The organism is Rhodococcus sp. 14-2483-1-2 (assembly GCF_002259405.1).
GTDB lineage: Bacteria > Actinomycetota > Actinomycetes > Mycobacteriales > Mycobacteriaceae > Rhodococcoides.
This window is the reverse complement of record NZ_NPFW01000014.1, coordinates 1-224,719: the sequence shown is the minus strand read 5'-3', so window position 1 is coordinate 224,719 and position 224,719 is coordinate 1. Positions and strand designations below refer to the sequence as shown.

Annotated in this window: 236 protein-coding genes, 1 pseudogene and 1 riboswitch (1 of these 238 cut by a window edge); of the genes and pseudogenes, 97 read left to right on the top strand and 140 right to left on the bottom strand. The window is 64.7% G+C overall.

Annotation, left to right across the window (positions count from 1 at the left end; genetic code table 11):
• The 3 genes from CH295_RS14555 to CH295_RS14545 form a co-directional block, all read right to left on the bottom strand.
• Positions 1 to 324 carry the 5' portion of a heparin-binding hemagglutinin gene (locus CH295_RS14555; protein WP_094741107.1) on the bottom strand. Its footprint begins 468 nt before the window's first position, so 324 of the gene's 792 nt are visible here — the first part of the coding sequence; the start codon lies at positions 322 to 324; the stop codon falls past the left edge of the window.
• Positions 317 to 784 (bottom strand): helix-turn-helix domain-containing protein, encoded by a 468-nt coding sequence (locus CH295_RS14550; RefSeq protein ID WP_052047273.1) that lies wholly within the window; start codon positions 782 to 784, stop codon positions 317 to 319. Before CH295_RS14550 ends, CH295_RS14555 begins: the two co-directional genes overlap by 8 nt.
• Positions 785 to 857: 73 nt before the next feature.
• Positions 858 to 2,132: a DUF445 domain-containing protein gene (locus CH295_RS14545; protein WP_170945910.1), complete on the bottom strand. Its 1,275-nt coding sequence runs from the start codon at positions 2,130 to 2,132 to the stop codon at positions 858 to 860.
• 73 nt (positions 2,133 to 2,205) lie between these two features.
• On the opposite strand from CH295_RS14545, the gene CH295_RS14540 reads away from it, so the two are divergent.
• Positions 2,206 to 2,946, top strand: coding sequence for a TetR/AcrR family transcriptional regulator (locus CH295_RS14540; RefSeq protein WP_037186871.1), 741 nt, complete (start codon positions 2,206 to 2,208; stop codon positions 2,944 to 2,946).
• Here the strand turns inward: CH295_RS14540 and CH295_RS27800 are convergent.
• A complete protein-coding gene (locus CH295_RS27800) occupies positions 2,943 to 3,119 on the bottom strand; it encodes a hypothetical protein (RefSeq protein WP_170945909.1) in 177 nt (58 codons plus the stop codon). The two genes, CH295_RS14540 and CH295_RS27800, sit on opposite strands and share 4 nt — an antisense overlap.
• Positions 3,120 to 3,180: 61 nt before the next feature.
• Here CH295_RS27800 and CH295_RS14535 point away from each other — a divergent pair, with 61 nt between their 5' ends.
• Complete coding sequence (locus CH295_RS14535) at positions 3,181 to 3,726, top strand: type 1 glutamine amidotransferase domain-containing protein (protein ID WP_094741194.1); 546 nt, start codon at positions 3,181 to 3,183, stop codon at positions 3,724 to 3,726.
• Between the two features lie 16 nt (positions 3,727 to 3,742).
• Positions 3,743 to 4,735, top strand: a complete 993-nt coding sequence (locus tag CH295_RS14530) for an iron-siderophore ABC transporter substrate-binding protein (RefSeq protein WP_094741106.1) — start codon at positions 3,743 to 3,745, stop codon at positions 4,733 to 4,735.
• Positions 4,736 to 4,825: 90 nt separating this feature from the next.
• Here CH295_RS14530 and CH295_RS14525 read toward each other — a convergent pair whose 3' ends face one another.
• Positions 4,826 to 5,287, bottom strand: a complete 462-nt coding sequence (locus CH295_RS14525; RefSeq protein WP_094632769.1) for a PPOX class F420-dependent oxidoreductase — start codon at positions 5,285 to 5,287, stop codon at positions 4,826 to 4,828.
• Positions 5,288 to 5,319: 32 nt separating this feature from the next.
• Here CH295_RS14525 and CH295_RS14520 point away from each other — a divergent pair, with 32 nt between their 5' ends.
• Positions 5,320 to 6,177: a PPK2 family polyphosphate kinase gene (locus CH295_RS14520; protein ID WP_094741105.1), complete on the top strand. Its 858-nt coding sequence runs from the start codon at positions 5,320 to 5,322 to the stop codon at positions 6,175 to 6,177.
• 79 nt (positions 6,178 to 6,256) lie between these two features.
• Here CH295_RS14520 and CH295_RS14515 read toward each other — a convergent pair whose 3' ends face one another.
• From CH295_RS14515 to aceA, 4 genes are all read right to left on the bottom strand, one after another.
• On the bottom strand, positions 6,257 to 7,297 hold the full coding sequence (locus CH295_RS14515) for an NAD(P)-dependent alcohol dehydrogenase (RefSeq protein ID WP_037186868.1): 1,041 nt from the start codon (positions 7,295 to 7,297) through the stop codon (positions 6,257 to 6,259).
• 96 nt (positions 7,298 to 7,393) lie between these two features.
• Positions 7,394 to 7,669 (bottom strand): DoxX-related protein, encoded by a 276-nt coding sequence (locus tag CH295_RS14510; RefSeq protein ID WP_094741104.1) that lies wholly within the window; start codon positions 7,667 to 7,669, stop codon positions 7,394 to 7,396.
• Between the two features lie 91 nt (positions 7,670 to 7,760).
• Positions 7,761 to 8,636, bottom strand: a complete 876-nt coding sequence (locus CH295_RS14505) for a 3-hydroxybutyryl-CoA dehydrogenase (protein WP_037186864.1) — start codon at positions 8,634 to 8,636, stop codon at positions 7,761 to 7,763.
• 164 nt (positions 8,637 to 8,800) lie between these two features.
• Positions 8,801 to 10,090 carry an isocitrate lyase gene (gene aceA / locus CH295_RS14500; RefSeq protein ID WP_037186862.1) on the bottom strand — a complete coding sequence of 430 codons (1,290 nt, stop codon included), beginning with the start codon at positions 10,088 to 10,090 and terminating at the stop codon, positions 8,801 to 8,803.
• Between the two features lie 531 nt (positions 10,091 to 10,621).
• Here aceA and CH295_RS14495 point away from each other — a divergent pair.
• Positions 10,622 to 11,512 carry a DUF559 domain-containing protein gene (locus CH295_RS14495; RefSeq protein WP_141217026.1) on the top strand — a complete coding sequence of 297 codons (891 nt, stop codon included), beginning with the start codon at positions 10,622 to 10,624 and terminating at the stop codon, positions 11,510 to 11,512.
• A gap of 85 nt (positions 11,513 to 11,597) precedes the next feature.
• Here CH295_RS14495 and CH295_RS14490 read toward each other — a convergent pair whose 3' ends face one another.
• Positions 11,598 to 12,002 (bottom strand): SPW repeat domain-containing protein, encoded by a 405-nt coding sequence (locus CH295_RS14490; RefSeq protein ID WP_094741102.1) that lies wholly within the window; start codon positions 12,000 to 12,002, stop codon positions 11,598 to 11,600.
• A 147-nt stretch (positions 12,003 to 12,149) separates the two neighbouring features.
• On the opposite strand from CH295_RS14490, the gene ramB reads away from it, so the two are divergent.
• Both ramB and CH295_RS14480 read left to right on the top strand, forming a co-directional pair.
• On the top strand, positions 12,150 to 13,562 hold the full coding sequence (gene ramB / locus CH295_RS14485; RefSeq protein WP_094741101.1) for an acetate metabolism transcriptional regulator RamB: 1,413 nt from the start codon (positions 12,150 to 12,152) through the stop codon (positions 13,560 to 13,562).
• An 18-nt stretch (positions 13,563 to 13,580) separates the two neighbouring features.
• Positions 13,581 to 14,369 carry an LLM class flavin-dependent oxidoreductase gene (locus CH295_RS14480; protein WP_094741100.1) on the top strand — a complete coding sequence of 263 codons (789 nt, stop codon included), beginning with the start codon at positions 13,581 to 13,583 and terminating at the stop codon, positions 14,367 to 14,369.
• A gap of 6 nt (positions 14,370 to 14,375) precedes the next feature.
• On the opposite strand, the gene CH295_RS14475 is transcribed toward CH295_RS14480, so the two are convergent.
• Together CH295_RS14475 and mqo are read right to left on the bottom strand one after the other, a co-directional pair.
• Positions 14,376 to 15,371 (bottom strand): MBL fold metallo-hydrolase, encoded by a 996-nt coding sequence (locus CH295_RS14475; RefSeq protein ID WP_252342044.1) that lies wholly within the window; start codon positions 15,369 to 15,371, stop codon positions 14,376 to 14,378.
• Between the two features lie 9 nt (positions 15,372 to 15,380).
• The gene (gene mqo / locus CH295_RS14470; RefSeq protein ID WP_094741099.1) at positions 15,381 to 16,703 is read right to left on the bottom strand and encodes a malate dehydrogenase (quinone); all 1,323 of its coding nucleotides are present in this window, start codon (positions 16,701 to 16,703) and stop codon (positions 15,381 to 15,383) included.
• Positions 16,704 to 16,773: 70 nt separating this feature from the next.
• Here mqo and CH295_RS14465 point away from each other — a divergent pair, with 70 nt between their 5' ends.
• The 5 genes from CH295_RS14465 (at position 16,774) to CH295_RS14445 (ending at position 23,348) form a co-directional block, all read left to right on the top strand.
• On the top strand, positions 16,774 to 17,436 hold the full coding sequence (locus CH295_RS14465) for a TetR family transcriptional regulator (protein WP_170945908.1): 663 nt from the start codon (positions 16,774 to 16,776) through the stop codon (positions 17,434 to 17,436).
• Positions 17,437 to 17,533: 97 nt separating this feature from the next.
• A complete protein-coding gene (locus CH295_RS14460) occupies positions 17,534 to 18,973 on the top strand; it encodes a gamma-aminobutyraldehyde dehydrogenase (RefSeq protein WP_094741097.1) in 1,440 nt (479 codons plus the stop codon).
• Positions 18,970 to 20,922: a primary-amine oxidase gene (locus CH295_RS14455; RefSeq protein ID WP_094741096.1), complete on the top strand. Its 1,953-nt coding sequence runs from the start codon at positions 18,970 to 18,972 to the stop codon at positions 20,920 to 20,922. Before CH295_RS14460 ends, CH295_RS14455 begins: the two co-directional genes overlap by 4 nt.
• A 28-nt stretch (positions 20,923 to 20,950) precedes the next feature.
• Positions 20,951 to 21,838, top strand: a complete 888-nt coding sequence (locus CH295_RS14450) for a universal stress protein (protein WP_037186849.1) — start codon at positions 20,951 to 20,953, stop codon at positions 21,836 to 21,838.
• Positions 21,831 to 23,348 (top strand): APC family permease, encoded by a 1,518-nt coding sequence (locus tag CH295_RS14445; protein ID WP_037186847.1) that lies wholly within the window; start codon positions 21,831 to 21,833, stop codon positions 23,346 to 23,348. The genes CH295_RS14450 and CH295_RS14445 overlap by 8 nt, the downstream gene beginning before the upstream one ends.
• An 18-nt stretch (positions 23,349 to 23,366) precedes the next feature.
• Here the strand turns inward: CH295_RS14445 and CH295_RS14440 are convergent, their stop codons facing one another.
• The 6 genes from CH295_RS14440 to CH295_RS14420 all read right to left on the bottom strand — a co-directional run bounded on the left by CH295_RS14440 (position 23,367) and on the right by CH295_RS14420 (position 28,039).
• A complete protein-coding gene (locus CH295_RS14440; protein ID WP_141217025.1) occupies positions 23,367 to 23,828 on the bottom strand; it encodes a hypothetical protein in 462 nt (153 codons plus the stop codon).
• Positions 23,829 to 23,912: 84 nt separating this feature from the next.
• Complete coding sequence (locus tag CH295_RS14435) at positions 23,913 to 24,134, bottom strand: MerR family transcriptional regulator (RefSeq protein WP_170945907.1); 222 nt, start codon at positions 24,132 to 24,134, stop codon at positions 23,913 to 23,915.
• A gap of 18 nt (positions 24,135 to 24,152) precedes the next feature.
• Positions 24,153 to 25,364, bottom strand: coding sequence for an MFS transporter (locus CH295_RS14430; protein ID WP_094741093.1), 1,212 nt, complete (start codon positions 25,362 to 25,364; stop codon positions 24,153 to 24,155).
• A 295-nt stretch (positions 25,365 to 25,659) separates the two neighbouring features.
• Positions 25,660 to 26,898: a DUF6461 domain-containing protein gene (locus tag CH295_RS14425; RefSeq protein ID WP_094741192.1), complete on the bottom strand. Its 1,239-nt coding sequence runs from the start codon at positions 26,896 to 26,898 to the stop codon at positions 25,660 to 25,662.
• A gap of 247 nt (positions 26,899 to 27,145) precedes the next feature.
• Positions 27,146 to 27,310 carry a hypothetical protein gene (locus CH295_RS27795; RefSeq protein ID WP_170945906.1) on the bottom strand — a complete coding sequence of 55 codons (165 nt, stop codon included), beginning with the start codon at positions 27,308 to 27,310 and terminating at the stop codon, positions 27,146 to 27,148.
• 111 nt (positions 27,311 to 27,421) lie between these two features.
• The gene (locus CH295_RS14420) at positions 27,422 to 28,039 is read right to left on the bottom strand and encodes a TetR/AcrR family transcriptional regulator C-terminal domain-containing protein (protein ID WP_252342043.1); all 618 of its coding nucleotides are present in this window, start codon (positions 28,037 to 28,039) and stop codon (positions 27,422 to 27,424) included.
• An 82-nt stretch (positions 28,040 to 28,121) separates the two neighbouring features.
• Here CH295_RS14420 and CH295_RS14415 point away from each other — a divergent pair, with 82 nt between their 5' ends.
• Positions 28,122 to 29,108: a nitrilase-related carbon-nitrogen hydrolase gene (locus tag CH295_RS14415; RefSeq protein ID WP_094741092.1), complete on the top strand. Its 987-nt coding sequence runs from the start codon at positions 28,122 to 28,124 to the stop codon at positions 29,106 to 29,108.
• A complete protein-coding gene (locus CH295_RS14410) occupies positions 29,105 to 30,151 on the top strand; it encodes an agmatine deiminase family protein (RefSeq protein WP_170945905.1) in 1,047 nt (348 codons plus the stop codon). The genes CH295_RS14415 and CH295_RS14410 overlap by 4 nt, the downstream gene beginning before the upstream one ends.
• Before the next feature lie 10 nt (positions 30,152 to 30,161).
• Here the strand turns inward: CH295_RS14410 and CH295_RS14405 are convergent, their stop codons facing one another.
• The 3 genes from CH295_RS14405 to CH295_RS14395 form a co-directional block, all read right to left on the bottom strand.
• Positions 30,162 to 30,488, bottom strand: a complete 327-nt coding sequence (locus tag CH295_RS14405) for a hypothetical protein (RefSeq protein ID WP_141216732.1) — start codon at positions 30,486 to 30,488, stop codon at positions 30,162 to 30,164.
• A 332-nt stretch (positions 30,489 to 30,820) separates the two neighbouring features.
• The gene (locus CH295_RS14400) at positions 30,821 to 31,339 is read right to left on the bottom strand and encodes a hypothetical protein (protein ID WP_094741091.1); all 519 of its coding nucleotides are present in this window, start codon (positions 31,337 to 31,339) and stop codon (positions 30,821 to 30,823) included.
• Positions 31,336 to 31,548, bottom strand: a complete 213-nt coding sequence (locus tag CH295_RS14395) for a helix-turn-helix transcriptional regulator (RefSeq protein WP_094632665.1) — start codon at positions 31,546 to 31,548, stop codon at positions 31,336 to 31,338. Before CH295_RS14395 ends, CH295_RS14400 begins: the two co-directional genes overlap by 4 nt.
• A gap of 181 nt (positions 31,549 to 31,729) precedes the next feature.
• On the opposite strand from CH295_RS14395, the gene urtA reads away from it, so the two are divergent.
• The 6 genes from urtA to CH295_RS14365 all read left to right on the top strand — a co-directional run bounded on the left by urtA (position 31,730) and on the right by CH295_RS14365 (position 37,244).
• The gene (urtA, locus tag CH295_RS14390; RefSeq protein WP_037186830.1) at positions 31,730 to 33,007 is read left to right on the top strand and encodes an urea ABC transporter substrate-binding protein; all 1,278 of its coding nucleotides are present in this window, start codon (positions 31,730 to 31,732) and stop codon (positions 33,005 to 33,007) included.
• Between the two features lie 72 nt (positions 33,008 to 33,079).
• The gene (gene urtB, locus CH295_RS14385; protein ID WP_037186827.1) at positions 33,080 to 33,964 is read left to right on the top strand and encodes an urea ABC transporter permease subunit UrtB; all 885 of its coding nucleotides are present in this window, start codon (positions 33,080 to 33,082) and stop codon (positions 33,962 to 33,964) included.
• Positions 33,961 to 35,052: an urea ABC transporter permease subunit UrtC gene (urtC, locus tag CH295_RS14380; protein ID WP_037186825.1), complete on the top strand. Its 1,092-nt coding sequence runs from the start codon at positions 33,961 to 33,963 to the stop codon at positions 35,050 to 35,052. Before urtB ends, urtC begins: the two co-directional genes overlap by 4 nt.
• The gene (gene urtD, locus CH295_RS14375; protein ID WP_037186823.1) at positions 35,049 to 35,879 is read left to right on the top strand and encodes an urea ABC transporter ATP-binding protein UrtD; all 831 of its coding nucleotides are present in this window, start codon (positions 35,049 to 35,051) and stop codon (positions 35,877 to 35,879) included. The genes urtC and urtD overlap by 4 nt, the downstream gene beginning before the upstream one ends.
• Complete coding sequence (gene urtE, locus CH295_RS14370) at positions 35,872 to 36,564, top strand: urea ABC transporter ATP-binding subunit UrtE (RefSeq protein WP_037186821.1); 693 nt, start codon at positions 35,872 to 35,874, stop codon at positions 36,562 to 36,564. Before urtD ends, urtE begins: the two co-directional genes overlap by 8 nt.
• 11 nt (positions 36,565 to 36,575) lie before the next feature.
• Positions 36,576 to 37,244: a GntR family transcriptional regulator gene (locus CH295_RS14365; RefSeq protein WP_094632663.1), complete on the top strand. Its 669-nt coding sequence runs from the start codon at positions 36,576 to 36,578 to the stop codon at positions 37,242 to 37,244.
• 4 nt (positions 37,245 to 37,248) lie between these two features.
• On the opposite strand, the gene CH295_RS14360 is transcribed toward CH295_RS14365, so the two are convergent.
• Positions 37,249 to 38,154, bottom strand: coding sequence for an iron-siderophore ABC transporter substrate-binding protein (locus CH295_RS14360; protein WP_170945922.1), 906 nt, complete (start codon positions 38,152 to 38,154; stop codon positions 37,249 to 37,251).
• A 115-nt stretch (positions 38,155 to 38,269) separates the two neighbouring features.
• Between CH295_RS14360 and CH295_RS14355 the strand changes: the two genes are divergently transcribed.
• Both CH295_RS14355 and CH295_RS14350 read left to right on the top strand, forming a co-directional pair.
• Positions 38,270 to 38,830 carry a carboxymuconolactone decarboxylase family protein gene (locus CH295_RS14355; protein WP_094632661.1) on the top strand — a complete coding sequence of 187 codons (561 nt, stop codon included), beginning with the start codon at positions 38,270 to 38,272 and terminating at the stop codon, positions 38,828 to 38,830.
• A complete protein-coding gene (locus tag CH295_RS14350; protein ID WP_252342042.1) occupies positions 38,827 to 39,591 on the top strand; it encodes a class I SAM-dependent methyltransferase in 765 nt (254 codons plus the stop codon). The genes CH295_RS14355 and CH295_RS14350 overlap by 4 nt, the downstream gene beginning before the upstream one ends.
• Positions 39,592 to 39,627: 36 nt before the next feature.
• Here the strand turns inward: CH295_RS14350 and CH295_RS14345 are convergent, their stop codons facing one another.
• The 4 genes from CH295_RS14345 to CH295_RS14330 are packed head-to-tail and all read right to left on the bottom strand — an operon-like array spanning position 39,628 to position 43,776.
• On the bottom strand, positions 39,628 to 40,479 hold the full coding sequence (locus CH295_RS14345) for an SDR family NAD(P)-dependent oxidoreductase (protein ID WP_094632660.1): 852 nt from the start codon (positions 40,477 to 40,479) through the stop codon (positions 39,628 to 39,630).
• A complete protein-coding gene (locus CH295_RS14340) occupies positions 40,476 to 41,990 on the bottom strand; it encodes a flavin-containing monooxygenase (RefSeq protein ID WP_094632659.1) in 1,515 nt (504 codons plus the stop codon). The genes CH295_RS14345 and CH295_RS14340 overlap by 4 nt, the downstream gene beginning before the upstream one ends.
• Positions 41,987 to 42,850 (bottom strand): diiron oxygenase, encoded by an 864-nt coding sequence (locus CH295_RS14335; RefSeq protein WP_094632658.1) that lies wholly within the window; start codon positions 42,848 to 42,850, stop codon positions 41,987 to 41,989. The genes CH295_RS14340 and CH295_RS14335 overlap by 4 nt, the downstream gene beginning before the upstream one ends.
• On the bottom strand, positions 42,847 to 43,776 hold the full coding sequence (locus CH295_RS14330; RefSeq protein ID WP_094741189.1) for an AurF N-oxygenase family protein: 930 nt from the start codon (positions 43,774 to 43,776) through the stop codon (positions 42,847 to 42,849). The genes CH295_RS14335 and CH295_RS14330 overlap by 4 nt, the downstream gene beginning before the upstream one ends.
• Before the next feature lie 172 nt (positions 43,777 to 43,948).
• Between CH295_RS14330 and CH295_RS14325 the strand changes: the two genes are divergently transcribed.
• Together CH295_RS14325 and CH295_RS14320 are read left to right on the top strand one after the other, a co-directional pair.
• Complete coding sequence (locus CH295_RS14325; protein WP_252342040.1) at positions 43,949 to 44,734, top strand: TetR/AcrR family transcriptional regulator; 786 nt, start codon at positions 43,949 to 43,951, stop codon at positions 44,732 to 44,734.
• Positions 44,731 to 45,840: a DUF4873 domain-containing protein gene (locus CH295_RS14320; RefSeq protein ID WP_170945904.1), complete on the top strand. Its 1,110-nt coding sequence runs from the start codon at positions 44,731 to 44,733 to the stop codon at positions 45,838 to 45,840. The genes CH295_RS14325 and CH295_RS14320 overlap by 4 nt, the downstream gene beginning before the upstream one ends.
• A gap of 7 nt (positions 45,841 to 45,847) precedes the next feature.
• Here the strand turns inward: CH295_RS14320 and CH295_RS14315 are convergent, their stop codons facing one another.
• The 9 genes from CH295_RS14315 to CH295_RS14275 form a co-directional block, all read right to left on the bottom strand.
• Positions 45,848 to 46,363, bottom strand: a complete 516-nt coding sequence (locus tag CH295_RS14315) for a hypothetical protein (protein WP_141217024.1) — start codon at positions 46,361 to 46,363, stop codon at positions 45,848 to 45,850.
• A 55-nt stretch (positions 46,364 to 46,418) separates the two neighbouring features.
• Positions 46,419 to 47,363, bottom strand: a complete 945-nt coding sequence (locus CH295_RS14310; RefSeq protein WP_094632655.1) for an MlaD family protein — start codon at positions 47,361 to 47,363, stop codon at positions 46,419 to 46,421.
• Positions 47,360 to 48,385 (bottom strand): MlaD family protein, encoded by a 1,026-nt coding sequence (locus CH295_RS14305; protein ID WP_170945903.1) that lies wholly within the window; start codon positions 48,383 to 48,385, stop codon positions 47,360 to 47,362. The genes CH295_RS14310 and CH295_RS14305 overlap by 4 nt, the downstream gene beginning before the upstream one ends.
• On the bottom strand, positions 48,382 to 49,476 hold the full coding sequence (locus CH295_RS14300) for an MCE family protein (RefSeq protein ID WP_170945902.1): 1,095 nt from the start codon (positions 49,474 to 49,476) through the stop codon (positions 48,382 to 48,384). Before CH295_RS14300 ends, CH295_RS14305 begins: the two co-directional genes overlap by 4 nt.
• A 14-nt stretch (positions 49,477 to 49,490) precedes the next feature.
• Positions 49,491 to 50,501: an MlaD family protein gene (locus CH295_RS14295; RefSeq protein ID WP_094632762.1), complete on the bottom strand. Its 1,011-nt coding sequence runs from the start codon at positions 50,499 to 50,501 to the stop codon at positions 49,491 to 49,493.
• Positions 50,498 to 51,505 (bottom strand): MlaD family protein, encoded by a 1,008-nt coding sequence (locus CH295_RS14290; RefSeq protein ID WP_094632652.1) that lies wholly within the window; start codon positions 51,503 to 51,505, stop codon positions 50,498 to 50,500. Before CH295_RS14290 ends, CH295_RS14295 begins: the two co-directional genes overlap by 4 nt.
• Positions 51,502 to 52,539, bottom strand: coding sequence for an MlaD family protein (locus CH295_RS14285; RefSeq protein WP_094741089.1), 1,038 nt, complete (start codon positions 52,537 to 52,539; stop codon positions 51,502 to 51,504). The genes CH295_RS14290 and CH295_RS14285 overlap by 4 nt, the downstream gene beginning before the upstream one ends.
• Before the next feature lie 2 nt (positions 52,540 to 52,541).
• The gene (locus CH295_RS14280; RefSeq protein ID WP_094629802.1) at positions 52,542 to 53,321 is read right to left on the bottom strand and encodes an ABC transporter permease; all 780 of its coding nucleotides are present in this window, start codon (positions 53,319 to 53,321) and stop codon (positions 52,542 to 52,544) included.
• A 94-nt stretch (positions 53,322 to 53,415) separates the two neighbouring features.
• Positions 53,416 to 54,156, bottom strand: coding sequence for an ABC transporter permease (locus CH295_RS14275; protein WP_094632761.1), 741 nt, complete (start codon positions 54,154 to 54,156; stop codon positions 53,416 to 53,418).
• A gap of 334 nt (positions 54,157 to 54,490) precedes the next feature.
• On the opposite strand from CH295_RS14275, the gene CH295_RS14270 reads away from it, so the two are divergent.
• A complete protein-coding gene (locus CH295_RS14270; protein WP_094741088.1) occupies positions 54,491 to 55,540 on the top strand; it encodes a M48 family metallopeptidase in 1,050 nt (349 codons plus the stop codon).
• Positions 55,541 to 55,608: 68 nt separating this feature from the next.
• On the opposite strand, the gene lpdA is transcribed toward CH295_RS14270, so the two are convergent.
• Positions 55,609 to 57,024, bottom strand: coding sequence for a dihydrolipoyl dehydrogenase (lpdA, locus tag CH295_RS14265; RefSeq protein ID WP_037186801.1), 1,416 nt, complete (start codon positions 57,022 to 57,024; stop codon positions 55,609 to 55,611).
• A gap of 115 nt (positions 57,025 to 57,139) precedes the next feature.
• Here lpdA and CH295_RS14260 point away from each other — a divergent pair, with 115 nt between their 5' ends.
• A complete protein-coding gene (locus tag CH295_RS14260; RefSeq protein WP_094741087.1) occupies positions 57,140 to 59,173 on the top strand; it encodes a prolyl oligopeptidase family serine peptidase in 2,034 nt (677 codons plus the stop codon).
• Between the two features lie 3 nt (positions 59,174 to 59,176).
• On the opposite strand, the gene CH295_RS14255 is transcribed toward CH295_RS14260, so the two are convergent.
• From CH295_RS14255 to ppk2, 3 genes are all read right to left on the bottom strand, one after another.
• Complete coding sequence (locus tag CH295_RS14255) at positions 59,177 to 60,157, bottom strand: alpha/beta hydrolase (protein ID WP_094741187.1); 981 nt, start codon at positions 60,155 to 60,157, stop codon at positions 59,177 to 59,179.
• Positions 60,158 to 60,369: 212 nt separating this feature from the next.
• Positions 60,370 to 61,203 carry an alpha/beta hydrolase family protein gene (locus tag CH295_RS14250; protein ID WP_094632648.1) on the bottom strand — a complete coding sequence of 278 codons (834 nt, stop codon included), beginning with the start codon at positions 61,201 to 61,203 and terminating at the stop codon, positions 60,370 to 60,372.
• Positions 61,204 to 62,104: 901 nt separating this feature from the next.
• Entirely contained in the window at positions 62,105 to 63,049 is a 945-nt protein-coding gene (gene ppk2, locus CH295_RS14245; RefSeq protein WP_170945901.1) for a polyphosphate kinase 2, read from the bottom strand.
• Positions 63,050 to 63,345: 296 nt separating this feature from the next.
• On the opposite strand from ppk2, the gene CH295_RS14240 reads away from it, so the two are divergent.
• On the top strand, positions 63,346 to 63,549 hold the full coding sequence (locus tag CH295_RS14240) for a PspC domain-containing protein (RefSeq protein WP_037186789.1): 204 nt from the start codon (positions 63,346 to 63,348) through the stop codon (positions 63,547 to 63,549).
• Between the two features lie 57 nt (positions 63,550 to 63,606).
• Here the strand turns inward: CH295_RS14240 and CH295_RS27790 are convergent, their stop codons facing one another.
• Together CH295_RS27790 and CH295_RS14235 are read right to left on the bottom strand one after the other, a co-directional pair.
• Positions 63,607 to 63,762, bottom strand: coding sequence for a hypothetical protein (locus CH295_RS27790; protein ID WP_155292866.1), 156 nt, complete (start codon positions 63,760 to 63,762; stop codon positions 63,607 to 63,609).
• A gap of 157 nt (positions 63,763 to 63,919) precedes the next feature.
• Positions 63,920 to 65,326 (bottom strand): glucose-6-phosphate dehydrogenase, encoded by a 1,407-nt coding sequence (locus CH295_RS14235; RefSeq protein WP_094741186.1) that lies wholly within the window; start codon positions 65,324 to 65,326, stop codon positions 63,920 to 63,922.
• A gap of 61 nt (positions 65,327 to 65,387) precedes the next feature.
• Between CH295_RS14235 and CH295_RS14230 the strand changes: the two genes are divergently transcribed.
• A complete protein-coding gene (locus CH295_RS14230) occupies positions 65,388 to 65,990 on the top strand; it encodes a hypothetical protein (protein ID WP_094741185.1) in 603 nt (200 codons plus the stop codon).
• Here the strand turns inward: CH295_RS14230 and CH295_RS14225 are convergent.
• A complete protein-coding gene (locus CH295_RS14225) occupies positions 65,987 to 66,559 on the bottom strand; it encodes an isochorismatase family protein (protein WP_094741086.1) in 573 nt (190 codons plus the stop codon). The genes CH295_RS14230 and CH295_RS14225 overlap by 4 nt on opposite strands.
• Before the next feature lie 21 nt (positions 66,560 to 66,580).
• Here CH295_RS14225 and CH295_RS14220 point away from each other — a divergent pair, with 21 nt between their 5' ends.
• Positions 66,581 to 67,387, top strand: coding sequence for an MOSC domain-containing protein (locus CH295_RS14220; protein ID WP_094741085.1), 807 nt, complete (start codon positions 66,581 to 66,583; stop codon positions 67,385 to 67,387).
• Between the two features lie 54 nt (positions 67,388 to 67,441).
• On the opposite strand, the gene CH295_RS14215 is transcribed toward CH295_RS14220, so the two are convergent.
• Genes CH295_RS14215 through aspA form a run of 3 tightly spaced genes read right to left on the bottom strand, consistent with a single transcriptional unit; the run spans position 67,442 to position 71,238 of the window.
• Complete coding sequence (locus tag CH295_RS14215; protein ID WP_252342037.1) at positions 67,442 to 68,362, bottom strand: asparaginase; 921 nt, start codon at positions 68,360 to 68,362, stop codon at positions 67,442 to 67,444.
• Positions 68,355 to 69,794 (bottom strand): amino acid permease, encoded by a 1,440-nt coding sequence (locus CH295_RS14210; RefSeq protein ID WP_037186784.1) that lies wholly within the window; start codon positions 69,792 to 69,794, stop codon positions 68,355 to 68,357. Before CH295_RS14210 ends, CH295_RS14215 begins: the two co-directional genes overlap by 8 nt.
• A gap of 4 nt (positions 69,795 to 69,798) precedes the next feature.
• Positions 69,799 to 71,238, bottom strand: coding sequence for an aspartate ammonia-lyase (gene aspA / locus CH295_RS14205; RefSeq protein ID WP_094741084.1), 1,440 nt, complete (start codon positions 71,236 to 71,238; stop codon positions 69,799 to 69,801).
• A 99-nt stretch (positions 71,239 to 71,337) separates the two neighbouring features.
• On the opposite strand from aspA, the pseudogene CH295_RS14200 reads away from it, so the two are divergent.
• Both CH295_RS14200 and argG read left to right on the top strand, forming a co-directional pair.
• Positions 71,338 to 72,044: pseudogene (locus CH295_RS14200) on the top strand (FadR/GntR family transcriptional regulator).
• A gap of 19 nt (positions 72,045 to 72,063) precedes the next feature.
• Positions 72,064 to 73,479 (top strand): argininosuccinate synthase, encoded by a 1,416-nt coding sequence (gene argG, locus CH295_RS14195; protein WP_037186777.1) that lies wholly within the window; start codon positions 72,064 to 72,066, stop codon positions 73,477 to 73,479.
• Between the two features lie 68 nt (positions 73,480 to 73,547).
• Here argG and ligD read toward each other — a convergent pair whose 3' ends face one another.
• The gene (gene ligD / locus CH295_RS14190; RefSeq protein WP_094741082.1) at positions 73,548 to 74,501 is read right to left on the bottom strand and encodes a non-homologous end-joining DNA ligase; all 954 of its coding nucleotides are present in this window, start codon (positions 74,499 to 74,501) and stop codon (positions 73,548 to 73,550) included.
• A 34-nt stretch (positions 74,502 to 74,535) separates the two neighbouring features.
• Positions 74,536 to 75,996, bottom strand: coding sequence for an AAA-type ATPase lid domain-containing protein (locus tag CH295_RS14185; RefSeq protein ID WP_094741081.1), 1,461 nt, complete (start codon positions 75,994 to 75,996; stop codon positions 74,536 to 74,538).
• Between the two features lie 155 nt (positions 75,997 to 76,151).
• Between CH295_RS14185 and CH295_RS14180 the strand changes: the two genes are divergently transcribed.
• From CH295_RS14180 to CH295_RS14165, 4 genes are read left to right on the top strand one after another with little or no spacing between them, the layout of a single operon-like run.
• Positions 76,152 to 77,195 (top strand): amidohydrolase family protein, encoded by a 1,044-nt coding sequence (locus tag CH295_RS14180; RefSeq protein WP_094741183.1) that lies wholly within the window; start codon positions 76,152 to 76,154, stop codon positions 77,193 to 77,195.
• A gap of 1 nt (position 77,196) precedes the next feature.
• Complete coding sequence (locus CH295_RS14175) at positions 77,197 to 77,979, top strand: iron-sulfur cluster assembly protein (RefSeq protein ID WP_094741080.1); 783 nt, start codon at positions 77,197 to 77,199, stop codon at positions 77,977 to 77,979.
• Positions 77,980 to 77,984: 5 nt separating this feature from the next.
• Positions 77,985 to 79,010, top strand: coding sequence for an NAD(P)-dependent alcohol dehydrogenase (locus tag CH295_RS14170; RefSeq protein WP_094741182.1), 1,026 nt, complete (start codon positions 77,985 to 77,987; stop codon positions 79,008 to 79,010).
• A 46-nt stretch (positions 79,011 to 79,056) separates the two neighbouring features.
• Complete coding sequence (locus tag CH295_RS14165; RefSeq protein ID WP_032382260.1) at positions 79,057 to 79,380, top strand: putative quinol monooxygenase; 324 nt, start codon at positions 79,057 to 79,059, stop codon at positions 79,378 to 79,380.
• Positions 79,381 to 79,389: 9 nt separating this feature from the next.
• On the opposite strand, the gene CH295_RS14160 is transcribed toward CH295_RS14165, so the two are convergent.
• The 3 genes from CH295_RS14160 to groL all read right to left on the bottom strand — a co-directional run bounded on the left by CH295_RS14160 (position 79,390) and on the right by groL (position 82,897).
• Positions 79,390 to 80,292, bottom strand: coding sequence for an alpha/beta fold hydrolase (locus tag CH295_RS14160; RefSeq protein WP_094741079.1), 903 nt, complete (start codon positions 80,290 to 80,292; stop codon positions 79,390 to 79,392).
• 34 nt (positions 80,293 to 80,326) lie between these two features.
• A complete protein-coding gene (locus CH295_RS14155) occupies positions 80,327 to 81,115 on the bottom strand; it encodes an RsiV family protein (protein WP_094741078.1) in 789 nt (262 codons plus the stop codon).
• A 156-nt stretch (positions 81,116 to 81,271) separates the two neighbouring features.
• The gene (gene groL, locus CH295_RS14150; RefSeq protein WP_008713461.1) at positions 81,272 to 82,897 is read right to left on the bottom strand and encodes a chaperonin GroEL; all 1,626 of its coding nucleotides are present in this window, start codon (positions 82,895 to 82,897) and stop codon (positions 81,272 to 81,274) included.
• 416 nt (positions 82,898 to 83,313) lie between these two features.
• Here groL and CH295_RS14145 point away from each other — a divergent pair, with 416 nt between their 5' ends.
• Complete coding sequence (locus CH295_RS14145) at positions 83,314 to 84,795, top strand: amino acid permease (RefSeq protein WP_037186771.1); 1,482 nt, start codon at positions 83,314 to 83,316, stop codon at positions 84,793 to 84,795.
• A gap of 45 nt (positions 84,796 to 84,840) precedes the next feature.
• On the opposite strand, the gene CH295_RS14140 is transcribed toward CH295_RS14145, so the two are convergent.
• On the bottom strand, positions 84,841 to 85,755 hold the full coding sequence (locus tag CH295_RS14140) for a serine/threonine-protein kinase (RefSeq protein ID WP_252342036.1): 915 nt from the start codon (positions 85,753 to 85,755) through the stop codon (positions 84,841 to 84,843).
• Between the two features lie 288 nt (positions 85,756 to 86,043).
• Between CH295_RS14140 and CH295_RS14135 the strand changes: the two genes are divergently transcribed.
• A complete protein-coding gene (locus tag CH295_RS14135; protein ID WP_170945900.1) occupies positions 86,044 to 87,906 on the top strand; it encodes a BCCT family transporter in 1,863 nt (620 codons plus the stop codon).
• A gap of 44 nt (positions 87,907 to 87,950) precedes the next feature.
• Here the strand turns inward: CH295_RS14135 and CH295_RS14130 are convergent, their stop codons facing one another.
• The gene (locus CH295_RS14130; protein WP_037186762.1) at positions 87,951 to 88,280 is read right to left on the bottom strand and encodes a winged helix-turn-helix transcriptional regulator; all 330 of its coding nucleotides are present in this window, start codon (positions 88,278 to 88,280) and stop codon (positions 87,951 to 87,953) included.
• Positions 88,281 to 88,360: 80 nt separating this feature from the next.
• On the opposite strand from CH295_RS14130, the gene CH295_RS14125 reads away from it, so the two are divergent.
• The gene (locus CH295_RS14125; RefSeq protein WP_094741180.1) at positions 88,361 to 88,708 is read left to right on the top strand and encodes a DoxX family protein; all 348 of its coding nucleotides are present in this window, start codon (positions 88,361 to 88,363) and stop codon (positions 88,706 to 88,708) included.
• Here the strand turns inward: CH295_RS14125 and CH295_RS14120 are convergent.
• The 7 genes from CH295_RS14120 to CH295_RS27785 all read right to left on the bottom strand — a co-directional run bounded on the left by CH295_RS14120 (position 88,688) and on the right by CH295_RS27785 (position 94,055).
• A complete protein-coding gene (locus CH295_RS14120) occupies positions 88,688 to 89,293 on the bottom strand; it encodes a DJ-1/PfpI family protein (protein WP_094741076.1) in 606 nt (201 codons plus the stop codon). The genes CH295_RS14125 and CH295_RS14120 overlap by 21 nt on opposite strands.
• A gap of 10 nt (positions 89,294 to 89,303) precedes the next feature.
• The gene (locus CH295_RS14115; protein WP_094741075.1) at positions 89,304 to 89,990 is read right to left on the bottom strand and encodes a GOLPH3/VPS74 family protein; all 687 of its coding nucleotides are present in this window, start codon (positions 89,988 to 89,990) and stop codon (positions 89,304 to 89,306) included.
• Positions 89,987 to 90,406: a DUF1801 domain-containing protein gene (locus tag CH295_RS14110; protein ID WP_094632635.1), complete on the bottom strand. Its 420-nt coding sequence runs from the start codon at positions 90,404 to 90,406 to the stop codon at positions 89,987 to 89,989. Before CH295_RS14110 ends, CH295_RS14115 begins: the two co-directional genes overlap by 4 nt.
• Positions 90,403 to 90,747: a UBP-type zinc finger domain-containing protein gene (locus CH295_RS14105; RefSeq protein WP_032380273.1), complete on the bottom strand. Its 345-nt coding sequence runs from the start codon at positions 90,745 to 90,747 to the stop codon at positions 90,403 to 90,405. Before CH295_RS14105 ends, CH295_RS14110 begins: the two co-directional genes overlap by 4 nt.
• Entirely contained in the window at positions 90,744 to 92,177 is a 1,434-nt protein-coding gene (locus tag CH295_RS28425) for an ATP-binding protein (protein WP_094741074.1), read from the bottom strand. The genes CH295_RS14105 and CH295_RS28425 overlap by 4 nt, the downstream gene beginning before the upstream one ends.
• Positions 92,174 to 93,829 (bottom strand): NAD(P)/FAD-dependent oxidoreductase, encoded by a 1,656-nt coding sequence (locus CH295_RS14095; protein ID WP_094741073.1) that lies wholly within the window; start codon positions 93,827 to 93,829, stop codon positions 92,174 to 92,176. Before CH295_RS14095 ends, CH295_RS28425 begins: the two co-directional genes overlap by 4 nt.
• Positions 93,830 to 93,917: 88 nt before the next feature.
• Positions 93,918 to 94,055 carry a hypothetical protein gene (locus tag CH295_RS27785; RefSeq protein WP_155288428.1) on the bottom strand — a complete coding sequence of 46 codons (138 nt, stop codon included), beginning with the start codon at positions 94,053 to 94,055 and terminating at the stop codon, positions 93,918 to 93,920.
• 197 nt (positions 94,056 to 94,252) lie between these two features.
• Between CH295_RS27785 and CH295_RS14090 the strand changes: the two genes are divergently transcribed.
• The 6 genes from CH295_RS14090 to CH295_RS14065 all read left to right on the top strand — a co-directional run bounded on the left by CH295_RS14090 (position 94,253) and on the right by CH295_RS14065 (position 99,965).
• Positions 94,253 to 95,050, top strand: coding sequence for a DUF1206 domain-containing protein (locus CH295_RS14090; protein WP_037186744.1), 798 nt, complete (start codon positions 94,253 to 94,255; stop codon positions 95,048 to 95,050).
• A gap of 158 nt (positions 95,051 to 95,208) precedes the next feature.
• Positions 95,209 to 95,667, top strand: coding sequence for an SRPBCC family protein (locus CH295_RS14085; protein ID WP_037186742.1), 459 nt, complete (start codon positions 95,209 to 95,211; stop codon positions 95,665 to 95,667).
• A gap of 95 nt (positions 95,668 to 95,762) precedes the next feature.
• Positions 95,763 to 96,029, top strand: coding sequence for a GlsB/YeaQ/YmgE family stress response membrane protein (locus tag CH295_RS14080; protein WP_037186738.1), 267 nt, complete (start codon positions 95,763 to 95,765; stop codon positions 96,027 to 96,029).
• Positions 96,030 to 96,180: 151 nt separating this feature from the next.
• Positions 96,181 to 96,897, top strand: coding sequence for a phosphatidylserine decarboxylase (locus CH295_RS14075; RefSeq protein ID WP_037188588.1), 717 nt, complete (start codon positions 96,181 to 96,183; stop codon positions 96,895 to 96,897).
• Between the two features lie 8 nt (positions 96,898 to 96,905).
• The gene (pssA, locus tag CH295_RS14070) at positions 96,906 to 97,760 is read left to right on the top strand and encodes a CDP-diacylglycerol--serine O-phosphatidyltransferase (protein WP_037186737.1); all 855 of its coding nucleotides are present in this window, start codon (positions 96,906 to 96,908) and stop codon (positions 97,758 to 97,760) included.
• Positions 97,761 to 97,784: 24 nt separating this feature from the next.
• Positions 97,785 to 99,965 carry an AAA family ATPase gene (locus CH295_RS14065; RefSeq protein WP_094741072.1) on the top strand — a complete coding sequence of 727 codons (2,181 nt, stop codon included), beginning with the start codon at positions 97,785 to 97,787 and terminating at the stop codon, positions 99,963 to 99,965.
• Positions 99,966 to 99,969: 4 nt separating this feature from the next.
• On the opposite strand, the gene CH295_RS14060 is transcribed toward CH295_RS14065, so the two are convergent.
• Complete coding sequence (locus CH295_RS14060; RefSeq protein WP_094632629.1) at positions 99,970 to 100,722, bottom strand: isocitrate lyase/PEP mutase family protein; 753 nt, start codon at positions 100,720 to 100,722, stop codon at positions 99,970 to 99,972.
• A 62-nt stretch (positions 100,723 to 100,784) separates the two neighbouring features.
• Positions 100,785 to 101,195, bottom strand: a complete 411-nt coding sequence (locus CH295_RS14055) for an NUDIX hydrolase (RefSeq protein ID WP_353955473.1) — start codon at positions 101,193 to 101,195, stop codon at positions 100,785 to 100,787.
• 232 nt (positions 101,196 to 101,427) lie between these two features.
• Between CH295_RS14055 and CH295_RS14050 the strand changes: the two genes are divergently transcribed.
• From CH295_RS14050 to mnhG, 6 genes are read left to right on the top strand one after another with little or no spacing between them, the layout of a single operon-like run.
• Positions 101,428 to 104,292, top strand: coding sequence for a Na+/H+ antiporter subunit A (locus tag CH295_RS14050; protein ID WP_094741071.1), 2,865 nt, complete (start codon positions 101,428 to 101,430; stop codon positions 104,290 to 104,292).
• Complete coding sequence (locus CH295_RS14045; protein ID WP_037186728.1) at positions 104,289 to 104,912, top strand: Na(+)/H(+) antiporter subunit C; 624 nt, start codon at positions 104,289 to 104,291, stop codon at positions 104,910 to 104,912. The genes CH295_RS14050 and CH295_RS14045 overlap by 4 nt, the downstream gene beginning before the upstream one ends.
• Entirely contained in the window at positions 104,909 to 106,552 is a 1,644-nt protein-coding gene (locus CH295_RS14040; protein WP_037186727.1) for a Na+/H+ antiporter subunit D, read from the top strand. Before CH295_RS14045 ends, CH295_RS14040 begins: the two co-directional genes overlap by 4 nt.
• A gap of 2 nt (positions 106,553 to 106,554) precedes the next feature.
• Complete coding sequence (locus CH295_RS14035) at positions 106,555 to 107,196, top strand: Na+/H+ antiporter subunit E (RefSeq protein ID WP_306437403.1); 642 nt, start codon at positions 106,555 to 106,557, stop codon at positions 107,194 to 107,196.
• Entirely contained in the window at positions 107,193 to 107,450 is a 258-nt protein-coding gene (locus CH295_RS14030) for a monovalent cation/H+ antiporter complex subunit F (protein ID WP_037186722.1), read from the top strand. Before CH295_RS14035 ends, CH295_RS14030 begins: the two co-directional genes overlap by 4 nt.
• Complete coding sequence (gene mnhG, locus CH295_RS14025; protein WP_094632626.1) at positions 107,447 to 107,788, top strand: monovalent cation/H(+) antiporter subunit G; 342 nt, start codon at positions 107,447 to 107,449, stop codon at positions 107,786 to 107,788. Before CH295_RS14030 ends, mnhG begins: the two co-directional genes overlap by 4 nt.
• A 10-nt stretch (positions 107,789 to 107,798) precedes the next feature.
• Here mnhG and CH295_RS14020 read toward each other — a convergent pair whose 3' ends face one another.
• The 4 genes from CH295_RS14020 to napA form a co-directional block, all read right to left on the bottom strand.
• Positions 107,799 to 108,968, bottom strand: coding sequence for a glutamate--cysteine ligase (locus tag CH295_RS14020; RefSeq protein WP_052047258.1), 1,170 nt, complete (start codon positions 108,966 to 108,968; stop codon positions 107,799 to 107,801).
• Complete coding sequence (gene sodC / locus CH295_RS14015; protein ID WP_052047257.1) at positions 108,931 to 109,641, bottom strand: superoxide dismutase[Cu-Zn]; 711 nt, start codon at positions 109,639 to 109,641, stop codon at positions 108,931 to 108,933. The genes CH295_RS14020 and sodC overlap by 38 nt, the downstream gene beginning before the upstream one ends.
• 113 nt (positions 109,642 to 109,754) lie before the next feature.
• Positions 109,755 to 110,285 (bottom strand): LytR C-terminal domain-containing protein, encoded by a 531-nt coding sequence (locus CH295_RS14010; RefSeq protein ID WP_170945899.1) that lies wholly within the window; start codon positions 110,283 to 110,285, stop codon positions 109,755 to 109,757.
• Between the two features lie 58 nt (positions 110,286 to 110,343).
• The gene (napA, locus tag CH295_RS14005) at positions 110,344 to 110,682 is read right to left on the bottom strand and encodes a nucleoid-associated protein NapA (protein WP_032393769.1); all 339 of its coding nucleotides are present in this window, start codon (positions 110,680 to 110,682) and stop codon (positions 110,344 to 110,346) included.
• A gap of 295 nt (positions 110,683 to 110,977) precedes the next feature.
• Here napA and CH295_RS14000 point away from each other — a divergent pair, with 295 nt between their 5' ends.
• The 3 genes from CH295_RS14000 to CH295_RS13990 are packed head-to-tail and all read left to right on the top strand — an operon-like array spanning position 110,978 to position 113,357.
• On the top strand, positions 110,978 to 111,580 hold the full coding sequence (locus CH295_RS14000) for a peptide deformylase (protein WP_094741070.1): 603 nt from the start codon (positions 110,978 to 110,980) through the stop codon (positions 111,578 to 111,580).
• A gap of 8 nt (positions 111,581 to 111,588) precedes the next feature.
• Positions 111,589 to 112,545 carry an N-acetylglutamate synthase, CG3035 family gene (locus CH295_RS13995; RefSeq protein ID WP_094741069.1) on the top strand — a complete coding sequence of 319 codons (957 nt, stop codon included), beginning with the start codon at positions 111,589 to 111,591 and terminating at the stop codon, positions 112,543 to 112,545.
• Between the two features lie 11 nt (positions 112,546 to 112,556).
• Entirely contained in the window at positions 112,557 to 113,357 is an 801-nt protein-coding gene (locus tag CH295_RS13990) for an exodeoxyribonuclease III (protein ID WP_094741068.1), read from the top strand.
• A gap of 4 nt (positions 113,358 to 113,361) precedes the next feature.
• Here CH295_RS13990 and CH295_RS13985 read toward each other — a convergent pair whose 3' ends face one another.
• Together CH295_RS13985 and CH295_RS13980 are read right to left on the bottom strand one after the other, a co-directional pair.
• Complete coding sequence (locus tag CH295_RS13985) at positions 113,362 to 113,715, bottom strand: GNAT family N-acetyltransferase (RefSeq protein ID WP_252342057.1); 354 nt, start codon at positions 113,713 to 113,715, stop codon at positions 113,362 to 113,364.
• A 105-nt stretch (positions 113,716 to 113,820) separates the two neighbouring features.
• A complete protein-coding gene (locus CH295_RS13980; RefSeq protein WP_037186711.1) occupies positions 113,821 to 114,147 on the bottom strand; it encodes a GNAT family N-acetyltransferase in 327 nt (108 codons plus the stop codon).
• Between the two features lie 292 nt (positions 114,148 to 114,439).
• Between CH295_RS13980 and thiD the strand changes: the two genes are divergently transcribed.
• On the top strand, positions 114,440 to 115,294 hold the full coding sequence (gene thiD, locus CH295_RS13975) for a bifunctional hydroxymethylpyrimidine kinase/phosphomethylpyrimidine kinase (RefSeq protein ID WP_094741067.1): 855 nt from the start codon (positions 114,440 to 114,442) through the stop codon (positions 115,292 to 115,294).
• Here thiD and CH295_RS13970 read toward each other — a convergent pair.
• The 7 genes from CH295_RS13970 to thiO form a co-directional block, all read right to left on the bottom strand.
• On the bottom strand, positions 115,256 to 116,077 hold the full coding sequence (locus CH295_RS13970) for an adenylate/guanylate cyclase domain-containing protein (RefSeq protein ID WP_094632621.1): 822 nt from the start codon (positions 116,075 to 116,077) through the stop codon (positions 115,256 to 115,258). The genes thiD and CH295_RS13970 overlap by 39 nt on opposite strands.
• 37 nt (positions 116,078 to 116,114) lie before the next feature.
• The gene (locus CH295_RS13965; RefSeq protein WP_094632620.1) at positions 116,115 to 117,572 is read right to left on the bottom strand and encodes a M28 family peptidase; all 1,458 of its coding nucleotides are present in this window, start codon (positions 117,570 to 117,572) and stop codon (positions 116,115 to 116,117) included.
• Between the two features lie 26 nt (positions 117,573 to 117,598).
• Positions 117,599 to 118,369, bottom strand: coding sequence for an ABC transporter permease (locus CH295_RS13960; protein WP_037186706.1), 771 nt, complete (start codon positions 118,367 to 118,369; stop codon positions 117,599 to 117,601).
• Positions 118,369 to 119,331, bottom strand: coding sequence for an ABC transporter ATP-binding protein (locus CH295_RS13955; RefSeq protein ID WP_037186705.1), 963 nt, complete (start codon positions 119,329 to 119,331; stop codon positions 118,369 to 118,371). The genes CH295_RS13960 and CH295_RS13955 overlap by 1 nt, the downstream gene beginning before the upstream one ends.
• A gap of 268 nt (positions 119,332 to 119,599) precedes the next feature.
• Positions 119,600 to 120,352 carry a thiazole synthase gene (locus tag CH295_RS13950; protein ID WP_094741066.1) on the bottom strand — a complete coding sequence of 251 codons (753 nt, stop codon included), beginning with the start codon at positions 120,350 to 120,352 and terminating at the stop codon, positions 119,600 to 119,602.
• A gap of 28 nt (positions 120,353 to 120,380) precedes the next feature.
• Positions 120,381 to 120,596 carry a sulfur carrier protein ThiS gene (gene thiS, locus CH295_RS13945; protein ID WP_037186702.1) on the bottom strand — a complete coding sequence of 72 codons (216 nt, stop codon included), beginning with the start codon at positions 120,594 to 120,596 and terminating at the stop codon, positions 120,381 to 120,383.
• Positions 120,593 to 121,645: a glycine oxidase ThiO gene (gene thiO, locus CH295_RS13940; RefSeq protein WP_252342056.1), complete on the bottom strand. Its 1,053-nt coding sequence runs from the start codon at positions 121,643 to 121,645 to the stop codon at positions 120,593 to 120,595. The genes thiS and thiO overlap by 4 nt, the downstream gene beginning before the upstream one ends.
• A gap of 158 nt (positions 121,646 to 121,803) precedes the next feature.
• Between thiO and thiE the strand changes: the two genes are divergently transcribed.
• Entirely contained in the window at positions 121,804 to 122,496 is a 693-nt protein-coding gene (thiE, locus tag CH295_RS13935) for a thiamine phosphate synthase (RefSeq protein WP_094632618.1), read from the top strand.
• Positions 122,497 to 122,500: 4 nt separating this feature from the next.
• Here the strand turns inward: thiE and CH295_RS13930 are convergent, their stop codons facing one another.
• A complete protein-coding gene (locus tag CH295_RS13930; RefSeq protein WP_037188572.1) occupies positions 122,501 to 123,337 on the bottom strand; it encodes an NUDIX hydrolase in 837 nt (278 codons plus the stop codon).
• Positions 123,338 to 123,409: 72 nt separating this feature from the next.
• On the opposite strand from CH295_RS13930, the gene CH295_RS13925 reads away from it, so the two are divergent.
• The 3 genes from CH295_RS13925 to CH295_RS13915 are packed head-to-tail and all read left to right on the top strand — an operon-like array spanning position 123,410 to position 128,119.
• The gene (locus CH295_RS13925; protein WP_037188570.1) at positions 123,410 to 124,714 is read left to right on the top strand and encodes a GlnX family signal transduction membrane protein; all 1,305 of its coding nucleotides are present in this window, start codon (positions 123,410 to 123,412) and stop codon (positions 124,712 to 124,714) included.
• Positions 124,711 to 125,682, top strand: coding sequence for a glutamate ABC transporter substrate-binding protein (locus tag CH295_RS13920; protein ID WP_094741065.1), 972 nt, complete (start codon positions 124,711 to 124,713; stop codon positions 125,680 to 125,682). The genes CH295_RS13925 and CH295_RS13920 overlap by 4 nt, the downstream gene beginning before the upstream one ends.
• Before the next feature lie 10 nt (positions 125,683 to 125,692).
• The gene (locus CH295_RS13915) at positions 125,693 to 128,119 is read left to right on the top strand and encodes a serine/threonine-protein kinase (protein ID WP_179274743.1); all 2,427 of its coding nucleotides are present in this window, start codon (positions 125,693 to 125,695) and stop codon (positions 128,117 to 128,119) included.
• Here CH295_RS13915 and CH295_RS13910 read toward each other — a convergent pair.
• Positions 128,116 to 129,303, bottom strand: coding sequence for an acetate kinase (locus CH295_RS13910; RefSeq protein ID WP_037186695.1), 1,188 nt, complete (start codon positions 129,301 to 129,303; stop codon positions 128,116 to 128,118). The genes CH295_RS13915 and CH295_RS13910 overlap by 4 nt on opposite strands.
• Positions 129,300 to 131,423, bottom strand: a complete 2,124-nt coding sequence (pta, locus tag CH295_RS13905; RefSeq protein ID WP_170945898.1) for a phosphate acetyltransferase — start codon at positions 131,421 to 131,423, stop codon at positions 129,300 to 129,302. Before pta ends, CH295_RS13910 begins: the two co-directional genes overlap by 4 nt.
• Positions 131,424 to 131,585: 162 nt before the next feature.
• Here pta and CH295_RS13900 point away from each other — a divergent pair, with 162 nt between their 5' ends.
• A complete protein-coding gene (locus CH295_RS13900) occupies positions 131,586 to 132,110 on the top strand; it encodes a nitroreductase/quinone reductase family protein (RefSeq protein ID WP_037186693.1) in 525 nt (174 codons plus the stop codon).
• Here the strand turns inward: CH295_RS13900 and fgd are convergent, their stop codons facing one another.
• The 4 genes from fgd to CH295_RS13880 form a co-directional block, all read right to left on the bottom strand.
• Complete coding sequence (fgd, locus tag CH295_RS13895; RefSeq protein ID WP_032401751.1) at positions 132,111 to 133,124, bottom strand: glucose-6-phosphate dehydrogenase (coenzyme-F420); 1,014 nt, start codon at positions 133,122 to 133,124, stop codon at positions 132,111 to 132,113.
• A gap of 64 nt (positions 133,125 to 133,188) precedes the next feature.
• Positions 133,189 to 133,521 carry a YidH family protein gene (locus tag CH295_RS13890; RefSeq protein ID WP_094632616.1) on the bottom strand — a complete coding sequence of 111 codons (333 nt, stop codon included), beginning with the start codon at positions 133,519 to 133,521 and terminating at the stop codon, positions 133,189 to 133,191.
• Complete coding sequence (locus tag CH295_RS13885) at positions 133,518 to 133,856, bottom strand: hypothetical protein (RefSeq protein WP_037186688.1); 339 nt, start codon at positions 133,854 to 133,856, stop codon at positions 133,518 to 133,520. The genes CH295_RS13890 and CH295_RS13885 overlap by 4 nt, the downstream gene beginning before the upstream one ends.
• Before the next feature lie 51 nt (positions 133,857 to 133,907).
• On the bottom strand, positions 133,908 to 134,600 hold the full coding sequence (locus CH295_RS13880) for a GNAT family N-acetyltransferase (protein WP_094741177.1): 693 nt from the start codon (positions 134,598 to 134,600) through the stop codon (positions 133,908 to 133,910).
• A gap of 104 nt (positions 134,601 to 134,704) precedes the next feature.
• On the opposite strand from CH295_RS13880, the gene map reads away from it, so the two are divergent.
• Positions 134,705 to 135,475 carry a type I methionyl aminopeptidase gene (map, locus tag CH295_RS13875; RefSeq protein ID WP_094741064.1) on the top strand — a complete coding sequence of 257 codons (771 nt, stop codon included), beginning with the start codon at positions 134,705 to 134,707 and terminating at the stop codon, positions 135,473 to 135,475.
• Here map and CH295_RS13870 read toward each other — a convergent pair whose 3' ends face one another.
• Positions 135,476 to 135,889, bottom strand: coding sequence for a GNAT family N-acetyltransferase (locus CH295_RS13870; RefSeq protein WP_252342054.1), 414 nt, complete (start codon positions 135,887 to 135,889; stop codon positions 135,476 to 135,478).
• Positions 135,890 to 136,153: 264 nt separating this feature from the next.
• Between CH295_RS13870 and CH295_RS13865 the strand changes: the two genes are divergently transcribed.
• Positions 136,154 to 136,633: a winged helix-turn-helix domain-containing protein gene (locus CH295_RS13865; protein ID WP_094741062.1), complete on the top strand. Its 480-nt coding sequence runs from the start codon at positions 136,154 to 136,156 to the stop codon at positions 136,631 to 136,633.
• A 3-nt stretch (positions 136,634 to 136,636) separates the two neighbouring features.
• Here the strand turns inward: CH295_RS13865 and CH295_RS13860 are convergent, their stop codons facing one another.
• Entirely contained in the window at positions 136,637 to 137,161 is a 525-nt protein-coding gene (locus CH295_RS13860) for a permease (RefSeq protein WP_094741061.1), read from the bottom strand.
• A 165-nt stretch (positions 137,162 to 137,326) separates the two neighbouring features.
• Between CH295_RS13860 and CH295_RS13855 the strand changes: the two genes are divergently transcribed.
• Complete coding sequence (locus CH295_RS13855) at positions 137,327 to 137,803, top strand: OsmC family protein (protein WP_094741060.1); 477 nt, start codon at positions 137,327 to 137,329, stop codon at positions 137,801 to 137,803.
• A 407-nt stretch (positions 137,804 to 138,210) separates the two neighbouring features.
• Here CH295_RS13855 and CH295_RS13850 read toward each other — a convergent pair whose 3' ends face one another.
• The 10 genes from CH295_RS13850 to CH295_RS13805 form a co-directional block, all read right to left on the bottom strand.
• A complete protein-coding gene (locus CH295_RS13850; RefSeq protein WP_094741059.1) occupies positions 138,211 to 139,146 on the bottom strand; it encodes an NADP-dependent oxidoreductase in 936 nt (311 codons plus the stop codon).
• A gap of 37 nt (positions 139,147 to 139,183) precedes the next feature.
• Complete coding sequence (locus CH295_RS13845) at positions 139,184 to 140,308, bottom strand: LLM class flavin-dependent oxidoreductase (protein ID WP_094741058.1); 1,125 nt, start codon at positions 140,306 to 140,308, stop codon at positions 139,184 to 139,186.
• A complete protein-coding gene (locus tag CH295_RS13840; protein WP_094741057.1) occupies positions 140,305 to 141,045 on the bottom strand; it encodes a DUF1684 domain-containing protein in 741 nt (246 codons plus the stop codon). The genes CH295_RS13845 and CH295_RS13840 overlap by 4 nt, the downstream gene beginning before the upstream one ends.
• On the bottom strand, positions 141,042 to 142,397 hold the full coding sequence (locus tag CH295_RS13835; RefSeq protein ID WP_094741056.1) for an NtaA/DmoA family FMN-dependent monooxygenase: 1,356 nt from the start codon (positions 142,395 to 142,397) through the stop codon (positions 141,042 to 141,044). The genes CH295_RS13840 and CH295_RS13835 overlap by 4 nt, the downstream gene beginning before the upstream one ends.
• Positions 142,394 to 143,470 carry an LLM class flavin-dependent oxidoreductase gene (locus CH295_RS13830; protein WP_094741055.1) on the bottom strand — a complete coding sequence of 359 codons (1,077 nt, stop codon included), beginning with the start codon at positions 143,468 to 143,470 and terminating at the stop codon, positions 142,394 to 142,396. Before CH295_RS13830 ends, CH295_RS13835 begins: the two co-directional genes overlap by 4 nt.
• Positions 143,463 to 145,061, bottom strand: coding sequence for a dipeptide ABC transporter ATP-binding protein (locus tag CH295_RS13825; RefSeq protein ID WP_094741054.1), 1,599 nt, complete (start codon positions 145,059 to 145,061; stop codon positions 143,463 to 143,465). The genes CH295_RS13830 and CH295_RS13825 overlap by 8 nt, the downstream gene beginning before the upstream one ends.
• Positions 145,058 to 145,951 carry an ABC transporter permease gene (locus tag CH295_RS13820; protein ID WP_094741053.1) on the bottom strand — a complete coding sequence of 298 codons (894 nt, stop codon included), beginning with the start codon at positions 145,949 to 145,951 and terminating at the stop codon, positions 145,058 to 145,060. The genes CH295_RS13825 and CH295_RS13820 overlap by 4 nt, the downstream gene beginning before the upstream one ends.
• Positions 145,944 to 146,924: an ABC transporter permease gene (locus CH295_RS13815; protein ID WP_094632604.1), complete on the bottom strand. Its 981-nt coding sequence runs from the start codon at positions 146,922 to 146,924 to the stop codon at positions 145,944 to 145,946. Before CH295_RS13815 ends, CH295_RS13820 begins: the two co-directional genes overlap by 8 nt.
• Positions 146,925 to 146,928: 4 nt before the next feature.
• A complete protein-coding gene (locus CH295_RS13810; protein ID WP_094741052.1) occupies positions 146,929 to 148,599 on the bottom strand; it encodes an ABC transporter substrate-binding protein in 1,671 nt (556 codons plus the stop codon).
• Between the two features lie 165 nt (positions 148,600 to 148,764).
• Positions 148,765 to 148,858: riboswitch (SAM riboswitch) on the bottom strand.
• Between the two features lie 276 nt (positions 148,859 to 149,134).
• Positions 149,135 to 149,686 (bottom strand): hypothetical protein, encoded by a 552-nt coding sequence (locus CH295_RS13805; RefSeq protein WP_141217022.1) that lies wholly within the window; start codon positions 149,684 to 149,686, stop codon positions 149,135 to 149,137.
• A 320-nt stretch (positions 149,687 to 150,006) separates the two neighbouring features.
• Here CH295_RS13805 and CH295_RS13800 point away from each other — a divergent pair, with 320 nt between their 5' ends.
• A complete protein-coding gene (locus tag CH295_RS13800) occupies positions 150,007 to 151,746 on the top strand; it encodes an HNH endonuclease signature motif containing protein (RefSeq protein WP_094741050.1) in 1,740 nt (579 codons plus the stop codon).
• Between the two features lie 62 nt (positions 151,747 to 151,808).
• Here CH295_RS13800 and CH295_RS13795 read toward each other — a convergent pair whose 3' ends face one another.
• Positions 151,809 to 152,507, bottom strand: a complete 699-nt coding sequence (locus CH295_RS13795) for an SMI1/KNR4 family protein (RefSeq protein ID WP_094741049.1) — start codon at positions 152,505 to 152,507, stop codon at positions 151,809 to 151,811.
• A gap of 114 nt (positions 152,508 to 152,621) precedes the next feature.
• On the opposite strand from CH295_RS13795, the gene CH295_RS13790 reads away from it, so the two are divergent.
• The 3 genes from CH295_RS13790 to CH295_RS13780 all read left to right on the top strand — a co-directional run bounded on the left by CH295_RS13790 (position 152,622) and on the right by CH295_RS13780 (position 154,926).
• A complete protein-coding gene (locus CH295_RS13790) occupies positions 152,622 to 152,942 on the top strand; it encodes a WhiB family transcriptional regulator (RefSeq protein ID WP_288143187.1) in 321 nt (106 codons plus the stop codon).
• Positions 152,943 to 153,094: 152 nt separating this feature from the next.
• Entirely contained in the window at positions 153,095 to 153,853 is a 759-nt protein-coding gene (locus CH295_RS13785) for an HAD-IIA family hydrolase (protein WP_068053998.1), read from the top strand.
• On the top strand, positions 153,853 to 154,926 hold the full coding sequence (locus CH295_RS13780; protein WP_094741048.1) for an isochorismate synthase: 1,074 nt from the start codon (positions 153,853 to 153,855) through the stop codon (positions 154,924 to 154,926). Before CH295_RS13785 ends, CH295_RS13780 begins: the two co-directional genes overlap by 1 nt.
• A 5-nt stretch (positions 154,927 to 154,931) precedes the next feature.
• Here the strand turns inward: CH295_RS13780 and CH295_RS13775 are convergent, their stop codons facing one another.
• From CH295_RS13775 to CH295_RS13760, 4 genes are read right to left on the bottom strand one after another with little or no spacing between them, the layout of a single operon-like run.
• Positions 154,932 to 156,155 carry an O-succinylhomoserine sulfhydrylase gene (locus tag CH295_RS13775; RefSeq protein ID WP_037190429.1) on the bottom strand — a complete coding sequence of 408 codons (1,224 nt, stop codon included), beginning with the start codon at positions 156,153 to 156,155 and terminating at the stop codon, positions 154,932 to 154,934.
• Complete coding sequence (locus CH295_RS13770) at positions 156,152 to 156,565, bottom strand: rhodanese-like domain-containing protein (protein WP_037190430.1); 414 nt, start codon at positions 156,563 to 156,565, stop codon at positions 156,152 to 156,154. The genes CH295_RS13775 and CH295_RS13770 overlap by 4 nt, the downstream gene beginning before the upstream one ends.
• Positions 156,566 to 156,610: 45 nt before the next feature.
• Positions 156,611 to 157,138 carry an Rv0361 family membrane protein gene (locus CH295_RS13765; RefSeq protein ID WP_037190431.1) on the bottom strand — a complete coding sequence of 176 codons (528 nt, stop codon included), beginning with the start codon at positions 157,136 to 157,138 and terminating at the stop codon, positions 156,611 to 156,613.
• A gap of 34 nt (positions 157,139 to 157,172) precedes the next feature.
• Positions 157,173 to 158,033: a TauD/TfdA dioxygenase family protein gene (locus CH295_RS13760; protein WP_094741047.1), complete on the bottom strand. Its 861-nt coding sequence runs from the start codon at positions 158,031 to 158,033 to the stop codon at positions 157,173 to 157,175.
• 295 nt (positions 158,034 to 158,328) lie between these two features.
• Between CH295_RS13760 and CH295_RS13755 the strand changes: the two genes are divergently transcribed.
• A complete protein-coding gene (locus CH295_RS13755) occupies positions 158,329 to 159,714 on the top strand; it encodes an FAD-dependent oxidoreductase (RefSeq protein ID WP_094632594.1) in 1,386 nt (461 codons plus the stop codon).
• A gap of 100 nt (positions 159,715 to 159,814) precedes the next feature.
• Here the strand turns inward: CH295_RS13755 and CH295_RS13750 are convergent, their stop codons facing one another.
• The gene (locus CH295_RS13750) at positions 159,815 to 160,684 is read right to left on the bottom strand and encodes an SMP-30/gluconolactonase/LRE family protein (protein WP_170945897.1); all 870 of its coding nucleotides are present in this window, start codon (positions 160,682 to 160,684) and stop codon (positions 159,815 to 159,817) included.
• A 67-nt stretch (positions 160,685 to 160,751) separates the two neighbouring features.
• Here CH295_RS13750 and CH295_RS13745 point away from each other — a divergent pair, with 67 nt between their 5' ends.
• Positions 160,752 to 161,486 (top strand): amidohydrolase family protein, encoded by a 735-nt coding sequence (locus tag CH295_RS13745; protein ID WP_170945896.1) that lies wholly within the window; start codon positions 160,752 to 160,754, stop codon positions 161,484 to 161,486.
• Here the strand turns inward: CH295_RS13745 and CH295_RS13740 are convergent.
• Together CH295_RS13740 and purT are read right to left on the bottom strand one after the other, a co-directional pair.
• Positions 161,483 to 161,965 (bottom strand): DUF456 domain-containing protein, encoded by a 483-nt coding sequence (locus tag CH295_RS13740; protein ID WP_094632591.1) that lies wholly within the window; start codon positions 161,963 to 161,965, stop codon positions 161,483 to 161,485. The two genes, CH295_RS13745 and CH295_RS13740, sit on opposite strands and share 4 nt — an antisense overlap.
• A gap of 24 nt (positions 161,966 to 161,989) precedes the next feature.
• Positions 161,990 to 163,186 (bottom strand): formate-dependent phosphoribosylglycinamide formyltransferase, encoded by a 1,197-nt coding sequence (gene purT, locus CH295_RS13735; RefSeq protein ID WP_094741046.1) that lies wholly within the window; start codon positions 163,184 to 163,186, stop codon positions 161,990 to 161,992.
• Positions 163,187 to 163,281: 95 nt separating this feature from the next.
• Here purT and CH295_RS13730 point away from each other — a divergent pair, with 95 nt between their 5' ends.
• A complete protein-coding gene (locus CH295_RS13730; protein ID WP_037190443.1) occupies positions 163,282 to 164,358 on the top strand; it encodes a CaiB/BaiF CoA transferase family protein in 1,077 nt (358 codons plus the stop codon).
• An 81-nt stretch (positions 164,359 to 164,439) separates the two neighbouring features.
• Here CH295_RS13730 and yczR read toward each other — a convergent pair whose 3' ends face one another.
• Positions 164,440 to 165,921, bottom strand: coding sequence for a MocR-like transcription factor YczR (gene yczR, locus CH295_RS13725; RefSeq protein ID WP_037190444.1), 1,482 nt, complete (start codon positions 165,919 to 165,921; stop codon positions 164,440 to 164,442).
• 91 nt (positions 165,922 to 166,012) lie between these two features.
• Between yczR and CH295_RS13720 the strand changes: the two genes are divergently transcribed.
• On the top strand, positions 166,013 to 166,537 hold the full coding sequence (locus tag CH295_RS13720; RefSeq protein ID WP_094741176.1) for a methylated-DNA--[protein]-cysteine S-methyltransferase: 525 nt from the start codon (positions 166,013 to 166,015) through the stop codon (positions 166,535 to 166,537).
• Between the two features lie 68 nt (positions 166,538 to 166,605).
• Here CH295_RS13720 and CH295_RS13715 read toward each other — a convergent pair whose 3' ends face one another.
• From CH295_RS13715 to CH295_RS13680, 8 genes are all read right to left on the bottom strand, one after another.
• Positions 166,606 to 167,046 (bottom strand): LGFP repeat-containing protein, encoded by a 441-nt coding sequence (locus CH295_RS13715; protein WP_037190445.1) that lies wholly within the window; start codon positions 167,044 to 167,046, stop codon positions 166,606 to 166,608.
• An 88-nt stretch (positions 167,047 to 167,134) separates the two neighbouring features.
• The gene (locus CH295_RS13710; protein ID WP_094741045.1) at positions 167,135 to 168,796 is read right to left on the bottom strand and encodes a S24/S26 family peptidase; all 1,662 of its coding nucleotides are present in this window, start codon (positions 168,794 to 168,796) and stop codon (positions 167,135 to 167,137) included.
• Positions 168,797 to 168,799: 3 nt separating this feature from the next.
• Positions 168,800 to 169,411, bottom strand: coding sequence for a SipW-dependent-type signal peptide-containing protein (locus CH295_RS13705; RefSeq protein ID WP_037190446.1), 612 nt, complete (start codon positions 169,409 to 169,411; stop codon positions 168,800 to 168,802).
• A complete protein-coding gene (locus tag CH295_RS13700; RefSeq protein ID WP_094741044.1) occupies positions 169,411 to 169,920 on the bottom strand; it encodes a hypothetical protein in 510 nt (169 codons plus the stop codon). The genes CH295_RS13705 and CH295_RS13700 overlap by 1 nt, the downstream gene beginning before the upstream one ends.
• Positions 169,917 to 170,471, bottom strand: coding sequence for a signal peptidase I (locus tag CH295_RS13695; RefSeq protein ID WP_252342035.1), 555 nt, complete (start codon positions 170,469 to 170,471; stop codon positions 169,917 to 169,919). The genes CH295_RS13700 and CH295_RS13695 overlap by 4 nt, the downstream gene beginning before the upstream one ends.
• 41 nt (positions 170,472 to 170,512) lie before the next feature.
• A complete protein-coding gene (locus tag CH295_RS13690) occupies positions 170,513 to 171,073 on the bottom strand; it encodes a hypothetical protein (RefSeq protein ID WP_094741042.1) in 561 nt (186 codons plus the stop codon).
• Positions 171,074 to 171,082: 9 nt separating this feature from the next.
• On the bottom strand, positions 171,083 to 171,631 hold the full coding sequence (locus tag CH295_RS13685) for an alternate-type signal peptide domain-containing protein (protein WP_094632584.1): 549 nt from the start codon (positions 171,629 to 171,631) through the stop codon (positions 171,083 to 171,085).
• 425 nt (positions 171,632 to 172,056) lie between these two features.
• Positions 172,057 to 173,346, bottom strand: a complete 1,290-nt coding sequence (locus tag CH295_RS13680; protein WP_037190451.1) for an adenylosuccinate synthase — start codon at positions 173,344 to 173,346, stop codon at positions 172,057 to 172,059.
• Positions 173,347 to 173,548: 202 nt separating this feature from the next.
• On the opposite strand from CH295_RS13680, the gene CH295_RS13675 reads away from it, so the two are divergent.
• From CH295_RS13675 to CH295_RS13665, 3 genes are all read left to right on the top strand, one after another.
• On the top strand, positions 173,549 to 174,214 hold the full coding sequence (locus CH295_RS13675) for a hypothetical protein (protein WP_094741041.1): 666 nt from the start codon (positions 173,549 to 173,551) through the stop codon (positions 174,212 to 174,214).
• A 16-nt stretch (positions 174,215 to 174,230) separates the two neighbouring features.
• A complete protein-coding gene (locus CH295_RS13670; RefSeq protein ID WP_094741040.1) occupies positions 174,231 to 175,004 on the top strand; it encodes a site-2 protease family protein in 774 nt (257 codons plus the stop codon).
• 117 nt (positions 175,005 to 175,121) lie between these two features.
• Complete coding sequence (locus CH295_RS13665) at positions 175,122 to 175,589, top strand: pyridoxamine 5'-phosphate oxidase family protein (RefSeq protein WP_170945895.1); 468 nt, start codon at positions 175,122 to 175,124, stop codon at positions 175,587 to 175,589.
• Here the strand turns inward: CH295_RS13665 and CH295_RS13660 are convergent.
• From CH295_RS13660 to CH295_RS13650, 3 genes are all read right to left on the bottom strand, one after another.
• Positions 175,579 to 176,508 (bottom strand): cation diffusion facilitator family transporter, encoded by a 930-nt coding sequence (locus tag CH295_RS13660; RefSeq protein ID WP_037190455.1) that lies wholly within the window; start codon positions 176,506 to 176,508, stop codon positions 175,579 to 175,581. The genes CH295_RS13665 and CH295_RS13660 overlap by 11 nt on opposite strands.
• 79 nt (positions 176,509 to 176,587) lie before the next feature.
• Positions 176,588 to 177,655, bottom strand: coding sequence for an FUSC family protein (locus tag CH295_RS13655; RefSeq protein ID WP_170944738.1), 1,068 nt, complete (start codon positions 177,653 to 177,655; stop codon positions 176,588 to 176,590).
• 64 nt (positions 177,656 to 177,719) lie between these two features.
• Positions 177,720 to 178,136 carry a DUF3151 domain-containing protein gene (locus CH295_RS13650; RefSeq protein WP_032397398.1) on the bottom strand — a complete coding sequence of 139 codons (417 nt, stop codon included), beginning with the start codon at positions 178,134 to 178,136 and terminating at the stop codon, positions 177,720 to 177,722.
• Between the two features lie 148 nt (positions 178,137 to 178,284).
• On the opposite strand from CH295_RS13650, the gene CH295_RS13645 reads away from it, so the two are divergent.
• Positions 178,285 to 179,076, top strand: coding sequence for an Rv0361 family membrane protein (locus CH295_RS13645; protein ID WP_141217021.1), 792 nt, complete (start codon positions 178,285 to 178,287; stop codon positions 179,074 to 179,076).
• Positions 179,077 to 179,163: 87 nt separating this feature from the next.
• Here the strand turns inward: CH295_RS13645 and fbaA are convergent, their stop codons facing one another.
• Positions 179,164 to 180,204 (bottom strand): class II fructose-bisphosphate aldolase, encoded by a 1,041-nt coding sequence (gene fbaA / locus CH295_RS13640; protein WP_037190456.1) that lies wholly within the window; start codon positions 180,202 to 180,204, stop codon positions 179,164 to 179,166.
• A 221-nt stretch (positions 180,205 to 180,425) separates the two neighbouring features.
• Between fbaA and CH295_RS13635 the strand changes: the two genes are divergently transcribed.
• Together CH295_RS13635 and CH295_RS13630 are read left to right on the top strand one after the other, a co-directional pair.
• On the top strand, positions 180,426 to 181,130 hold the full coding sequence (locus CH295_RS13635; protein WP_052047621.1) for a VTT domain-containing protein: 705 nt from the start codon (positions 180,426 to 180,428) through the stop codon (positions 181,128 to 181,130).
• A 28-nt stretch (positions 181,131 to 181,158) separates the two neighbouring features.
• Positions 181,159 to 181,854, top strand: coding sequence for a DedA family protein (locus tag CH295_RS13630; protein WP_052047622.1), 696 nt, complete (start codon positions 181,159 to 181,161; stop codon positions 181,852 to 181,854).
• Positions 181,855 to 181,859: 5 nt separating this feature from the next.
• On the opposite strand, the gene CH295_RS13625 is transcribed toward CH295_RS13630, so the two are convergent.
• From CH295_RS13625 to CH295_RS13610, 4 genes are all read right to left on the bottom strand, one after another.
• Entirely contained in the window at positions 181,860 to 182,996 is a 1,137-nt protein-coding gene (locus CH295_RS13625) for a glycoside hydrolase family 76 protein (RefSeq protein ID WP_094741038.1), read from the bottom strand.
• Positions 182,997 to 183,060: 64 nt separating this feature from the next.
• Positions 183,061 to 183,750: a TrmH family RNA methyltransferase gene (locus CH295_RS13620; protein WP_170945894.1), complete on the bottom strand. Its 690-nt coding sequence runs from the start codon at positions 183,748 to 183,750 to the stop codon at positions 183,061 to 183,063.
• A complete protein-coding gene (locus CH295_RS13615) occupies positions 183,747 to 184,355 on the bottom strand; it encodes a DUF6636 domain-containing protein (RefSeq protein WP_170945893.1) in 609 nt (202 codons plus the stop codon). Before CH295_RS13615 ends, CH295_RS13620 begins: the two co-directional genes overlap by 4 nt.
• A gap of 138 nt (positions 184,356 to 184,493) precedes the next feature.
• Positions 184,494 to 185,282, bottom strand: a complete 789-nt coding sequence (locus tag CH295_RS13610) for an SDR family oxidoreductase (RefSeq protein ID WP_212556174.1) — start codon at positions 185,280 to 185,282, stop codon at positions 184,494 to 184,496.
• 89 nt (positions 185,283 to 185,371) lie between these two features.
• Here CH295_RS13610 and CH295_RS13605 point away from each other — a divergent pair, with 89 nt between their 5' ends.
• Entirely contained in the window at positions 185,372 to 185,824 is a 453-nt protein-coding gene (locus CH295_RS13605) for a hypothetical protein (RefSeq protein ID WP_037190461.1), read from the top strand.
• Here CH295_RS13605 and CH295_RS13600 read toward each other — a convergent pair.
• Positions 185,795 to 186,430: a lysoplasmalogenase gene (locus CH295_RS13600; RefSeq protein ID WP_094632578.1), complete on the bottom strand. Its 636-nt coding sequence runs from the start codon at positions 186,428 to 186,430 to the stop codon at positions 185,795 to 185,797. The genes CH295_RS13605 and CH295_RS13600 overlap by 30 nt on opposite strands.
• A gap of 133 nt (positions 186,431 to 186,563) precedes the next feature.
• On the opposite strand from CH295_RS13600, the gene CH295_RS13595 reads away from it, so the two are divergent.
• The 5 genes from CH295_RS13595 to CH295_RS13575 all read left to right on the top strand — a co-directional run bounded on the left by CH295_RS13595 (position 186,564) and on the right by CH295_RS13575 (position 191,620).
• Entirely contained in the window at positions 186,564 to 187,160 is a 597-nt protein-coding gene (locus tag CH295_RS13595) for an Rv1733c family protein (RefSeq protein WP_141217020.1), read from the top strand.
• A 72-nt stretch (positions 187,161 to 187,232) separates the two neighbouring features.
• Positions 187,233 to 187,694, top strand: coding sequence for a MarR family winged helix-turn-helix transcriptional regulator (locus CH295_RS13590; protein ID WP_037190464.1), 462 nt, complete (start codon positions 187,233 to 187,235; stop codon positions 187,692 to 187,694).
• Complete coding sequence (locus CH295_RS13585; RefSeq protein WP_037190466.1) at positions 187,691 to 188,917, top strand: MFS transporter; 1,227 nt, start codon at positions 187,691 to 187,693, stop codon at positions 188,915 to 188,917. Before CH295_RS13590 ends, CH295_RS13585 begins: the two co-directional genes overlap by 4 nt.
• 275 nt (positions 188,918 to 189,192) lie before the next feature.
• Complete coding sequence (locus tag CH295_RS13580) at positions 189,193 to 191,025, top strand: hypothetical protein (protein ID WP_037190468.1); 1,833 nt, start codon at positions 189,193 to 189,195, stop codon at positions 191,023 to 191,025.
• Positions 191,012 to 191,620 carry a class F sortase gene (locus tag CH295_RS13575; RefSeq protein ID WP_094741035.1) on the top strand — a complete coding sequence of 203 codons (609 nt, stop codon included), beginning with the start codon at positions 191,012 to 191,014 and terminating at the stop codon, positions 191,618 to 191,620. The genes CH295_RS13580 and CH295_RS13575 overlap by 14 nt, the downstream gene beginning before the upstream one ends.
• Before the next feature lie 21 nt (positions 191,621 to 191,641).
• Here the strand turns inward: CH295_RS13575 and pyrE are convergent, their stop codons facing one another.
• The 5 genes from pyrE to clpB all read right to left on the bottom strand — a co-directional run bounded on the left by pyrE (position 191,642) and on the right by clpB (position 197,765).
• A complete protein-coding gene (gene pyrE, locus CH295_RS13570) occupies positions 191,642 to 192,190 on the bottom strand; it encodes an orotate phosphoribosyltransferase (RefSeq protein WP_037190472.1) in 549 nt (182 codons plus the stop codon).
• Positions 192,191 to 192,305: 115 nt separating this feature from the next.
• A complete protein-coding gene (locus tag CH295_RS13565; RefSeq protein WP_252342034.1) occupies positions 192,306 to 192,866 on the bottom strand; it encodes a LemA family protein in 561 nt (186 codons plus the stop codon).
• Positions 192,867 to 192,948: 82 nt separating this feature from the next.
• A complete protein-coding gene (locus CH295_RS13560) occupies positions 192,949 to 194,004 on the bottom strand; it encodes a TtfA family protein (RefSeq protein WP_252342053.1) in 1,056 nt (351 codons plus the stop codon).
• A 162-nt stretch (positions 194,005 to 194,166) separates the two neighbouring features.
• Positions 194,167 to 195,123: a DUF5666 domain-containing protein gene (locus CH295_RS13555; protein WP_094741032.1), complete on the bottom strand. Its 957-nt coding sequence runs from the start codon at positions 195,121 to 195,123 to the stop codon at positions 194,167 to 194,169.
• 95 nt (positions 195,124 to 195,218) lie between these two features.
• Positions 195,219 to 197,765 carry an ATP-dependent chaperone ClpB gene (gene clpB, locus CH295_RS13550; RefSeq protein WP_094741031.1) on the bottom strand — a complete coding sequence of 849 codons (2,547 nt, stop codon included), beginning with the start codon at positions 197,763 to 197,765 and terminating at the stop codon, positions 195,219 to 195,221.
• Positions 197,766 to 197,957: 192 nt separating this feature from the next.
• Here clpB and CH295_RS13545 point away from each other — a divergent pair, with 192 nt between their 5' ends.
• On the top strand, positions 197,958 to 199,121 hold the full coding sequence (locus tag CH295_RS13545; RefSeq protein ID WP_094741030.1) for a globin domain-containing protein: 1,164 nt from the start codon (positions 197,958 to 197,960) through the stop codon (positions 199,119 to 199,121).
• A 21-nt stretch (positions 199,122 to 199,142) separates the two neighbouring features.
• Here CH295_RS13545 and CH295_RS13540 read toward each other — a convergent pair whose 3' ends face one another.
• Positions 199,143 to 199,814: a hypothetical protein gene (locus CH295_RS13540; RefSeq protein ID WP_141217019.1), complete on the bottom strand. Its 672-nt coding sequence runs from the start codon at positions 199,812 to 199,814 to the stop codon at positions 199,143 to 199,145.
• A 291-nt stretch (positions 199,815 to 200,105) separates the two neighbouring features.
• Here CH295_RS13540 and CH295_RS13535 point away from each other — a divergent pair, with 291 nt between their 5' ends.
• The gene (locus tag CH295_RS13535; protein ID WP_094741174.1) at positions 200,106 to 200,525 is read left to right on the top strand and encodes a helix-turn-helix domain-containing protein; all 420 of its coding nucleotides are present in this window, start codon (positions 200,106 to 200,108) and stop codon (positions 200,523 to 200,525) included.
• Here CH295_RS13535 and CH295_RS13530 read toward each other — a convergent pair.
• Both CH295_RS13530 and CH295_RS13525 read right to left on the bottom strand, forming a co-directional pair.
• Positions 200,522 to 200,836 (bottom strand): DUF2277 domain-containing protein, encoded by a 315-nt coding sequence (locus CH295_RS13530; protein ID WP_037190478.1) that lies wholly within the window; start codon positions 200,834 to 200,836, stop codon positions 200,522 to 200,524. The two genes, CH295_RS13535 and CH295_RS13530, sit on opposite strands and share 4 nt — an antisense overlap.
• Positions 200,837 to 200,858: 22 nt before the next feature.
• Positions 200,859 to 201,434, bottom strand: a complete 576-nt coding sequence (locus tag CH295_RS13525) for a TetR/AcrR family transcriptional regulator (RefSeq protein ID WP_094741028.1) — start codon at positions 201,432 to 201,434, stop codon at positions 200,859 to 200,861.
• A gap of 87 nt (positions 201,435 to 201,521) precedes the next feature.
• On the opposite strand from CH295_RS13525, the gene CH295_RS13520 reads away from it, so the two are divergent.
• Entirely contained in the window at positions 201,522 to 202,919 is a 1,398-nt protein-coding gene (locus CH295_RS13520; protein ID WP_094741173.1) for a cytochrome P450, read from the top strand.
• Here the strand turns inward: CH295_RS13520 and dinB are convergent, their stop codons facing one another.
• The 6 genes from dinB to CH295_RS13490 all read right to left on the bottom strand — a co-directional run bounded on the left by dinB (position 202,920) and on the right by CH295_RS13490 (position 208,071).
• A complete protein-coding gene (dinB, locus tag CH295_RS13515) occupies positions 202,920 to 204,107 on the bottom strand; it encodes a DNA polymerase IV (RefSeq protein WP_037190522.1) in 1,188 nt (395 codons plus the stop codon).
• A 73-nt stretch (positions 204,108 to 204,180) separates the two neighbouring features.
• A complete protein-coding gene (locus tag CH295_RS13510) occupies positions 204,181 to 204,579 on the bottom strand; it encodes a hypothetical protein (RefSeq protein ID WP_141217018.1) in 399 nt (132 codons plus the stop codon).
• A complete protein-coding gene (locus CH295_RS13505) occupies positions 204,576 to 205,562 on the bottom strand; it encodes an inorganic phosphate transporter (protein WP_037190482.1) in 987 nt (328 codons plus the stop codon). Before CH295_RS13505 ends, CH295_RS13510 begins: the two co-directional genes overlap by 4 nt.
• Positions 205,563 to 205,569: 7 nt before the next feature.
• Entirely contained in the window at positions 205,570 to 206,187 is a 618-nt protein-coding gene (locus tag CH295_RS13500; protein ID WP_094741026.1) for a DUF47 domain-containing protein, read from the bottom strand.
• A 25-nt stretch (positions 206,188 to 206,212) separates the two neighbouring features.
• Positions 206,213 to 207,130: a polyphosphate polymerase domain-containing protein gene (locus tag CH295_RS13495; RefSeq protein ID WP_094741025.1), complete on the bottom strand. Its 918-nt coding sequence runs from the start codon at positions 207,128 to 207,130 to the stop codon at positions 206,213 to 206,215.
• 47 nt (positions 207,131 to 207,177) lie between these two features.
• Entirely contained in the window at positions 207,178 to 208,071 is an 894-nt protein-coding gene (locus CH295_RS13490; RefSeq protein WP_170945891.1) for a hypothetical protein, read from the bottom strand.
• Between the two features lie 66 nt (positions 208,072 to 208,137).
• Between CH295_RS13490 and CH295_RS27780 the strand changes: the two genes are divergently transcribed.
• Positions 208,138 to 208,305 carry a S4 domain-containing protein gene (locus CH295_RS27780; protein WP_155292901.1) on the top strand — a complete coding sequence of 56 codons (168 nt, stop codon included), beginning with the start codon at positions 208,138 to 208,140 and terminating at the stop codon, positions 208,303 to 208,305.
• A gap of 11 nt (positions 208,306 to 208,316) precedes the next feature.
• Here CH295_RS27780 and CH295_RS13485 read toward each other — a convergent pair whose 3' ends face one another.
• The 3 genes from CH295_RS13485 to CH295_RS13475 form a co-directional block, all read right to left on the bottom strand.
• Entirely contained in the window at positions 208,317 to 209,948 is a 1,632-nt protein-coding gene (locus CH295_RS13485) for a CotH kinase family protein (RefSeq protein ID WP_353955471.1), read from the bottom strand.
• Positions 209,949 to 210,016: 68 nt separating this feature from the next.
• Complete coding sequence (locus tag CH295_RS13480; protein WP_037190487.1) at positions 210,017 to 210,694, bottom strand: DUF4956 domain-containing protein; 678 nt, start codon at positions 210,692 to 210,694, stop codon at positions 210,017 to 210,019.
• Positions 210,695 to 210,995: 301 nt separating this feature from the next.
• Positions 210,996 to 211,589, bottom strand: coding sequence for a TetR/AcrR family transcriptional regulator (locus CH295_RS13475; protein WP_094741023.1), 594 nt, complete (start codon positions 211,587 to 211,589; stop codon positions 210,996 to 210,998).
• Between the two features lie 110 nt (positions 211,590 to 211,699).
• Between CH295_RS13475 and CH295_RS13470 the strand changes: the two genes are divergently transcribed.
• The 3 genes from CH295_RS13470 to CH295_RS13460 are packed head-to-tail and all read left to right on the top strand — an operon-like array spanning position 211,700 to position 215,696.
• Positions 211,700 to 214,021, top strand: coding sequence for a putative bifunctional diguanylate cyclase/phosphodiesterase (locus CH295_RS13470; RefSeq protein WP_094741022.1), 2,322 nt, complete (start codon positions 211,700 to 211,702; stop codon positions 214,019 to 214,021).
• A gap of 11 nt (positions 214,022 to 214,032) precedes the next feature.
• The gene (gene bluB, locus CH295_RS13465) at positions 214,033 to 214,653 is read left to right on the top strand and encodes a 5,6-dimethylbenzimidazole synthase (RefSeq protein WP_170945919.1); all 621 of its coding nucleotides are present in this window, start codon (positions 214,033 to 214,035) and stop codon (positions 214,651 to 214,653) included.
• Positions 214,650 to 215,696: an NHL repeat-containing protein gene (locus CH295_RS13460; RefSeq protein ID WP_252342033.1), complete on the top strand. Its 1,047-nt coding sequence runs from the start codon at positions 214,650 to 214,652 to the stop codon at positions 215,694 to 215,696. Before bluB ends, CH295_RS13460 begins: the two co-directional genes overlap by 4 nt.
• A gap of 4 nt (positions 215,697 to 215,700) precedes the next feature.
• Here CH295_RS13460 and CH295_RS13455 read toward each other — a convergent pair whose 3' ends face one another.
• Genes CH295_RS13455 through CH295_RS13445 form a run of 3 tightly spaced genes read right to left on the bottom strand, consistent with a single transcriptional unit; the run spans position 215,701 to position 217,723 of the window.
• Entirely contained in the window at positions 215,701 to 216,213 is a 513-nt protein-coding gene (locus CH295_RS13455) for a DUF427 domain-containing protein (protein ID WP_037190491.1), read from the bottom strand.
• A 22-nt stretch (positions 216,214 to 216,235) separates the two neighbouring features.
• The gene (locus tag CH295_RS13450) at positions 216,236 to 216,946 is read right to left on the bottom strand and encodes a DUF2637 domain-containing protein (RefSeq protein ID WP_094741020.1); all 711 of its coding nucleotides are present in this window, start codon (positions 216,944 to 216,946) and stop codon (positions 216,236 to 216,238) included.
• A 54-nt stretch (positions 216,947 to 217,000) separates the two neighbouring features.
• Entirely contained in the window at positions 217,001 to 217,723 is a 723-nt protein-coding gene (locus tag CH295_RS13445) for an SDR family NAD(P)-dependent oxidoreductase (RefSeq protein ID WP_094741019.1), read from the bottom strand.
• Positions 217,724 to 217,800: 77 nt separating this feature from the next.
• On the opposite strand from CH295_RS13445, the gene CH295_RS13440 reads away from it, so the two are divergent.
• Complete coding sequence (locus CH295_RS13440; protein ID WP_094741018.1) at positions 217,801 to 218,313, top strand: MarR family winged helix-turn-helix transcriptional regulator; 513 nt, start codon at positions 217,801 to 217,803, stop codon at positions 218,311 to 218,313.
• A 262-nt stretch (positions 218,314 to 218,575) separates the two neighbouring features.
• Here CH295_RS13440 and CH295_RS13435 read toward each other — a convergent pair whose 3' ends face one another.
• Positions 218,576 to 218,878, bottom strand: coding sequence for a WhiB family transcriptional regulator (locus CH295_RS13435; RefSeq protein ID WP_008713079.1), 303 nt, complete (start codon positions 218,876 to 218,878; stop codon positions 218,576 to 218,578).
• 270 nt (positions 218,879 to 219,148) lie between these two features.
• Here CH295_RS13435 and CH295_RS13430 point away from each other — a divergent pair, with 270 nt between their 5' ends.
• The 7 genes from CH295_RS13430 to CH295_RS13400 form a co-directional block, all read left to right on the top strand.
• Positions 219,149 to 219,529, top strand: coding sequence for an ArsR/SmtB family transcription factor (locus tag CH295_RS13430; RefSeq protein ID WP_037190493.1), 381 nt, complete (start codon positions 219,149 to 219,151; stop codon positions 219,527 to 219,529).
• A gap of 42 nt (positions 219,530 to 219,571) precedes the next feature.
• Positions 219,572 to 220,969 (top strand): ABC transporter substrate-binding protein, encoded by a 1,398-nt coding sequence (locus CH295_RS13425; protein WP_094741017.1) that lies wholly within the window; start codon positions 219,572 to 219,574, stop codon positions 220,967 to 220,969.
• A gap of 222 nt (positions 220,970 to 221,191) precedes the next feature.
• Positions 221,192 to 222,754, top strand: coding sequence for an amidase (locus CH295_RS13420; RefSeq protein ID WP_094741016.1), 1,563 nt, complete (start codon positions 221,192 to 221,194; stop codon positions 222,752 to 222,754).
• A 27-nt stretch (positions 222,755 to 222,781) separates the two neighbouring features.
• Entirely contained in the window at positions 222,782 to 223,489 is a 708-nt protein-coding gene (gene nthB, locus CH295_RS13415; RefSeq protein WP_037190497.1) for a nitrile hydratase subunit beta, read from the top strand.
• Positions 223,486 to 224,088, top strand: a complete 603-nt coding sequence (nthA, locus tag CH295_RS13410; protein ID WP_094632548.1) for a nitrile hydratase subunit alpha — start codon at positions 223,486 to 223,488, stop codon at positions 224,086 to 224,088. Before nthB ends, nthA begins: the two co-directional genes overlap by 4 nt.
• The gene (locus CH295_RS13405) at positions 224,085 to 224,510 is read left to right on the top strand and encodes a nitrile hydratase accessory protein (protein WP_037190500.1); all 426 of its coding nucleotides are present in this window, start codon (positions 224,085 to 224,087) and stop codon (positions 224,508 to 224,510) included. Before nthA ends, CH295_RS13405 begins: the two co-directional genes overlap by 4 nt.
• Before the next feature lie 45 nt (positions 224,511 to 224,555).
• Positions 224,556 to 224,719: CbtB-domain containing protein (locus tag CH295_RS13400; RefSeq protein WP_094741015.1), on the top strand; the 164-nt coding region annotated here is incomplete at its 3' end.

The window sequence follows — 224,719 nt, the reverse complement described above, 5'->3', positions numbered from 1 at the left end:
CGAGGTGTAGAGGTCGGAGGCGACCTTGAGGTACGCCTCGGCCACCTTGCGGAGCTCTTCGGGGGTGAAGCGCTCGCGGAGTTCGGCGATCTCGTCGGGAAGCTCCGCGGGCAGGTTCGCCAGGCGCTCGCGCAGGCTCTCGACACCTTCGGTGACGTCCTCGGAGATGTCGGCGATGCGGGCGTTGACCTCGCTGGTACGGCTCTCGGCGCGCGAGCGCACCTGAGCGACGACGTCCGCTACTGCCTGCACGACGGCGTCGCCTGCACCGACGGCTGCGAAGATAGGGGTCTTGACGTTCTCGAAGTTCTTGGAATCAGACATCGGGTGTCTCCTGTTCGTCGGGTTCGGGCTCCTGCGTCGACTCGTTCTCACGACAGAACGAGTCGTAGATCTCGATCAGCACTTGCTTCTGCCGTTCGGTGATGTGCTCATCGCCGAGCAGAGCTTCGCGCACCGGACCGTGGGGACGCGCTTCCAAGATCCCGGCCCGGACGTACAGCACCTCCGAGGAGACGCGCAGACCCTTGGCTATCTGCGCTAGCACTTCGGCGGACGGATTGCGCAGTCCGCGTTCGATCTGGCTGAGGTAGGGGTTGCTCACTCCGGCCCGACTGGCGAGTTGCCGCATCGATACCTGCGCGGCTTCCCGTTGCGATCGGATGTAGCTGCCTATGTCCTGTGCTGCAGTCGTGACGACTGCGGCAACAAGATCCCCCGCCTCGGCGACGACCTGCGTCGCCTCGGTCGCCTTTGCGACCAGATCCCCCTCGTCATCGGCCATCTCGGCCTCCTGTTTTCGGTGTCCTACTGGACGGTACCGAAGGGTGCTAACTATTGCAAGCACTCTGCTAGCACTAGTGCCCGAAGATCAGATCCGAGATCGTGTAGATGGCAAGACCGGCGATGGAACCGACGACGGTTCCGTTGATGCGGATGAACTGCAGATCGCGTCCCACCTGCAGTTCGATCTTCTTGCTCGCTTCCTCGGCGTCCCAGCGCGCGACGGTGTCGCCGATGATCGTGGTGATCTCGTCGGCGTAGTTCGCGGCGATGTAGCTCGCGCCACCGAGGAGCCAACCGTCGACCTTGGCGCGCAGGTCCTCGTCGTCGCGCAGACGGACGCCGAGGTTGGCGGTGTTCTCCTTGATCTTGGTGCGCAGCGTGCTCGTCGGATCGTCCACCGACTCGGTGATCAGCCGCTTGGCCACCTTCCACGTCGCCGCAGCGAGGCCGGTGATCTCCTCGCGTCCCATGATCTGTGCCTTGAGCTTCTCGGCCTTCTCGATGGTCACCGGATCGTGCTGCAGGTCGTTGGCGTAGTCGATGAGGAACTTGTTCGCGGCCTGACGGACGTCGTGCTCGGGGTTGGAGCGAATCTTCCAGGTGAACTCGACGAGTTCCTTGTAGACCTTCTCCCCCAGCAGAGTGTCGACGAACTTCGGCGACCAGTTCGGGGAATCCCTCGCGACGACGCGATCGATCATCTCCTGGCTGCCGAGCGCCCACTGGTGAGCGCGCTCGGCGAGCATGTCGATCAACGGCAGCTGACGGTTCTCGCGGAGCAACTCGTCGAGGATGCGGCCGATCGGCGGACCCCACTGCGGATCGGCGAGTCGACGCACGATGGTGCTGTCGATGACGGCGGTGATGTCCTCGTCGTTGAGTACGTCGACGACGCCGTGTAACACGGTCGCCGCCTCGGCCGCGACGCGTTCGGCGTTGTCGGGCTGGGCGAGCCAGGTACCCAATCGCAGCGGAACCTGAGCCGACGCGACCTTCTCGGACACCACCTCGGGCGCGAGGAAATTGCTGCCGACGAACGAACTCAGGCTCGCGCCCAGCTGGTCCTTCTTCTTCTTGATCAGAGCCGTGTGCGGAATCGGGATACCCAGCGGGTGCTTGAACAGTGCCGTCACCGCGAACCAGTCGGCGAGTGCGCCCACCATGCCCGCCTCCGACGCCGCTCGGACGTAGCCGACCCAGGCACCTGCGCCCGTCGACTCCTGCCATCGGCAGAAGAGATAGACGATCGATGCGAAAACGAGAAAGCCCGTCGCGACTGTTTTCATCTTGCGGAGGTCGCGACGTTTGGTCTCGTCGTCGAAGTTCATGAGCTGCACAACCGACATTGTGCCCAGAAATGTGGCAGATCAACCGGACGCAGCCTGCAATGGTGTCGGACAAGGCGCATAGGGTGGGGTTGTGGCGAGAAATACGACGGAGGCAAAGCTGAACGAGTCCGAGCCGAGCGAGGACAAGCCGAAGGTCGAGAAGCCGGACGGCCGAAAGCGTCGGTGGCGTGAGCACAAGATCGCGCGCCGCGAAGAGCTCGTCGACGGCACGTTGGCCGCGATCCGGTTGCGAGGCCGCGAAATCGGGATGGACGAGATCGCGTCGGAGATCGGTATTTCCAAGACGGTTCTCTACCGCTACTTCACCGACAAGAACGACCTGACGAGCGCGACGATGTCGCGGTATGTCGAGACGACTCTCGCACCTCGCATCTACGCTGCGATCTCACACGAGCTCGACGAGTACGAGCTCACTCGCGTCGTGGTGACCGCGTACGTCGAGACGGTGGCCACCGATCCCGAGGTGTACCTGTACGTCATGGCGAACAACGCCGGCAACAACCGCGACGTGGTTGCCGAGTCCGAGCGAATGATCGCCGAGTTGCTCTCCACCGTGTTGGGTGAACGCCTGCGGCAACGCGAGATGGATTCCGGTGGCTCGGTGCCGTGGGCCTTCGCCATCGTCGGTGCGGTTCAGTTGGCCACGCACTGGTGGATCTCCAACAAGTCGATGTCCGCCGACGATCTGATCGACTATCTCTGCATGATGATGTGGGGCGGAATCCACGGGGTCGCCATGGCCGACGGCTCCCCCGCGAAGTTCAAGTCGCAGCCGCATCCTCTGGTCGACGAAGAGCCGAACACGCCTTAGCGCTCGTCGTACCCGTCGTCGTCCAGGGGTACTTCTGCTCGTTGATCCAGCACGTCCCCGGCGTCGGCCTCGATGGGCAGCTCATCCGCGCTCGGCTCGTCGGGCTCGTCCACGATGGGCAGGTTCTGCAGGGCGCGATCCTCGGCCGGAGTTTCGATGGGTGATTCGCTCATGGGTCCATTCGTACCATCGCTCGTCGGTTTGGGATCCGGCCCCGTCGGACATTCGAACGGTATGACTACCGAAACCTTGACCGGACGCCGCATCGCCATTCTCGCCACCGACGGGGTCGAGCAAGTCGAGCTGGTTCAGCCTCGCGAAGCCGTCGAAAATGCCGGAGCCACAGTCACATTGGTCGCACTCGACCATGGCGACATCCAAGCGATGGAGAGCGACGTCAATGCCGCCGACACCTTCACGGTCGACCGCGTCGTCGCCGAGGTCTCCGCGGACGACTTCGACGCACTGATTCTGCCCGGCGGCACCACCAACCCCGATCAACTTCGCGTCGACGCGGACGCAGTGGAGTTCGTCCGCGCCTTCGTGCAGGCCCGCAAGCCCGTCGGCGTCATCTGCCACGGTGCCTGGACCCTCGTCGAGGCCGATGTTCTGAAGGGTCGGACGTTGACGTCCTACCCGAGCATCCGAACCGACATTCGAAACGCGGGAGGAACCGTCGTCGACGAAGAAGTCGTGGTCGACGGCAACCTGGTGTCGAGCCGCAATCCGGACGACCTGCCGGCCTTCTGCGCGAAGATCGTGGAGCATTTCGCCGCTTGATAGGTTAGCGTGCCCTATGCGCATCTCACGTTCGTCGGCTCTGCCTGCGGCAGCCCTCGCCCTTGCCCTCACCCTCACCGCATGCAGCTCCGACGGTAGTGACTCCGACGGCACCACCGACTCGGCCGAGTCCGGTGGCGTCGTCGTGACCGACATGTTCGGCGAGGTCGAGGTACCTGCGAACCCGCAGCGAGTGGTCGCGCTCGGATGGTCGGACGCCGAAACCGCGCTGGCGCTCGGCGTCCAGCCCGTCGGTGCCAGCGACTGGCTCGGCGTCGGCGGAAACGGGCTCGGTCCGTGGGTCGACGAGACCTACGACACCGACCCCACGATCGTGGGCACCTTCGACGTCGACATGGAATCGATCGCGGCGCTGGCGCCGGATCTGATCCTGTGGACTCGCAGCACCAACGACAGAGCCGTCTACGACGACCTGTCCGAGATCGCCCCCACTGTTGCGGCGCCGCCCGGAACCGACGTCGCCTACGGCACCACGTGGGACGGCCAGACCGAGATCGTCGCCCAAGCGCTCGGAAAGGTAGACGAGGGCAAGAAACTCGTCGACGACACCAAGACACTGTTCGACGACACCATCGCGGCCAACCCCGAATTTGCCGACAAGACCGTCGCCGTCGGAACGCTCTACAGCGGACAGGTCGGTGCCTACGTCCGTGGCGACACCCGCGTCGACTTCCTCGAATCACTCGGCCTGACCAACACCCCGGCCATCCAGACCCTCGCCGAACCCGGGGCGTTCAGCATCGAACTGTCGGAGGAGAACATCGCCGCGCTCGACGCCGACCTCACCGTCATGTTCCCCATCGGCACCGGACCCGAGGTGATCACCGACAACCCGTCGATCCAGGGCCTTCCGTCGGCACGCGACGGACGGCTCGTGGTGCTCGGTGACACGAACCTGTCCAACGCATTCTCGGCCGCCTCGGTCGCAGGCACCCGATACGCACTCGAGAACGCCGTGCCACTGTTCGCGGCACCGCTGAAGGGCTAGTCACACCCTCCTAGGAGGGCCTGTCACACTCTCCCTGGCGGGCTTGTCACACTCTTCCCGGGGGCTTGTCACACTCTTCCCGGGGGCTTGTCACACTCTCCCGGGCGGGAAGCCACCCGCGGCGATCGGGCCCCAGGTGTCGATCACGATGCGTATCAACGACTTTCCCTGCTTCACCATCGCCGCGCGGTACTCGTCCCAGTCCGAGTGCTCGCCGGCGATGCTGCGGAAGTACTCCACCAGAGGTTCGACGGCGTCGGGAAGATCGATGATCTCGGCCGTACCGTCGACCTGGACGTAGTCGCCGTTCCAGTCGTCACTGTGCACCAGCACCGTGACGGCGGAGTTGCGGCGGATGTTGAGCACTTTCGCGCGCTCGGGGTAGGTGGCGATGACGATGCGGCCTTCCGAGTCCACCCCGGCGGACACCGGGGAGACCTGCAGACCGTCGTCGCGCTTGCGAGTGATCAGGGTGTGGTGGTGCCGCGGAGAGACGAACTCGAGCAGTTGCTCACGCGACACGGTTTCTGCTTTTGCAATGGTAGGGGCCATGAATCCCATGGTAGAGAAGTAGTCTTCCGCCTATGGCCGACAAGTCGAAACTGTGGACGCTCTCTCCCGTCGATGTGCTGCGCGCCAGCGCCTCTCCCCGTGTGGAGGACATCGATTTCACGGCAACTCCGGGTTTCGACGGCGCGAAAGCACACGGCAACGACGTCCTCGAGCAGCGCGGAGCGGTGCTGGCGGCACTCCAGGAGAAGCTCTACGCCCATGGCCGCGCAGGCGGCACCAAGTCGGTTCTGCTGGTGCTGCAGGGCATGGACACCGCAGGCAAGGGCGGCATGGTCAAGCACGTCATCGGGATGGTCGATCCGCAGGGCGTCGACCTCGCGTCGTTCGGGGTACCCACCCAGCAGGAAAAGCAGCACCACTACCTGTGGCGTATCCGCAAAGCCCTTCCACGGGCAGGCCGGATCGGGGTGTTCGATCGGTCCCACTACGAGGACGTTCTCGTCGTCGCGGTCCACGACCTCGTGCCACGGCAGGTGTGGGAGAAGCGATTCGACGAGATCAACGCCTTCGAGAAGGAACTGGTCGACGAGGACACGGTCGTCGTCAAGGTGGCCTTGTTCGTGTCGGCCGACGAGCAGAAGAAGCGATTGCAGGAGCGGCTCGATCGACCCGAGAAGCACTGGAAGTACAACCCGGGCGACGTCACCGAGCGTGGCTTCCTACCGCAGTACCGACAGGCGTATCAGCGGGTCCTCGATCGTACGGACTTCGATCATGCGCCGTGGTACGTCGTTCCGGCCGACCGCAAGTGGTACAGCAGACTTGCGGTCACGGAGATCCTGATCGACGCCCTGGAGAAGCTCGATCTCGATTGGCCCACAGCAGATTTCGACGTCGAGCACGAGAAGAAGCGGCTGGCCGAGAGCTGAACCCGCTTCGAAGACGTGAATGGTCCATCGACCCCCGTCTGGGCAGGTCAATGGACCATTCACGCGTCCAAGGAAACAGTTACAGCGTGGCTGCGTCGATCACGAAGCGGTAGCGCACGTCGGACTTGACGACGCGGTCGTATGCCTCGTTGATCTTCTCGGCCGGGATGACCTCGATCTCGGCACCGATGTGGTGCTCGGCGCAGAAGTCCAGCATTTCCTGCGTCTCGGCGATGCCACCGACCATCGAACCGGCGAAGGAACGACGGTTGGCCAGCAGGTTGAACGCGGGCACCTCGAGGGGCTTCTCGGGAACGCCCAGCTCGACGAGGGTGCCGTTGCGGGCGAGCAGTCCGAGGTACTTGCCCATCGGCAGGTTCGCGGAGACCGTGTTGAGGATGAGGTCGAACTTGCCCTGCAGATCCTTGAGGGCGGTGGTGTCCTTGGTGGCGTAGTACTCGTCGGCACCGTAGGCCTTGCCGTCGGCTTCCTTGGCGTCCGTCTGGCTCAGCACGGTGACGTGGGCACCGAGTGCGTGCGCGATCTTGACGCCGATGTGGCCCAGGCCGCCCATGCCGATGATGGCGACCTTCTTGCCCGGTCCCGCTCCCCAGTGCTTGAGCGGCGAGTACAGGGTGATGCCCGCGCACAGCAGCGGTGCGGCAACGTCGAGCTCGACGCCTTCCGGGATGCCGAGAACGAACTTCTCCGTCACGACGATCTGGGTGGAGTAGCCGCCGTGGGTGAACTCGCCCTCGTAGGTTTTCGAGTTGTACGTCTGGACGACGCCCTTGGTGCAGTACTGCTCGTCGCCGTCCTTGCACGCCTCGCACTCGCCACAGGAGTCCACGAAGCAGCCGACGCCGACGCGGTCGCCCACCTTGCGGCTGGTCACCTCGGAGCCGACCTCGGCCACGATGCCTGCGATCTCGTGACCGGGAACGACGGGGTACGTGGTGCCGCCCCACTCGTTACGGGCGGTGTGAATGTCGGAGTGGCAGATGCCGGCGAACTTGACGTCGATGAGGATGTCGTTCGGTCCGACTGCGCGTCGCTCGATCGTCGCCTTCTCGAGCGGGGCGTCCGGAGCGGTGGCCTGGTAAGCGGTAGCTGAAGTCATATCTACATTGCTACCTACGCATCAGTGAGAGCGCAAGGCAGCTACCGCCTCGACCAGGCTATTCCTGCTCTAAACGAGTCGTTTGCAACAGTAACGTCAGCTGTTCTTGGCGATGTTGGCCCCGAGCCACAGTACGTATGCGCCCAGACCGACCAGTCCGATCTTACGCGTCTTGGGGTACGCGATCGCCGCGCCGACGGCCAATTCGGTGGCACCGTTACGACTGATCCAGGTTCTGGTGTCCGTGGGGAACGGGAGCTTGGTGATTCCCTCGAATGCCTCGGGCACCACGAAGTGGGCGGCACCGGTGGCGGCCAACCCGATCCCGAATGCCTTGGGAACCACACCGTTCGACTTCGTGGACTTGCTCACTGACACGCTCCTGTGATCGAAGTGACTGCGTTTCGCAGACCGACAATAGCGCTCCGGTGTCCGTCGCGGGGCAACCCGCCCGGGGCGGTGTCTACTTTGCGATTCGGCCGTTCTCGTAGCGATAGAAACCGGCTCCGGCTTTCTTGCCGACGCGGCCCGATTCGACCATGCGCAGCAGCAGCGGCGGTGCCAGGAAGAGAGGTTCCTCGAACTCCGAATACATGGAATCGGCAATGGCTTTGACCGTGTCGAGGCCGACGAGGTCGGCGAGTGCGAGTGGCCCCATGGGGTGCGCCAGACCCAGCACCGTCGCCTTGTCGACGTCTTCCTTGGTGGCGAATCCGGATTCGACCATGCGAATCGCAGAGAGCAGATACGGCACCAGCAACGCGTTGACGACGAAGCCCGAGCGATCTGCTGAGCGCACGACCTGCTTGCCGAGGACATCGCCTGCGAATCGCTCGGCGCGGTCGGCCACTGCCGGTGAGGTCAGGTCGGTGGTGACGAGCTCGACGAGTGGCAGTACCGGGACCGGGTTGAAGAAGTGCAGACCGACGACGCGGCCGGGTGCCGTCGTCGCGGCTCCCAGGCTCACGATGGGAATGGAGGAGGTGTTCGAGGCGATGACGGCGTCGGGGTCGGTCACCACCGAGTCGAGTTCGGCGAAGATGTCGGCCTTGATCTTCTCGTCTTCGAGTACTGCTTCGACGACGAGCTGGCGATCGCGAAAGTCGGCGAGGTCGGAGGTGAATCGCAGCCTTGCCGCAGCGTGCTCTCGCTCGCGTTCGGTGATCTTGCCGCTGCTCACTCCGCGGTCGAGGGACTTCAGGATGCGGGTGCGTCCGGCGCTCGTCAGCTCACGAGTCTGTTCGTAGACCAACACGTCGACATGGGCGCGGGCACAGACCTCGGCAATTCCTGCCCCCATCTGCCCGGCTCCGACGATCCCCACCCTCTCGACCGTCACAGGAAGCTCCTAGTCATAGATGTTGCGGCACAACAGGTTCAAGTGAGATGGGGGTAACTCTTCCGGGGTACGCCCAGAACCCAGGCGATACAAATCAGGCGGCCCGCAGCGAATCGCTGGGGCCGCCTGACTGGTGCGCTAGAGGTTCGGAGAGGCGGAACTGCTCAGTGGAACTGGCCTTCTTCGGTGGAGCCCTTCAGTGCAGCCGTCGAGGTGTTGGGGTCGACGGTGGTGGCGATGCGGTCGAAGTAGCCGGCGCCAACCTCACGCTGGTGCTTGATGGCGGTGAAGCCGCGCTCTTCGGCAGCCTTGAACTCGCGCTCCTGCAGGTCGACGAACGCGGTCATGCCTTCGCGGGCGTAGCCGTGTGCCAGGTCGAACATGCCGTAGTTGAGCGAGTGGAAGCCTGCGAGGGTGATGAACTGGAACTTGAAGCCCATGGCTCCGAGTTCCTTCTGGAACTTGGCGATGGTCGCGTCGTCCAGGTGTGCCTTCCAGTTGAACGAAGGCGAGCAGTTGTAGGCGAGCAGCTGGTCCGGGAACTCGCTGCGAACCGACTCGGAGAACTTCTTGGCGACCTCGAGATCCGGCACGCCGGTCTCCATCCAGATGAGGTCGGCGTACGGGGCGTAGGCCTTCGCACGGGCGATGCAGGGCTCGATGCCGTTCTTGACGCCGAAGAATCCTTCTGCGGTGCGGGTTCCGTCGAGGAACTCACGGTCACGCTCGTCGACGTCGGAGGTGATCAGCGTGGCTGCCTCGGCGTCGGTGCGGGCGATGATGACCGACGGGACGTCGGCGACGTCGGACGCGAGGCGTGCCGAGGTGAGGGTGCGGATGTGCTGCTGGGTGGGGATCAGAACCTTGCCGCCGAGGTGGCCGCACTTCTTCTCCGATGCGAGCTGGTCCTCCCAGTGGACGCCTGCGGCGCCGGCCACGATCATGGCCTTCTGCAGCTCGTAGGCGTTCAGTGCGCCACCGAAGCCGGCTTCGGCGTCGGCGACGATCGGTGCAACCCAGTTCTTGACGGACGTGTCGCCCTCGATCTTGGCGATCTCGTCGGCGCGCAGGAGTGCGTTGTTGATGCGACGGACGACCGACGGCACCGAGTTGGCCGGGTAGAGGCTCTGGTCCGGGTAGGTGTGGCCCGAGAGGTTGGCGTCGCCTGCGACCTGCCAGCCGGAGAGGTAGATCGCCTGGAGGCCGGCGCGAATCTGCTGCACGGCCTGGTTGCCGGTGAGGGCACCGAGCGAGTTGATGTAGTCCTCGTTGTTCACGAGGTCCCAGAGGATCTCGCTGCCGCGGCGAGCGAGTGTCGCTTCTTCGACGACGGTGCCCTGGAGGTCGGAGACCTGCTGTGCGGTGAAGTTACGGGTGACGCCCTTCCAGCGGGGGTTGGTGTCCCAATCCTGCTGGATCTCGGCGATGGTCTTCGGGGTGCCGGTGGTCGACATCTTCAGCTCCAGTCTCTTCTGCTTCTCGGCCTGCCTCGAGACGAATCTTCACATCGTTGCCAGGCCCTTCTGGTGTACTCCAAAACAATGGCACACCCGAAAACAGGCGTCTACCAGTTGTTAGTGCCAATCTTGGCTAGCTTTCCCGACACTGTTGCTAATGTTGCAAATTTTCGGTCGGCGCAAACCTCTCCGATCGGACGGCGTGGTTACTCGCCAGTAGCGGTGAATCCCCAGTTGATGAACGCAATGAACAAAAACTCATACAGGACGCTTGTACGGTTTGGCGGGGGCGTCTGAATCGAGTCAGAAACTGCCGATCTTGTGACCGACATCACAGTACCTCGGTCTCAAGATGTGGACACGCGCGGGGCGCTCCACTCGACGCCACTTCCCACGAAATCACGCGCCCGACGCCCCAGAGTGGAGCACTACGTGCACTCATCCACAGACACGCAGCTATCCACAGGGCACTGCATTCCCCCAGGTCGAGCGTCGGAGGACACCTACAGCATCGCCGACGCTGCATCCATGACACCCGACAACACCGACGCAGGCTCCACCCCCAGACTCCAGGGTCATTCCGCAGGCTCCACTCCCGGACCCGCCACCCTTCAGCAGCTCCTCGCCTCCGGGCTCCACCCCAGCACCGTCTCGCGGCGCTTCACCCGTGTTCTGCCGACGGTCCACATGTGCGGGGAACCGTCGACGATGGATCGGTGTCGGGCCGTTTCGTTGTGGCGACCGGACGCCGTGCTCAGTCACCGGTCGGCCGCGTACCTGCGGGGCTGGACGACCGAACCGACCACCCTCGACGCCACCGTCCCTCGCTCGGCGAGGTTGCGGCCACCGCCATGGCTTCGGCTACATCGTCGCGCACTCGATTCCAGGCTCGTCGACGAGGTCGAGTCCCTGCCGTGCACCACGCCCGCACAGACGATTCTCGATTGCCTGGCGGTACTCCCCCGCGCCGAGGCCGAGTTGCTGATCGACGAACGCCTGAAATTCGGACTCGACCCCGCGTCACTGCTCCGCCTGCTCGAACGATTCCCAGGTCGACGCGGCAACGCAGAGTTGGCTCGCCAAGTTCGGCTGGCGGTGACCAGATTCGCCTCGGAACCGGAGCGGGCGTTGGGACGCGCGCTGCACCGGATCGGGCTGTACCTGGAGATGAATGCGGTAGTCGGTCCGTACATCTGCGACCTCGTCGACCGTCGCAGCCGAACGATCATCGAAGTGGACGGGCGTGAATTTCACAGTGCAGCTGGGGTATTCAGCAAGGATCGGCGTAGGCAGAACGCTTTGGTGCTCGATCGCTGGCTGGTGCTGCGCTACTCGGCATTCGACGTGCTGGCCGCACCGGACGTCATCGCCGGCGAGATTGCGTCGGTGATCCGGCGACGTCGGGAATCGAGGCGATGAATGCACAGAATGCTCCACTCCCGGGGCCGCGCACGATATTCATCGCGCACGCCCCCGGGAGTGGAGCACCGGTTGCAGAGAAGGCTCAGACGCGAACGCCGGTGTGCTCGTCACTGCGTGCAATCACCCGAGAGGTGATCGGAGTCCGACGCGAGGAAAGCACCCCGAGCGCACCCATGGCGGCGATCACGAGTCCGCCGACGATGGCGAACAGGTCCGCTGCCAGCAATCCGGACGGGAACACCATCAGCGCGGGCGAGACCGCGAGCAGCAGGCCGAGGCCGACGTGGGTCCAGTGACTCTGTCTGGACGACGATCCGATCGCCCACAGCGCGGTCGATGCGGCGAGAATGCCGAGCACGAGGATGGCACCGGTGACTTCCTGGTCTCCCTGGACGGGCAGCCAGACGGTGGATGCGACGAGTACGGCTCCGGTGACGAATACGACGACGTCCCTGACGATTTCGGAAGTGCGTTGACGGTTGGACATGACCGCTCCTCGTGGTGCGTGGTGAATAGCTCGTATACCGGTATACGCCTTTACTTCGGCTAATGTTCCCGAACAACATCGAATTGTGACTCAGCAGCTAGTTGCCAATGCTGTTAAGTCAATTCTTCGCAGGCGTAGCCTGGCGATATGTCCAAAACCTTCGTCGGCGTGCGGCTTCGGCAGCTCCGCAGCGAACGCAGCATGAGTCAGGTATCGCTGGCGCAGAAGCTGGGAATCTCGGCCAGTTATCTCAACCAGATCGAGCACGACGTGCGTCCGTTGACGGTGCCGGTACTGCTGCGGATTTCCGAGGTGTTCGGCGTCGACACGTCGTTCTTCTCCTCCGAGGACGACACCAGGCTGGTTGCCGAACTCCGCGAGGTGGCGCTCGATCAGGACATGGGCATCGACGCCGATGCGCACGAGATCGCGCAGATGGTCAGCTCGCACCCGCAGCTGGCACGAGCGATGGTCAACATGCACCGCCGATACCGCAATACGACGGCTCAGCTGCTGGCCGCTACCGAGGAGCGTTTCTCCGACGGCAGTGGCAGTGGTTCCATCAGCAAGCCGCACGAAGAAGTGCGCGACTACTTCTATCAGCGGCAGAACTATCTGCACGAATTGGACACTGCGGCAGAAGCTCTTACCTCGAGAATTCGGTTCCATCGCGCCGACGTCGGCGGCGAGATCGCCAAGCGATTGCGGACGGTCCACGACGTGCAGATCGTCAATCGCATCGACCTCGGCGAGAACGTGCTGCACCGGTTCGATCCGCAGACGCGAGTACTGGAGATCTCACCGCATCTCTCCGGCGGGCAGAAGGTGTTCAAGTACGCCGCCGAACTCGCCTATCTCGAATGCGGGGATCTGCTGAAGAGGATGGCCGACGAGGGCAATTTCACCAGCGAGTCGTCGAAGAAGCTGGCCGTGCTCGGATTCGCGAACTACTTCGCAGCCGCGACGGTGTTGCCGTACCACCAGTTCCACGACGTGGCCGAGGATTTCCGGTACGACATCGAGCGGCTCTCGGCGTTCTTCTCGGTCAGCTACGAGACCATCTGCCATCGACTCTCCACCTTGCAGAGACCCGAGCTACGGGGTGTGCCGTTCTCGTTCGTGCGGGTCGATCGCGCCGGGAACATGTCGAAGCGTCAGTCCGCCACAGGTTTTCACTTCTCGTCCAGCGGTGGCACGTGCCCGCTGTGGAACGTGTACGAAACGTTCGCCTACCCGGGCAAGATCATGACGCAGATCGCCGAGATGCCCGACGGCCGCAGCTATTTGTGGATCGCGCGCACTGTGGAGCGACGCGCCGCTCGATACGGCCAGCCCGGCAAGACCTTTGCCATCGGCCTCGGTTGCGAACTGCGCCACGCCGGACGGCTGGTGTACGCCGACGGTCTGGATGTGCAGGGTTCGGCGGCGGCGACGCCCATCGGAGCTGGCTGCCGGGTGTGCGAGCGTTCGAACTGCCCGCAACGTGCGTTTCCGCCACTGGGCAAGGACCTCGATATCGATGAGCACCGAAGTTCGGTGTCCCCGTATCTCGTTCGCTGAGAAGAAAGGAAGAGTGCCATGACTCGAATCGGCGTCGTAATCCGACCCGAACTTGCGCCGGAGGATCTCGTCGAGGCGGCACGTGCGGCCGACCGCGCGGGCGTCGACGAGGTGTGGTTGTGGGAGGACTGCTTCTATTCCGGTGGAGTGTCCACTGCTGCACTGGTTCTCGCGAGCACCGAACGCGTGAACGTCGGCATCGGGGTGCTACCCACTCCGATGCGGAACGTGGCAGCCACAGCCATGGAGATCGCTACCATCGCCCGAGTCTCCCCGGGACGGCTCCGCGTGGGGCTCGGACACGGTGTGCAGTCGTGGATGGGCCAGATCGGGGCGCGAGTGCAGTCGCCCCTGACGTTGCTGAGCGAGCAGATGACAGCGCTCACCGCACTGTTGGCGGGCGAGAGCGTCACCGTGCAGGGTCGGTACATCTCACTCGACAACGTGCAGCTGAATTGGCCTCCGCTGCAACCGCCGCCGCTGCTCGTCGGTGCGACGGGGCCGAAGACTCTCGCCCTGAGCGGCCGTCACAGCACGGGGACCATCCTCACCAGCGAGACGTCACCGGATCAGGTGCGAACAGCCATCGGGCACATCGACGGCGGGCCCGATCACGACGTAGTCGTCTACGTGTCCTTCGGTTCCGAGTCCGATGCGGCCCCGAGCAATATCCGACGGTGGATCGACGCAGGAGCCACCACCATTGTGCTCGAACCCGCCGCGGATAGATTAGATCTTTCCGACCTGTTCGCACACGGGGCATCGTTGACACAGCAGTTCGGTTCGCCGGAGCTGCACTCGCGGTGAGCACACCTACTGCTCTCGCAGGAACCGTCCCGCGTCCGCGAACGCCCGTGCTCGACGCGTCAGCGTGGGTGGCGCAGGTTTCTCGCCGCGCCACAGGCGGTAGAGGGTGCTCATGCTCAGGATGAGTCGTTCCGGTGAGTCCCAGTGTGCGTATTGCCGGAATTCGTTCGATTTCAGCAGGTTTCGGGCGGCCTCGGTTGAGTCGAGTCCGGCGTCGAAGCAGTTGCGTCCGGCCTCGGACACCCAGGTCCAGTAGTTGCGGACGGCGCGGATCTCGTCGGTGCCGCACAGGGGTCCGTGGCCGGGGACGTAGACGGCGGCGTCGAGCTCGAGGAGATGGTCGAGGGCGTCGATCCAGTTCTGCAGCGGACCGTGCCAGAGCACCGGGGTCGCGTCGATGAACAGCAGGTCGCCGGCGAACACGACTCCGACGTCGGGTAGATGGGCGATGAGATCACCCTCGGTGTGCGCCGGGCCCAGGTAGCGCAGATGGACGGATCTTCCTGCCACATCGATGGTGTCGGTGGTCTCGAAGGTGTGATCGGGCAGCCGCGGCAGAGCCCCGGGGAAGGTGGCGTCGCCGCGGACCCGGTTCATGTAGGAGCCCATTGCCCCGACCGGTCCCGGCACCCAACCGATCTTCGCACCGAGAGAGGCGAACGCGTCAACCCCTTTCGGTGGTGTCTCCTCTTTCATGGCATGCAGAGACGCGGCGCTGGTGGTGATGCGCGCAGTGGCGGGGACGGTGTCGTTTCCCCACCAGTGATCACCGTCGGAGTGGGTGTTGAGTACTTCGGTGATCGGCGCATCTACAACCAGTTCGGCGGTGTCGACGGCGACCCGCTGCGCCCAGTTCACATCCCACACGGTGTCGATCAGCATCGACGCGGAACCCGGGCTCACGATCAGTCCGGTGTTGGTCTGTCCCCAACTGCCGGGCGGCCGCATGAAGGCCCAGGTGTCGTCGGCGATCTGTCGGTACCCCACCTCTGTGTCTCCCACCGCCACAGGCTAGCCGGTGAGCAGCTCGTTCAGGTGGGAGTCCCACTGCCGTTCCGGGAAGCACCGATTCAACAGCTCGATCAGGATGGGTACGGCAGTGGACGCACCGGGCGACGCGCCGAGCACGGCCGCTATCGTACCGTCCTGCGAGGCAACCACTTCGGTGCCGAACTGCAGTGCACCGTTTTTCACGATCTGAGCGCGCTGACCGGCGCGGGCGATAGACCAGTCCGCGGAGTCGGCGCGCGGCAGAAACTCACGCAGCGCGGCGATCTTCCTGCTCCGCGTCGCGGTCAACTCGGAGAGCAGCAACCCGATCAACGGAGTGTTGCGACGGGCCATCGACAGCAGCGAGCCGATGTTGTCCGCCTCGATCGAGCGCGGCAGGTCCATCAGGGATCCGTGTTTCAGAAACTTCGGGTTCGCCCCTGCGTACGGTCCGAACAGGACCGATCGCCGCCCGTCGACGATTCGAGTGTCCAGGTGCGGCACCGACATCGGCGGAGCTCCGATGGGCGGTGTCCCGTAGACCTTGGCATCGTGCCGATCCACCAGTTCGGGCCGATCACAGCGTAGGAACTGTCCGCTGATCGGCAACAGTCCGTAGCCTCGCGCCTCGGGAATTCCCGCTCGGCGCAGCAACTTCAGAGCCCATCCACCGGCTCCGACGAAGACGAAGCGAGCACGCTCCACCCGCCGACCGCCCCGCACGTCGAGTCGCCAGGACCCATCTCTGTTCTGGCGCAATCCACGCACTTCACGGCCGGTCTCGACGCTCGCGCCTGCGACCGCCATGGCGTCGAACAGCTGCCGCGTCGCTGCGCCGAAGTCGACGTCGGTACCCGTCGCATCGCGGGTCGCCGCCCACCGCCCCGTCCTGCCCTCTGCCACGAGCGGTGCCCATTGCTGCAGCACCGCAGCGTCTTCGGTGTATTGCATGGCCTCGAACAGTGGGTGAGCACTCATTGCACGATGCCGTGCGCGCAGAAACTCGACGTTCTCTGCACCTCGTACGAGCGTCATGTGCGGCACCGGGCGCACGAAGTCCACCTGGGGCAGTGTCGACCAGAAGCGACGGGTGGTCGCGAACTGCTCGGCGATGCCCACGGCTCGATCGACGTCGACGGTTCCGTCGGATCGCAGTGTCGTGTAGTTGGTCTCGCACAGACCGGCATGCCCGGTGCCGGCATTGTTCCATCCGTCGGATGCTTCCGCGGCCACTCGAGGCAATCGCTCGAGCACTCGGATCGACCAGGTCGGTTCCAGTCTTTGCAACAGCGTTCCCAGTGTCGCGCTCATGATTCCGCCGCCGACGAGGATGACGTCGTCCATCTTCCACCCCTTTCTCGTACTAAGTACAAGTCACGCTAGCACCGACTCGTACACCTGTATAGTTCTGCCGATGCCACGCTTGACCAGGACAGCCGTCGTCGACGCCGCGTTGGACGTCGCATACCGTCGCGGACTGGACTCGCTCACCATCCGCAAGATCGCCACCCAACTGGGCGTCTCCCCCATGGCGATCTACTGGCATGTGAAGAACAAGGACGAGCTACTCGATGCCATGGGTGACCGCGTGTGCCAGGACCTCGAGATCACCGTGGATCCCGCGGCACCGTGGTGGGAGCAGTTACGGACCGTGCTCGAGGATTTCATACGCGCCTTACGCGCCCACCCGGGCGCAGCCGACATCGTGGTTCCTCGAATGCTGTTCTCACCCAACAGTAGAGAGGCGATGGAGTTGGTGTTGAGGGTCCTCGGCGAGGCCGGTTTCTCCCTTCCCGACGCCACCCAGCTGGCCCGTCACGGCGTCCGGGTCGCCATTTCACTCATCACCGAGCCACTGTTCACCGGTGTAGAGGTCGAGCCGGAGCGTCGGGCACACGTCGAGCGGGAGGTGGCGTCCACGATGGAGTCGCTCGATTCCGACGAGTTCCCGAACATCCTCGCGTCGGCCGAACATCTCGGCGATCCCACCTCGCGTCCGGCGTTCGAGAAGCTCGGTCTCGACACCTTCATCGCGGGCGTCAGGGCCCTGGCCCAAGAGACCGACATTCCGTCCTGATTCGAGGCAACGCATTGGACATCTTGTCGGGTGGCGAAGTCTCGTCCGTAGGTGCAGGCTTTGCAGAACCGAAACAGTCGACGCTAGGGGTTCAGTGATGACGGTGCCTGTCCTGCAGAACTACATCGACGGGGCATTCGTGACGCCCTCGGGCACCGAGATGCTCGATGTGATCAGCCCGGTGGACGAGTCGATCGTCGCCCACTCCCCCATTTCCGACGCCGCCGATGTAGAGGCCGCGATGTCGGCCGCTGCCAGCGCATTCGAGACCTGGGGCAAGACGACGCCGGGCGAACGGCAGAAGGTGTTGCTGAAGCTCGCCGACGCCATCGAGGCGCACAGCGACGAGATCGTCGAAGCGCAGAGCCGCAACACCGGCCAGCCCAAGGCCACCATCGCCGCCGAGGAAGTCACCGTCGGCGCAGATCAGATTCGCTTCTTCGCCGGCGCGGCCCGGATGCTCGAGGGCAAGTCGGCCAGCGAGTACATGGACGGCTTCACCTCCTATGTTCGACGCGAACCGATCGGTGTCGTCGGCCAGGTGACCCCGTGGAACTACCCGTTCATGATGGCGATCTGGAAGATCGGTCCCGCGCTGGCCGCCGGCAACACCATCGTCCTCAAGCCCAGTGACACCACTCCCGAGAGCACGTTGGTGCTCGCGAAGCTGTCCAAGGGCATCGTTCCGGACGGCGTGCTCAACATCGTCCTCGGCAACGGCGGCACCGGTGCCGCGATCGTCGAGCACAAGACTCCCGGCCTGGTGTCGATCACCGGTTCCGTCCGCGCCGGCATCGCAGTGGCCGTGGCCGCCGCCAAGCAGCTCAAGCGCGCGCATCTGGAACTCGGCGGCAAGGCTCCGGCAATCGTGTTCGACGACGTCGACATCAGCAAGGCTGCAGACGGTATCGCCGAGGCCGCGTTCTTCAATGCCGGCCAGGACTGCACGGCCGTCACCCGCGTCCTGGTCCACGAGTCCGTGCACGACACTCTCGTCGAAGCGCTTGTCGCCAAAGCGAAGACACTGAAGGTCGGCCTCCCCGACGACCCCGATACCTTCCTGGGCCCACTGAACAACATCAATCACTTCGGTCAGGTGAGCGCCAAGGTCGACGGCATCGGCGCGCATGCCACGATCGTCACCGGCGGCAAGCGCATCGGCGACAAGGGTTTCTTCTTCGAGCCCACCATCATCACGGGCGTGCAGCAGTCCGACCCCATCGTGCAGGAAGAGACATTCGGCCCAGTGCTCACGGTGCAGAAGTTCACCGACGAGGCCGAGGCGATCGCACTGGCCAACGACGTCGACTTCGGTCTCGCGTCGAGCGTCTGGACCTCCGATCATGCTCGCACACTGCGTATCTCGGCGGCTCTGGACTTCGGTGCCGTCTGGGTCAACTGCCATATCCCGTTGGTCGCGGAAATGCCGCACGGAGGATTCAAGTACTCCGGTTACGGCAAGGACCTCTCGGCGTACGGCGTCGAGGACTACACCCGCATCAAGCACGTCATGAGCTCGACGGAGACCATCGCATGACCTCACCGCAGAGCACCTTCCACCCACTCGATCCCCTGTCCAGCGCCGAATTCGCCACCGTGGCCGAGGTTCTCGGCCGCGATCACGGCGTCGGCGACGGCTGGCGCTATGCCTCCATCGAGATGATCGAACCGTCCAAGCCCGAGATCGCCGCGTTCGACGAGGCCGGCACCGTACCTGCCCGCCGAGCAGTTTCGGTGGTGTTGAACCGCGCCGAGAACAGCACCTTCAAGGCCGTCGTGTCACTGGACGATCGCACCACCGAATCGTGGACGAACATCCCGGACGTGCAACCCAACTTCACCGTCGACGAGTGGGAGGAGGCCGATGCGGCCTTGCGTGCCCACCCCGATGTGATTGCTGCCCTTGCCGATCGAGGTATCACCGATCTGGATCTGGTGTTCATGGACACCTGGACCTACGGCGAGGCGGTGACACCCGAGAAGTACAAGGGTCGACGCCTCGGCTGGTCCGACACGTGGGTCAAGGCTGCGGAGGGTGCCAATCCCTACGCCGGACCGGTGGGCGGATTCCACTGCGTGATCGACGTGAACACGATGGAATTGCTCGAGATCGAGGACACGTATCGCGTCGAGCGGCCGGAGATCATGGGCGAGTACGTCCCTCGCCATATCCCGGAGCGAATCAGGAACGCCAGCACACGCCCGCCCTTGAAGAGCCTCGAGATCACTCAATCCGACGGGCCCTCGTTCGACCTCGACGGCAACAAGTTGACGTGGCAGAACTGGTCGCTGCGGGTGGGATTCAACTATCGCGAGGGCATGACGCTGCATGCCGTCAGCTACAACGACAACGGGAACGTGCGGTCCGTCGCCAATCGAATGTCGTTCGCGGAGATGGTCGTTCCCTATCGCGATCACACCGAGGATCACTATCGACGCACCGCGTTCGACATCGGCGAGTGGGGTCTCGGTTTCATGACCACGTCGCTCGAGCTCGGGTGCGACTGCCTCGGCGAGATCCGCTACCTCGACGCGGTGCTGCACAACAGCAAGGGTGAGCCGTACACGATCACCAACGCGATCTGCATCCACGAGGAAGACAACGCCGTGCTGTGGAAGCACGTCGATCACGACGCCGGGGCCGAAGTCCGACGGATGCGTCGCCTCACGGTCAGCTTCCATGCCACGGTCGCCAACTACGAGTACCTCGTCTACTGGCGGTTCTATCAGGACGGCAACATCGAGTGCGAGGTTCGCGCGACGGGCATCATGGTGGTCACCCACTTCGACGAAGGCGGCACGCACCCGTCGGGCACGCTGGTCGACAACCGCACCTACGCGCCCTATCACCAGCACTTCTTGGTCGCCCGGCTCGATCTGGATGTCGACGGCACCCAGAACACCGTCTATGCAAGTGAGACGCAACGCGTTCCGATGGGCCCGGACAATCCCTACGGCCTCGCGCTGACTCAGGTCAATACTCCTCTGACCACCGAGTCCGAAGGTAAGCAGGATTACGACTGGAACACCCAGAAGGCGTGGAAGGTCGTCAACGACAACGTCACCAACGGCCTCGGCACCCGGCCCGCGTACAAGTTGGTTCCGGGAGCGGCGATCCCGTCGATGTTCGATCCCGCGTCGCCGATCTTCCAGCGCGCCCAGGTGATCGGGCACACCGTCTGGGTCACCCCGAACTCACCCGACGAGCGTTGGCCCAGCGGCGAGTTCGTCAACCAGAGCGGCGTCGACCACGGGCTTCCGGAGTGGACCGAAAAGGATCGCAGCATCGAGAACACCGATGTCGTCGTCTGGTACACCTTCGGCATCCACCACATCACTCGGCCGGAGGACTGGCCGGTGATGCCCGCGGACACGGTCTCGTTCTGGCTCAAGCCGTTCGGGTTCTTCGATCGCAATCCCTCGCTCGACGTCGCACCGTCGGAGGCGAAGTCGTGCCACACCGATCCCGGTAGCACCTGTCATTAGCTCGCCCAACCTCAGGGAAGGTCCGCCCATGCGTCTGATCGTGGGGTACCAGGCAACACCGAGTGGAGCGGACGGAATCGCCCTGGGCGCAACGCTCGCGCGTTCGCTGCAGGCATCGCTGGACATCTGCCTGGTGCTGCCGCAGGAGCGTCCGGTGCCGTCCAAGGCGCCGGTCGAGGCCGCGTACGACGACATACTGATCGATCGGGCCACCGGCTGGCTCGACGAGGCACTCACGCTGGTACCCGAGGATGTGCAGGCACGCGCACACCTGTTGTTCGACGAGTCCTTCGCGCAGGGTCTGCTCGACGCGGCCAGGAGTGGAGCCTGCGGAACGACCGAGGGCGACGACGAGTCCGATGCGTACATGATCGTCGTCGGTGCGGCCGGCGACGGTCTGCTCGGACGCCATTCGATCGGTACCGTCACCAGCGATCTGCTGCACGTGGCGCATGTCCCGCTCGCGCTGGCTCCGCGGGGGTATCGGCATTCTCCGCCGCAGCGCATCAGGGAGATCACCTGCGCCATCGGAAACAGGCCGGGGGCAGCAGAACTGATCGAGGCAGCCACCGACCTGTCCGTCACCGCAGAGTTGCCGTTGCGCCTGCTCTCCCTCGTTTCCGCGGACGAGCAATCGGCGCAGGGACAGGGCGGTCTCGCCAAGGCCGAGGAGGTGCTGCGCACGGTGCAAGCGGAATTGCCCGCGGGATCGGACGTGCAGTTGAAGGTGGCGGAGGGCTCCGGCATCGAGAAGGCCGCTTCTTCGCTCGACTGGCACGACGGCGATGTGTTGATGGTGGGGTCGTCTCGACTCGCCCAGCCTCACCGTCTCTTCCTGGGATCGGTTGCCGCCAAGATGCTTCGGGTCGTTCCCGTTCCGATGATCGTTGTTCCGAGAGAGGCCGGCGATGAATGAGCACAAGGTAGTGGACGTCGAGTCCAAGGGCCTGTCCGCCGGCCAGCTCGGGTTGCTCGCAAGTGTGGTGCTGGGCATCTCGACCATTGCACCCGCGTACGCGCTCACCGCGTCGCTCGGGCCGACGGTCACCGAGGTCGGGGTCCATCTGCCCGCGATCTTCATCGTCGGCTTCATCCCGATGTTGTTGGTGGCGTTGGGCTATCGAGAGCTCAACGCAGCCGAACCCGACAGCGGAACGTCGTTCACGTGGGCGTCGAAGGCCTTCGGACCGTACGTCGGCTGGATGGGCGGGTGGGGCCTGATCGCGGCAACAATCATCGTGCTCTCGAACCTTGCCGGAGTGGCCGTCGACTTCTTCTATCTCTTTCTCGCCCAGGTCACCAGCAACGACTCCTTGGCCGACCTGACCGGGAACAAGCTCGTCAACATCGTCACGTGCCTGGTGTTCATGGCGTTGGCGGCGTGGCTCTGCTACCGCGGAATGCAGGAGACCAAGCGTGTCCAGTACACGATGCTCGGCTTCCAGCTGCTGGTGATGGCGTGGTTCATCGTGGCCGCGTTCGTCAAGGTCGGTGCGGGCGACGGGGCCGAGGACATCTCCTTCAGCCTGGACTGGTTCGACCCGTTCGGCATCCCGAGCTTTTCCGCGTTCACCGCGGGCCTGTCCCTGTCGATCTTCATGTACTGGGGTTGGGACGTCTGCCTGACGGTCAACGAGGAAACCTCGGGCAGCGCAAAGATTCCCGGCCGCGCAGCGCTGGTCACGGTGTTCTTCATCATCGTTCTGTACTTGCTCACCGCAGTGGCCACCCTGCTCTTCGCCGGCACCGGCGACACCGGAAACGGACTGCAGAATCCCGACACCACCGACAACGTGTTCGCCGCCCTCGCCGGGCCGGTGATGGGTCCGTTCGCGATCCTGCTGTCCCTGGCCGTGTTGAGCAGCTCCGCCAGTTCACTGCAGGCCACGTTCATCTCGCCGGCCCGCACGTTGCTCGCGATGGGTCACTACCAGGCCCTACCGAAGCGGTTCGCCTCCATCACACCGCGATTCAGCACACCGGGCTTCGCGACGCTCGTTGCAGGCGGGGCATCGGCCGGCTTCTACGCCGTGATGCGCGTGGTGAGCGACAACGTTCTCACCGACACGATCGCCGCGCTCGGCCTGATGATCTGCTTCTACTACGGCATCACTGCATTCGCCTGTGTCTGGTATTTCCGTGAAGAGTTGTTCACCAGCACCCGCAACTTCTTCTTCAAATTCCTCGCCCCGCTACTCGGTGGCGTCGGCATGGCCGTGGTGTTCGTGCAGACCTCGGTCGATGCCTGGGATCCCGAATTCGGCAGCGGCTCCTCGTTGTTCGGTATCGGCATGGTGTTCCTCATCGGCGTCGGCATCATCGTTCTCGGCATGGTCATCATGGCGGTGGTAGCACTGCGCAAGCCGGAGTTCTTCAAGGGCGACATTCTCCGCCGTGATACTCCGTCGCTGATCGTCGAGGACTGACGATCCCCCTGGCGATCGTCAGGGACGGGAGTGCTCGATGCCGCGCTCCTGCAGACCTTGCACGATCAGCTCGGTGACGCGCACCCAGGCGGGCCGGTCGGCCCACTGTGCCGCGAGCAGCGAGTTGGCTGTCGGGTCGTCGAGACCTCGCTCGAACGATCTTTCGAGGGCGTCACTGTCCCAGGCGTTCACCATCCACTCGACCGTGTCGTCCGCGAGCTGCTGGATCTGTGGGTCCTCGGGTTCGAGCTCGGCAGCTCGAAAGGAACGCACCATGAGTGCCAGATAGCCCGGGTCCATAAGCATGACGCCGCCGAACTCCTCCAGCCAGGGATCGAGCCTGGACCGGTAGACGGCATACGTCAGCACCCAGGCATCGCGATAGTGATCGACGACCTCGGAGTCGATGTCCGCTTCGCGCAGGTGCTCGATCAGGCCGACGATCACATCGGGAAGGACCAGCGCGTCACCGGCACGCAAGCGCCTGAGTCTGTCGCGATCCTTCTCCAGACGTTCGATCCTCTCGCTCAGGTCCGCGTCGATCTCGGCCAAGGCGAGGTCGAGTTATTCCTGCGAGGCGTCGAGTAGCTCGTGGACGCGGGCCAACGGCACACCGGCCGAGGCAAGAGCGACGACGCGTGAGAGCCGCAGGACGGCCTCCCCGTCGTAGAGGCGGTAGCCCGTTGTGTTGCGCTGCGGCTCGTCCAACAGGCCCTGCTGGTGGTAGAACCGCACGGTTCGGGTCGTCACTCCCACGTAGGTTGCCAGCTCACCGATGCGCAGCATGGCGACCATTCTGGCCGATCAACCGTCCACCCGGGCAGAGTGCGGCGGCGGTTCGGTCAGCTCGCGCGCACCCGGACTCAGAAGTGCGTAGGCGGCGACAGCTGTCCAACCGACTCCCATGACGACGGCTCCGAGACCGAGATCTCCGCCGACGAGCACCACCGACATCAGCCCCAACCCCATCGGACCGGCCACGAGCCCGCCCATGTTCAGCCAGCCGAGGACACGACCCCGGACGTCTGCGGGGACCTGTTCGGCCACGTAGACGTTCCAGATCGGACCGAACAGCCCGGATCCGAGACCCATCACGAGCATCCCCGCCGCGACGATCCAGAACCCGTGCAGCTGCGCGAACAGCCAGATACCGGCCGTCATCGCTGCCATTCCCGTCACGAATGTGGCCCGTCGTGATCTGGCGGCCAACACGACGAACAGGGCCGATCCCGCCAGAGCACCGACTGCGAACGCCGACATCGCCAAACCCAGCTGCCCGGGTTCGCCGATCGCGTTGAAGTGGCCGGGCAGCAGCAGACCGATCATCGGCGGGGTCACCAGGCTCGCGAGGAATGCGAAAATCAGCATCGCTCGCAACGCGGGCGTGGCACGGATCAGGTCCAGCGCACTCCCGGAGCCGGCCGTACCGGTCGTGAACGCCTGCCCCATGACCGGAACCAACGCAGTCAGCACCGCAGCGGCCGCCGACGAGGCGGCGGTGACGGCAACGACGTCGATCGGATCCAGCACGCTCAACAGCAGGCCCGCCAGAGCCGGTCCGGCCAGGAACGCCAGCGAGAATCCCGTCTGAAAGAACCCGGCCACCGTCGTGACCGACGTTCCCGAGATCGACGCGACGTCGGCGAGCATCGCCTGACGAGCCGTCATCCCCGGAACGTCGAAGACAGCGCCCGCAACTCCCAGCACCACGAACCACGGCACCGACAACCCCACCGTCGAACTCACCACGATCAGGCCGAGTACCGCTGTGGCGCTGCCGAGATCGGAGACGACGGCCACGTTGCGTGCCCCGAATCGGTCGACCAGCCGACCACCGGCGAACGTTGCCGGTACCGCAGCTATGCCCGCGGCCGCAGCGATCAGGCCTGCCGACGACAGGCTTCCGGTCGTGGCCAGCACCAACCAGGGCAGGACGATCGTGATGGCCGAGTTGCCGAACAGCGACAACGAAGCGCCACCGATGTACAGCGGGACAGCAAGACGGATGCGATTCATGACTCGATGATCGGCATTGACGCTGCGTCAAGGTCAAGATAAACCTGCCCGACGCAGCCCTCCGAATGCAGTGTGCCAGCGTCTCGAACTGCCGGAGTATGCAACTGCTCGGCACTTCCTGATTCGGAACGCGGGCGGCCCCGTTATCTTCTTTCCACCCTCGCCTGCGGGGATGGGTCGACTGCTCCGGTATGGCTTCGGCAGCCCGGACGGAACGCACGTCTACTCGGATGTTGCGCGGGAGCGACCAATCCAACCAGCGGTGGCGACTTCCGTTGTGCGGGTGGTCGTTGTGTCAGTCGGGAACAACGAACAGGTCGTTGCTGAATGATTCGTCGAGCACCACATTGCTGAGTTCTTCGGTGCGATAGGTGCTTTCAGCGCGTAGAGGGACGCCGGTGCGGGCGTCGAAAGCGACCGTGAGTGGCCCGCCCCAGAACCCGGGCGGGAAAACGAACTCCCACGCTCGTTTGCCGCTGACCTCGGTGGGCGTCGCCTGACTGGTGGGGTCGATGACGACGTGAAATGGTGTCTCCGGCTCCCAGCGACGGTGTATGGCCAGGAGGCCCTCGGGCCAGGTGATGGGGTTGAAGGGGCCGCGGTGCCAGTGGTCGACGTGGCTGACGACCGATAGCAGTCCGTGGGCGTCGATTTGGCGTGTGCCGTCGAAGGGCGAGTACCAGAACTCGACTTCGTGGCGTTCCTTGGCACGGCCTTGGGTTTCGGAGAGCACCATCGTTGCGTGAACAGTCGCTTCGGCCGTGGATCGGTAGAGCTGATGTACCTCACCCCAGGTTGCATGGTTCCCGAGGAGCGGGGTTCGTGGGGGCAGTTCGTGAGCGTGTGGGTCCTCCGGTTCGGCGGTGGTAGGCACCATTGCGACGGTGAACACGGCGGACCGGAGTAGTTCTTTGCTCACTTCGACCCCGGTGAGTCGTTCAGCGAGGGCAAAGGATCCCTCGATGTGGAAGAACTCGGTCCTGGTTCCGTGATAGTCGTCGAGATCGATGCCACCGACTTCGGTGATCAGTGCCAACACGGTCGCAGCTTCGGCGGGTGAGGCGGCCTGAGCGCGCTCGAGGTCCCCCGTGGGGATCATCGGCTCGAACGAGACCTTGCGCTGCCCATCACGCCACCACATGAACCGCGAGAGGGCGTTGACGTTGCTGAAATGGCTGACCACCTCGTGGTGCTTGGTCACGGGGCCGAAAAGCTTGTCATCGACGCCGAGGTAGTCACTGTTCTGCTGGATCAACAGCACCCGCCCCTTCCCGATGTCGGCAACGCCCACGGTCTGCACGGTCTGATCCGCGCTCGAGTCCGGTCGGACCAGCCCCAGCCTCTCGAACTCCATCGACCGTTGATTGAAGCCGGCATAGCCCACACCGGTGCGCCGCCTACCGACGGCGCCCAATGCATCCAGAACACCGACGGCGGTGGCATCACGGATCAAGCTCACGACATGTCCGTTGGATCGCCATCCGCCGAATTCTTCGTCTCTGAACCACAGGTAGTCCCGGTACGTAGTCGCCATCAATCCAGCATTGCAGAACCACCCCGCCACACTCGGCTTGCGACCGACACGAACGCCCACGGAGTTGCGAACAAGATTGAAGCACTCGAGCTCCCCCGCACCGCGCACCACCACCGGCGACCTCTGCTGCTCGTTCCCGACTAAGGCCAGTTGTGCTGACGAGCATCCTCTCTGTAGTAGAAGAACGCCGAACCGATGATCGGCAAAAGCCAAGCTGCCAGAATCGAAATCGCCGTACGCCGCGCGTTCAGAGGGGGCCCGGCAGCAGCAGACACATAGGCAGCAAGACCGAACACAGCAACACCAGAAGCAAACCGATACCCATCTTCACGAAGAATGCGTCAAATCCAGCGTCGCAGACGCCAGCGTTCACGCACTCACTGAAACCAGCTTCGGCCAGAAAAGAGCTCACAGCTTCAGGCTAGCCCGCGCACATGACTGCAGTTGCGAAGAAGATGGACGCACTCGAGTACGACAGCTGAATCCAGCTGAATCCAGCTGAGCTGCAGTTACTTCCAGAGAGTCAGCCGTCGAGCATGTCCGGGTGCCCGGGATCGAATCCGGCCAGCAGCGCTCGAAGCCCGTACTCGAAGGCATCCTCGGATCGCTCGCGCAGATCTCCAGCGGTGTCCAGTGCGGCTCTCAGTTCCGGTTCCACGTCGCGGCTGCTGAGCCACGGTGCCTCGGGAGCGGCCAGATCCAACGCCGAACCCAACACGTAACTGTCGAGCACAGTGATGATGCGGAGCACGTCTGCGGGTGCGAAGCCGGCGTCTGTCAGCACCCGCGCCAGCGTGTTGTACATCCCGAACGCAGCACTGCTGTTCACGGCCTGAGCCGTCAGCAGTGGAATCAGCCGCGGGTAGCGTCCATAGCTGTTTCGGTAGCCGCGCGCGATCCAGGCGAGCGCCTCACGCCACGGCACACCGACCTCCGGCATCTCCACCTCGGACATCGCCCGCCCCCGCAGCAACTCGACGATCTCGTCGCGTCCGGACACGTGGTTGTAGAGCGAGGACGGACTCACCTTCAGCTTCTTGGCCAGCTGAGGCATGGTGAATCCACCCGACTCTTCGACGAGAGTCAAGGCCGCCGTCGTGATGCGATCGAGGTCGAGCAGGGGTGCCGACGGTCGTCCCACAGCATTTCTCCCGTATCTGTTGCGTTCGAGGCAGACATCCACGATACTTAACGAATCACATTCGTTTTAACAGGAGATCAGCATGCTGACACTCACCAATCTCACCGCCCCCGAGGCCCTGACCCGCACCACCCCGACCGATCGCGCGCCGCTCCGCGTCGGACTGGTGCAGCATCGCTGGAACCCCGATGCCGCGGCACTGAAAGCCGAACTGCTCGCGGCCATCTCCACAGCCGCGGACCTCGGGGCGAAGGTCGTCTTCCTGCCCGAGATCACCCTGTTGCGCTACCCCGCCGACACCCGGGCCGGAGCCAACCCCGGTAGCGAAGCCGAGGAGTTGCTGACCGGGCCCACGTTCACGCTCGCCGCCGAGGCCGCAACCGCGAACGGCATCGTGGTCCATGCCTCGCTGTACGAGAAGTCCGAGGCAGCAGACGGATTGGGGTACAACACCGCCATCATGGTCTCACCGACAGGCGAACTGCTGGCGAGAACAAGAAAGCTGCACATCCCCATCTCGGCCGGCTATTACGAGGACACCTACTTCAGGGCCGGACCGGCCGAGGACCCGTATCCCGTGTACTCCCCGGCCGAACTCGACGGTGCCCGAGTAGGCCTGCCCACCTGCTGGGACGAGTGGTTCCCCGAGGTCGCGCGCAGTTACGCGCTGGGCGGCGCAGAGATTCTCGCGTATCCGACGGCCATCGGGTCCGAGCCGTCGTTCCCTGCCTTCGACACCCAACCGCTGTGGCAACACGTCATCGTCGGCCACGGCATCTCGAGCGGCCTGTTCATGGTGGTGCCCAATCGCTGCGGCGACGAAGGCGAGATCACCTTCTACGGCTCGTCGTTCATCTCCGATCCGTTCGGCCGCATCCTGGTTCAGGCACCCAGAGACGAATCGGCCGTCCTCGTCGCGGATCTCGACCTCGATCAGCGTCGAGAATGGTTGGAGCTCTTTCCGTTCCTGTTGACACGCAGACCCGACACGTACGGCCGCCTCACCGAGCCGGTGAACACCGACGCCCCGTACGGTGACGGACACCCCGCGACTCCGGTGATCAAATGACAACCACTGCAACGACGTTCACCATGCCGTCCGAGACCGCTCCGCAGGACAAGGTGTGGATGGCGTTCCCGTGCGAGGGGTACTCCCTCGGAGACGACCCGGAGGCGAAGCACGAGGCCCGCTCCACGTGGGCGGCCGTGGCGCACGCTGTTGCCGCGTTCGAGCCGGTGACCGTCGTCGTCGACCCCGCCGAACGCGCCGCGGCATCGACCTACCTCTCGCGCGACATCGACATCGTCGAAGCACCGCTGAACGACGCCTGGATGCGCGATATCGGTCCGACATTCGTTCATGCACAAGACGGTTCGGTCGCCGCCATCGATTGGATCTTCAACGGCTGGGGTGCACAGGACTGGGCGCAGTGGGACAAGGACAGCCGTATCGGCGAATTCGTCGCGAATCAGGCTGCAGTGCAGCGCATCACGTCGCCGATAGTGAACGAGGGCGGCGGCATCGCGGTCGACGGCACGGGCACGGTATTGGTGACCGAGACCGTGCAGCTCGACCCTGGCCGCAACCCCGGACTGTCGGAAGCCGACATCGAAGCGGAACTGGCACGAACCATCGGTGCGCAGCACGTCATCTGGCTGCCGCGCGGACTGACGCGCGATTCCATGCGTTTCGGTACCCGCGGACACGTCGACATCGTCGCGGCCATTCCGTCGCCGGGAACAGTGCTGGTGCATCGGCAACACGACCGGGCTCACCCCGACTACGAGGTCAGTTCACTGATCGTCGACACCTTGCGTGCCACCCACGACGGATCGGGTGAGAACTGGAACATCGTCGAGGTGCCGGCTCCGCGGACACTGCGTGATACCGACGGCTTCGTCGACTACAGCTACATCAATCATCTGGTCGTCAACGGCGGCGTGATCGCCTGCAGTTACGACGACCCGTCCGACGCCGACGCGGCAGCGATCCTGCGCGACGCGTACCCGGGCCGAGAGGTGGTGACCGTGGACGCGAGGCCACTGTTCGAGCGAGGCGGCGGGATCCACTGCATCACCCAGCACCAGCCTTCGGCGAGAAAGCTCGGCTGACAGTCGGGTACTACGAGCTGCGACGAACCTCGAGCTGCTCGCCGACGGTGACGGTGTGCGCCTCGGTCACGCAGTCCAGGCGTCCGTCGAGACGCAGTGAGACGTTGTATTCACCCTGCTTGAGGTTGAACGTGGTGATGGTGATGCTGGTGGCGTTCTCGTCCACGACCACACGCCGACTCAACGACAGCATCCCGTTGTGCAGAACTTCGCACATTTGCCCCGGCAGGACGTTGTCCACGTGAACCGTGATGGTCTTCGGTCCGCCGAGAGCCTCGATCGTGGGCTGCGGCGTGCTCGATCCGACGAGTCTAAGGTAACTCTTGTCTCTGCGCACGGCCTCGACTTCCCTGTTAGCGTGCTCCACCCGAAGGTGAACGTCCGACGTGGTCTCGTTATTGGTTCGTGGCGCGATGGAAGACGGATTGGTTTCACACATCGTCATCGGCCTCGACCCGAGCCTTCCTTTACATCGGGGGCGCAACCGTCCGCGTTACGAACCCGCCTCCGACCAGCCCACCCACAGCCGCAAACATCCAGGGAATCTCGATGTCATCGGTCAGAACATACCTCCCGTACCGCGGATCTGCGAGCAGACCGTTCGAACCGATATCTTTACGTATCTTTGCACCCTGTAAAACTCCGCGCTGCTGATTCGCGGCGCCAGAATCAGTCCGTCTCCTCGAAGCCCTGCAGTTCGGCCTTCTCGGCGGCGAGCTCGGCGTTGCGCACCCGGCGCTGCCTCAGCTTGACGATCACAATGGCCACGCAGGCACCTGCGACCGCACCGGTTGCCAGACCCACCCACGTCGCCAGACTGACGTCGCCGAACGTGCCGAACAGCCGAACGATTGCACCGAGACTGCCGACGAGATACAGGACAACGGCTATTGCGAGCCGTGGGCGGCGAAACTCTTGCGCCGAGTACACCTCTACGCCCCTGGATCGGGCATATCCCTGCACTACCGTCGACGCGACGATCAACGCGAACAGAATGCCCAACGCCACCCACGCCCCGGTGACACCCGCCACATAGGGCAGGATCGCGCCCGCGATCAACCCGATCCACAGCAGTGACTGGAATCCGACGGCCGAGGCCTCGTTCCAGATGTCACGTTGCAGCTCGTCGGCGTAGAACTCGTCGTCGAGGTCACCGACGAATCGGGCTGCTCTGACGAATGCGCTCATGATGAGGACTCTCCTTCGTCTCCGAACAGTGTTTCCACCGTCGTATCGAGTGCGCGCGCCAATCGCAGCGCCAGGTAGACGCTCGGCGCATAGTCGCCGCCTTCGACGGAGACGATGCTCTGACGACTCACCCCGCAGATGCTGCCGAGTTCGGCCTGGGTGATGCGTGCCAATTTGCGATGCGCGCGAACGTTGTTCGTTCCGGGCATACCCAAAAGTCAACTCTGCTTGTCATAAAATGTCAAGAGGAGTTGTCATCTCACGGCATTTACGTCCGCGTAACGCGGGAAACAGACTCGTGACCGCAGAACATACCGACGCAATAACTTCCCTTTACTGTTCGCAATCGCGAATACAACTCCGTATACAAAACCTCCGAAAGGGCCGTAGATGCCTGCTGTCTCGAAGCGCATGTCCTTCAAGCGCGTCATGGTCGTTCCCGCAGCGCTGGCTGCATTGAGCCTGGTAGCCACCGCGTGCGGAAGCAAGGCGAGCGACACCACCTCCGCCGATGGCGGCGGCGGTTCTGCCACCTCGTGTGTCGACACCTCCGGTGACACCATCAAGGTCGGCTCGCTCAACTCCCTGTCCGGCACCATGGCGATCAGCGAAGTGACGGTGCGTGATTCGATCGCGTTGGCCGTCGAGCAGATCAACGCAGCGGGCGGAGTCAACGGCAAGCAGATCGAGGTCGTCGCCGAGGACGGCGCGTCGGAGCCGACGGTGTTCGCCGAGAAGGCCGAGAAGCTGATCAGCAGCGACTGTGTCGCAGCGGTATTCGGCGGATGGACCTCGTCGAGCCGCAAGGCCATGCTGCCCGTGTTCGAGGACAACGACGCTCTCCTCTACTACCCCGTGCAGTACGAGGGACTCGAGGCGTCGGACAACATCTTCTACACCGGTGCCACCACCAATCAGCAGATCATCCCGGCCCTGGACTACCTCAAGGAACAGGGCGTCAAGTCGCTGTACCTCGTCGGTAGCGACTACGTCTTCCCGCAGACCGCCAACCGTGAGATCAAGGCCTACGCCGCCGCGAACGGCATCGAGATCAAGGGCGAGGATTACACCCCGCTCGGATCGACGGACTTCTCCACCATCGTCAACAAGGTGCGCTCGGCCGACGCCGACGCGGTGTTCAACACCCTCAACGGCGACTCGAACGTCGCGTTCTTCCGCGAGTACACCAACGCCGGCCTCAAAGCTGCTGACATGCCGGTCATCTCGGTCTCCATCGCCGAAGAGGAAGTCGCCGGCATCGGTGCGGCCAACATCGAGGGCCAGCTGACCGCCTGGAACTACTACCAGACCGTCGACAGCCCCGAGAACACCAAGTTCGTTGCCGACTACAAGGCGAAGTACGGTGCCGACAAGCCCACCTCGGACCCCATGGAAGCCGCCTACACCTCGGTCTACCTGTGGAAGAACACCGTCGAGAAGGCCGATTCCTTTGCCGTGGCGGACGTTCAGGCCGCGGCCGACGGAGTCAGCTTCGCCGCTCCCGAGGGCGAGGTCGTCATCGACGGCGACAACCACCACATCTCCAAGACCGCCCGCATCGGTGAGATCCGTGCCGACGGACTGATCTACACAGTGTGGGAGTCCCCCGAAGCGATTGCACCCGACCCGTTCCTCGAGACCTACGACTGGGCCGCAGACCTCAACTGACCACCTCCCATGTGAGTGGAACTTCGTAGCCTGCTACGAAGTTCCACTCACATGCTCCGAAGGAGCTCCTCTATGGACGTCGTGATCGGACAGTTGTTCACCGGCCTGTCGATCGGATCCATTCTTCTCCTCGCCGCCCTCGGGCTCTCACTGACGTTCGGTCAGATGGGCGTCATCAACATGGCGCACGGCGAGTTCATCATGGCCGGTTCGTACACGGCCTACGTGGTGCAGCAGATCGTCTCCACCGGCGGCGCATCACTGTTCATCTCTCTGATCGTCGGCTTCCTCGTCGGTGGTGCCATGGGAGTGTTGTTGGAGGTCACGCTGATTCAGCGCATGTACCACCGACCACTCGACACCCTGCTCGTGACGTTCGGCGTCGGACTCATCCTGCAGCAGCTCGCTCGCGACATCTTCGGAGCGCCGGCGGTCAACGTCGTGTCCCCGGGATGGCTGACCGGTGGCGTCGACATCCTCGGTGCCGTGGTGCCCAAGACCAGAATCTTCATCCTCGTCCTCGCGGTCGTCGCCGTTGTCGCGCTGTCGATCGCATTGAAGAAGACCGCGATGGGTCGACGCATCCGCGCGGTGGTCCAGAACCGCGATCTCGCGGAGACCTCGGGCATCTCGAGCCGCAGGACCGACATCTCGACGTTCTTCCTCGGCTCCGGTCTCGCCGGTGTCGCAGGCGTCGCGCTCACCCTGATCGGTTCCACCAGTTCCACTGTGGGACAGAGCTATCTGATCGACGCCTTCCTGGTGGTCGTCGTCGGCGGCCTCGGCCAGATCAAGGGTGCGGTCATCGCCGCCTTCGCTCTGGGAATCCTCAACTCGTTCATCGAGTACAGCACCACCGCGTCGATCGCCAAGGTCATCGTGTTCGTGCTCATCGTGATCTTCCTGCAGGCCCGCCCGCAGGGCTTGTTCGCCGTCAAGACAAGGAGCCTGGTATGAGCGAGTTCATCGCCAAGCGCGGCGCTCTACTGGGATTCGCGCTCGCCGCGATTCTGTTGTTCGCCGTCGCTCCGGCCGTCCTCAGCGACTTCCGGCTGAACCTGCTGGGCAAGTTCATCTGCTACGCCATCGTCGCCGTCGGAATCGGATTGGCATGGGGGCGTGGCGGAATGCTCACCCTCGGGCAGGGTGTCTTCTTCGGCATCGGTGCCTACATCATGGCCATGCACCTGAAGATCTCCGACGCCGATCTGCGTGGTGACGACGTACCGGACTTCATGTCGATCGCCGGAATTCGCGAACTGCCCTCGTACTGGGTGCCGTTCACCTCGCCGATCACCACGATCCTGGGCATCCTGTTCGTGCCGGCCCTGGTGGCACTGGTGCTCGGTCTCGGCGTGTTCAAGCGTCGAGTCAAGGGCGCGTACTTCGCGATCCTCAGCCAGGCACTCGCCGCCGCGTTCGCCATTCTGCTCATCGGGCAGCAGAGCACCGGTGGATCCAACGGTCTCAACAGGTTCCGTACGTTCTTCGGGTTCAACCTCAACGACCCTGCGAACAAGCAGATGCTGTTCTTCATCGCCGCAGGCGTACTGCTCGTCGTCGTCGCCATCACCCGCCAGCTGATGTACTCGCGCTACGGCGAGCTGTTGGTGGCGGTGCGCGATCAGGAGGAGCGGGTGCGGTTCCTCGGGTACGACCCCGCCAACGTCAAGATCGTGGCCTACGTGGCCGCCGCGTTCTTCGCGGGTCTCGCGGGCGCACTGTTCGTTCCGATCGTCGGCATCATCTCCCCCAACGACGTCGGCATCGTCCCGTCCATCGCGTTCCTCATCGGTGTCGCGATCGGCGGTCGCACCACCCTGCTCGGCCCGGTCCTCGGCGCGCTCGGCGTCGCCTGGGCCCAGACCACACTGTCCGAGCAGTTCCCGTCGGGCTGGACGTATGCGCAGGGTCTGCTGTTCGTGGTGGTCGTCGGGTTCTTCCCCGCCGGTATCGCGGGACTGTTCGCGCTGCGCAAACGAAAGAAGGAATCCGAACCGGTTCCCGAACCGAGCGAAGAGCCAGAGAAGGAACTGACGCGATGATCCATGTCGAAGGTCCGCAGCCCACGTTCGGCGGCAACGCCGGCATGTCGAGTCAGTACCTCGAAGTACGCGACCTGACAGTCAGTTTCGACGGTTTCAAGGCCAACACCAACGTCGATCTGACGCTGATGCAGGGCGATCTACGCTTTCTCATCGGACCCAACGGTGCCGGCAAGACCACGCTGATCGACGCCATCACCGGCCTCGTCCCGGCGACCGGCTCGGTCACCAAATCCGGAGTGGAACTGCTGGGCAAGAAGGTGCATCAGATCGCCCGCCTCGGCATCGGCCGAACCTTCCAGACCGCCAGCATCTTCGAGAATCTGACGGTGCTGCAGAACCTGGACATCGCCGCCGGATCCGGACGATCGGTGCTGACGATGTTGCGTCGTCGCGGATCGGTGCTGCCTGCCATCGAGGAGGCTCTCGAGACCATCGGTCTGACGGCCGAGCGTGACAAACCCGCGGGAATTCTCGCGCACGGTCAGAAGCAGTGGCTCGAGATCGGAATGCTGTTGGTGCAGAACGCCGATGTGCTTCTACTCGACGAGCCGGTCGCCGGAATGAGTCACGAGGAACGCGAGGAGACAGGTCAGCTGCTGCAACGCATCGGCGGTGAGCGGACCGTAGTGGTGGTGGAGCACGACATGGACTTCATGCGCATGTTCGCCACCTCGGTGACGGTGTTGGCTGCCGGACGCGTTCTGGCCGAGGGCACCGTGGCCGAGGTACAGGCCGATCCGAAGGTCCAAGAGGTCTATCTCGGCACCGCAGCGGCGGGCGAGGAACTCGAACAGATCGCAGAAGAAGGAGCCGGTCATGCTTGAACTGGTCGATGTGCGTACCGGTTACGGCCGCAGCGAGGTGATTCACGGTGCGTCGCTGACGGTTCCGGCCGACGGTGTGGCCGCGGTGATGGGACACAACGGCGCGGGCAAGACCACTCTGCTGCGAGCAGCGGTCGGATTGCTCAAGGTCAATTCCGGCAAGGTCATGTTCGACGGTGAGGACGTGAGCGCGTTGCGTCCCAGCGCCCGCGTCGCCCGCGGACTCGCGTACGTGCCCCAGGGTCAACAGTCGTTCGGCCAGTTGACCACGGCCGAGAATCTGCAGGTCGTCGCCGACGGCCGCAAGCGCGGTAAAGCTCTCGTCGACGAGGCACTCGATCTCTTTCCGGCGTTGAAGGAATTGCTCGGTCGCAGAGCGGGATTGCTCTCGGGCGGTCAGCGCCAGCAGCTCGCGATCGCGCGGGCACTGATCACCGAACCGCGGATGTTGATCCTGGACGAGCCGACCGAGGGCATCCAGCCGTCGGTCGTCGCCGAGATCGAACGCACCGTCATCGAACTCACCCGACGCGGAGGCCTCGGAGTGTTGTTGGTGGAACAGCACATCGGCTTCGCACTCGAGTCTGCGCAGAACTACTACATTCTCGAGGCCGGCCGCATCACGTCCACCGGCGTGGGCGGAGCCGAGTCCGAGGCGGACGTCCGCGCAGCCATGGCAATCTGACCGGACGCATCGTGCCGCGCAAGGACCTTCGCGAGAAGGTCTATTCGTCACTGCGCCGGGATCTGATCTCCGGTGCCATCAGCTCCACGGAACGGCTCGGCGAGGAGCGTCTCGCCGAGCTGTACGGTGTCTCGCGCACTCCGGTGCGCGAGGCACTGGCGCGGTTGCAGGCGGACGGCCTCGTCACCCGCGACGACGCCGGTCTCCACGCGTACCGCCCACGACTCGGCGAACTGCCCGATCTCTACGAGCTGCGGGCCACCCTCGAAGCCCGCGGCATCACTCGCTCGATGTCCCACCCGGTCGATCGGTCGTCGCTGTCGAACCTGTTGGACACCTGGATCGGCTTGCGTGCCGACCCTCCCGGGACTACCGACGATCTGGTGTCGCTCGACGAGAACTTCCACGTCACATTGTTGGCCGCGTCGGGTAATCCGGCTCTGACCGAGGCGCTGTGTACCGTCAACGCCAAGGTGCGTCCGGTTCGGATACTCGGCGGACTCGACGCCGCCGCCGTCGTCTCGGCGATCGATCAACACATCGACATCGTCGAACGCGTGCTCGCCGGGACCCTGGACTCGGCACTGGAACTGCTACTGGCTCACATCGATTCCTCACGCGATCGAGTGCTCGAGCGGGCCGAGCAAGCTGCGGCGCTGGCGGGAGCCGTCCGAATCTGACGCGTCAGGCACTACCCGAGAGAATCCGATCGATGTCGTCGAGCACGGTCTGCCCACCCATGGGCCCGACACCGGTGATCCAGTACGACAGATCCACCGCGTGTGGATTCGGCAGAACCGCCGCATTGGCGGTGATCGACGCCGGAATCGCTGCGGGGTCCGACGGGTCCGAGGCGGTGACGACGATCAGATCCGCGGCCGCCTGAGCCGCCAGCTCGGGCGAGAGGTCGACCGAGATCTCGTCGGCCCATTCCGGCCTCGGCGGAGTGGTGAAGCCTGCGCATTCGAGGGTGCTCCCGGCGAACGAGGACGGCCCGTACAGGGTCAGTTCGCCGGCGCGTGGACGAATCAATTGTGCTGTCTTGCCGGCGGTGTCGAATTTCTCGGCAATCTCGGCACACCGGTCGTCGTACGCGGTGAGCAGTTTCTCCGCGTCGTCCTCCCTGCCGAGGGTGCGTCCGACGAACCTGACGTTCTCGCGCCACGGATCGGATTGGGATGCCATGAACACCGTCGGCGCAATGGCGGTGAGTTGGTCGTAGTACTCGGCATGTCGAGTCTCCGTGCCCAGGATGAGATCCGGCTGCAGGGCCGCGATGTCCTCGATGGTCGGTTCGGCAACCGTACCGACCATCGCGATGTCCGCGGCTTCGGTACCGAGGTACGACGGCACGCCGCTCGCCTCGCTGAGCACTGCGGTGCCCACGGGCACGACGCCGAGGGCGACGGTGGTGTCGAGCTCGACCGGCTCGAGGGTGACGACGCGCAGCGGGGTCTCGGGAACGTCGACCGTTCCCCGGACGGTCTCGATCGATCGCGTCGCGCTGCCTGCGCTGTCGGAGACGGCGTCGGTGGACGAACACGCCGACGCAGTCACACCGAGGGCGGCGATGGTGAGGGCGAGGGCCATGATGCGGGCATTGGACTTCGTCAAGGGTCCTCCGAGGGGAAATTGTACAGAATGGAAAGGAGGTTAGCCTATCCTTCTGCGTCCCGGTGACGTCCGGCCGGGCAGTCGGTACGGTGTGGCTGTGACCACACCACGCATTCCGTCCGGAACCGCCAAAACCCTCGGGCCCATCAACTGGGTCATCTGCAAGGTGATCGCCAAAGGTGCTGGGGTGCCCAATCCTCACTTGTTCACCACCCTCGGGCGCACCGGTGGTCTCTACCGAGCCTGGCTGTTCTACAGCGGCCACCTGATGCCCGGCGGGAAGATCTCACGCAAGGAAACCGAAATGGTGATCCTGCGCGTGGCGCACCTCCGCGATTCCGCGTACGAGATGGACCACCACATCCGCCTCGGCAAGCGAGCGGGCATCGACCGGGATCTGCTCGAGCTGATCAAGACCGGACCCGACGCACCGGGACTGTCGACGCGGTATCGAACCATTCTGACCGCGGTCGACGAACTCATCGCCACCAAGATTCTCTCCGACGCGACCTGGAATCAACTGGCCACCCAGTTCGACGAGCGGCGACTCATCGAATTCGTCCTGCTGGCCACCCAATACGACGGCCTGGCAACCACTCTCGCGACCCTGCGGGTCGAGCGGGACTACGGCGACCGGCCACCACGCCCGTGAGCGAGTCGGCCGAGACCGCGCTGCACCGCGCGCTCGCCATGATCGAGCCGACGACGCTGCGCGGGCTGGCGCGCACCGACGGCGGCTACGTAGAGCTGCTGCCGGACGTGCCCGCACCGAACCCGTCGCCGGCCAGTATCGCGATGAACAATCGTGTGGTGGCAGCGATCTACGAAAGACTGTGGCGGCCGTTCGGGGTATCCATGATGGGCATCGCGGGCATGTCGATGGCGGCCGAGCGCGCCAAAGCCGTTGCCGACCTCAGATTGCACGGCCCCCAGCGCGTGCTCGACGTCGCCTGCGGCCCCGGCAACTTCACCAAGTTTCTCTCCGACGCTCTCACCGACGACGGCCTCGCCGTCGGGTTCGACATCTCCGAGGCGATGATCGCCCGTGCCGTGGCGGACAATCGAGGACCGCGTGCGGCGTACGTACGCGGAGACGCTGCCCACCTGCCGTATTCGGACGACACTTTCGACGCCGTATGCTGCTACGCCGCACTGTATCTCGTTCCGAAACCCATGACAGTGCTGGACGAGTTGATTCGCGTCGTCCGCCCGGGTGGACGCATCGCGATCATGACCAGCTGCGAGCCTCGTCCGGCCCCGCTGGGCACAGTCGTCGGCTTCGGAACCGGCCTGGCGGGCGTGCGGATGTTTCCGAAGAACCTGTTCGTCGACGTGTTCGAGGCATCGGGACTGACCGAGATTCAGCACGACGTCCGGGGACTGGCCCAGTTCGTCAGTGCCACGAAGCAGTAACGGGCAGAGACGAACCTATGAGCTGATGCTGCGCAGCTACTTCTTCACCCCGGCGCGTTTCTTTCCCGCTGACTGGCCGAGCCGACCGAGCGGAGCAAGAATGTCCTGATAGCGCGGACCGACGAGTCGCGGAATCAGATCGAACGCTCGGGCGTCGGGGCCGATCAGAACTCGCGGCTTGTTCCTTTCCACTCCCGCGAGGATCACCTTGGCGGCCCTCGTCGGTGTCGTCAGGGCGATCTGCTGGAAGCGACGCGAGGCCTCGTCAGGGGTCCCTAGGTCGTCCATTCCACGGGCGTTGGCCACGATGTTGGTCTTGATGCCGCCCGGATGCACGCACGTCACTCCTACGGGATGTCGAGCGATCTTCATTTCCTGACGCAACGCCTCGGTGAATCCCCGCACGGCGAATTTCGCGGAATTGTAGGCACTTTGACCAGGGATGCCCATCAGACCGAAGACACTCGAGACATTGACGAGGTGACCCTCGCCCGACTCGATCAATGCCGGCAGAAATGCCTTGGTTCCGTTGGCGACTCCCCAGAAGTCGATGTTCATGACCCACTCGAAATCGTCCCAGGTCATGTCGAGTACATCGGCACCCAACGCGACTCCGGCGTTGTTGGCGACGAAATTCACGCGTCCGAATTCGCTGAGCACTGCGTCGGCGTGCGCGTGGACCGCTGACCGGTCCGATACGTCCAGCTCGTACGTGACCGTGCGGGCTCCGATCTTCTCGCACAGAACGAGGGTCTCGCCGAGTCCTTCGCCGTCGATGTCGGAGAGCGCAAGCTGCGCTCCACGCTCCGCCAGATCGAGCGCGAGGGCGCGACCGATCCCCGAACCGGCACCGGATACGACGGCGACCTTGTTCTCGAAATTCTTCATATACGCACTTCTTCCACGTTCTCGCTGTCGGTTCCGGCTCCGGTCGGGAGCAGGAATTCGTACTGTGCCGGGTCGAACTTCCTTGTACGAAGCCAGTATTGCCAGGTGAATCCAGGCCAGACCGTCCGGTTGGCACCGTGCGAATCGAGGTACCAACTGGTGCATCCGCCCGTGCTCCACACGCCCTTGTTCAGCTTCGCCTGGATCTCGGCCGTGAATCGATCCTGCGTCTGTCGACGAACCGTGAGTCCGTCGGCAGCCCCCGACTCGACGAATTCGATCGCTCGCAGCGCGTACCCGATCTGTTGCTCGATCATGAACACCACGGAGTTGTGCCCGAGCCCGGTGTTGGGACCGAGCAGGAAGAACGCGTTGGGATATCCCGCGGCCACGATCCCCAGGTGAGTCTCGATTCCGTGTTGTTGCCAGTGCTGCACCAACTTCCGCCCACCGATACCGGCCACGTTCAGACCGTCGAACCCGTCGGTGACATGGAAGCCGGTCGCGTAGATGATGACGTCCACCTCGCGTTCGGTCCCATCCGCGGTGACGATCGACCGTTCGCGTACCTCCGCGATGGGGTCGGTGATCACATCCGCGTTGGGTCGAGTCAATGCCCGGTAGTAGGTGTTGGATCCGAGCAATCGCTTGCACCCGATGCGATAGCTCGGGGTCAGTTTCTTGCGCAGCTCCGGATCCGACACCTCCTTCTCGATGAATCTCCGCGCAGCTGCCTCGACGGGACGAAGGAGATTGGAATGCCCGTTGAGGCCTATCGCCAGAGACTCCGCAGACCAGTAGATCGAATTTCTGAACACCTTGCGCGCCACTGCCGATCGACGAAAGAGTCGTCGGAGAGCACTCGGGATGGCGAAATTCCGTCTCGGGAGCACCCACGCGGGAGATCGTTGGTACAGGTGCAGTTCGCCGACGGTCTCTGCGATCTGTGGAACGAACTGCACAGCGCTCGCCCCAGTTCCGATGACTGCCACTTTCTTGTCGGTCAGATCCACCTGGTGATCCCACCGCGCCGAGTGAAAGGCCGCACCCGTGAACGACTCGACGCCTGCGAGCTCCGGAGTGTTGGGAACGTGCAACGCTCCGATGCCGGAGACGATGAACTGGGCGACGTATTCGTCACCGTTCGTTGTCGTGATGTGCCATCGGTGTTCGCTCTCGTCCCAGTGACCACCGTCGCACTCGACCCCGAATCGGATGTTGTCGTCCAGGCGGTACTTGACCGAGAGTCGTTGTAGATAGCTCAGAATTTCCGGTTGGGCAGACCACATCTGCGACCACTCGGGATTGGGCTCGAACGAGTAGGAATACATGTGCGAGGGGACATCGCACGCGCAGCCCGGATAGGTGTTGTCTCGCCAGGTGCCCCCAACGGACTGCGCCTTCTCCAGAACGAGGAAGTCGTCGCGACCGCGGGTACGGAGCGAGATCGCCATCCCCAACCCGGAGAAGCCACTGCCGATGACCAGAACCCCGGTGTGATGGACGGTCATTGTCGACCCTCCGTTGACACGACTCCGGTCATTCTCCACAGCGCGGCGGTGATCGTCCCTTCGAGCAACCCGACCGAATCCAGGAAGGCGACGGTGTTCGACGCGTCCCGCCGCCTGATCGCTGCCCGGCGACGCCGCGAGGCGAGCACGCCTCGAACCGGGGACATGCCGATGGATCGATACACCTGGAACGAAACACCGAGACGAAGGATCACGTTGGCGAGTACCGCGAGGAGCAACCGGTTGAATGCTCGGGACAGTCTGTTCGACTTCTCCTGCGCTGCTACCACTTCCGATCGGGCGAATGCGAAGCGGTCGGCGCTCTCGAGTCGATGGATCTTCACCGCCTGTCGAACGTGGGGTTCGATTCCCGGTTCTGTCACCGCACCCTGCATCGACCGGGCGAAGGTCTCTTCGACCAGGAGGGTCGACGCATGCGAGGCGACACCGAGGGGCAGGAAACCCAGGAGCTTGACTGCCGTTGTCGTGCCCTTCGGGAGCCTGTAAGGCGGCACTTCCGAGGCCCGAACGAGCCGTCCGAAGGTGATGGTGGTTCGGGAACTACCCGCGACCTCTGCGAGAGCATTACGGGACGCCGGGCTGTTGAGCCCCTCTTCCGCCGCCCGCCGGAGCTGGTTGCCGGTCAACATCGCGGACAGATAGGACACGGTGCTCCATCTGCTCACTGCCTCGTGCAGGGCAAGCGTGCGCCGGTCCTGTTCGGTCAACTTGGTCCAGAGACGAGTTCCGTGCAACGTCACCGATTCACGGGGAAGCGCAAATTCGCCTGTCTGCCAGGGAGATTCCCAATCGATATCGACATGCGGATCGTACTGAACCGCCGACGAACGCGGGCTCATGCCAGATCGTCCGGCATCGCCCTGGTCATCTTCCACAGGCGACTGGTCACCACACCGTCGCACATGCCGGCATCGGCGAAGAAACGGATCATGGGTTCGGAGAAGAACTGCATGTTCGTCTTGTAGGTGGGACTCGCCATGGCGGTGACGATTCCGCGGATCGGGTTGATACCGATCGATCGGTACACCTTCGGGTTGATGAGGGCCAAGTACGTGAAGTTGGCGATCGACGCGAGGATCACGCGGTGGATGGCACGGTTGAACCGATTCGTGGCTGCCATCGCGCGCACCATTTCCTCGCGCGCGTAGGTGATGTGGCGCGACTCCTCGATGACGTGGATTCGCATCATCTGACGCAGGTGCGGTTGCATCTCGGGGTCGTACTGCGCCTCGCGCTGCGCCCGATCGAGTACCTCCTCGATGAGCAACACCCCGCCGTAGGTGGCGGGTCCGAGCGGCAGAAACTGCCCGATCTTGGCCATGAACGTTGCAGGCTTGGGCATCAAATACGGGGTGAGGCCGGTCTTCTCGATCAGCTTTCCGAACATGATGGAGTGCCGGGACTCCTCGCCGATCTCGGCTATCGAATACATCGAATGATCGGAGAACGTGCCTTTGCCGAACACCCGGAGCAGGTTCGCACTGAGCATGCCTTCGGCATAGATGCCGAACGAGAGAATACTGACGATCTCGTGGCGGCCCAGTTCGCGGCGCTGCTCTTCGGTCAGCTTGCCCCACAACCTGGTTCGGTACAGCGAGATTCTGTGCTCGGGCATCCAGCGCATACCGTCGACGACCGGGGCATCCCAATCGATGTCGGCCTCGCCGTCGTAGAACTTGTTGGCGGTCGACTTCAGCAGTCTTCGCGCCGTCTTCTCTCTCGGCCCGACAGTCCGCGCGCGCGAAGTCGACTGATCCTCGGTCATCAGCCGACTCGGCGCCGATCCGGCCTCCCCGGACGTCCCGCCGCCGACTCGCTCACCGACAATTGCACGCTTCACAACCGATCCCCCTTGTGATAGACGAGGCCCCCCGGCCCTTCCGACTACCCCGAACTCACGGTAGCCAGTACCGGCGGTAGTAGGTACTGTAACGAGTGTGGTTCAACTCACCGGACGTGTCAACCCCGAGGATGGGAGACACTCGACCCATTGCAAGAAGATCGACGCACGCACCGAACGCTGGCGCGAACACCGACTGGAGGTACGAAAGAAATTCGTCGCGGCGGCATTGGTCGCGATCGATCTGCACGGTCCGAGTGTCAGCATGGGTGATATCGCGAAGGTAGCCGGTACCGCCAAGCCCAAGCTCTATCGACACTTCGCCGACCGGTCCGATCTGTATTCGGACATCGTCGAGCACGTCCAGCACATGCTGTGGGATCGAATCGCCGGCACGGTCGATCTGTTCGAGGATTCGGTGACCGACCTCATCGATCGCAGTGCCGCCGGCTACGCGGCAGTCGTGTCGGAACATCCCAACCTGTTTCGATTTCTCGTCCACGGCCACTTCCTGGCACGCACGAGTGGACGGCCGAGCACGACCGAATCGGCTACGGACCCAGCGCTGGCCTCCGCTCGCGCCGCATCCGACACCGTAGCTCAGATGCTCTCCGGTCTCATTCACGGACCAGCAGTGGACAGTTCGACGGTCGAGATGGTTTCCTATTCTGCATTCGGCGCGGTGGCGACCGCCACGGACTGGTGGCTCGGCAGCTCGGACGACCACGAACTCGTCATACCGATCGAAGCCTTCACCGCTCATCTGGCAGCCATCGTGCGCGGAATCGTCGAATCCTCGTGTGCGCTCGTCGGCGTCCGCATCGAATCCAATCAACCTGTGCATGTCGCGTTCGTACGCGAAGAGGGAAGAGGAAACCCGTGAGTGATCTCTCCGGCAAGCCCGACTACCGCGGGCCCGCCACATTGACGTTCGACAATCCCGCGGCCGAGTTCGACGTCCAGATCGATCTGCGTGGCCACTCCCAACCCATCGACGGCATCTTTCGTTGGTACGGACGCGTCCGGCCGCACGAGGAACTGCAGGGGTTCATGGAGACCATCGGCAGCAGCCGCAGAGGCAAGCTCAGCACCGACAGCGGGGACGTGCCCGTTCTGGTCTCCGACGTGGACTACTGGGGTCGATACCGCCTCCAGGGCACCGGCATGCCGCCGTATCCGCTCGAACCCGAGGAAGATCAGGACAGCGCGGCCGACGTCGACGTCGACGTGCCTCCCGAGAGCCGGGCGCTCGAACGCGCCGCAGCCCTACTGGAACCCGAATTTCGCTCGGGTGCAGTCACATCCGACGGCTACGTGGAGCTACTCGGCGGCACGCCTGCACCGTCGACGACCACCGCGAGTCGGGCCATGAACAACCGCCTGGTCGCCTCCATCTACGAGAAGATGTGGCGGCCCGCAGGCGTCGCCATGATGGGGGTCGGTGGCCTGTCCATGTCCGCCGAACGCGCCAAGGCCGTCTCGGACCTGCGACTGTCCGGGGACATGCGCGTGCTGGACGTGGCATCGGGACCGGGAAACTTCACCAAGTATCTCTCCGACCACCTCAGCGGAGACGGTGTGGCCGTCGGGTTCGACATCTCCGAACAGATGATTCGCCGCGCCGTCCGAGACAACCGTGGCCCCCACGCCGCCTACATGCGCGGTGATGCGCAGTCACTACCGTTCGCCGACAACACATTCGATGCCGTGTGCTGCTTCGCCGCTCTGTACCTGATCCCGAACCCGCTGACCGTGGTCGACGAACTCGTCCGGGTGCTGCGGCCGGGGGGTCGAATCGCGATCATGACGAGCTACGGCCGCAACACCGCGCCGGTGAGGTCGGTGGTGGGTGCGGTGTCGGGGCGTATCGGGGTCCGCATGTTCGAGAAGGAGCAGTTCACATCGATCTTCGAGGCATGTGGGATGACCGACATCGAGCAGGAGGTGCGCGGACTCGCCCAGTTCGTCAGCGCTACGAACGCCTCCTGACCGTGGGTCAGGTCTTGGGGCCGTAGTCGCTGACGATCCACTGACCGTCCTGCTCGGTGACCGTCACGAGCAGGAGGTTGGGCACCTTGCCGGGGTCCGGCTGCTGCACGTTCTGCGTCGTCTGCTGCGCGTACACCGCCACCTTGTACTCGCCTCCGGACTCGGAATCGATTGCAGCAGAGAGCACCTCGCCGTTGGCGACCACCTGGGACTCGTTCATGATGGCGGTGAGCGCCTCACGAACTCCGCTGTACCGATCCTGCAGAGACTGCGATGCCCCCTGGTCGACGCCGTCGAAGAACGCGTCGAGGTTGCGATAGTCGTAGGTCAACGACCGCGCCGTGTAGTCGGTGGCCGTGTTCAACGCCATCTGTCGATCCTGATCGTGCGCACGCTCGTCGGCCAGATCGCCTGCTGCGGAACGCCACAGCACTCCGAACACCACCGCGAGCGCGACGCCCGGTACCGCGGCAGCGACCACAGCCCACCGAATACGGCGACGTCGGGGGGTCTCGGCGGACACCGGTGTTTCCTCGGTCCGAGTTTCTTCTACTTCGACCATGAGGGGGTCACTCCTATCAGTTCGGAATTTCTACGGAAAGCCTTGCAGGCCCGCCGGGAGGGAAGACGGTCTGCATCACGTCGACGATCGAGCCTGCATCGATCCGCATCGGCTTGATGGGTTCGGTGTACGGCTTGAGGAGTGTCGCTATCAGCGCGAGATCGGGCGAGAGCGGCGTCAGGTACTGGTCGATCTTCGGCCCGATCTTCCCGAGCGGATCGTCCCAGACGTCCGCTCCTACGTACGAGTACTCGTTGAAGCCCTCGAGCAAGTTGGCCACACCCGAACCGGTCGCACCGACGTACGGTGCCGCGTCGGACATCACCGGGCCGTATCCGTACGCGTTGCGTCCACCCTGCTGCGCATTGTCGTACAGGCGGCGAATCTCTCCGCTCTTGTCCCGCAGCGTCGCTGCCAGGAATCGGAATGCCTCCACCAGACGATCGATATCGGAGCCGCGGCCTTCGACGGCTGCCGACGCAGTATCGGTCAGTCCCCTCAAGGCATTCGTATCGAGTTGCGAGGCAAGGGAATCGCCCAGGCTGAGGGCCTCGCTCACGGTGACCGACGGCAGCACGTGATCACTGCCGAGTACATCCCCGTCCGTGAGGTACGGCCCTCCGGTGCTTCGAGGCCGAAGGTCGAGGAACTGCTCCCCCGCCGCCGACAGGTTCGCGACGACGACCTCGGAGTCCGCCGGTATACGGTGGGCGGCATCGAGCGCGAGCGTGACGTCCAGGCCGCCCGGTACCACTGCGATAGCCTCGACTCGCCCCACCTGGATTCCCCTCGAGGTGACCTGCGAGGTGTCCATCAGCCCGCCGGAGGATTCCATGTGAACCACGACGTGGTCGATCGTTCTGGTCGGGTTCAAGTCGAGCACACCCACGACCAGGTAGCCGATGCTCGCAACGGTCATGGCCGTCAGGGCCACGAGTGAGACGAGTGTGCCGCGCTTCATCGGACGATTCCGATGCCGCGCAGGATCCCGATCATCTCGTCGGCCATTGCTCCGGCCCCCTGATCGGTCGACACCGACCGCACCGCGATGTTCGGTGTGGACTCGAAGTACGGAATCAGGCGCTCTCGCAACAGGGTGTTCGCTTTCTCCATGTTCATGGGCACCGTGGTGTCGGCATTGGAGATCGTGATCAAAGCCGGCGCGATGATATCGACGGCATCTCTGAGTTCCGGATACGGGCCCGAGAGAACGTCACCGACGTTCTGCGACATGTACCCCAGCATGAAAATCATGTGAACGACGCTGAACAGGACCTCGGACAACCCGTCCGATCGTCTCGGGCCCAGCTCGAGAACGCGTTCGAGGCCGTCACGTTGCGTCACAACGGTATTCGAGATGCCCTCCGCCGCAGCAAGAATTCGATCGATCTCGCCGGTGTTGTCGCCGATGTCGGTCAGCGCGGTCCGAGCGGCCAGATTGATCTTGTCGACCTCGGCCGGATCGGGCGGAACGGCGGCATTGACGTTGTTCACCGCCTCCTGCAGTTGGACGTAGCGACCGCCGGTCACGAGATTCGACAAGCCTCGCAACACGTCCTCGACGTTGTCTGCCGGGACCGTCCGCTCCACGGGAATGACGTCACCGTCCCGAAGATAAGGGCCGCTCGAGCTCGCGTTCGCGTTCGCGTCGGACGGCGGTTGCAGCGAGATGTAGATCTCACCCAGGATCGACGACTGTCGAAGCTCTGCGACGGTGTCGGTGGGAAGCTGAACATCGGCCGACAGATCCACGGTCGCCACTGCGGTGGAACCCACCAACTCGACGGTGTCGAGAACACCCGCGTCGACGCCCTCGACGATGACCTTCGCCTTCTCGGGGAGATTGAGTACGCTCGCGAATTCGATTTTCAGCGAGTACTTGTCCCCGGCCACATAGCTTCCCGGAATAGGGAGGTCTGCTGGGTCGACGCTGCACGCCGACAAGGCGACAACACAGAACAGCCCGATGATCGTGCGCCTCATCGCCATCCTGCCGAACCCAGCACCAGCTGCACGAGACCGACGTCGATCACGTCACCTCGTTGCTGATCGGCCGAACACGTCGGGCGGTACTTGTTGAGCAGAGCGCAGACCTCGTTCGGCGAGTTGGTGTCGATCTCGAACTGCGGCGGGTGATAGATCACGCGCCCACTCCTGGAATCGTTGTCGTACATCGTCATCAAGTTCTGCCCAATGGTCGGCACCTGCTCCAGAATGTCCTTGATATCGCCCACTCGCCCGAGCAGAACATCGACCACAGGGGCCGCCTGGTCGAGAAATCCATAGACCTTGTCGTCGTATTTCGCGACGTTGCGCGCCAGTGGCGGAATGAACTCGGTCGTGAGAGCGACTGTGGTGCCGAAGGCTTGGGTGAACTCCGACAGCGTCACCATTCCCCGCTTCAGGTTGTCCAGTAGCTTCGCCACCTCCGGCCAGCTCACCACGAAGGTGTCGATGAGGCCGTCGAGATTGTCGATCAGCCGCCGCACGGTGGTGTCTCGGTCGGCCGGATCGCCGACCAGCAGGGCCAGCTGCTGGAGGCTCTGGTTGAGCTGGGCACCGGATCCGCGGAGCGAACCGTCGACCGCACGAAGTGTGTCGCCCAGAACTTCCTCGTGCTTTCCGTCGGCATCGGCCGGACCCAGCAGATCCGCAGTCAGGCCCGACACGGCATTGAGAGTATCGCTGATTCCCAGCGGAGTTCTGGTGCGCTCCAACGGAATGCATTGCGCGCGATCGAATTCGGACCCGCCGGTGTACGGCTTTGTGAATTCCACGTGCCGGTCGGTGACGATCGAACTGGACAGTGTCACGGCACCGACTTCGGCAGGCAGCTCGAGGCTGTCGTCGACATCCATCGTGACCATCACGGAGGCGTCGGTGTTCTCGATGCGCGTCACCGTTCCGACGACCACACCCAGCATCATGACGGAATTGCCCTCGTACAACCCGACCGTATCGGTGAACTCGGCGCACACCGACGAGCTGCCCGCACCGGAATCGATCACCGAGGTCGCCGACGCGACCGAACCGACGAGAGTGACCACCACAGCCGCTGCTACAGCGACCTTCACAGCTCTGTGCCTCATCAGCACGCCCTCCCTGGCAACGGAATGCAGACGCCGGCACCGACGACCGTGTCCTGCGACTGATCGATCACGGGACCTTGACCGCCCCCGATCAAGGCGGCGAGACCGTCCGTACTCTGCTGCATGGTCGTGATCGCCCCGTCGAAATCACCCAGCTGCGCGAAGAGCTTCTGCGTGATCTCCTCGAGCTGGACGATCGACGGCTCCAGCCCCTTCTCGAAGGCGACCACAGGTCGATGGAAAAGCTCGAACATTCGCCCGAGCAGGGCGAAGGCATTGACTACATCTTCGCGCTTGTCGCCGAATCCCTTTGTCAGTGTGCCGAGTTCGCGAACCAGCTCGATGAGCATCACCCGATCGGCTGCCAACGCGCCGACGTACTCGTCCGAGACCACGAGCCCACGCTCCAGCTGTTCCGAGCGGGTGGCGATCACGTCGGTGAGCGAGGACAGATTGTCCACGATGGCACGGGTCGACTGCGGCTGCGTGCTCACTGCCCGGTCCAGTTCGGCCACGGTCTCTCGCAACGTCGGGCCGTCGATATCGCGAACCAACGGAGTTGCCTGCTGGATCGCATCGGACAGTTCGTAGGGAAGCGCGACCCGCTCCGGCGGAATAGGGGCAGAGTCGAGTTCGCCGTCGCCATGCGAGGTGAGCATCACGTAATGACCACCGATCGGCGTGAGCAGCTTCACCGTCAGCGTCGAGGCGTCCCCCACGAAAACATCCGATCGAACACTGAAGTCGACATCGACGTGATCACCCGCGAGCTCGACCGAGCGCACGGAGCCGACGGAAATTCCGGCGATCCTGATTTCGTCACCCGGCTTCACCCCTGCGGCCGAGCCGAACTCCGCAGTGTAGGTGCGATCGCCGAACGGGACCGTGTACAGAACGGCCGCGACGAGGAGGAGGACCAGAGAGAAGGCGACACCGACAGCACCCCACAAGAAATGTGTCTTGTTTTCCGACTGCTCGTCACGAACGCCCTTGCGCAGTACGCGGTTCATCGACACACCACCAAATTCTGTCCGCCGAGCACTATCTGCCCGATCCCCGGAATGTCTTGTTGGCCCTGACTGCACGAGTAGGTCTGGGCACCCGGCGCGGGAATGCTCGCGTTGAGACCGGTCAACAATGCAGGTGCAAGGGCGAGCATCTCGGTCACCTGTTCCGTCTGCGGAAGCATTCGCCGCAGCGCTCCGTCGACCGGCGCGTAACTGTTGTCGTACGCGCTTTCCAGGCCCTCCATCAGACCGACCAGCGGAGTGAGCCCATAGTTGGCCTGATCCAACGAGGCGAGCACCCCGTCCATCTGTGTACTGAGCTTGGACACCAGACCGTGTAGTTGTTCGAGAAGTTCGGCGACGGAGGAGGACTGGCCACCGATCGAGTCCGAGATCTGACCGAGATTGTCGATCAGCAGACCGATGATCGACTCCCGCTGAACCGCGAACTGGGTGATGCGGTCCACGTCGCGGAGCACTGGACCGAGGCCGGACCCGTCACCCTGCACCATGCGCAGGATGTTCTCGGTGAACTGATTGAGCTGTGCGGTGTCGAGCGTGTCGAAGATCGGTTTGAATCCATTGAACAGCGTGGAGATATCGAACGACGGAATCGTGTGATCCACCGGGATCGTCTCACCTGATCCGAGAGGAGCACCGGCAGCCGCATCCTTCTGGATCAGCTCCACGTACCGCTGGCCCAGAAGGTTCTGGTAGCGGACGGCCGCCTGGGTGTTCGCGAAAATCGGTCGTCTGTCCTCGATTTCGAGTCCGACTCGCGCAATACCTCCTTCGAGGTCGACCGAGGAGACCTTGCCGATCTGCACCCCGGACATACGCACGTCGTCACCCACGTACAGGCCGGATACGTCGTCGAACTCCGCGCCGTAGGACGACAGCGGTCCGCCGACCGGGGTACGGAGTGCAGCCACAATGATCACGGCGCACACCGCGGTCACCGTGAAGAAGACGAGCAATTTGAGCGCAGGTCCGGTTACCTTCTTCACCCGTTCCCCTCCTGATATGCGGCAACGGATCCGGCCAGATTGGGCATGGTCCGGACAATCAGGTCGAGCTGCAACTGCGGCTTGCCGTCGACGATGGGGAATGCGTCGGAAACGCCGTCGATCACCTGCGGGACGCGATTGTAGGTGGGCGCGAACGTGCCGATCGACGCCGTGATCGGCACCAGCAGATCGAGCACTGTCGACAACAGCGTGGTCAGGTTCGGATTGTTCTTCTTCAACAAGTCGCCCACCGGAACCATCAGCTGATTGCTCAGACCGTCGTTTGCCGCGATGGTCCTGGCCCTGTCGGCGGGTGCTTCGACGTACACGCTCTTGTCCACCACTCCCACCACCAGATCGAGGAGAGGCGGAATCAAGTCGGCCATGCCGTCACCGAGCTCTGCCCCTCGGTGCAGCTTCCAGGCGAGCGGGTCCATCTGGTTGTTCGCCAACATCTGCGCAGTATCGAAGTAAGGCTTCAGGTTTCGACTCACCTCGACGGACGTGTTCGCGATGAGATCCAGAAGGTTCTGCACTTGTTCGGTGTCGAGTACCTCGGTCAGTTCGGCAACTCGCCGGAACACACCGGTCACCGTTGCACCTCGCAGCTCGCTCGACACAGCCAGGGTCGAGTTCGAGGCGAGCGGATTGCCGGTCCCGTCGGAAAGCAATTCGATCGCAGTGGAACCGAATACGTTGGACGAGGAGAACTGGGCCTGCATGGTGTCGGTCAGCTCGCCCGCCTGACTCGGGTCGATCTCCAGTTCCAGTCTCTGGTGGCCGAAGCCGACCGTCTCGATGTGGTCCACCGTGCCGATCGACAGGCCTCGGAACTTCACCTCAGAGCCCGGGGTGAGACCGTCGCCGACCGATGCCGCATCCAGCGTCAGCTCGAAGGGCGACTCGAAGGCCCCTCTCGCATACGCGGTGAGGCCGCCTGCGAGTACGGCCATGGCCACCGCCACCGCCAGCCCGCGCACACGGAGCGCGGCGGGACCGGCCGATCGACCGGTCAGATCATCGAACACTGCCATCTCTACCCCGAAATCCTTATGCCCGAGTCGAATCCCCACAGAACCAAGGTCATGATCATGTCCAGCACCACCACTGCCACGAGGCTGGCTCGGATGGCGCGACCCGACGCGCGCCCCACACCTTCCGGACCGCCCGAGGCGTAATACCCCTGGTAGCCGTGAATCAGAATGATCGTCACGACGAACACAGCAGCCTTGAGCAGTGAGAACAGCACGTCGATCGGCTGTAGAAAGGCACTGAAGTAGTGGTCGTAGGTGCCGGACGACTGTCCGCCGACGACCCGGACCACGAACGCGCAGGACAGGTAGCTCAAGATGAGCGTCAGCAGATAGAGCGGCACGATCGTGACGATTCCCGCGATCACCCGGGTGGTCACGACGAACGGCATCGATTGGATCCCTTGAGCTTCGAGGGCGTCGATTTCCTCCGAGATCCGCATCGCACCGATCTCGGCCGTCATTCGACATCCTGCCTGCGTCGCGAAACCGATGGCCGCGATCATCGGGGCAAGCTCACGAGTACTGGCGTACGCGGAGATGAAGCCCGTCAGCGGCTCCATACCTACCATGCCGAGTGAATTGAACCCCTCGATTCCCACGGACGCACCCACCGCGACACCCAAGACGACGAGAACCGACACCGTTCCGCCACCGACGATCAATCTTCCACTGCCCCAGGTGATGTCACTGAGGATGAGCAGCATCTGCCGGCGGTAGGCACGAACCGTGTGAGGTATCGCGACGAGCACCTTGACGCAGAACGTCAGTTGATGGCCCAGCATCTCGAGTACCGCGAACGGCTTGCGTCCGAGGTATCTGGCACCGCGCGTGAGATGAGCGGTGCCGTGCACCGTGTACCGAGAAGGAGTCGCCACGTCAGCCCAATCTCTGCGGCATGAACATCGCGACCAACTGAGTGATGACGACGTTGACTGTGAACGCGGACACCACACCGAGGACCACGGACGCATTGACCGCGTTGGCCACCCCGCGAGGACCGTGCGACGCGGACAAACCGCGTTGGCACGCGACAACGATGACGATGACCCCGAATATCTCGGTCTTCACCAGGGCGACGACGAGATCCGTAACCGAGGCGAAGCTCGCGAACGAGCTGATGTAACTGCCGGGCGTGCCACTCTGGAAACCGACGTTGATCGCGTAGCCGGCGGCCAAACCCATGAAGATGATCAGAATGCACAGAAACGGTGCTACCAGGAGGATGGCTGCCAGCCGCGGCGTGACGAGTCTGCGCACCGGGTCGATTCCCATCGTCGACAGCGCGTCGATCTCGTCTCGAATGGTGCGGGCCCCCAGATCGGCAGCGACCGCCGAACCTGCGGCACCGCCCAACAACAGAGCCGCGACGATCGGTGCACCCTGACGGATCACCCCGAGACCACCTGCGGCACCTGCGATGGACGTCGCGCCGATCTGATCGGTGAGACTGCCGACCTGCACGGAGACGATGACGCCGAACGGAATGGATACCAGGATCGCGGGGACCACGGTGACGGTGACGACGAACCACGCCTGGTCGACGGTGTCACGCCACGGATGACGCAGCGTGGCGATATCGCGCACGAGGTGAACGAAGGCCAACACCCCCAGCTCCATCGTCTGACCGAACGTCCTGAATCCACCGGAAACCCCGTCGCTGACGCGTGCGAACGTCGATATCGGCGACGACAATTCCCCACCCCCAAGCTCGTGTTCGGCGCGACTCCCCCGCGCCGAAAACGAAAAGTACCAGCCGACAGTCGCCCAAGTGACGTTTTCCTCACTTACCGACCTATGAGAAATCACAGACTTCGGCCGGGCCGCCTGAGGTTCCGATGCGACCGAGCGCTCGGGTGTGCGCAGCGTCTCGTGGGCATCGTGAGCCTCGAGTACGGACCGATCACCCCGCTTTACTGATACTTTGGATTCTCATCGACGCTGGGAGAACAGATTGACATCCGCCCCGGATCGCACCCGCATCGAATTCCCCGACATCAGCTCGCGCACCTGGGAACACCCGTCGGATCGAGCTGCGCTGGTCACCCTGCGCACCCTCAAGGGTTTCGACACCGTTCTGCGCACGCTGTCCGGGCTGCTGCGCGAACGGCAGCATCGGCTGATGTACCTCGCCACCGCGGTGCGCGTCGACGAACGGCAGTTCAAGGACCTGAACGACCTACGCAGTGACTGCGTGCAGATCCTCGGTGCCGAGGAAACACCGGAACTCTTCGTGGTGCAGTCGCCGATGGTCAACGCGTTCACGATCGGCATGGATCGACCGTTCATCGTTCTCACCACCGGACTCCTCGACATGATGACCTACGAGGAGCAGCGGTTCGTCGTCGGTCACGAACTCGGCCACGCGTTGTCCGGTCACGCGGTGTACCGCACCGTGCTCATGCATCTGATGCGCCTCGCCGGCACCGTCGGTTGGGTTCCGGTGGGCGGTTGGGCGCTACGCGCGCTCATCGCAGGCCTGATGGAATGGCAGCGCAAGTCCGAATTATCCGGCGACAGAGCAGGTTTGCTGTGCGGGCAGGACGTACACACCGCAATCCGAGTACAGCTGAAGCTGGCGGGCGGCGCACGAATCAGTGAGATCGACGTCGACGCGTTCCTCGCCCAGGCAGCCGAGTACGAGGCCAGTGGCGACCTCCGCGACGGTGTGCTCAAGTTGCTCAACATCGAACTGCTCTCGCACCCGTTCTCGGTCCTGCGGGCCGCCGAGTTGAAGAAGTGGGTCGACAGCGGCGACTACGCGGCAGTGTTGCGCGGGGACTACCCGCGCAGGTCCACCGACCACGAAGCCAGGCCGTCCGAGGAGTTCCGCACCGCCGCTCGCTCGTACAAGGCCGGTTTCGATACCTCCGAGGACCCGCTGATCCGGACGATCCGCGATTTCGGCAGTGGCTTCACCGGCGCGGTCGACGCCGTCGGAAACGGAATCGGCGACGTGGCATCGGACATCAAGGGTCGCTTCGATCACTGGCGAAAGTCCTAGGCAGCGCACACAAAACGAACGGCGGCGACCACCGAGGTGGTCGCCGCCGTTCGTCGTTCTGCGGAAGATCAGAAGTTGATCATGTGGCCCGCGAGGCCGTGGATCGCTTCCTGCAGTGCCTCCGACAGCGTCGGGTGCGTGTGGACGTTGCGGGCGAGCTCGTTGACCGTCAGGTCCCACTTCTGGGCCAGGGTCAGCTCGGGCAGCAGCTCGGACACGTCCGGTCCGATGAGGTGTCCACCGAGCAGTTCGCCGTGCTCGGTGTCGGCGATGAGCTTGACGAAGCCGGTGGCGTCGCCCAGTCCGTGTGCTTTGCCGTTGGCGGCGAACGGGAAGTTCGCGACCTTGATGTCGGACCCGCGGGCCTGAGCCTCTTCGCGGGCCTGGTCCTCGGTGAGGCCGAAGCTCGCGACCTGCGGCTGGCAGAACGTCGCGCGCGGCATCATGCGGTAGTCGTCGATCGGCAATGTCTCTGCGCCGCCGATGGTTTCGGCAGCAACGACAGCCTGGGCCTCGGCCACGTGGGCCAGCTGGAGCTTGGCCGTGACGTCGCCGATGGCGTAGATGTGCGGCACGTTCGTCTGCATCGTGTTGGTGATGCCGATGGCACCGCGATCGGTGAGCTCGACGCCGGTCTTCTCGAGGCCGAATCCTTCGACGCGGGGCGCGAAGCCGACGGACTGCATCACCTTGTCGACGGTGAAGGTCTCGCTCTCACCGGACTTGTTGTGCTTGATCGCGACGGTGACCTTGGAGCCGTCGTCGTCGATGCTCTGCACGCCTGCGCCGGTGATGACCTTGACGCCGAGCTTCTTGTACTGCTTCTCGATTTCCTTCGAGACGTCCTTGTCCTCGTTGGGGAGCGCCCGATCGAGGAACTCGACGATGGTGACGTCGACTCCGTAGTTCTTGAGCACGTAGCCGAACTCCATGCCGATGGCACCGGCACCGACGATGAGGATCGAACCCGGCAGGTCCTTCGTCATGATCTGCTCTTCGTACGTGACGACGTTCTTGCTCAGTTCGGTGCCGGGAAGCAGCTTGGTGGTGCTGCCCGTCGCGATGATCGCGTTGTCGAACGTGATCGTCTCGGTGCCACCCTTGGTCAGCTCGACCTCGATGGTGTTGGCATCGGTGAACGTGCCCTTGCCGTCGTACTCGGGGATCTTGTTCTTCTTCATCAGGAAGTGGATGCCCTTGACGCGGCCGTCGGCAACCTTGCGGCTCCGATCGAACGCTGCGCCGAAGTCGAAGGATGCTTCGCCCGAGATGCCGAACAGCTTCGCCTCTTTGGTGAAGAGGTGCGCCAGCTCGGCGTTACGGAGAAGTGCCTTCGAGGGGATGCAGCCGACGTTCAGGCACACACCGCCCCAATACTTCTTCTCGATGATGGCAGTGCTGAGTCCGAGTTGTGCCGCGCGGATAGCAGCGACGTACCCACCGGGACCGGCTCCGAGGACAACGACGTCATAGTGTGAGGTCACGAGTCCCCAGCGTAGTCGTGCCGTCCGACGCTGTCTCGACCTGGTCTTCGTTACCAGCCGGTAGCCACGCGAGCGCCGACCACCCCGACTGCCCGAGTGCTGCTAGAACTGTGGAATGGCAATCTCGGACGACCCGTACCTCTGGCTCGAAGACGTCACCGGCGACGCTGCGCTCGCGTGGGTGCGCGAGAAGAACGAGGTGACGGTCGAGTCGCTCAGCGGCACGGCCTTCGACGCCACCGAGGCGAGTATCCGAGAGATTCTCGACACCGACGCCCGCATTCCGTACGCCCGTCGTCGTGGGCAGTTTCTCTACAACTTCTGGCGCGACGCCGAACACGTCCGCGGCCTGTGGCGTCGAACGACGATGGACGAGTACCGCACCGAGAATCCGGTGTGGGACGTACTGCTCGATCTCGACGCGCTCGCCGACAGCGAGGACGAGAACTGGGTGTGGGGTGGCGCGCAGGTGCTGCGCCCCGATCAACGACTGGCGCTGGTGACGCTCTCGCGCGGCGGGGCCGACGCGACGGTGGTCCGTGAGTTCGATCTCGATTCCCGCACGTTTCGCGCCCAGGAGGACGGCGGATTCGCGCTACCCGAGGCCAAGACCGACATCGGGTGGATCGACGCCGACACAGTCTTCGTCGGAACGGATTTCGGACCGGGTTCGCTGACCGAATCGGGCTATCCGCGGATCACCAAGCGGTGGCGGCGCGGTACCCCACTCGCCGACGCCGAGACCGTGTACGAGGGTGCAGCACAGGACATCTCGATCTCCGCCTGGCACGACCGCACCCCGGGATTCGAGCGCGACTTCGTTCAGCGTGCCACCGACTTCTACAACTCCGAGACCTACGTTCTCGACGGCTCTGCGTTGACCCGGATCCCGACGCCGACCGATGCGTCGACCTCGGTACACGAGAACTGGTTGCTGGTCCGCACGATGACACCGTGGACGGTCGGCGACAACACCTATCCGGCCGGCGCACTGCTCGCTGCGAATTTCGACGAGTTCATTTCCGGCACAATCGCTCTCACCGTTCTCTTCGCCCCGGACGCGCACACGTCACTGCACCAGTACGCCTGGACCGAGAATCATCTGCTGCTGGTGACGCTGCAGGACGTACGGACGCAGTTGCACGTCCTGACCCCACGTGCGAACGAGTGGGACGCCGGCACGATCGACGGGTTGTCGGACCTGACGTCCACCGAGATCGTCGGCACCGACGCCGAGGAGAACGGTGACGAGTTCTTCCTCTCCTCGTCCGGCTATCTGACGCCCGCGACATTGCTGGTGGGCACGGTGGGCGGCGAGCTCGAAGTCCTCAAGCAGGCTCCGGCATTCTTCGACGCCGACGGCCTGACGGTGCAGCAGTTCTTCGCCCGGTCCGACGACGGCACCGACATCCCGTACTTCGTCGTCCGACGCTCCGATTCCGGACCCGGGCCCACACTGCTCTACGGTTACGGCGGCTTCGAGATCTCGATGACACCCGGCTACAGCGGCGCAACCGGACGGGCGTGGCTCGAACGTGGTGGCACCTACGTCGTCGCGAACATCCGCGGCGGCGGTGAGTACGGGCCGTCCTGGCACACCCAGGTACTGCGTGCCGGACGCCATCTGGTGCACGAGGACTTCGCCGCCGTCGCGCGCGACCTCGTCACCCGAGGCATCACCACCACCGAACAGTTGGCCGCGCAGGGCGGAAGCAACGGCGGCCTGTTGATGGGCATCATGGTGACGAAGTACCCGGAACTGTTCGGCGCGTTGGTATGTCAGGTCCCGCTACTGGACATGAAGCGGTACCACCTGCTGCTCGCGGGCGCGTCCTGGGTGGCCGAGTACGGCAACCCCGACGACCCGGACGAGTGGGAGTTCATCTCGCAGTACTCCCCGTATCAGAACGTGGTCGCCGCATCGGATCGTCGGTATCCGCCGATCCTGATCGCCACGTCCACCCGCGACGATCGCGTCCACCCCGGACACGCACGCAAGATGGCGGCTCGATTGGCCGAACTCGGTCACGACGTCAGCTACTACGAGAACATCGAGGGTGGGCACGGCGGGGCGTCGGACAATGCGCAGTTGGCGTTCAAGACCGCGTTGACCTACGAATTTCTGTGGCGGAACCTCGCTCGCAGCTGACGGTCAGCCGGCGAGAGCGTCCTCGAACATCGGCCAGGAATCGTGCAGGTCGTCCTGCCAGTAGCCCCACGAGTGGGTACCGCGCTCACGCAACTCGAAGTGGGCCGGGATGTCGAGCTGCTCGAGGGCCGCTTTCAACCTACGAGTGCAGTCCCCGGTCGCCACCTCGATGGCACCGCCCACGACCATCTGGTTGAGCAACACGAAGCCGGTCCCGTTGGGATTGGTGCCGTCGAGAGTGTCCGATGCCCCGGCCAGTCCACTGCCGTTGGAGATGTACAGCGCTGTCCCACGCAGCTTCTCGGCGTTGACGACCGCATCGTTGCGTACCCAGTCCTGGTTGTCGTCCGGCCCCCACATGTTCGTCACGTTCGCGCCGAGCGCCATGGACACGACCGTCTTGGCGTATGCCCGTCCCAGCGCGTCGGTGGTCGACGCGCATCCGCTGTAGGAACCGACGGCTCGGTACAGCCCCCGATGGTGAGCGGCCAGGTTCAACACCGAGGTCGCGGCCATCGAGATACCTGCAATCGCGTTGCGGCCGTTGGTATTCAACAGTTCGTCGACGAGCGGTGGCAGTTCGGCGGTGAGGAACGTCTCCCACTTGTTGCGCCCGAGCACCGGGTCGTCGTGTTGCCAGTCCGTGTAGTAGGAGTAGGCCCCGCCCACGGGGGTCACCACGTTGACGTTCTTGTCGGCGAAGAACGACACGACGTCGGTCTGGGTGTACCAGTCCATTCCGTCGAGTCCGCCGCCCGCGCCGTTGAGCAGGTACAGCGTGGGACTCGGAGCCGTCCGATCGGGAGACCGCAGAATCTTCAGTGGGATCGTTCGGTCCATCGCGGCAGAGTGAACGAAGGCCGTCATCGCGGTGTCGTCGGCGACCTCGGTGCGCACCACGTACGACTCCGTCGGACCGGTCACCGGGTCGGCCGGGGCCGCGGACGCGATCGGGTGAACTGCCGCCGCCATCACTGCGACCATCGACACCACAGCCAACCTGCGTACCGCAGCGGAGCGAAACGACCCCGTACCACCCCCGCGTCGACCTCCTGAATCCCCCAGGCCGTTCATAGTCGTGCTCACTATCGTCGTAGAACAATTGCTGGTTCAAAGACTTTCTACACCAAAACGAACCGAAAGCAGGTAGGAATGGCAGATAGCGAGTGAAACGACCAAAAGTTAATTCGAGCGAACTACCTGTGCATCCACTCGGCGACGAGGTCGGCGACCGCCGTGGGGTTTCGGATCCACCCGTTGTGTCCCAGTGGCTCGTCGACGTGCACCGAGGTGACCTCGGCACGGGCCAGCTTGCGCACGAGATTGTCCATCGAGCCACGGGGCGCCAGGTCGTCGCCCTCGATGGTCACCGCCAGCACCGGCAGCGTCAGCCGGCCCATCCGTTCCTCGTAGTCCATGTCCGCACCAGCCGGCTCGATCGAGCCGGTCCGCGCGAACCGGGACCAGTCGTCGATCAGAACCCGCGACTGCCGACCGAAGCCGCCGATGCCGATCCGATCCCCCGGCCAGAACCCCGCGATGCTGCTGGTGATCGCCATCGCCGCCGCGCCCACGTACAGCGGGACACCGCGGGTCGTGCCGAAACCGCGGTGATACGGCGACCCCGACGCCACCAGGATCAATCCGCCGAGCCTGCCCCTGATGCGGGCGGCGTACATCGAGCCGAGCTGCCCACCCATGCTGTGCCCGAGCAAATACGGCGTCGCCTCAGGGAACTGCTCGCGAACCACCTCGAAGATCGCCGGAAAATCGACCGACACCAGCTCCTGATACCCGTACCGACTCGCCGAACTCGGCTTCGGCACACTGTCGCCCTGGCCGCGCAGGTCACCGATCGCGGCGTGGAAACCGCGCGCGACGAGCGCCTCGGCGAACAGTCGGTAGTAGCCACCGGGAATGCCGAGGCCGGGAAGAATCACGATCACCGGCGCATCGTCGCGGCCCTCGCCGGGAAACAGTGACACCGGCACCGTCGAACCGTCGGGCATCTGAATGGGAACGGTCTGCATCGGGCAACCCTATGCCGAGGATTCACCGGCCCGCCCGAGCCGTTCCGGGTAGTCGGAACGCACCGATTTCACACTTCTTCGAAATACGAAAGCCGGGCCCGACGGTGTGTCGAGCCCGGCTCACGGTTGTGGGTCAGACGATGGGGCCGGGGATCTCGATGGGGCCCAAGTCGCCTTCGGAGCTACCGAGCGCGAGCAACTGAAGCAGGATGGTGAGCAGTTCCATGAAAACTCCTTGACGAGAAGGGTATTCGCCGACACCCGTACTCACCGAGGATCGGGAGTGACAGGGTGGGCACCGGCCGTTCTACGAGAGAGGCGGGGCGGCTCAGCTCGCGGGAGCGTCGGAACTTCCGCCTGCGAAGAGCTGGAGGAGGATGGTCAGGAGGTCACCGAGTTCAGCAGACATACGAAATGCTCCTTGTTCGAGGGGAATTGTGCGCAGATCGGAAGTGACGGGCGTCACTCGATTACCTCTGCAAGAAGATTTCTACCCGAGCCGGTAACAATTTGTGGATGTATTCACGAGAAAAGTCGAATATCTTGGTGCGCTATCACAAACCGGTCACGGAACCGGCGAAGTCGCGGCCGCCCCCCGACGGCGACCGCGACAGTCACGGACGACTAAGCGGCGCTACCGGACGTCAACACGCCGACGATCTGATCGACGATCGCGTCGACGATGCCGTCGTACACGCCGGATGCGATGTCGGAAATGAACTGCGCTGCTGAACCCATGGGATCTCCTGATGCTCGTGTTCACGTACAGCCGTAGGTGGTACGACCTCCCTCGTTCCTACCGCACGCGCACCTCCGGTGCAGCACCCGGTACCAACTCGAGACACGGAAGAGGCCGCACCGCAAGGAATCACCGGTGACACGACCGAGTTCGCACCGAAAACTATTCGCCGATCACGTCTTTGGCGCGACCGACGAGCAACGGGTCGGTTTCGCCGACGATTTCGGGATCCTTGTTCGCGTAGTCGAACTTGTTGAGCACGAAGCGCATCGCATTGATGCGAGCCCGTTTCTTGTCGTTGCTCTTGACGACCGTCCACGGTGCGACGTCGGTGTCGGTGGCGCGGAAGTTCTCTTCCTTCGCCGCGGTGTAGGCATCCCACTTGTCCAGCGAAGCAAGGTCCATGGGCGAGAGCTTCCACTGCCGCACCGGGTCGACCTGCCGGATGGCGAAGCGGGTGCGCTGCTCGTGCTGCGACACCGAGAACCAGAACTTGGTCAAGCTGATGCCCTCGTCGACCAGCATCTGCTCGAACAGCGGTGCCTGCCGAACGAACTGCGCGTGCTGCTCGTCGGTGCAGAAGCCCATGACCCGCTCGACGCCTGCCCGGTTGTACCAGGACCTGTCGAACATGACGATCTCCCCGGCCGCGGGCAGATGTGCGATATAGCGCTGGAAGTACCACTCGGTCGACTCCCGAGCAGACGGCTTCTCCAACGCGACGACACTGGCACCGCGCGGGTTGAGGTGTTCCATGAATCGCTTGATCGTGCCGCCCTTACCGGCGGCATCTCGGCCCTCGAAGATGATGACGTGACGTCGTCCGGTCTCCTTGGTCCACATCTGCAACTTGAGAAGTTCGATCTGCAGGAGACGCTTCTCCAGGTCGTACTCGGCACGCGTCATGCGCTCGTCGTACGGGTAGTTCTCGCGCCAGGTGTCGACGACGTGCCCGTCCGGAACGGTCAGCAGGACAGGGTCGTCGTCATCGGAGTCGTCGACGACGAAGCCCGAGGTGTCGGCAAGATCGACCGCCTTGGTGATGTCGAGCAAGTCGCTCAGGTTCGTACGTGGAGCCTCACCGTTGCGGAGATCGTTGTCGGTCATGTGCCGAAAGTTAGTGCTCATCGGTGACCGATCGATGGCGATTCGGTGAACACCCGATGCATCCGGTGTCACAGCAGGCGCTACCCGGTCCGCAAGGGGGACGGACCGGGTAGCGCCGTTGTGCACTCGCCGATCGGTTGCGACGGTAGCGGCCCACGCAGCGGTAGGTCCAGGGCTCGGTTCGGAAAAGTCGACGATCTCGTTCGAGCGCCGATTTCGGACCGTTCGTTTGTCGGGGTCGATATGGGTGAAATCCCCGATGCGCCGAAAGGAGTTGCCGATGCAGACTTTTCAGCATGACATTCGAGAGCGGTTCCCCCAGAGAGTTCACCCGGTCCAGTTCACAGAAGATGATCGGAGGTGTATGCGGCGGAGTAGCCGAATATTTCGGCTGGGACGTCAACATCGTCCGACTCGCGACGGTTGCCGGCACGGTCCTGACCGGCGGCACCGTCGTACTGATCTACCTCGCGGCGTTGATGTTGATGCCGCTCCGGTGAAGCCCGAACGCGACGAAGCCCCGGACCTCGACAACAGATCCGGGGCCCCGCGACCGACTACTCGGCGACGCTGGAGAGCCCTTCGGCGCTTCCGGTGAACAGCTCGGAGATCGCGTCGGAGATACCTGCGGCGATGCCGTCGGTGATGATTCCGCCGAGGCCGCCGCCTTCGGTGCCGCCGCCGAGCAGACCGGTGATGAGATCGAGAAGCATGGGGTGAGCACCTTTCGGAGGAACGACGAGGCCTGGTTGAAGATTGGACCAGGCGGCAGAAATATAGCGCGCCCGTTCTGTCCGATCCGCCGTTTGGCCGAAAAAGTCCTGCTCCCTGTTTGTTACCCGAAAAAACTCTCGAGTGCCCGCGAGTGAGCTACTCCTTCCCGGTGATCAACCAACCACACGGTCCTGCGAGCTCGTCGGCCTCGGCTGGTCCCATCGAACCGGGCGCGTAACTCTTCACCTCGGGCGGATCGCTCAGCAAGGGAGCGGCGACGTCCCAGACGTGCGCCAGGCCGTCGGGCCTGGTGAACAACGACCGGTCCCCGCTGAGCACATCGAGGATCAAGCGCGCATACGGGCTCAGCGGCTCGGCGTCGGGCACCGACTTCAACGGCAGCGCCAGATGTCCGACGGACAGATCGAAATCCGGGCCCGGCTCCTTGACCGTCATGGCGATGTCGATGCTGCCGTCACCCGACAGATCGAACGAGAGCACTGCACCGTCGTCGGGCAGCTCGGTGAGCGGACTGTCGGCCGGCTTGCGGAACACCAACGAGACACGCTGCTGGCTCACGCCCAACATCTTTCCGGTGCGCAGCAGGAACGGAACCCCGCGCCAGCGGTCGGTGTCGACCCACAACGTGGCCGCGACGAACGTGTCGACCTTCGAATTCTCGTCGACACCCTCGACGTCGCGGTAGCCGTCGTATTGACCGAGAACCACTTCGGCGGTGTCGAGCGGCCGGAACTGTCCGATCACCGTCTCGCGAGCCGATTGCAGATCCTCGGCCTTCAATGACGCAGGCGGCTCCATCGCCACCTCGGCGGCAACCTGGAACAAATGCGTGACGAGCATGTCCAACACGGCACCGGTCTCGTCGTAGAACTCGGCGCGGTCGTCGATGTCGAGTGTTTCCGGGACGTCGATCTGCACCTGCGCCACGTGCTCGGAGTTCCAGATGCCACTGATCATCCCGTTCGCGAATCGCAGCACGTGCAGGTTCTGCGTCGCTTCCTTGCCCAGGAAGTGGTCGATCCGATAGACCTGTTCTTCTTCGATGACCTCGTGCACGGCTTTGTCGAGTTCCTCGAAGTTCTTCTGCGAGGTACCGAAGGGCTTCTCGTAGACCACGCGGGAACCCTCGGCAAGATCGTGTGCACCCAGGGCCTTCGTGTAATCGACGAAGGTGTTCGGCGGCAGAGCGATGTAGTGCACCAGCTGGGCGTCGTCGCCGACGTCCTTCTTCACCTCGGCGATGACCTCGGGCAACTTACCGGGATCGTCGACGGTGAAGCCGTTCCCCGCGAAACGGATTCGCTCGGAGAACGCCGACCAATCGCCGTCGTCCACTTTTTCGGCGAACTCGTCGAGGACGCTGCGGACGTGATCGCGGAACTCGTCGTCGGAGGAGTCCTTGCGGCCGTTGCCGATCAGGACCCATTTCTCGGGGAGCAGACCTTCGAGGTGGAGTTGGTAGAACGACGGCAGGACCATTCGCTTCGCGAGGTCTCCGGTTGCGCCGAACAGGACGAATACAGTGGGTTGCGAGGACGCCATGACCTCCACTATGCACCGCCCAGTTTGGCAGCGCACAGTGCCGACGAGGTGAGGGTGCATGATGAACAGATCACGGTTTCACGGTGAGATCTACGGGGTAGGTACAACGTCCGGTGTGCGGATCGTCGTCGGACATTGGACGCGATCGCCTCTCGGGGAATTCACCGACGTCATGGTCCAGTTCGCGGGCGGGCGACGCCTGCTTCTCGCGCCCAACGAGGACGTCCGGGAATTCGTCACCGCCACATACACCTTCGACTCCACCGAGATCGTGCCGGTGACATTCGCTGCGGAACCCGGTGAATGCCGGTCGGTGCGAGCGGGTGACCTCACGGTCAGAATTCGAGTCGCCGGGCCCACGGTCCTGGGAAGAGCATTGAGCCTCGTTCCCGACGCGGTGTCCACGGCACCGTGGTTCTGCGCGATCAGCGACCCCATTGCCCGAGTGATACTGCGGGGAGTGCGCACCCGCGGCAGCGCCGGAGGCGGCCGACGCGAGTACTACGGTGCGCGAGGGCAACATCGCGTCACCGACGTCTCGGCATCGTGGCGGGGCGAGGATCTCGGATCGCTCACCCCCGTCACTCCCCCCGTGACCTTCGGCTTCGGCAGCACCCCGGCGGCGCCGTCGGTCACGTCCATCACCACGACGATCGACAGTTAGACCACCATCGCGCCGGACGCCCGCAGATCGTCGAGGGCCGCCGCGGAGGTCTCGGGTGCAACTCCCGCAACGAGGTCGGTGAGAACGCGGACGTCGAGCTTCTCGGTCACCGCGTCTTTCGCCGACGCCAGAACGCAGTAGTCGGTCGCAAGTCCGACGACGTCGATGGCGGTGACCTCGTTGGCGCTGAGTACTTCCGCGAGCGGTGTTCCGTCCTCGGTGACACCCTCGAACGCCGAGTACGACGGCTTGCCCTGCCCCTTGTAGACGTGGACGTCCACGGAACCGGTCGCGTAATCGGGGTGATACTCGGCACCGACCGTGCCTGCGACGCAATGCACCGGCCACGTGGTGACGAAATCCGGTGCGGCCTCGGTGGCGAAATGTCCGCCGTTGTCGCCCACCGCGTCATGCCAATCACGCGAGGACACCACGAGGTCGTACTCGTCGCCGTGGCGCGCCAGGTACGCACTGATCCTGCGCGCGACATCCGCACCGCCGGCCACCGCAAGCGCGCCGCCCTCGGTGAAATCGTTCTGCACATCCACAACCAACAGAGCACGAGTCATGGATCCCAGTATCCTCGACGGGTGCGCGTGTCGTCTCTGGTGACCTACCCCGTCAAGGGATGCGCAGGCTCGACGCTGCATTCGGCTCACGTGAGAGCCACCGGCCTCGAACACGATCGAGCATTCATGATCGTCGACTCCGACGGCGCATTCCGCAGTCAACGTAGCGACCCCGTTCTCGCGGTCGTTCGATGCTCGGTGACGGACGGGGCGCTGACCCTCACACACGCGTCGACCGGTTCGGTGACAGTGTCTGTCGACCGCGACTCCGAGGCGCGCGACATCACGATGTTCCGGGCGCCGATGCGCGGAATCGATCAGGGCGACGACGTCGCTGCCTGGCTCACCGACGTCATCGGAGAACCGTCGAGGCTGGTCGCCGCACCGCGCGACCTCGGCCGCATCACCGATGGAATCTCGCCCGGGTCAGCTCAATTCGCCGACAGCTCCGCCGTGCACGTACTCTCGACCGCCTCGCTGGCCGACCTCAACTCCCGCCTCGACGTACCACTGCCGATGGATCGCTTTCGACCCAACATCGTCGTCGACGGCTGGGACTCCCCACACCGGGAAGACGAGGTGCGGGACGTGACCATCGGCTCCACCCGCCTCGCGTACAGCAAACTCGCCATCCGCTGCGCCGTCACCACCGTCGAACAGACAACCGGCGTGCGCACCGGCCCGGAGCCGCTGCGCACACTCGGCGACTACCGCCGCGGTCGACAGAAGGGCGTCGCCTTCGGCTCGAAATTCTCCGTGCTGCAAGACGGCACGGTGACCGTAGGGGACGAACTACACGTCGAGACCTGGGGCGAGTCGGAGCTGTAGCTCGTCAGTAGTGCGGTGGTTGTCCACTATTTGCCTCCGCAGACGGTTTCCCGCCTATGCGAAGGAATTGTGGACAGCCACGTCACTCGCTCCGGTGGCAACCAGCGCCGCCAACTGGATACGTGCCTGCCCCGCTCGCAGTTCCCGCGAGAACACCGCACCCGCATCGACCAGATCGTGACCACCCCCGCCGCCGCCGTACGTCGGCGAGGTCTCACCGAACGGCACCCGCGTCGTGACGACCACGTGCACCCCGGCAGCCACTGCTTCTTTCACCGCATGCACGACGCGGGCGTTGGTGTTGCCCGAGCCCAGCGCCTGAAGCACGATGCCCGACGCCCCGGCATGAAGGCACGCATCGATCTGCAGGCCGTCGGCCCCGGGATACAGGGCTACGATATCGACCCGAATCCCGGCAACGGGCTTCCACTGCAACGGTTTCGGTCGCGGCAGCGCGGCAGACCGGAACGCGTCGAGCTCGGAGGTGTGCTTCTTGATCGCACCGCGCGCAGGCAGCAACCGTCCACCGAAAGCAATCACCACACCGCGCTCGGACTGCGCCGCAGCCACTGCTGCAGCAATGTTGCCGGGGCCGTCCGGATCGGAATGATCAGCCGTGCGCTGCGCACCGGTGAACACCACCGGACGCTCGTCGTCGTGGAACAGATCGACGTACAACGCCGACTCCTCCATGGTGTCGGTCCCGTGCAGCACCACCACTCCGACGCAGCCGTCCTCGGCGAGCGCGTCGACCACCGAGGTACGGATGGTGTCGAGATCCGCGAAGTCCAACGCCGAGCTGTCCTTCGACATCACCTCGCGCACCTCGACGCCGTCGACATCGATCCCCAGACCGGCCACCGGCCGAGACACACCGTGCTCGTCGCGACTGCTGGCAATCGTGCCACCGGTGGTCAACAACGCGACATGCTCAGTGCTCTCCGGCCGTTCCTGCAGGCTCCACTCCTCAGTCACTGCGCGCCGCCACCTCTCGAATTCTGTTGCGGCACAAGAACCAACCACCGATCAGCATCGGCGCGATGAGCAGGATCGACGCCACCGTCCAGGTACCGACCGGTTTGTCGAAGGCCATCAGCACGAGTACACACGCCAGGAAGCCTAGCGTTGCGTATCCGGTGTACGGAGCGCCGAACAGCTTGAACGCAGGTCGGGTGACCGCACCGGTCTTGGACAGCGACCAGAACTTGAGTTGACACGCGACGATGACGGCCCAGGCGCTGATGATGCCGAGAGCGGCGAGGTTGAGGACGATCTCGAAGGCCTGCGCCGGAACCACTGCGTTGAGCACGACGCCGAGCAGCGTCACCACCGACGTCAGTGCGATGCCGCCGTACGGCACACCCGACTTGTTCATCCGTGCAGCGAATGCGGGTGCCGAGCCGGCGACCGCCATGGAGTGCAGGATGCGCCCGGTGGAGTAGAGCCCGGCGTTGAGTGAGGACAGCGCCGCGGTGAGGACCACGAGGTTCATGATCGCGTCGGCGCCCTCGACGTCGATGGCTCCGAAGAACGTCACGAACGGACTCTCGCCGGCCTGATAGGCGGTGTACGGCAACAGCAACGAGAGCAACAGCACCGACCCGACGTAGAACACGACGATGCGAACGATGACGGTGTTGATCGCCTTGGGGATGACCTTCTCCGGATTCTGGGTCTCCCCGGCAGCGGTACCGACCAGCTCGATCGAGGCGTAGGCGAACACCACGCCCTGGATCACCACGATCGCAGGCAACAGTCCGTTGGGAATCAATCCGCCGTTGTCGGTCAGCACGCTCAGCCCCGGCTCCTGGCCGTCGATGGGAGTGCCGAAGATGACGAAGTAGGTGCCGATCACCAGAAACGTCACCAGCGCAACGACTTTGATGAGTGCGAACCAGAACTCGAGCTCACCGAACACCTTGACCGACACCAGATTGAGCCCGAGTACGAGCAGCAGGCCCGCGAGTGCGAACACCCACTGGTCGATGTCACCGAGCGGAGCCCAGTACTTCTTGAAGAAGTTCATGTACAACGCCACGGCCGTCACGTCGACCACCGCCGTCATCGCCCAGTTCATCCAGTACAGCCAGCCGGCCGCGAAAGCGACCTTCTCGCCGAAGAATTCGCGCGAGTACGAGACGAACGATCCCGAGGTCGGCCGGTGCATCACCAGTTCGCCCAGTGCCCGCAGGATCAGGAAGGCGAAGAATCCACACAGCGCGTACACCAATACCAGCGCCGGCCCAGCGTCGCGGAGTCGGCCGCCGGCTCCCATGAACAACCCGGTCCCGATGGCACCGCCGATGGCGATCATCTGAATCTGGCGCGGGGCCAGCTCTTTTCGATAGCCGGGGTCTTCTTCGGTGAAGGCCTTGCGGGTATCGACACTCCGATTCTCGGTGCTCATCGTGTCACCTCGTCGACGTCTCGGGAGCATCCGCATGCTCGACCGGAGCCACCCGCAGGTTGGCGAGATGCTCGGGGCTCAGGAGCCGATCGAGCTCGTCCCGGGCCAGCAGCCCCTTCTCGAGTACGAGGTCGACGACGTTGCGGCCACTGACCAACGCTTCCTGCGCAATCGCCGTCGATTCGACGTATCCGAGATACGGGCTCAGCGCGGTGATCAGGCCGATGGAGTTCTCGACACGCTCACGCAGCAGGTCCACATTCGCGGTGATGCCGTCCACGCAGCGATGCGCGACGGTACGGCATGCGGCGCTCAGATGCGCCATGCCGTCGGACAGCGATTTGACGATGATGGGCTCGAATGCGTTGAGCTGCAACTGTCCTGCCTCGGCCGCCATCGTGATCGTGACGTCGTGGCCGATCACCTCGTAGGCGACTTGGTTGAGCACCTCGGGGATGACGGGGTTGACCTTGCCGGGCATGATCGACGAACCGGCCTGCATCGGAGGCAGATTGATCTCGTTGAAGCCGGCCCGCGGACCGGACGACAGCAGCCGGAGGTCGTTGCAGATCTTCGACAGTTTCACTGCGACGCGCTTGAGCACACCGGACAGGTGCACGAACTGACCGACGTCCTGCGTTGCCTCGATCAGGTCTGTCGCAGTCACCAGCGGCAGACCGGTGATGGTGCGCAGATGTGCGACGGCCGATTCGGTGTAGCCGGCGGGGGCGTTGAGTCCGGTGCCGATGGCGGTGGCTCCGAGGTTGATCTCGTGCACCAGCAGCGCCGCTTCTTCGAGTCGCGAGCAGTCCTCGTCGATCATGATCGCGTAGGTGCCGAACTCCTGACCGAGAGTCATCGGCACCGCGTCCTGTAGCTGCGTGCGGCCCATCTTGACGACGGTGGCGAACTCGCTCGCTTTGCGGCCGAACGAATCTCGCAACACCTTCATCGAGGCGATGAGCTCGTGCACGGCGAAGATGGTCGCGATGTTCACCGACGTCGGGTACACGTCGTTGGTGGACTGCGAGGCGTTCACGTGCTCGTTGGGGTGCAGCATGCTGTACTCGCCGTGTGCGTGGCCGAGGATCTCCAGCGCGCGGTTCGCGATGACCTCGTTAGCGTTCATGTTGGTCGAGGTGCCCGCGCCGCCCTGAATGACGTCGACGACGAACTCCTCGTGCCACTGGCCATCGAGAATTTCCTGGCACGCCGTGCGGATCGCTTCCCCGCGGGTGGCGTCGAGGATCCCGAGATCCTGGTTGGCCGACGCAGCTGCCCACTTCACCGCTGCGAGTCCGCGCACGAGGTGCGCATTGGTGGAGATCGGACGCCCGGTGATGGGGAAATTATCGAGAGCGCGCAGGGTGTGGATCCCCCAGTACGCACTCGTCGGGATGTCGCGTTCGCCGAGAAGATCCTTCTCGATGCGGGTATCGGCCACGGTTGCGCTCCTTCAGGGGGTGTCCAGCTGTCCGGCTGTCTGACAGGTAGAGTGTGGCGCAGAACACCCCATCGGTCAACCCCAGGCTAGGATTGCTTCATGAACCTGTCGGACAGCTGGGCAGTCAGTGCGCCCACGAATGCCCCATGAGCGCAGCCGAGGCGGTGTTCGCCGACCTCCGTTCGGCGATCGCGTCGGGCGATCTACCCGTCGGACAGAAATTGCCGTCCGAGGCCGCGCTCGCCACCCGGCACAGCGTCAGCCGCTCCGTCATCCGCGAGGCGCTGCGTTCCTGCCATGCCCTCGGCCTGACCGAAACCAAAACAGGTCTCGGTACTTTCGTCATTCGCGACCGTGTCGGAAACGACCTCGACATCGGCAACTATGCAGCCCGCGAACTCATGGAGGCCCGCCCTCACGTGGAGATCCCCGCAGCCGGCTGGGCCGCAGAGCGTCGTACCGACGAGGAGTTGACGGTGCTCGCCGGCCTGGCCGACGAGATGCGTTCCGAGGACGACCACGAGGCCTGGGTACTACTGGACGCGCAGTTCCACACAGCGATCGCGCGAGCGAGCAAGAACCGCGTGTTCGAGTCGATCATCGTCGACATTCGCGACGCGTTGACGCGACAGTCGGAGACCCTCAACCTCGTCGCGCACCGGCAACAGCAATCCAACCTCGAACACGACGCCATCGTCGACGGCATCCGATCCGGCGAGTACGACGCAGCAGCACGCGCCATGACCGCGCACCTCGATGCGGTCCGGGATGCAGTGGAGTCGCTCGCCGATCGGCCGGATCAGTAGTACGACTAAGCTGCGGGCCGTGACGAAGGTATTGAACTCTCTCCCGGTCGGCGAACGAATCGGCATTGCATTCTCCGGCGGCCTCGACACCTCGGTGGCCGTGGCATGGATGCGCGAGCACGGCGCGGTGCCGTATGCGTACACCGCCGACATCGGTCAGTACGACGAGCCTGATCTGTCCGATGTGCCCGAGCGTGGCCTGGCCTACGGGGCCGAGCAGGCGCGGCTCATCGACTGCCGCGAACCGCTCGTCGAGGAGGGTCTGGCTGCACTGACCTGCGGCGCGTTCCACATTCGCTCGTCGCTGCAGACGTATTTCAACACCACCCCGCTCGGCCGCGCGGTGACCGGCACGATGCTGGTCCGCGCGATGCAGGAGGACGGCGTCTCGATCTGGGGCGACGGATCCACCTACAAGGGCAACGACATCGAGCGGTTCTACCGCTACGGCCTGCTCGCCAATCCGCAGCTGCGGATCTACAAGCCCTGGCTCGACGAGGCGTTCGTCGCCGAGCTCGGCGGTCGGCACGAGATGTCGCAGTGGCTCACCCAGCGCACCCTCCCCTACCGTGACTCGGCCGAGAAGGCCTACTCCACCGACGCCAACATCTGGGGCGCCACCCACGAGGCGAAGAAGCTCGAATACCTCGACACCTCGCTCGAGATCGTCAGCCCCATCATGGGCGTGAGGTTCTGGGACCCCGAGGTCGAGATCGCGCCGGAGGAGGTCACCGTCGAGTTCGAGCGCGGCCGCCCGGTGCGCATTAACGGCAAGAGCTTCGACAGCGCCGTCGACCTCGTCATGGAAGCCAACGCCATCGGTGGACGCCACGGCCTGGGCATGAGCGACCAGATCGAGAACCGCATCATCGAAGCCAAGAGCCGCGGCATCTACGAGGCGCCCGGCATGGCATTGCTGCACATCACCTACGAGCGCCTCGTCAACGCCATCCACAACGAGGACACCGTCGCCTCGTACCACAACGAGGGCCGTCGACTCGGCCGTCTGCTGTACGAGGGACGCTGGTTCGATCCGCAGGCGCTGATGCTGCGTGAGGGCCTGCAGCGCTGGGTGGGCAACGTCGTCAGCGGCAGCGTGACACTGCGTCTGCGCCGCGGCCAGGACTTCACGATCGTCGACACCCAGGGCAGCAACTTCAGCTACCACCCCGAGAAGCTCTCCATGGAACGCAGCCAGGGCCAGGCGTTCTTCCCCGGCGACCGCATCGGCCAACTCACGATGCGCAACCTCGACATCGCCGATTCACGCAGCAAGCTCGAGCAGTACGCCGCGCAGAACCAACTCACGGCCTGGGGCGAACTGATCGGCGAACTGCCCGCAGGCGGAGCCGACGCCATCGCAGCCAGCGGCCCCGACGGTTCCGTGGACTCCTCGGCACTCGACCACGCCGCCATCGAGTCCGGCACCGACTGATCTCTGGTTGCCGAACTCGAAGTTGTGGACGGATTTCAGCCGATTTCCGTCCATGACTTCGAGTTCGGCTACTCCTCGGGTTCCGTCAAGCCCTGATGCTCGTCTCGCTCCGCCCATTCGAGTAACTCGTCGATCGCGAACACCGCATCGTCGATGCCGGCGTGCAGGTCACCCAAGTCGGCGAATCGGGCGGGCACCGTGAACATCGTGAACTCGCGCGGATCGACGTCGGCAACCTCGTCCCAGGAGATCGGCGTCGACACCGTCGCCTGCTGATTTCCCCGCACCGAATAGGCGCTGGCGATGGTGTGATCGCGGGCGTTCTGGTTGTAGTCGACGAACAGCTTCGACGGGTCGCGATCCTTGCGCCACCAGGTGGTCGTCACGTCCTCGGGTGCCCGACGCTCCACCTCACGCGCGAAAGCCAGTGCAGCCCTACGTAAGTCCTTGAAGCCGTAGGCCGGGTCGATCCGAACGTAGATGTGCAGACCGTGGCCGCCGGAGGTCTTGGGCCAGCCGACGGCCCCGAGATCACTCAGCACCTCCTGAACCACCCCGGCGACGCGTCGTACCCGGTCGAAGGGGCAGTCGGGCATCGGATCGAGGTCGATGCGCCACTCGTCGGGCATCTCGACGTCGGCGCGGCGGCTGTTCCACGGATGGAACTCGACGGTCGACATCTGGACCGCCCAGGCCACGTGCGCCAGTTCGGTCACGCACAGCTCGTCGGCAGTGCGGTTGTAGCGGGGGAAGGTCACCTGCACCGTCTCGAGCCACGGCGGCGCACCGTTGGGCACGCGCTTCTGGTGCACCTTGTCGCCGGCGAGGCCCTTGGGGAAGCGATGCATCATGCACGGCCGCTCCCGCAGCGCCCGCACGATGCCGTCGCCGACGCTCAGGTAGTAGTTCACCAGATCCAGCTTGGTGGCTCCGCTTTCGGGGAAGTACACGCGCTCGGGGTTGGAGATCCGGACGCTGCGCTCGCCCACCGGAATCTCGATCGACGGTGAGCTACTGGCCATGCGGTCGAGAGTAGGCGATCAGGAACGAAGCTGTTCAGGAACGAAGCGTGATGCCGTATCGGTCGCGTTTGCGGTAGATGGTCGCGCGGCTCATCCCCAGTTCCTCGACCGCGTCGTTCATCGTGACGCCGGGGCGAGAGAGCACGCGAATCATCTCGTCGCGCTCGAACGTCTCGATGCGGGTGAGCCGGTGGGTGGTGCGCGAGAGCACCTCCGGCGGCAGATGATGGACCCCGATGACGTCCGCGCGGACGGCTGCCTTGTGCATCACCGTGGCCAGCTCGCCGACGTTGCCCGGCCATGGATGTTCGCGCAACGCTCGCTCGGCAGCGGCGGTGAGCGTGACCCGTCGGCCCCGCACCCGCCCGGCCAGATGCAGGGCGAGCGGGGCGATGTCTTCGGGCCTGTTGCGCAGCGGCGGTACCTCGACCACGGTGCGCAGCAGTCCCGCGAGTGCCGGGGGCACGTCGTCGTAGTTCGACGCCGTGACGGTGACGGGTACCCCGTGGCCGGCGCGACGGATCAGTTCGGCGAGGGCATCGGCCGCACGCGCGGGAAGCCGGTCGACATCACGAATGACCACTGCCGTATCGGGTTTCGGCAGCTCGGGCGTCCAGAGGTCGAGCCAGGCGTCGACGTCCCGGGCGGCCGGTGCTCCAGCGCTGAGGATGCGGCCGCGCGGGCGTGCTGCGCGCAGTGCGCGAGCGAGCACGGTGGCCCGGCCCGATCCCGGCTCACCGACCATGAGAATCGAACCATGTTCGGCCAGAGCAGCTTCCGCAGACCCGAGTGCGCTCCGCCAACCCGGGGAAAGATCGTCGAGGATGCCGGATCCCGGCCCGCTGTGCGCGGTTTCGACCCGGAACACCTCACCGCGCGGGGCCGGCCGCGGATGCTGGCCCTGCGACCGCGCGAGCATCATCGCCGAGGTGTTCCCCGCAGCCGACTGGGCAAGGGCCAGAAGCAGATCCGAGGACGACTCCGACCAGGTGGTCAGATTGACGCAGCCCTCCACCCGGCCGGTGAGTGGATCGAGAACCGGAGCTGCCGCGCACGTGTACCCGGCGAGCGAGAGCGAGTAGTGCTCGTCCGCCTTCACCACCGCGGGCACCTGATCCGCCAGCGCCAGCGCGAGGCCGTTGGTACCGGCCTGGTCCTCCGCGTACGAGAAGCCGGGTGCCAGATGCACGCGGTCGAGCGCAGCCAGCAGTTCGCGGTCGGCGCTGACCCTGTCCAACACGAGACCATCGGCATCGGTGAGCATCATCGACACCGGTTCGTTCGCCAACGTGTCGCGCAACCCGTTGAGCACCTCGCGGCCGCACCGATAGAACAGGGACTCGTCGTCGTAGGTTCCCGAGAACACCGGAGCAACCTCGTCGAGCGACACCCCGTACCGCTGGCTTCGGTGCCACGACGCCAGAAGTCGATGCGAGACGGCAGCGAGGGGCTCCGAATGGAGTCGGGCCCGCGAGAGACCCCCGGAATCTGCCATGTGATCCAGGTTACATTCGCATGTCGCCATCGTTGCCGGGGCAGCGTCTCGAATTGAGACGCCGAGGCCGAGACGGCGGCTCGTCGCGGACCTACCGTCGTTCCCATGACGACGTGACGCACGTCACGTATCGCAACACCCGGGAGGCACACCGCATGTACACCAAGAACGGCGAGAACTTCTTCATCGTCGACGCCCACATCGCACTGTGGGACGCGCGAGAGCAGAACCAACGCAACATCCACGGCAAGCAGTTCATCGACTGCTTCTACGACTACCACCGCAACCTCTCCCCCGAGAGCGAGCTGTGGACGTACGACGAGTACCTCTACCAGGGCGGCGAGCGCCTGATGCACGACCTGTTCGAGATCGGGTACGTCGATCACGCCATCTTCCAGCCCGCCCACCTCGGCGAGTTCTACAACAACGGGTTCGGGCAGACCGAGGAGGCGTCGGCGCTGGCCGCGGCGCACCCGGACAAGCTGACCTACAACCACCACTTCGATCCGCGCAACGGCGAACGCGGCCTCGACCAACTGCGGGCCGACGCAGAACGCTTCGGGCTGAAAGGCGTCAAGCTCTACACCGCCGAGTGGCACGGCGACTCTCGCGGCTACAAGCTCGACGACGACTGGACGCGGCGCTACCTCGAGGTGTGCCGCGAGGTCGGCATCAAGAACATTCACGTGCACAAGGGGCCGACCATTCGTCCGCTCGACCGCGATGCGTTCGACGTCGCGGATGTCGACCACGTGGCGACCGACTTCACCGATCTGAACTTCGTCGTCGAACACTGCGGCCTGCCGCGCCTGGAGGACTTCTGCTGGATCGCCACCCAGGAACCCAACGTGTATGCCGGCCTCGCCGTGGCCATTCCGTTCATGCACACGCGGCCGAAGTACTTCGGTCAGATCATGGGTGAGCTGCTGTACTGGCTGGGTGAGGACCGCATCTTCTTCTCCTCCGATTACGCATTGTGGACGCCCAAGTGGCTGGTCGAAGGATTCGTCGACTTCCAGATCCACGAGTCCCTGGACGAATACGCACCGATCACACTCGAGCAGAAGAAGAAGGTCCTGGGCTTGAACGCCGCCAAGCTCTACGACATCCCGGTCCCGGCAGAGCTGCAGTTGCCCGACGCCGACGAGACCGAGACCGGACCGCGTCAGCCCGAGCGCGCCGATCTCGCGGCGGTGTGAGATGACTGTCGTTGCAACCCTGTCGAGGCACGACGAGGCCTACGCAGCGCTCGGAGTCGTCCTCGATCCCGAATTGGACGAGCCCATCACCGATCTGGGCTTCGTCCGCTCCCTCGAGGTGGAGGACGGGGCGGTGCACGTGCACCTGCGCCTGCCGACCTCGTTCTGCTCACCGAATTTCGCGTATCTGATGGCGGGCGACGCGAAGGACGTGCTGAACGCTCTGTCGTGGACGGAGATGGTGCACGTCGAACTCGACGATCACCACGACTCGGACAAGATCAATGCCGGTCTCGCCGCCGACGCCGGCTACCGGGGCACCTTCGGACACGAGGCCGAGGAAGACCTCGACGAGCTCCGAGCCACGTTCCGCCGCAAGGCGTACGTGGCCGCGATGGAACGCTCCCTCAACGCCTGGCTGCGCGCCAATTCCGATGCGACAGCGGACGATCTGGCGGCTGTCGTGCTCGGAGATCTACCCGACGACCGCACGTCCGACGCTCTGCTTCGTCGGCGCGAGGCACTCGGCCTGCGGATCGATCCGGCGGCTCCGGCTCTGGTCGATCACACCGGCAAGCCGCACACCGGAGATCTGACGATGGTGATGCGGCGAGCCCGCGCCACCCGCGTCTCGATCGACGGCAACGCGCATTTCTGCCGCGGATTGCTGCAGACTCGCTACCCCGGAGCGGAGGAACAGCAAGTGCCGCGGGAAGAAGGCGCCTTCATCCCACTGACCACCCTCACCGTCCCGCACAGCACTACACAGGAGCATCAACGATGAGCACCATGCGCGCCGTCCAGGTCGTCGGCTATCACAAGAAGCTGGAGATGACCGAGGTCCCGATTCCGGAGGTACAGGGTCCACTCGACGTCATAGTCAAGATCGGCGGCGCAGGTGTGTGCCGCACCGATCTGCACATTCTCGAAGGCCAGTGGGCCGAGAAGTCCGGTGTCACACTGCCTTACACGATCGGGCACGAGAACGCCGGGTGGGTCCATGCCGTCGGCTCGGCCGTCACCAATGTCCGCGAGGGCGACAAGGTGATCCTGCATCCGCTGGTGACGTGCGGTCTGTGTCGGGCGTGCCGGTCCGGCGACGACGTGCACTGCGAGACGAGCGACTTCCCCGGTATCGACACCAACGGTGGATACGCCGACTATCTGCGGACCAATGCTCGAACCGTCGTCAAGATCGACGATTCGCTCGAGCCGTCCGCAGTGGCAGCGCTCGCCGATGCCGGATTGACCGCCTATCACGCGGCGGCCAAGGCATCACGACGGCTGACACCGCGAGACAAGTGTGTGGTCATCGGCGCGGGCGGACTCGGCCACATCGGTATCCAGGTGCTCGAAGCCCTCTCCCCCGCCGAACTGATCGTCATCGACCGCAACGCCGATGCCGTGAAGCTCGCGCTGACTCTGGGAGCCGATCATGCGGTGGTCGCCGACGGCACCCAGGTGGAGCAGATCATGGAGCTCACCGGCGGCTTCGGTGCCGAGGTGGTACTCGACTTCGTCGGCGAGAACGGTTCGACCGCAGAAGGATTGGCGATGACCAGACGGGCCGGTGACTATCACGTGATCGGCTACGGCGAGAACGTCGACGTGCCGACCATCGACCTGGTGTCGGCGGAGAAGAACATCGTCGGCAACCTCGTCGGGTCCTACAACGACCTGTGCGATCTCATGTCTCTCGCCGCGCGCGGTGCCGTGAACCTGCATACGCAGACCTACGCACTGGACGACTTTCAGAGTGCCATCGACGACCTCGACAACGGACGGGTTCGCGGCCGCGCGATTCTCGTACCCTGAAATCGGGTAGTAACCACCGACACAACCCCAACAACGAGGAGCAACGTTGATCTTCATCACCGCCAAGTTCAAGGTCAAGCCCGAGCACGCCGACAACTGGCCCGAGATCTCACGCGACTTCACCGAGGCATGCCAGGCCGAGGAGGGATGCCTCTGGTACTTCTGGTCGCGCACCCTCGACGACCCCACCGAGTACGTCCTGGTGGAGGCATTCAAGGATCCCGATGCCGGTGCCGCCCACGTGAATTCGGATCACTTCAAGCAGGCCCAGAAGGATCTCCCGCCGTACCTGCAGGAGACCCCGAAGATCATCAGCCAAGAGGTCGACGGCACCGACTGGAACGAACTGGGCGAGCTCGCAGTCGACTAGATCGTTCGTCTAGTCCCTTTCGCGATCCCGGACCACCTGGCTGAGAGTCACGACGGCGTCGGCGAACTGCCCGGGTAATTCCTGAGGCGGGTTGTGGCCGCAATCGACCTGACGAACGTCGATCAGGTCGATGAAGTGCGCCGCGTGGTCCGGGCTGCCGTACAGCGAGGCAACGGTGTCCTCGGTCGGATCGATCACGACCGTGGGCACCGTGATCCTCGGTTGCTGCGTCAGCAACTCCTGTGTGGCTGCATAGGCCGCGTCTCCTGACTCGAGACCGTATCGATGCCGGTAGGAATGCACGGACACGTCCACGAAGTCGGGGTTGTCGAACGACGGTGCGGTGGCCGCGAATTCGGAATCGCCGAATCTCCAGGTCGGCGACCAATCCGTCCGCAGTGTCTGTGCGATCTCTGTGCGGTAGGCCGCGAGCCCGGCGCGGCCCCGCTCGGAGTGCAGGTAGTACTGATACCAGTACCGCTTCTCGAGGTGCGGCAGCACGGGCGTGGATACGGCCGCGGCGATGTTCTGCACCAGATATCCGGACACGCTCACCAGGCCCGACACCAACTCGGGCCACAGCGCGGCGACGACGCACGCCGCTCGCCCGCCCCAGTCGTAGCCGGCGACGATGGGTTGGTCCAGCTCCAGCGCGAGGATCAACTCGCGCAGGTCGTGGCCGATCGCGGCCTGCTCACCGGAGCGCATCGTGTCCGCGTCGACGAACCGGGTGGGTCCGAAGCCGCGTAGGTACGGCACCACCACGTCGTAGCCGGATTCGGCGAGCAGCCTGCCGACGTCGTCGTAACCGCGCGGGTCGTACGGAAACCCGTGCATCAGCACCACCGAACGACCGGACGGGTCACCGACGCGGTCGTAGGCCACATCCAGCACCCCTGCACGAATCATCATGGGTCCATGCTCGCATTGCGGGGTGCGCCGAGATTCAGCTACTCAAAACAGCCTGCATACCGGGAGCGAGGACATCGGACAGGTCGGTCCACGGCACGGTGATCGTGACGAGGCCGATGCTGTAGGAACCCACCTGGTAGTCCCCGAAGTGAATCTTCATTCCCTCCGGCGATGCGGTCCAGTTCGCGAAGTTGGCCACCGTCGGCTCGATACCCGAGCGCTCGAAACTCTCGCCTGCGCGGGTGGTCGGAAGAATTGCCGCTGCTCGGTCCGACAGCCGGGCCAGGCCTGCGTCGAGATCGGTGAAAGCATCACCGAGGGAGATCGGCTGTGCGGTGTCGGCGTCGATCGTCACGGTCGCAATCAGTGAATTACCGTGCGCTCCTGGCGGCACGGCGATCCAACCGGTGATCTGTTCGGCACTGATCACGCGCCGCCCAACGTGGGTCTCCCCCGTCGAATAGCCGTCGCTGAGAGCAAAGTCGTTTCCGTAGTCATTGTCGATCTGGTCCTGCAGCGCGGCGCGCATCGACTCGTTGAACTCCGCCGTCACGGCGGGATTCCCGCCACTGAGCTGCGGAATCGCGACGTCGTAGGTCGCACGCACTGTTGATCCGGTGACTCGAGTGCTGCCGACGACGTACGGCTCGGCGGCACTCGAGGTAGTGGTCGGCGTCGTGGACGTCGGCTGGTTTCGCTCCGTGGTGACAGTGACTTCGGTAGTCGTCGGTGCCGACGCCGGCGTGGCAGTTCCCGAGGTGGAGCAGCCCGCCAAGGCCGCGGTCACGGCCACTGCGGCGACCATCGAGCGGATACGAGTCATGCCCGACCCTAACCACAAACCCGACGGGTATGACCGAGAATCGGGTGCAGCCGACCGCGCTAAGCGCGGCTGGTTGCACCCGATTCGAAGCCCCGCAGCACGAAAAAGCCCGACCCCCTCGAAAGGGAGTCGGGCTTGTTCAGCGAGGGGGTGGACTCAGAAGTCCATGCCGCCCATGCCACCGGTCGGATCGCCTGCGGGCGCTCCGGCCTTCTCGGGCTTGTCGGCGACGACGGCCTCGGTGGTGAGGAACAGAGCCGCGATGGACGCTGCGTTCTGCAGTGCCGAGCGGGTGACCTTGACCGGGTCGTTGATGCCTGCAGCGAGCAGGTCCTCGTACTCGTTGGTCGCGGCGTTGAGGCCGTGACCTGCGGGCAGGTTGGAGACCTTGTCCGCAACGACGCCGGGCTCGAGGCCGGCGTTGAATGCGATCTGCTTGAGCGGGGCGGACAGTGCGACGCGAACGATGTTCACGCCGGTTGCCTCGTCACCGTCGAGCTTGAGGTTGTCGAGTGCGGGCGCTGCCTGGAGCAGTGCCACGCCGCCACCGGCGACGATGCCTTCTTCGACGGCTGCCTTGGCGTTACGCACGGCATCTTCGATGCGGTGCTTGCGCTCCTTGAGCTCGACCTCGGTTGCCGCTCCGGCCTTGATGACTGCAACGCCACCGGCCAGCTTGGCCAGGCGCTCCTGCAGCTTCTCGCGGTCGTAGTCGGAATCGGAGTTCTCGATCTCGGCGCGGATCTGGTTGACGCGACCGGCGATGGCGTCGGAATCTCCCGAGCCCTCGACGATGGTGGTCTCGTCCTTGGTGATGACGACCTTGCGTGCCTGACCGAGCAGCTCGAGTCCGGCGGTCTCCAGGGAGAGGCCGACCTCTTCGCTGATGACCTCGCCACCGGTGAGGATGGCGATGTCGGCGAGCTGCGCCTTGCGACGGTCACCGAATCCGGGAGCCTTGACGGCGACGGACTTGAAGGTGCCACGGATCTTGTTCACCACGAGGGTGGAGAGAGCTTCGCCCTCGACGTCCTCGGCGATGATGACGAGCGGCTTGCCGGACTGGATGACCTTCTCCAGCAGGGGCAGCAGGTCCTTGACGGTGCTGATCTTGGAGCTGACGAGCAGGATGTACGCGTCTTCGAGGACGGCTTCCTGGCGCTCTGCATCGGTGGCGAAGTACGCCGAGATGTAGCCCTTGTCGAAGCGCATGCCCTCGGTGAGCTCGAGCTGCAGGCCGAAGGTGTTGGACTCCTCGACCGTGATGACGCCTTCCTTGCCGACCTTGTCCATTGCCTCGGCGATGAGCTCGCCGATGGACGGGTCGCCTGCGGAGATGCCAGCGGTAGCAGCGATCTGCTCCTTGGTGTCGATCTCCTTGGCGGACGCGAGCAGCGACTCGGTGACGGCTGCAACAGCCTTCTCGATGCCGCGCTTGAGGCCGAGCGGGTTCGCGCCGGCTGCGACGTTGCGCAGGCCTTCACGGACGAGTGCCTGAGCGAGAACGGTAGCGGTGGTGGTGCCGTCGCCTGCGACGTCGTCGGTCTTCTTGGCGACCTCCTTGACGAGCTCGGCACCGATCTTCTCGTAGGGATCTTCGAGCTCGATCTCCTTGGCGATGGAAACACCATCGTTGGTGATCGTGGGAGCTCCCCACTTCTTCTCGAGTACGACGTTGCGACCCTTGGGGCCCAACGTCACCTTTACTGCGTCGGCGAGGGCATTGAGGCCTCGCTCGAGGCCACGGCGTGCCTCTTCGTCGAACGCGATGATCTTGGCCATTGCGAAGTGATCCTCCGGATTGGGGGTGACACATTGCTGGCCGAGCTCGGTGCCCGCGACGGACGACCAGGGGTGTCGTTGATTCCCCGGCCTCACCGTGTCCCGACCTGGCACTCACGTGTCGAGAGTGCCAACTGCATTTCTAGCACTCGACCATGGCGAGTGCAAGGTCGACCACTGGTACCGACCGAGGGGTGAACCACCACGACACCCATTCCCGACGCCACCGCCCGAAGCAGCCTCGAGCAGATGCTCGGCCGAGGCGCCATTCGTCACGCACTGTTCACACCCGTACGCGTTGTTAACATCCGAATACTGTGCATCGAACCATCGACGCCAATACCGTTGAGTGACAACAGCTTCGACGCCAAAAAATTCGGACAAAACCCTACAAATCCGACAGTAAGGATCGAAACATGTCCGATACGGTCGACACTTCGTACGACAACTCGGCGATGGACCACGAGGAAGAGGGCTACCACAAGGGCCTCAAACCTCGTCAGTTGCAGATGATCGCGATCGGCGGTGCCATCGGCACCGGCCTGTTCCTCGGAGCGGGCGGACGACTCGCCAGTGCCGGGCCCGGCCTCTTCCTCGCCTACGCCCTCTGTGGAATCTTCGTCTTCTTCATCCTGCGCGCACTCGGCGAGCTGGTGCTGCACCGCCCGTCCTCGGGCAGCTTCGTCTCGTACGCACGCGAGTTCTTCGGCGAGAAGGCAGCGTTCGTCGCGGGCTGGATGTACTTCCTGAACTGGGCGATGACCGCCATCGTCGACGTGACGGCCATCGCGACGTACATGCACTACTGGGGCAGCTTCGAGGTGATTCCGCAGTGGGTCATCGCGTTGATCGCCCTCGTCATCGTCATGAGCCTGAACCTCGTGTCGGTCAAGTGGTTCGGTGAGATGGAGTTCTGGGCGGCGATCATCAAGGTCATCGCGTTGGTGACGTTCCTGATCGTGGGCGTGGTGTTCCTCGCGGGCCGCATCCCCGTCGGTACCCAGATGCCGGGCATCAGTCTCATCACCGACAACGGCGGCTTGTTCCCGTCGGGCGCGTGGCCGTTGGTCATCGTCATCTCGGGTGTTGTATTCGCCTACGCCGCAGTGGAATTGGTGGGTACTGCCGCCGGTGAGACCGAGAACCCGGAGAAGATCATGCCGCGGGCGATCAACTCGGTCATCGCACGTATCGCACTGTTCTACGTCGGCTCGCTCGTACTGCTCGCATTGTTGATGCCGTACACCGCGTACCAGTCCGGCACCTCCCCGTTCGTGACGTTCTTCTCGAGCATCGGCCTCGGCGGCGCGGGCACCATCATGAACATCGTGGTGCTCACGGCGGCACTGTCTTCCCTGAACGCCGGGCTGTACTCGACCGGCCGCATCCTGCGGTCGATGGCGATGAACGGCAGTGCGCCGGACTTCACCAAGAAGATGACCAAGGGCGGAGTGCCGTTCGGCGGCATTCTGCTCACCTGTTTCATCACGCTGTTCGGTGTCGCGCTCAACGCCATCGCCCCCGGCGAGGCGTTCGAGATCGTGCTGAACATGTCTGCACTGGGCATCATCGCCAGCTGGGCCACCATCGTGTTGTGCCAGATCCAGCTGTACCGCTGGTCCAAGAAGGGCATCGTGGAGCGGCCCAAGTTCCGCCTGTTCGGAGCGCCGTACACCAGCTACGCGACGCTGGTGTTCCTGTTCGGCGTGCTGGTGCTGATGGCCTTCGACGCCCCGATCGGCTCGTGGACCATCGCCACTCTTGTTGTCATCATCCCGGCACTGATCGGCGGCTGGTTCCTGGTGCGCACCAAGGTGCTCACCGTCGCCGAGGAACGACTCGGCTACACCGGCCAGTACCCGGTGGTGGCCAACCGCCCGACCGAACCGGAGGAGTAGCCCCCACGCGTGACGGGGCCCGAGGACCGGTGCCCCGTCACGCGTTCAGGAGAATTTGAGCCAGCGCGATCTCGTGAACGGCGATCGTCGCGGCGGCGGTTCCGGAACTCCTGCGGCCACCGCTGCCGCCACCGCGTCACTGAGTGCGACGCAGGTCTCGAAACGATCCGACGGGTCTTTCGCCAACGCCCGCGCGACCACCGCGTCGAGCCCCCGCGGCAACGTGCGTCGACGACGGGTCACCGACGGCGGCTCGGCCGTGAGATGTGCTGCGGTGATGGCCAACGGAGTGGCCAGCGGATACGGCGTCCGGCCGGTCGCCAGTTCGACGAGCGTCGCCCCCAGGCCGTAGACGTCGGTCTGCGCACTCAACACTCCCCCGCGAAGCAGTTCCGGTGCCGCGTACGGGATGGATGCCAGCACCGTCCCGCCTGCAGCGAGCGGGGTCGAATCACCCAGCAGGCGCGCAATTCCCCAGTCCGACAACAACACCTGCTCGTAGACGTCGATTCGCTCGGTGGAGATGAGGATGTTCGCGGGCTTGACGTCCCGATGCACGACGCCCTGCGAGTGGGCGTAGTCGAGCCCCTTGGCCACCTCGGCGACGATGCGCGCCACCCGGGAGACGTCGAGCGCGATCTGGCCGCGGGCGACGAGCCGCGCGGCGCTGTAGCCGTCCACGTAGTGCATGGACATCCACAGTTGGTGCTCGAACTCACCGTGCTCGTGCACCGACACGATGTTCGGGTGCACCAGTTGGGTGGCGACGGTCGCTTCCATCCGAAACTTGTTGCGCAACCTCGGTGATCGCGACGCCTCCCGGTCCAGGATCTTGAGGGCCTCGAGCCGATCGTGGCCGCGCCCGAGAACCAGATACACCTCGCTCATACCGCCGACCCCGAGGCGGCGCTGAACCCGAAAGCCGGCGAACTCCGAACCCGGCTGCAATCGACTGGTCACCGAATCACCTGCCGCACAACATTGTTCACGCCGCGAAATACGAGGGGTGACACAACCGGACATGTCCGCAGCATCGGCAGAACTGTAGTCCGTTCGACCGTTCGGGGCGACTCGGCAGAAACCACACGTTCGCCTGTTTCCCAGTTCGGCAGCCCTCACACGTTTCGCCACCTGCACCGATGTCGTTTATGGTGATTACCGGTACTTGACCGAAACAAGAGAAAAAGAACGGCAAACCGATAGTGGTCAGCCGATTACGGTGACTCGAGTTGTAAGGAAGTCAAGTAAGTGAAAGCAATAAAAGAAGCCTGGGGAGGCCTGCTCAAACCGGTTTTCGTCCCCGCATCGATCATCATCTTCGTGATGATCGCCTTCTCCGTGGTCTACGCGAGCACGGCGGCGGATTCGTTCGAGAAACTGAACGAGGCCATCACCGCAGGAGTCGGCTGGTGGTACATCCTGGCCGCGACCGGTTTTGTGCTGTTCGCCCTGTACTGCGGATTGAGCCGAGTGGGCAACATCCGCCTCGGCCGAGACGACGAGAAGCCCGAGTTCGGCGTCCTGTCCTGGTTCGCCATGCTGTTCAGTGCCGGCATGGGCATCGGCCTGGTGTTCTACGGCGTCGCCGAGCCGCTCTCGCACTACGTGACGCCGCCCGAAGCCGGTGGCATCCCCGGCAGCACCGACGCCTCCGCGCGTCAGGCGATGGAACTCACCCTGTTCCACTGGGGCCTGCACGCCTGGGCGATCTACGTCGTCGTCGGACTCGGCATGGCGTACATGACCTACCGCAAGGGTCGTCCACTGACCGTCCGCTGGTTGCTCGAGCCGCTGCTCGGCCGCAAGCGCATCGAGGGTCCGATCGGTCACACCATCGACACCGTCGCGATCGTCGGCACCCTGTTCGGCGTCGCGACCTCGCTCGGGTTCGGCGTCCAGCAGATCTCGGCCGGGCTGGAGTACCTCGGCTGGGTCGAGACCACCAACTGGTTCGTCATCGTGCTCATTGCCGCGATCACCGGTATCGCCACCTTCTCCGTGGTCAGTGGCGTCTCCAAGGGTCTGAAGTGGCTCTCCAACATCAACATGGGCCTCGCGGCTGCGCTGGCCCTGTTCGTACTGCTCCTGGGTCCGACGCTGTTCCTGATGCAGTCCTGGGTGCAGAACCTCGGCGGCTACGTTCAGGCGCTGCCCGAGCTGGCGCTGCGCACCTCACCGTTCTCCGACGACGGGTGGGCCGGCGGCTGGACCATCTTCTACTGGGGTTGGTGGATGAGCTGGGCACCGTTCGTCGGCATGTTCATCGCTCGCATCTCCCGTGGCCGCACCATCCGTGAATTCGTGTTCGGCGTGCTGCTGGCTCCGACCATCGTCGGGTCGCTGTGGTTCACCATCTTCGGCGACACCGGCATCCTGCGGCAGCGCAACGAGGGAGATCTGCTCGACGCCGAGGGCGCGGTGAACACCAACACCAGCCTGTTCCAGGTGCTCGACGGCCTCCCGATCGCCGCGATCACCAGCGTCATCGCCATCGCGGTCATCGTGTTCTTCTTCGTGACGTCCTCGGACTCGGGATCGTTGGTCATCGACATTCTCTCGACCGGCGGCGAACTGGAAACGCCGAAGATCACCCGGGTCTACTGGGCCGTACTGCAAGGCATCGCCGCAGCAGTGCTGCTGCTCGTCGGTGGAACGAGTTCACTGACGGCGTTGCAGACGATGTCGATAGCCACGGCCGTGCCGTTCTCGGTGGTGCTGGTACTCGCCTGTGTGTCGATGCTCAAGGCTTTCCGCTACGACGTCGCCACCACACCGCGGTACGTACGCGTGACCACCACCTCGGACGTCGCAGGCGACGAACCGACGGTTGCCACGCCTACCGCGCCTCGAAAGCGAGCGACGGCCGGGATCTCGACGACGTTCTCCGGGCTGGCACCCTCACGGGAGGGACTGACGTCCTCGCGCTCCGACGGAAGCGTCGTACTCGCGGTGCACGAGGTCTCCACCGAACAGCTCGAGGTTCATCCCGAGACCGGTGCAGTCGAGTACTCCGGAGACAACGCTCCGGTCGACCCACTCGGCGGCGAAGTGTTCGACACCCAGGAGTTCGCCGACTCGGCCGAGGGGCAGAACCAGAACAACCCCGGCTGACCCGTCTCCACCACTCTCTGACCCTCGCGAGCCTCTCGCGGGGGTCAGAGGTTTTTCGAGGACCACTCGGTCAGCGCCTGCAGTGACGGCAGCAGCGCCTCGCCGGATCGCGTGAGGCTGTATTCCACCGAGATGGGCGGCCCGTCGTCGACGGTGCGCGCCACCAGACCTGCCTTGGCGAGTTCTCCGAGTCGCTCGGACAACACCGAATCACTGATACCACCGACGGCACGACGCAGGTCCGAGAATCCCATCGGCCCGTTCATCAGCGTCGCAAGAAGAATTCCGTTCCACCTCTTGCCGAGGAAGCCGAAGGCTTTCGTCAGCGCTCCGTCGCAGGCACGCGGATCATCGATCTCTCCATTCGTTGCCATGGCTCCACCCTACCGAGGGTGCTACAGTCCGACTCGCTGCTTCTGAATTACTAGTGGCCTCAGAAATGAAAGCGGGACTCATGTTCATCGCAACCGTCATCGTCTCGGTGTTGCTCGCCGTGGCACTCACGTTCTCCGCTATCGGGAAACTGACGAAGAACCCATCCGTCGTCCCGATGCTCGAGCAGGTCGGCGTTCCCGCCGCCAAGATTCCGTGGCTCGCCTACGCGGAACTACTCGGAGCCGTCGGCCTCCTGGTCGGCCAGTACGTCTGGCCCATCGGCGTCGCCGCTGCCGTCGGCGTCATCCTCTACTTCGTCGGTGCCGTCGCCGCGCACGTGCGGATCAAGGACAAGGAATTCGCGCCTGCCGCAGGCCTGGCCGTGTTCGCCGTCGTCGCCCTGGTCCTACGGGTGCTCAGCGCCTGACCAGTCGTAGTCCATCTGGCCCGCGGTGGCGAGAGCGTGATCCGCTCCCGCCCACCGCGCGACCAGATGCAACGCCAGATCCAGACCGGCACTGATTCCGGCGGACGTCGCCAGATCACCGTGGTCGACGTAACGAACACCCTCGTGCACGGTGAGCGCAGGCCATCGTTCCCGTAGCAATTCCAGGTCTTCCCAGTGCGTGGTGACGGGTCGAGCATCGAGCAGCCCGGCCGCCGCCAGTACGAAAACACCGGTGCACACCGACGCCACCAACTCGGCGTCGGACCGAAGTCGCTTCAACCACTGCAGAACACGACTGTCGACCGAGACCGCATCGACGACACCGCCCGGCACCACGACGACGTCGTATCCCCGCGGATCGTCGATCGTGGTGTCGACGCCGATCCTCATTCCGCCCCGAGCAACGACCGCCCTGTCGTCGATTCCGACGAGCGTCACCTCGAAAGGCGCAGCGCCACCGGCGCGTTCGGCCACCCGATTGGCAACCGAGAACACCTCGAACGGACCGCACGCGTCGAGTACCTCGACATCGTCGAACAAGAGAATTGCAACGCTTCTACTCATGACCTGGCCTTCAGCTGCTCGTGGTCGACACGATGACGGGCACCATCACCGCGGCCATCACCGCGGCGTTCACATCCGAGACGGCCTTGCGCACAGCCGCGCCGGCCCACTCTCCTTCGGCGATCTGCTTCGCGCGGTGCTTCAGCTGCTTCTTGTCCGCGTCCACGATCACCTTGTGCGTCAGATCGACCGCCGAGATCAACGAGATCAACGCGGCCGTGTGGGGCGACGGCGTCGTCCCGTCGACCAGCGCGCTGCGCAGGGCATCTCGCAACACCTTCTCGTGCGAGGTGTCACGAGCAGGCCACGTCGTCGTCGGGAACAATCCCCACACCTTGTCCTTCTTCTCGGTCACGAAGCCCTGTGCGACGAGACGCGCAGCCAGTTCCTTCGCCACATTCTTCTGCGATTTCTCGATCACCTTCTGGGGCTTCATCGGCCGCGACGCCGACGCGACGAGATCGAACACCCGACGCAACGCCGGGTCACTCGGAGCTTCGGTCGTGGAGCCTGCGACGACCACATGGTCCTTCTTGATCTCCTCGTCGGGACCGGTGATGCGCAGCGATCCGCTCATCGCGAGCTCGACCACCAACGCACCCGCCAGTACCCGCGGCAACTTCGTGCTGTCGGCCAGCGGCTTGCCCGAGTCGTCGTCGAGCAACAACAGCAGCAGGTCCTCCGCGATCACGGTCATGACGCGAGGTTACCCAGTATGTACGGGTAGTTGTATGCCACCAGTTGCTCGAGAATCGCTATGTCCACATCGGCGAGCTTGTTCACGTACAGGCAACCTGCTCCTCGCTTGTGTTTTCCCAGCTGTTCGAGCAAGACGTCCGATTCGGGGGCGTACGTCGTGCCGTACAGCGACAGACTCGCCTTTCGCGGAGAGAACCCGACGACAAAACACTCGCCCCGACGACCACTGTCCGTGGCGTACCGGTAGGAACCGAAACCCACCATCGTCGGCCCCCACATCACTGCCGGCTCCCCGGTCACCCGACCCATCATCTCCGCAAGAACGAGACCGTCCGCACGGCGAACCGGGTGCTCCACGGCCGCCAGGAAATCCTCGGCCGACACCTCGGTGGGTCGCGTCAGGTTCGCGTTCAATTGATCAGGCTCTGCCAGTTCGACGGTACCCGCTCACGCGGACCGGGAACCGTCTGATCGAGTGGATGATGTTGCGGTGGAGCCAGTTCCGGCCCGTCGTACATCTGCTCGTCGGCGTAGTTGTAGAACCACTCCTCGCCGGGCTCGTAGCTCCGCACGAACTGGTGCCGGGTGGACTCGGCATGTTTGCTGGCGTGCTGGGACGGCGAGGAATCACAACATCCGATGTGCCCGCACTGCGCGCACCGTCTCAGATGCACCCACCAACCCTGCGTCTGCGTGCACTCCACGCACCCCGGGCCCGACGGTGGTACCTGCGGATCGATGCCTTCGATGGTCATGATGCCTCCTCTGTCGCCGGGTTGACGGGTAGCCGCACGATGAATCGCGTGTCACCGGGTTCGGACACCACTCGCAGATCACCCTGATGCTTGTTCACCACGATGCGCCACGAGATGTCCAGGCCGAGACCGGTGCCTTCGCCGACCGGCTTGGTCGTGAAGAACGGCTCGAAAATGCGCGACCGAATCTCCTGCGGCACACCGGGTCCGGTATCACAAATCTCGATCTGGACCTGATCCTCGTCCAACGATGTACGCACCGTCAACGTGCCCTTCGCGCCCATGGCCTGCACCGCGTTGTCGATCAGGTTCGTCCACACCTGATTGAGCTCGGCGGCGTAGACCGGGATGGGCGGCACTGCGGGGTCGTAATCCTTCACCACCCGGATGTCGTCACCGATCTTGCGGCCCAACATGATCAGCGTGCTGTCGAGCAGTTCGCGCACATCCACCGTTCGATACGGCGCACGATCCATCTGCGAATACTGCTTCGCGGCAACGACGAGCGTGGAGATGCGAGTGGTCGAATCTGCGATCTCGTTCATCAGCAACTCGGTTTCGACGGTGTAGTTGAGCCACCGGATCGCACCCTCGAGCAGCGTCGGATCGTCGACCGTCGCCGAGACCCGATCGAGCCACGGAACATCGAGACCGGCCGAGACGAACGTCGGAGCCAGATCCCAACCGTCGCCGATGCCCTTGTCCTCGAACCATTCTCCGAGTTCGTCCTCGCGGTCCGACGCCTCCATCGCGGTCAGCTTCGGAGCCTTGGCCACCAGCTCCACGGCCTCGTTCTGCAGTCCGACCAGATGCGCCATGCTGCCGCGATCGAGAGTGCCGCCGGCGATCATCGCCAACTTCTGCCGCATGTGCGCCACCCGATCACGCAACGCCGAGGTCGCCCGCACCGCAGCCGCCGCCGGATTGTTCAGCTCGTGCGTCAACCCGGCCGACAGAGAACCCAACGCCAACAAGCGTTCTCGCTGTTCGACTATCTGCTTGGTGTTCTGATTGCCGAAGAACAATCCCTCGAGCAGATGCAACGCCATCGGGAACCACTCCCGCACGATGGACGCGAAGCACTCGGCGTCGAGCACGAAGAACCGGGAGCGTTCGGTCACCCGCATCGAACCCTGGTACGTCTGCGGCACCCGATCACCCAGGTAGGCCTGCCACGCACCCGCGTACACCCCGCGCTGCGAGGTGCGATTGACCACCAGATCCTCCCCGCCCGAGAGCTTCGAGAGCACCACGGCTCCGTCCATCAGAACGTAGAAGCACGTCGCCGGATCACCCTCCGAGTACACCGGCCCCGGCTCGATCGTCTCGATACGCCCGTCTCGACAGAGCTCCGCCAACTGTGCGTCGGTGAGCTGCTCGAACAGGAACAGCGTCCGCAATTCGTCCGGATCACATATGGGTGTATTCACGGGTTCGCCAGATATCTGTGCACCAGCATCACGGCCATCGCTCCCTCTCCCACTGCCGACGCGACGCGTTTGGCCGAGTCGGACCGTACGTCACCGGCAGCGAACACACCGGGCACACTCGTCTCGAGGTGATGTGGGAGGCGAGTGGGCGTCCACCCGGCAGGACCACGCCCGTCGACGACGAGATCCGGCCCGGTGACCACAAATCCATGGTCGTCCCTCACGAGCACCCCGTCGAGCCACTCGGTGCGCGGTGCCGCCCCGATGAACAGGAACAGATACTGCGCGTCGACGGTCGAGGTCTCGTCGGTTGCCCGGTTACGCAGCGTGATCGACTCGAGGTGGCCCTCGCCCGACACGCCCACGACCTCGGTGCACGGCCGAACGCTGATCTTCGGATTCTCTTCGATCTGTTTGATGAGGTAGTACGACATCGACGCTTCGAGGGAAGACGCCCTGATCAGAATGGTCACCGACTTGGCCCCGCGCGAGAGATACACCGCCGCCTGACCCGCCGAGTTCGCGCCGCCCACGATGTAGACGTCCTGCTCGGCGCACCGCGCAGCCTCGGTCATCGCCGATCCGTAGAACACGCCTCGGCCCGTGAAGTCGTCGATTCCGGGTGCGTCCAGCCGGCGATAGGCGACACCGGTGGACAGAATGATCGTCTGCGCACTGATGCTGCGGCCGTCGGCGAACCGCACGGTTCTCGCGGCACCGTTGGTTTCCAGACCGACGACGTCCTGGGTGGTGACCACCTCGGCACCGAACTTCAACGCCTGCCGCCGAGCCCGCTCGGCGAGCTGCGCGCCCGACACCCCGTCGGGAAAGCCCAGGTAGTTCTCGATTCGCGAACTCTGACCGGCCTGGCCGCCGGTGGCGGTCCGTTCGATCAGGGTCGTCCGCAGACCCTCGGACGCACCGTAGAGCGCAGCTCCGAGTCCCGCCGGTCCGCCGCCGATGACGACCAGGTCGTAGAACTCCTCGGACGGGGACACCGTCAACCCGAGCCGATTGCCCAGCTCGGCATCGGACGGTTCGATCAACGCATCGCCCTCGGTGGTGATGACCACCGGCAAGCGGCTTCCGTCCACACCGGCGGCGGCCAGCAGCCGTGCACCCTCGGACTCGTCGGACATGTACCAGCGATACGGCAGCTGATTGCGAGCGAGAAACTCACGGATCTCCGACGAGCGCGCGGACCAACGATGGCCGATGATCTTGGTGTCCTCGACGGCCCGGTGGTCGTACGCACACCAGGCCTCGAGTTGGGCGTCGAGCACGGGGTAGAGCTTTTCCTCGGGCGGATCCCACGGCTTGAGCAGGTAGTAGTCGAGATCGATGACGTTGATCGCGTCGATCGCGGCGTCGGTGTCCGCGTATGCGGTGAGAAGGATGCGACGGGCCGTCGGGAAGATGTCCATGGCCTGCTCGAGAAATTCCATGCCGCTCATCTGCGGCATGCGGTAGTCGGCCAACAGAATGGCGACCGGGGTGCCGCGCAGCGCGAGTTCCTTCAGGGCGTCGAGCGCCCCGGCACCGGACTCCGCGCGCACGATGCGGTACTGCTCACCGTAGCGACGACGCAGATCGCGGGCGACCGATCTCGACACTCCGGGATCGTCGTCGACGCTGAGAATGACCGGCTTCATGACCCTCCAGAACTGGTGCTCACCAACGACATGAGCATGCCACCGCGTCTCCCCGAATGGGAGGTAAGCAGGCCTGGAAACAGCTGGGTCAGATTCGGCCGCGTCGAATCAGATCGATTTCCTGCGGGGTGAGCAGCCGCTCGAGCTTCTCGGCCGGCCAGGTACGCGGGCTGCCACTCATCCTGGCGGTCTTCAACAGGGGCAGATCACTGCTGGTACGACGCATTATCGACTGTAATTTCACGGTGGATCACTCCGAACAATTTCTTCGTTGGTCCCGACACTCCGCTTGCTACATCGATCAGTGTCCGCCCGGTGTTAACGCCGCGGTGGGATCTCGTGCGGCGTTTTGCCGCGCGAGACAGTTTCCTCGGCCTACGGTCGGGGTAAACGGCTGCCCAATCTACTGATCGGGGAACGTTCGTGAACACGTCGGGAAATTCTGTGGCCAGTTCCGTGCAGAACAACGGAGCATTCGAGAAAGCTGCGCGAGGCGGCCACTTCGTCAGTGGAGTGCTGCACATCCTCATCGGCTACATCGCCATCCGGTTGGCGTTCGGTCAGGCAGGCAACGCAGACCAGTCCGGTGCACTCGCCGAGCTGGCCGAGAAGCCGGGCGGAAAGATCGCGCTCTGGGTGGCGGTGGTCGCCTTCGTGGCGCTGGCACTGTGGCGCATCGTCGAGGCGATCGTGGGCAAGAAATCCGACGCCGACGCCGGGAGTGCGATGGACCGTCTCAAAGCGGCCGCACTGGCCGTCGTCTACATCGCGTTCGCGTTCTCGACCTACGGTTTTGCCACCGGCTCGGGCAAGTCCAGCGGACAACAGAACGCCGGCTGGTCCGCGCGACTGATGGAATCGGGCGGCGGCAAGCTCGTGCTCATCGCCATCGCGCTCGTGGTCATCGGAGTCGGTGGATATCACGTCTACAAGGGCGTTTCGAAGAACTTCCTCGACGATCTCGAAGGGCACCAGAGCGGGGCCGTCGTCAAACTCGGCATCGCCGGATACGCCGCCAAGGGCACTGCCCTGGTCGGAGCCGGACTCCTCGTCGTGGTGGCCGTTCTGCAATCCGATCCGTCGAAGGCAACCGGCATCGACGGTGCGCTCAAGACCCTCGGCTCGCAGCCCTACGGACAGGTTCTGCTGATCCTCGCCGGAGTGGGCATCGCGCTCTACGGGCTGTACGCGTTCGTCCTGGCTCGCTTCGCTCGCATGTGAGCGGGAGTGGAGCCTGCGGAACGACCCAATTGAGCGGGAGTGGAGCCTGCTACGAGTTATCGCTCATCTGCCTGGTCAATTGTGTCCGTTGACACATAGGATGCGCACGATTGAGTGTGACAGTCAGTTGCATTTACCTCACTACCTGGAGGCCTACGTTGAGCAAGACCCTCGAAGCCACGATCGACATCGCCGCGAGCCCCGAGACCGTGTGGTCCATCGTCTCGGACCTGCAGCGCATGGGTGAGTGGAGCCCGCAGTGCAAGAAGATGAAGGTCTTCGGCGGACCGGTCGGCAAGGGCACCAAGACGCTCAACATCAATCGCAAGGGGATGCTCGTCTGGCCGACCACCTCCAAGGTCGTCACCTTCGAGCCCAACCGACAACTCGCTTTCCGCGTCGTCGAGAACAAGACGATCTGGTCCTACACCCTCACCCCCACCGCGACCGGAACGACCGTCGTCGAGAAGCGGGAAGCCCCCAGCGGCACGTCGGCGGTGTCGTCGTTGTTGGTCAAGCGGGTCCTCGGCGGAATCGACGAGTTCGACGTCGAGTTGATCGACGGCATGAACAAGACTCTGCGTCGCATCAAGACGGAAAGCGAAAAGTCGAGCTAGAAATTACTTTTCTCAGGAATGTTTCAGGTTCGTTTCCCATGGGCATCCGTCGTTTCGACAAGCAACAGAATCGAAACGGAAAGTGGGGGCACCCTATGTTGGGACTCGGATTTGTAGGCTGGATCATCATCGGCGGACTGGCCGGCTGGATCGGTAGCAAGATCATGAAGACGGATGCTCAGATGGGCATCATCCTGAACATCGTCGTCGGCATCGTCGGCGGCCTCCTGGGCGGCTTCCTGCTCAGCACCTTCCTCGACGTCGAGGGCGGCGGAATCATCTTCAGCTTCATCACCTGCCTCATCGGCGCGTGCATCCTGCTGTTCCTGGTCAAGCTCGTGACGGGCCGCAGCCGCGTCTGATCGACTCGCACCTCTCGCCTGCCGGGGCACCTCACGTACGCTGTGAGGGCCTCGGCAGTCGTGCGTTCGACGCATGATTCGCTTTCAGCACCATGAACTGCCAGCACCCGTTATTGCCGACAAGTACAGTCGCCGACAGTTAGAGGAGACCGTGGCACGCCGTCCCGCCCCGATTGGTCAACCGCCCCGCACCGGAGTGGCTCACATCGTCGATTTGGTTCGTGAAACGGTTCCACCGCTACACCCCGCAGGCCTGCCGTTCGTCGGCGGTCCGCTCGCCGTCGCAGTTCTCGGCCGCCGCTCCAAGTGGGTCCGCAACGCCGGTCTCGTCGCCGCCGGAGCCTGCGCCACCTTCTTCCGCCACCCGTCGCGAGTGCCGCCGAATCGCCCCGGCGTCGTCGTCGCTCCCGCCGACGGCCTGGTCACGCTCGTCGACACCGCCGTGCCGCCTGCCGAGCTCGATCTGGGCTCGCAGCCGGTCCCGCGCGTGAGCATTTTCCTCTCGGTCCTCGACGTCCACGTGCAGCGCGTTCCCGTTGCCGGTCGAGTGGTCGAGGTCGTACACCGCCGTGGCCAGTTCAAGTCCGCGGACCTGGCCGAGGCCAGCGAGGTCAACGAGCGCAACAGCATGCACATCAGGACCGACTCGGGACACGACGTCGCCGTCGTGCAGATCGCCGGCCTCATCGCTCGACGCATTATCAACAACGCGAAGGTCGGCGACGCACTGTCGATCGGCGACACCTACGGACTGATCCGATTCGGGTCCCGCGTGGACACCTACTTCCCCGCAGGCACCACACTGCTGGTCGAACGCGGCCAACGTGCGGTCGGTGCCGAGACGGTCCTCGCCGAGCTTCCGCAGTAGAAGCCGACATGATCACCAGACGCGCCAAGCCGCCCGCTGCCATCCGTCTGCTGCCGTCCGTCGTCACGATCCTCGCGTTGTGCTCCGGCCTGTCCGCGGTCAAGTTCGCTCTCGACGGCCAGCTCGGCACCGCGCTCGCCATGATCGGTGCCGCGGCGATCCTCGACGCGTTGGACGGTCGCATCGCCCGATTGCTCGACGCCACCAGCAAGATCGGTGCCGAACTGGACTCGCTGTCCGACGCCATCTCGTTCGGTGTGGCCCCGGCACTGGTGCTGTACGTGACGCTGCTCGAGGGCAGCAGCGGCGGCTGGATCGTGGCGTTGGTCTACGCGGTGAGCATCGTGCTGCGCCTCGCGCGCTTCAACACTCTGCTCGACGAGGACGACACTCCTGCCTACGCGCGCGAGTACTTCACCGGAGTTCCCGCCCCCGCCGGAGCGCTGATCGCCATGGCACCGATCGCGGGCTTCGAGCAATTCGGTGACGGCTGGTGGGCCTCGTTCTACGTCGTCGCCGGTTGGGCGATCCTCACTGCCGGTCTGATCGTCAGCCGCATCCCCACGTTGGCGCTCAAGACCGTCTCGGTGCCGCCGCGGCTGGCCGCGATCCTGCTGGTGCTGGTTGCGCTGCTCGCTGCCGCGCTCATCACCTTCCCGCTGATTCTGCTGATGGGCTTGGTGCTGGCCTACCTGGTGCACATCCCGTTCGCGGTGCGCTCGCAGCGTTGGACTGCCGCGCGTCCGTACACGTGGGACGCCAAGCCGGCCGAGCGCCGCGCCGAGCGTCGGGCCATCCGCCGCGCGCCGGGTAACAATCGGCGGTCGCAGGCTCGTCTGGGACTGCGTCGACCTCGCAGTTAGTGTCTCGCCGCTACTGTTGACCGTGTGACCGAATCTCGCTCGACGACGCCTGAGCTCGTTCTCACTGCACGCCTCAACACCTCGGCGGCCGATGCCCGACGCGGGGTCGTGCGTCTGCATCCGGAAGTGCTCGCGGCTCTGGGCCTGCGGGAGTGGGATGCGGTGTCGCTCATCGGTTCTCGTCGCACGGCCGCCGTCGTCGCCGCGGCTCCCGATGGGTCACCTCAGGGCACCGCATTACTGGACGACGTGACCCTCTCCAACACCGGACTTCGCGAAAATGCTTCTGTCGCAGTCGGACCCGTCACGGTCTACGGGGCCAGGACCGTCACGGTGACAGGCTCGTCGCTCGCCACCGGTTCCATCTCCGACGCCACCCTGCGGCAAGCGTTGCTGGGCAAGGTGCTGACGGTGGGCGACACGGTCTCGCTCCTCCCCCGCGATCTCGGGCCCGGCACCTCGACCACTTCGGCGACGCAGGCGCTGTCGAGGACGTTCGGGGTTGCCTGGACCACCGAGTTGCTGACGGTCTCGGCCGTCGATCCGTCGGGTGGGCCGGTGAGTGTGCAGCCCAATTCGGCGGTCGGGTGGGGCAACGGCACCGTCACCGCTGTCCAGGCACCGGCAGCGTCGGTTCCCGCGCCGAAGACCGCGGCACCACCGGTGAGCGTGGCCGATCTGGTGGGAGTAAGCGCCCAACAGTCCAAGCTCACCGAGTGGCTACGGCTGGCGCTGGACGAGTCGGAGTTGTTGGCGACGCTCGGCGCATCGCCGCATCTCGGGGTGTTGATCACCGGACCGGGCGGGGTCGGCAAGGCGACGTTGGCGCGGGCGGTCGTCGGCGAACGCGCATGCGTCGTGCTGGACGGACCGTCGATCGGTGCACTCGAGGCGTCGGCCCGGGTCGATCGGGTCACCGCGGCGGTCGACCAGCTCGCGGGTTCGGGAGTTCTGCTCATCACCGATGTCGACGCGTTGCTGCCCTCGGATCCCGAACCGGCGTCCACGTTCGTCCTCGACGTACTGCGCCGGGCCGTCGACACTCCCGGCCTGGCCCTGATCGCGACGACGGCTCATCCGGAGGCAACCGATCCCAGACTGCGCGGTCAGGACCTGTGCGATCGTGAGCTCACCCTGACCTTGCCCGACGCGGCGGGCCGCAAGGGATTGCTCGAGCACCTGCTCCGCAAGGTTCCGCAGGGCGACGTCGATCTGGGCGAGATCGCGTCACGGACACCGGGTTTTGTGGTCGCCGATCTGGCTGCACTGACGCGGGAGGCGGCGCTGCGAGCGGCGGCGCGCGCATCGAACGATTCGGCCGCGGCCTCGTTGACGCAGGACGATCTGGTGGGCGCCCTTCAGGTGATACGCCCACTGTCACGTTCGGGGAGCGAAGAACTGGCCATCGGCAGTCTCACGCTCGAGGACGTCGGCGACATGGTCGAAACCAAGCAGGCACTCACCGAGGCGGTGCTGTGGCCGCTGCGACACCCGGATTCGTTCGCGCGCTTGGGAATCGAGCCTCCGCGAGGAGTTCTGCTGTACGGTCCGCCCGGCTGCGGCAAGACGTTCCTCGTACGGGCACTCGCCAGTTCCGGGCAGCTCAGCGTGCACTCGGTCAAGGGCGCAGAACTGATGGACAAGTGGGTCGGCTCCTCGGAAAAGGCTGTCCGAGAACTCTTTCAACGTGCCCGCGATTCCGCTCCGTCGCTGATCTTCCTCGACGAGGTGGATGCGCTCGTGCCCCGACGCGGCCAGAGTTCGGATTCCGGCGTCGGCGATCGGGTCGTCGCGGCGCTGCTGACCGAACTCGACGGCGTCGAACCGTTGCGCGACGTCGTCGTACTCGGGGCAACCAACCGACCCGATCTGATCGATCCCGCACTGCTCCGGCCCGGCCGACTCGAGCGCCTGGTGTTCGTGCCACCGCCGGATTCCGATGCCCGCGTGGACATCCTGAAGGCGTCGGGCAAATCCGTCCCGCTCGCCGAAGACGTGGATCTGGAGTCGTTGGCGCGCGATCTCGAGGGCTACTCCGCGGCCGATTGCGCAGCACTGCTGCGCGAGGCCGCGTTGACGGCGATGCGTCGGTCGATGGATGCAGCCGACGTCACCGCCGCCGATGTCGCCGCCGCTCGGGCGACGGTGAAGCCGTCACTCGATCCCGAGCAGGTGGCGCATCTGCAGGCCTACGGGAGTGCCTAGCGGCTCACTTCCAGCGGCCGAGGATCTCCTCTGCCCGCTTGGCCAGCTCCATCTGGAAGATCGGCCCGAAGCTGATACGTCCGACGCCGAGGGATGCGAAGTGCGACAGGTCGCCCTCGGCCGGGTTGGCGATGGCGTTGATGGGCAGTGGGAGTTCCTCGGCGAGACGCTTGTAGTCGGCGTCGTTGTGGAATCCGACGGGGTAGAGCGAGTCGGCTCCGGCTGCGGCGCACAGCTTCAGACGTGCGATGGCGCGCTCGACGCGGTCGCTCTCGTCGCCGATGGCCTTGACGAACAGGTCGGTGCGGGCGTTGATGACCACGTGCACGTCGGTGGCGTCGGATGCGGCGCGCAGTGCTCCGACGAAGTCGGCATGTTCCTGCGCTTCGCGGAGGCGTCCGCCTTCGCTGTGCACGGTGTCCTCGATGTTGAGGCCGACGGCTCCGACGGAGACGAGGCCGTCGATCAGTCGCTTGGGGTCCTCGCCGTAGCCGGATTCGATGTCGACCGACAGCGGCACGTCGACGGCTGCGGAAATCTGCGAGATGCGGGCGAGCAGTTCGTCGAAGGTCATGCCTTCGTTGTCGGGCTTGCCGATGGAATCGGCGACGGGGTGGCTTCCGACGGTCAGCGCGGTGAAGCCTGCGGACACTGCCAGGTTGGCGGACCAGGCGTCCCAGACGGTCGGCAGGACGACCGGGTTTCCGGGCTGGTGCAGCTCGAGCAGGGTGGTGGCTTTCTGGGACAGGTTCGTCATAGAGGACTCCTTCGCGGTGGCTGTGGAGAACGTACGTTCTCTCAACAACCAACATACGCGCTTCAGTCGATCAAATCGAGTGCTTTCATCCGGTCGAACACCATCAGCGATCCCGGAGCGACGTCGGACATGGCCGCGTACTCGTCGCGGGTGAAGTACCTGATCTCTGCGATTTCATTGGTCGGCGACGGCTCGTTCGCCAGGTCGGCGAGGAAACAGGTGATCTCGAGCGGGGTATTCGGTGGGTGCCCCCATGCCTGACACTCGAACACCCCGAGCAGCCGGACGTCCGTCACCGCCGCATCGAGCTCTTCTCTGATCTCTCGGTGCAGTGCCTGCTCGGGTGTCTCGCCGGGGTCGATCTTGCCGCCCGCCATGTAGAACGCGGATTTGCCGGCCGATCGCGTCTGGATCATTCGACGATCCCGGACGTAGGCCAATCCGGCGGTACGAATGAGCCTCGAATCGGTCACCGATGCGCTCCCCTCACTCACGGACTCGCAGCGTTCTGTACCGCTTGGCACGCCGCCTACCTCGCAAAGTAGGATGGAAACAGACAACTGGCGCGCTGCCGTTCGGCAGCCGCTTCGTTATTTCACAAAGACATACATCTAATTTCACACCGATTTCCAGACCCTACTCATCGCCGCCCAACGACCACCGCTCGGCCCAGTCGCCGACGCGACCGAGACGACGGAGTGATTCTTGCTCGCCATTCTTCTTGCGCACACCGCAGCCGCGCTGCTCGCGCCGCTGTTCGTCCGGTGGTGGGGTCGCAATGCTTTCTTCCCGCTCGCTCTCGTACCCCTGCTCAGCCTGATCTGGGTGTTCGGCAACTGGGGAACCGACCAGAAGCTGAACATCGAATGGGTCCCCGGGTTGTCGATGAACATCGACATGCGGTTCGACTCACTCGCCGCCATCATGTCGCTGCTGGTGTTGGGCATCGGCGCCCTGATTCTGCTCTACTGTGCGCGTTACTTCGAGGACGACGAGCCCCGGCTCGGATTGTTCGCCGCCGAAATGGTCGCGTTCTCCGGTGCGATGTTCGGCCTCATCACCAGCGACAACATGCTGGTGCTCTACATCTTCTGGGAAATCACGACGGTCCTGTCGTTCCTGCTCGTCGGCCACTACGCCGAGAGAGCGTCGAGCCGACGCGCGGCCACCCAGGCACTGCTCGTCACCACTGCGGGCGGCCTGGCGATGCTGGTCGGCATCATCATTCTGGGCCAGGTGTCCGGCACCTACAACCTCTCCGAGCTGGTCGCGAACGCGCCCGGCGGCTGGTTGCCCGGTGTCGCAATCGTGCTGGTTCTCATCGGCGCACTGAGCAAGTCGGCCATCGTGCCACTTCACTTCTGGCTCCCCGGGGCCATGGCCGCCCCGACTCCGGTCAGTGGTTACCTCCATGCCGCGGCGATGGTCAAAGCAGGCATCTACCTGGTGGCGCGCCTGGCCCCTGGGTTCGCCGATTCCGGCCCGTGGCGCGCCACCGTGATCAGCCTCGGACTGCTGTCGATGATCCTGGCCGGCTGGCGAGCCCTGCGCGCATTCGACCTCAAACTGATCCTCGCGTTCGGAACCGTCAGCCAGCTCGGCTTCCTCATGGTCCTGGTCGGCATCGGGTCCGAGAAGGCGATGCTCGCCGGCCTGACGATGGTGATCGCACACGCGATGTTCAAGGCGACCCTGTTCATGGTGGTCGGCATCATCGATCACACCACCGGCACCCGCGACATCCGCAAACTCGCCCACCTGGGCAAGAAGGCTCCCTGGCTCGCCGCGATAGCAGCGCTGGCCGCGGCCAGCATGGCCGGACTACCGCCGATGCTCGGCTTCGTCGGCAAGGAGACGGCGCTGTCGGCAGTGATCAGCACGCCGACACTCGATCCCACGGTCGCAGCCTTCGTCGTCGCAGGCCTGGTGATCGGCTCGATCCTCACCGTCACCTACAGCATCCGATTCGTGTGGGGTGCATTCGCGCGCAAGCAGCTCAAGCGGGCGAGTCCGTCGGTCAAGGCGATGCACGCGCCGTCCGCACTGTTCCTGGCGGCACCCGCATTCCTGGCGGTGCTCGGCCTGGTCGCGGGGTTCGGATCCTCGGTCGTCGACCACATCGTCAGCCCGTACGCGCGGACCCTTCCGTCGTACGGCCAGGAGCCGTACCACCTGGCTCTCTGGCACGGTTTCAACCTTCCGCTCGCGCTCACGGTCGTCGTCGTCACCGGCGGTGTCGGGCTGTTCATCGCCCACCGGGTCGTCAACCGGCTCAAGTTCGAGCATCCCCCGCTCGGCAATGCAGACCGCATCTACGACAACGTGCTCAAGTACATGGATGCCCTCTCCATCCGCCTGACCGGCACAACGCAGCGTGGTTCGCTCCCTCTCACCCAGGGCACCATCCTGCTGACATTGGTGCTGCTACCGATGATCGTGTTGCTCGTCGGCCAGGATTCCGGCCTGGACTACACACTGTGGAACTCCCCGTTGCAGTTGATCATCGGGGCGATCATGATCGCGGGCGGTCTCGGAGCCACGGTGATGCGCAACCGCCTGGCCAGCGTCATCCTCGTCGGGCTCACCGGCTACGGCTGCGGCGTCATCTTCGCCATCCACGGCGCACCGGACCTGGCACTGACACAGTTCCTGGTCGAGACCCTCACCCTCGTCGTGTTCGTGTTGGTGCTGCGCAAGCTGCCTGCCGAGGTCGACGATCGAGGCTCGGCCGGCTCCCGCGGACCACGCGCCGTGCTGGCCGTCGCTGTCGGAGCGACCGTCAGTGTGCTGGGCGCTTTTGCGATGAACGCCCGCAACACGGCCCCGGTGTCGTTGCTCCTGCCGGACGCCGCATACGAACTCGGCGACGGCAAGAACGTCATCAACGTGATCCTCGTGGACATCCGAGCCTGGGACACCCTCGGCGAGATCTGCGTCCTGCTCGTCGCGGCGACGGGTGTGGCGAGCCTGGTCTTCCGCAACCGCCGGTTCGGCAGTGCTCCGCGGGTGTCGGACGCCCCCGCATCGAACGCCTCCTCGTCGAACTCGGACGCGAATTTCTCTGCGGAGACGACGTGGCTGCTCGGCGGCGATCTGATCGATCCGCGGCATCGGTCGTTGATCCTGGAGGTCACCACGCGCTTGATCTTCCCGACGATCATGGTGCTGTCGATCTACTTCTTCTTCTCCGGCCACAACGCCCCGGGCGGCGGTTTCGCCGGTGGGCTCACCGCCGGACTGGCGCTGGTGCTGCGGTACCTGGCCGGTGGCCGCTACGAGCTCGGCGAGGCAGTGCCGATCGACGCCGGAAAGATCCTCGGACTCGGATTGATCTTCGCGGCCGGAACCGCGGTGGCGTCGATGTTCCTCGGAGCACCGGCGTTGTCCTCGGCGACGTTGGAGGTGACGTTGCCGATTCTCGGCGACATCAAGTTGGTCACCGCATTGTTCTTCGACCTCGGTGTGTATCTCATCGTGGTCGGGTTGGTACTCGACGTGCTCCGTAGCCTCGGTGCCCGTCTCGACGCGCAGGTGGAAATGCAGAGCCAAGGCCGAGTGAGCGCCCCATGACCGCAGATCTCGGAATGCTGATCATCACCGGCGTCCTCGTCGCATCGGGTGTGTACCTGTTGCTCGAACGCAGTATCACCAAGATGCTGCTCGGACTGCTGCTGTTCGGTAACGGCGTCAACCTGCTGTTGCTCACGGTCGGCGGCCCCGCGGGAGCTCCGCCCATCGTGGGCCGCGACAACGCGGTCAACCAACAGATGGCGGATCCGCTGGCCCAGGCAGTGATCCTCACGGCAATCGTCATCACGATGGGAATCGCGGCGTTCGTGCTGGCCCTGGCGTACCGGTCGTTCACTCTCAACACCAAGGACGACGTCGAGAACGACCCCGAGGACACCAAGGTCTCGCGGCGTCGCTCGATGGCCGAGGCCCCCGACCGAGATCGTTCGGACGACCCGGTGACGGGTGAGCCGAGCTTCGGCGGCGACGCGTTCGACTCGAAGGGCAACCCGATTCCGATCGAACAACTCGTCAATCGCGAGGATCTCGAGTGCTACGAGGACCTGCACGACGGCGACTTCGACAACGACGACGACAACCCGCAGCTGCGCGGGCTGGACGGACTCGACACCGCCGAGAAGGACGACAGCCGACCAGATGAGAAGGGAGACCACGCATGACGATCTCCCCCGCAGTGATCGACGTTCTGACTCCGCTGCCGGTGCTGATTCCGATGCTCGCGGCGGCGTTGACCCTGGTGCTGGGACGACGGCCCCGCGCGCAGCGATTCATCACCCTCGTCGCGCTCACCGCGGTGGTCGCGATCTCGTCGATGATGCTCTACCTCGCCGACCGCGACGGCACCAGCGCGCTGCAGGTCGGTGGTTGGGACTCGCCGCTCGGCATATCTCTCGTGGTGGATCGCCTGTCGGCGATGATGCTCGTCGTCTCGTCCATCGTGCTGCTCGCGGTCATGGTGTACTCCATCGGCCAGGGCATCCGCGACGGCAGCGAGAACCAGCCCGTCTCGATCTTCCTGCCGACCTATCTCGCATTGACCGCAGGCGTCTGCAACGCGTTCCTCGCAGGCGACCTGTTCAATCTGTTCGTCGGCTTCGAGGTGTTGCTCGCCGCCTCGTTCGTGCTGCTGACGCTCGGTGCGAGTGCGGACCGGGTACGCGCGGGCGTGTCGTACGTGATGGTGTCGATGGTGTCCTCGCTGATCTTCCTGATCGGCATCGCGCTGGTCTACGGCGCAACCGGGACGCTGAACCTGGCCCACATCGCGGTACGGATGGACGACATCAACTCCGGAACCAGAACCGCGATCTTCGCGGTCCTGCTGGTCGCGTTCGGCATCAAGGCCGCGGTGTTCCCGCTCTCGACGTGGCTACCCGACTCCTACCCCACCGCCCCGGCACCGGTCACCGCCGTGTTCGCCGGCCTGCTGACGAAAGTCGGTGTGTACGCGATCATCCGCGCCCACACCCTGCTCTTCCCCGACGGCTCGCTCGACAACGTCCTGATGGTCTGTGGCCTACTGACGATGCTCGTCGGCATCCTCGGCTCCATCGCACAGAGCGACATCAAGCGACTGCTCTCGTTCACCCTCGTCAGCCACATCGGCTACATGATCTTCGGTGTCGCGTTGTCGACACAATCGGGATTGTCCGGCTCGATCTACTACGTCGCCCACCACATTCTGGTGCAGACGACGCTGTTCCTCGTCGTCGGTCTCATCGAGCGTCAGGCCGGTTCGTCCTCGCTTCGACGCCTCGGTGGATTGGCTGCGGCCAGCCCGGTTCTCGCGATCGTGTTCCTGGTGCCTGCCCTCAATCTCGGTGGCATTCCTCCGTTCTCGGGCTTCATCGGCAAGGTCGCACTGCTGCAGGCCGGTAGCGAACAGGGCAGTGTGTTGGCCTGGTTGCTCGTCGCAGGCGGAACCGTCACCAGCTTGCTGACGCTGTACGTGGTGGCTCGGGTGTGGACCAAGGCGTTCTGGCGCGCCCGCGCCGATGCGCCCGAGGGCGACCTGGCCGACAACAGCCCGTCCGCTCTTCTCGACGACTCGTCCGACATCCAGTTCGGTGACCGCGAGGACGTGGGCCGGATGCCCGCCTTCATGTTGCTCCCGACCATCGGGCTCGTTGCCGTCGGCTTGGCCATGACGGTGTTCGCAGGCCCCATCATCGACATCAGCGACCGCGCTGCGGCAGACCTTCGCGATCGTTCGGTGTACATCGATGCGGTGCGCGGTGCCGAATGGGTCGGCGATCAGGCCTACGAGCAGTCGCGCACGAACGAGGAGGGCACCCGATGAAGATGAACCGCTCCGTTCTGCTGCGCCTGTGGACGCTGGCGTGGCTGACGGCGATCTGGGTACTGCTGTGGGGCAACGTCTCTGCGGCGAACGTTCTCGGTGGAATAGCGGTGGGACTGCTCATCATGGTGCTGCTGCCGTTGCCTCGTGTTCCGGTCGAGGGCCGCATCCACGGGTTCTCGCTCGTCAAACTCGCCGTCGTATTTCTCTACTACGCAGGGGAATCCAGCGTCAGCGTGGCCTGGTTGGCGATCCGCCCGAAAGCACCGCCGGTCACCGGAGTGCTGCGCTGCCGCATCGCGATCAAATCCGATCTGGTGCTCACGCTGTTCGTCGACGCGATGAACCTCGTTCCCGGCACCATGGTTCTCGAGATCGACCGAACCAGACGGTTGCTCTACGTACACGTACTGGACATGGGCACTCAGAAGGCCGTCGACGGCTTCTACGCCTACGTCCGAAACCTGGAGAAGCTGTTCATCGCGGCATTCGAGCGAGATTCGGACTGGAAGCCCAGCCCCCTGCACTACCAGGAGTACGAGCAGTATCACGGGGTGCTCGGCGACGATCCTGCCGCACAGGATCCCGACACCCCTCGAGACGACAAGAAGACCGACGACAAGAGGAAGGGGGACTGGTCGTGACCGTCGTTCTCGCCATCGCCGGTGCCCTCCTGTTGGCCGCTGCAATCCTGACCGCGTACCGGCTGCTCGACGGCCCGAGCACGCTCGACCGTCTCGTCGCGATGGACACGATCCTCGCGGTCTCGATGTGCGGTCTCGGGGTATGGGCCGTCTACAGCCGAGACACCACCCTCGTACCGGCCATCGTTGCGCTGTCCCTGGTCAGCTTCGTCGGATCGGTCAGCATCGCACGCTTCAGAGTGAGGGACGAATGAGCACCGTAGCCCAGGTCATCGCATCCGTCTTCATCCTGTTGGGGGCATTGCTGGCGTTCACTGCCGCTGTCGGCATCGTGCGCTTCCCCGACACCCTGTCGCGGATGCACGCGGCCACCAAGCCACAGGTGGTCGGCTTGATCATGGTTCTGATCGGAGCCGTCATCAGCCTTCGCGGCAACGTCGACATCTGGATGCTCGTGCTGGTGGGTATCTTCACCCTGGTGACCGCCCCGGTGATCGCGCACACCGTCGGCCGCGTCGCCTACCGGGAGCAGCGCGGCCGCGACGGACTGCTGATCGTCAACGAGATGGAACCGAACGAAGCGGATCAGTAGCGCACGCGAATCAGGATCGAAGGTCGGTGACCAGCGATTCGACGACGGCTCGCAGGTCACCGTCGGATTTCGCGGCCACTATCCGTTGACGCTGGTACGACGCCCCGAGCCGAGGGATGTCGGCCACCGCTGCCAACTCGTCGACGCAACCGAGTCGCACCGCCGTCGGCGTCAGCTTCTCGAGCAGGTCGTTCAGATCGTCGGTGACCAGACGTTCGTTGCTGTCGGAGTCGAGAATGATCTCGGCGTCCAGTCCGTATCGAGCGGCCCGCCACTTGTTCTCCTGCACGTGCCACGGCGGTATCGACGGCAGGGTCTCCCCCGCTTCGAGACGTTCGTCGAGATGGACGATGAGGCAGTGTGTCAACGCGACGAGAGCCGCGAGCTCCCGCTTGGTCGACGCCCCGTCGCACACCCGGACCTCGATCGTTCCCCACTTCGGTGCAGGCCTGATGTCCCAGTGCATGCCGCCGAGTTGTTCGATGACGCCGGTCTTGAGCTGGTCACGGACGAATCCCTCGAACTGTGGCCAGTTCTCGAACTGGAACGGCAGACCGGCCGTCGGCAGCTGCTGGAACATCAGCGCCCGATTGCTGGCGTAGCCGGTGTCGTTGCCCGCCCAGATCGGTGAGGACGCCGAGAGCGCCAACAGGTGCGGGTACTGCAGCAGCAGCGAGTTGAGAATGGGAAAGACCTTGTCGGGAGACGACACTCCCACGTGCACGTGGACACCCCAGATCAGCATCTGCCGACCCCACCACTGCGTACGAGCGATCAACTCGTCGTAGCTCGGCGAACTGGTGAGCTGCTGGGTGGACCACTCGGCGAACGGATGGGTGCCCGCAGAGAACAGATCGATTCCCAGCGGATCCGCGGCACGCTCGACGAGCGAGAGCGACTCGCCGAGGTCTGCCATCGCCTCCCCGACGTTCTCGCACACTCCGGTGACGAGTTCGACGGTGTTGCGCAGCAGTTCCTTGGTCACCCGCGGGGTGTCCCCGGCCAGGTCGCGGACGCCGTCCATGACCGCCTCGGCGGAGTTGACCAGGTCCCGCGTGTTCTTGTCGACCAGCGCGATCTCCCACTCGACGCCGAGCGTCGGGCGCGGTGAACTCGCGAAGTCGATCCGGGGAGCGCTCAAACTACTGCAGTACCGCGCATGCCGCCCGCGAGCCGGCATCGCCGGTCATCAGAGTCGTCATGTCCGGGACAGCGGCACCGTCGGGCAGGGTGTACCGCGGCGGGATGTTGGCGAAGTTGTCGGCACCCTCGTGCACGATCACCGAGGTTCCGGCACCGTCCGCACGCAGATCGTCGAGTGTGATCGCGTCGGTGGTGGTCATCAGCATCCCGGTGCCGTCCTCGCCGACCTGGATGGACGTCAGGTCGCCGCTGGCCGGGTGTTCGGTGCGGCCGTCGACCTGCAGGTGACCGCCTGCGGACAGGAACGCGCCCGGATCTCCACCGGTCGGTGCAACGGAGTTCGGCTCGCAGGCGGCGACGGCATGCACGTGGAAACCGTGGAAGCCGGGGGTCATGCCCTCGACCTCGGCCGTGACGGTGAGCTTGTCGCCCTCGGACGCGAAGGACACCGTGCCCACCTCGGCACCGGAAGCGTCGCGCAGTGTGCCCTCGATGGTGTCGCCGGACCCCGACTCGGCCGGGCTGTCACCTGCGACGGCTTCTGCCGACGGATCGGCCTCGCCGGTCCAGACCGGCGGGACGGTGCCGGGGACATCGGACGGAACCTCGCCGTTGCTGCAGGCGGAGAGCCCGAGCGCTGCGATCGCGAGGACCGGGGCCACGTAACGCAATGAGCGGGTCGCAGCAGTGCGTCGCTTGAACATGTCCATCGGAAATCGCTCCTCTTTCAGGCAGTTTCGCCGGGCTCGGAAATGATAACGTGCCGACCGATTCAGCCGAATCGGGCACGGAGGTCGACGCTGTGGGACTCGCCGCTGCAGGACTACTGGGTCACGATGACGACGACGCCTGCCGTGGATTCGAGCGAGGTCGGCTTCGGCTCGGCCGGGACGCCGAGCTGCGTGGCGATCGTCTGTGCGGCCTGTTCCTCGCCTGCTGTCGTGCCGTAGTACACCGCGGTCTGCGCGAACTGGGCTTCGCTGAAGTTGCCCGTCTCGGCGACGTTCCACCCCTCGGCGGTCAGCGTGCTCGCGGTACCGGCCGCCAGGCCGGAGACGTTGGAGTTGTTGAGTACCCGCACTTCGACGTCGGCGGGGGCACCCGAGGTGGTGGTGGCTGCAGAACCGGTCGACGCGTCGGCGGCCGGTGCCTGCGCTGCAGGGGCCTGCGCGGTCGGGGCGACTGCAGCCGGTGCACTCGTCGTCTCGGCGGCGGGCTCGGCGGCCGCCTCGTCGGAATCGGAACCCGTCAGCGACAACGCGCCGATCGCTGCGAACAGAATCGCGAGCGAGATCAACACCATGGCCAGGGCACGGAGAGGTGGCCCGGTCTGCTCCGGGTTCGGGCTGCTCACGTACTCGACCCTAGCCGACCGTCGACGACGACTCGGCACGTGGAACGCAAAGAGCTGCTCAGACGTCGAAACCCAGCCGACGTGCCGCACGAGCCTTCTGCCGGCTCGCACGCAACCGACGCAGGCGCTTGACCAACATCGGATCCGCGGCCAGCGCCTCGGGACGATCGACCAACGCGTTCAGGATCTGGTAGTAGCGGGTTGCCGACATGGAGAAGAGTTCCTTGATGGCCTCTTCCTTCGCACCGGCGTACTTCCACCACTGTCGCTCGAAGGACAGGATGTCGTGCTCTCGTCGACTCAGTCCGTCCGCACCGACCTCGTTCGGATCCTGAGAGCCGTCCGAACTTCCCGGTTGCTGAGACTGGTTCGAGTCACGCGCTGCTGCGCCGTCCATCCCACTCCTCGACTTCTCGACTCCCCGGGGTCTGCAAGGTCACCTACCCCGAGAAATCTGCATCCCCCAGTACTGCCGGCACCCGTAGGAGCACCGACCGAATTACACAGTTGTACTTCGGGAATCATTCAACCATGCTCGACGCCTCGAGCACGGCTCCCGCGAGGTACCGGCGCGTGGCGTGTTCCCCGCACCCGGCCACATGCACCAGGCTCTCGGGTCGTTCCGCAGGCTCCACTCGCGCCCCCTGGGTCGTTCCGCAGGCTCCACTCCCGGCCCACTATCCTTGTCGACCATGGCAATTCTTCCCATCCGGATCGTCGGCGATCCGGTGCTGCACACCGCAACCGCTCCCGTCACCGAGTCACCCGCCGAGCTGGCCGAGCTGATCGCCGACATGTACGAGACGTTGGCCGCCGCGAACGGCGTCGGCCTCGCCGCGAATCAGGTCGGAGTCGGTAAGCGCCTGTTCATCTACGACTGCCCCGATCAAGGCGAGGACGGCAAGATCTTCCGTCGCCGCGGCGAGGTCGTCAACCCGGTGCTCGAGACGTCGGAAATTCCGGAGACGATGCCCGACCCGGACGACGACGACGAGGGCTGCCTGTCCGTCCCCGGCGAGCAACACCCCACCGGTCGCGCCGAGTGGGCCCGAGTGACCGGTACCGACGCCAAGGGCGATCCCGTCGACATCGAGGGCCGCGGATTCTTCGCCCGGATGCTCCAGCACGAGGTGGGTCACCTCGACGGCTTCCTCTACACCGACGTGCTCATCGGGCGACATGCGCGGGCCGCGAAGAAGGCCATCAAGCGCGCCGGGTGGGGCGTGCCGGGGCTGAGCTGGACGCCCGGCACCGTCGACGACCCGTTCGGGCACGACGACGAGGACGAGGACTGACCGTCCCGGTGGGTACACGGGTGATGCTGCGCTACCGGCTGCCACCCGGCCACACCCACCCGATGACGGACGTGATCGGCGAACTGGTGTCCATCGACGCCGGTGCGGTCTCGGTGCGCGGCAGAGACGGCGCGCTGGTACAGGTCGCCGCCGAACGAGTCGTAGCGTTGAAACCTTTGGGCCCCAAACCGATTCGAACGTCGGAGATTCGATCGCTCGAGGCCGCTGCCGCCGACGGTTGGCCGGGCGTCGAGCGGGAATGGATCGACGGTTGGCAACTGCGGTTCGGTCACGGATTCACCGGACGCGCCAACTCGGCCGCACCGCTCGAGCCGGGAGCGTCGATGACGGCCGAGACTCTCGCGGAGATCGTCGACCGATACGCCGCTCGCGGACTACCGCCGACGCTGTCGCTCCCCGACCGTCTCGGCAGCGCTCCGGCCGGCTGGTCGACCTACAACGAGAGCGCCGTCATGGCTGCGGACATCTCGAATCTTGCTCTACGCGATGGTGATTCGGCCATCGCCGTGACCGAGCAGCCGACGGCCGAGTGGTTGGATTCCCTCCACTACCAGGGCGGCAAGGCACCCGCGGGCGCAGCGGAGGTGGCCGCCGCAGTCCGGGGAGGAACCCTCGGTTTCGGCATGATCGGCGCGCGCTCGTCGTCGGCAGCCGTCGGTCGCGCGGCCGTCACCACCGCCCCGGACGGTCGTTGCTGGGTGGGACTGACCTCGCTCTGGGTCTCCCCGGATCATCGACGCAACGGCCTCGGCACCCTGATGTGCGGCGAGTTGGTGCGATGGGGACGCGAGCACGGCGCGACACACGCGTACCTGCAAGTGGCCGTGGACAACACCCACGCCGTCGGCCTCTATCGAGATCTCGGTTTCGTCGACCACCACCACTATCGCTACGCCCGGCCCGAGAACGCGATCGGTCCGAACCCTGTCGGAGGCGTTCGATAGGGTTCCTTCCCGTGCGCTTGGCTACTTGGAATGTGAACTCCGTCCGCTCTCGTCAGGATCGAATCGTCGATTGGCTGCAGCGATCCGATGTCGATGTCCTGGCGATGCAGGAAACCAAGTGCAAGGACGCGCAGTTTCCGTACGAGCGGTTCACCGACATCGGGTACGAGGTCGCCCACGTCGGGCTGAGCCAGTGGAACGGCGTCGCGATCGCGTCTCGCGTCGGATTGGACGACGTGCAGGTCGGGTTCGAGGATCAGCCCGGGTTCAGCAAGGATCCCGAGGTCGATCCCGCTCAGGAGGCCCGCGCCATCGGTGCCACGTGCGCCGGGGTCCGCGTCTGGAGCCTGTACGTGCCGAACGGCCGCGAACTCGCAGATCCGCACTACACCTACAAGCTCGAGTGGCTCGCAGCGCTGAAGGCCGACGCACAGGCGTGGGTGGCGGCGGATCCGCAGGCGCAGATCGCGCTCGTGGGCGACTGGAACATCGCGCCCACCGACGACGACGTCTGGGATCCCGCACTGTTCGAGGGCAAGACCCACACCTCGCAGGCCGAGCGTGATGCCTTCACCGCGTTCGGCGACGCCGGCTTCACCGAGGTGACGCGGCAGTTCACCCCCGAGCCCAGGACGTACACCTACTGGGACTACACGCAGTTGCGGTTCCCGAAGAAGCAGGGCCTGCGCATCGACATGGCGTTGACCTCACCTGCCCTGGCGGCTCGGGTGAGCGGTGCGTCCATCGACCGCGAGGAGCGCAAGGGCAAGGGAGCCAGCGATCACGCTCCGGTAATCGTGGAGATCGGCTGAGCGGTCACTCGACGACGAGGTCCATGAACTCCTCGTGCTGCGCCAGGTATCGCCGGACGTAGGTGCAGATCGGCACGATGCGCCACTGCCGATCACGAGCGGTGTTCAGCGACGCCCTCACCAGCACCCCCGCCCACCCGCGGTCGCCGTACTCCTCCTTGACGACGGTGTGCATGAGCGCGACGACCGGGCCGACGCCGCCGTCGTCGCCCTCACCGAAGCGATACCCGAGAATGCCGACGAGTTCGTCGTCGACGAAAAGATCGAACCTGTTGTGATCGACGTCGTCCTCGATGCGAACGGCGGGACGGTCGACCGGAGCGGGCCCGTGGACCCGTCGTGGAAGTATGTGACTCATGTCACTCATGAGACCAGTGTTGTCCATGTGACGCGGGGAGAGTGCACCGATCGTCGCCGAGTCGTGCCCTTAATGTGACCGGGCGACGCTTGCAGGAAACTGAGGTCAGAGCGCGACGAGCATGTCGTTGTACTCCGGATTGGCCGCGGCGAAACGCTGCACATAGGTGCAGACCGGCTTGACCTTCCAGCCGTAGGACCGAGCACTGTCGAGTGCGCGCCGCACCAGAATGCCCGCCAGACCCTGATGACCGAAATCCTCGGTGACGACCGTGTGCATGAAGGACACGACATGAGTTCGCGTCGCACGCTTGCCGTTTCCCTCGACCTCGTAGAAGCCGACGATCCCGACGAGATCGCCGTTCAATCGAAGCTCGAACCGGTTCTGATCCTTGTTGATCGAGACATCAGCGCTAGGAGAACTTGCAAGCATGGGACGCCTCCTTCGCTGTGTGTGGAGTGGTGAACGAATGAAATCTTCTGTGACGTGCACCACTATTAAACATGCGCACGGTGGGTCTGTCACCTTTTCTACCAACAAACCTTCGGATGCGTAGGTTCGTCCGCCGAACCCGACTCGAATGCTGGTACGGATCATAAGCGACCCTGTTCGGCGTTGTGATACAACAACATTCAAGGCCCGCTCATGTTTTCGCCATGTACTCGGCATTCCGTTTCACCGGCAGCGACCCCCGTCTCCGCGCACGCCGGTACTGTCTTCTCTCGTGAAGTTCCTACCGCTCACGCCCAACGGCGAGACTCCTGTTCGCGCGCTGACCATCGCCGGGACCGACTCCGGTGGCGGTGCCGGAATCCAGGCGGACAGCCGAACGATGGCCCTGCTGGGCGTCCACGCCTGCGTTGCTGTCGCTGCGGTCACGGTCCAGAACACCGTCGGCGTGACGGGCTTCCACGAGATTCCGCCGGACGTCGTCGCAGCGCAGGTTCGCTCCGTCGTCTCCGACATCGGCGTCGGCGCAGCGAAGACCGGAATGTTGGCCTCCACCGCGATCATCGAAGCGGTCACGGCCGTCTGCACCGAGGTGGGCATCGGCCGAGATCAGCCGGTTCCCCTGGTCGTGGATCCGGTGTGCGCGTCGATGCACGGGGATGCGCTACTGCACGCCGAAGCCCTCGACGCCATCCGGCACACCCTGTTTCCCATCGCCTCGCTGGTGACCCCCAACCTCGACGAGGTTCGTCTCATCACCGGCATCGACGTCATCGACGACTCCAGCGCACACCGCGCCGCCGAGGCCCTGCACGGATTGGGCGCGCAGTGGGCCCTGGTCAAGGGCGGTCACCTGCGGACGTCCACACACAGCACCGATCTGCTGTTCGACGGCGACACCTTCCTCGAATTCACCAGCGAACGCATCGACACCGGCAACGACCACGGCGGCGGCGACACCCTCGCCGCATCGATCGCCTCGGCCCTGGCGCACGGATACTCCATGCCCGACGCGGTGGCGTTCGGCAAGGAGTGGGTCACTCGCTGTCTGGCCGCGTCCTACGACCTGGGCGCGGGCCACGGACCGGTGTCACCGCTGTGGCGACTGCACGAGTCGGAGGATGCGTAGGTCGTCGGGTGCACCCTTGATCTTCGGAGCGAAGAAGCTGCGGCGATAGGGCTTGGACACCACGTGCAAGGCGTCGAGCACCTCCGGCGGGACCCCCTCGAGGGCCGCCGCGGAGATCATGATGTTGCCGTTGCCGCCGGTCTGCATCACCCGGGCGGCGACGGTGACGTCGACGCCCAGCCAGTCCGATCCCACCTGACGCGGGCTGCCGGTGTGGATGCCGACGCGCATCGTCGGGGTGTAACCGTCGACGTCGACACCCTTCAGTGCCTCGCGGGCCGCGAAGACCGCGTCGACTGCTTTGCCCGCATCGGCGAACACCGCCATGATGCCGTCGCCCAGTCTCTTGACGACGTGGCCGCCGCGGAACACGACCTCGGGTTCGACCGCTTTGGAGACCTTGCGGAGCAGCGTCAGGGTGGCGGTGTCGCCGGCGCGCAGCGACCACGACGAGAACCCGACGAGGTCGGTGAAGACGATGGTGACGTCCTGTTCGCCGCGCCCCCGGCCCGTCCTCTCGAGGATCGCCTGCCACACCTGCAAGGCACCGAGGCCGACTTCACGGGATGCGCCCGGCTCGTCGTCGAGTCCGTTGGCAACCAGAAAGCGATCGGCGACGCGGGCAACGGCAAGGGCTCGCCCCGGCCCGTCGATCGACAGGGGATCACCGAACGTGGGGTCACCGGGTAGTGCGCGACGCACACGTCGTACCGCCCCGACCACCTTGGGCGCTCGGTTGGTGGTGCGAACCCACTCCACCACCGAGTCCACGACTGCGTTCACAGCATCGAGCGTAACTCACAGTTACACATACTCGCCCTTATCCTTCGGCGCGCGCGGCCTCGCGCTCGGCACCCACCGGAACCCCGTTGGGGCCCTCCACCGACTGCGCGTAGACGCCGATGCCGTAGGCCACTGCCGCACCGTTCTTCGCGAGTGCGGCGCGGTCGACGTTCGCCAGGGTGTCCTGGTCGGTGTGGTAGTTCTCGTCGAAGGTCTGATCGGCGGTGCCGCCCCACTTCTCGGCCTGCGCGGCGGTCTTGTTCTCGTCAGCTCCGCTGAACACACCACCGGCGGGGATGCCCACCTCGATGAACGGGCCGTAGTCCGAGCGACCGTCGAAATCGGTCCCGTCGACGGCTACGTCCTCGGCTGCCAGGTGCTCGACGAAGGTGCGCTCGATGGCGTCGGATCCGGCCGGGCCTGCGGGCTCACCCACCTGGTCGGAGTCGTCTCCGTCGTAGGCGAGGTAGCCGGCGTTGTGCGAGCCGATCATGTCGAAGTTCAGGTACAGCGCGATGTTCTGCTTGTCCTCGTCGGACAGGCCTTCGACGTACTTGGTGGAACCGACGAGTCCGTTCTCCTCGGCACCCCAGAACGCGAAACGTACCGCGTTGGTCACCTCGGGTGCACTGCCCATCTGCAGTGCGGTCTCGAGTACTGCCGCCGTGCCGGTTCCGTTGTCGTTGATGCCGGGGCCCTCGGGAACGCTGTCGAGATGCGCACCGGTGACCACCACGTTCTCGGTGGAACCGGTGGTGGTCTGCGCAATGATGTTGCGACTGGTGGTCGTTTCGGTTTCGGTGACGAGTGTCAGCGTCACCTCGGGTGCGGCCAGCACGGCCGCACCGTCCTCCTGGCTGACACCGCCGGTCGGAATCCGGGCAGTGTCGGCGTCGCCGAGGGTGCCCGAATCGAGCGGCCCGGGTTCGTTGTTGACGATGATCGCGGCGGCCGCTCCCAGTTCTGCGGCAACGGTCTGCTTCACACCGAAGGCGCACACTCCTCGCGGCACGACCGCGACAGCTCCGGCCAGGTCGAGACCGGTGTAGTCGGTCGCCTCACAGCCGTCTGCACCGGCGGGAGCGCCGACGACGCGTGCGGTGATTCCCTCGGCGGTGGTGGTGGGCGAGTAACTGAGCGCGAACACCGGGATCTCGGTGCCCGCAAGCGACAGAGTTTGGGTCTGCGCCTCGAAGGTCTCGAATTCGAATTCCGGGGTGGTGACCTCGAACCCGGCCGATTCGAGTTGTGAGACAACATAATCGACACTCGCGTCGTAACCGGCGGTGCCGGCAGCGCGATTTCCGTCGTTCTCGGCGGCGATGGCTTCCAATTGTTCGAGGTGCCCCACCAACGCGTCCTCGGTGACCGCGGCAGAGAGCCCCGGCCCGTCGGGTGTCGCGAAAACTCTGGCCGGTTCCTCGTCCGAGGTGGACGAGCAACCGGCCAGAATCAAGACAGTGACAGCGCTACCTGCAAGTAGGGAAATCCGCATAGCGGACACCCTACCGGCGAGCGGCGTCAGGCGTCCCGACGATTGACGACGAACACTGCCGCTCCGAAGATCACCGCGGTGAAGGCGACGAAGTAGATCAGTCCGCCGATCGGACCCCAGTGGAAGTCGACACCTCCGCTGGATCCGAGGAAGTGATTGGCGTTGAGGAAGGGCAGGAACGGCTGGATCTTCTCGCCGACCGTCGGAATCACCCCGACGAGGTTCTCGATGAGCAGTGGCCACAGAAGCAGGATGGCGATTGCTCCGGCGGACTGCCGCATGAGAGCGCCGACGCCGATGGCCAGAACGACCTGGACGAACGCCAGGATGGCGGTCCCGTACAGGACGCGCCAGGTTCCATCGATGTCGAAGCCGAGCAGCGCACCTGCCTGCTCACCGGCGAGCGCCTTGGCGAGGTAGAGCCCGATGACGGCGAGCACGAACGACAGGATCGCACCGTAGACACCGACCAGCAGGGCCTTGGCCGCCAGTACCGAACCTCGGTTGGTCACGGCCTGGAACGTGGTTCGGATTAGACCGAACCGATATTCGCTGGTCACGGTCAACGCGGCCAGGATCATCAACACCATCGAACCGAAGGTTCCGACGCCGAGTCCTACGACGTCGGCTGCCGTCGTGGGCGGAATGCCCTCGGGCGCATCGGTTTCGGTGGCCAACTGAGCGGCCCAGCCCAGTATCGACGCGAATCCGAGACCGAGCACCACGATGATCGCGCTGCACCACCACGGCGACTTGGTCGAGGTGAACTTGATTCTTTCTGCTGCCAGTACGCCCATCAGAGTGAACCGCCCATCGCTTGCTGAGTGTTGGGGTTTTCGGCTCCCGCGCCGTGGTATTGCACTGTGTCTCCGGTGAGTTTCATGAAGGCTTCCTCGAGCGATCCTCGTTGAGAGGCCAACTCGTGCAAAGTGATTCCGGCTCGACCGGCGATGTCGCCGATCGTGTCGGTCGTGGAGTTCAGCACCACGAGCGAGGGCTGAAGTTCATCGGTCTTGTCCGGCTCGCGCACGGTGAGACCGGCCGTGGTCAACGCCTGACGCAGACCGTCGAGCTGCGGGCTGCGTACGCGCACCGATGCTTCGGAGGCGTGGTCGATGAATTCCTGCACCGAGGAATCCGAGATCAGCTTGCCGCGTCCGATGACGATGAGATGCTCCGCGGTCTGCGCCATCTCCGAGAGGAGGTGGCTCGAGACCAGCACCGTGCGACCCTCGGCTGCCAAGCGCTGCATGAACTTTCGGATCCAGACGATGCCCTCGGGATCGAGTCCGTTGACCGGCTCGTCGAACAGCAACACCTTGGGGTCGCCCAGCAAAGCGCCGGCGAGTCCCAGCCGCTGCGACATACCGAGCGAGAAGCCACCGGCATTCTTCTTGGCGACCTCGGACAGGCCCACCAGACGCAGCACCTCGTCGACTCGCGACTTGGGGATGCCGTTGGACGCGGCCATCCACTCGAGGTGTGCACGAGCCGATCGGTTGGGGTGCACCCACTTGGCGTCGAGCAGGGCGCCGACGGTACGCAATGGTTGCTTCAGGTGGCTGTAGCTCTTGCCCTCGATGGTCGCCGTGCCCGAGGTGGGTCGGTCGAGCCCGAGGATCATCCGCATGGTGGTCGACTTGCCAGCGCCGTTGGGGCCGAGGAAGCCGGTCACGATGCCGGGTTTGATGGTGAAGGTGAGGTTGTCGACCGCCGTCACCGCGCCGTATTGCTTGGTCAGTCCTGTCACTTCGATCATGGGTACAACTGTCCACCATCGACAGCGTCCGCACATCGACCCACAGTCGACTCTTCCATCATCCTTTCGGATGACACACACCCTGAGACAGTCGGTCACATGGGCGGCGTGGGGTCACACGGGCGCGGCCGCAAATGCGCGCGCGTTTGCCAGATGCGCGCGGAATAGTCCTCGTATTGGCCACTATTCCGCGCGCGTTTCACAGATGCGTGCGCGTTTGCCGGATGGCGCAGAACCACAGAAGGTGCCGGGCCGACGACGCAGCTGATCACATGGGCGAGCTGGCCTGCGCCCAGAATCGTTTCGGAATTCGGCCGGCGTGCCGGGCCTGGTACCCCGCGGCGACAGCATGACGCATCGCCGATGCCATCAGCGCCGGATCCTTTGCCCTGGTCACCGCGGTCGCGAGCAGCACCGCATCGCAGCCGAGCTCCATGGCGAGGGCGGCGTCGCTGGCGGTGCCGATGCCCGCGTCGAGGATCACCGGAACCGAGGCGGCGTCGACGATCATCTCGATGTTGTGGGGGTTGGAGATGCCGAGCCCGGTGCCGATGGGCGAGCCGAGCGGCATGACGGCCACGCAGCCGATGTCCTCGAGTCGCTTCGCCAGTACCGGGTCGTCGGTGGTGTACGGCAGCACCTGGAAACCGTCGTCCACGAGTTGTTCTGCGGCCTTGACCAATTCGATGGCGTCGGGCAGCAGGGTCCGCTCGTCGGCGATCACTTCGAGTTTCACCCAGTCGGTCTCGAGCGCCTCACGGCCCAGTTGCGCGGTGAGCACTGCTTCGGCCGCGCCACGGCAGCCTGCGGTGTTCGGCAGCGGGGCGATGTTCAACCGGCGCAGCAGATCCAGCACTCCCGTCCCACCGGCTGCGTCGACGCGGCGCATCGCGACGGTGGTCAGTTCGGTTCCCGACGCGACGAGGGCCTCCTCGAGTACCGCGAGATTCGCCGCTCCCCCGGTGCCGGTGATGAGCCTGGAGGTGAAGGTGCGGTCGGCGATGACCAGTTGTTCAGCCACCCCAGGAGTGGAGCCCGCGGAACGACCCTCAGCCACCCTGAACCGCCGTGAGGACGTCGATGGTCCAACCCTTTTCGACGCTGGTGGTGTCCCAGCGACTCTTGGGCAGTACCGCTCCGTCGACGGCGACGGCGATGCCCTTCTCGGGCAGCCCCAGGAATTCGAGCAGCCGACGCATGGTCATGTCCTCGGTGAGCAGGTGGTCCTCACCGTTGACGGTGATACCGATCGCGACCTGTGTCATGGTGTCCTCTCTATGTGCGAAAAGCGTTCGGGTGTGGCGGCTTTCGCGTCCGGTAGCGCCTCGCCGGAGATGAGTGCGGCGACTGCGTCGGCGGTGATGGGCGCGAGCAGGATGCCGTTGCGGCCGTGGCCGGTGGCAACGATCACCCGGGGAGACAGCCTGCCGATGATCGGCAGTCCGTCCGGGCTCATCGGCCGCAGTCCGGCAGCGGTTTCGTACAGTTCGTATTCGCCGATGCTCGGCATGAGCCGTTCGGCGTCGGCGATGAGGTCTCGTACCCCGGCGACGGTGACCTGAGTGTCCTGGCCGGATTCGTATTGGGTTGCGCCGACGACCAATCCGTCGCCGCGCGGTACCAGGTAGATCGCGCGCCCGTGCACGGTTCCGCGAACGGTCCGGTTCGGCGGCGGCGCGGCACTCGGTCGACGACGCAGCCGCAGGATTTCGCCCTTGACCGGTCGGACCGGAAGGGTGGGCCACAATGCCGCCGACTGTGCGCCGGCGGCCAGGACCACCTGATCGGCGTCGGGCATGGTGTCGACCGAGTCCGTGGAGAACTCCACTCCCGCATCCAGGCATCCCTGCTCGAGTGCGGCGATCAGTACCCGATTGTCCACCGACAACTCGGTCGGAGCCAGTAGGCCGAGTCGAATGTTCTGTGCCAGAGCAGGTTCGAGCTCGCGCAGCTGCGCCCGTCCCAGAATCTCGAGTTCGTGCCCCTGTTCGCCGACCCATTCGGCGATGGTTCGCAGATCGGCGGCGTCGGCGGAGTCGAGGGCAACCGTCACCGATCCCGCTGCGGAGAACGCCGAGGGGCCGGGGAGGCGTCGGGCAAATTCCGGCCACCGCGCCAACGACGCAGCGCCCAGGTGCAGCAGTTCGTGTTCGCCGGGCCAGCCCTCGGACAACGGTGCCAGCATTCCGCCCGCGACCCAGGATGCGCCCTTGCCCAGAGCGGGATCGTGAACGACGACCCGGTGACCGTCCCGGCTCAGGCGCAGCGCCGTCGACAGCCCGATGACGCCTCCGCCGATAACGACGATGTACACGCGATTCACGTCCTCACTCCCTGCGCCCGCATGATCGGGTTCAGGTATTGACGGTAAGGGCGGCGAACCCACTCTCAGCCCCACGATCCTCGGGACTCCCGCGATATCTCGGCCACTCCGTCGTCGGTGGCGGCCACCATGAGAATACAGTTCGCTTTGTGCATCCATCTCAGACCGCCCGCAACCAGACTCCCCGTGAGCGTCTTGCGTCCGCTCGCCTGTACCTGTGTACCGATGCCAGGCGCGACAAGGGCGACCTCGCGCAGTTCGCCGAGGCCGCGTTGTCCGGTGGCGTCGACATCATCCAGCTGCGCGACAAGAACTCCGCCGGCGAGCGCGAGTTCGGTCCCCTCGAAGCCAAGGACGAGCTCGCTGCGCTGGCGATTCTGCTCGCTGCCACCAAGCGCCACGGCGCCTTGCTGGCCGTCAACGACCGCGCGGATCTGGCGCTGGCCTCGGGCGCGGACGTGCTGCATCTCGGCCAGGGCGATCTGCCGGTGCACTACGCGCGGCAGATTCTGGGACCGGACGTGGTGATCGGGCGCTCGACGCAGAACCGCGCTCAGTCCTCGCTCGCCGCGATCGAGGACGGCGTCGACTACTTCGCCGTCGGGCCGGTGTGGCCGACGCCCACCAAGCCCAATCGCAAGGCCGCGGGGCTCGAGACTCTGCGGGCGACGGCGGACTCGCTCCCGGAGCGGCCGTGGTTCGCCATCGGCGGCGTCGACGCGACCAATGTCGATCAGGTCAGGGCAGCCGGTGCCGATCGCATCGTGGTGGTCCGCGCCATCACCGAGGCCAGGGACCCCCAGGCGGCCGCCCGTTCACTGGTGCAGGCGCTTCAGCCCTAGAGCCCTAGAGCCACGACAGAACCGTGGACGGCGTCAGGACCTGCACCGAGGTGGGCAGTCGATTCTGCAGTCCGCGATCGGCGGTGACCAGCGCCGTCAGGTCCCCATCGAGGTCGGCCTGCTCGGCCAGGGTGTCGTCGCCACTGCCGTCGGCGAGAATCGTCCGGGTGCGCGGGTCGTCGACCACGGCGTCCCTGGCCTGGCCTTCGAGGACGGCTTCGATGCGGGTGAGCCAGCCGTACTGACCGCTCGGCAGTTCGACGGTGCGCGGCAGCGTCTCGGCGAGCGAGGTCAGCAGTGCGCCGGTGGATCCGGCACGGTCCTTCCACCATCCGTTCGGTCGCGAGCCCAGCACGTTGGCGGTATCGAGCAGCACTCGAAGCGGCACGGTGCGCAGCGACGGCCAGCTGGACGCGAAACCCGGGTGCAGCGGGAGTTCGTCGACGATCGACTCCGGCACCCAGCGCAGCTCGGTGCTCTCCCCGTTGGGCACGGTGGTCAACGGATGATCGGTATCGGCGACGACGGTGGTGTAAGACCAGCCGCTCTCGACGCTCGCGGTGACGCGCTCGCTGCGCACACTGACCTGTTCGGCCGAGATACCGGCTTCTTCGTGGGCCTCACGCACCGCCGCGTGCGCGGTGCTCTCGTGGGAATCGCGGGCTCCGCCCGGTAGCGCCCAGGTTCCGCCCTGGTGACTCCACAGGGCACGGTGCTGGAGCAGCACCACCGGTTCGCCGGCGTTCGACGGTGCACGCAGCAACAGTCCGGCGGCACCGTGCTTTCCCCAGTGCCGAGTGCCGTTCTCGCCGATCACCCAGCCGTCCCCGTCACCACGCATACTCACCACCCTAGGTGAATCACCTGCCTGTAGTGGCTGCAGTACCGTCCGCCTACTTATATGCTCGGGTGCGTGATCGCGGCCGGTATTACCCCCTCCGCTGCCGTCCCCCCGACAACGGCTACGCACGTCGGTGTCGCTGCAGGCAAGCCACCGGTTCGATACACGATGCGTTCGACGCCTGCGCGGTTGGTCGCGATGGGAACCGCGCTGGTGGTGCTCGCGTTGACGGTCGGAAATCTCGCGTCCACGGCAGTGACCGATCGAGTCGACACCCTGGGCACCCTGTTGGTGCGCACCGAGCCGTTCGCGAACTCGGCACAGAATCTGTACGGGGCACTGTCGGTGGCCGACGCGGCTGCGGCCACCGCGTTCATCGCCGGCGGTCTCGAGCCGCCCGAGGTGCGCGAACGCTACTCGCAGGCGCTCGGCGAGGCGTCGTCCGAGCTGATCGCGGCCTCGGCCGGAGTGACCGAGAACGACGCGGCCACCAGCGCGGTGCTGACCCAGATCGCCGCCGGGTTGCCGGTGTACAGCGGCCTGGTCGAGACGGCGCGAGCCAACAACCGCAGCGGAAATCCGGTGGGTGCGGCGTACCTCGGCGAGGCGTCGACGATGATGCAGACGAGCCTGCTGCCGCTGGCCGAGAAGTTGTACACCGAGCAGGCGTCGCGGGTGTCGGCCGATCAGGAACGGTTCACCAGTCCTCCACTGTTCGCGATCGGCTCGCTGGTGTTCCTGTTGCTGATGACCGGCCTGGCCCAGTGGTACCTGTCGCGGACCACCCGCCGGACGTTGAACGTCGGATTCCTCACTGCCACAGTCGCTGTCGCCGGGCTACTCGGCTGGATGCTGGTGGTGGGGCTGGTTTCCTCGATCGCCACCGATCGCGCGATCGACCGCGGAGTGTCTCCGCTGAAGTCCTACACGACGGGTTTCATTCTGGCGCAACAGGCCAGAGCAGACGAGACACTCGACCTCGCCCGCCGAGGCGGCGGTCAGGATTACGGAGAATCGTTCGACGCCAACGTCTCTCGACTCACCGAGATGTTCCAGGGCGACACCGCGGTGATCGATGCACTGAACACGTGGTCGGTCTCGCACTCGAGGATCGATTCCGCACTCGAGGTCGGCGATTTCAACGGCGCGGTCTCCATTGCCACCGGCACCGGCGAGTCCGATTCGGCGGCCGCGTTCACCGCGCTGGACAGTGTCCTGGTCGACGGAATCGAGAATGCGCGGAGCGAACTGCGGTCCAACATCGACCGATCGGTGTGGGTGCTGTCCGGACTGCCGGACGGCGCGTACGTGCTCACCGTCTTCGCATCGGTCGCCTTCGGTGTCGGCCTGTTCCCGAGGCTGCGGGAGTACCTGTGAAACGTCTACTCGCCGTCGGCATCCTGGTCACCGCCCTGTTGGTCGGCTGTTCGCCGCCGGAGAACTCTGCGCCGCAGGTCGACACGACATTCACAGAACCGCCACTACCGGAAGGCGCGTCCGTCGCCGCTCGCCCCACCGAGAGCCCCGCCGACGACGAGTGCGCCCGCCCCACAGCCAGCCTGCGACCACTGCCGACAGGCACCGATGCTCCGCCACCGCCACAACCGACCATCGACGCACTGCGCGCCAAGGGCCGGTTGGTTGTCGGGTTGGACACGGGCAGCAACCTTTTCAGCTTCCGCGATCCGATGACCGGTCAGCTGGTCGGGTTCGATGTCGACATCGCGCGGGAAGTCTCACGAGATCTGTTCGGCGATCCGAACCGGTTGGACTTTCGCATCCTCACCTCCGCACAGCGGCTCGAAGCTCTGCAGGATTCTTCGGTGGACATGGTGGTCAAGACGATGACCATCACGTGCGCTCGCCGCAAGGACGTCCAGTTCTCCACCGTGTACTTCCAAGCGCAGCACCGTGTTCTGGTGGTGCAGGGTTCGGGCATCCGCGGAGTCGAGGACCTGGCGGGCAAGCGAGTATGCGCCGTGGAGGGCACCACCTCGCTGCGACGCATCCAACGCGTCCAGCCTGCCGCGACCGTGGTGACGGTACCGATGTGGTCGGATTGCCTTGTGGTGCTGCAGCAACGGCAGGTCGACGCCATCAGCACCGACGACGCGATATTGGCCGGTCTCGCAGCACAGGATCCGTACCTCGAGATCGTCGGTGACAGCCTGAGCCCGGAGCCGTACGGGGTGGGAATCAACAAGGACAACGAGGATCTGGTCCGCTTCGTCAACGGCACGTTGGCACGCATTCGCTCCGACGGCACGTGGAACCGCATCTACAACCGGTGGCTGACCGTGCTCGGCCCCTCCCCCGGTCCGCCCAGCGCGACGTACAGCGATTAGGGGCGCCGACATGGACGACGACGAACAGCAGCAGACGGCCCCGGCGGAGCGAACGCAGGCGGTCTCGCGCACCGACGACAGCGAGCGCACCCGGGCTGTGTCGAGAACACCGGCCGGATCGAACACCGACGGCGTCTCGGGAACGGACGGCATCGAGCGCACCCAGGCCGTCTCACGGTCACCGGTCGACGATCGGACCCCGACATCCGCTCCGTCGCACCCTGCTTCCACCCGCTCCAAGACGGGTCGGTCGAGGTCCGGTCGATCGCGCAGCACCGGCATTCGGCGACGACTCGGCGGCGGTCTGGTGGACGTGCCCCGCGTCGAACCGATCGATCCTGCCACCGCAGTGATGTCGGATCCGTCGGTGCCGCAGCACAAACGGTTCTGCTGGAAGTGCAATGCCAAGGTCGGCCGCAGTGAACCGGGCGGTCCCGACGTGGAGATGGGCATCTGCCCGCACTGCGGCGCAACATTCGACTTCACTCCGTTGCTGGAGCCGGGCGATCGCGTGGTCGGTCAGTACGACGTGCAGGGCTGCATCGCGCACGGCGGACTCGGCTGGATCTACCTCGCCATCGACCGCAACGTCAGCGACCGCTGGGTGGTACTCAAGGGACTGCTGCACTTCGGTGACGAAGAGGCGCACGCCGTCGCGGTCGCCGAGCGACAATTCCTCGCCGAGGTCGCCCATCCCGGTGTGGTAAAAATCTACAACTTCGTAGAGCAACCCCGCAGCGACGGCTCGACCGTCGGCTTCATCGTCATGGAATACGTCGGCGGCCGCTCACTGCGCGACATCCTCACCGCGTGCGGTGACGGCACCCGGCTGCCCGTCGAACAGGCACTCGCCTACGTCCTCGAAGTGCTTCCGGCACTGGGCTACCTGCATTCGATCGGACTGGTCTACAACGACCTCAAGCCGGAGAACATCATGGTCTCCGACGACCAGATCAAACTCATCGACCTCGGTGCGGTCGCGGGTATCGAGGACTACGGCTACCTGTACGGCACTGTGGGCTACCAGGCACCGGAGATCGTCAAGACGGGACCGACGGTGGCGTCGGACATCTTCACGGTCGGCCGCACGCTCGCGGTGTTGACGCTGAACATGCCGTCGAAGAACGGCAAGTACCTCGACGGCCTGCCTTCGGCCGAGGAATCCGAAGTACTGCAACAGTTTCCGTCGCTGCACCGGCTGTTGCTGCGCGCGACGCACGAGGACCCCACTCGGCGGTTCCGATCCGCGGACGAATTCGCCGGGCAGGCCACCGGCGTGTTGCGCGAGATCCTGGCCATCAGGACAGGTGTCGAGCGGCCGGGACTGTCGACGGTATTCAGCCCGCCGCGTACCACTTTCGGCACCGAGCATTCGGTGGGACGCACCGACACCTACGTGGACGGTACGGTGCGCCACGAACGAATGACCGCAGCCGAAGTTGTTGCTGCGCTTCCGGTTCCGTTGGTCGACCCCAACGACCCGAGCGCGCCGCTGCTGGCGGCCGCCGTACACGTGGAACCTCGACAGACCCTGGACTCGCTGCAGCACGCCAAACGCAACGGCATCGAACGCGTCACCTCGGGAGCCGAATCGAGCCGTTCCGGGGGCTCCTCCAGTCCCGTGGAACTGAGTCTCGAGATCACTCTCGCCGAGGTCAAAGCCCATCTGGATCTCGGGAACGTCGTCGAAGCAACCGACATTCTGGCCAAGGTGCAGTCGACCGACCACACCGCGGACCCGTGGCGAGTGCAGTGGTACGCGGGCCTGATCGCACTGCTGCATCACGAATACGATTCTGCGTTCACCGATTTCGACAACGTACTCGGCGCGATGCCCGGTGAACTCGCACCCAAGCTCGCACTCGGAGCCACCTCCGAACTGCTCGGGCATGTGGCCGCAGGCAACGGCGAGGAAGCCGAGAAGTGGCGCGCCCGCGCCGAAGGTCTGTACCGCGCGGTGTGGCGAACAAATCGTGGCATCGTCAGCTCGGCATTCGGCCTGGCCAGGCAGTTGCAGCGCCGCGGCGATCAGACCGGGGCCATCGCCGCGCTGGATCAGGTGCCGATCAGTTCGCGGCACTACTCCATGGCCCGCATGACGAGTGTGTTGACGTTGCTGATGGACCGCTCGCGAGCCGAGCTGTCCGAGTCCGATTTCCGTTCTGCGGCACGGCGAGTGGCGTTGTTACCCAAGGCCGAGAGCCGGGCGCTGCAGATGCGGACGCTGGTGCTGGCGATGGCCCTGGACTGGATCGTCTCCGGCCACGCCGCCACCGCCGAGCGAGAGCCCATTCTCAGCGTGCCGTTCACCGAGGACGGGTTGCGGCGCGGCACCGAGAAGGGCCTTCGCGCACTGGCTCGCAACGCCACCGATCGCGCCCACCGCTTCTCGCTGGTGGATCTGGCGAACGCGATCAGGCCACGTTCGTTGTTCTAGGCGACTTCTCTGACCAGGTCGTCCGCCGCACGCGCGATCGCCAGCTCCTCGTCGGTCGGCACCACCAACACCGTGACGGTGGACGAGTCGGTCGAGATCACCCGAGCCTGCTTGCTGCGCACCGCATTACGCTCGGCGTCGATCTCGATGCCGAAGCCCTCGAGATTCGCGAGGGCGTCCGCGCGCACCGCTGCGGCGTTCTCGCCGACACCGGCGGTGAACGTGATGGCGTCCAGCCGTCCCAGCCCGATCATGTACGCACCGATGTACTTGCGCAGACGGTGGATGTAGACGTCGTAGGCCAAGCGCGCGGAGGCGTCGCCGTCGTCGATCCGCTGCTGCAATTGCCTGAAGTCGTTGACCCCGCACAGTCCGATCAACCCGGAGCGACGGTTGAGCAGGGCATCGATGTCGTCGACGCTCATGCCCGCACTGCGCCGCAGGTGCATGATCACGCCGGGGTCGATATCCCCACTGCGCGTACCCATCACAAGACCTTCGAGGGGAGTCAGTCCCATCGAGGTGTCGACCGCCTTGCCGCCGGCGACGGCCGAGGCCGACGCACCGTTGCCCAGATGCAGCACGATCTGGTCGATGTCGGCGAGGTCGCGGCCGAGGAACTGCGCCACCTGCTCGGACACGTAACGATGCGAGGTGCCGTGGAAGCCGTACCGTCGGATGTCGTGCTCGGCAGCGACGGTCGCGTCGATGGCGTAGGTCGCGGCCGCGTCGGGCAGGGAGTGAAAGAAGGCAGTATCGAACACCGCCACATGAGGCACGTTCGGCAGTTGCTTCCTGGCGACCTCGATGCCCAGCACGTTCGGCGGATTGTGCAGTGGTGCAAGGTTGCTCAGATCGGAGATCTGTTGCACGACGGAGTCGTCGATGATCGTCGGACGGTAGAAGACGGTCCCGCCGTGGACGACGCGATGCCCGACCGCGGTGACCGATTCCAGTTCGACGCCTGCGTCGGCGAGCATCTCGAAGGCCAGGGCCAGACCGGCACCGTGGTCGTCGATGTGCTGGATGCGCTCGACACTCTCGCCCCGGTGGTCGAGTTCGACTCGGCCGTCGGATTCACCGATGCGCTCGACGAGCCCGCTGGCCACGGATTCCCCCGAGCCCGGGTCGACGAGTTGGAACTTGACCGAGGACGAACCGGAGTTGACGACGAGAATGCTCACTTGCCCTCCTGATCGGCTGCGTTGGCAATGCCCTGTGCCTGAATCGCCGTGATGGCGACGGTGTTGACGATGTCCTCGACCAGCGCACCGCGCGAGAGATCGTTGACGGGCTTACGTAGGCCCTGCAGAACAGGTCCGACGGCAACCGCGCCGGCGCTGCGCTGGACGGCCTTGTAGGTGTTGTTGCCGGTGTTGAGGTCCGGGAAGATGAACACCGTCGCTCGGCCCGCGACGTCGGAATCGGGCAGCTTCGACGCGGCGACGGACGGTTCGATCGCCGCGTCGTACTGAATCGGACCCTCCACGAGCAGTTCCGGATTACGTTCGCGCACAAGCGCTGTGGCTTGCCGCACCTTGTCGACGTCGGCTCCGGAACCGGACTCGCCGGTGGAGTACGACAGCATGGCCACCCGCGGCTCGATACCGAATTGGGCCGAGGTCTGCGCCGAGGAGACGGCGATGTCGGCCAACTGCTCGGCCGTCGGGTCGGGTACGACGGCGCAGTCACCGTAGGCGAGAACACGATCGGACAGGCACATCAGGAAGATCGACGACACCGTCGACACACCCTCGGTGGTCTTGATGATCTCGAACGACGGCTTGATGGTGTGCGCGGTGGTGTGCGCCGCGCCCGAGACCATGCCGTCGGCAATCCCCTTGTGCACCATCATCGTTCCGAAGTACGAGATGTCGGCCATGATCTCGCGGGCGCGGTCGATCGTCATCCCCTTGTGCTTGCGCAGCTCGGTGTACTCGGCCGCGAAGTCCTCGGCGTAGTCGCAGTTCTTGGGGTCGAGAACCGTGGCACTGTCGAGGTCGACGCCCAGTTCCGACGCGCGTCGTCGGATGGGACCTTCCTCGCCGAGGATCGTCAGGTCCGCGACCTGCCGCTGCAGCAGACGTCCGGCAGCACGCAGGATGCGATCGTCGCCGCCCTCGGGGAGCACGATGTGCTTGCGGTCGGCGCGTGCCCGGTGGATCAGCTGGTACTCGAACATCTGCGGGGTCGTGATCGTGGGAATGGCGATGTCGAGACGACCAAGAAGGGTTTTCGCATCGACCCGCTGTTCCATCAGGCCGAGTGCGGTGTCCACCTTGCGCTGCGAACCCACCGCCACCCGGCCGCGCGTCTGCGCTGCAGCCGAGGCGGTGTCGAAGGTACCGAGCTCGGTGGTCAGGATCGGCAACCGGGGGCCGAGACCCGCCACCAGACGAGCGATCGCCGGATGGGGCTCGATGCCGCCGTTCATGATGATGCCGGCGAGGGACGGAAAGCCCTCCGCCTCATGGGCATTGACGAGGGCGAGCAACACGTCGGATCGGTCTGCGGGTGCGATGACGACGACACCCTCGGTCAGGCGTTCGAGGATGTGCTCGGCCGTCATGCCACCGACCATGACCCGCAACGCTTCTCGCTGCAGCAACGACGAGTCACCGGAGTACAGTGTGCCGTCCACCGCCTCGAGCAGTTCCGCCATCGTCGGCGCGACGAGGAGCGGAATCTCCGGCAGAGACCACGCAGGCACACCCACCGACGCCAATGCGTCGGTGACCGCATCGAGATCCTCGGGCGCGCAACGGTTCGCCACGATCGCAGCCAAGTGGGCGTGGTGCTGACGCAGTTCGCCCTGACACAGAGTGGCCAACTGTGCGATCTCGTCGGGCGTACGACCGGACCCGCGCAGCGCAAGCAGCACGGGGGCACCGAGATTGACCGCGATGCGAGCATTGAAGCCGAGTTCGCTGGGGCTGCCGACGTCGGTGTAATCGCTACCCACGATCACCACGGCGTCGCACTGAGAAGCCACCTCGTGATACCGATCGACGATCTTGCTGAGCGCGGCATCCTGATCGGCGTGCACCTGCTCGTACGTGACACCGAGAGACTGCTCGTAGGTCAGATCAGCGGTGGTGTGCTCGACGAGCAACTCGAGGATGTAATCGGGCTCGTCGGTCGATCGGGCGATGGGACGGAACACCCCCACCCGGGCCGCGGACGCGGCGAGCATCTGCAGCACACCGAGCGCGATCGTCGACTTCCCGGTGTCCCCTTCCGGTGACGCGATGTAGATGCTCGAGGGATACATGTCCGACGCGTCGGTGCCGCTGGGCTCAGCCATGCCCGCCAGCCTAGTAGGGGTCGTTCCGCAGGCTCCACTCCTGCCTGGTAGGGGTCGTTCCGCAGGCTCCACTCCTGCCTGGTAAGGGTCGTTCCGCAGGCTCCACTCCTGCCCAGCGTTTGGGGTGTTGACACCGGGCGCGGTCGGGTTGTCCCATGAACCATGGCCGAATCACCGTTCCCGGATGTGCGCTGGGGCAGCGAAACCTCGTTCATCCGCAAGCCCGCCGTGAAGTTCGCGTCGACGAAGCCCGGTTCGTGGGTCATCCGGAACCTCGCAGGCGTCGACCGGTGGTTACTGACCAAGTCCGACGGCCGTTTCACCGTCCTCGGACCGATCGCGGCTCCGGTGGTGTTGCTGACCACCACCGGCCGCAAATCCGGCAAACCCAGGACCAGCCCACTGCTGTACTACCGGGAGGACGACAAGATCTACGTCGTCGGCTCCAACTTCGGTCAGCAGCACCACCCGGCGTGGACGTCGAACCTGCTCGCCGACCCGAAGGCCGTGGTGGCCATCGGCGGCAAGAAGATCCCGGTGCTCGCCACCCGCATCACCGGAGACGAGAAGGCTCGCATCTACCGGCAGTTCGACGCGATGGTCGAGGTGTACGGCGAGTACGAGACCCGGACCGACCGCGACATGCGATTGTTCGCACTCACGGCCGATCTCGGTGGTCCTTCGTAACTACCCGAGCTTGCGCAGGCGCGGTGCGAGGTCCTTCTCGAAGAGTTCGAGGAACCGCTTCTGATCGTGGCCCGGGGCGTGGAACACCAGGTGATTCAGGCCGGCATCGGTGTACTGCTTGACCTTCTCCACTGCCTCGTCCGGGTCCGATGCGACGATCCAGCGCTTGGCGACCTGCTCGATCGGCAGCTCGTCGGCGGCCTTCTCCATCTCGATCGGATCGTCGATCGAGTGCTTCTGCTCCGGCGTCAGCGACAGCGGAGCCCAGAAGCGGCAATTCTCCAGCGCCAGTTCGGGATCGGTGTCGTAGCTGATCTTGATCTCGATCATCTTGTCGATCTCACCGGCGTCGCGCTCGGCCTTGCCCGCGCCCTCTTCCACGGCAGGAAGCAGCTTGTCGGTGTAGAGCTCCATGCCCTTGCCCGAGGTGCAGATGAAACCGTCGCCCGCGCGTCCTGCGTACCGCGCCACCACGGGACCACCGGCGGCGATGTAGACCGGGATGCCACCCTCGGGAACGTCGTAGATCGACGCACCCTTGGTCGTGTAGTACTCGCCTTCGAAGTCGACGCGGTCGCCGAGCCACAGCTCGCGCATCAACCGCACCGACTCACGCAGGCGCGCGAATCGTTCCTTGAACTCCGGCCATTCGCCGGTGAATCCGGTCGCGATCTCGTTGAGCGCTTCGCCGGTACCGACACCGAGCATGATGCGTCCGGGGTACAGGCAGCCCATCGTCGCGAACGCCTGAGCGATGACCGACGGGTTGTAACGGAAGGTCGGTGTCAGCACCGAGGTGCCGAGCTGAATCGTGTTCGTCCGCTCGCCGACAGCCGTCATCCAGGCAAGGGAGAACGGCGCGTGCCCGCCCTCGTGCCGCCACGGCTGGAAGTGATCACTGACCGTCGCCGAATCCATACCGTGCTGCTCGGCGAGCACACCGAGCTCGACCAACTCCCGCGGTCCGAACTGCTCCGCCGATGCCTTGTACCCCAGCTTGAGACCCTGCGCCACGCCGAACTCCTGTCGTTGGTCGTCCTAGTTCTTCGATTGTGCACCTGTGGTGGTTCGTCACGCTCTACTGGATCCCCAGAACCGTGACCACTGCAGCCAGCACCGCCACTGCGCCGATACCGATCGCGAAGATCCACAGATCTCGTGATTCGGGCATCGGTGTACCGCTTTCGAGGGCATCTCGAACGCGCATCCACCGTCGCAGACCGATGATCGGTGCCGCCGCGGCGAGGCCGATCAGAACCAGACCGAGGGTCGTCCGAACCCACCCGGTACTGAAATCGGGAACCAGGTGGACGATCGCAATTCCGCCGGCGAGCAGGCCGAGCGACGTCCGCAGCCAGGCGAGAAAGGTGCGCTCACTGGCGAGCGTGAACCGCTCGTCGGGGCGCGTCACGCGTGTGCGGTCATGCGCTCGCGAATGAGATGGGCAACCAGTTCAGGATCGTCGGGGGTGAATACCGGCGAGATGCGGCGGATAGTCAACACCACTGCAGTGTCCTTCTTGGGACGCATCACGTCCAGTGGGAGCCACTGATCGATCCACGATGCGCCCCACAGCCGCCACCGCCCGTTCCAATTGCCGAGGACGGCGGTGTCGACGGCGCGAATCCGGTCGTAGGGGACGAACTTCTTCGTGGCGACGGGGAAGTAGTAGTACCTCAGCGTGACGCCGGCTTCGTCGAGAAGGACCAGTCCATCGTCGTAGATGACGTCGCCATTTATTCGCATAGGTAACGGTATGTCTTCGAGCTCGGAGCACGCAACAGCGGATTCCGGAACTTATCTCGAGCTCGGCGCAGGCGTACGGACCAACGTCAGGTGCGAGGTTCGACGCAACTCGAATCCGATGGAGAGGTAGAGCTCGATGGCGCGCACGTTTGCGTCCGACGCATGCAGGAACGGCTCCTCACCGCGGGCCCGAATACCGTGACCGACCGCGCGAACCAGGTCGGTGGCCAGACCCTGCCCGCGGAACGCCGGGTCGGTACACACGGCACTGATCTCCGTCCAGCCAGTGGGGTGCATACGCTCGCCCGCCATCGCGACCAGCGCGCCATCGCGTCGAATACCGAGGTACGTGCCGAGTTCGATGGTGCGGGGCAGGAACGGCCCGGGCTCGGTGCGACCGACCAGGTCGAGCATCTCCGGGACGTCCGCTGCAGTCAGCTCGACCGCCTCGGCGAAGGGCCGCGTCTCGAGGTGCGTGCCGACGAGCTGCACCAGACCGAAGGTCTCCAGGTGCGACCAGCCCTCGGGCAGTTCGCGTTCGGGGCCGGCGAGCCCGACGACGGTCCGCGGCCCGAACAGGACCGCGATGTCGTCCCAGTCCTGGGACTCGAGGACGTCGGGGTGCACCAGGAACGGAGACACCTCGGGATCGGCACGGATGATCCGTCCCCGCCGGACCGCGAACCGCGAGAGCGAGCCCTCGAGGGAATTGCGAACGGGGTCGTCGAGAGGGTGAGCAGACACGACAGACAGCGTCGCACGAACAGACTCACGCCCCTGCGCACAGTCGGACTCGACACCAATACTTATACCGGTATCGTTGTTCGTCATACGGCGAAAGGCACCACATGATCGAGATTCTTCCCCCCACCAAGATCCCCCTCGCGCGCGAATCCGGCGCACTGGTGGCCGGGATTCTTCGGACCGTCCGCGAACGCGCCACAGTCGGCACCAATCTCCTGGAGATCGATCAGTGGACCAAGGACATCATCGAGGGAGCCGGGGCGACGTCCTGCTACGTCGACTACGCGCCGTCCTTCGGCCGCGGTCCGTTCGGTCACTACATCTGCACCTCCGTCAACGATGCTGTGCTGCACGGCCTTCCACACGACTACGCACTGGCCGACGGCGATCTGCTGACGCTGGACCTGGCCGTGATCCTCGGCGGCGTCGCAGCGGATTCGGCCATCAGTTTTGTCGTGGGTGAGAACAAGCCAGCCCAGGCTCTCGCGATGATCGACGCCACCGAACGGGCGCTGGCCGCGGGAATCGATGCGGCTCGACCGGGCAACAAGATCGGCGATATCTCCCACGCCATCGGCACGGTGCTCAGCGCTGCCGGTTACCCGATCAACATGCAGTTCGGCGGCCACGGCATCGGCTCGACGATGCACCAGGATCCCCACGTCTCCAACTCCGGACGGCCCGGCCGCGGTTACCGCCTACGCCCGGGCTTGATGTTGGCACTCGAGCCGTGGGTCATGGAGGACACCGCCGAACTCGTCACCGACCCCGACGGCTGGACCCTACGAAGCACGACGGGCTGCCTCACCGCGCACAGCGAGCACACCGTGATCATCACCGACGACGGTGCAGAGATCATGACGTTGCCCGCGTAGCTACAGACGTTTCTCGAAGGTGTTCGAGAAGGGCAGCACCTCATAGGGCGGGAACACCGGAATTCGGGTGTAGCCGCTCTTCTCGTACAGACGAACTGCGTCGGGCTGTCGGTCTCCGGTCTGCAGAATCAGCCGCGACAGGCCCTGATCACGAGCAGCGTTCTCCGACGCCATCAGCAGAGCAGTAGATACACCCGAGCCGCGATGGTCGGGGTGTACGAACATGCGCTTCAGCTCGAGGTCCGCCCCGTTCCAGCGCAACGCTGCATGTCCGACGGCCTGTTCCGCACCCTCCTGGTCACGGCGATACACGAGGAACGTCCGGTGCACAGAGCTCTCGTCGACGGCGTTGGCCTGGGTCTTGGACATCAGAGCGGCCCGGTCGGCGTAACGGGGACCCACCTCGGCGGCCATCGAGGCACGAAGGGCTTCGGCGTCGGGATGATCCCAGTCGACGCTGCGGATCGTGAGTTCGGTTCGTGGTCGGCATACATCGGTCACGCCCGATCGCAACACGCCGAGGATCGTCGGGTCAACAGTTGCGCTCACGGTGAGCAGATCCATGGCGAACCTTCGATTCGTCGTCGACCATGTGACTGTGAACGAGAACTGTCGCTGCCACCACTGACCGATCGCCCCAGTATCTGCAGCAACCCTTGTCCCAGGAGTTCTCCAGCCATGACCACCGAAGCCACAGTCGTTGTCCGTATCTCCGATTCCGGAACGTCATCCCTACAGGGGCTGACCCGACCGCAGCTGCACGCACTGGCCGAGGCGCTCCGCAGCGCCGCCAAAAGCTATGCCCCGCATGCGAAAATCCTCACGCGATTCGATGTGAGGGTCAACGAACTGAACGCACCACTGGTCATCGATATCCCGGCCCGCGACGTGATCCTCGGCGGCAGGAGCGTCCGTCTCTCCCACACCGAGTTCGAGATCTTCGCCTACCTGGCGCGGCACCCTCGGGTCGTGGTCGGACGATCCGAACTCAGCACCTCCGACGGCGGACGCAGTGTCGACGTCCACCTCTCCCGAGTGCGCACCAAACTCGGTCAGTTCGGTCGATTGATCACCACGGTCCGAGGAACGGGCTATCGCTTCGACCCGGAACCCGGAATCCGGGTCATCACCCAACCGACGGTATTGCGCAGCGCCTGACCGTTACTGCGACAGAGCAGCAGTTCTGCGGCGACGGTTTCGACGCACCACCACGAATACCAGCAGAGCGACCAGAACCACGGCGATGATCGCACCCAGTGCGGTGGCACCGCGGAAGCCCGGCGCACTGGTATCGAGGGTGCGTTGGCCGGCATGAGCCGCGTTGCTGGTACCCAGGACGATGGTGAGGGTCAACAGGTTCGGAATCGCCGTGACGACAGCCAGGATCACCGATCCGATGGCGAGCTGCTTGCCCGCCCTGCCCTTCCGAACCGACCAGGCGCTCCAGAAGAACACCAGCGGCGCGAACGTGCAGACGATGCCGAACAGCAGGCCCCACAGAATGCCCTTGGTGAACGTGCGGTCGGCCAGGGTCTCCACCCGCAGACTCCACCAGCGCGGAAGGAACGCTGCCAAGATGAAGTAGGCGACCAACAGCAGGACGATGCCGGCTCCGACGAGAATGCCCCGCCTCTTCCAGTTCGCCGAGCTGGTCGACGGTGCGGGCGTGGTCGGATCGGCAGTCATGAGGACATCGTAGATCGTGTGTGGCCGTACCCCACTCGAGTCGAGACCCGATCGTTAGCTTCCATCGTCGACGCGCGTCTCGACGGCTCCGTGTGCGCGCCGAGTTCGAATCACGATGAGCCTAACCATTTTGCTTCGGTCGCCGAAGGGCCATCGTCGAAATTTATGACAACCAGCACTATTCGAACGTCCGTCGTTCCCTTCGTGATCAATGCCAGCGGTACCGGAGTTGCCCAGCACCTCGTCGCCGAGGGCGATGCAGGCCACCGGTTCGACACCGATGCCTACCCCGCATTCGGTGGTAAGGACGAGGCACCCAGCCCGCTGTTCTACGCGCTCGGTGCGTTGACCTCGTGCAACCAGGTGACGTCCGCCCTCGTCGCCAAGGACTTGGGAATCACACTCGGCGAGTTCACGTTTCGCATTCAAGGCGACCTCGACACCGCAGTGCTCGTGAACGGTGACGAAGGAAATGCGAACTTCGACGCCGTGAAGGTCGAGGCCACGGTTCAGACCGACGCCGACCAGGAGACCTTCGACAAGTTCGTCTCCGAGGTCGCTCGCCGTTGCCCGGTGACCCAGCTCTTCGTTCGCAGCGGCCTGGAATTCGTGAACGAGTGGACACGCGCAGACCTCAGCTGAGCGCGGTCTGTATTCCGATCTGCTCGTAGGGCGCTTGGACGAGGCCTGGACCTGTGCCCACGCGGGCTCCTCGTCGAGACCGAGGCGCCCGCGCAACGTCGTCGCCGTGTAGTCGGTGCGATATCCCCTCGCTCGTGACGAGCCGAGACCAGCTTGTCCAGGTCAATTCACGCTGACGTTACGAATGCATCATCAGCCGCGGATACCGAAGTCGACGGCCGCGTGGGTACACGCGGGCTGTGCTCCGAGACGATCGAAGATCGCTGCTACTCGTGCTTTCAGCCAGGTCATGGACCCGACGCTAGGCTCGACGCCCAGATTTGGCACCGGTTGAAATCACGCTGATTCGAACGACCCGAATTGGGATCATCGGCCGGAAGAGCATGTGCGTAGTTGCGCCCGAACAGTCAGGGAATCAGGACGAACTTTCCGCGCGGATGCGTCGATTGCAGTTCAGCGTGTGCCACGGCAGCCTCGGCGAGCGGGAAGGTCTTTGCGACCGTCACCTCGAACACTCCCGCACCGGCCTGCTCCAACAGCACCGGAGATGCGAGGCGTCGACGCTCCATGCTCGCCGGCCCACCGACGGTCGAAAATCCATCCGTCGAAGCCCGTCCGAAGGCTGCCGTCGTCACCAATCTTCCTCGATCCGTGAGCAATTCGAGAGACACGTCGACCGCCTCGTCGGTGCCCACCGTGTCGATTGCCGCATCGATACCGTTCGGTGCGGCTGCTCGGACCCGGTCGATCAGTCCGTCGCCGTATTCGACGGGCTCGGCACCGTACGTCCGCAATGCATCGTGGTTCTGTCGGCGCGCGGTCCCGATGACGGTTGCACCGCGATCCAGAGCGAGCTGAGCCACCACGGACCCGACGCCGCCTGCCGCTCCGTGCACGAGAACAGTGTCTCCACTCTTGATTCTGACGGACTCCAGTGCGTCGTACGCAGTTCCAGCCACGGCGAGTACACCCGCAGCAACGTTCCAGCCCAAGGCTTCCGGCTTCGGAAACACGAACCGTGCGGGAACCAGAATCCGTTCGGCGTACGTGCCGTTCTGGCCGGACACGACAACCTCGTCGCCGACGGCGATCGGCCCGACCGGGCCCTCGACGGCTCCGCCGACCGCAACCACGGTTCCCGATGCCTCGCTACCCAACGCAATCGGGAGTTTGGATTCGTCGGTGCCGAACGCACCGCTGTAGCTCTTGTAGTCGAAAGGGTTGACGCCGATTGCCCTGACCTCGACCAGAACTTCGCCTTCGGACGGTTCGGGCAGATTTCGTTCGACGATCTCGATGGCGTCCGGTCCACCGTAGGACGCTGCAACTGCAACTCGTGTCATGCGCGGTACAACGGTCACCACGACGCGAATGTTCCGCTCAGACCCGCAGGCGCGGGAGTCCCCATTCCTTACCGAGCAATTCGTACGAGCGCAGCCGGTCCGCGTGGTCGTGCGTGGCCGAGGTGATCACCACTTCGTCCGCGCCGGTTGCTTCCTGCAGCCCCTCCAACTTGTCCGATGCCGTTGCCGCGGATCCGACGATCTGGGTGTCCACTCGATCAGCGACGAGCTCGTATTGCTCGCCGGTCAGCGGTGCCACGTTCTTCGGATCCGGGTACTCGATCGCGCCATGACCGCTCCGAATGCTGTGTACCCATTGCGGGAAAGACGCTGCCAGCTCTCGCGCCTGCGAATCCGTTTCTGCAACAACCACATCGGCCGACACCGCCACGTACGGCGAGGACAGCCGAGCCGACGGCACAAAAGCACGGCGATACTCGTCGATCGCTTGGAGAGTCGTCCCCGGGCTGAAGTGATAGCTCGCCGCGAACGGCAGACCGCGGGCACCGGCCTCACGGGCCGTCGGCCCTGCACTGCTGCCGAACAGCCACAGCGCCACGTCGGCCCCGACACCCGGGCGTGCCGTCAGAGCAATCCCGTCGTGCTCGTAGCTACCGGAAAGGAGCGCAGCAAGGTCGTCGAGCTGATCGTGGAAATCCGGGGCCTGAGCGTGCGGCTGCTGCAGCGCAGCCAAAGACGCAGCCAGCAGCGGGGTCTTCCGCGGGGCCGCCGCAGCGGGGGCCACTGGGAACAGTCCACCGGGCTCCGAAGACACCGCTCGCTCGGATCCAGCCTGCTGCGCGCCGGCCAGGTCTGCTGCTCTGCGCTGCCCGGACCTACCGACACCCAGATCGATGCGTCCCGGATACAGGGCGTCGACTGTCCCGAAGGATTCGACGACGGCAGCAGCTGTAGTGAATCCCAGCTGGACCGCAGCCGATCCGACACGAATCCGGTTGGTGGCAGCGGCAATCAGACCGATCAACACTGCGGGTGAAGAACTGGCCGCCGCCACGAAGTGATGCTCGGCCACCCAATAGCGCTCGTAACCCCACTCCTCGGTCTGGCGCGCAAGGTCGACCGTGTTTCGCAGCGCTTGCTGGACGGTCGACCCCTGGCTGATCGGGGACAGATCGAGAACGGACAACGGAACTCGCGTCATCTCGGGTTCTTCTCCCCTGCCTCGACAGCGACGGTCAGTCTGTTCTCGGCAGGCGCGACAGGGCACGTCGCGTAGTCGGTGAACGCACACGGAAGGTTGGAAGCGCGGTTGAAATCGAGAACGACGGTGCCGTCTACCGGAGCGGGCACAGCCAGGATCCGCGCAGCCGGATTGGTGGTCACCCCGGTCGTGGCATCGGTGAACAGGACCTTCAGACCATTGCCGGTGCCGCCGAACGCAATCAGTTGCGCAGCGGTACCGTTCAACTCGAAATCGAGAGTGCCCACGGCCGAGTGATGGTGTTCGAGTCCTTCCACCACTGCTCCGGTCGTGACGGTGACCGGTGAGTTGTACGGCGTGAACGTCCCGGTGGCAACGAACTTCTCGCTCGGCTCGTAGATCGGGATGCCGCTGTAGGACTGCAGGGTCTTCGCTTTCGGGTCGTGTACCCGCAGCGCGACCGAACCGGTCCGACGGATCACCTCGATCCGTCGATCTCCGTCCTCGACCAGGATGCCCGGTGCACCCTCCACCGGATTCAGCGTCGTCACACCGTCGAACCCCTCGACAGTCACCGAATCGGCATCGGCCTTCCAACGGCCGGGAAGGTCCGCGACAGTCTCGAATTCATCCGTCAGCCAATACAAACCGGTCAACGACACCCAACCCAGAGGATCACCGTAGGACGCCTCTCGGTCGGCATGCCATTGCTTCCAGTCCTGCTCGAAATCGCTCATGATGCTCGCACTCCTTCACGCTGTTCGTACGGGTGCCGCAGACCGAGATGGTCGCGCAAGGTGGTTCCGGCGTATTCGGTGCGGAAGCTGCCGCGGTCCTGAAGTTCCGGAATCACCTTGTCGACAAATTCATCGAGGCCGGCTGGGGTGATGTGCGGGACGAGGATGAAGCCGTCGCTCGCGTTGTTCTGCACGTAGCTGTCGATTTCCTCGGCCACTTGTGCTGGGGTTCCGACGAACTGCTGCCGCGTCGTCATCGCGATGATCAGTTCACGAATGCTCAGGTTGTCTGCTTCGGCGCGCTCGCGGTACTGCTGGGCGATGGTTCTGGGGTCGCCGTGTCGCGCACGGCCACGGCTGATCGATACGTCGCCGCTGGGTTCGATATCGGGCAACGGCCCGTCCGGGTCGTAGGCGGACAGGTCCTGTCCCCACACCTGTTCGAGGAACGAAATCGCCGTTTTACCGCTGACCTGCTGATGCCGGATGTGGTCCGCCTTCTCGGCGGCGTCCTGCGCAGAATCGCCGAGCACGAAGGTCGCCGCGGGCAGCACCTTCAGGTCGTCGTGCTCGCGGCCGTACTTGGCGAGCCGACCCTTGACGTCGGAGTAGAATTTCTGTCCGTCCTCGAGCGTGCCGTGGATGGTGAAGATGGCGTCGGCCTTGGCCGCACCGAACTCGCGGCCCTCGTCGGAATCGCCCGCCTGCAACAGAACCGGATGTCCCTGCGGACTGCGCGGCAGCGTGAAGCGACCCTGCACATCGAATTGCGAACCCGAATGCGAGACTGCGCGGATCTCGGACTCGCGACCGAAGATTCCCCGCTCCCGATCGACGACGAAGGCATCGGTCTGCCAGCTGTCCCAGAGCTTTCGCGCGACGTCGATGATCTCGTTGGCACGCACGTACCGGTCGGCACGATCGAGATAGCCACCCCGTCGGAAATTCTCCCCGGTGAACGCGTCCGAGGACGTCACCATGTTCCATGCCGCCCTACCGTCGGACAGGTGGTCCAGCGACGAGAACTGTTTGGCGAGCTCGAACGGTTCGTTGAACGTGGTGTTGATCGTCCCGGCAAGTCCGAGCTTGGTCGTCACCGATGCAAGCGCGTTGAGGACGGTGAGCGTGTCAGGTCTTCCGACCACATCGAGGTCGTGGATCTTGTTGCGGTGCTCGCGCAGTCGCAGTCCTTCGGCGAGGAAGAAGAAGTCGAACAGGCCGCGTTCGGCCGATTCGGCAAGGTGCACGAACGAGTCGAACTCGATCTGGCTCTTCGATTCCGGATCGGCCCAGACAGTGGTGTTGTTGACGCCGGGGAAATGGGCACCCAGATGTATCTGCTTCTTCGTCACAGGCTCTTCCCTTCGAGTGCAAAGCGATTGACGGGACGCGTCAGGCCGAGACGCTCACGCAGAGTCGATCCGCTGCGGGTGTCGGTGGCCGGCAATGATCGGATTCCCGACGGCAACGCGAGCGGCACCAGCGTGACCCCGTCGAGGCCGGCCGCTTCGATCGATCCGAGCAGGAGATGCAGGCTCGAGAGATCACCGATATGCGACACGCTCTCAGCGGCTCTGACGTGGCCCGCCCAGTTGTCGAGCTGCGCGAGTTCTTGAGCGGCAGAATCGGATACCAAGGTCTCCACATCCAGCAGGACGAACACCTCGGCCGGGTCCCGGCCTTCGGCAACGACGGCCCGTCGAATGCGGGCGGCGGTCGTTGCCGCCTCCTCGACCGTGTCGGCGACGATTCGGACGATGCAGGCACGCGCGGCGGCTACCGATACGGACTCCGCGGAGTTGCCGCGAATCACGACGAGCGACTGCCCCTGAGGAGATCTCGGGGTGATCGACGGGCCCTTGACCGAGAAGTTCTCACCCTCGAAGTCGATGTAGTGCAGCTTGTCTCGGTCGATGAACCGCCCCGACTCGACATCGCGGATCTCCGCGTCGTCCTCCCAGCTGTCCCACAGCCTGGTGACGACCTCGATCGCCTCGTCCGCCTCACGCCACAGGCTGCCGTTGTCCTGCTCCGCTTTCCGACCGAACAGCGCCGCTTGCTCGGCACCCGGACTCACCTCGACCTGCCATCCTGCCCGGCCGTGAGAAGCGAAATCCAGGCTGGCGATTTGCTTCGAGATGTGGAACGGCTCGGTATGTGTGACGGTGATCGTGGGGACCAGCCCGATCTTCTCGGTGAGGGCGGCTGCCCGTGCGGCGATGGCTGCGGCCTCGAGAGTCCGACTGGCGAACGAATCGCCCAGGAACGCGAGATCGATACCCGCTCGGTCTGCAGTCTGGAACTGGTCGATCCAGAACCCTGCTGTGAACACCTCTTCGGCGCGAGAGTCAGGGCGACGCCAGGCCTGCGGATGTGCGCCGGTGCCTTTCAGCTCTATCGCGGTCAGGAACAGCTTGTCAGACACTGGTGCTCGCTTTCTCGTGTGCGCTTCCGGGAATGGCCCCGAGTAGCTCGCGGGTGTAATCCTGCTGTGGATTGTCGAACAGTGCTGCGGTGTCGCCGTATTCCACGATGACGCCGGATTGCATGACGGCCACGGTGTCGCTGATCTGACGAACCACGGCCAGATCGTGCGAGATGAAAAGGTAGCTCAGGCCCAGCTCGGACTGCAGATCGTCGAGCAATGTCAGGATCTGTGCTTGCACCGATACGTCGAGGGCCGAGACCGGCTCGTCGAGCACCACCAGCTCCGGTGCGAGAGCCAACGCGCGGGCGATGGCGACGCGTTGGCGCTGCCCACCCGAGAGTTCGGCCGGGCGTCTGGACAGATAGTCGCTGGTGAGTGCCACCTGATCCAGCAGCGTCCGGGCACACTCGGAACGCTCGCGCGAGGTACCGACCTTGAACGCGTCCAACGGTTCTCGCACGATCTCGCCGACGCGCAACTTCGGGTTCAGCGACGCGTACGGGTTCTGATAGACGATTTGAACACGCCGCCGCAGCTCACGCCTGGCCTTGCCACGCAGACCGGTGATGTCCACACCGTCGAACGTGACCGAACCCGACGACGCGGTCTCGAGACCGATCGCGATGCGCGCCAACGTGGACTTGCCGGACCCGGACTCGCCGACGAGCGACACCGTCCGCCCACGTTCGACGGTCAACGTGGCTCCCTTGACCGCATCGAGGTGGACGCCGCGGCCTATGGTGAACCGCTTCGAAACGTCACTGACCGTCAGGATGGGATCGGCTGCCGTCGTGCGCGCGGGTCGTACGGCCGTATTCAGCGACGGTGCCGCGGCCAACAGTTGACGCGTATATGCGTGCGTCGGATTCGCCAGTACCTCTGCGGTGGGGCCGGTTTCGACGATCCGCCCCGCGCTCATGACGATCAGGCGATCGGCTCTGTCCGCAGCCACGCCCAGGTCATGAGTGATCAGCAGGACAGCAGCACCGGTTTCGGCGATCCTGGCGTCGAGATGGTCGAGGATGCGTCGCTGCACGGTGACGTCAAGGGCGCTGGTCGGCTCGTCGGCGATCACCAGTTCCGGGCGGCACGCGAGAGCGATTCCGATCAACACGCGCTGACGCTGCCCACCGGACAGGTCCTGCGGATACTGCCGCGCCCGCACCTCGGGGTTGTCCAGACCGGCTTCGGTGAGGATGCGAATTGCCTCGACCTTCGCGGAGCGGCGATCTGCGAGGCCGTGCACCCGCAGCACCTCGGCAACCTGATCGCCGACGCGAACCACCGGGTTCAGCGAGGTGGTCGGGTCCTGCGGAACGAGCCCGATGTGACGGCCGCGCAACCGGTTCAACGTCTTGTCCGAGGCCGTGTCGAGCCGCTGTCCGTCGAACGTCACCGATCCGCCCACGATGCGGCCGGAACCCGAGAGCAGACCGATGAGGGCGTGGGCAGTCGTCGACTTTCCGGAGCCCGACTCACCGACCACGGCTACCACTTCACCGCGGTCGACGGTGAACCCGATGCCGGAGACGGCGGTCGTCTCACCGTAATTCACGTGCAAATTCTCTACTTCGAGAATGGGGCTCATTGTGATCGCCTCTCGAGTGCGTGCCCTAGGCGGTGCGCGGACACGACGACGGCCACGATCACCAATCCCGGCAGTGTGGTCATCCACCAGGCGGTGGCCAGGAAGTTGCGGCCCTCGGAAATCAGCGATCCCCACTCCGGGGTGGGCGGAGCAGCACCGAAACCGAGGAAGCTCAGCGCCGATACCGCAAGCACTGCCATACCGAATTCGACTGCAGCGAGCGCGATCACAGGGCCGTACGAGTTTCTCAGGATGTGTCTGCGGAAGACATCGAACCACCGCACACCCGAGGCGTAAGCCGCTTCGACGTACAGCGATCTGCGCACCCGCAGCACCTCCGAGCGCATCACTCTGGCGAAATTCGCGATCAATGTGACACCGACGGCGATAGCGACGTTGACGGTGCCGAAGCCCAGAGCGGTCACCAGCGCCAGCGAGAGCAACAGCGTCGGAATCGACAGCAGCACATCGACGATGCGCATCAGCACCGCGTCGACTACTCCGCCGACGGCCCCCGAGACCAGACCGATGATCGAGCCGACCACCAGGGCGATGCCGACTGCCAACAGCGTCGCCGTCAGAGACAGTCCGGAACCGTGGACCACTCGGGTGAAGACATCGCGGCCGATGTTGTCGGTGCCGAACCAGTGCGACGCGCTGGGTGCCTGGAGCTTGTCCGCCGGTGTACCGACCAGCGGGTCGCCGCTGGCGAAGACGGACGGGAACAGCGCGAACCCGAGAGCCAGCAACAGCACGACCACGGAGGCACCGAGCCAGATGTGTTTCAGCACGTCTCGGGGACCCCGGAGCCGCCTGGATGCCGGTGCTTCTTCGACTACCGGGGGAACTGCCGAATGGACGGCGGTCTCGCGAATCAGGATGTCAGACATGAGCTTTCTCCGGTTCTGCACTGGCCTGCACGGGCCGGTATTCGCGCACGATGCGCGGATCGATCAGCGGATAGAGCAGGTCGACTGCGAGATTGACCAGGACGAAGACCAGCGAGGTCAGAACGACGATGCCCTGCACAACCGGAATATCCTGGGCCAGCACCGATGTCTGGGTCAGCCTTCCGACTCCAGCGCGCGAGAACACCGTCTCGACCACCACCGATCCGGCCAGCAGTGTGCCCACCAAGACTCCGGCAATCGTGAAGGCGGGGATCGAGGACAGTCGCAGGACGTGTCGCGTCTGCACCCGAAGGCGTGAGACCCCCTTGGCGCGAGCCACATCCACGAACGCTTGCTTCCACGTGGTGGCCATGCTGGTAGCCAGGACCTGAGCGATGACAGCACCGGTCGGCAATGCCAGTGTCACCGCAGGCAGCACCAACGACGCTGCGCCTGCGTCACCGAACGCCGGGAACCAGCGTAGTCGGAACGAGAACAGTTGTAGCAGCAGTAGTCCTACCCAGAACGTCGGCACCGCCACCCCGAGTGGTGGGAGCGCGAGCAGCAGGTTCTTCAGCCATACGATCTGGGTGTACGTGGCGGCGTAGGCAACCGCGGATCCGAACACGACGGCCAGCACCAGAGCAGTCCCCGCCAAACCGAGTGTGCTGGGCACCGCGTCGAGAATGGCCGTCGTCACCGGCTGGCCGGTGGCGATGGACAATCCGAAGTCGCCCTGCACGGCCCCGACCAGCGAGTGCCAATACTGCACCAACACCGGCTGATCGAGACCGTAGCGGGCCTGCAGTTCAGCGATGGCCGCAGCGTCGGCCGGGGTACCCGAGCCTGCCGAGTCCACTGCGAGACTGACCGGGTCCGCGGGAAGGAGGAAGAGCACGATGAACGAGATGGTGAATGCAGCCCACAGCACTGCCAATGCCTGCAGTACTCGCTGTCCGATGTAGCGGGTCATCGCTCTACTGCCCGCTCAGCCAGGTGTCGAAGAACTGCAGGCGAGCGGAGGCCTCGAACTTCAGATCCTGCACTGTCGACGCCGCGCCGACGGCCTGCGAGAGTTCGATCGTGGGAATCCACAATCCGTTGTCCAACACCTGCTGCTGGGCGGTTGCGAGGATCTCGTTGCGCGCCTCGACGTCGGTGGTCGAGAGCTGCTCCGTCAACGATGCATCCAGATCCGGAATCGGGCCGCGCGCGTTCAAGTTCCGACCGTCCACGGCAAATGAGGTGCGCAGAATGTCACCGTCGGCGCGGGTGCTGTTGTAGTACGTCGCGTCGTAGTCCCTGGTGCCTTGCCGTGCCGTCGCCTCCGAATTGGGCACCAGTTCGAGCTGTAGGTCGACGCCGACGGCGCGCAACTGCTGCTGGGTCAGCTCCAGAATCGCCTGGTTACCGGCGAACACGGCCGAGTACATGACTTTGAAACTCAGCTTCTGCCCGTCCTTTTCACGGACCCCATCGGCACCGGGAACCCAGCCGGCCGCGTCGAGCAGCGACTTCGACTTCTCGGGATCGTAGGTGACATCGGCGAGTTCGACGTACCCCGGCGTGGCGCTGGCCAACGTGCTTGTCGCCGTGCGAAAGTCCGGTCCCAGCACCGTGTCGACGAGTTCCTGACGGTTGATCGCCGGTACGAGGGCGTTCCGGACGGCCGGGTCCTGTAGCGCACCACGAGTGACGTTGGGCTGAATGCCGAACGGAACGCCCGGGTTGGATGCCGTCAGGATCCGGCCACCGGTCGACTCGATCTGTGGCGCATCCTGCGGTAGCGCGTCGCTGACGGCGTCGAGCTGGTCGGAGGAAAGGCTGCCGGTACGTACACCCGATTCGGGCACGATGGTGAACTCGATGCGGTCCAGGTACGCCTCGCCCTGGTGACCGAATACCGCAGAGCCCCAGTTGTATCCGGTTCGCTTGGCCAAGGTGACGGAGCGGTCCTGTTGATAGTCCGCGTAGGTGAACGGTCCCGATCCGATGTTGGTACCCAAGCACCGAGACTCGGCCGACTGCGCCGAGGTTGCAACGGCCTGGATACCGAGCTGAGGCGTCGAACTCGCCTGCAGGAACTGCGCATTGGGTGCCGAGAAGTCGATGCGGACGGTGAGGGGGTCGACGACCGTGGCACCTTGATACCCGGTCAGGTAGCTGGCAGCGAGCGGTGCCTTGGCCGCACCGATGGTGCCGGTGATGGCGTCGAAATTGGCCTTGACGGCGGTGGCGTCGAGCGGGGTGCCGTCACTGAACGTCACACCGTCTTTCAGCTGGAAGGTGAACGACCTCGCGTCGGGACTCACTTCCCAGCTCTCGGCCAACCACGGTTCGATCTCGCCGGTCTCCGGGTTCTGATCGGTGAGTGAGTCGACCACCTGTCGGGTGACGTAGATCGTCTGATTGGTGCCGGACTGTGCCGGGTCGGAGCAGGTGGGAGCCCCGGACAGGCCGTAGCGCAGCGTCCCTCCGGACTGCGGGGGTCCGGCGTCGGCGGCTGAGATGGGGGCGCTACCTGCGCACCCGGCGAGCAGTGTGGCGGTGGCGGCGATTACTCCGGCCACCAAAAGTACAGGGCGAGTGGACACGTGGGTGTCTCCGGTATCTGGTCGATCGCACGCGAACTCCCGCGTCCGAGCCATGTGTGCCCAGGAAGGAGTTCGTGCAGATGATGAGGTGTGGTGTCGATGAGTACGGTGCCGAAATGTCAGCTAAGACAGGTCGAACCGTTCAGACGGCACAGATCGACATGAATCCGACGGCATCCGTCGACGAAACCTGAGGCGACTCGGGTGTTCACGTGTATTCCTCCATCGGTCCCGGCGGTAGCACCCTCACCCGACAAGCGGGGGGTTGCTGCGACGTCATAGAGCCAGGTCTCTCGGTCGCTCTGGATGGTCCTACAGATTCCGATACTACGAGAGGGTCGGCGCACTTGCCAACCGGGGTACGAATCGTCGCGGAATTCGAGAGTGCAATCCCGCACCGATATGAGACCGTGAACCGATGAACGACGAGACCGGGGCACCGCTGGATGGAGGCAACCGAACCGTCGTGCATCGGGTCGGCGAGACTGTGCGTCGCGCAACGGGCGACCACTCGGCCGCCGTGCATGTACTCCTGAAACACATGTTGTGTACCACCGGTTCCCGGCGAACAGCGTGAGCCGTATCTGACTCAGACAGCCATCGGCAGTTCAGAACTTTCGATGTCACAGCGGTCCGAATCCGCAGGCTGTCGAGCAGCTTTCGACCCGTGGACATCGATGCGGTGCAGCCAATAACCGATCGTGTCTTCGGCGGCGAATCGATCGAGTACTTCGATACTCAGCCACGTCGCGACAGAAAGGTCCTCTCCCTCACCATCGAGACCGACGAGGGCCACTTCGTCGCCCACCGCGAGCAAAGCACGCTCGACGTCCGAACTGCTGGTCTTCAGCCACTCCAAGGCGCGACGGAGAAATCTCCAATCCGATTGGGGCACAGTCTCGGAGGCCGATTGTCTGCACAGTTCCGCCGTCGCAACGAGAGCGTCCACAACCGGTGTCGACAGTGCACAATCGAGTTCGACGAGCATGCCCCGATCAGAATCGATCAGGTCGGCCATGTAGCGCCAACGGGCCGCGAGGGACGCATCCTCTGGCCACAGGTCCGTGGTACCGAACTGAAGCCGAGTGATCAGTTCCTTCGGCGAACTGCACGAAACGGCGAAGCGAAATGCGTCGTTCATGTCGATCATCCCCACTGGGTCAACACAACATTGGACACCGGCTCGACACTCGAGTTCGGAGATACAGCCAAGCAGTGGCTTTCGTCACCGACGCAAGCAACGCTGCTGCGGTCGTTCCGTCCGCCTTGGGAGATATTGAACGCCCCCACCAGCATCTACGCGACTCATCGTTACGTAAAATCGACAACGTCACACTTACGAGCAATGTGTAATCCGCCACACAGCTGACCGCTCCGACCACGACCAAGCTTCTCGACCTCCGATCGCAGATGGGAACGTGTGTTCGAGAACCTGTCGGTGGGTCGCGATAGATTCTGTTCATGCTTTCGGGGGACGGCGGATCAGGGGTGGACGGCATCGAGACGGTGCCGCCTGCCCCTGAGGTGTCCGATCCGGAGTTGTTGTTGTTGGTGGATCGGGTCGAGTCCGCGGTGGCGGAGTTGGCGGGGCAGGCGTCGGTGTCGTGGACGAACGCCGACCGGCGTGCGGTGATCGAACGGATGGAAACTCTGACCCGGTCTGTGACGGCGTACTCGTATACCTGGCTCAACGAACTCATCGCTCAACACGGCCTCGATGTGTATGCGGGTTCGGTGCCGTCGTCGGTGGCGTGGATGCTGCGGATCACCCCACACGCCGCGGGTGCTCGGGTGCGTCTGGCTGCGGAATTGGGTGACCGCACTTCCTTCTCGGGTGAAGTTCTGCCGCCGTTGCTGCCGCACACCGCTGCTGCCTTGCGGGCGGGGTTGCTCGACGCCAAGCATGTGCAGATGATCCGGGAGTTCTTCCGCCATCTGCCCTCGAGTGTCGACCCGCAGACGCGGGAGCGAGCCGAAGAGCAGTTGGTGGGTTTCGCTTCGACCAGACGGCCCGACGACTTCGCACCGTTGGTGGCAAACCTGGATTCGATCCTCAACCCCGACGGCGACCACGACGACGAAGACGAGGACGAGGACGGGAAGCCGAGGCCGCGGAAGCGACGGGATGCGTTCTTCTACCTCGGCGAGCAGGGTGCCGACGGGATGTCGGAAGGAAAATTCTGCGTCGACCCCGAACTACGCGCCTACCTCGAAGCCCTGTTCTCCAAAGCCGCGAAACCCGGAGTGAACAACCCCGCAGACCCGACATCGGTCGTCCACGACGAAACCGACGGCGGCGACGACAACGGCGGGGACTGCAGCGCCACTGCGCCGCAACCCGAGTCGACGCCCAGCGATGCCGGGTCCAATGATGCAGGGTTGTGGGACAACACCGGCTGCGACGGTGACGGCGAATGCGGCGAGGGTGCCGACTGTGGTTGCGGCACAGAGCCAGATGACACGCCTGACCCCGACGACACCGACACCGGCGACGACGACGATGCCGCGGACAAGACAGCAGCGCGGGAGGCTGCAGTTGCTCGTGATGTCCGCACCCAACGTGAACGCCACCACGACGCCCTGAAACTGGCGCTCCGGCAGACGCTTGCCTCCGGGACCCTCGGCACCCACCGAGGCCTACCCGTCACCGCCATCGTCACCATGACCCTGAAAGATCTCGAAGCAGGCTGCGGATACGCGATGACCGGCACCGGATCCCGCGTCTCGATCCGCGACGCCATCCGCATGGCCTCCCACGCCCACCACTACCTGACCATCTTCGACGACAACGGCAGAGCGTTGTACCTCGGCCGCTCCAAACGCATCGCCTCCGCCGACCAACGCATCGTGCTCATCGCCCGCGACCGCGGCTGCAGCTTCCCCTCCTGCACCCGCCCCGCAACCTGGTGCCAAACCCACCACCTCACCGACTGGATCGACGGCGGCAACACCGACATCGACGGACTCACCTTCGGCTGCGACATGCACCACGCACTCGTCGGCGACGGACCCGGCAAATGGGCCACCACCAAAACCGGAGCAGGACATCGCTACCCGGGCCGCACCCTCTGGCATCCACCGGCGGGGATGGACCCACGCAGGCGCGGGCTGATCAACCACGCACACCACCCAGAAGAAGTCCTCTACCCACCCGACCAGCACGACGACACCGGGGACGAAGAACCACGACAACCCGCATGACGACCCACGCAAGCGTCAGGGCACAGCTCTGCCTGCCGGACGTGCATGTCCGGCAACGATCTTCAGGCGAGCGCCTCCCAGACGAGCCGATCCCCTTCGACATAGGGCTGATACCGGTTCCAGCCCGACAACCGCATCGACATCGTCGTATTTCGCTCGAGTGCGAATGCCAGATCTTCCAGCATCGCACTCAGCGATCGCCAGATCGGAGGCAGGCGCGCCACGTCCGCATCCGGCCACAAGTTGACGCAGCCATGAAACGGACCGGAACGCGCGTCCACGAACAAGGTGTCGGCATCGTCGTTGGCGAAAGGAATGAACCCGGGAAGCATCGCGCCGACAGCAGTTCCGGCCGGTTTGGCCATCTCGGCTTCTACGTCGATCGGACTTCCGAACGCAGGGTTCCTGGTCACCTCGGCCCAGAATTCGTGCCGCTTCTCGACCTGCGCAACAGACAGCAACTCGAACTGTGGGGGCAGAAGCAGCATTCCTCGGCGGTGGTCGGCTCGCTCGACGCATCGGTACAGCTCTCGAAGTTCCGCGGGCCACCGACCCATCGAAGCCTCGGCCGCTGCGATTGCCTCGTCGCTCGCACCGAAGTACTCGACGCCCAGGTTTGCAGTGAATATCGAGGACAACCGACCCCATTGGCGCGTAACCGAACTCGGACGAGTCGCCTTGATCAATCGCTCGACCTCGGCTGCGCCGTAACCCGGAAGTAGATTCTTGATCTGGGCGGGATCGAGGTCGGCCTTCGTCACACGGCCAGTATGCCGAACCACGACCGAACAGACCCGAAGCCAGATCCCATCCGTCCTCGAATCACGCTGATTCGAAGCGTTGTGCGCACTCGGGAATCGGGTGACGATCGAACGATGTCGAGGAACGCCGCAATTGCCATGATCGAGCGCGGGATCTCCCCTGCCGTCGAATCCTGGGACTGGCAGGTCGACGCACTGTGCCGCGGGCAGGACTCGGAGATATTTTTCTCCCCGTCCGGCGAGGGCCGCTCCGCACGCCGTGCACGCGAGGACCGTGCGAAGCAGGTGTGTGCAGACTGCGGGGTCATCGAGGCGTGCCGAAAATTCGCTCTGGCCGCCAACGAACCGTTCGGAGTCTGGGGTGGGATGACCGTCCGGGAACGAGTGGTGCACCGCGCGAATGCGCGGCGTGCCGAAGAGCGGCAGGCGAGTTAGCGGCAGGAGTCAAGCCGGCGGAACGACCCGATAGTTCAGAGTGAAGCCGGCGGAACGACCCGATAGTTCGGTAGTCGAGCCTGCGGCGCGACCGGGTAGTTCACAATGGAGGGGTGAGCGAAACCGAGAAGCCTCAGCAGTGGACGTATCTGATGGACATGGACGGCGTGCTCGTCCACGAGGATCACTTGATTCCCGGTGCCGACACGTTCCTCGCCGAGCTGCAGGCCAACGAGATTCCGTTCATCGTGTTGACGAACAATTCGATTCGTACCCCCCGTGACCTGCGGGCCCGCTTGGCGTTCACCGGTCTGGACATTCCGGAGAAGTCGATCTGGACCTCTGCTCTCGCCACCGCGACGTTCCTCGGCAATCAGCGGCCCGGCGGTAGCGCCTACGTCGTCGGCGAGTCGGGTCTGACCACCGCCCTGCACGACATCGGCTACACGCTCACCGACTCGAGCCCGGATTACGTGGTGCTCGGCGAGACCCGCACGTACTCGTTCGAGGCCATCACAACCGCTATTCGCCTGGTCGAGAAGGGCTCGCGCTTCATCGCCACCAACCCCGACGCCACCGGACCGTCCCGTGAAGGCTCGCTGCCGGCCACAGGTTCGGTGGCCGCTCTCATCACCAAGGCCACCGGCAAGGAGCCGTACTACGTGGGCAAGCCCAACGCGTTGATGATGCGTTCGGCGCTGCGCGCGATCGGCGGGCACTCCGAGAACACGCTGATGATCGGCGACCGGATGGACACCGACGTGCTCTCGGGTCTCGAAGCCGGACTGCAGACCATCCTGGTCCTCACCGGAATCTCGACGGTCCAGTCCGTCGAGCAGTATCCGTACCGGCCGACCAAGGTTCTCGATTCCGTCGCAGACCTGGTGGGCCGCACGCAGAACCCGTTCTGATGACACTCGAATTCGTTCTCTCCCGGCAGGATCACCACGTCGTCGGGCGGGGTGTCCGGCACGCTTTTCCCGATATCGCCGACGCGGTGGCCGCGGTGCGGGAGGGCCGAAACGTGGTCGGTGCACTCCCGTTCGACATGTCCGACGCCACCGCCCTCATCGAGCCGGAGGAGTTCTATCGACTCGACGGGCCGTGGGCAACGGTCGATGCTCTCCCTCCTCTGCCGACCGTCACCGTTGCGCGCCAGATACCCGACCCGGACGTTCACGTGCAGCGGGTGCGGGATGTCGTCGAGCAAGTGAAAGCCGGTGTGGCCGAGAAGATCGTGCTCGCGCGGGCCATCGAGGTGACCGCGGATTCGCCGATCGAACCTGTCTCGGTGTTGAGCGCGTTGGTCTCCCGCGATCCGATGGGCAACGGTTTTCTGGCGGACCTGTCCCCCACCGCGCCTGCCGGTCGACACATCGTCGGTTCGAGCCCGGAACTGTTGGTTCGTAAGCGCGGCAACATTGTCAGCTGTCATCCGTTCGCGGGGACGGCAGCGCGATCCACCGATCCCGACGAGGAAGCGCGAATCTCCGCGGCATTGGCGGCGAGTGCGAAGGACCAGGCCGAGCACCGATTCGTCGTCGACGAGATCCGGACTGCGCTGGCACCGTTCTGCGAGACGCTGGACGTACCCGACTCACCCCAGCTCAGCCGCACTCCGCAGCTGTGGCACCTGTCGACGCCCATCGTCGGAGCCCTGGCCGATCCCGCGACCACGGCGCTCGACCTCGCGTTGGCGCTGCATCCCACCGCTGCCGTCGCCGGCGTTCCGCGAGCCGCGGCCATGGCTGCGATCGCAGACGTCGAGGGCTCCCGCGGCTTCTACGCCGGAGCCGTCGGATGGACCGACGGCAGCGGCGACGGCGAATGGATGGTGACCATTCGCTGCATTGAGCTCTCCGCGGATGGGCTGACCGGAACGGCGACTGCCGGCGGCGGCATCGTGGCAAATTCCGACCCCGACGCCGAACTCGACGAAACTACGGCCAAGTTCCGCACGGTGCTCAGCGTTTTCGAGCACTGACCCTGCTACTTCAGTGCCTGGTCCAGGTCTCCGATCAGATCCTCGGTGTCTTCGAGGCCGATCGAGATGCGCACCACGCCGTCGGTGATGCCCACTGCTGCACGGCCTTCCGGCCCCATCGCGCGGTGCGTGGTGGTGGCCGGGTGGGTGATCAGTGTCTTGGAGTCGCCGAGGTTGTTGGAGATGTCGACGATGCGCAGTGCATCGAGCACCTCGAAGGCACGCTTCTTGCCTTCACCCTCGGGAGCGTCGAGCTCGAACGTGACGACGGTGCCGCCGCCCGACATCTGCGACTTCGCCAGCTCGTACTGCGGATGTGATTGCAGGAAGGGATATTTCACCCAGCGCACTGCCGGATGGCCTTCGAGGAACTCGGCGATCTGCAGCGCGGAGTTCACCGAATGCCGCACTCGCACCGGCATGGTCTCCAGCCCCTTGAGCAGCGTCCAGGCGTTGAACGGGCTCAGCGCCGGGCCGGTATGCCGCATCAAAGTCTGCACCGGTCCTTCGATGTACTCCTTCGAGCCGAGGATCGCACCGCCGAGAACCCGACCCTGGCCGTCGATGTGCTTGGTGCCGGAGTACACGACCACGTCGGCACCGAGTTCGAGACTGCGCTGCAGCAGTGGCGTCGCGAACACGTTGTCCAGCACCACCGTTGCGCCGGCGGCATGTGCCAGCTCGGAGACGCGTCGAACATCGACCAACGACTGCATCGGGTTGGATGGAGTCTCGAAGAACACCGCCGTCGTCGGCACCGACAGCGCCTGCTCCCACTGCTCGAGATCTTCTCCGTCGACGAAGACGGTCTCGACGCCCCAGCGCGGCAGAATCTCGTTGCACACCACGAAGCAGGAACCGAAAAGGCTACGCGCAGCAACCAATCGGTCACCGGCCTTCAACAGTGCACCGAGCGCGGTGAACACCGCGGACATTCCGCTCGAGGTACCGAAGCACGCCTCGGCCCCCTCGATCAGGCGCAGCCGCTCCTCGAACATCTTGACCGTCGGGTTGCCGTAGCGCGAGTACACGAAGTGATCGATGTCCCCGGTGAACGCCTGTTCGGCAGCGCCGGCACTCTCGTACACGAAACCCGAAGAGAGATACAGCGCTTCGGCGTTCTCGTCGAAGCCCGATCGCATCAGACCGCCGCGAACCCCGAGCGTGGCCTGACCCACACCCTCGGGCAAGGGCTTGTCGAATCCGCCGCCTTTGGGAATGTTCGTCACGACTGCCTCCAGGGCAACCCGACCGCACGCCAACCCGTGGCTCCGCGATGGCCGTCGGCGTCGGTGGCACCTTCGAAACCGTCGAGCACGTTGTAGGACGGGCCGATTCCCGCAGCCGTCGCGGCTTCGGCAGCACCGATGGATCGCTGACCGGAGCGGCACAGGAACACCACGGGCCGATCTCCGTCCACGCCTGCGGCTTTCAGGTCGTCGACGAAGTTGGTGTTCCGGGCACCGTCGGGGAAGCTGACCCACTCGATCAGGTGTGTCGGGCGTTCGATACCGGAGGTGTCGGGAACTCCGACGTACTGCCACTCGGCGCGCGTCCGAACATCCACGAGCACCGCCTCGGGGTTGCTCTGCAGCAACTCCCAGGCAGCTTCCGGGGTTATGTCACCTGCGTAGGTCACTGGATCAGCCTTCCGTCGCTTGCCGTTACGTCACACATACCAAGATCAGACATTGCACACCAGCCACTTGTCGTCCACGCGAACGAACTTCCACACGTCGTCGGTCTGCACTCCGGATTTCTCTTCCTTCAGTGGCACCGTGACCATTCCGCGGTCGCCGTTGACCTGGTACTCGGACGGCACACCGTCGATGGACGTCTCGCCGTTGCGCTCGACCTCCCCAGCTCGATCGGTTCGGTACTGCGCATCGTCACCGGGAATCAGACGCTCGACCTGATCGAAACAGGTGTTCTGGCGCAGCAGGTCCGCGTCGCCGGTGTTCTGCGCTTCGAGGAATCCGTCGAGGCTGTCGGTGAGCAACTGGGCCTGCGTCACGTTGTCCTCCGCCGGGGCGAACTTCGAAGCTGCGAAGATGCCGACGAGCAGAACGACGACGATGCCCGCGGCGATGATGAACGGCCACGCATTGGGCGGACGCTGCTCACCGGAGTCTGCGGCCGCTTGGGACGCGTTGTTGCGCGCTTCCTCACGACTGTCGACCCACTGCTGCCTACGTTCACTCCACGACGCCATGCGGCCAATCTTCCTCGATCCGACGGGCCCGGCACTATCGGGGTCCGACGGGAATGTCTCCTCGCAACGTGATGCGGTGCATCTTGCGGTGCTCGGTGCCGTAGTCGCGGTTGGCGTAGTGGGAGGTGCTGCGGTTGTCCCACAGCACCAGGTCGCCCAGCCGCCAGCGGTGCCGCACGATGTGTTCGGGTTTGGTCAGGTGCGCGTACAGCAGGTCCAGGATTCCGCGGCTCTCGGCTTCCGACACCCCCACGATGTGGGAGGTGAAACCCGGATTGACGAACAACCCCTTGCGGCCGGTTTCCGGATGGACCCGGACGACGGGATGTTCGACGGGGACCAGCGCGGTGACTTCCTTGCCGTCCCACACGTTGCCTTTTCCGCCGCGCTTCTGCGCGAGGTAATAGCCGAATTCGCGGTTGCCGTCGTGGATGGCCGTGAGTCCGTCGATCATTCGGCGGACCGGCGCGGACAGTGACTCGTAGGCGAGCTGACTGTCGGCCCAGTTGGTGTCGCCGCCGTGCGGGGGCAGGACGACGGGACGCAGGATCGAGCCCATCGGCGGTCGTTCCATGAACGTGACGTCGGTGTGCCAGACGTCGGCGAATCCGTTGTCCTGGCTGTCGAGCGCGTAGACCTCGGGGGCGACGTGGCCGCTGTCGTGTACCGGATGACCGGCGGTGAGGTCACCGAGACGACGGCCGAATTCGACGTGTGCCGCGTCGTCTAGCGTCTGCCCGCGCAGCACCAGAACCTTGTGTTCGACGAGGGCCCGGCGCACGGCGTGGATCTGCGCATCGGACGCCGAGGCGACGTCGAGCCCGATGACCTCGGCACCGAACGATGGGCCGAGCTTGTCGACAGTGAGCGTGGAGGTCTGTTCCAGAGTGGTCATGTGTCCTCGAATCTGTGCACGGCCGGGCGCTGATCTTCGACAACGCTGCCGTCGAGAGAGGGGTCCCGTCCTGCTGGAGGAGGGGAAGGGCGTCGGGTCTTGTCACCGACAACACATGTTGGTGCAGGTACGACAGAAGTCGACGGTGAACCGTCGGACCAGGTATGTCGTCTGCACAGAGCAATTCCTACCGGAAACCGGGAAATACGGCAAGTTGCCCTCTGCCCCAGCTCAGGTTGTCCTTAATTTATGCTGGGGTGTCCGCACTTCCCTCGAAGAAGGTAGCTCGCTGCACATGACCGATCAGACTCGTCCACTCCGCGTCGCCATCGTCGGTGCCGGACCGGCAGGCATCTATGCCGCCGACGCGCTCATGAAGTCCGACCACAATGTCAGCGGACCGGGCGTCAGCATCGACCTCTTCGAGCGCATGCCCGCGCCGTTCGGGCTGATCCGCTACGGCGTGGCCCCCGATCATCCGCGCATCAAGGGCATCATCACCGCCCTGCACAAGGTGCTCGACAAGCCCCAGGTTCGCCTGCTCGGCAACATCGACTACGGCACCGACATCACGTTGGACGACCTGCGCCGCTTCTACGACGCCGTCATCTTCTCCACCGGAGCCAACGCGGACCGCGCCCTGAACATCCCCGGAATCGACCTCGAGGGCAGCTACGGCGCCGCCGACTTCGTCTCCTGGTACGACGGCCACCCGGACGTCCCGCGCACCTGGCCCCTGGAGGCGGAGAAGGTCGCCGTCCTGGGCGTCGGAAACGTCGCTCTCGACGTCGCACGCGTCCTCGCCAAGACCGGCGACGAACTGCTCCCCACCGAGATCCCGGCCAACGTCTACGAGGGCCTCAAGGCCAACAAGGCGATCGAGGTGCACGTCTTCGGCCGTCGCGGACCGGCTCAGGCCAAGTTCACCCCGCTCGAGCTGCGCGAGCTCGACCATTCGCCGAACATCGAGGTCATCGTCTCTCCCGAGGACATCGACTACGACGAGGGCTCCGAGCAGGCCCGCCGCAGCTCCAAGCAGATCGACATGGTCGCCAACACCCTGCAGGACTGGGCCATCCGTGACGTCGGCGCTCGCCCGCACAAGCTGTTCCTGCACTTCTTCGAGTCCCCGCACGAGGTACTCGGCGCGGACGGCAAGGTCGTCGGTCTGCGCACCGAGCGCACCGAGCTCGACGGCACCGGCAACGTCAAGGGCACCGGCAAGTACAACGACTGGGACGTCCAGGCCGTCTACCGCGCCGTGGGCTACCTCAGCCAGAACATCAGTCAGCTCCCCTTCGACGAGCAGGCAGGCACCATCCCCAACGAGGCCGGACGCGTCGTCGAGTCCCCGCACTCGACCACACCTGTTCCCGCCACCTACGTCACGGGCTGGATCAAGCGCGGACCCGTCGGTCTCATCGGTCACACCAAGGGCGACGCCAACGAAACCGTCGCCAATCTGCTCGAGGATGCGCCCAGCTTCGTCGGCGCGGCCGAGCCCGATCTCGATGCCGTCACCTCGTTCCTCGAAGGCAAGCAGGTTCCCTTCACCACGTGGGACGGCTGGTACCGCCTCGACGCGCACGAGCGTTCACTCGGTGAGCCCGAGGGCCGCGAGCGCGTCAAGGTCGTCGAGCGTGAGGACATGCTGAAGGCTTCCGAGCCCGACAAGGCCTGAGTGCCTGCGGCAGTGGTGTGGTTGCGCCTGCGGGTCGTTCCGCAGGCTCCACTCCCGTGTGCCCTCTGCGGCACCTGACCACACCACTGCGCGAAGCGCTCTACACCCGCACTGCCAGCAGCTTTCCTTCGGTTTCGATTTTGCGCTGATGCTCGTTGAAATCAGGTGCAGCGCAGACGAACAGCGTCCGGCCGTCGGATCCGCCGAGTCCGCAGGCGAAGACCCCGAGATCGAAATCGAGCTGCTGAAGAATCTCCCCGCCCGGCGCCACGTGCAGCACTCGCTGCCCCAGCGCGTCGGCGATCCACATCGTGCCGTCGGTGTCGATGCAGCATCCGTCGGCGGCAACCTTCACCTCGCCGATGGCCGTAGCCATGTCCGTCGACGTCGGCAGTTCGCCGAATTTCGCCCAGTCACGCCGCTCCCCCAGGGATCCGTCCTCGGCGATGTCGAAGGCACTGACCCTGTTTCCGACCGTTTCGTCCACCAGCAGTTGGCCCGAAGCCGTGAACGCCATCCCGTTGGGGAAGTACAGATCCGACGCGACGACGTGCGCGGAACCGTCCGGGTCGACGCGAATCAGGTCGGCCGTCTCGACGGGCGCGAAGTTCATCAGATCGAAGCCGAAGTTTCCGATGTACGCGCGGCCCTGCGCATCGACGAGCATGTCGTTGAGGTTCGCCTTCACGTACGTCGACAGATCGGCGTGCACGGTCAGCGAGCCGTCGTGCTCACGCAGTAGCAGCTTGTAGTCGCGCATCGACACGATCAGCAGCCGCCCGTCGGGCAACCAGCCCAGGCCCGACGGTTGATTGGGCACCTCGGCTTCGACTCGTACGTCGGAGCCGTCCTCGAGGGCGGACACGACGCGATGGGAGTAGAAGTCCGATACCCAGATCCTCCCCTCGTGCCATCTCGGACATTCGAAGTAGGTGTATCCATCGAGAACGACTGTGGTCTCCGGTTTCATGTTTCGAATTCAAACACCACGAACGGTGGCCGCGACGCCGAATGCGTGAGCTGGCATGCTGGGGACCGTGTTCGACGCCCACCTACACATCATCGACCCGAAGTTTCCGCTCATCGAGAACCACGGTTTCCTGCCCGATCCGTACACCGTCTCGAACTACCTCTACGACGTCGACGGGCTCGGTATCACCGGCGGCGCGGTGGTGACGGGATCGTTCCAGGGCTTCGATCAGAGTTTCCTGCTCGCTGCGTTGGAGACCCTGGGGCGCGGCTGGGTGGGCGTCACCCAGATCGATCCCGAATGTTCCGACGAGGACATCGTCGCGCTGAACGACGCGGGTGTGCGCGGTATGCGGTTCAATCTCAAACGCGGCGAGACGGATCTGCAGATGCTCACCACTCAGGCGCGTCGTGTCCACGAACTGGTGGGCTGGCACGCCGAGCTGTACGTCGATGCGTCCCTGCTGCTCTCGCTCGAGCCGATCCTCGCGAAACTGCCCGCCGTGAGCATCGACCACCTGGGCCTCTCGACGCAGGGCCTGCCGTATCTGCTCGATCTCGTCGATCGCGGAGTGCGCGTCAAGGCAACGGGATTCGGCCGGGTGGACCTCGACATCATCGACACTCTGCAGCAGATTCATCGCGTGAATCCGGCGGCGTTGATGTTCGGCACCGATCTGCCGGGCACCCGTGCCCCTCGTCCGTTCTCGGAGACCGACATCGACATTATTTCTCACGCCGTGGGCGGCGATCTCCCGGCGGTGCTCGACGGCAATGCCCGGGCTTGGTATCGCGTCCCTTAGACGAGTAGCGCTCCGCCGAGCCACACCGCCGAGGCGAGCAGGGCACCGAACAGCTCCACCAGAATGGACAACCCGGCAGCCTTGGTGGCGTGCACGGTGGATCTCCATGCCTCGGAATGGTTTCGATGCCTGGGCACTTCGGCCACGTAGACGCCGGCGATGAAGCCGATGAACAGTCCGACGACGGGGATGACGAAGAACCCCACGATGCCGAGCAGTCCGCCGATCATCAGCGATCGCGTCGGCACGCCTGCCTCCCGCATGCGCCGCCCGGGCCAGGTGTATTTCACGACGCCACTGATCACCAGCAGCACCGTCGCGATCGCGAAGACCGTCCACGCGGCGGCTCCGCCGGTGACCCACGCCCAGACTGCGACGGCCGCGAAGATCAAGATGGTGCCCGGCAGAATCGGGACGACGATACCGACGAGGCCGACCAGAATCACCAGGCCGACCAGGACTTCTCCGAGCGCGCTCATGAGCTCAGTGTGCCCTGTGTCGGGTCAGACGACAGGACGAACCTTGCCTGCTGCCTCGCGTGCCCGGCTCCGCGCCGTCTCGATGTCAGGCGCGGTCGACACTGCAACTCCCATCCGGCGCCGGACGAAACTCGTCGGCTTGCCGAACAGACGAAGATCGGTCTCGGGGACGGCCAGCGCATCGGCGACACCGTCGAAGTGGATGCCGTCCGCATCGACGCCGCCGTAGATCACCGCCGACGCACCGGGCGAGAGCAGCGTCGTGTCGATCGGCAGACCCAGAACGGCGCGGGCATGCAGCTCGAACTCCGAGAACCGTTGCGTCCGTAGCGTCACCAGACCCGTATCGTGCGGCCGAGGACTGACCTCGGAGAAGTAGACGTTGTCGCCCTGCACGAACAGTTCGACGCCGAACAACCCGCGCCCACCGAGTGCCGTCGTGATCCGCTCGGCAACGTCGCGCGCACCGGCGAGGGCCGCGTCGGACATCGGCTGTGGTTGCCAGGATTCGATGTAGTCGCCGGATTCCTGCAGGTGTCCGATCGGCTCGCAGAACGACGTTCCGTCGGTCGCCCGAACGGTGAGAAGTGTTATCTCGTAATCGAAATCGACGAATCCCTCGACGATGACGCGACCGAGGTCGACCCGACCACCCTTCAGTGCGTAGTCCCACGCCGCCTCGACATCGGCCTCGGTGCGAACGACGGACTGCCCCTTGCCCGACGAGGACATGACGGGCTTGATGACGGCGGGAAAACCGATGGTGGACAATGCTTCTCGCACGTCTTCGAGTGAGTCGGCGAACGCGTACGGTGACGTCGGCAGCCCGAGCTCCTCGGCCGCGAGACGCCTGATGCCCTCGCGGTTCATGGTCAGCTGCGTCGCACGAGCCGTCGGGATCACCACACTCCGACCCCGCGCTTCGACCTCGGCCAGGGCGTCGGTCGCGATGGCCTCGATCTCCGGCACCACATAATCCGGCTGCTGCGAATCGATCAGCGCCAGTAGTTCTTCGGGGTTGCTCATGTCGATCGTGAACGCGTGATGGGCCACCTGATGGCCAGGGGCGTTGTCGTAGCGATCGACGGCGATCACCTCGACGCCGAGGCGCTGGAACGCGATGATCACCTCTTTGCCCAGCTCACCCGAGCCGAGCAGCATCACCCGGGTGGCCCCGGGAGTGAGCGGAGTACCGATACGGACGGGATCTGGGGCAGTCACAGCCCTATTATCCACACCCCGATCGGTTGGACGACCTAGTACAAGTTAGTCTCCATTCACATTCGCAGCTGACGAGTCGGAACGAGGCAAATAACGTGTCGAACACTGGTGGACCACTCGCAGGGCTCCGAGTAGTCGAACTCGCAGGAATCGGGCCCGGCCCACACGCCGCACTGCTGCTGGCCGACCTCGGCGCAGACGTCGTACGCGTGCAGCGCGCCGGGCAGATCTCTCCCCACGACCACCAGCTACGCAGCCGCACCATCGTCGAGGCGAACCTCAAGGATCCGGCCGACATCGAGAAGGTCCTCGGCCTGATCGAGCGCGCCGACGTGCTGATCGAAGGGTTCCGCCCCGGCGTCACCGAACGCCTCGGCCTCGGACCCGACGACGCTCTCGCCCGCAACCCGCGCCTCGTCTACGGCCGCATGACCGGCTGGGGCCAGGAAGGTCCATGGGCGCAGACCGCAGGCCACGACATCAACTACATCTCCGTCACCGGTGTCCTGAATGCCATCGGCCGCGAGGGCGAGCGGCCCGTGCCGCCCCTGAACATGGTCGGCGATTTCGGCGGCGGCTCGATGTTCCTCGTCTTCGGCATCATGGCTGCGCTCTACGAGCGCCAGAGCTCCGGGCAGGGCCAGGTGGTCGACGCGGCCATGGTCGACGGCACCGCTGCGCTCTCGCACATGATCTGGTCCTGGCGTGGCGTCGGAGCCTGGAGCGACGACCGCGGCACCAACCTGCTCGACACCGGCGCGCCCTTCTACGACACCTACGAGACCTCCGACGGCCAGTACATGGCCGTCGGCTCGCTCGAGCCCCAGTTCTACGCTCAGCTGCTCACCGGATTGGGCCTCGCCGATGCGGACCTGCCGCCGCAGATGGACAAGTCGCGCTGGCCCGAGCTGCGCGAGAAGTTCACCGCGACATTCCTGTCCAAGACCCGCGACGAATGGGCCGCGATCTTCGACGGCACCGACGCCTGCGTATCGCCGGTCCTCACCTTTGCCGAAGCCCCGAACCACCCGCACATGAAGGATCGCGACTCCCTCATCGACATCGGTGGAGTCACCCAGCACCGCCCGGCACCGCGGTTCTCCCGCACCGAGAACGGAGTCCCGACGCCACCGCCCGCCACGGCAACCGACATCGCGTCGGTCTGGAGCTGACGTGTGCCGAACTCGAAGCTGTGGACGCTTCTCGGCTGATTTCCGTCCATAACTTCGAGTTCGCGGTCAGAACACACCCGCTCAGAACACCAGGGCCGGCTGTTCCGATTCGGCGCTGGGAGCGAGTGCGCGATACGCCGCAGCCGTGGCCATCACCGCGGCCCGAAGCTCTTGCGGCTCACGGGTGTACGGCAACCTGAGGTAGCGCTCGAACGCACCCTCGACGCCGAATCGCGGGCCTGCCGCCAGCACTGCCCCGAATGCAGGCGCGGTGGCGGCCAGCGCACTCGACACCGGTGCGGGCAGCTGCAACCACAGCGACATGCCGCCCTCGGAGCGGCGGTAGCGCCAGTCCGGAAGATGTTCTGCCAGAGCGTCTTCGAGCACCTCACGACGCTCACGTAGCTGCGATCGACGGAGCTCGAGCGCCGGTTCCGCGTCCTGCAGCAGGAACGACGACGCCAGCTGATCCATGATCGAGGTGCCGAGGTCGTGCGCTGCCCGCGAGCCTGCCAGCTGCGAGACGAGCGACGGATGCGCCCTGATCCATCCGATGCGCAGGCCGCCCCAGAACGATTTGGATGCCGAGCCGATCGTGACGATGTCGGACCCCGAGACCCGCCCGAACGACGCGACCGGCGGTGGCGGAGGGGCGTCGAGCCACAGGTCCACCATGGTTTCGTCGACGATGAGCGTCATCCGGGTGTCGCGGGTGATGCGTGCGAGCTCGGCCCGGCCCTCGGCACCCAGCACCTGCCCGGTGGGGTTGTGGAAGTCCGGAATCAGATACGCGACCTTGGCGGCCGTTTGCCGTGCGGCGCTGCGGATCCCGTCGAGATCCCAGTCGCCGTCGGCCGGGCGCACGGGTACCGGCACCGGCCGGGCACCCACCCGCCGGATGGCTTCGAGTGCGTTGGGGTAGGTGGGGTGATCGATCAGCACCCGGTCACCGGGCGAGGTCAGTGTGCCCAGCAGTAGCCGAACTGCCTGCTGTGCACCGGAAGTCACCATGATCTGATCGGCGGTCGTCGGCAGGCCACGCTCGACGAAGCGTTGCGCGATGGCCTCCCGCAGCACCGCCAGACCGATGGGCTCCATACCGTGCGTCGGTAGATACGTCGGAAGTGCCTGCAGCGCAGATTCGTACGCCGCGGTCATAGTGCCGTCCGCCGCTGCCATCGCTGCGTGAGACATGTCCACGACCGGACCCGAGGGCGATGTCGACTGAATCAACATTCCGTTGGGGGTGGGTGCAGCAGGGAGGGCGACGGTGCTGCGCGATCCCTGCTTGCTGATCAGATAGCCCTCGTCTCGTAGCACCGAGTACGAGGACGTGATGGTGGTACGACTGAGATCGAGAGCCGCCGACAGATCACGCTCACTGGGCAGCCCGACACCGAGCGGAATGCGGCCGTCGTGAATCAGCAGTCGGACGCCATCGGCCAACGCGCGATACGTAGGACGCGACGCCTTGCGCCTACCGGATCCATCCGAGGACGCGTCGCCGCGCCAGCTGCCGAGATCGCGGGCCAGTGACGTTGCATTGAGGACTCTCGAAGCCATGCTCACCAGTATTCGCCCACTGGTCTTCAACTTTCAAGTCCATTGCGCTTTCCACTGGACTGCCGACTGGGGTCAGGTGGATACTGGACCGATGCCGACCAGCACTGTCTTCGACACCGCCATCGGCCTGTGCGGCATCGCGTGGACCGACGACGGAGTGGTCGCCGTCGCCCTGCCCGAGCCGTCGGCCGAGGCGATGTTGGACTACCTGGGCGGCTTCGGTGCGACGAGGGGGCCTCTCGACGCGCTCGCGGCCGACGCGACCGAGCGAATCGTCGCCATGCTCGACGGACGGACTGTCGACATGAGCACAATTCCCCTGGTCCTGGACGTCTCGGAGTTCGATGCCTCGGTCTACACCGTGTGTAGCGGGATTCCCCGGGGCTCGACTCTCACGTACGGCGACATCGCCCGCAGACTCGGCCACCCCGGTGCGGCCCAGGCCGTAGGCGGGGCGCTTGGACGTAACCCCGTGCCGATCATCGTTCCGTGCCATCGAGTGCTCGGCGCAGGCACGGAAGTCGGCGGCTTCTCGGCACCGGGTGGTACGAATACCAAACAAAAAATACTCGGTATCGAGGGAGTCCCGGGATTCGACGAGCCGACTTTGTTCTGAATTGACGCACAATTGATCGAAACTGCTCGTCCGAATAAACCTCCCGAAACAGGGAGTGAGTCCGGATTTCAGGCAGATATGCCGAGAGGCGCGATAGGAGCATCGACCGCTGACACCAATACAGCTTCCGGTCCTGGGCTCACATCGGATTCCTCCGAACGACCGCCGATCGTGAATGCACCCACATCCGGCAGCCACCCGATAGCGCCGCGTTGAAAGAGGTTGTACCGACCCGATCCGGTGGGCGTCGGGCGCTCGTTGCTGATCGGATACCCAAGTGCGCCATACGGTCCCCCGTGACCGAGGTACCAGTCGAGGATCGGACCGTGCACTTCGTGCGCGCCGCCTTCGGGAAGAGCGAACACGGTGGCATGCGTGAATTCGAGCATTCCCCCGCCCTCGGGACCGAGCATGAATTCACCGGCCTGAGCGCCGATCCAAGGATGTTCGTATGCGAAGCGATCGAATTGGTAGCTGAAAACTTCCAATCCGTTGTAATTTTCAGTCATCGCCCGACCTTTCGTCGCCCAACCTGGTCGCAATTATCCACGCCGACGACCAGCGGCGCCCTCCAATTTCGACATATATGTGAAAGAGCTAATTCAGGAGCGCGAGAATGTCTGCCGGAATTCGATCGGTGGCCGCCGGATCGATCACCGACCGCGACCACGAACCGCCGGCGCTGTCGAGACGAACGAGCTGATCGGGCCCGAGCAACCACAGCTGATCCCCCGCCGACCAGTTCACGCCGTAGCCGTATGCATCACTGGACGTGGCGGGACCGCTGTACTGGACTGCTCCGGTGGCGTCGGCGATCTGCAGAGTAGGACCGCCGTCGCTGTCGACGACCCGGGCAGTCGACGCACCCGACGGGGAAGTCACCGGGGCGAACAGAACCGCGGGAGCCGGCGGGATGGTCGTGGTGGTCGGTGGGACAGTCGTTGTTGTCGTTGCAGGAGGAACAGTCGTCGCCGGAACCTCGACCGGCGGCGGAACCGGGGACTCATCGGTGCGCGCGGGATCCGTTGTGGTCGGGACCGGTGCGAGTGTCGACTCCGGAACAATCGGCGACGTCATCGTGGGGGCCTGAGTTGTGGTTCCAGGAACGATCGCTCTCGGAGCGCTGCGAGCGGCAGCGGCGGTGCCTCCGCAACGAGCACTGGCAGCCAGGCCGAGAAGTAGACCGTTGCTCATGGTTATGTTCACGGTGGGACTCGGCTCTGAAAATCTGGTGCCCGATTTGGTTCGGATCGATGCGGTGTAGACGCCGTCGAGCACCGGAGCCAGGGGTAGCGGCAGCAATTCCAGGAGGGCTCCGTTTTCCACTGCTTGAGTTATGACTACCCCGGTAGCAGCGGTCCCGGCTACCGCGAACTCACGGTCGTTCTCACCGGCCTTCTTCAATGTCAACTGGTAGGTGTACTGCGCCCCCCGCGATGGGAAGGTGAGATTCACGAAGCGAATAGCACCGAGAAGCCCCCGCTCGGCATTCGTACAAGTCAGTGAAAGCGGTGCTGGAATCGGCAAGGCCGTGGTGATGGTGCCACTGAGGGCCGTTGCCGTATCTTGTCCCGCAGCAAGGGTTGTCGGAGTGTTCGAGGCACTGATGCCCACGGCCGAGATGGCAGCCAACGCGAGCACCACACCGAGGGTGGGCGTCCCGCGCCCTTGGGCGCTGTGCCGCCCACTCGGCGGTTCCTGCAGTCGATCGTCGTCGTCGGGCTGCGCAAGGGACTCCACAGCGGACCTGCGAAATCCGAACGCGGTCATGAGAAGTGCGCCGACGGCGATGCCGCCGATGAATACAGCGACAGGACCACTGAGCCAGGTGACCGCGTAACCGAGTTTCCCGACGCTGAAGAACACACGATCGGCCTCGGACACCACGTAGCTCTCGGCATCGGGCTCGGCGTTCGCATCACCCTGAAGGAACAGCTGCGCGCTATCGGTTCCGACTGCCCCGATCTCGACCACGCGGTGGGTGATTCCCGTTCCCGACGCATTGGTGACCTTGACGATGTCACCGATCTCGATGTCCCCGACCGGAGTCGTCTTGCTCAACGCCAGAGCGCCGGTGTCGATGGCCGGGGCCATGGACCCGGAACGAAAGATCAAGGGAGTGATACCGAAGAACACGGCTGCGAGCGCAAACATCACGCAGATCACACCGGCGACAGCGCCGACGGTCAGAGCAATTTCGCGAAGCAGACGCGAGCGAGATCGGACGCGGGTAGCGGAGGCGGAGTGGGTAGCGGACATGATCTACGCCGACGTCGCGGTGATGGTGTAGGTGATGGTGCCGGTCGCGGCGGGGTTCGGCTGAGCCGTCCCGGTCGGCATCGTCACGCTGATGCACAGTTGGTCGCTGCCGTTGACGGCGAGCGGACGATTCAGAGCGGGGAACGGCTTCGAGGTTCCGAGGCCGGTGACCGTGCTGACGGGAGATCCTGCGCACGCCACGCCGGATGATGGAGCACCGGTGTGCACCGACGAATTCAGCAGGTTCCCCAGCGCAGCGTTACTGGCCACCACGGAGATGGTGTACGTGTTGGCTACGGAACCGGCCGCGTTGGAGACCAGCAGTCCGGCAGCGACGGTGTCACCGGGAAAGATCGCAGTGTTGGTCAGCGTCGTGGTGAAGGCCGGTGGGTTGTTGTCGACCGCAGGGTTGCCCACTTTGATGTCGAGCCGTCCGGTGGTGAACACGCCCGACGTCGCAGTCGCCGTATCCGACCATGCGGCAAGGGTTCCCACGGCACCGAGGCCGAGGACGATCCCGATCGACATGATCGCTCGAGCTCGTGCGCTGATCAGCGCGGAGCCTGTTCGGCGGAGAACCGCCCTCGGACCGGCGGTGTCACTGTGACGCGACATCAGGGCTGCGCCCCTTCCATATCCGTCCGCGCACCCGATGATTCCGGGCACTCGGCGCTGTTACTGTTGTCCCACTGCACAACGAGATCGACTGCAGCAGAGGACGAGCGGGTGTCGTTTCCGGCCGCTTCGGCCATCGCGATCGTGGCGTCGATGCGCTTCTTCTGTCCGGCCTCGAGGTCGATCCACGCACACGATTCGACCGGCTCGCCGCCGCCGATGGAGACGCTCAGGGCTCGCAGGAACGCCGGGTTGTCACTGTCGAAGGTCAGCCGAAGACGCCCGTCCCGGTCGGTGTCGTTGAACACGTGGAACCGCGATTCACGCGAGTCGCCTGGAACCCACCGAATATCGTTGTCGAAGAGTGCGCTTCGAAAGCTCGTCGCCCAATTCTTCCCGTCGTCGCTGTACTTGACTGTGTGCACTCGGGGAGATCCGGCACCGAGGAACAACACCACTGCGACACCGGCGAAGACGGCCGTACAGGCGACAAAAGTGCTGTGCCTCAAGGCGACTCCTCCCTTCGGCTCCGGTGGCGATCGATACCGGCACCGACGAACATCACCAGTGCGTAACCGAACAGGCCGATCACGATCACCGCGACCGTGATCTTGCGTTGTTCACCGTTGAGCCAGTTGTTGACGTAGCCCATGTACGGCACCGAGTACCAGACTTTTCCGCGAATCTGTCCGATCTGCACCGGGTTCTCGTCGTCGGACCCGTTGTTGTCCCCGCGAGTGACATAGGTGGTGATACCTCGTCCGCTCTGCCTGGTCGCCACGATGCGGTGAGTCACCACTTCGGGCTCACCCGATCGGATTTGATAGGTGATCGCAGTTCCGACTTCGAGCTCGTCCGCGGCTGCCGGCTTGACGACAACCAGACTTCCCGGTGGGTACGTCGGCTTCATCGAGCTGGTGAGAATCGTGTACGGCGTCGAACCGGTGACTTTCGGAATCACGACGGTCACCCCGAGAACGAACAACATCGCTGCCAGCAGCGTGTACGACGCGATCCGGCTCACCCACCACCAGACACCGGTCCGGTTCTCCTCGGACATGTCAGTCACGGTTTCGATCGCTTCCGTGTCGTCGTCGGCATTCATGTCTGGTCCGCCCGGAACGAGAACGTCACCGTCGACGACGCGCTCTGCGGTGGAGTGGCGCCGACGGCGAGCCGAAAGCACCACACTTCGCGGGCACCTGAGGCCAACAGCCTTGCCGCCGGTGGCACCGGAGCTTGCGCACCTCCGGCGTTTCCGCTGTACAACAGTGACGTCGTCCCTGTCGGCATCCCTGTCGCCGGGCAATTGTCCTCGGCCACAACAGTTGTCGCAGTCAGGAACAGAGGGACCGTTCCGGTCGCGGTGGTGCCCTGCAGCCGAAAGTTGAACGGCACGTTGCCGGAGTTTCGAATCGACAGCGGTGCCTGCGAGAAACCGTTCGGTCCGAGATCGGCCGAACCGAGCGCAGCGAGAACGTAATCGTTCACTTCTGCTCCGTTCGGGCCGACCTTGATGTCCAAGGTGCCGGAGTTGATGGTTCCGCCTCCGACGACCTCGTCGTCACGCCACAGCGCGCCCGTCGACTGTGCTGATCCGAAGACCACCACGACGACGGACGCGGCTGCGAGCGCCCAATAACGACCGTGCTTGTTCGTCACTGCTACCGGTCAGGGACGAACCTGGTCGAGCGTGAGGGTGAAGTCGTTGAGGTCGACGCTCTCGTTCTGTGCGATGAGATCCGCAGTCGCTTCATCGAAAGTGATGGTCACCTCGACGGAGATGGTTTGAGGCGATGTGGTCAACGGTAGGTCCACGGCCGAACCGTTCGGAAGGGACGTTCCACCGTTGACCGACACCTCGGTGTCGAGAGCGGCAGCAAGGTCGGCGTCGCCGGCGACATTGGTGAAGTCCGCGGTGATCGAAGCGCGAAGATTGTCTCCTGCCCAATTGACGGTGTACTGGGTCGAGTACTCGAGGACATCACCCGGCACGATGAGGAAGCCAGACGGGTCGGCTCCGAGAGGCGCATTCGGAGTGACCGACGTTTCGGTCCAGTTCGCCGTGCCGGCAATCGGAGCGAAATTCAGTTCGCCGGAGTTGATCTCGCCACCGGTGACCGTTTCGGTGTCACTCCACAGAGCGTAGGATCCCAAACCGCCGAGCAGCAGTACAGCTGCCGCCCCCGCGGCTATGGCGCCCTTGGTTGCCTTGTTCATACGTTGTCGCTTTCTTCGGTGGCCTTGTTCGTGAGGCCGAGGGGGAGGTGACCCGGGGTGGGTCGGTCGGCCGGAAGATGGGCCTCCGCAACTGGGTGCGATGTCCATTGTTTCGGCACGACTTCCTCACCTGTTACCCAAGTGATGGTAAAAGTCCGAGGGAATGTTCAGCCGCCTGTTTCGTACTTTTGGTTTACACATGAACATGGTGTGTAAAGCTACTTTGATTACGGAAACCGTAGCTTTGTGGCGAATTTCCCCAGGTGGCCCCTCCGGTTACAGCGAACGCAGTGGTTATTCGCTCACTTATCCCGAACATTCCGCTGTTTTTTGTTTTTGAAGGACAATCGATTGTCGACGGCAGATCCGGACACGAAAAAGCCCCGAGGCCGTGGGCCTCGGGGCTTCGATTTTCGCGGAACCGTCTACCGCAGGATGTCTCGCCGAACGATGGTTTCGTCGCGGCCCGGTCCGACTCCGATGCACGACATGTACGCGCCCGAGAGCTCTTCGAGACGCAGGACGTAGTTCTGCGCGTTGATGGGCAGTTCCTCGAACGTGCGGGCACCGGAGATGTCTTCCCACCAGCCGGGCATCTCTTCGTAGATCGGCTTCGCGTGATGGAAGCCGGTCTGCGTCATGGGCATCTCGTCGTGGCGGACGCCGTCGACGTCGTACGCAACGCAGATGGGCACCGTGTCCAGGCTGGAGAGCACGTCGAGCTTGGTCAGGAAGTAGTCGGTGATGCCGTTGACGCGGGTGGCGTACCGCGCGATGACAGCGTCGAACCAGCCGGTTCGCCGTGCACGCCCGGTGGTGACGCCCACCTCGCCGCCCTGCTTGGCCAGGTATTCACCGTGATTGTCGAACAGCTCCGTCGGGAACGGGCCCGAGCCGACACGCGTCGTGTACGCCTTCAGGATGCCGAGGACGGTCCCGATCTTGTTGGGGCCGATGCCGGAACCGACCGACGCGCCGCCCGCCGTCGGGTTCGAGGACGTGACGTACGGATACGTGCCGTGGTCGACGTCGAGCAAGGTGCCCTGCGACCCCTCGAGCAGAATCGTGTCGCCACGCTCGAGTGCCAGGTTGAGCTGCAGCCTGGTGTCGGTGATGCGGTGCTTGAAACCCTCGGCCTGCTCGAGCACCTCGTCGACGACCTGCTGAGAATCCAGAGCCCGCCGGTTGTAGATCTTCGAGAGCACCTGGTTCTTGAATTCCAGTGCAGCCTCGACCTTTTGGGTCAGGATCTTCTCGTCGAGCACATCGGCAGCGCGGACGCCGACGCGAGCGAGCTTGTCCTGATAGCAGGGCCCGATGCCACGGCCGGTGGTCCCGATCTTCTTGGCACCGAGGAAGCGTTCGGTCACCTTGTCGATGGCAACGTGGTACGGCATGATCAGGTGCGCATCGGCGCTGAGCAGCAGGTTCGTGGTGTCGACGTCACGCTTCTCGAGGCCGTCCAGCTCGGTGAGCAGCACACCCGGGTCGACGACGACGCCGTTGCCGATGACATTCTTCACGCCGGGCGTGAGAATTCCCGACGGGATGAGATGCAGCGCGAACTTGTCGCCGTTCGGAAGAACCACGGTGTGGCCGGCGTTGTTGCCGCCCTGGTAGCGAACGACCCACTGGAGGCGTTCGCCGAATAGGTCGGTGGCTTTGCCTTTGCCCTCGTCGCCCCACTGGGCGCCGATCAGGACTATCGCCGGCATGTGCTCTCCTACGTTGCTTTCGTGCGAGGACGTGCTGCAGATATTGCTCGATCGAACGCAGCCGTCACCATTTGTCGCAGGCGCGACAGTGGCCGGGGGAACAGTCTAGCCGAGGCGGTGAGCTGGCCCGCATGCCGCTACGGTGGAGCCGAAACGAAGGCACTATGGTCGTTCGAGGGTTCACCCAAGATCTAGGAGCGCCGTGACACCGTTCGTTCTGCACTGCGGAAACCCGCCGTTGCCGATCACGCTGACCGACGTCCCACTGCGCAACGCCGATGCCGTTCCGACCGACGACGACTGCAGCGCGATGTTCGCCGACATCGAATCCGCCCCCGCACCACGCATCATCGTGCTGGGCGACGACGCCTCGCTGGCCGCCGTTCTCACCAGGCTGATGCGCACCGACCGTCTGCACGTCGAAGTCGCGTTCGTACCGGATACCGCGACCGCTGCCGCCCACATCTACAAACTCGGGACCGGATCCCGCGCGGCCAAGGTCGCACTGACAGGAAAGGCGTCGAGCACTCCCCTCATTCGCGACGACGCGGGCAAGGCCGTTGTCGGTCGGGCGCTGCTCGGCGGTGCCGGCGGTGCGGAACTCGAAGGCGAGGCATACGTCGACGACACTCGGTTGTTCTCCGGAGTCGTACCCGGCGTCGAGGTGGCACCCACTCCGGAGTTGCCGGGACTGCGTGCGCGAGTGATCAGCCGTCGACGATTCCTGCCTCGCCGCTGGGTGAGCGGACGCGCGATGCAGCTCGGCTCCCCCGCCGCAGACCTGATGCGCGACGGCATCCCCGGCGACAGAACAGTGAAGAGGTCGACGTTCTATCGTCACCATCAGGAGTGGTTGCTGGTCCGATGACCGTTCCACAGATCCGATGACCGTTCCGCTACGGCGCAGGCCCGTTCTGCCGAGCCCGGTGTTCGTGGCCGTTCTCGCCGTCGCCGGAGTGGGCGGCGCGCTCGCGTGGACGGCCGAGGACGTCACCTCCACCGCCGCGCGCCTCGGGGTGTTCGTGCTGGTTCTCGCCGGGTGGATCGCCTCGGTGTGCCTGCACGAGTTCGGTCACGCGTACACCGCTTTTCGGGCCGGCGACCGGGAAGTCGAACTCCGCGGCTACCTCACACTCAACCCGCTGAAGTACACCCACCCGTTGCTCTCGATCGTCTTGCCGGTGGTGTTCATCGCGATCGGCGGAATCGGACTTCCGGGCGGTGCCGTGTACCTGCGGACCGGCCAGTTCTCGGCGTCGACGCAGCGGCGCATCGCCCTCGCGGGACCGTTCGCCAATGCCGTTCTCGCCGTGGCACTCCTGATCGTCGTTCGCGTGTTCGGCACCGACGGCACCCATCAGGCCTTCTGGTACGGACTCAGCTTCCTGGCCTTCCTGCAGATCATGGCCACGATCCTGAATTTGATTCCGGTACCCGGCCTCGACGGATATGCCGCACTCGAGCCCTCGCTCTCGCCCGCCACCCGTGCATCGCTGGACCAGTTCAAGGGCTACGGACTCCTCGTTCTCGTCGCGTTGCTGTTCGTGCCCGCCGTCAACTCCGCGTTCTTCGGGGCGATCTACACCCTGTTCGGGCTGTCCGGTGTTCCCGAGTTCTTCGCCGGCAACGGCAACTACCTGATGCGATTCTGGATCTGACAGGTCCAGCGGGAAAGACGGCACGATACCGAGCTCAGTCGGCGGGATTCCGTCTGTTCGGGCAGGTTCCGTGCATTCTTTCCCAACACTGTCGGTGCCGGATCGCATAATGTGCGCATGACGACGTGGAACGAATTCTCGGCAGCGGCCCCGACACTCGCGTCGGCGGTGCGGGCTCGATTCACCGCCCACAAGCACCATGTACTCGCGACGCTCCGGGCGGACGGCTCACCGCGCGTCAGCGGAACCGAGGTCGAGTTCGACGACAGTGGCGTACTGCGTCTCGGTTCCATGCTCGGTGCCGTCAAAGCACGAGACCTGCAGCGCGACGGACGGTTCGCGCTGCACAGCAATCCGGGTCACCACTCGATGGAGGGTGGGGACGCGAAGATCGGCGGACGTGCCGTCGAAATCACCGATCCTGCTGTGCTGCAACCGATATTCGACGCATCACCGGGCGAGCTGGTGCCGTACCACGTGTTCGATCTCGATATCACCGAGGTCGTACTGACCTCACTGGTGGACGATCACATGCAGATCGACGTGTGGCGTCCCGGCTCCGACGTGCGCACCGTCACCAGGTGAGCTCCTCCTTGCAGGTTCGGCCGTGCGCGGCGGGTTCGACCTGCACCGTGGCATGGTCGAGGCCGTAGGTGGACAGTAACGATCGGGCTCGGTCGAGCACCATCGACGACGAGCCCTCGCATTCGAGATGCACCGTCGCGACATCCATTCCGGTGGTCAGTGTCCACACGTGCAGGTCGTGAACTCCCGTCACGCCCGGTAGTGCGTTCAGGTCTCCGGTCAATGCGTCGACGTCGACGTGTCCGGGACTGGCCTGGGTGAGAATGCGCAGGGCCGAGGCGGCGAGCTTGATTGCGCGCGGGATCACCCACAGGGAGATCAGGACGCCGACGACGATGTCCGCCCAGGTCCACCCGAACACGAGCATCAGCACGCCTGCCACGAGCACGCCGACACTGCCGACCGCATCGGCCAGGACCTCCATGTACGCGCCGCGGACGGCCAGGGAATCCTTGGCGTCGCCGCGAATGAGCAGCATGACGACGATATTGGCCGCGAGTCCGGCCGATGCGGTGAGAATCAGTGGTACGCCAGGGATTTCAGGTGCATCACCGATGCGAGAGACTGCCTCGTACATGATGAACGCCGCAACACCGAGCAGCAGGACGGCATTCGCGATGGCCGTCAACACCTCTGCCCGATGCCAGCCGAATGTCCGTGCTGCTGCGGCACTTCCCTTGCGAGCGAGCATCAACGCGATCAGACCCATCGACATGCCGAGCACATCGGTGAGCATGTGACCGGCGTCGGCGAGCAGGCCGAGCGAGCCGATCGCCAAGGCCACGGTCGCCTCGACGACGAGAAACACCACCAGGATGACCAGCGCGACGACCATCTTGCGGACGCGAGACCTGGGCGGCCCCGCACCTGCGGACGAGTGACCGCCCACTCCGTGACTGTGCCCGTGACCCGCGCCCATGACTCCCCCTGGTGACCGATGTCGACTTCCGGAAGCCACCATATGCGTACATACGCATATATGCAATGGTGCGCTCGGGTCACAACTCCGGCGGGACGTGCGGATGCTTCACCGTCGGCGGAAGCGTCGCCAAGGCGGAAATGCGCTTGAGCCCGGCGACCTGCAGCAAATCGACGATGATCGACCGCAACTGCGCCAACACCACCGTCGCCGACAGGCCGGCGTTCGAGATCAACTCCGGCTTGGCACCGGCCGCAACCGACCGCAACACTCGCGCAGCTTCTGCCGCATCCGGCTTCTGCCCCGGATCGGCGAGGATCATCTGCCGCAACACCTCCACCGCATGCGCCAACTTCTCCACCTCGTCGACGACCCGCGGATCGAGAATCTCGTCGTCGCGCACCAGCGTCAGCGACCGTCGCGCCAGCACCCGGATATTGCGGACGGCATTGTCGATGGGGTCGGCCGTGGCCGCGAGCGCCGCCAGACGATTGCGGTGATTCCAGTACATCGGCGAGATCCGGGCAATTTCCCGGCCGCCCTTGAGATCGGTACGCAGAGCGTCGATACCCGACTGCGTCGCACGCGCCTTACGCAACGCCTCCTCGATCGGTTTGGGATCGTTCGCCACCAAACCGTCGGCCACCTTCTGCAACACACTCGCAGCCGTGGCCAGGACGTTCGCCGCATCCTTGCGGGCGCGCCACACCGGATGCGTCGGGATCAGCGCAACGATCGCGATGCCCACCAGACCACCGACCAACGCGTCGACCATGCGGTTGGGGCCACCCATGTTGCCCGGCGGGATCAGGGTCGCCACCAGCACCGCGGACGATCCGGCCTGCATCGCGATGATCGGACCACCGTCGAGGAACACCGCAGCCGACATCGCCAACACGACCACCAACGCGATCTGCCACGGACCACTACCGATCAGCGAGATCAACAGATCACCGATGCCGATGCCCACCGTCACTCCGACGACGAGCTCGGCCGATCGACGCAGGCGAGCACCGAGCGAGACGCCCAGCGACACGACGGCGGCGATCGGTGCGAAAAACGGGCTCTCGTGACCGACGATGTCGGTCGCGACGAACCACGCCACGCCTGCCGCCAACGCGCACTGAATGATCGGCAGCAGCGACAACTTCAGCCGAGCGCTGCCCGACTTCAGCCGGGTCCGACCTCGCGCCCGGCTCGCGCGGGCCCGATCAGCCCAGGCCGAGCGCTTCCGCGGCCTTGGGGTCACAGTCTTCGAGGAGGTCGAGGCAGCGGGCGTACTCGTCGTGCTCGTTGATGTCGCGGGCCGCTTTGGCAAGGACTGCGACGCATCGGAGGAATCCTCGGTTGGGCTCATGGCTGTACGGGACCGGCCCGAATCCCTTCCATCCGTTACGACGCAACTGATCCAGACCTCGGTGATAACCGGTACGAGCGTAGGCGTAGGCCGTGATGGTGGCACCCGACTCGAGCGCGGCCTCGGCCAGGTAGGCCCAGGCGATGGACGCCGTCGGATGCGCCGCCGCGACGGTCTCGGGCGCTTCGTGGTTCAGCAGTGCGGATTCGGCCTCGTCGTCTCCGGGCAACAGTGTGGGTTGGGGTCCGAGCAGGTCACCGAAAGAAGTCATGGCGCTCATTGTGCCCCTACGTCACCGAATCGTGTCCGAACACCCCCGCATCGCTCGCGTCGAGCTGCGGAGACGGTCGATAGGCTGCCAGCTGACGAAATTCGAGACAGACCGCTCTTGCAAGAATTCGGTGAACGAGGGAGAACGCATGCCGGACGAGAAGAAGAAGGTGCCCTCCGAGGCCGACGCAGCCACCGAGAAGATCGATCTGGGCAAGAAGAAGCAGGTCGACGAGCCCGCCGACACTCCGACCCAGAAGATCGCCACTGATCCAGCCGAGGAGCCGGCAGCACCGGAAGCGACGCCGGTGGCGACGCCGGTCGCGGCCCCGCGTCGTATCCCGCCGCGAAACCAGTCCGAATCTCCAGCGAACGATGGCGCGGCAGAGAAGAAATCGCCGGCAGCTGTGCCGCAACCGGTCGGTCCGAGAAAGATCGAGCCGCAGCGCTCAGCCCCCAAGCAGGTCGGTCCTCAGCGCATCGGACCCCCGCCGACGGAACCCGGCAAACCGAGTCACAAGAAGTGGTGGGCGGCGCTGGTGGCCGCGGTTGTCGTGATCGCGGCAGTGGCCGCCGGTGCGTACGTGCTGATCGACCGCACGAGCGTCGAGGACTCACCGGAAGCGCAGATTCGCACGACCGTCGAATCGTTCACCCGAGCATTGGCCGGCGGCGACCTCGCCACGCTGCGCAGCACCTCGTGCGGTGACCTGGCGACGTTCTACCGAGACATCCCGGACGCGGAATTCGCCGATGTTCATCGTGTCTCGCTCGAGCAGGGGAACATACCGAACCTGGACAGCATCGACGCCATCCAGGTCAGCGACGACACCACCGCGATCGCTCAGGTGATCGCGCACACCGACGCCAACCCGAACGATCGATCGCCGCGCACCTTCGACCTGCGCCTCGAAGGCGATCAGTGGAAGGTGTGCAGCTGACGCTGTATGTGCGCGGTGGAGCCTGCGGGTCGTTCCGCAGGCTCCACTCCTACCTCGTAGCCTGCTACGAAGTTCCGCTCACGTGAATCAGCCTGCGGATACGCTGCGGCCTGCGGACTTGAGGTCGTTGCACGCCTCGACGACGCGGGCCGTCATGCCGGCCTCGGCCTTCTTGAGGTAGCTGCGCGGGTCGTAGGCCTTCTTGTTGCCGACCTCGCCGTCGACCTTGAGCACACCGTCGTAGTTGGAGAAGAAGTGTCCGGCGATGGGACGGCTGAACGCGTACTGGGTGTCGGTGTCGACGTTCATCTTCACCACGCCGTACTCGAGCGCCTCTTCGATCTCGCTCTTCGCCGATCCCGATCCGCCGTGGAAGACGAAGTCGAACGGCTTGGAACCCGATGCCAGGCCCAGCTTCTCCGTCGCGACCTTCTGGCCATCTGCCAGCACCGACGGCTTGAGCTTGACGTTGCCCGGCTTGTAGACGCCGTGCACGTTGCCGAACGTCGCCGCCAGCAGGTAACGCGAGCCCGCGTCGCCCGCGCCGAGGGCCTCGACGGTCTTGAGGAAGTCCTCGTTGGAGGTGTAGAGCTTGTCGTTGATCTCCGCCTCGACGCCGTCTTCCTCGCCGCCGACAACACCGATCTCGACCTCGAGAATGATGTTGGCTGCTGCAGCGCGGGCGAGCAGATCCTTGGCGATCTCGAGGTTCTCGTCGATCGGGATGGCCGAGCCGTCCCACATGTGCGACTGGAACAGCGGGTTCTTGCCTGCGTCGACGCGCTCCTGCGAGATCGCGATCAGCGGACGCACATACGTGTCCAGCTTGTCCTTGGGGCAGTGGTCGGTGTGCAGAGCGATGGTGACGTCGTACTTGGCGGCGATCACGTGCGCGAACTCGGCGAGCGCCACGGCACCGACGACCATGTCCTTGATGCCCAGTCCTGATCCGAACTCGGCTCCGCCGGTCGAGAACTGGATGATGCCGTCGCTACCCGCGTCGGCGAAGCCCTTGATGGCGGCGTTGATGGACTCGGAACCCACACAGTTGATTGCCGGAAAGGCGAACTTGTGTTCCTTCGCCCGGCCCAGCATCTCGGCGTAGACCTCGGGAGTTGCGATAGGCACGGCGTCATTCCTCCATTGAAAAGTTCGGTTGTGTCCACTGCAGTATGGCAACCCCCGGGCGCGGTGTCGTGCGTACCCGCATCCCCTGGGTCATTCCGCAGGCTCGCCGCGGCTGACGGACAGGCCATTGCATCCACAGCGGAAGGACACCGACTGTTCAGGACTTACCAGTTTCGGCCGGTAGTGTGGGCGCGGTGAGTCTCCTAGCTGCCTCGGAAACGATGACGACGAACCTGGCCCTGTTGCCGGGATTCCTCGACCCGGTGAACCTGCTCAACTCCTTCGGTCACTGGGTGTTGATCGGGCTGCTGCTGGTGGTCTTCATCGAGTCGGGGCTGCTCTTTCCACTGCTACCGGGCGATTCGCTGCTCTTCACTGCCGGGCTGATCGCGGCGTCGAAGTCCACCGAGATCGAGCCGTTCGCGTCCATCTGGACCCTTGTCATTCTGATCCCGATCGCGGCGATCCTCGGTGATCAGGTCGGCTATCTCATCGGCACCAAGGGTGGCGCGGCTCTCTTCAAGAGCAACGATTCGCGGTTCTTCAAGAAGAAGTACATCGACGAATCGCACCTCTTCTTCGAGAAGCACGGTCCGATCACCATCATCCTGGCGCGCTTCGTGCCGATCGTGCGGACGTTCGCGCCGGTCGTCGCCGGTGCGTCGCACATGAAGTACTCGCTGTTCCTCACCTACAACGTCGTCGGCGGCATCCTCTGGGGCGCGGGCGTGACGGTGCTGGGGTACTTGCTCGGACAGATCGCGTTCATCCGCGAACACGTCGACATCATCTTCCTGATCATCGTCGCCGTCTCCGTCCTGCCCATCGTCATCGAGGTCGGCAAGCGCATGATCAAGGCCCGTAAGACCCCTCTGGGCGAGGCCACCGATGTGATCGAGGCAGACGCCCCGGACACCAAGTCCTGATCGTGATCCTCCGAAAGTGATCTAGTCCATGTCTTCGATTGCCACAGCGCTGCCGACGGTGTCCGTTCAAGCCGTCGGTAGCTTCGGTCCGCTGGAAACCGCAGGCCCGCTCGTCGTGTGGATCATCGTGATGACTTTCGTGTTCATCGAATGCGCGGTGATCATCGGGTTGTTCCTGCCGGGCGATTCGATGCTGATCACGGCAGGAATCGTGATGGCGACCCATGCGTCGGGCACCGGTCACATCTGGGCGCTGTCGCTCGGTGCGATGGTCGCCGCCATCGCAGGCAACCAGGTGGGGTACTCGATCGGTCACCGGACCGGCTCGACCCTGGTGGCCCGCAAGAACGGCAAGTACCTCAACACCAAGAACCTGCACAAGGTCAATCTCCTGCTCGAGAAGCACGGCTTCTGGGCGGTGCTGGTCGCACGGTGGATCCCCTGGGTGCGCACCCTGTGCCCGCTGGTCGCTGGCGCCGCGAAGATGGATCACCGTAAGTACACGATCGCCAGCACCCTCGGTGCCATCATCTGGGCTCCGGTGCTGCTGCTGATCGGGTTCTACTTCGGCTCGTTCATCGAGGGCATCCCGTGGCTGATGCCCGCCGTCCTGATCTCCATGGTCGTGCTGCTGGTCGTCGGAACCGGACTCGGTATCTGGCAGTACCGCAAGGAAATGGCACGCCCCGAAGAGACCATCGAGGTCGAAGAAGTCGTGGAGTAGCGGCCCTAGAATCCTGCAGCTGCGACGCGGTAGGCGGCTTCCATGAGCATCCAGCCGCCGAGTTGCACCGAGAGGTCCCGTTCGGGCACGTCGGACGGTCGGACCGTTCCTTCGGCGAACGTGGCGATGTGCAGGCCTTGTCCCGGGAACCGGGCTTCGCGGGTCCAGTCGGCCCCGAACAGTGGATTGTCTTCCACTTCGAGGCGGTTCTCCCACGCCGACTCGGCCGAGTTCAAGACGATCGCTGCTGCGAGTTCGCGTGCGCGGTCGTCGGCGTCGGAGTCTCCGGGTAGCTCCACCGCGACCACCGCCAGGTAGCGCGCGAGGATCGGGTTGAACAGGCCGCCGTCTCCCCCACCGCCGCCGGTGATGACGAGGTTGCGGGTCAGGTGGTTGTCGACGGCGTCGACCAGAGCATGGACTCGCTGCGCGTGCCTGGGTTCGCCGAGCCGAACGGCGAGTTCGGTCTCGAGGCCCAACGTGACGCCCTGGCAGTAGCTGTAGACGGCGCGTTCCATCTCGCCGGGCTCACCGGCGTCGACGAGTGCGCGAGTGGAGTGCATTCCGTCCAGAATCAGGCCCGTGCGCGCGTCCTTGAGGGTGCGATCCATCCAGTCGGCCATCTCCTGGGCACGCCACAGCCGCCCGGTCCGCGCGAGCATGATCGCCGCCGGACCGTTGGCGGGTGCGTTGTAGAAGTCGGACTTCTTGCGCCACGGAATGCCGCCACCCTCGGCCGGAGCCCAGGCGTCGAACAATTCCATCTCGATCTGCTGGATGCCACCGCGATTGCCGACGAAGTGCTGCCGCTGAGCGCGTTCGAGCGCCAACCCGAGCCACGCCATGTCGTCGTAGTAGTTGTTGGTCCACCCGCTGACGTTGCGGGTGCGGTGTGCTCGGGTGATCTTGTTCAATCGCCGACGGCGCTTGGCGGTGAGATCGCGATCTGCGGCGTCGACCGCGCAGTCGAGCAGATGGGCCTGCCACCAGTAGTGCCAGCGCAAGAACATCCGTTCCGTGCGCACCGGTGGCCAGGCCACAACTCCCAACGTCGTGCCCGGCAGCCCCCACAGCCGACGCATGTGCCGCGCGACGACGGCCCCCTCCGCAGCGTCCGCACGCTGCGACCACAACTCCTGCATACCCACAATCCTGCCACTACCGTTGCTGATTCGTTACATCCCGCCCCGGAAAACCGCGGCGGTTTCACCACGCAGCGTCGAGGTCTCCATGCCGCCGAATCCACGAGTGCATGGCGATTCCGGCGGCAACACCGGCATTGATGCTGCGGGTAGAACCGAATTGGGCGATCGATACCGTCATCGACGCCGATTCGCGGGCACTGTCGGTGACCCCCGGTCCCTCCTGTCCGAAGAGCAGCAGGCAGTGACGCGGCAACTCCGCGGTCTCGATCGGTACCGACCCCGGGGTGTTGTCGACAGCCACGACGACGAGGTCCTGCTCCTCGGCGAACGCCATCAGCGCCTCCACCGAGTCGTGGTGATGGATGTGCTGGTAGCGGTCGGTGACCATCGCACCGCGACGGTTCCACCGACGACGCCCGACGATATGGACCGCCTGCGCCGCGAAGGCGTTCGCGGTGCGCACCACCGTCCCGATGTTGGCGTCGTTGGTGAAGTTCTCGATGGCTACGTGCAGCGGATGCCGTCGGGTGTCGATGTCGGCGACGATCGCCTCGCGTCGCCAGTAGCGGTAGGCATCGACGACGTTGCGGCGGTCTCCGCCTGCCAGCAGTTCCGGATCCAACCGTGGATCGTCGGGTGGCGGTTCGGTGTGCGTGTCGAACCACGGTCCGACGCCGTTGGGGTTCTCACCCCATTCGGTGGGGCCGGCATCGTCCGACGACGGTTCGCTGTCGATCGTGTTCTCGCTCAATAGACTTCGTTGCTGTCCGGTGCGATGCGGAAACCGTGTCCGGTGGCATCGTCGACGCACGAGATGCCGTTCTCGGCGGACGTGCAGGTGAATCCGTTCTCGGCGATGGTCGCGCCCACCGCGAGCGGTGGATCGATCGTCTCGCCACCCGAGGTGTAGACCACGCCGCCGGAACACATGAATGCCGCCGGGCCTTCGTTGGTGACTCGAATACCGTTGCCCCAGTTGATCATGCAGTCCTCGGGCCGCGGCGGCACCGGAGTGGTGGTGCCCTGACACCCGGCCTCGGTACGACTCGACAGCGGCACGATTCCGCACTGGAACAGGCCGTCGGGGGAACTGAAGTAGTACGCACCGCCGATGGCGGCGTACGTCGTCTGCGGTTCGGCGGTGGGCGGCGGCTCGACCGGAGGCGGAGGCGGCGGGAGCGCCTCTTCCGTGGTCGTCACCGGCGCAGGGGTGGTGGTTTCCGTCGTCGTCGGCGGCGCGAGGGTTGTGGCCGACGCCTGCTGCGGCGGCTGGGCAGCGGACTCACTGCTGCAACCGGCGAGAAGGAGCGCCGTCCCGGCCCCGATTCCGACCAACCAGGCTCGCACCCAACCCATTTGCCTTGTTCTGCTCGACCCTGGCCTGCTCGAACCCCGCGTACTCAGCATGAAGAAACCCCGACCCACCTTTCGACACCGATTGCTCGAAAGACCGACGATACCGGCGTCGGGGCCGGCATCGTCCGACGAGGAGTTCTAGGTGTGGCTCAGGCGCCGGTTGACCTCGCGAGTGAGCCATGCGGGCGAGAAGCGTGACCCGAGCGAGAGCGCCTTGGACGGCAAACCGACCGGGAAATGCACCTTGTGCAACCGACGCTTCACCGGACGGGTCGCGTCGTAGATCGCGTCGGACACATCTTTCACGGTGAGCTTGATGCCCAGCGAGCTCGTGGTGCCCGTCGACACGCCCTGGGTCATCGCCGTCTGGACGAACAGCGGCCACATGGCCTTGACCGAGATGTCGTACTTGCTCCACTCGAGATCCAGCGCCTCGGTGATGCCGCGCACCGCGAACTTGGACGCACCGTAGGTCACCAGCTCGGGCTGACCGTAGATGGCCGACGCCGAGCACAAGTTGACGACCTGCGCGCCTGCGGTGTCCTTGAGGTACGGGAAGGCCGCGAGGGTGCCGTAGATGACGCCGTTGACGTTGATGTCGATCTGACGGCGATGTACCGAGAGCGGCATGTCCTCGAAGGCACCCGCGGCAAGAATTCCGGCGTTGTTGATCAGAATGTCGAGTCGACCGTCACCCTCTCCGACGAACTCCTTCAACCGGGTTTCCCACTGGTCGGAGTTGGTTACATCCAAGACGCCGGTAACTACGCGACCGCTGAGCGAGGCAGCTTCCTTGCCGAGCGATGCCAAGCCGGTCTCGTCGATGTCGTAGGCACCGACGAGGTAGCCGTTGGCTGCGAACTTGAGAGCAGTTGCGCGGCCGATACCTGCAGCTGCGCCTGAGATGAAGACAGTTGGTCGAGTCACATCGATCACCGTACATGTAACCCTACTTACCGGTAACCCCCTATCGTCGAATATCCAACAGCCGCTTTCGGCGGCGCAGGAGCACCGAAGTGAACAACGCGAGAATCGTGCGATCCGTCGTCGTGGTGACGATCGGCTACGCACTCGTACTGGCGATCTGGATCGGTTGGTTGATGGACCGCACCCCACCGGGGACGCTTCCGTACCAGCTGGCGGCCCTGGTCGCCGGATTCGGCGCGGCTCTCGGTCTGGCCATGATGATCGCCGGACGACCGACGCGTGAGCAGAAGGAACTGATCGAGCACGGCGTGGAAGGGTGGGCGACGGTGGATGCCATCCGCCGCATCGACGACGACACCGCCGAGCTGGACCTGGAATTCACCGTGCCGGGCTCGAGCAGCTACTTCGGCAAGATCGTCTACGACATCCCCCGCTCGGACACCTCACGCTTCGAGCCGGGCACCGTCATCGCCGTTCGCGTCGACCCTGCCCACCGCGAGCGAGTACTGCTGCTACCCCGAAGCCAAGGCCTCGACGAGTAGGACCTGCGCCGCAAGGTAGGTCGACAGGACGACCGCTTCCGCGGCGCGGCGCTGTCGGTCGTCGGTCAGAAAGAGCCGCCTGAACACGATCAGCGCATCGGAGACGGTGAACAGAACGCCACCGATCACCAGCCTCGGATCGCCGCCGCGCGAGACGGAACGAGCAGACAGGGTCGACGTGGTCGCGAGCACTGCACCGTACGCGATCAGGGTCGACGCCACCGCGGGCTGACGCCTGGCGAGCAGCACCGACGCGGCCAGCCAGCCGGCGTACCGCGGAATCGCGTCGATCGGTGCCGGACGCGCACCCCTGCGAAACAGCAGATACGTATAACTGCCCTGCATCACGGCGAACGCACGCGCGCCCCACTCCAGAGCGGAATCGTCGTCGGGGTCGATCAACAGCACATCGCCGACCGTGGCCGCCGCTAGACCCGCCAAGAGCACCCGATCTCGAGCTGGATCCAGCCCGGCGGCCAGTGCCGGGACCATCAGCGGCTTGGCCATGCGCTGCACGCGCATCGACCCTGTCCACGCGCCGACCACGGTCACCGCACCCGCCACCAGCGCAGCCGCACGAGCCCGCCGAACCCGACCGACAACCATTGCAAGGACCTCCACCGAAATCTCGTCACAGTCGACGTCACATGTGACGCTGACCCCTATCGCTTGATACTCGCAGGTCGCGTCGCCATCGTGGAAAGGTCGGTCGGATCATTTCTAGGCAGTGGGGACCATCATGCGCCGCAAACTCACCGGGCAGGACAGTTCGGGCCGCTCCGCCTTCGCCGGCCACCCCAACCCGTTGCTCCGCGACTGCGACGTACGCCAGGCACGCATCGAGCACTGGGTGACCGCGCTGCTGATCCTCATGATTCCGGTGTCGCTGTGGATCGGGGCCGCGGCCCACACCGATCAACAACAACGGCTCGAGGACCAGAAGAGTTCGATCCACCTCGTCACCGCGACCACGACGGCCGTCGCGGAATCCGCACCCGTTGCTTCGACCGAGTTCGGCTCGTCCGGCGCAGCTGCGACCGCCGTCGACGCACGGTGGGTTCATCGAGGCGTCGAGCACACCGGACGCGTCAGCGTCGACACCGGATCGCCTGCGGGCACCACCACGCAGATCTGGGTCGACAACAGCGGCAATGTGACCATGCGGCCACTGACCTCGTCCGACGTTGTGGCCGCGGCCATTTTCAACACCATCGGTAGCTGGGTGCTCGTGGCGTCCCTTCTCATCGGCTTCCATCACCTGATGCGCTTCCGCTACGACGGTCAGCGGGACGCCGAGTGGGACCGCGACATCGCCGATCTTCTGCGCCGACACTGACCCGAGCCCCTGGTCAGCCGCATGATCGGTCGCGCGTTGCGATAGATAGTTAGTGTATGTAACAATAATCCGGTGAGTCACTCCGACGCAGACATCCGGGACCTCCTGTCACAACTGGTCACCAGCTCGTCACGTTTTGTCCGGTTGGCCGCACGATTCGGCAGCGACGAATGGCCGAGAGCGTGGATGCGAGCACTGTCGTTGCTCGAGGAATATCAGCCACTGCGCATCAGTACGTTCGCCGAGCTCGACCGCTGCTCCCAACCGTCGGCGACGGCGTTGCTTGCCAAGCTGAGCAAGAGCGGCCTCGTGACCCGAACCGCCGATCCCGACGATTCCCGTGCCGTCCTCATCGAGATGACCGACGCCGGCCACCGATGGCTCGCCGCGAGTCGACGCCACATCGTCGACGGACTGGTGCCGTACCTGTCCGACCGCGACCCGGAGCAGATACAGAAACTGACCGACGGACTGAGTGAGCTTCGCAGCATCCTCGAGCCTGTCGATCGCGGAATGAGAGGAACTTCTTCATGACCACCAGCACCTCCCCCGACAGCCTGCTGAAGCAACCGCGTGCGGTGTGGGCAGTCGCGTTCGCCAGCGTGATCGCGTTCATGGGCATCGGCCTGGTCGATCCCATCCTCAAGCCCATCGGTGAACAACTCGATGCCTCGCCGTCACAGGTGTCGTTGCTGTTCACCAGCTACATGCTCGTCACCGGCGTCGCGATGCTGATCACCGGAGTGGTGTCGAGCCGCTTCGGACCCAAGCGCACCCTGCTGGTGGGGCTGGCGATCATCGTCGTCTTCGCTGCGCTGGCAGGCACGTCCGGCTCGGTCGGTGAAATCATCGGTTTCCGCGCCGGCTGGGGACTGGGTAACGCCCTGTTCATCGCGACGGCGCTGTCGACCATCGTCGGTGCCGCATCGGGAGGTGTCGCTCGCGCGATCATCCTCTACGAGGCCGCACTGGGTATCGGTATCGCCACCGGCCCCCTCGTCGGTGGAGTTCTCGGCGGGTTCAGCTGGCGCGGACCGTTCTTCGGCGTCGCGGCGCTGATGGCCGTCGCATTCATCCTGCTCATCGTCATGCTCCCGGACACCCCGAAGCCCGCGCACACCACGTCGATCCTCGATCCGTTCCGCGCGCTTCGCCACCGCGGTCTGCTCACCGTCGGCATCACCGCACTGCTCTACAACTACGGATTCTTCACCCTCCTGGCGTACACCCCGTTCCCGTTGGACATGGGCACCTACTCCATCGGCTTCATCTTCTTCGGCTGGGGACTGTGCCTGGCGATCGCATCGGTGTTCATCGCACCGAAGCTGCAGCGGGCCTTCGGAACGCTGAACATGATGATGCTCGCGCTGCTGCTGTTCGCCCTCGATCTGGGCGTCATGGCGATGTTCACCGAGAACAAGACCGTCCTGATCGTGGGAACCGTCGTCGCCGGGTTGTTCCTCGGAGTCAACAACACGCTGATCACCGAGACAGTGATGATCTCGGCACCGGTCGAGCGGTCCACGGCATCGGCTGCGTACAGCTTCGTTCGATTCACCGGCGGGGCCGCAGCACCGTACCTGGCCGGAAAACTGGGCGAGTCGAACATGCACGTCCCGTTCTGGGTGGGTGCAGCCTGCACCGCCCTTGCCATCGTGGTTCTGGCAACCGGCCGGAAGGTGCTCGCTCACGTCGACGACCACGAACCTGCACCTCACAGCATCGACGAGGCTCGTGCGGTGACGGTCGGCGACTGAAATACGTTCACCCGACGGGTTTTTCGCGGCGGTCGAGATCTTCGGATCTCGACCGCCGTTTGCTGTCGAGAATCTCTCTCGTCACATGAGTCCCATCAGTAACACTTTCATAACCAATTCTCAGGTAAAGGCTTGAACGGTTCCCGAGACCGGCCGGTTGGTTTACGGTCACGTCAACACGGTTGTTCGTGTGACTCACCAACTACACCCGTTCCGCGTGGGAGGGCGGGTGCGCGCAGCACGATGCTGCCACTGACCGAAGGGCCACAATCTTCATGTCGCAGAAGTCGATCGCCAGGTCCAAGAAGGCGCGCCTCGCCGCTGCCGGGGCCGCCATGGCACTGTCCCTCTCCATCGCCGCACCGGGAATCGCCAGTGCGCAGGATCCGACACCCGAAAGCTCCTCAGTCGAGCAGCCGGCCACCGAGGGCGGCACCGAATCCGGAGCTCCCACCGCCGAGCAGGGCGCAACCGTCGAAGGATCGGCCACTGTCGACGGGCAGATCGACGCGCCTGCTCCGGCCGTCACCCCGGAAGACGCCGCAGCCGCGGCGGCCGCAGCCGTCCCAGCCCCCGAAGTACCGTCGGCCATCCGCCCGCTGCCCCAGGTCACCGGCGGCGTCGTCTTCAACGACGACGGCACCGCGACGGTCAACCTCGACGTCATCCCGCAGCTGTCCGACGCGGAGAAGCAGGCGATCGCCGACGCCGAGGCCGCAAGCAAGGCAGCGGTGGAAGCCACCGCAGCCGCCCAGGTTCGGCTCGAGACCGCCAAAGCAGCCGAGGCCACCGCGAGCACGGATGCCACCAAGGCCGAGGTCGCCGCCGCCGAGGCCGACGTCAAGGCCAAGACGGCCGCCGCGGAGGCCAAGGCCGCCGTAGTCGCCAGCACTGCCGCCAGTGCTGCGGTCACCGCAGCCAAGAACGACGCTGCCGAGCTGAAGACCACGGCCGACGAGGCCAAGGCCGCAGCGGACCAGGCCGCAGCCGACGCCGAGGCAGCAGAGAAGCTGGCCGTCGAGCTCGAGGCCGCAGCGGTATCGGGCGATCCCGAGGCCACCGCAGAAGCCGAGGCAGCTCGCGCCGATGCGAACGCCAAGGCCGAGCTCGCCGCCAGCGCCAAGGTCGAGGCCGATGCGTCGACCAAGGCCGTCGAGGATTCCGTCGCGGCACTGCAGGAGTCGTTCAAGAGCCTCAACCTCGCCAAGATCGCTGCTGCCACCAGGGCCGCAGCCGCCACCGCAGCGAAGTCGCTCGCACTGCACGTCGAAGCGCAGACGGCCGCTGCCGTAGCCGCGATGGCCGAGCAGAACGCTCTGAACCTCGAAGCTGCCGCCGAGGCCGCCGCGGGTGAGGAAACCGAATCCGAGAAGGCCGCAGCCGACGCCCGGGCCGCAGCGGACGCCGCCAAGGCCGACGCCGATGCCAAGGCCGACGCAGCCACCGCAGCCCAGGCTGCACTCGACGCTGCACCGTCCGATGCCGACATCGCAGCCCTCGAAAAGGCTGCAGCCGACGCCGCACAGGCCGTCGTGGATGCCAACGCAGCCGTCACGGCCGCCGACGCAGATCTGGCGACCAAGACCGAGGCAGCCGCTGCAGCCAAGACCAAGGCCACCGAGGCCGCGACCGCGCTGAAGACCGCACAGGACGAAGCGACGGCCGCGAAGGCCAACTCCGACGCCAAGGCCAAGGTCGAGGCCGATCTCAAGGCCGAGGCCGCCGAATTGGCCGCCAGCGGACCGAAGTTCGAGTGGACGATCAACCTCGGAAACACCGTCCGCGAGGACGTTCCGGTCACCGAGGTCGACGAGAACACCGTCGTCGTCGACAAGACCGGAGTCTCGCTGGTCGGTGTCAGGAACGAGGACGGATCGTTCACCGTCGCGGATTACTTCACCACCGACGAGAACGGTGTCGTCAGCGTTGCCGGCGATCTGCCGCCGGTCGATCTCGCTCTCGGCGATTCCTCCGACGAGGCGTCGGGCGGATCGGACAGCTCGTCCAACACCCCGGCGATTCTGGCCGGAGTCGGCGTGGTCGTGGTCGCGGCAGCAGGCGGAGCCTTCTACCTGCGTCGCCGTAGCTCCACCGATGCCACCTCGTAACACCCGCTGGCTGTGGACGGCGATCCTGACCTTCGTTCTACTCGTATCAGCTTGTGCGAGTGACGAAGTCGGGATCGCCGCGCCCGATCGCTCGCCGGTGCAGTCACAGATCTCGGTGGCTGCACCGGCGAGCGACGTCGCTCCCGCTCAGCCGGAACACATCGAACTCCGGTCCTCGGACGGCACTACCTATCTGAGCAGTCCCATCCATCCCGACCCGCTCTACCGCGGCGGCGACAGTGGCCAGGTGCTCAACCCCGTCGACGAACTGCCCGCGTGGTGGGCCGAGAGCGGCATGCCGGGAACCTCGACCGAACAAACGGTAGTGGTTGCGGGACATAACTATTCGAAGCGTGATGCCCCGTTCAAGGCGTTGCGCGTGGTGACCCCGGGCGACACCGTCGTGTTGCGCACAGCGAGCGGCACCCTGCAGTACGCGGTCGAATCGGTCGGCCCTCTGCCGAAGGGATCCCTACTGGCGGACAACGAACTCCGACGCTCGGTGCCGGGGCGATTGATCCTCGCCAACTGCGACGTCCAAGGCGGCGAACCCACCGACGACAACTTCGTCGTCGTCGCGCAACTGGTTCGCTGATAGGCGCTCTCGCGACCGGGGCTACAAGCCGAGGTCTGCCAAGCCGAGGAGGGATCGATATTCCAGGTCCTCTGCGGCGATGACCCGATCGGCCCCGGTCGCCCGGTCCACCACCGTGGCCACTCCGACGACCGTCGCGCCCGCGTCGCGCAGAGCCTGCACGGCAGTGAGCGGAGAATTACCGGTGGTCGTCGTATCCTCCACCACCAGAACACGTTTGCCGACGATGTCCGGTCCCTCGATCTGACGTTGCATGCCGTGCGCCTTCGCTGCCTTGCGCACCACGAACGCATCGATCGGACGCCCCTCGGCATGCATGATCGACATCGCCACCGGATCTGCACCCATCGTCAGACCGCCGACCGACACGAAATCCCAGTCGGCAACCAGATCACGCATCAACGATCCGATCAGCGCACCCGCCCGATGATGCAGGGTCGCGCGACGCAGATCCACGTAGTAGTCGGCCTCCTTGCCCGACGACAAGGTGACCTTCCCGTGCACGACGGCAAGCTCTTTCACCAAATCGGCCAGTTCCTGCCGGTCCGAATTCGCGGCACTCTCGGCCATGTTCGGATTCCTCTCGTCGCACCACGGATCTTCGATAGGTCGGTACGAACTTACCCACCGACCCGCGCAACCGCTCTCGCCGGCTCCGATGCCGGAGCTCGGGGCGTTCCTGCCGCTAGGCAGCGACCTCGGCCGATGGCTGCTCGTCGAGCAGTTCCTTGGTCTCCACGAACGGTTCCGGTGCGGTCAACGAGCGAGACCTGGCGACGAGCGAGGACGGGAACGTGCCGATCGCCTGCGACAACCGGTACGCATTGTCGTTGTACACGCGCACAGCGCCCGCGATACGCCGCTCGGTGACGTTCAGTTCTCCGGCCGGGCCCTGGAACTCCCAATTGCCCAACACATTCTGACGCGCATCGGCGTCGGCCAGCACGGCGTGGAACGCGGCGGACAACGCATTCTCGGCAGCGGCCTGCGCCTGCAGACCCAGGCTGCGATCGCGCACGGCCCTGGACCACGAACGCGCACCACCGAGCTGACGCAGCACATCACCGGACAGCCCGGTGGCCTCCGCCGCGGCAATGAACGGGCCCAACTGCTCGTGCCGCCGATCGAGCTCGACATCGACCAGCCGCAGACTCTGTTCCGTCTGCACGCGGTACCGGCCGAGTCGACGCACCGTGATCACCACGTAGCCGACCAAGACAACGACACACAGGACCACGACTGCCACTACAACACCCGAAGAAACCGTCACGGGGTACGAATTTAGCCGCGTAAGCGCATCTGCGCCCGTAAACACGCCCGAACTTTCATCAGGGCTGATTGCGTCGGCGCTCCGAGTCGAACGGGATCGGACGCGACGCGGGCTGGCGCGGCACCGGACGCGACGGACTCGCCGAACGTGCAGCCTGCGGGCCGGCCGCATCGGGCCTCGGCGGACGCGGCCTACGTCCCGACTCCTGCGGACGCGAATCGGGGGTGCGGGGCTCCTGAGTACGGGGCTCTTCAGTACGGGGTTCTCCTGCACGGGGCTCTGCTATCCGAGGAGGTCGAACCCGCGGCTCGGGACCCTTAGGTGCAGGAGTTCTCGGCTGGACAACACGGGTCTCCGGGCTCGGCACCGCCTGGATGCGGGGCTCGGCCACTCGAGGCTGGGGATTCTGCGGCACGCGCGCTTGCTGAGTGTGCGCCTCCTGCACCAGCGGCCTACCCGGATCGCTTCGGTCACGGCCGGGGTCACCGGGTCGAGCGCCGTAGACCGCGCTTCCGCGAACCGGGGGCAGCACGTGCAACATGCCCGACAGTCGTGCGACCGCGTCGATCGCGGCATCCCAATCGCGGCCGGCACTGCTGAGCGGCAGAGATCCGAGCGTCCAGTCCTTCTCGCTCCACAGCAGCTGCAGATTCGCCGGGATGGACTCGGTGAACGCAGCCATCCGCTGGTCGCAGACACGGCGAGCGATATCGACGTCGGTGGCGAACACCACACGCGGGCCGATGGAGCCGAGCAGTTCCATGTCCTCGTCCCGCGGCGGTGGCGTCGAGCGGGGCCGAAGGTCGATGTCGACATCGGAACCGACCGAGCGCTGCACGGCCACGATGGTGCCCGTCTCCTCGACGTCGAAGAGAACGAACTCCTCACCGCGCCGAACGCCGGTCACCACTCCGAGAGCCACGTCGAACTCGGGCTTCGACAGGGCAGCGCGAGAGAACCGAGTGACCAGTTCTCGATCGTGCGGTCGATACTCGTACCCCTGAGCCTTGGCCCACATCTGCCGTACACGTCCGGACTGATCTCGCTTGGACCTGTCGATGTAGAGCAGCGCCACTGCACCCATCAGTGCAATTGCCGCAAGGCCGAACCACATTGCCGTCATCGCGAACCACCTTAATCGACATCCACACCTTCGCCGCCCACCACCGCCGGGTCCTGTGAACGGTCCCTACGGCGACTCGCATCGCCTTTGGGGTCATTCCGCAGGCTCCACTCCCGCCCCCTACAGGTCATTCCGCAGGCTCCACTCCCGCGCCTATCCGCCGAGATTCGGCGTTTCGATGATGACGTTCGCGCGGATCGTTCCGTCCTCGACGGCCTCGCCCTGCACCACGACGAAAGCACCGACGGTCAGCGACGCCAGGTCGCTGCCGGACAACGAGATTATCTGGGTCTGGGGTGTGGTCTGCACCGTCACCGGAGCGCCGTCGAGTCCGTCCAGCGTCAGAGTCGAACCGTCGTTGGCGCTGATCGTTCCCACCGACGAACCCAGTTGACCGAGAATCTCGGGAATTCCCCCGGGGATCAGCTCGGGCGTGGTGGCGGTGCCCGATTCGGTGGGCTGCGGCGCTGTGGTGGGCGCGCTCGACGTGGGCGGCCTGATCGACGACGACGTCGACGGACCGGTGGCGGTGGTGCTGGGCTCGTCGGATCCCCCGCTCAGGAAGGAAATTCCGAAGAACACGACGATGGCGAGGACGACGAGTCCGATCAGCGCCAGAACCCACGGCCTGGGCCCCTTGCTGCCGGAATCGGTCGCGTTCGGATCCCCGGTGGGCGGCGGAGCGCCGTACTCCGGCGGCTGCCCGAATTGCTGAGTGTGGCCGAATTGCTGAGTGTTGCCGTACTGCGGGGCCTGGCCGTACTGCGGGACCTGGCCGTACTGCGCAGTCTCGTAACCCGGGGGTTGACCGTACTGCTGGGTCTGGCCGTATGCCTGATTTGCCGCCGCCTGCTGCTCCGGGTCGTAGGGCGGGAATGCCTGCGTGGGCTGATAACCGGGCGGATAGGCCTGCGGGTTCGGGTTCTGACCCGCCTGTGTCGGATACTGCTCCGTCGGTTGCGAGCCGTCGGGATACTGCTGGGCCCCGGGATACTGCTGGGCACCGGGGTACTGCTGTCCGTAGGCTTGCGTCGATTCTGCTGACTCCGGCCCGTCCGCCGCGTCCTGATCGCGTTCTCTGGGTGACCGCGGGTCGTCCGGATTCGTCATCCCACGAGCGTACCTACCCGGTACACCCCGGTTGAAGGCAAAAACAGGCCCGCACGAGCAGTACTCGTGCGGGCCTGTTCGGGAAAAGACCGCGGCTAGCCCAGGATCAGGCGCTCTCCGTCAGGGCTGACACCGACCGACACCACATCGCCGTCGTGGACGTCGCCGGCGAGCAGCAGCTTCGCCAGTTGATCCCCGATGGCCTGCTGGATCAGTCGACGCAGCGGCCGCGCTCCGTACAACGGGTCGTAGCCGCGAACCGCGAGCCACATCTTCGCCGGTGACGACACGTCCAGCGTCAGTCGACGAGCCGCCAGACGCTTGGCGAGGAAGCCGAGCTGGATGTCGACGATCGACTCGAGCTGATCCTCGGACAACGCGTCGAACACCACCACGTCGTCGAGTCGATTGACGAACTCGGGCTTGAACGACCGCCGCACCGCGTCCATCACCTGCTCCTTGGTACCGCCGGCACCGAGGTTGGAGGTGAGGATCAGGATCGTGTTGCGGAAGTCGACGGTCCGGCCCTGGCCGTCGGTGAGCCGGCCTTCGTCCAACACTGCGAGCAGGATGTCGAACACATCGGGGTGCGCTTTCTCGACCTCGTCGAAGAGCACAACCGTGTACGGACGCCTACGCACGGCCTCGGTCAGCTGACCTCCGGCCTCGTAGCCGACGTAGCCCGGAGGTGCACCGACGAGCCGAGCGACGGCATGCTTCTCGCTGTACTCGCTCATGTCGATGCGCACCATCGCGCGTTCGTCGTCGAAGAGGAACTCCGCCAACGCTTTCGCCAGCTCGGTCTTACCGACACCGGTCGGTCCGAGGAACAGGAACGATCCCGTCGGACGGTTGGGATCGGCCACCCCGGCGCGGGAGCGTCGGACGGCGTCGGACACCGCTTGTACTGCATCCTTCTGCCCGACGACTCGCTTGCCGAGCTCGTCCTCCATGCGGAGCAGCTTCGCGGTCTCACCCTCGAGCATCCGGCCCGCCGGAATTCCGGTCCAGGCCGCGACGACGTCGGCGACGTCGTCCGGTCCCACCTCCTCCTTGAGCATCACGTCACCCTGAGCCGGCGAGTCCTCGGTCTTGGCTGCGAGCTCCTTCTCGAGAGTCGGGATACGTCCGTAGCGCAGCTCGGCGGCCCGGCCCAGATCGCCGTCGCGTTCGGCGCGGTCGGATTCGCCCCGCAGGTTCTCGAGCTCCTCCTTCAGGACCCGCACCGAGTCGATGGCGTTCTTCTCGTTCTGCCAGCGGGTGCTGAGCCCGGCGAGCTTCTCCTGCAGATCGGCAAGTTCCTGGCGGAGCTTGTCGAGCCGAGCCTTCGACGCGTCGTCGGTCTCCTTCGCCAGGGCCATCTCCTCGATTTCGAGGCGACGGACGGCACGTTCGACCTCGTCGATCTCGACCGGGCGTGAGTCGATCTCCATGCGCAGCCGGGACGCGGCCTCGTCGACCAGGTCGATGGCCTTGTCCGGCAGGAACCGGGCGGTGATGTACCGGTCACTGAGCGTGGCCGCGGCGACCAGGGCGGAGTCCGTGATCCGGACGCCGTGGTGCACCTCGTAGCGCTCCTTGAGTCCGCGCAGGATGCCGACGGTGTCCTCGACCGACGGCTCACCGACGTAGACCTGCTGGAAGCGTCGTTCGAGGGCGGCATCCTTCTCGATGTACTTGCGGTACTCCTCGAGGGTCGTCGCACCGACGAGGCGCAGTTCACCGCGGGCGAGCATCGGCTTGATCATGTTGCCCGCGTCCATCGCCGATTCACCGGTCGCACCTGCTCCGACGATGGTGTGCAGCTCGTCGATGAACGTGATGACCTGACCTGCGGAGTTCTTGATGTCGTCGAGCACGGCCTTGAGCCGCTCCTCGAACTCACCGCGGAACTTCGCGCCCGCGACCATCGAACCGAGGTCGAGGGAGACGACGGTCTTGCCGCGCAGGCTCTCCGGTACGTCGCCGGCGATGACGCGTTGCGCGAGTCCTTCGACGATGGCCGTCTTGCCGACACCGGGTTCGCCGATGAGCACCGGATTGTTCTTGGTGCGCCGTGAGAGAACCTGCACGACGCGCCTGATCTCGGTGTCGCGGCCGATGACGGGATCGAGCTTGCCTTCTCGGGCCAGCGCGGTCAGATCGGTGCTGTACTTCTCCAGCGCCTGGTAGGTGTTCTCGGGATCTGCGCTGGTGACCCGAGCACTGCCGCGAACGGCTTGGAAGGCGTCGCGCAGCTCGTTGGGTCCGGCTCCGTGCCCGGTCAACAGCTTGCCGACGTCGTCGCTGCCGGTCGCCAGGCCCACCATGATGTGTTCGGTGGAGACGAACTCGTCGTCGAGTTCGGTGGCCAGATGCTGTGCGGCGGTGATCGCGGCGAGGGTTTCACGGCCGAGTTGCGGAGTGGTGGTCGAACCGGATGCCGAGGGCAGGCGGTCGACGAGGTTCTGCGCTTCTCGACGCACCGTTGCAGGGTCGACGCCGACGGCCTTCAGCAGTGGTGTGGCGATGCCGTCGGTCTGATCGAGCAACGCCACCAACAAATGTGCCGGACGAATGTCCGGGTTACCGGCCGCGGATGCGGCCTGCAGGGCAGCGGAAAGTGCCGCCTGCGACTTCGTGGTGGGAGTGAAACTGTCCACCGGTCACCTTCTTCCGAGAGTGGGATTCGAGACTGTCGCTGGGTACAACCATAGACAAGTTGAGTCTGTTCCGCTCAACCTTGTTCTTATCCACATTCGGCGAAATGCGGGATATCCTCGATCGGTCTACTTTGGTGACGGTCGACGGTGGCTGGGTCATCGGCAGTGATTCGGTGGGGTGGAGGTGGATCTATGCTCGACGCACGCACGATCTCCCTCGTTCGCACCGGATTCAAATCCGTCGTGGCCGCCCAGGACGGGCCGGCGCGGCTGTCCCGGTCCTTCTACGGCCATCTCTTCGCCGAGCATCCCGACTTCCGCACCCTGTTCCCGGCATCGATGGACGCGTTGCGTGAGCACTTCGTCATGGCCCTCGGCTACGTCTTCGAGCACCTCGACGAACCCGACCGCGTCGAGCCGTTCCTCGAGCAACTCGGCCGGGACCATCGCAAACACGGAATCTCCGGCGCGCATTTCCGCGCGGGCAGCTCGGCTCTGATCAACGCGTTCCGCACCTTCGCCGGCAACGAGGTATGGACCGACGAGGTCGAGACGGCCTGGAACGACGCTCTCACCGTGGTGAGCAATGCGATGGCCGACGCCGCCGACAACGACGAACTGCCGCCGTTCTGGAGTGCCACCGTCGTAGATCATCAGCGCGTGCTCGACGACCTCGCGGTGGTGCGGCTGAAGACCGACGGCGAGATCCCGTACTTCCCCGGGCAGTACGTCAGTGTGCAGATTCCGCAGCGGCCCAAGCTGTGGCGGTACCTGTCCCCTGCCATCCCCAGCAATCCGTACGGTGAGATCGAGTTCCATGTTCGACGCGTCTCCGGTGGCTGGGTGTCGCCGGCGATGGTCACCGAGACCGCCGTGGGTGATCGCTGGGCCATCAGTCCGCCGCTGGGCGGGATGCACGTCGATCGCGCGATCCGCGAGGACGTGCTGATGATCGCGGGTGGCACCGGATTGGCCCCGCTGCGCGCGCAGGTGATGGAGATGGCGCAGCGCAGCAACAATCCGCGGGTGCACCTGTTCGTCAGCGGAACGTATCCGTGCGATCTCTACGATCTGGACACTCTGTGGCAGTTGTCGCTGTCGAATCCGTGGCTGACGGTGGTTCCGGTGACCGAGGAACTCGAGAATCCGTGGTGGTATTCGGGCACACCTCGCGAACTACCGTGGGGAATGCACCACCGTCTGCACGGCGCGGTGGGCAAGGTCGTCACTCGATTCGGTTCGTGGGCCGATCGGCAGATTCAGATCTGCGGGTCACCGTCGATGGTGCGCACGACGATCTACGCCCTCCGCAGGGTCGGCACGCCGATGGAGCACATTCAGCACGACCCGTTCTGAAAAGCCCTGCGCCGCAAGCCCTCAGCTGGACAGCGACTTCGGCGGCATGTCCTCGACCACTCCGCCGGCCACCAGTCGCGGCGTCCAGGTCTCGGTCACCAGTCGACCGTCTCCGGTGATGATCGCATCGGGGTCGGGGTCGATCAGGATCGGATATCCGGTGTCGGCGGTGGCCTCGACGTTCTGCACCAGGAGGCCGTTCTCGATGGTGTAGTGCACGCGAACCGGTTGCAGGTCGGAGTCGAAAGCCCAAGGGCGGCCGATGAATATCACTGCATCGCCCACATCGTCGAGTACCGACACCGAGCCGTCGCGCTCGAGCCGCAGGCTCCACCGGGGCGGCATGGACGTCGAGAACTCGAATCTGTGCGGAGCTCGCGCGTCGAGCAGGTGGATCATCAACAGCGCGCCGTCCCGAGGATCTCGTTGCGGCACAATGACTTCGAACGATCCACATTCGTAGAACCTGGACCCGAACGGCCCCGGGATGCCTGCGCCGAGATGGTCTGCGATGGCGAGTCCGAGTCGAACGAACCCGGAGCCGTCCTCGGCCCGGAGCGTGATTCCCTCGGACGGGTGCGGCGTGGGCGACTCGTCCCGCGGCGCGTAGGACAGCACTGCGCGAAGCAGTGGCTCGACCACCTCCGCGTCACCGTCTCGTGAATCGAACGTTCGCCGTCGACGATCGGTCATCTCCACCCCCTCCGCCTGGCAAGACAGTCTGCCACCGAGGCTCTGATCACGTGTCCGATTCTACGGAAAACCATCCGATCGATCCGGTGTCCGAGGCACCGGGCTGCCCGGACTCGCCCCGGCACGTCGCCCGACGCATGAAACCGATCAGTACGATTTTCGACGAATTTCTGCAGGTCAGCCATGGTTAGCCGGATCCTCGGCAGCGGCTACTATGAGCCGGTTCGGTCCGCGGCGGACCGATCTGCCCGGGTGGGCAGCGGCTGTATCAGGAAGGCACACACATCCCCGATGTCCGCTGATTTCGCCGCACGCCTGAACCATCTGTTCTCCACGATCCACCCGACCGGACGCAAGCCGCACACCAATGCCGAGGTCGCCGACGCTCTCGCCCTGCGCGGGCACCAGATCTCCAAGCCGTACATCTCGCAATTGCGGTCGGGGCAGCGCAACAATCCGTCCGCGGACACCGTGGCGGCACTGGCCACGTTCTTCAAGGTCAAGCCCGACTACTTCTTCGACGACATCTACGCGGCCAAGGTCGATCACGACCTCGAACTGCTCACCCAGCTGCAGGGATACGGCCTACGCCGCCTGTCCGCCCGGGCATTCGACCTGTCCGAGGAGTCCCAGAATCTGCTCAGCTCGATGGCCGAGAAGCTCCGCGTGAGCGAAGGACTCCCCGCAGTGCCGCCGGACAGCACCCACTAGGACCCGGCCTTCGCCGCTGATTTGGGTCGTTCCGCAGGCTCCACTCCCGCCGCCGCGATCCTCGCCTGCACCTCCGGACGCCGCAGTGGCGGCACCGTGGGCGGTGGCTGACGCCGTTCCGGAAGCGCATCGAGGAGCCGGTGCGTCGTTGCCGTCACCTCGGCGACGGCACGCTCGAACGCGTCACGGGTGGCGTCGGACGTCTTCTGCACGCCGCTGATCTTGCGGACGTACTGACGCGCGGCCGCTTCGATCTCCTCGTCGGTGGCGTGGGGTTCCAAGCCTCGCAGGGTGGTGATGTTTCGGCACATGCGTCGACGATAACCCCGCAGCTCACACCTCGAGAAGGCCTGCAACGGCACGAAGACACAGCGCACGGACCTGTTCCCGGTCGAGAGTTCTGCGCTCGACCCAGTCCAGGCACACCGCTCGCACGAAGGCCACCCACCCGCGCAACGCGGTGCGGACCATGTCGTCGTCGCGAAATCTTTCGGGCAGAGCAGCCAGGATCCGCTCCTGCTGAATCTCGAACTCGCGCGTGAGGATGTCGTCGATCCGTCGGTCTCCCAGCAGGGACCCGCGGTTGACGGCTCGAATGCCGTGCGCGTGCTCGTCGGCGTAGGAGATGTAGGCCTCGAGCCCGGCGGCGATCTGCTCGAGGACCGGAAGCGAGGTGTCCGGTGCGGTGAGGTCGAGGTTCCGCTCGGACTCGGTGCGCACGATCTCGACGAAGAACTCCCGCTTGGACGGGAAGTAGTGGTACATCAGCCCGCGTGAGACGCCCGCCAGATCGGCGACCTCTTCGATCCACACGTCCTCGTAGGGCCGCTCGGCGAACAGTGCCGAGCCGATCTCGAGGAGTTGCGCACGCCGCTGCGCCGGCGTCATCCGCTTGCGAGGTGTGGTCATGGGCCTCGAACTTTACTTGACACGAGTTCAACAGTGAGTACGGTCACTATTGAACACCGATTCAACAAGCCGAACGATGGAGTGGCGATGTCGACAGAGTTCGCGGTACGAAACGGCGCTCTACCGCATCCCCCGTACCGAGTTCCCGTGCTCGGCGACATCGTCGGCGTCGACCCGCGCACCCCGGTTCAGGATTCGACCGCCATGGCCGGCCGCCTCGGCCCGATGTTCGAGCGGAACATCCTCGGTCGACGCTTCGTCTTCGCCTCCGGTGCCGACGTGGTGGGCGAACTGTGCGATGAGAAACGGTTCGAGAAGTTTCTGCCTCCCGGCGTCGAGAATCTGCGCGACATCGGGGCCGACGGGCTGTTCACCGCCTACAACCACGAACCGAACTGGCAACGGGCCCACGATCTGTTGCGTCCGGCCTTCACCGCCGGTGCCATGCGCGGCTATCACGAGATCATGGTCGACGTCGCCGACGATCTGGTTCGGCACTGGGAAGACCGCGCACGCGCCGGCGCAACCACCGACGTGTCCTCGGACATGACGAAGCTGACGCTCGAGACCATCGGTCGCACCGGATTCAGTTACAGCTTCGGCTCGTTCGAGCGAACCGAGCCGCATCCGTTCGTCTCCGCCATGGTCGGTGCCCTGACCTACAACCAGAGGCGGGCACTGCTGAAGATCCCCGCGTTCGCCAAGCCCCTGTTCGCCCGATCCGACCGCGAATACGCACACAACAAGCAGTACCTGGCCGACGTCCTCGCAGATGTCGTCCGGACCAGGCGCCGGTCCACCGAAGACTTCGCCGACCTGCTGCAGATCATGATGGACGCGGCACGTGAGGTGGACAATCCGAATGCATTGAGCGAAGCCAACATCGGCTACCAGATCCTGACGTTCCTGATCGCCGGACACGAGACCACCTCCGGTGCACTGTCGTTCGCGCTGTACTACCTGGCGACACATCCGGAGGTCTTCGAGCGGGCCCGCGCCGAGGTCGACGAGGTCTGGGGTGCGGGTGAGCCCGAGTTCGGGCAGGTCCCCAAGCTGCGGTACGTCCGCCGAGTCCTCGACGAATCGCTGCGCCTGTGGCCGACGGTTCCCGCGTTCGGCCGGGGAGCACGGACGGAGACCATCGTCGGCGACGGCTACCGAATGGCGGCCGGGGACTGGGCGATCGTGCTGGTGACGGCCCTGCATCGCGATCCGGTGTGGGGCGATCGCCCCGACGAGTTCGACCCGGACAACTTTCTACCCGACCGCATCAAAGCCAGACCGGCCCATGCCTACAAGCCATTCGGCACCGGCGAACGCGCCTGCATCGGAAGGCAATTCGCCATTCACGAGGCGGTCCTGGTCCTCGGAACGATTCTCCAGCGTTTCGATCTGCGAGCCGACCCGTCGTACCGCCTGCGGGTCGAGGAGCGACTGACCATGATGCCCACCGGCTTTCGGGTACAACCGACGACCCGACAGTAGTCAGTCCGGCAACAGCGGAACCGAGATTCCCGGATCGCGACCGAGCAGCACCCCGCGAGTGAGCGAGGTAGATCCGAATTTCTTGTGCACCCCGTCGAGCGCGCGGTCGAGAGCCGATGCCTCCGGCGGCGTCCGTACCGACGGTGCGTCGAACTGCAATTCGAGTTGTTCCGCGCCGCCCTTGTCGATACTCGAAACGGTGACACCGACGAGGGTGATGCCCTTCTCCGAGATCAACGGTGCCGCGTCGCGCAGCAATTCGAGTGCGGCGTCGAGAATATCCCTGGTATCGGCGGTGGCGCGATCGAGCGTGTGCGATCTGGTGGCGCGAGTGAAATCGGCAAAACGTAAGCGCAACATCACGGTTCGACCGGTTCGCTCCGCTGCGCGCATACGGTGCGTGACGCGATCGACGAGCCCGATCAACGAGGCCTCCACCTCGGCTGCGTCGTGCCTGCCGCGGCCGAGTGCCCGCTGTGCGCCGATGGAACTGCGGGACTTCCCGGGCTGGACGCGTCGCGGATCTCGGCCCATGGCCAGCGCGTACAGATGAGCACCCGCACCCTTGCCCAGCACCGAAGCCAACGAACGCTCGCCGTAGGCCGCGATGTCGCCGACGGTCCGGATGTCGAGGACGTGCAGTTTCTCGGCGGTCACTTTGCCGACACCCCAGAGCCTTTCGATGTTCAGCGGATGCAGGAACTCGAGTTCGCCGCCGGGCGGCACGAGCAGTAGGCCGTCGGGTTTGGCGAAAGCACTGGCCACCTTCGCCAGAAACTTGGTGGTGGCGATCCCGACGGTGATGGGCAGCCCTACCTGTTCGGCGACCTCCTGCCGCAGACGTTGTCCGATCTCCGTGGCACTGCCCGCAATCTTCTGCAACCCGCCGACGTCGAGAAACGCCTCGTCGATGGAGATGCCCTCCACCAGCGGGGTGGTGTCGTGGAAGACGTCGAACACGTCCTTGCTCGCCTGCGAGTACGCCTCCATGCGCGGCGGGACCACGATGGCCTGCGGACACACCGCGCGTGCCTGCCCGCCGCTCATCGCCGTACGCACCCCGAAGGCCTTGGCCTCGTAGCTGGCGGCGAGCACCACTCCCCCGCCGACGATCACCGGCTTACCGCGCAGCCGCGGATCGTCACGCTGCTCCACCGAGGCATAGAAGGAGTCCAGGTCGGCGTGCATGATGCTCGCCACGGGCCTGCCGGTGGACTCCACCGTTCCATGCTTGCACAGGCCACCGACACCGATGCCCGGGTCACTGACAGACGTGCTGCTCCGCGGCCTGGACTATCGGCTCGGCCCAGGGCTCGCCGGTCCCTTTCTCGTAGGTCGCACCGAGAGAATCGGTCACTTCCGCGACGGCCTCCTCCTCGGACAATCCCTGCTGAGCGCGGGTCTCGCAAAAGCCCGGAATGTAGATGCCCAGTGCGAACACCTCGTTGACGGTCGTGCCGATGCCCTGCCCGTAGAGGTCGTCGAACAGTTCGGCCATTCCCGGGGTCTCGAGAAATCCGTCCCTGGCCTCCTGCACGTCACGAGAGATGCCGCTGCCGGTGTCCGTCGACGTCATCTCGTAACCACAGCCGGTCACCGAGCTCAGTGCCACCATGCACAGTGCAGCACTCACCGATGTCCAACCCGCACGCCGCTTCACGAGAACACCCCTGCAATCACGTAGGTCAGCGCGGCGACGGCAGCCGCCGCGGGCAGCGTGGTGACCCACGCCGCGAGCATGTTTCCCGCCGTTCCCCAGCGCACGGCCGTCGTGCGTTTGGTCGCCCCGACGCCCATGATCGCCGACGAGATGACATGCGTCGTCGATACCGGCGCTCCCAGTCCGATCGAGGCCACGTACAGAACCGCGGACGCGGTCGCCTCGGCCGCGAAGCCCTGGGGTGGGTCGAGTTCGATGATCTTGCGGCCGAGGGTGCGCATGATCCGCATCCCACCGGTCGCTGTTCCGAGCGCCAGCACCGTCGCGGTGAGGAAGTAGCACCACAGGGGAATCGTGTAGTCGACCTGATTGCCGGACACGACCAGAGCCAGAACCACGATGCCCATCGTCTTGGCTGCATCCTGCATACCGTGCCCGAAGGCCATGGCCGCGGCCGAGCAGGTCTGAGCGCGCCGGAACCCCCGGCTGGTGGCACTGGGAGACGACCGCCGGAACATCCACAGAATGGCCACCATCACGGCGCTTCCGAGCACGAAACCGACTGCAGGAGAAACGATCATCGGGAGGATCACCTTGGTCGCGACGCCTCCCCACAGCACGGTCATGCCGCCGGCCAGTGCAGCTCCCACCATGCCGCCGACCAATGCGTGCGAGGACGAGGACGGCAACCCGAACCACCACGTGATCAGATTCCAGGCGATGGCACCGACCAGGGCGCACCCGACCACGAGCAACGCGTCGGATCCGACGTCGAGGGCGATGATTCCCTCCCCCACAGTCGAGGCGACCTTCGCGCCGAAGAAGGAACCGAGCAAGTTTCCCACCGCGGCCATGACCAGTGCCGTCCGCAGTGTGAGTGCGCGCGTGGACACCGATGTCGCGATGGCATTGGCCGAATCGTGAAAGCCGTTGGTGAAGGTGAACGCCATCGCCAGGGTGATGACCAGAACGAGTGCTACCACCGCGCACTCACGTCTCTTTCAGCACGATGGATTCGATGACGTGCGCTACCTTCTCGAAAGCGTCTGCGGCGTCTTCGAGTTCGTCGCCCACTCCCTTGAGTTTCATCACTGTCAATGCGTCGAAACGGCCGTCGAACAGATCCGCCAGAAATGTCCGATAGGCATGATCGGCCCGGTTCTCGAGCTCGTTGATCTCGATCCAGTAGCGCTCGAGATCCTTCATCGACGCCAACCTCGGCATGGCTTCCGCCGTGACCTTCGCCGACCGGTCGAGGATGTCGATCATGTCGTGCATGTGTGGGGTGAGTTCGCCGATTCGGTAGAGCGAGAGCAGATGTGTCGCCGCTTCCATGTGGTCCATGACGTCGTCGAGGCTCGAACCGAGGACGTAGATGTCGGTGCGATCGAACGGGGTGATGAAGCTCGAGTTCAAGGTGCGGAACAGGTCGTGGGTGACGCTGTCGGCTTCGTGCTCTAGATCGACCATGCGACGCGCCACAGCATCGATCTCCGGTGCGGATTCGAGCAGTTCGGTCAACGTCTTGGCTCCGGTGGCCAGCAGCTGAGCAGAGGAGTTGAACAGGTCGTAGAACAGAACGGACTTGGGTTTGAAGCGTTCGAACATCTTCCGTCTCCTAGGGGTACGGCGGCTACCGGCGAGCGCCGGCGTAGGGCTCGAGCAGATCCGACGGCACGCGATGGTCGGCATCGGCGGGAAGGACGAGTTCGGGCGCACCGGCGCGTGATCGCGGTGCCATCTCGAACGCCTCGATGGACTGGCAGTACTTCGAGACTCGGATGACGGACATGTTCATCCGGGCCGTCATGTCGGTCACCCAGTACGGCACTCGCTCGTTGGCCTTGATCTCCAGGATCGCGAGCTTGGGCGGAATGATGAAACGGTTCTGGGCACCGGAATCGAAACGGAAATCGCGATCCCGACCGTGCACCTTGTGGTCGATCGTCACCCGCAGACCGAGATCGGCCTCGCGGCCGACGTAGGCCTCGCGTAGATAGCCGGTGGTGACCATCGGACGCAGGTCGAGGTTGGCGATCAACGTGCTGACCTCGTTGACGAACGGACGTTGACTCGGATCGCACTCGATCTCCTGACGGGCATTGAGCCAACGCTGAGAGACGTCGTAGGGCAACGAGATTCGACGCTTTTGCGTGACCCTGTTGACGCGCTGCTTGATCTCGATCTGCACCGGTGTGTCGTCCGTGCATTCCGACGGTGCCCCGTACAGCCGCACCCGCACCTTGCGTCGGAACTTCAGGCCCTCGATCTTCTCCCAGTAGAACCGCAGGTCGGTGGTGTCGTAGTACAGGGAGGTGACCGGGTAGCCACCCTTGGGCGAGAACGGATCGGTGTCCATCCGCGCCGTCAACTCTTCACGAACCTGTTCGACGTCGGCTTCGGCGACGAAGTACTTGATCTCGTACCTGTTGAACGAGTGCAGCTTGCTGGCAGTCTGCTGATAACCGGTGGGCTCGGTATTGAGGTCTTCCGGCGAAGCACCCTGTTTCTCCAGTGCGGCCTTGGGCCGAAATTTGTCGAACAGACTCATGGAGCGATCCTTCCTTCGGTGGGTGTGATGGTCGGGCGACGCCGCGTTCAGTTCGGCTCGGCGAACACGATCGGGGGTAGTTCGGTGGCTCCGTCGGCCTCGGACGCGAGCAGTAGTTCACCCGCGTCGGTGAAGGCGACGGCCTCGCCCTGTGGTTGATCGGGGCCCTCGACGACACCGGCGGGAGCGCCCGAGAATGCTGCTGCCACATCGCCGTCGGCGATATCGAAGACGAACAGATCCTTCTTCGTTCGCAGTGCCCCCACGGTCGCGTCGGCATCGACGGCTGCACCGGTGATCGGCCGACTCGATCCGTCCGCAGCAGTTGCGGCCACTGCTCCGACGCGAACCAGATCCACGGTGTCTGCTGCGCCGGTAACGGATTCGTCGGACAAGTAGATCGTTGCGGACGCACCGCCCGAGACCTTGGTGATCAACACCGGTTGCCCGGTAGGCGTCAGAGCGAACGCCTCGACGTCGTGTGCGCCGTCCGGGTAGCGCAGAGAGACGGAGGTGCGACGATCGGACCGGACATCGACGCCGATCAGGGTGACGCTCTCGCGTTCACCGTCGTTGTCGCCGGTGTCGGCGAGCCACACGATCCCCGCGCTGTCGACGGCCATGTCCTCGACGTCGACCGTCTCGACTCCGACGTCGACCCACCCGGTCACCTCGCAGGCACGGTCGAGCACCGCCAGCCGGTCGTCGCTGCCGCGGTCCCCGATCGCGTAGCCGGTATCGCCCGTCCACGCCAGACCCGACAACTCGGACAGGCCCGAGTCGGTGGGGGTGCACCAGGTTTCGAATCCCGCGGCGGCTGAGGGTTGGGCTGCCGGGGGTTGGGTCGCTGGGGGTTGGGCCGAGGTGCACGACGCGAGCACCGAGGCGCCGACCCCGCACACAGCGACCATCACGCCGACCCGCCGTCTCCGAGTGTTCACCTGACTGTCGCCTACCCGCCACGCGATCGAGCGTCGACGGTCACCGCTCGGGAGCAGCATCAGGTCATGAACGGTCGAACTTCTGTTCCCGAGTTGTTGGTTGCCACAGGCACTGCGCGCACGCTGTCGCAGGCCGCCTCCTTCGTAATGGAGGGAATGGTCCTGATCAACGGCATGCCGCTGCGCGACCCCCGCCGCGAGGTTTCCCCGGCAGACACCCTGACCCTGCGCTGACCGCCGGGACATCACGACGATCCCGTCACGACAGGATCGTCGGCGAGTGCGTCGATTCGGATCTGCAGCCGTGACTTCAATTCGGCAGCGTCGGCGTCGATCTCCTCCTGGGTGAGCCCGGCCGACGTGGGAACGGATGCGGCAACCTCGTCGACGATGTCGAGTACTCGACCACTGGCCCACAACTCGTCGTAGATCGTGCGGTACGCAGCGTCGTATTCGTCGGTGAATTCCGTCGAGTCCAAGAACATGTCCTTGAGCGAATTACCCAGCATCGGTCCACCTTCGGGCATGCCCCCACCCTCCGGGATCTCCATTCCCTCCGGTGGTGTGAAGCCCTCGGGCATCTGCGGCATGCCACCGCCTCCGGCTCCTCCGCCACCGGGAATCATCGAGACTTCGTCGTGCGCCCCGGCGGTGGAATCGGAATTCAGAGCCAGGTTGAGATCCCACGACACGACGGAGAACTTCTTCGTGTCCAGGTCGTAGTAGAGGTAGAAGTTCTTTCCCGGTCCGCCCATGTCGTCGCCGTTGCCCAGCAAGTTCTGCAGTGCAAGGTAATTCGCCAGCGAGTCGACGTCGACGTAGTCGGCCAGATGCGCATCGAATTCGGCCTGGTCGGCACCGTCGAGCCACTTCAGCAGCGTGATGATCGGTTGCAGGTCCGCTGTGCCGCGGGCATTGATCTGGGTGAACTGCTCGGCGTAGGTGGTCTGATCATCGCCCTGATACGTGAAACTCGCATTTGCGCCGGTCTTGTACAACACCCCGTCGCCGTCGTGCAGAGAATTGGCGTAGTCGTCATCGGGAGCGACGACCACCAGTCGCGTCGTCTCGGTCGAGTCGTTCACCGAATACGTGGTGTAGGTGAAGTCCTGGGTCGCCTGGCCCGAAGCCTCGGTGATCGCAAGAGAAACCGACTCGTTCAACGCCGGAGTGTACGGCCGCAGCGAGAGCGTGGTGTGACCCTGATACGCCCGGCCCTCGGAGTACTCGGCGAAGTCGATCAGAAACGGAAGATCCTCGGGCTCATCGAAACTGAGCGGTTCACCGAACATGGCCATCCCGGCACCACCGGGCATACCCCCGCCCTCGGGCATGGCTGCACCCTCCGGCATGGCTGCGCCCTCCGGCATTCCCCCGCCCTCGGGCATGGCTGCGCCGTCCGGCATGGTTGCACCCTCCGGCATTCCCCCGCCCTCGGGCATGGCTGCGCCGTCCGCAGGAGCTGCTGCGCCGTCCGCGCCGGCGTTGCCACCACCGCGTCCCGGCATCGTGCCGTCGTCGTTGCTCAGCGTGCTCAGCGTCGAGTTGCCCTTCAACCGAATACCGACGTCCGAGATCAGGGTGCCGTCGATGGTGATGTCTGCGGGTACCGATTCCTTGACACCCTCGTTCTGGAACGAGTCCTTCAGGGTCTGGTAGTCGCCGGCGTCGATATCCACCGAAATCGAGTGCGACACAGTGGTATCGAACAGATCGACCGTACCCTGGACGTTCTCGGTGATCTCGGAGGCGATGACGGTTGCATCGCCGGTGATGTACGGGCGGATCCGGGTCGACCCGAACACGGTCGCCATCACCACGACGAACACCAGCAGTGTGGCAGCAATTTTCCAATGCTGCCGCACCGTCCGAGGCACTCGGTGGACGAGCCTCCTTCGCAGGGTTGTCGGAGCGGTGGGAAAGTTCGCGTTCGGGTCGGCCACGATCAGATGTCCGTCTGGTCGTATCCGGTGAGTACCGAAACCCGTTGTCCGGTATTGACCTCACTGAGCGCTGCGATCAACTCACCGGGTTTCTTGCCCGATCTGAGTTGGGCCGTGAAGTACAACTCGGTCAGCGCACCCGATCGCACCGATTCGGTACTGACGAGCTCGAACTCTTTGCAGTACTTGATCAGTACGTCCTCGACGAGATCGGTGTAATCGGCGTCGGGTGGAACCTGCACCTTGACGACCTGACGCTGCACATCGAGTTTGAACCAGTTGAACTTGCTCATCACCACCATGACCAAGCAGATGGCAAACGTGGCCGCAATGGCCAACACGTAGAAGCGAGTTCCCGTGGCCATGCCGATCGCCATGACGAGGAAGATGAAGCCGACATCGCGAGTTTCCTTGATGGCGTTGCGGAATCGGACGACGGACAACGCACCGACGAGGGCGAACGCCCGTGCCACGTTCGATCCGACGACCAGCATGATCAAGCTGATGACCATGCCCACCGTGACGAGAGTTTGTACGTAGGACTGGCTGTACGAGACGTTCTTGTGGGTGAGTCGGTAGACCCAGCCGATGATGGCCGACAGAACGAACGACAGTGTCAGAGACACCACGATGTCGAACGTCGAGAACGTTCCGCTCAGGTCTTGAATGTTGAAATTCATCGCATTCCGATCGAGTTGAGTCGAATTCCGCACTGGTTACCGGGGAGCGCGTGACCCACGCGCCTACATCCGCAATCAGTGCTGTTTACCGTTTGTTCGGATGCCGTTAACCCTAGAGACAATCTGGACGGAATTTCCACCTCAGAAGCTGGCAGTTTCCTGCCAATTCAGCCGTTCATTTCCTGGCAGCAGTGGAACTTCGAACGAACTCGATCCGGCGCCCCAGTCGGACGCCGGTCGGTTCAATTTTTCAGTTGCGTTGCGGGTCAATCGATTACGTGTACATGTTGTACAAACGCCGTCAGACGGTCGTCGAGCGAAGTGACGGCAGAATTACTTCGTCGATTATTCGCGTTCGGTATTCCGAATCCAAAGGCTTGGCGTCGGTCAATGGGCCAGTCATGATTGCGCTGAAGACCATGTACTGCAGAAAGTCTGCCGATCTCGGCCTGCTCGACAATTCCCCCCGCTGCACCGCGCGCACGACGACCGACTCGAGGAATCTGGCCTCGGGTTCGAGGAACGTTCTCCGCACCGCTGCCGCCAACTGTTCGTCGACCATCACCGCGTGGTGGATCGCCGCAGCGAAACGTTGATCGTGCTCTGCCCCCTCGGACACCCGATTCATCAACTCGAGCAGATCTCCGCGAAGGTCTCCGGTATCGATGCCGACGAACGGGGGCGGGCCGACCGATTCGATGGCCGCGACCACCATCTCGGCCTTGCTCGACCATCTCCGGTAAAGGGTGGCCTTGCTGCACTGCGCTCGCTCGGCAACCAGGTCCATCGACAGCGAGTCGTAACCGACCTCGCCGAGGCACAGGAGTGCGGCGTCGAGAAATTCGCCCTCGCGTTCCACACTCACCCTCGACCGACGTGGGGCGTCGACGCTCATCCGTGGCCCCCTTATCGAATCGAAACAGTTTCGTACCGCTTACCGAGCGTAGCGCTGAGGCATACTTCTGTCACTGGACGCGCAGCGCAGGTGACCTACATCACGTCCGTGTGACATTGTTGAAGCCGTCGGATCGGCGTGAACGGCTGGAGAAAATCGTGACGGCCTGGTGGCGGTGGTACGCAGCGCTCGGCGCAGTCGGCTGCGTCGTCTACTTCCTCGTCCCGACGATCGTCTGGGCCCAGTCGGTCTTCGCCCTCGTCGGGGCCTCCGCCGTCGCTGCCACCGTGATCGGTACCAGGATGCATCGGCCGGCCAACCGCAGAGCCTGGCTGGCCATCGCCGCCGGAACCGCACTGTGGGTGCTCGGCGACATCGTCTACGAATGGATCCACGTCACCCGCGGCAGCGTGCCGTATCCATCACTGGCCGATGCGCTGTACCTCCTCGGCTATCCGATCTACGGCTTCGGCCTGTTCCTGCTGGCTCGCCACAAGTGGCGAGCGAGCGAACGCGGCCACGTAGCCAACAGCGCCATCGTCATGGTCGCGTTCGGACTGCTCACCTGGGTGTTCGCCGTGCAGCCGTCGCTCGGCGGCGAGGGTATCTCCGGGATCGCCGGTCTGGTCGACGTCGCGTACCCCGCAATGGACATCTTTCTCCTGGGACTCCTGGCGCACTTCGTGGGCTCGAGGCAGTGGCGGGCCCTGTCCTATCGGCTGCTCACCGTGGCCGTTGCGCTGCTGGTCGTCACCGACACCGTGAACAATTTCGCGATCGTCTCGGATTCCTCGTCCGACAGGTCTCTGTTCGACGTCGGCTGGATCATCTCTTACGTCCTGATCGGCGTCGCCGCCCTTCACCCGTCCATGCGGCGCATCACCAACCCGAACATCGAATCCAACGCCCACCTGATGGCGTCGTTCACCACTCCCACGGTCGTCGTGCTGACCGCGGCCACCCTGACTGCGCCGATCGTGATGTTCATCGAGGTCGTTCGCGACGAGCCGATCGCCCAGTGGGGATGGGCGGTGCTGCTCTGCGCTCTCGCGTTGGTGGTCCTGGTGATCATTCGCATCACCGATCTGTTGCGGTTGTTGCACACTCAGACCGTCCAGCTCCGTGCCGTCGCCGATACCGATCACCTCACCGGCCTGGCCAACCTGCGCGCCCTCGAACATCGACTCTGGGGCAATGCGGGTGAATCGACTGTGTTGACCGTCGATATCGACCGATTCAAGGAGATCAACGACACCTTCGGACGCGGCCTCGGCGATCAGGTCCTCGTGCTGGTCGCCGAGCGCCTGCGAGGGGTCGCCGATGACTCGATTCTGTTGGCGCGCTTGGCCGGTGACGAATTTGCCCTGTGCGGGTCGTCGGAGTCGATGGATCCGGCCGCGTTGGCACACGAGATCCAGCTCCGGTTCGCCACACCCTTCGAGGTGGGGAACATGACCCTACTGATCGAAGCGAGCGTCGGCGTCGCGTCGACTTCTCCGACCGGAGACGGTGAGGACGAGACGACACCCGATCGCCTCGTCCAGCGCGCCGACCTCGCCGTCCAGGCCGCGAAAGCAGCTCAGTCGCGCGTCGCGTACTACGACCGATCGATGGACCGGGACAAGAGCGAGCAACTCATCATGCTCGGCGAACTCACCACAGCACTTGAAACGGATCAACTGCGACTGCACTATCAACCGCAGGTCGACCTCACGACGATGACCGTCGTCGGCGTGGAAGCACTGCTGCGGTGGCATCATCCGAACGGCACAGTCCTGTCCCCCAGTGCATTCCTGCCCACCGCCGAACGCACCGGACTGATCCGGCCACTGACGAGCTACGTCCTCACCCACGCCCTCGCCCAACGCAGGCAGTGGATGTCCGACGGACTGGAGTTGAGCATCGCCGTCAACATCTCGACCCGCAATCTGTTCGACGACACCCTCATCGGACAGGTGTGCACGGCGTTGAAGGAATTCGATTGTCCACCTGGTCGATTGACCTTGGAGGTGACCGAGACCTCGGCGATGACCGACCCGGTCGGCGCTACCGAGGCGCTGTCGATTCTGCATGCGATGGGTGTGCAGGTCGCCATCGACGACTACGGCACCGGCTACAGCTCGCTCGCGTACATCGAGAGGTTGCCGGTACAGGAGTTGAAGATCGACCGCACCTTCATCGGCGGCATGGCACACAACCCGGCGCACGAAGCCATCGTGCGATCGACCGTCGAACTCGCCCGTACGCTGGGACTGTCGGTGACGGCAGAGGGAGTGGAGGACGAGGTGACGATGACGACGTTGCGCGAGCTACGGTGCGGACGAGCGCAGGGTTACCATCTCGGCCGTCCCACCTCGGCAGACCGACTACCCGCCCTCGTCGCCGAAATCGACGCGCGTCTGAACACTGCTACAGGAGAACGGATATCATGACCGAGGCAGCTCTGTCGGTGTACGCCGCGATTCGATCTCGCCGCGACGTTCGCGCCGAGTTCGACGGAACCGTCGTCGACGACGAGACTCTGCGCCGAATCCTCGGCGCGGCGCATCAGGCCCCGAGTGTCGGCAACACCCAGCCCTGGGACTTCGTCGTCGTCCGCAAGCCCGACACACTGAGCGCCTTCGCCGCGCACGTGGCCGGATGCCGACAAGATTTCGCGGACAAGCTCGACGCCGAGCGCCGAAAGACGTTCGACCCCATCCGTATCGAGGGAATCGAGACGAGCGGAACCGGTGTGGTCGTCACCTACGATCCCGACCGTGGAGGACGGCACGTCCTCGGCCGCGACACCGTCGACGACACCGGCCTGTTCTCCGCCGTACTCGCCATCGAAAACCTCTGGCTCGCAGCAATAGCCGAGAACGTCGGCGTCGGCTGGGTATCGTTCTACGACGAGCCGTATCTCACCGAACTGCTCGACATCCCCGCGCCGGTCCGCCCGATCGCCTGGCTGTGTGTGGGCCCGGTCGAGTCGTTTCAGGAGGTACCCGATCTGGAACGCTTCGGCTGGCGCACCCGCCGCCCGCTGGACGACGCCCTGCACTTCGAGCAGTACCGCCGATGATGCGCGCGCGGCTGGTTGCGGTGGCCACTGCCTGCCTGCTCGTGGCCGGCTGCTCTGCAGCCGAGTCCCCGACCGAACCGTCCACTCCGGCAACCACTCCCGCTGCCGAGCCTGCACAGGCCCCGGATTCGGCCGACCCGATCGGCACCGTCGTTCCACTTGCGGGCGCTCCCGAAGGTGTTGTGGTCGGAACATCCGGGATCGCTGCTGCCGGGGTGCGTGAGCCCGACGGCGTTGTGCTGTTCGACGCGGCGACCGGTGCCGTGCGGCAGATGGTCACGACGACGGGTGCGCCGCGTCATCTCTCACTGGCCGGTCCGGATGGCCCGGTGTTGGTTCCACTCGAGGGCAGCGACGAATTGCTCGAGATCTCACTCGCCGACGGCGCAATTCTGTCGACCGTCACCGGAGTCGGCCGTCAACCACACGATGCAGTGCGGACCTCCGACGGCACGATCGTGGCCACCAACGAGATGGGCGGCGGGGTGATATTCCTGCGTGACGGTTCGGTCGTGTCGGAACTACCGCCGGGTCCCGTCCAACCCGGTGGTGTCGCCGCTCTCGGTCCGTTCGCGGCCGTCGCGGACGTGCAGGGCAACGGTGTGTGGGTCTACGAAGGCGCAACGCAGCGGGAGGTGGCGCAGGCTCCGATCGGCGTCAAGCTCACGCATGCGGTGACGGTGAATCAGACGGTGGCCGCGTTCGCCGACACCGACGGCGGTGCGGTCCTTCTCGCAGCGGTCGATGCTGCCGGGGGCATTCGTCAGATCGCGTCGATCGATGCGCCGGGCAACCCGTACGGGTTGGCCGTCGATCCCGAACGCCGGTTGCTGTTCGTGACTCTGACCGCATCGAACGTACTGCGAGTGGTCGACGTATCGGATCCCACTGCTCCGCGAACTCTGGGCGATGTTCCGACGGTGACGCAGGCCAATTCGGTCGCTGTCGATCCGCGCACCGGGGACGTGTTGGTGACCGGCAGCGACCCCGGCGCGAGCAGTTCGATTCAGATCATCACTCGCGCGGAGTTGCCTGGCAGCTAGGCCGTCACCAGCCGTAGGACCCCGGGATTCCTTTGAACGGCCCGACGACGTCGTCGGTGATCCAGCCCTCGTAGAACCCGCCTTCCTGGGGCCGGACCGCTTCGCCGTCGATCTCGCAGTCGAGGCGACTGGGCGAGAACGCCAGGTATCCGGCGATCTCGGCGAACCGAGGAGTGGGGTTCTCGTAACTCCACCCCGCGGCGGGTGCGACGGCATCTCCGCCGTGTACGTCCCAGTAGGTGGCGGCACCCTTCCATTCGCAGTGCGTCGACCGGGCCTCCGAGGGGGTCAACGCACCCGGAACCACGTCTGCGGGCGAGATGTACCAGGTCGGTGGGTGGCTCGTTTCCAGTACTCGGTACGCGGCGGTGGTGCGGGCGACCACCTCGCCGCCGAGCCGAACGACGAGGGAACGGTTCGAGGACTCGAGCTTGGGCGGACGGGGGTAATCCCAGACGGACTCCTGGCCCGGCTTCGGCTTCTCGGGAACAACGGATCTCGGCAGATGTGAACTCATACTTCGATGGTGCCACCGGCTGTCACGGGGCGTCGACGGGATAGAGATCGTCCACCCGTTCCTCGTCGAGAATCCAGCGATCGACGTCGTCGAGAGGCTCGACCGTGCGCACCGAGGTGACCGAAGATTCGGGCGGGCGGTGTTCGGTGCGGACCGGTTCGGTGCGGACCGGCTTCTCGGCGCGTTCTGTCGGCGCGGGTGCCGGTATCTCGGGTGTGGGAAGTTCGGGCGCAGGTGTCACGGGTTCGGCCTGCGGGACGAAAGCCCACTCGTCGACGGCAGGTTTTTCGTCGTCGACGATGTCGATGGTCTTCGGCAGTTCTGCGGGTACCCGAACGAGGATGCCGAGTCCGTGGGTTGCGGCCAACAGACTCACCGGGGCGACGGTCGCAATGGCCGCCGACAGAGCGGGATGCAGGGTTCCGGCGTCGGAAATGAAGGCGTGCATGGCATTTGCGCCGATACTCACCAGAGCCGCCGTGATCAACACGCCCCAGAAGAAGCGTCGGCCACTGTGCTGATCCTCGAATTGGGCGAGCGCGATGACGGAGATCGTGGCCTGCAGGATGGTGCCGTCGACGATCACCGGCCACAGCCACGACAGCGAACGCGGAACGCCTGCCATCGTGGCGAGATCCCACAGTGCAGCGAAACTCAGCACGAACGACGCAATTCCGATGACGGTGGTGATGACGACCGCACTGACGAGCGTCGCACGCAGGACCTTGTTCATGGGTCGTCATGAAACACGAAGCCACCGACAAGTTCGGTGGAGCAACGTGCCGGTTCATCGCGTGGTGAATGCACCGCCGTTGATATGGAGGTTCTGTCCGGTGATGTGCCGGGCACCGTCGGATGCGAGAAACAAGGTCGCTGCTGCGATGTCGTCAGGCTTGCCTGCTCGCTGATCGTGTGTAGCCGCAATCAGAGCGTCGCGTCGTTCGTCGCTGAGCTGTCCGTGAAAGAACGCAGTGTCTTCGATGTAGCCGGGCGAGATCGTGTTGGCGGTGATGCCGCGCGGACCGACCTGTGCAGACAGCCCGGCAGTCCACGCTGCGACCGCAGCTTTGGCGGCCCCATATGAGGAGCCTGCATACTCCGCACCGATGGAGCCGACATTGACGACGCTGCCGCCCGAGGGGATCAGCGGTAGTACGGCCATGGTGGTGAGGACCGCACTGATCAGGTTGGCCTCCAGATTTGCTCGCCAAGCAGCCGCGATCCCGCTCAGCGATTCACCGCGCCCGGAGGCCGACAGATCGGTGTTGCCGCCGGCCGTATTGACCAGCACGTCGACACGTCCTCCGAGCCCGCCGCACAAGGCCTCGACATCGGTCGGTGACGACGCATCGCACCGGACGCCTCGCGCACCGATCTCCTGCGCGGACTGCTCGACGGTGTCTGCGGTCCGGCCGGTGATCACCACCGAGTCACCCCCGGCCAGGAACCGGACGGCGATCGCCTTTCCGAGACCGCTCGAACCGCCTGTGACGAGAACGAGACGGGACATGGCAGACTTCCTTTCGTTCACGTTCAGCGCTAAACATTCCGGTCGAATGTACCCAACGAGAAGATGGAGCGCGATCGATGCACGAGGACGAGGACTATCCGGTAGGTACAGGCACGCCGATCTCCGCTGCCGAGATAGCGGCCGCGTGGCGAAGAGAATTGCCCGACGCGCCGACCTCATCCATCGAGGTCATCACCCCGCTCTGGCAAGCGGCAAAGCGACTGGCCGACGACCGGCGACGCACCCTGGCGAGAATCGGCGTCGAGCCGGCGACCTTGGACCTGCTGAGCACGCTTCGGCGTGCCGGTCCGCCCTACGAACTCACCAGCAGACAACTGACCGCGCGATCGCTTGTTACCGCCGGTGCCATCTCTCAACGGCTCGCCCGTGCGGAGCAAGCCGGCTGGATAACCCGATCACCGTCCGATGCGTCGCGTCGCGCAGTCGCAGTGACACTCACGGCCGACGGCCACGCGTTGATCGAAGCAACGGTGCGGGATCTACTCACACACGAAGAGACTCTCGTTGCCGACCTCACCGATCACGAACGCCGAACTCTCAGCAGACTTCTGGACAGACTCGGGCACTGACGGATACAGAAATCCCCGAACACTCTCTGCGGCATAGGAATTGACCGAACATTGCCGAGCTCTCGCCAAACGGGGCAGCAGCCGGTCGACTCAGCGAACCCAGGCGGGCGGTACCCATGTCTGCACAATCGGGAGCCTGGCCTGCGAGCAGTGAACTCGGCCGGCGATCTTCGCTTCGGGCCCTCCGAGGTGGGTGAGCAACCAGCTGATGAAGATGATCCCGAGATCGTCTACGAAGTCACCGATCGGCGGCGCCGCAGGATCAAGCGGTTCGGACGGCCCCGCGGTAGAAGTCGGCGCGATCGTGTGCAGACATTCCGCCCCACACGCCGTAGGGCTCGTTCGCCTCGAGGGCGTGCTGGCGGCATTGTTCGAGTACTGGGCAGCGGCCGCAGACCTGCTTGGCGGATTTCTCGCGCGAGGTGCGAGCGCGGCCTCGTTCACCTTCGGGGTGGAAGAACACGGACGAGTCCAATCCGCGACACAGGCCGTCGAGTTGCCAGTCCCATACGTCTGCGTTGGGGACGGGAAGTTGGACTGGCCTGGCGGGTGCGCCTCGCACCATGAGCTGTCTCCTCACTGAAAAGTGAACAAGCTCACTATCTCGCATTCGTCATACTTTTACAAGTCCTTTCAGTCATTCGTAGTACTTAAAAGCAAGCATGCTTGCTTGAATTCCCGTTCGGAACCGAAGGGCACCCGACTCTCGGGCGGGCGTTACCGGATATCAGCGGCATCGGATGCACCGACAGAGCTTTCGACCCTCGACCACGTGCGATATGTTGATGCCAGTCGACCTATTCGGGGTGCAACCAATTCCAGGACGAGGACAGTGATGGACGTCGGTGATCAACAGAGTCGAGAGCTGGTGTTCGCAGCTCTTGCCGATCAGGTCCGTCGCGAAATCCTGGACACCCTGGCCTCGCACGGTGAGTGCAGCGCAGGGTTCATCAGCGAACACATCTCGTCGGTAGGACGCACCACCGTGTCGGCTCATCTGAAAGCCCTCAAGATGTCCGGGGTCATCGTCGAACGGCGTGCCGGTCGGAACCGCTTTTTCTCCGTGGACCCAGCCGGTCCGGCCAACGACGCTCTACAGTTTCTGCGTGATGTGCTCGAGCGGTCCCTGGTGGCGGCACAGGCACCCAGCGATGCGCCCAGTACCGACCGCACCGATGACGCCGCATCGGAAGCTCGGCCTCGCCGGCGCGCGTGACACCGGGAGTCCGCGTTCGATCGACATGACCGTGGTGGCGTGATGTCCGACCTGTCCGTGACGGCGCAAATCCACGTACCTCACCCGCCCGCGGTTGCGTATCAGCAGTTTCTCGACGGGAACCTGCTCGACCTCGAGTGCACCCGGCTGGTCGTCGGGGCCGCGGTGTCGGTGTCCCTGCCGGTGGGCGGGACGGGAGCATCCGGCATGCCCATCACGCTGCTCGGCCACGTCGCGGCAGTGCGACCGGCGAAATCGGTGGTGGTGGTCCATCATCAGCCTTGGCGAGGCCGGTTGACCTTGCGATTCCACCCCGACGGCACCGGCACCCGATTGGTACTCGAGTCCGGTCTCGATCGAGACGGCGTGGCCTGGCTGGCGCACAAACGTGGTTACGGTCCCCCCGAACCACTTCGGCCGGATCGCCACCGCATCGGACTCCTCGTCAGCAAATCAGGATCGGCAGCGGTGTTCGCGCAAGCCACCGAGACTCTGGCTCGATTGGCCGTCGACGAGATCAATGCCGATGGCGGAATTCGCGGTCTACCCGTCGAACTGCTGATAGGCGACGACGCATCCGACTCACGGGCGGGGGCTACCGCCACGCGCCGCCTGCTTCGCAGTGGCTGCCGCATCATCTTTGCCTGCGTCACCTCGGCAACGTTCAACGCTGCGGCGTCGGCGTTGACCGACAGCGATGTGCTGGTGGTGCATACCGTCCTCAACGAAGGCGGGCGCCCGGATCCCGGCATAGTGCGGCTCGGCGAACGCCCACTCGCGCAGGCGCGCGCCGGAATTCCTGCGTTGATGACCGAGACCGACAGCCGTACATGGTTTTTCGTCGGACACCGGTACTCCTGGTCGTACGGCGCGCACTGGGCTGCGCGACGAGTTGTCGCAGAGAACAACGGTTCGGTCCTCGGCGATGCGTACCTGCCCCTCGGGACCGAGGATTTCTCCTCCACCATCGCTGACATCGAGCGCTCCGGGGCGGAGCTGATTCTGTCGTCGCTGGTGGGCCACGACGAGGTCGTCTTCGAGCAACAATGCTTCGACGCGGGCCTGCGGTCGACAACGCGCACGTTGGCCCTGGTGCTCGACGAAGCAACCCAACAGCTGATCGGCACCTCGGCCTCCGACGGAGTATGGGCGGCGTTCGCGTACTTCCAGGGTGCCACCGACCTGCACAGAGATCTCGAAAACCGCTACAACGCACTGCAAGCCGGCCCGAAGCCGCCCATGAGCTCACTGTCCGAAACGACGTACGAGGCGATCGCTGCCTACGCTCGGATACTCGGGGCGACCCGCAGCGAGCTCGATCGAGAGACGCTTCGTCGACGCCTGTCGGACCGGTCGACATCGAGTCGCGTCGACGAAGGTCCGACGGGGCCCGCCATCATGCTGGCCGTGTCACAGGGCGGCATCTTTCGGCCGCGGTAGCCCACACACCGGCGAGAAGCCGATACGCACTTCTCGTCACCCCTGAATTCGCGTGAACTCGACGCAACACAGAATTTACCGGCCAATATGTCGATACATATTGACGCATTGACTAGAACTGCTTTAGCGTCGCCTGATCCGAGTACAGAGAACCTCGGTGGGTAGGGGCGCGTTCGTCCCTCCGACACACCGACACGACTTGCTGTTTCGACAGGAGACGACATGACAGTTTCACGCCCGGATCCGGATGCGATCGGTTCGGCCGCAGAGCATTTCGGGATCGATCTGAGCGCCTCGGACCGTGAGGAGTTCGCCGGGTTGGTCGACGGGGCTCTCGGGTCCTACGACGTCGTGGACGAGTTGTACGCACAGATCGCGCCCAGCATCCCCGATCGAGAACATCGAGTCCTCTCCGAAGCCGAGAATCCGCTCGGAGCCTGGTACGTCACCACCGCGATCCGATCGGCCGAGCCGGTGGACGACCGCCTCGCCGGAAAACGCGTCGCCATCAAGGACAACGTCGCCGTGGCCGGGGTGCCGATGATGAACGGCTCACGCACCCTCGAAGGCTTCGTCCCCTCACGCGACGCCACCGTCGTCACGCGCCTGCTGGAATCCGGGGCCGAGATCGTCGGCAAGTCGGTGTGCGAGGACCTGTGTTTCTCCGGTTCGAGCTTCACCTCCGCGTCGGGACCGGTGCGAAACCCGTGGGATCTCGGTCGCGAAGCGGGTGGGTCCTCCAGTGGCAGCGGTGCTTTGGTCGCCAACGGTGATGTCGACATGGCAATCGGCGGCGACCAGGGTGGGTCCATCCGCATTCCGGCCGCGTTCTGTGGAGTCGTCGGCCACAAGCCGACGTTCGGCCTGGTTCCGTACACGGGAGCCTTCCCGATAGAGCGCACCATCGACCACGTCGGCCCGATCGCCCGGACGGTCGCCGACGCGGCCCTGATGCTGTCGGTCATCGCCGGATCCGACGGCAACGATCCCCGCCAGCCCGCGGACGTATCCACCGTCGACTACACCCTGGGTCTCGACCACGGGGTGGAGGGGCTCCGAATCGGCGTCGTCACAGAAGGTTTCGGCCACGAGTCCTCCCAGCCCGCGGTCGACGCCGCAGTCCGAGCTGCAGTGCAGCGCTTCGCCGAGGCCGGTGCGGTGGTCGAGGAGGTGAGCATTCCGTGGCATCGACACGCCTTCCACGTCTGGAACGTCATCGCGACCGACGGAGCGGCGTACCAGATGCTCGACGGTAACGGCTACGGGCTCAACGCGAGTGGTCTGTACGACCCGGAACAGATGGCGTACTTCGCCGGCCGACGAATGGAGCACGCCGACGAAGTGTCCGAGACCGTCAAACTCGTTGCGCTGTGCGGACATCACGGGACAACCACACTGGGATCGGCGATCTACGGTAAGGCCCGCAACCTCGTTCCGACGGCTCGTGCCGCGTACGACACCGCGCTCGAAGCCTACGACGTACTGGTGATGCCCACTCTTCCCTATACCGCCACCGAGTTGCCCGACGCCGGCATCGACCGTGCCACCTACCTCACCAAGGCCCTCGGGATGGTCGTCAACGCAGCCCCGTTGGATGTGACCGGACACCCGGCGCTGTCTGTTCCGGCGGATCTGGTCGACGGCCTCCCTGCCGCAATGATGATCGTAGGCAAGCACTTCGACGACGCCACGGTGCTGCGTGTGGGTCATGCATACGAACAACTCGTCGGCGGGTTTCCCACGCCCGATTCCGCGCGAAGCCGCGTTGCCCTCACGTCGCCCTGACGACCCATCACATCGAAGGAGAAACAGATGAACGGAGTATTCGACCTCGGCGGAACCGATGGAATCGGAACCGTTGTCGTCCCCGAGAACGAACCGATATTTCGAGCGGAATGGGAAAAGGTCGCTTTCGGCATGTTCTCCATGTGCTTCCGTGGCGGATTCTTCGGAGTCGACCAATTTCGTTACGGCATGGAGCTGATCGACCCCGCGGTCTATCTGAAGTCGCCGTACTACGAACATTGGATCCACACCGTCGAGTACCACGGTGAGCGCACCGGAAAGTTGGACCTCGACGAACTCGATCGCCGAACCGAGCACTTCCTGAAGAACCCCGATGCTCCGCTGCCCGATCATGCCGATGATCCCGAACTGTTGGCCTTCATCGACGCCGTCGTACCCGCAGGCGCACCGGCCAAGAGGGAAAGTGACAAAGTCGCACGCTTCGCGGTCGGCGACACGGTTCGCGTGCTGCGCGGCTCACCCCGCGGCCACACCAGGAAGGCGCGCTACATTCGCGGCGCAACCGGGAAAATCGTGATGGCACACGGCACATTCATCTATCCCGATACCGCGGGCAACAACCTCGGCGACTGTCCCGAGCACGTCTACAACGTCCGCTTCGAAGCCGACGAACTGTGGGGCACGGAGACCGCTGACGCCAATCAAGCCGTGTATTTCGACGTCTGGGAACCCTACATCGAACTCGTGAAAACCGAAGGAGCACAGGCAGTATGAGTGGACTTGTTCGTAGCCAGGAAGAGATCGCTGCACGCGTCAAGGCGTTGGAATCGATGCTGATCGAGAAGGGCATCATGACCACCCAGGCCATCGACCGTCTCGTCGAGATCTACGAGAACGAAGTGGGCCCGCAGCTGGGTGCCAAGGTCGTGGCCAAAGCATGGTCCGACCCGGAGTTCAAGGCCCGACTCCTCGCCGACGCGACCGGCGCGTGCGCCGAACTCGGCATCGGCGGATTGCAGGGCGAAGACATGGTGGTCGTGGAAGACACCGCCGAAGTCCACAACGTGATCGTCTGCACGCTCTGCTCGTGCTACCCGTGGCCCGTTCTCGGACTGCCGCCGAACTGGTACAAAGAGCCCCAGTACCGGGCCGCGATCGTGCGCGAGCCGCGCAAGGTACTGGCCGAGAGCTTCGGTTACACGGTCTCCGACGACGTGGAGATTCGTGTCTGGGACTCGAGCAGCGAGATGCGGTACTGGGTACTTCCTGCGCGTCCGGCGGGTACCGACGGATGGACCGAGGATCAGCTGGCCGAGTTGGTCAGTCGCGACAGCATGATCGGCGTCGGTCCCGCTATCGAGGCGACGGCATGACGACGACAATCCGCCCGGACGCAACCGAACTCGGCGATGCACGCCGCCGGGTGGAGAAGCTCGTCTGCAGCCTCCCCGATGTACCGGGTGGCGACACCGCCTTCACCAAACCCTGGGAGATACGCGCCTTCGCCATGGCCGTCGCGGCCTACGATGCCCGCCAGTTCGAGTGGTCGGAATTTCAGCTCTCGTTGATCGAGTCGATCAAGTCGTGGGAGGAACGGAACGATCCGGCCGAGGAATCACCCTGGTCCTACTACGAACACTGGCTCACGGCACTGGAAACACGACTTTCCGGTAGCGGCTTGCTCAGCGACGCGGTTCTCGACGAACGAACCGAGACAGTGCTCGCAACGCCACCCGATCGCGACCACCACAAGGCGCATCTCGAACCCGTGAGCATCGATCCGGCCCGCACCTGAAATCTCGAAAACACACTCGACCACCACCCGAAAGCGGTACATCCCATGACCACCTTGTCCGCAGCACCCGACACCGCCCTGCAGAAGATCGCGGCCTCGACCGTGATGATCGCAACGATCCTGCTCGCCTTCGTCGTGCTCTACCTCGTCGGTTTCGATCAGGGCGCGATCTCCCGCAGTGGCATGTACATGCACGAGTTGATGCACGA

Excerpts from the sequence above, each read along its gene's own strand:
- CH295_RS13840 (WP_094741057.1), bottom strand. The coding sequence starts at position 141,045 with ATGAGCGATTTCGAGCAGGACTGGAAGCAATGGCATGCCGACCGAGAG.
- CH295_RS14330 (WP_094741189.1), bottom strand. The coding sequence starts at position 43,776 with ATGACCGAGGATCAGTCGACTTCGCGCGCGCGGACTGTCGGGCCGAGA.
- CH295_RS13900 (WP_037186693.1), top strand. The coding sequence starts at position 131,586 with ATGGCCGAATCACCGTTCCCGGATGTGCGCTGGGGCAGCGAAACCTCG.
- CH295_RS13715 (WP_037190445.1), bottom strand. The coding sequence starts at position 167,046 with ATGACTGAAAATTACAACGGATTGGAAGTTTTCAGCTACCAATTCGAT.
- CH295_RS13630 (WP_052047622.1), top strand. The coding sequence starts at position 181,159 with ATGTCTTCGATTGCCACAGCGCTGCCGACGGTGTCCGTTCAAGCCGTC.
- CH295_RS13540 (WP_141217019.1), bottom strand. The coding sequence starts at position 199,814 with ATGACCGATCGTCGACGGCGAACGTTCGATTCACGAGACGGTGACGCG.
- CH295_RS14535 (WP_094741194.1), top strand. The coding sequence starts at position 3,181 with ATGACTACCGAAACCTTGACCGGACGCCGCATCGCCATTCTCGCCACC.
- CH295_RS13860 (WP_094741061.1), bottom strand. The coding sequence starts at position 137,161 with ATGACTGCCGATCCGACCACGCCCGCACCGTCGACCAGCTCGGCGAAC.
- CH295_RS14460 (WP_094741097.1), top strand. The coding sequence starts at position 17,534 with ATGACGGTGCCTGTCCTGCAGAACTACATCGACGGGGCATTCGTGACG.
- urtB (WP_037186827.1), top strand. The coding sequence starts at position 33,080 with ATGGACGTCGTGATCGGACAGTTGTTCACCGGCCTGTCGATCGGATCC.
- CH295_RS14545 (WP_170945910.1), bottom strand. The coding sequence starts at position 2,132 with ATGTCGGTTGTGCAGCTCATGAACTTCGACGACGAGACCAAACGTCGC.
- CH295_RS13915 (WP_179274743.1), top strand. The coding sequence starts at position 125,693 with ATGGACGACGACGAACAGCAGCAGACGGCCCCGGCGGAGCGAACGCAG.
- CH295_RS14130 (WP_037186762.1), bottom strand. The coding sequence starts at position 88,280 with ATGGCAACGAATGGAGAGATCGATGATCCGCGTGCCTGCGACGGAGCG.
- CH295_RS13600 (WP_094632578.1), bottom strand. The coding sequence starts at position 186,430 with ATGGTTGTCGGTCGGGTTCGGCGGGCTCGTGCGGCTGCGCTGGTGGCG.
- CH295_RS13870 (WP_252342054.1), bottom strand. The coding sequence starts at position 135,889 with ATGGCCGCCGAGGTGGGTCCCCGTTACGCCGACCGGGCCGCTCTGATG.
- CH295_RS14450 (WP_037186849.1), top strand. The coding sequence starts at position 20,951 with ATGCGTCTGATCGTGGGGTACCAGGCAACACCGAGTGGAGCGGACGGA.
- pyrE (WP_037190472.1), bottom strand. The coding sequence starts at position 192,190 with ATGGCCGAGAGTGCCGCGAATTCGGACCGGCAGGAACTGGCCGATTTG.
- CH295_RS13615 (WP_170945893.1), bottom strand. The coding sequence starts at position 184,355 with ATGGGTTGGGTGCGAGCCTGGTTGGTCGGAATCGGGGCCGGGACGGCG.
- CH295_RS13460 (WP_252342033.1), top strand. The coding sequence starts at position 214,650 with ATGATGCGCGCGCGGCTGGTTGCGGTGGCCACTGCCTGCCTGCTCGTG.
- CH295_RS14170 (WP_094741182.1), top strand. The coding sequence starts at position 77,985 with ATGCGCGCCGTCCAGGTCGTCGGCTATCACAAGAAGCTGGAGATGACC.
- CH295_RS14550 (WP_052047273.1), bottom strand. The coding sequence starts at position 784 with ATGGCCGATGACGAGGGGGATCTGGTCGCAAAGGCGACCGAGGCGACG.
- CH295_RS13985 (WP_252342057.1), bottom strand. The coding sequence starts at position 113,715 with ATGAGTCACATACTTCCACGACGGGTCCACGGGCCCGCTCCGGTCGAC.
- CH295_RS14060 (WP_094632629.1), bottom strand. The coding sequence starts at position 100,722 with ATGACGAACCTGTCCCAGAAAGCCACCACCCTGCTCGAGCTGCACCAG.
- CH295_RS14145 (WP_037186771.1), top strand. The coding sequence starts at position 83,314 with ATGTCCGATACGGTCGACACTTCGTACGACAACTCGGCGATGGACCAC.
- CH295_RS13625 (WP_094741038.1), bottom strand. The coding sequence starts at position 182,996 with ATGCAGGAGTTGTGGTCGCAGCGTGCGGACGCTGCGGAGGGGGCCGTC.
- CH295_RS14155 (WP_094741078.1), bottom strand. The coding sequence starts at position 81,115 with ATGACTCGTATCCGCTCGATGGTCGCCGCAGTGGCCGTGACCGCGGCC.
- CH295_RS14000 (WP_094741070.1), top strand. The coding sequence starts at position 110,978 with ATGGCAATTCTTCCCATCCGGATCGTCGGCGATCCGGTGCTGCACACC.
- CH295_RS13845 (WP_094741058.1), bottom strand. The coding sequence starts at position 140,308 with ATGACGCGAGTTCCGTTGTCCGTTCTCGATCTGTCCCCGATCAGCCAG.
- groL (WP_008713461.1), bottom strand. The coding sequence starts at position 82,897 with ATGGCCAAGATCATCGCGTTCGACGAAGAGGCACGCCGTGGCCTCGAG.
- CH295_RS14210 (WP_037186784.1), bottom strand. The coding sequence starts at position 69,794 with ATGAGCACCGAGAATCGGAGTGTCGATACCCGCAAGGCCTTCACCGAA.
- CH295_RS14255 (WP_094741187.1), bottom strand. The coding sequence starts at position 60,157 with ATGGTCGCAGTGATGGCGGCGGCAGTTCACCCGATCGCGTCCGCGGCC.
- CH295_RS27800 (WP_170945909.1), bottom strand. The coding sequence starts at position 3,119 with ATGAGCGAATCACCCATCGAAACTCCGGCCGAGGATCGCGCCCTGCAG.
- CH295_RS13500 (WP_094741026.1), bottom strand. The coding sequence starts at position 206,187 with ATGTTCGAACGCTTCAAACCCAAGTCCGTTCTGTTCTACGACCTGTTC.
- CH295_RS13525 (WP_094741028.1), bottom strand. The coding sequence starts at position 201,434 with ATGACCACACCTCGCAAGCGGATGACGCCGGCGCAGCGGCGTGCGCAA.
- CH295_RS14525 (WP_094632769.1), bottom strand. The coding sequence starts at position 5,287 with ATGGCCCCTACCATTGCAAAAGCAGAAACCGTGTCGCGTGAGCAACTG.
- CH295_RS13530 (WP_037190478.1), bottom strand. The coding sequence starts at position 200,836 with ATGTGCCGAAACATCACCACCCTGCGAGGCTTGGAACCCCACGCCACC.
- CH295_RS14400 (WP_094741091.1), bottom strand. The coding sequence starts at position 31,339 with ATGAGCGCATTCGTCAGAGCAGCCCGATTCGTCGGTGACCTCGACGAC.
- yczR (WP_037190444.1), bottom strand. The coding sequence starts at position 165,921 with ATGGCTTCGAGAGTCCTCAATGCAACGTCACTGGCCCGCGATCTCGGC.
- CH295_RS13435 (WP_008713079.1), bottom strand. The coding sequence starts at position 218,878 with ATGGTGCGAGGCGCACCCGCCAGGCCAGTCCAACTTCCCGTCCCCAAC.
- CH295_RS14465 (WP_170945908.1), top strand. The coding sequence starts at position 16,774 with ATGCCACGCTTGACCAGGACAGCCGTCGTCGACGCCGCGTTGGACGTC.
- CH295_RS14235 (WP_094741186.1), bottom strand. The coding sequence starts at position 65,326 with ATGGCGTCCTCGCAACCCACTGTATTCGTCCTGTTCGGCGCAACCGGA.
- CH295_RS13660 (WP_037190455.1), bottom strand. The coding sequence starts at position 176,508 with ATGGGCGCGGGTCACGGGCACAGTCACGGAGTGGGCGGTCACTCGTCC.
- aceA (WP_037186862.1), bottom strand. The coding sequence starts at position 10,090 with ATGTCGACCACCGGCACCCCGAAGACCATCGCCGAGATCCAGCAGGAT.
- CH295_RS13425 (WP_094741017.1), top strand. The coding sequence starts at position 219,572 with ATGTCCGACCTGTCCGTGACGGCGCAAATCCACGTACCTCACCCGCCC.
- urtD (WP_037186823.1), top strand. The coding sequence starts at position 35,049 with ATGATCCATGTCGAAGGTCCGCAGCCCACGTTCGGCGGCAACGCCGGC.
- CH295_RS13850 (WP_094741059.1), bottom strand. The coding sequence starts at position 139,146 with ATGACACGAGTTGCAGTTGCAGCGTCCTACGGTGGACCGGACGCCATC.
- CH295_RS27785 (WP_155288428.1), bottom strand. The coding sequence starts at position 94,055 with ATGCGTCGTACCAGCAGTGATCTGCCCCTGTTGAAGACCGCCAGGATG.
- CH295_RS27790 (WP_155292866.1), bottom strand. The coding sequence starts at position 63,762 with ATGCTTCTCGATCTCATCACCGGTCTGCTCGGCGGCGGCACCGAAGGC.
- pssA (WP_037186737.1), top strand. The coding sequence starts at position 96,906 with ATGATCACCAGACGCGCCAAGCCGCCCGCTGCCATCCGTCTGCTGCCG.
- CH295_RS13765 (WP_037190431.1), bottom strand. The coding sequence starts at position 157,138 with ATGGCGTCGTGGAGTGAACGTAGGCAGCAGTGGGTCGACAGTCGTGAG.
- map (WP_094741064.1), top strand. The coding sequence starts at position 134,705 with ATGATCGAGATTCTTCCCCCCACCAAGATCCCCCTCGCGCGCGAATCC.
- ramB (WP_094741101.1), top strand. The coding sequence starts at position 12,150 with ATGTCCAAAACCTTCGTCGGCGTGCGGCTTCGGCAGCTCCGCAGCGAA.
- ligD (WP_094741082.1), bottom strand. The coding sequence starts at position 74,501 with ATGGCCAGTAGCTCACCGTCGATCGAGATTCCGGTGGGCGAGCGCAGC.
- CH295_RS13965 (WP_094632620.1), bottom strand. The coding sequence starts at position 117,572 with ATGCGGATTTCCCTACTTGCAGGTAGCGCTGTCACTGTCTTGATTCTG.
- CH295_RS14230 (WP_094741185.1), top strand. The coding sequence starts at position 65,388 with ATGAACAGATCACGGTTTCACGGTGAGATCTACGGGGTAGGTACAACG.
- CH295_RS13680 (WP_037190451.1), bottom strand. The coding sequence starts at position 173,346 with ATGCCGGCGATAGTCCTGATCGGCGCCCAGTGGGGCGACGAGGGCAAA.
- mqo (WP_094741099.1), bottom strand. The coding sequence starts at position 16,703 with ATGGACGACGTCATCCTCGTCGGCGGCGGAATCATGAGCGCGACACTG.
- CH295_RS14530 (WP_094741106.1), top strand. The coding sequence starts at position 3,743 with ATGCGCATCTCACGTTCGTCGGCTCTGCCTGCGGCAGCCCTCGCCCTT.
- CH295_RS13855 (WP_094741060.1), top strand. The coding sequence starts at position 137,327 with ATGACAACCAGCACTATTCGAACGTCCGTCGTTCCCTTCGTGATCAAT.
- CH295_RS14435 (WP_170945907.1), bottom strand. The coding sequence starts at position 24,134 with ATGCTGCGCATCGGTGAGCTGGCAACCTACGTGGGAGTGACGACCCGA.
- CH295_RS14125 (WP_094741180.1), top strand. The coding sequence starts at position 88,361 with ATGTTCATCGCAACCGTCATCGTCTCGGTGTTGCTCGCCGTGGCACTC.
- dinB (WP_037190522.1), bottom strand. The coding sequence starts at position 204,107 with ATGCACGCCGACCTGGACTCCTTCTATGCCTCGGTGGAGCAGCGTGAC.
- CH295_RS13930 (WP_037188572.1), bottom strand. The coding sequence starts at position 123,337 with ATGCGTGGTGACGGGGACGGCTGGGTGATCGGCGAGAACGGCACTCGG.
- thiS (WP_037186702.1), bottom strand. The coding sequence starts at position 120,596 with ATGACACAGGTCGCGATCGGTATCACCGTCAACGGTGAGGACCACCTG.
- CH295_RS14260 (WP_094741087.1), top strand. The coding sequence starts at position 57,140 with ATGGCAATCTCGGACGACCCGTACCTCTGGCTCGAAGACGTCACCGGC.
- CH295_RS14345 (WP_094632660.1), bottom strand. The coding sequence starts at position 40,479 with ATGAAGAATTTCGAGAACAAGGTCGCCGTCGTATCCGGTGCCGGTTCG.
- CH295_RS13755 (WP_094632594.1), top strand. The coding sequence starts at position 158,329 with ATGACCGATCAGACTCGTCCACTCCGCGTCGCCATCGTCGGTGCCGGA.
- CH295_RS14445 (WP_037186847.1), top strand. The coding sequence starts at position 21,831 with ATGAATGAGCACAAGGTAGTGGACGTCGAGTCCAAGGGCCTGTCCGCC.
- CH295_RS13595 (WP_141217020.1), top strand. The coding sequence starts at position 186,564 with ATGCGCCGCAAACTCACCGGGCAGGACAGTTCGGGCCGCTCCGCCTTC.
- CH295_RS14225 (WP_094741086.1), bottom strand. The coding sequence starts at position 66,559 with ATGACTCGTGCTCTGTTGGTTGTGGATGTGCAGAACGATTTCACCGAG.
- CH295_RS13805 (WP_141217022.1), bottom strand. The coding sequence starts at position 149,686 with ATGAACGACGCATTTCGCTTCGCCGTTTCGTGCAGTTCGCCGAAGGAA.
- CH295_RS14120 (WP_094741076.1), bottom strand. The coding sequence starts at position 89,293 with ATGAGTAGAAGCGTTGCAATTCTCTTGTTCGACGATGTCGAGGTACTC.
- CH295_RS14160 (WP_094741079.1), bottom strand. The coding sequence starts at position 80,292 with ATGATGATTCGTGCAGGGGTGCTGGATGTGGCCTACGACCGCGTCGGT.
- CH295_RS13780 (WP_094741048.1), top strand. The coding sequence starts at position 153,853 with ATGACACTCGAATTCGTTCTCTCCCGGCAGGATCACCACGTCGTCGGG.
- CH295_RS13445 (WP_094741019.1), bottom strand. The coding sequence starts at position 217,723 with ATGTCCCGTCTCGTTCTCGTCACAGGCGGTTCGAGCGGTCTCGGAAAG.
- CH295_RS13495 (WP_094741025.1), bottom strand. The coding sequence starts at position 207,130 with ATGAGTCTGTTCGACAAATTTCGGCCCAAGGCCGCACTGGAGAAACAG.
- CH295_RS13800 (WP_094741050.1), top strand. The coding sequence starts at position 150,007 with ATGCTTTCGGGGGACGGCGGATCAGGGGTGGACGGCATCGAGACGGTG.
- CH295_RS13405 (WP_037190500.1), top strand. The coding sequence starts at position 224,085 with ATGACGACGACAATCCGCCCGGACGCAACCGAACTCGGCGATGCACGC.
- CH295_RS14425 (WP_094741192.1), bottom strand. The coding sequence starts at position 26,898 with ATGGCGACTACGTACCGGGACTACCTGTGGTTCAGAGACGAAGAATTC.
- CH295_RS13685 (WP_094632584.1), bottom strand. The coding sequence starts at position 171,631 with ATGAACAAGGCAACCAAGGGCGCCATAGCCGCGGGGGCGGCAGCTGTA.
- CH295_RS14490 (WP_094741102.1), bottom strand. The coding sequence starts at position 12,002 with ATGTCCAACCGTCAACGCACTTCCGAAATCGTCAGGGACGTCGTCGTA.
- CH295_RS14495 (WP_141217026.1), top strand. The coding sequence starts at position 10,622 with ATGACACCCGACAACACCGACGCAGGCTCCACCCCCAGACTCCAGGGT.
- ppk2 (WP_170945901.1), bottom strand. The coding sequence starts at position 63,049 with ATGACCGACAACGATCTCCGCAACGGTGAGGCTCCACGTACGAACCTG.
- CH295_RS14340 (WP_094632659.1), bottom strand. The coding sequence starts at position 41,990 with ATGACCGTCCATCACACCGGGGTTCTGGTCATCGGCAGTGGCTTCTCC.
- CH295_RS13785 (WP_068053998.1), top strand. The coding sequence starts at position 153,095 with ATGGACATGGACGGCGTGCTCGTCCACGAGGATCACTTGATTCCCGGT.
- CH295_RS14040 (WP_037186727.1), top strand. The coding sequence starts at position 104,909 with ATGACGATCTCCCCCGCAGTGATCGACGTTCTGACTCCGCTGCCGGTG.
- CH295_RS14415 (WP_094741092.1), top strand. The coding sequence starts at position 28,122 with ATGCTGACACTCACCAATCTCACCGCCCCCGAGGCCCTGACCCGCACC.
- CH295_RS13450 (WP_094741020.1), bottom strand. The coding sequence starts at position 216,946 with ATGAACAAGGTCCTGCGTGCGACGCTCGTCAGTGCGGTCGTCATCACC.
- CH295_RS14035 (WP_306437403.1), top strand. The coding sequence starts at position 106,555 with ATGAACCGCTCCGTTCTGCTGCGCCTGTGGACGCTGGCGTGGCTGACG.
- CH295_RS13740 (WP_094632591.1), bottom strand. The coding sequence starts at position 161,965 with ATGAGCGCGCTCGGAGAAGTCCTGGTCGGCCTGGTGATTCTGGTCGGC.
- mnhG (WP_094632626.1), top strand. The coding sequence starts at position 107,447 with ATGAGCACCGTAGCCCAGGTCATCGCATCCGTCTTCATCCTGTTGGGG.
- CH295_RS13980 (WP_037186711.1), bottom strand. The coding sequence starts at position 114,147 with ATGCTTGCAAGTTCTCCTAGCGCTGATGTCTCGATCAACAAGGATCAG.
- CH295_RS13475 (WP_094741023.1), bottom strand. The coding sequence starts at position 211,589 with ATGAGCGTCGACGCCCCACGTCGGTCGAGGGTGAGTGTGGAACGCGAG.
- sodC (WP_052047257.1), bottom strand. The coding sequence starts at position 109,641 with ATGGACATGTTCAAGCGACGCACTGCTGCGACCCGCTCATTGCGTTAC.
- CH295_RS13695 (WP_252342035.1), bottom strand. The coding sequence starts at position 170,471 with ATGTCCGAGGAGAACCGGACCGGTGTCTGGTGGTGGGTGAGCCGGATC.
- CH295_RS13710 (WP_094741045.1), bottom strand. The coding sequence starts at position 168,796 with ATGTCCGCTACCCACTCCGCCTCCGCTACCCGCGTCCGATCTCGCTCG.
- CH295_RS13575 (WP_094741035.1), top strand. The coding sequence starts at position 191,012 with ATGCCACCTCGTAACACCCGCTGGCTGTGGACGGCGATCCTGACCTTC.
- CH295_RS14080 (WP_037186738.1), top strand. The coding sequence starts at position 95,763 with ATGTTGGGACTCGGATTTGTAGGCTGGATCATCATCGGCGGACTGGCC.
- CH295_RS14285 (WP_094741089.1), bottom strand. The coding sequence starts at position 52,539 with ATGGCAGTGTTCGATGATCTGACCGGTCGATCGGCCGGTCCCGCCGCG.
- CH295_RS13760 (WP_094741047.1), bottom strand. The coding sequence starts at position 158,033 with ATGACCACTCTGGAACAGACCTCCACGCTCACTGTCGACAAGCTCGGC.
- CH295_RS14105 (WP_032380273.1), bottom strand. The coding sequence starts at position 90,747 with ATGACCATCGAAGGCATCGATCCGCAGGTACCACCGTCGGGCCCGGGG.
- CH295_RS14180 (WP_094741183.1), top strand. The coding sequence starts at position 76,152 with ATGTACACCAAGAACGGCGAGAACTTCTTCATCGTCGACGCCCACATC.
- CH295_RS14410 (WP_170945905.1), top strand. The coding sequence starts at position 29,105 with ATGACAACCACTGCAACGACGTTCACCATGCCGTCCGAGACCGCTCCG.
- CH295_RS13535 (WP_094741174.1), top strand. The coding sequence starts at position 200,106 with ATGTCCGCTGATTTCGCCGCACGCCTGAACCATCTGTTCTCCACGATC.
- CH295_RS13560 (WP_252342053.1), bottom strand. The coding sequence starts at position 194,004 with ATGTGGTTCGGCCTTGCGGCAATTGCACTGATGGGTGCAGTGGCGCTG.
- CH295_RS14520 (WP_094741105.1), top strand. The coding sequence starts at position 5,320 with ATGGCCGACAAGTCGAAACTGTGGACGCTCTCTCCCGTCGATGTGCTG.
- CH295_RS14185 (WP_094741081.1), bottom strand. The coding sequence starts at position 75,996 with ATGGCAGATTCCGGGGGTCTCTCGCGGGCCCGACTCCATTCGGAGCCC.
- CH295_RS13635 (WP_052047621.1), top strand. The coding sequence starts at position 180,426 with ATGACGACGAACCTGGCCCTGTTGCCGGGATTCCTCGACCCGGTGAAC.
- CH295_RS13555 (WP_094741032.1), bottom strand. The coding sequence starts at position 195,123 with ATGACGAATCCGGACGACCCGCGGTCACCCAGAGAACGCGATCAGGAC.
- CH295_RS13645 (WP_141217021.1), top strand. The coding sequence starts at position 178,285 with ATGCCGGACGAGAAGAAGAAGGTGCCCTCCGAGGCCGACGCAGCCACC.
- CH295_RS14175 (WP_094741080.1), top strand. The coding sequence starts at position 77,197 with ATGACTGTCGTTGCAACCCTGTCGAGGCACGACGAGGCCTACGCAGCG.
- CH295_RS14310 (WP_094632655.1), bottom strand. The coding sequence starts at position 47,363 with ATGAAGCGCGGCACACTCGTCTCACTCGTGGCCCTGACGGCCATGACC.
- CH295_RS14430 (WP_094741093.1), bottom strand. The coding sequence starts at position 25,364 with ATGAATCGCATCCGTCTTGCTGTCCCGCTGTACATCGGTGGCGCTTCG.
- CH295_RS13455 (WP_037190491.1), bottom strand. The coding sequence starts at position 216,213 with ATGAGTTCACATCTGCCGAGATCCGTTGTTCCCGAGAAGCCGAAGCCG.
- CH295_RS14240 (WP_037186789.1), top strand. The coding sequence starts at position 63,346 with ATGACATTCGAGAGCGGTTCCCCCAGAGAGTTCACCCGGTCCAGTTCA.
- CH295_RS13670 (WP_094741040.1), top strand. The coding sequence starts at position 174,231 with ATGACCGTTCCGCTACGGCGCAGGCCCGTTCTGCCGAGCCCGGTGTTC.
- CH295_RS14395 (WP_094632665.1), bottom strand. The coding sequence starts at position 31,548 with ATGCCCGGAACGAACAACGTTCGCGCGCATCGCAAATTGGCACGCATC.
- nthB (WP_037190497.1), top strand. The coding sequence starts at position 222,782 with ATGAACGGAGTATTCGACCTCGGCGGAACCGATGGAATCGGAACCGTT.
- CH295_RS13820 (WP_094741053.1), bottom strand. The coding sequence starts at position 145,951 with ATGTCTGACATCCTGATTCGCGAGACCGCCGTCCATTCGGCAGTTCCC.
- CH295_RS13885 (WP_037186688.1), bottom strand. The coding sequence starts at position 133,856 with ATGCGAATAAATGGCGACGTCATCTACGACGATGGACTGGTCCTTCTC.
- CH295_RS13790 (WP_288143187.1), top strand. The coding sequence starts at position 152,622 with ATGTCGAGGAACGCCGCAATTGCCATGATCGAGCGCGGGATCTCCCCT.
- CH295_RS13810 (WP_094741052.1), bottom strand. The coding sequence starts at position 148,599 with ATGGCTCGGACGCGGGAGTTCGCGTGCGATCGACCAGATACCGGAGAC.
- CH295_RS14515 (WP_037186868.1), bottom strand. The coding sequence starts at position 7,297 with ATGACTTCAGCTACCGCTTACCAGGCCACCGCTCCGGACGCCCCGCTC.
- CH295_RS13665 (WP_170945895.1), top strand. The coding sequence starts at position 175,122 with ATGACGACGTGGAACGAATTCTCGGCAGCGGCCCCGACACTCGCGTCG.
- pta (WP_170945898.1), bottom strand. The coding sequence starts at position 131,423 with ATGGCTGAGCCCAGCGGCACCGACGCGTCGGACATGTATCCCTCGAGC.
- urtA (WP_037186830.1), top strand. The coding sequence starts at position 31,730 with ATGCCTGCTGTCTCGAAGCGCATGTCCTTCAAGCGCGTCATGGTCGTT.
- CH295_RS14280 (WP_094629802.1), bottom strand. The coding sequence starts at position 53,321 with ATGCTGGGCCATCAACTGACGTTCTGCGTCAAGGTGCTCGTCGCGATA.
- CH295_RS13580 (WP_037190468.1), top strand. The coding sequence starts at position 189,193 with ATGTCGCAGAAGTCGATCGCCAGGTCCAAGAAGGCGCGCCTCGCCGCT.
- napA (WP_032393769.1), bottom strand. The coding sequence starts at position 110,682 with ATGGACGGCGCAGCAGCGCGTGACTCGAACCAGTCTCAGCAACCGGGA.
- CH295_RS13545 (WP_094741030.1), top strand. The coding sequence starts at position 197,958 with ATGCTCGACGCACGCACGATCTCCCTCGTTCGCACCGGATTCAAATCC.
- CH295_RS13585 (WP_037190466.1), top strand. The coding sequence starts at position 187,691 with ATGACCACCAGCACCTCCCCCGACAGCCTGCTGAAGCAACCGCGTGCG.
- urtE (WP_037186821.1), top strand. The coding sequence starts at position 35,872 with ATGCTTGAACTGGTCGATGTGCGTACCGGTTACGGCCGCAGCGAGGTG.
- CH295_RS13955 (WP_037186705.1), bottom strand. The coding sequence starts at position 119,331 with ATGATCGAAGTGACAGGACTGACCAAGCAATACGGCGCGGTGACGGCG.
- CH295_RS14275 (WP_094632761.1), bottom strand. The coding sequence starts at position 54,156 with ATGGAGCTGGGGGTGTTGGCCTTCGTTCACCTCGTGCGCGATATCGCC.
- CH295_RS14480 (WP_094741100.1), top strand. The coding sequence starts at position 13,581 with ATGACTCGAATCGGCGTCGTAATCCGACCCGAACTTGCGCCGGAGGAT.
- CH295_RS14095 (WP_094741073.1), bottom strand. The coding sequence starts at position 93,829 with ATGAAGCCGGTCATTCTCAGCGTCGACGACGATCCCGGAGTGTCGAGA.
- CH295_RS14250 (WP_094632648.1), bottom strand. The coding sequence starts at position 61,203 with ATGCAGACCGTTCCCATTCAGATGCCCGACGGTTCGACGGTGCCGGTG.
- CH295_RS14020 (WP_052047258.1), bottom strand. The coding sequence starts at position 108,968 with ATGCCGGCTCGCGGGCGGCATGCGCGGTACTGCAGTAGTTTGAGCGCT.
- urtC (WP_037186825.1), top strand. The coding sequence starts at position 33,961 with ATGAGCGAGTTCATCGCCAAGCGCGGCGCTCTACTGGGATTCGCGCTC.
- CH295_RS13815 (WP_094632604.1), bottom strand. The coding sequence starts at position 146,924 with ATGACCCGCTACATCGGACAGCGAGTACTGCAGGCATTGGCAGTGCTG.
- CH295_RS13420 (WP_094741016.1), top strand. The coding sequence starts at position 221,192 with ATGACAGTTTCACGCCCGGATCCGGATGCGATCGGTTCGGCCGCAGAG.
- CH295_RS13705 (WP_037190446.1), bottom strand. The coding sequence starts at position 169,411 with ATGTCGCGTCACAGTGACACCGCCGGTCCGAGGGCGGTTCTCCGCCGA.
- CH295_RS14045 (WP_037186728.1), top strand. The coding sequence starts at position 104,289 with ATGACCGCAGATCTCGGAATGCTGATCATCACCGGCGTCCTCGTCGCA.
- CH295_RS13430 (WP_037190493.1), top strand. The coding sequence starts at position 219,149 with ATGGACGTCGGTGATCAACAGAGTCGAGAGCTGGTGTTCGCAGCTCTT.
- CH295_RS13480 (WP_037190487.1), bottom strand. The coding sequence starts at position 210,694 with ATGAATTTCAACATTCAAGACCTGAGCGGAACGTTCTCGACGTTCGAC.
- CH295_RS27780 (WP_155292901.1), top strand. The coding sequence starts at position 208,138 with ATGAACGGTCGAACTTCTGTTCCCGAGTTGTTGGTTGCCACAGGCACT.
- CH295_RS13750 (WP_170945897.1), bottom strand. The coding sequence starts at position 160,684 with ATGAAACCGGAGACCACAGTCGTTCTCGATGGATACACCTACTTCGAA.
- CH295_RS14305 (WP_170945903.1), bottom strand. The coding sequence starts at position 48,385 with ATGAGGCGCACGATCATCGGGCTGTTCTGTGTTGTCGCCTTGTCGGCG.
- CH295_RS13720 (WP_094741176.1), top strand. The coding sequence starts at position 166,013 with ATGCCGACCAGCACTGTCTTCGACACCGCCATCGGCCTGTGCGGCATC.
- CH295_RS13825 (WP_094741054.1), bottom strand. The coding sequence starts at position 145,061 with ATGAGCCCCATTCTCGAAGTAGAGAATTTGCACGTGAATTACGGTGAG.
- nthA (WP_094632548.1), top strand. The coding sequence starts at position 223,486 with ATGAGTGGACTTGTTCGTAGCCAGGAAGAGATCGCTGCACGCGTCAAG.
- CH295_RS14455 (WP_094741096.1), top strand. The coding sequence starts at position 18,970 with ATGACCTCACCGCAGAGCACCTTCCACCCACTCGATCCCCTGTCCAGC.
- CH295_RS14335 (WP_094632658.1), bottom strand. The coding sequence starts at position 42,850 with ATGAGCCCGCGTTCGTCGGCGGTTCAGTACGATCCGCATGTCGATATC.
- CH295_RS13960 (WP_037186706.1), bottom strand. The coding sequence starts at position 118,369 with ATGGGCGTACTGGCAGCAGAAAGAATCAAGTTCACCTCGACCAAGTCG.
- CH295_RS14295 (WP_094632762.1), bottom strand. The coding sequence starts at position 50,501 with ATGAACCGCGTACTGCGCAAGGGCGTTCGTGACGAGCAGTCGGAAAAC.
- CH295_RS14115 (WP_094741075.1), bottom strand. The coding sequence starts at position 89,990 with ATGACCGTGATCGCGGAGGACCTGCTGCTGTTGTTGCTCGACGACGAC.
- CH295_RS13650 (WP_032397398.1), bottom strand. The coding sequence starts at position 178,136 with ATGACTTCTTTCGGTGACCTGCTCGGACCCCAACCCACACTGTTGCCC.
- CH295_RS13865 (WP_094741062.1), top strand. The coding sequence starts at position 136,154 with ATGACCACCGAAGCCACAGTCGTTGTCCGTATCTCCGATTCCGGAACG.
- CH295_RS13440 (WP_094741018.1), top strand. The coding sequence starts at position 217,801 with ATGCACGAGGACGAGGACTATCCGGTAGGTACAGGCACGCCGATCTCC.
- CH295_RS14360 (WP_170945922.1), bottom strand. The coding sequence starts at position 38,154 with ATGGCCCTCGCCCTCACCATCGCCGCCCTCGGTGTGACTGCGTCGGCG.
- CH295_RS13520 (WP_094741173.1), top strand. The coding sequence starts at position 201,522 with ATGTCGACAGAGTTCGCGGTACGAAACGGCGCTCTACCGCATCCCCCG.